The 179,623-nt window shown below is 59.1% G+C and carries 157 protein-coding genes, 3 tRNA genes, 1 other RNA gene and 2 pseudogenes (1 of these 163 running past the window's edge); 90 read left to right on the forward strand and 73 right to left on the reverse strand.

The window, feature by feature from the left end:
* Together Q8X48_RS14900 and Q8X48_RS14905 are read left to right on the forward strand one after the other, a co-directional pair.
* A protein-coding gene (locus Q8X48_RS14900) for a YfcC family protein (protein WP_407800816.1) crosses the window boundary here: on the forward strand, positions 1-1,255 show its 3' portion. It extends 188 nt beyond the left edge of the window; the window shows 1,255 of its 1,443 coding nt (coding positions 189-1,443); its start codon lies beyond the left edge, outside the window; its stop codon occupies positions 1,253-1,255.
* 88 nt (positions 1,256-1,343) lie between these two features.
* Positions 1,344-3,191 carry a CocE/NonD family hydrolase gene (locus tag Q8X48_RS14905; RefSeq protein ID WP_407800887.1) on the forward strand — a complete coding sequence of 616 codons (1,848 nt, stop codon included), beginning with the start codon at positions 1,344-1,346 and terminating at the stop codon, positions 3,189-3,191.
* A 390-nt stretch (positions 3,192-3,581) separates the two neighbouring features.
* Here the strand turns inward: Q8X48_RS14905 and ssrA are convergent.
* The 8 genes from ssrA to Q8X48_RS14945 all read right to left on the reverse strand — a co-directional run bounded on the left by ssrA (position 3,582) and on the right by Q8X48_RS14945 (position 12,586).
* Positions 3,582-3,975, reverse strand: a transfer-messenger RNA (tmRNA) gene (ssrA, locus tag Q8X48_RS14910).
* A gap of 94 nt (positions 3,976-4,069) precedes the next feature.
* Positions 4,070-4,348, reverse strand: a complete 279-nt coding sequence (locus Q8X48_RS14915) for a hypothetical protein (RefSeq protein ID WP_407800817.1) — start codon at positions 4,346-4,348, stop codon at positions 4,070-4,072.
* Between the two features lie 173 nt (positions 4,349-4,521).
* Positions 4,522-4,797, reverse strand: a complete 276-nt coding sequence (locus Q8X48_RS14920; RefSeq protein WP_041474775.1) for a hypothetical protein — start codon at positions 4,795-4,797, stop codon at positions 4,522-4,524.
* Positions 4,798-4,986: 189 nt separating this feature from the next.
* Entirely contained in the window at positions 4,987-7,797 is a 2,811-nt protein-coding gene (locus Q8X48_RS14925; RefSeq protein WP_407800818.1) for an FAD-binding and (Fe-S)-binding domain-containing protein, read from the reverse strand.
* Entirely contained in the window at positions 7,794-8,465 is a 672-nt protein-coding gene (locus tag Q8X48_RS14930) for a LutC/YkgG family protein (RefSeq protein ID WP_407800819.1), read from the reverse strand. The genes Q8X48_RS14925 and Q8X48_RS14930 overlap by 4 nt, the downstream gene beginning before the upstream one ends.
* Positions 8,465-9,919, reverse strand: a complete 1,455-nt coding sequence (locus tag Q8X48_RS14935; RefSeq protein WP_407800820.1) for a LutB/LldF family L-lactate oxidation iron-sulfur protein — start codon at positions 9,917-9,919, stop codon at positions 8,465-8,467. The genes Q8X48_RS14930 and Q8X48_RS14935 overlap by 1 nt, the downstream gene beginning before the upstream one ends.
* Positions 9,916-10,740, reverse strand: a complete 825-nt coding sequence (locus Q8X48_RS14940) for a (Fe-S)-binding protein (RefSeq protein WP_407800821.1) — start codon at positions 10,738-10,740, stop codon at positions 9,916-9,918. Before Q8X48_RS14940 ends, Q8X48_RS14935 begins: the two co-directional genes overlap by 4 nt.
* Before the next feature lie 151 nt (positions 10,741-10,891).
* Positions 10,892-12,586 (reverse strand): lactate permease LctP family transporter, encoded by a 1,695-nt coding sequence (locus Q8X48_RS14945; RefSeq protein ID WP_407800822.1) that lies wholly within the window; start codon positions 12,584-12,586, stop codon positions 10,892-10,894.
* A gap of 261 nt (positions 12,587-12,847) precedes the next feature.
* Between Q8X48_RS14945 and Q8X48_RS14950 the strand changes: the two genes are divergently transcribed.
* On the forward strand, positions 12,848-13,615 hold the full coding sequence (locus Q8X48_RS14950; protein WP_015093426.1) for a GntR family transcriptional regulator: 768 nt from the start codon (positions 12,848-12,850) through the stop codon (positions 13,613-13,615).
* A gap of 159 nt (positions 13,616-13,774) precedes the next feature.
* Here Q8X48_RS14950 and smpB read toward each other — a convergent pair whose 3' ends face one another.
* Positions 13,775-14,257: an SsrA-binding protein SmpB gene (smpB, locus tag Q8X48_RS14955; protein WP_126050901.1), complete on the reverse strand. Its 483-nt coding sequence runs from the start codon at positions 14,255-14,257 to the stop codon at positions 13,775-13,777.
* 118 nt (positions 14,258-14,375) lie between these two features.
* On the opposite strand from smpB, the gene Q8X48_RS14960 reads away from it, so the two are divergent.
* Genes Q8X48_RS14960 through Q8X48_RS14970 form a run of 3 tightly spaced genes read left to right on the forward strand, consistent with a single transcriptional unit; the run spans position 14,376 to position 16,528 of the window.
* Entirely contained in the window at positions 14,376-15,779 is a 1,404-nt protein-coding gene (locus tag Q8X48_RS14960; protein ID WP_407800823.1) for a sodium-dependent transporter, read from the forward strand.
* Positions 15,780-15,786: 7 nt separating this feature from the next.
* Positions 15,787-16,221, forward strand: a complete 435-nt coding sequence (locus Q8X48_RS14965) for a type II toxin-antitoxin system RatA family toxin (RefSeq protein WP_057716487.1) — start codon at positions 15,787-15,789, stop codon at positions 16,219-16,221.
* Entirely contained in the window at positions 16,214-16,528 is a 315-nt protein-coding gene (locus Q8X48_RS14970) for an RnfH family protein (RefSeq protein WP_407800824.1), read from the forward strand. The genes Q8X48_RS14965 and Q8X48_RS14970 overlap by 8 nt, the downstream gene beginning before the upstream one ends.
* A 61-nt stretch (positions 16,529-16,589) precedes the next feature.
* On the opposite strand, the gene Q8X48_RS14975 is transcribed toward Q8X48_RS14970, so the two are convergent.
* Positions 16,590-17,117, reverse strand: a complete 528-nt coding sequence (locus tag Q8X48_RS14975) for an outer membrane protein assembly factor BamE (RefSeq protein WP_126049194.1) — start codon at positions 17,115-17,117, stop codon at positions 16,590-16,592.
* A 97-nt stretch (positions 17,118-17,214) separates the two neighbouring features.
* On the opposite strand from Q8X48_RS14975, the gene fur reads away from it, so the two are divergent.
* Entirely contained in the window at positions 17,215-17,619 is a 405-nt protein-coding gene (fur, locus tag Q8X48_RS14980) for a ferric iron uptake transcriptional regulator (protein WP_003197684.1), read from the forward strand.
* A 181-nt stretch (positions 17,620-17,800) separates the two neighbouring features.
* On the opposite strand, the gene recN is transcribed toward fur, so the two are convergent.
* Positions 17,801-19,474, reverse strand: coding sequence for a DNA repair protein RecN (recN, locus tag Q8X48_RS14985; protein ID WP_407800825.1), 1,674 nt, complete (start codon positions 19,472-19,474; stop codon positions 17,801-17,803).
* 240 nt (positions 19,475-19,714) lie between these two features.
* On the opposite strand from recN, the gene grpE reads away from it, so the two are divergent.
* The 8 genes from grpE (at position 19,715) to Q8X48_RS15025 (ending at position 30,182) form a co-directional block, all read left to right on the forward strand.
* Positions 19,715-20,281 carry a nucleotide exchange factor GrpE gene (grpE, locus tag Q8X48_RS14990; protein ID WP_007973134.1) on the forward strand — a complete coding sequence of 189 codons (567 nt, stop codon included), beginning with the start codon at positions 19,715-19,717 and terminating at the stop codon, positions 20,279-20,281.
* A 102-nt stretch (positions 20,282-20,383) separates the two neighbouring features.
* A complete protein-coding gene (dnaK, locus tag Q8X48_RS14995) occupies positions 20,384-22,300 on the forward strand; it encodes a molecular chaperone DnaK (RefSeq protein ID WP_015093432.1) in 1,917 nt (638 codons plus the stop codon).
* 296 nt (positions 22,301-22,596) lie between these two features.
* The gene (gene dnaJ, locus Q8X48_RS15000) at positions 22,597-23,721 is read left to right on the forward strand and encodes a molecular chaperone DnaJ (RefSeq protein WP_407800826.1); all 1,125 of its coding nucleotides are present in this window, start codon (positions 22,597-22,599) and stop codon (positions 23,719-23,721) included.
* Between the two features lie 10 nt (positions 23,722-23,731).
* Positions 23,732-24,535: a 4-hydroxy-tetrahydrodipicolinate reductase gene (dapB, locus tag Q8X48_RS15005; RefSeq protein ID WP_407800827.1), complete on the forward strand. Its 804-nt coding sequence runs from the start codon at positions 23,732-23,734 to the stop codon at positions 24,533-24,535.
* 259 nt (positions 24,536-24,794) lie between these two features.
* Positions 24,795-25,931: a glutamine-hydrolyzing carbamoyl-phosphate synthase small subunit gene (gene carA, locus Q8X48_RS15010; protein WP_095965946.1), complete on the forward strand. Its 1,137-nt coding sequence runs from the start codon at positions 24,795-24,797 to the stop codon at positions 25,929-25,931.
* 117 nt (positions 25,932-26,048) lie between these two features.
* Entirely contained in the window at positions 26,049-29,270 is a 3,222-nt protein-coding gene (carB, locus tag Q8X48_RS15015) for a carbamoyl-phosphate synthase large subunit (RefSeq protein ID WP_015093434.1), read from the forward strand.
* A gap of 2 nt (positions 29,271-29,272) precedes the next feature.
* A complete protein-coding gene (gene greA / locus Q8X48_RS15020; protein ID WP_032829443.1) occupies positions 29,273-29,749 on the forward strand; it encodes a transcription elongation factor GreA in 477 nt (158 codons plus the stop codon).
* A gap of 28 nt (positions 29,750-29,777) precedes the next feature.
* Positions 29,778-30,182 carry an MFS transporter gene (locus tag Q8X48_RS15025; protein WP_407800888.1) on the forward strand — a complete coding sequence of 135 codons (405 nt, stop codon included), beginning with the start codon at positions 29,778-29,780 and terminating at the stop codon, positions 30,180-30,182.
* Between the two features lie 9 nt (positions 30,183-30,191).
* Here the strand turns inward: Q8X48_RS15025 and Q8X48_RS15030 are convergent, their stop codons facing one another.
* Positions 30,192-30,500, reverse strand: coding sequence for a YhbY family RNA-binding protein (locus tag Q8X48_RS15030; RefSeq protein WP_007942889.1), 309 nt, complete (start codon positions 30,498-30,500; stop codon positions 30,192-30,194).
* Between the two features lie 105 nt (positions 30,501-30,605).
* Here Q8X48_RS15030 and rlmE point away from each other — a divergent pair, with 105 nt between their 5' ends.
* The 16 genes from rlmE (at position 30,606) to Q8X48_RS15110 (ending at position 46,142) form a co-directional block, all read left to right on the forward strand.
* On the forward strand, positions 30,606-31,238 hold the full coding sequence (gene rlmE / locus Q8X48_RS15035) for a 23S rRNA (uridine(2552)-2'-O)-methyltransferase RlmE (RefSeq protein ID WP_007988685.1): 633 nt from the start codon (positions 30,606-30,608) through the stop codon (positions 31,236-31,238).
* 199 nt (positions 31,239-31,437) lie between these two features.
* Positions 31,438-33,348 carry an ATP-dependent zinc metalloprotease FtsH gene (ftsH, locus tag Q8X48_RS15040; protein WP_407800828.1) on the forward strand — a complete coding sequence of 637 codons (1,911 nt, stop codon included), beginning with the start codon at positions 31,438-31,440 and terminating at the stop codon, positions 33,346-33,348.
* An 8-nt stretch (positions 33,349-33,356) separates the two neighbouring features.
* Entirely contained in the window at positions 33,357-34,208 is an 852-nt protein-coding gene (folP, locus tag Q8X48_RS15045; RefSeq protein WP_407800829.1) for a dihydropteroate synthase, read from the forward strand.
* A 16-nt stretch (positions 34,209-34,224) separates the two neighbouring features.
* Complete coding sequence (gene glmM / locus Q8X48_RS15050) at positions 34,225-35,562, forward strand: phosphoglucosamine mutase (RefSeq protein WP_407800830.1); 1,338 nt, start codon at positions 34,225-34,227, stop codon at positions 35,560-35,562.
* A gap of 66 nt (positions 35,563-35,628) precedes the next feature.
* Entirely contained in the window at positions 35,629-36,384 is a 756-nt protein-coding gene (tpiA, locus tag Q8X48_RS15055) for a triose-phosphate isomerase (RefSeq protein WP_407800831.1), read from the forward strand.
* Between the two features lie 4 nt (positions 36,385-36,388).
* The gene (gene secG, locus Q8X48_RS15060) at positions 36,389-36,772 is read left to right on the forward strand and encodes a preprotein translocase subunit SecG (RefSeq protein ID WP_010463489.1); all 384 of its coding nucleotides are present in this window, start codon (positions 36,389-36,391) and stop codon (positions 36,770-36,772) included.
* Between the two features lie 22 nt (positions 36,773-36,794).
* Positions 36,795-36,880 (forward strand) — tRNA-Leu (locus Q8X48_RS15065).
* A gap of 97 nt (positions 36,881-36,977) precedes the next feature.
* Positions 36,978-37,054 (forward strand) — tRNA-Met (locus Q8X48_RS15070).
* Between the two features lie 138 nt (positions 37,055-37,192).
* Positions 37,193-37,651, forward strand: coding sequence for a ribosome maturation factor RimP (rimP, locus tag Q8X48_RS15075; RefSeq protein ID WP_007973115.1), 459 nt, complete (start codon positions 37,193-37,195; stop codon positions 37,649-37,651).
* Positions 37,652-37,710: 59 nt separating this feature from the next.
* Entirely contained in the window at positions 37,711-39,192 is a 1,482-nt protein-coding gene (gene nusA / locus Q8X48_RS15080) for a transcription termination factor NusA (protein WP_007973112.1), read from the forward strand.
* 27 nt (positions 39,193-39,219) lie between these two features.
* Positions 39,220-41,745, forward strand: a complete 2,526-nt coding sequence (gene infB / locus Q8X48_RS15085) for a translation initiation factor IF-2 (protein ID WP_007973110.1) — start codon at positions 39,220-39,222, stop codon at positions 41,743-41,745.
* Positions 41,746-41,904: 159 nt separating this feature from the next.
* Positions 41,905-42,306 (forward strand): 30S ribosome-binding factor RbfA, encoded by a 402-nt coding sequence (gene rbfA, locus Q8X48_RS15090; protein ID WP_008047443.1) that lies wholly within the window; start codon positions 41,905-41,907, stop codon positions 42,304-42,306.
* 3 nt (positions 42,307-42,309) lie between these two features.
* Positions 42,310-43,227, forward strand: coding sequence for a tRNA pseudouridine(55) synthase TruB (truB, locus tag Q8X48_RS15095; RefSeq protein ID WP_007973105.1), 918 nt, complete (start codon positions 42,310-42,312; stop codon positions 43,225-43,227).
* Between the two features lie 118 nt (positions 43,228-43,345).
* Complete coding sequence (rpsO, locus tag Q8X48_RS15100) at positions 43,346-43,615, forward strand: 30S ribosomal protein S15 (protein ID WP_015093441.1); 270 nt, start codon at positions 43,346-43,348, stop codon at positions 43,613-43,615.
* A 206-nt stretch (positions 43,616-43,821) separates the two neighbouring features.
* Positions 43,822-45,927: a polyribonucleotide nucleotidyltransferase gene (pnp, locus tag Q8X48_RS15105; RefSeq protein ID WP_007915263.1), complete on the forward strand. Its 2,106-nt coding sequence runs from the start codon at positions 43,822-43,824 to the stop codon at positions 45,925-45,927.
* Positions 45,928-46,066: 139 nt separating this feature from the next.
* Positions 46,067-46,142, forward strand: a tRNA-Thr gene (locus tag Q8X48_RS15110).
* 12 nt (positions 46,143-46,154) lie between these two features.
* Here the strand turns inward: Q8X48_RS15110 and Q8X48_RS15115 are convergent.
* Positions 46,155-46,277: a hypothetical protein gene (locus Q8X48_RS15115; RefSeq protein ID WP_256585663.1), complete on the reverse strand. Its 123-nt coding sequence runs from the start codon at positions 46,275-46,277 to the stop codon at positions 46,155-46,157.
* A gap of 226 nt (positions 46,278-46,503) precedes the next feature.
* On the opposite strand from Q8X48_RS15115, the gene Q8X48_RS15120 reads away from it, so the two are divergent.
* Positions 46,504-46,809, forward strand: coding sequence for a DUF6388 family protein (locus Q8X48_RS15120; protein ID WP_015093442.1), 306 nt, complete (start codon positions 46,504-46,506; stop codon positions 46,807-46,809).
* An 83-nt stretch (positions 46,810-46,892) separates the two neighbouring features.
* Here the strand turns inward: Q8X48_RS15120 and nadC are convergent, their stop codons facing one another.
* Positions 46,893-47,741, reverse strand: coding sequence for a carboxylating nicotinate-nucleotide diphosphorylase (gene nadC, locus Q8X48_RS15125; protein WP_015093443.1), 849 nt, complete (start codon positions 47,739-47,741; stop codon positions 46,893-46,895).
* Between the two features lie 264 nt (positions 47,742-48,005).
* On the opposite strand from nadC, the gene Q8X48_RS15130 reads away from it, so the two are divergent.
* From Q8X48_RS15130 to Q8X48_RS15145, 4 genes are all read left to right on the forward strand, one after another.
* Positions 48,006-50,192 (forward strand): DUF1631 domain-containing protein, encoded by a 2,187-nt coding sequence (locus tag Q8X48_RS15130; RefSeq protein ID WP_407800832.1) that lies wholly within the window; start codon positions 48,006-48,008, stop codon positions 50,190-50,192.
* Between the two features lie 62 nt (positions 50,193-50,254).
* Positions 50,255-50,815, forward strand: a complete 561-nt coding sequence (gene ampD, locus Q8X48_RS15135; RefSeq protein ID WP_407800889.1) for a 1,6-anhydro-N-acetylmuramyl-L-alanine amidase AmpD — start codon at positions 50,255-50,257, stop codon at positions 50,813-50,815.
* Positions 50,812-51,648, forward strand: a complete 837-nt coding sequence (ampE, locus tag Q8X48_RS15140) for a regulatory signaling modulator protein AmpE (protein WP_407800833.1) — start codon at positions 50,812-50,814, stop codon at positions 51,646-51,648. Before ampD ends, ampE begins: the two co-directional genes overlap by 4 nt.
* 1,531 nt (positions 51,649-53,179) lie before the next feature.
* On the forward strand, positions 53,180-53,884 hold the full coding sequence (locus tag Q8X48_RS15145) for a methyl-accepting chemotaxis protein (RefSeq protein ID WP_407800890.1): 705 nt from the start codon (positions 53,180-53,182) through the stop codon (positions 53,882-53,884).
* A 124-nt stretch (positions 53,885-54,008) separates the two neighbouring features.
* Here Q8X48_RS15145 and Q8X48_RS15150 read toward each other — a convergent pair whose 3' ends face one another.
* Positions 54,009-54,788, reverse strand: coding sequence for a TatD family hydrolase (locus tag Q8X48_RS15150; RefSeq protein ID WP_407800834.1), 780 nt, complete (start codon positions 54,786-54,788; stop codon positions 54,009-54,011).
* 3 nt (positions 54,789-54,791) lie between these two features.
* Entirely contained in the window at positions 54,792-55,787 is a 996-nt protein-coding gene (cra, locus tag Q8X48_RS15155) for a catabolite repressor/activator (RefSeq protein ID WP_095965936.1), read from the reverse strand.
* Between the two features lie 290 nt (positions 55,788-56,077).
* Here cra and ptsP point away from each other — a divergent pair, with 290 nt between their 5' ends.
* From ptsP to Q8X48_RS15185, 6 genes are all read left to right on the forward strand, one after another.
* A complete protein-coding gene (gene ptsP / locus Q8X48_RS15160) occupies positions 56,078-58,939 on the forward strand; it encodes a phosphoenolpyruvate--protein phosphotransferase (protein ID WP_407800835.1) in 2,862 nt (953 codons plus the stop codon).
* On the forward strand, positions 58,939-59,880 hold the full coding sequence (gene pfkB, locus Q8X48_RS15165; RefSeq protein WP_407800836.1) for a 1-phosphofructokinase: 942 nt from the start codon (positions 58,939-58,941) through the stop codon (positions 59,878-59,880). Before ptsP ends, pfkB begins: the two co-directional genes overlap by 1 nt.
* Positions 59,881-59,891: 11 nt before the next feature.
* Positions 59,892-61,631: a PTS fructose-like transporter subunit IIB gene (locus Q8X48_RS15170; RefSeq protein ID WP_407800837.1), complete on the forward strand. Its 1,740-nt coding sequence runs from the start codon at positions 59,892-59,894 to the stop codon at positions 61,629-61,631.
* Between the two features lie 180 nt (positions 61,632-61,811).
* Entirely contained in the window at positions 61,812-63,401 is a 1,590-nt protein-coding gene (locus Q8X48_RS15175; protein WP_407800838.1) for an alkaline phosphatase D family protein, read from the forward strand.
* Between the two features lie 283 nt (positions 63,402-63,684).
* On the forward strand, positions 63,685-65,931 hold the full coding sequence (locus tag Q8X48_RS15180; protein ID WP_407800839.1) for an alpha-xenorhabdolysin family binary toxin subunit A: 2,247 nt from the start codon (positions 63,685-63,687) through the stop codon (positions 65,929-65,931).
* A 105-nt stretch (positions 65,932-66,036) separates the two neighbouring features.
* Positions 66,037-66,936, forward strand: coding sequence for a hypothetical protein (locus tag Q8X48_RS15185; RefSeq protein ID WP_407800840.1), 900 nt, complete (start codon positions 66,037-66,039; stop codon positions 66,934-66,936).
* Between the two features lie 38 nt (positions 66,937-66,974).
* Here the strand turns inward: Q8X48_RS15185 and Q8X48_RS15190 are convergent, their stop codons facing one another.
* Positions 66,975-69,503 (reverse strand): PepSY domain-containing protein, encoded by a 2,529-nt coding sequence (locus tag Q8X48_RS15190; protein WP_407800841.1) that lies wholly within the window; start codon positions 69,501-69,503, stop codon positions 66,975-66,977.
* 259 nt (positions 69,504-69,762) lie between these two features.
* A complete protein-coding gene (locus Q8X48_RS15195) occupies positions 69,763-72,087 on the reverse strand; it encodes a TonB-dependent receptor (RefSeq protein ID WP_407800842.1) in 2,325 nt (774 codons plus the stop codon).
* 207 nt (positions 72,088-72,294) lie between these two features.
* Between Q8X48_RS15195 and Q8X48_RS15200 the strand changes: the two genes are divergently transcribed.
* Positions 72,295-72,975 carry a Fe2+-dependent dioxygenase gene (locus Q8X48_RS15200; protein ID WP_015093458.1) on the forward strand — a complete coding sequence of 227 codons (681 nt, stop codon included), beginning with the start codon at positions 72,295-72,297 and terminating at the stop codon, positions 72,973-72,975.
* The gene (locus tag Q8X48_RS15205) at positions 72,972-73,748 is read left to right on the forward strand and encodes a tetratricopeptide repeat protein (RefSeq protein WP_407800843.1); all 777 of its coding nucleotides are present in this window, start codon (positions 72,972-72,974) and stop codon (positions 73,746-73,748) included. The genes Q8X48_RS15200 and Q8X48_RS15205 overlap by 4 nt, the downstream gene beginning before the upstream one ends.
* A 17-nt stretch (positions 73,749-73,765) precedes the next feature.
* On the opposite strand, the gene Q8X48_RS15210 is transcribed toward Q8X48_RS15205, so the two are convergent.
* The 8 genes from Q8X48_RS15210 to Q8X48_RS15245 all read right to left on the reverse strand — a co-directional run bounded on the left by Q8X48_RS15210 (position 73,766) and on the right by Q8X48_RS15245 (position 82,349).
* Complete coding sequence (locus tag Q8X48_RS15210) at positions 73,766-74,767, reverse strand: alpha-xenorhabdolysin family binary toxin subunit B (RefSeq protein ID WP_407800844.1); 1,002 nt, start codon at positions 74,765-74,767, stop codon at positions 73,766-73,768.
* A 31-nt stretch (positions 74,768-74,798) separates the two neighbouring features.
* On the reverse strand, positions 74,799-75,863 hold the full coding sequence (locus tag Q8X48_RS15215) for an alpha-xenorhabdolysin family binary toxin subunit A (RefSeq protein ID WP_407800845.1): 1,065 nt from the start codon (positions 75,861-75,863) through the stop codon (positions 74,799-74,801).
* 545 nt (positions 75,864-76,408) lie between these two features.
* A complete protein-coding gene (locus tag Q8X48_RS15220) occupies positions 76,409-77,572 on the reverse strand; it encodes a type III PLP-dependent enzyme (RefSeq protein WP_217837179.1) in 1,164 nt (387 codons plus the stop codon).
* 750 nt (positions 77,573-78,322) lie between these two features.
* The gene (locus Q8X48_RS15225) at positions 78,323-78,700 is read right to left on the reverse strand and encodes a hypothetical protein (protein ID WP_407800846.1); all 378 of its coding nucleotides are present in this window, start codon (positions 78,698-78,700) and stop codon (positions 78,323-78,325) included.
* Between the two features lie 225 nt (positions 78,701-78,925).
* Positions 78,926-80,083 carry an osmoprotectant ABC transporter ATP-binding protein OsmV gene (locus tag Q8X48_RS15230; RefSeq protein ID WP_407800847.1) on the reverse strand — a complete coding sequence of 386 codons (1,158 nt, stop codon included), beginning with the start codon at positions 80,081-80,083 and terminating at the stop codon, positions 78,926-78,928.
* Complete coding sequence (locus tag Q8X48_RS15235; RefSeq protein WP_217837181.1) at positions 80,080-80,733, reverse strand: ABC transporter permease; 654 nt, start codon at positions 80,731-80,733, stop codon at positions 80,080-80,082. Before Q8X48_RS15235 ends, Q8X48_RS15230 begins: the two co-directional genes overlap by 4 nt.
* Before the next feature lie 12 nt (positions 80,734-80,745).
* Entirely contained in the window at positions 80,746-81,639 is an 894-nt protein-coding gene (locus tag Q8X48_RS15240; RefSeq protein ID WP_407800848.1) for a glycine betaine ABC transporter substrate-binding protein, read from the reverse strand.
* Between the two features lie 20 nt (positions 81,640-81,659).
* Positions 81,660-82,349 (reverse strand): ABC transporter permease, encoded by a 690-nt coding sequence (locus Q8X48_RS15245; RefSeq protein ID WP_407800891.1) that lies wholly within the window; start codon positions 82,347-82,349, stop codon positions 81,660-81,662.
* Positions 82,350-82,814: 465 nt separating this feature from the next.
* On the opposite strand from Q8X48_RS15245, the gene Q8X48_RS15250 reads away from it, so the two are divergent.
* The 3 genes from Q8X48_RS15250 (at position 82,815) to Q8X48_RS15260 (ending at position 86,385) form a co-directional block, all read left to right on the forward strand.
* Entirely contained in the window at positions 82,815-84,398 is a 1,584-nt protein-coding gene (locus tag Q8X48_RS15250; RefSeq protein ID WP_007973058.1) for a peptide chain release factor 3, read from the forward strand.
* Positions 84,399-84,748: 350 nt separating this feature from the next.
* Complete coding sequence (locus Q8X48_RS15255) at positions 84,749-85,984, forward strand: MFS transporter (RefSeq protein WP_407800849.1); 1,236 nt, start codon at positions 84,749-84,751, stop codon at positions 85,982-85,984.
* A gap of 146 nt (positions 85,985-86,130) precedes the next feature.
* Positions 86,131-86,385 (forward strand): hypothetical protein, encoded by a 255-nt coding sequence (locus Q8X48_RS15260; protein ID WP_407800850.1) that lies wholly within the window; start codon positions 86,131-86,133, stop codon positions 86,383-86,385.
* Positions 86,386-86,571: 186 nt separating this feature from the next.
* On the opposite strand, the gene Q8X48_RS15265 is transcribed toward Q8X48_RS15260, so the two are convergent.
* The 10 genes from Q8X48_RS15265 to Q8X48_RS15310 all read right to left on the reverse strand — a co-directional run bounded on the left by Q8X48_RS15265 (position 86,572) and on the right by Q8X48_RS15310 (position 99,936).
* Positions 86,572-87,768, reverse strand: a complete 1,197-nt coding sequence (locus tag Q8X48_RS15265) for a hypothetical protein (RefSeq protein WP_407800851.1) — start codon at positions 87,766-87,768, stop codon at positions 86,572-86,574.
* Between the two features lie 225 nt (positions 87,769-87,993).
* Positions 87,994-88,974 (reverse strand): peptide ABC transporter ATP-binding protein, encoded by a 981-nt coding sequence (locus Q8X48_RS15270; RefSeq protein WP_015093469.1) that lies wholly within the window; start codon positions 88,972-88,974, stop codon positions 87,994-87,996.
* Positions 88,974-89,942, reverse strand: coding sequence for an ABC transporter ATP-binding protein (locus Q8X48_RS15275; protein ID WP_007973051.1), 969 nt, complete (start codon positions 89,940-89,942; stop codon positions 88,974-88,976). Before Q8X48_RS15275 ends, Q8X48_RS15270 begins: the two co-directional genes overlap by 1 nt.
* Before the next feature lie 10 nt (positions 89,943-89,952).
* Positions 89,953-90,864 carry an ABC transporter permease subunit gene (locus Q8X48_RS15280; protein WP_095965919.1) on the reverse strand — a complete coding sequence of 304 codons (912 nt, stop codon included), beginning with the start codon at positions 90,862-90,864 and terminating at the stop codon, positions 89,953-89,955.
* 10 nt (positions 90,865-90,874) lie between these two features.
* Entirely contained in the window at positions 90,875-91,885 is a 1,011-nt protein-coding gene (locus Q8X48_RS15285) for an ABC transporter permease subunit (protein ID WP_015093471.1), read from the reverse strand.
* Between the two features lie 73 nt (positions 91,886-91,958).
* On the reverse strand, positions 91,959-93,554 hold the full coding sequence (locus Q8X48_RS15290) for an ABC transporter substrate-binding protein (RefSeq protein WP_217837185.1): 1,596 nt from the start codon (positions 93,552-93,554) through the stop codon (positions 91,959-91,961).
* 78 nt (positions 93,555-93,632) lie between these two features.
* On the reverse strand, positions 93,633-95,066 hold the full coding sequence (locus Q8X48_RS15295; RefSeq protein ID WP_126049241.1) for an OprD family porin: 1,434 nt from the start codon (positions 95,064-95,066) through the stop codon (positions 93,633-93,635).
* A gap of 174 nt (positions 95,067-95,240) precedes the next feature.
* Positions 95,241-96,842, reverse strand: coding sequence for an ABC transporter substrate-binding protein (locus Q8X48_RS15300; protein WP_407800852.1), 1,602 nt, complete (start codon positions 96,840-96,842; stop codon positions 95,241-95,243).
* A gap of 303 nt (positions 96,843-97,145) precedes the next feature.
* A complete protein-coding gene (locus Q8X48_RS15305; protein WP_007973045.1) occupies positions 97,146-98,771 on the reverse strand; it encodes an ABC transporter substrate-binding protein in 1,626 nt (541 codons plus the stop codon).
* Positions 98,772-99,219: 448 nt separating this feature from the next.
* Positions 99,220-99,936 (reverse strand): SIMPL domain-containing protein, encoded by a 717-nt coding sequence (locus Q8X48_RS15310; protein ID WP_015093475.1) that lies wholly within the window; start codon positions 99,934-99,936, stop codon positions 99,220-99,222.
* A gap of 402 nt (positions 99,937-100,338) precedes the next feature.
* On the opposite strand from Q8X48_RS15310, the gene Q8X48_RS15315 reads away from it, so the two are divergent.
* The 9 genes from Q8X48_RS15315 to Q8X48_RS15355 all read left to right on the forward strand — a co-directional run bounded on the left by Q8X48_RS15315 (position 100,339) and on the right by Q8X48_RS15355 (position 111,955).
* Positions 100,339-101,601: an ATP-binding protein gene (locus tag Q8X48_RS15315; RefSeq protein ID WP_102698840.1), complete on the forward strand. Its 1,263-nt coding sequence runs from the start codon at positions 100,339-100,341 to the stop codon at positions 101,599-101,601.
* Positions 101,594-102,154 carry a response regulator transcription factor gene (locus Q8X48_RS15320; protein WP_007973041.1) on the forward strand — a complete coding sequence of 187 codons (561 nt, stop codon included), beginning with the start codon at positions 101,594-101,596 and terminating at the stop codon, positions 102,152-102,154. The genes Q8X48_RS15315 and Q8X48_RS15320 overlap by 8 nt, the downstream gene beginning before the upstream one ends.
* 97 nt (positions 102,155-102,251) lie before the next feature.
* Entirely contained in the window at positions 102,252-103,979 is a 1,728-nt protein-coding gene (locus tag Q8X48_RS15325; protein ID WP_407800853.1) for an ABC transporter ATP-binding protein/permease, read from the forward strand.
* Between the two features lie 193 nt (positions 103,980-104,172).
* Positions 104,173-104,922, forward strand: a complete 750-nt coding sequence (locus Q8X48_RS15330; protein ID WP_015093478.1) for a FadR/GntR family transcriptional regulator — start codon at positions 104,173-104,175, stop codon at positions 104,920-104,922.
* A gap of 405 nt (positions 104,923-105,327) precedes the next feature.
* On the forward strand, positions 105,328-106,239 hold the full coding sequence (gene kdgD, locus Q8X48_RS15335) for a 5-dehydro-4-deoxyglucarate dehydratase (protein ID WP_007976489.1): 912 nt from the start codon (positions 105,328-105,330) through the stop codon (positions 106,237-106,239).
* A 61-nt stretch (positions 106,240-106,300) separates the two neighbouring features.
* Positions 106,301-107,746 (forward strand): aldehyde dehydrogenase family protein, encoded by a 1,446-nt coding sequence (locus Q8X48_RS15340; RefSeq protein WP_102702310.1) that lies wholly within the window; start codon positions 106,301-106,303, stop codon positions 107,744-107,746.
* Positions 107,747-107,915: 169 nt separating this feature from the next.
* Complete coding sequence (locus Q8X48_RS15345; RefSeq protein WP_407800854.1) at positions 107,916-109,289, forward strand: MFS transporter; 1,374 nt, start codon at positions 107,916-107,918, stop codon at positions 109,287-109,289.
* 11 nt (positions 109,290-109,300) lie between these two features.
* On the forward strand, positions 109,301-110,854 hold the full coding sequence (gene garD, locus Q8X48_RS15350; protein ID WP_407800855.1) for a galactarate dehydratase: 1,554 nt from the start codon (positions 109,301-109,303) through the stop codon (positions 110,852-110,854).
* Positions 110,855-111,013: 159 nt separating this feature from the next.
* A complete protein-coding gene (locus Q8X48_RS15355) occupies positions 111,014-111,955 on the forward strand; it encodes an AEC family transporter (RefSeq protein ID WP_095965910.1) in 942 nt (313 codons plus the stop codon).
* On the opposite strand, the gene Q8X48_RS15360 is transcribed toward Q8X48_RS15355, so the two are convergent.
* The 7 genes from Q8X48_RS15360 to gatC all read right to left on the reverse strand — a co-directional run bounded on the left by Q8X48_RS15360 (position 111,952) and on the right by gatC (position 118,924).
* Positions 111,952-113,433, reverse strand: a complete 1,482-nt coding sequence (locus Q8X48_RS15360; RefSeq protein ID WP_407800856.1) for a PhoPQ-activated pathogenicity-related family protein — start codon at positions 113,431-113,433, stop codon at positions 111,952-111,954. The genes Q8X48_RS15355 and Q8X48_RS15360 overlap by 4 nt on opposite strands.
* A gap of 194 nt (positions 113,434-113,627) precedes the next feature.
* Positions 113,628-114,008 carry a carboxymuconolactone decarboxylase family protein gene (locus tag Q8X48_RS15365; RefSeq protein WP_007976475.1) on the reverse strand — a complete coding sequence of 127 codons (381 nt, stop codon included), beginning with the start codon at positions 114,006-114,008 and terminating at the stop codon, positions 113,628-113,630.
* The gene (locus Q8X48_RS15370) at positions 114,005-115,066 is read right to left on the reverse strand and encodes a calcium/sodium antiporter (protein WP_102674665.1); all 1,062 of its coding nucleotides are present in this window, start codon (positions 115,064-115,066) and stop codon (positions 114,005-114,007) included. Before Q8X48_RS15370 ends, Q8X48_RS15365 begins: the two co-directional genes overlap by 4 nt.
* Before the next feature lie 50 nt (positions 115,067-115,116).
* Positions 115,117-115,491, reverse strand: a complete 375-nt coding sequence (locus Q8X48_RS15375) for a septal ring lytic transglycosylase RlpA family protein (protein WP_407800857.1) — start codon at positions 115,489-115,491, stop codon at positions 115,117-115,119.
* 221 nt (positions 115,492-115,712) lie between these two features.
* Positions 115,713-117,158: an Asp-tRNA(Asn)/Glu-tRNA(Gln) amidotransferase subunit GatB gene (gatB, locus tag Q8X48_RS15380; protein ID WP_407800858.1), complete on the reverse strand. Its 1,446-nt coding sequence runs from the start codon at positions 117,156-117,158 to the stop codon at positions 115,713-115,715.
* A gap of 10 nt (positions 117,159-117,168) precedes the next feature.
* Positions 117,169-118,620: an Asp-tRNA(Asn)/Glu-tRNA(Gln) amidotransferase subunit GatA gene (gene gatA, locus Q8X48_RS15385; protein WP_007976467.1), complete on the reverse strand. Its 1,452-nt coding sequence runs from the start codon at positions 118,618-118,620 to the stop codon at positions 117,169-117,171.
* Positions 118,621-118,636: 16 nt separating this feature from the next.
* On the reverse strand, positions 118,637-118,924 hold the full coding sequence (gatC, locus tag Q8X48_RS15390) for an Asp-tRNA(Asn)/Glu-tRNA(Gln) amidotransferase subunit GatC (RefSeq protein WP_007976465.1): 288 nt from the start codon (positions 118,922-118,924) through the stop codon (positions 118,637-118,639).
* Positions 118,925-119,135: 211 nt separating this feature from the next.
* Between gatC and mreB the strand changes: the two genes are divergently transcribed.
* From mreB to tldD, 8 genes are all read left to right on the forward strand, one after another.
* Positions 119,136-120,173 carry a rod shape-determining protein MreB gene (gene mreB / locus Q8X48_RS15395; protein WP_002555108.1) on the forward strand — a complete coding sequence of 346 codons (1,038 nt, stop codon included), beginning with the start codon at positions 119,136-119,138 and terminating at the stop codon, positions 120,171-120,173.
* Positions 120,174-120,316: 143 nt separating this feature from the next.
* Complete coding sequence (mreC, locus tag Q8X48_RS15400; RefSeq protein WP_407800892.1) at positions 120,317-121,453, forward strand: rod shape-determining protein MreC; 1,137 nt, start codon at positions 120,317-120,319, stop codon at positions 121,451-121,453.
* Complete coding sequence (gene mreD / locus Q8X48_RS15405; RefSeq protein WP_407800859.1) at positions 121,453-121,944, forward strand: rod shape-determining protein MreD; 492 nt, start codon at positions 121,453-121,455, stop codon at positions 121,942-121,944. The genes mreC and mreD overlap by 1 nt, the downstream gene beginning before the upstream one ends.
* A gap of 32 nt (positions 121,945-121,976) precedes the next feature.
* The gene (locus Q8X48_RS15410; RefSeq protein WP_126049268.1) at positions 121,977-122,573 is read left to right on the forward strand and encodes a Maf family protein; all 597 of its coding nucleotides are present in this window, start codon (positions 121,977-121,979) and stop codon (positions 122,571-122,573) included.
* Between the two features lie 57 nt (positions 122,574-122,630).
* Entirely contained in the window at positions 122,631-124,088 is a 1,458-nt protein-coding gene (gene rng, locus Q8X48_RS15415) for a ribonuclease G (protein WP_007970246.1), read from the forward strand.
* A 75-nt stretch (positions 124,089-124,163) separates the two neighbouring features.
* Positions 124,164-127,967 (forward strand): YhdP family protein, encoded by a 3,804-nt coding sequence (locus Q8X48_RS15420; protein WP_407800860.1) that lies wholly within the window; start codon positions 124,164-124,166, stop codon positions 127,965-127,967.
* Between the two features lie 198 nt (positions 127,968-128,165).
* Complete coding sequence (locus Q8X48_RS15425) at positions 128,166-129,020, forward strand: carbon-nitrogen hydrolase family protein (RefSeq protein WP_407800861.1); 855 nt, start codon at positions 128,166-128,168, stop codon at positions 129,018-129,020.
* A 12-nt stretch (positions 129,021-129,032) separates the two neighbouring features.
* Positions 129,033-130,475: a metalloprotease TldD gene (gene tldD / locus Q8X48_RS15430; protein WP_015093492.1), complete on the forward strand. Its 1,443-nt coding sequence runs from the start codon at positions 129,033-129,035 to the stop codon at positions 130,473-130,475.
* Positions 130,476-130,578: 103 nt separating this feature from the next.
* On the opposite strand, the gene yjgA is transcribed toward tldD, so the two are convergent.
* Positions 130,579-131,103: a ribosome biogenesis factor YjgA gene (gene yjgA, locus Q8X48_RS15435; RefSeq protein ID WP_007970253.1), complete on the reverse strand. Its 525-nt coding sequence runs from the start codon at positions 131,101-131,103 to the stop codon at positions 130,579-130,581.
* A 108-nt stretch (positions 131,104-131,211) separates the two neighbouring features.
* On the opposite strand from yjgA, the gene pmbA reads away from it, so the two are divergent.
* Positions 131,212-132,558: a metalloprotease PmbA gene (gene pmbA, locus Q8X48_RS15440; RefSeq protein ID WP_126049274.1), complete on the forward strand. Its 1,347-nt coding sequence runs from the start codon at positions 131,212-131,214 to the stop codon at positions 132,556-132,558.
* Positions 132,559-132,624: 66 nt separating this feature from the next.
* Here pmbA and Q8X48_RS15445 read toward each other — a convergent pair whose 3' ends face one another.
* From Q8X48_RS15445 to Q8X48_RS15490, 10 genes are all read right to left on the reverse strand, one after another.
* Positions 132,625-132,897 (reverse strand): HPr family phosphocarrier protein, encoded by a 273-nt coding sequence (locus tag Q8X48_RS15445; protein ID WP_015093494.1) that lies wholly within the window; start codon positions 132,895-132,897, stop codon positions 132,625-132,627.
* Between the two features lie 15 nt (positions 132,898-132,912).
* Positions 132,913-133,770 (reverse strand): RNase adapter RapZ, encoded by an 858-nt coding sequence (gene rapZ, locus Q8X48_RS15450; protein ID WP_407800862.1) that lies wholly within the window; start codon positions 133,768-133,770, stop codon positions 132,913-132,915.
* A 2-nt stretch (positions 133,771-133,772) separates the two neighbouring features.
* Positions 133,773-134,237: a PTS IIA-like nitrogen regulatory protein PtsN gene (gene ptsN / locus Q8X48_RS15455; protein ID WP_007970260.1), complete on the reverse strand. Its 465-nt coding sequence runs from the start codon at positions 134,235-134,237 to the stop codon at positions 133,773-133,775.
* 12 nt (positions 134,238-134,249) lie between these two features.
* Entirely contained in the window at positions 134,250-134,558 is a 309-nt protein-coding gene (gene hpf / locus Q8X48_RS15460; protein ID WP_007941242.1) for a ribosome hibernation-promoting factor, HPF/YfiA family, read from the reverse strand.
* A 74-nt stretch (positions 134,559-134,632) separates the two neighbouring features.
* Positions 134,633-136,126 carry an RNA polymerase factor sigma-54 gene (locus Q8X48_RS15465; protein WP_015093497.1) on the reverse strand — a complete coding sequence of 498 codons (1,494 nt, stop codon included), beginning with the start codon at positions 136,124-136,126 and terminating at the stop codon, positions 134,633-134,635.
* Positions 136,127-136,371: 245 nt separating this feature from the next.
* Positions 136,372-137,097, reverse strand: coding sequence for an LPS export ABC transporter ATP-binding protein (gene lptB, locus Q8X48_RS15470; RefSeq protein WP_007970262.1), 726 nt, complete (start codon positions 137,095-137,097; stop codon positions 136,372-136,374).
* Positions 137,097-137,645: a lipopolysaccharide transport periplasmic protein LptA gene (gene lptA / locus Q8X48_RS15475; RefSeq protein WP_095965892.1), complete on the reverse strand. Its 549-nt coding sequence runs from the start codon at positions 137,643-137,645 to the stop codon at positions 137,097-137,099. The genes lptB and lptA overlap by 1 nt, the downstream gene beginning before the upstream one ends.
* On the reverse strand, positions 137,632-138,204 hold the full coding sequence (lptC, locus tag Q8X48_RS15480; protein WP_126049278.1) for an LPS export ABC transporter periplasmic protein LptC: 573 nt from the start codon (positions 138,202-138,204) through the stop codon (positions 137,632-137,634). Before lptC ends, lptA begins: the two co-directional genes overlap by 14 nt.
* 7 nt (positions 138,205-138,211) lie before the next feature.
* Positions 138,212-138,736 carry a KdsC family phosphatase gene (locus Q8X48_RS15485; protein WP_008018712.1) on the reverse strand — a complete coding sequence of 175 codons (525 nt, stop codon included), beginning with the start codon at positions 138,734-138,736 and terminating at the stop codon, positions 138,212-138,214.
* Entirely contained in the window at positions 138,736-139,710 is a 975-nt protein-coding gene (locus Q8X48_RS15490; RefSeq protein ID WP_407800863.1) for a KpsF/GutQ family sugar-phosphate isomerase, read from the reverse strand. The genes Q8X48_RS15485 and Q8X48_RS15490 overlap by 1 nt, the downstream gene beginning before the upstream one ends.
* A 275-nt stretch (positions 139,711-139,985) precedes the next feature.
* Between Q8X48_RS15490 and Q8X48_RS15495 the strand changes: the two genes are divergently transcribed.
* From Q8X48_RS15495 to hisC, 10 genes are all read left to right on the forward strand, one after another.
* The gene (locus Q8X48_RS15495; protein ID WP_095965889.1) at positions 139,986-140,795 is read left to right on the forward strand and encodes an ATP-binding cassette domain-containing protein; all 810 of its coding nucleotides are present in this window, start codon (positions 139,986-139,988) and stop codon (positions 140,793-140,795) included.
* Positions 140,795-141,592, forward strand: a complete 798-nt coding sequence (mlaE, locus tag Q8X48_RS15500) for a lipid asymmetry maintenance ABC transporter permease subunit MlaE (protein WP_095965888.1) — start codon at positions 140,795-140,797, stop codon at positions 141,590-141,592. The genes Q8X48_RS15495 and mlaE overlap by 1 nt, the downstream gene beginning before the upstream one ends.
* On the forward strand, positions 141,592-142,059 hold the full coding sequence (gene mlaD / locus Q8X48_RS15505) for an outer membrane lipid asymmetry maintenance protein MlaD (RefSeq protein ID WP_007970271.1): 468 nt from the start codon (positions 141,592-141,594) through the stop codon (positions 142,057-142,059). The genes mlaE and mlaD overlap by 1 nt, the downstream gene beginning before the upstream one ends.
* 11 nt (positions 142,060-142,070) lie before the next feature.
* The gene (locus Q8X48_RS15510; RefSeq protein ID WP_095965887.1) at positions 142,071-142,724 is read left to right on the forward strand and encodes an MlaC/ttg2D family ABC transporter substrate-binding protein; all 654 of its coding nucleotides are present in this window, start codon (positions 142,071-142,073) and stop codon (positions 142,722-142,724) included.
* A complete protein-coding gene (locus tag Q8X48_RS15515) occupies positions 142,721-143,026 on the forward strand; it encodes an STAS domain-containing protein (RefSeq protein ID WP_407800864.1) in 306 nt (101 codons plus the stop codon). Before Q8X48_RS15510 ends, Q8X48_RS15515 begins: the two co-directional genes overlap by 4 nt.
* A 113-nt stretch (positions 143,027-143,139) precedes the next feature.
* Entirely contained in the window at positions 143,140-143,379 is a 240-nt protein-coding gene (locus Q8X48_RS15520; protein ID WP_007912386.1) for a BolA family protein, read from the forward strand.
* Between the two features lie 22 nt (positions 143,380-143,401).
* Positions 143,402-144,667, forward strand: coding sequence for a UDP-N-acetylglucosamine 1-carboxyvinyltransferase (gene murA, locus Q8X48_RS15525; RefSeq protein ID WP_007970276.1), 1,266 nt, complete (start codon positions 143,402-143,404; stop codon positions 144,665-144,667).
* A gap of 124 nt (positions 144,668-144,791) precedes the next feature.
* Positions 144,792-145,427, forward strand: a complete 636-nt coding sequence (gene hisG / locus Q8X48_RS15530) for an ATP phosphoribosyltransferase (RefSeq protein ID WP_007970278.1) — start codon at positions 144,792-144,794, stop codon at positions 145,425-145,427.
* Between the two features lie 125 nt (positions 145,428-145,552).
* Positions 145,553-146,878: a histidinol dehydrogenase gene (gene hisD, locus Q8X48_RS15535; protein WP_407800865.1), complete on the forward strand. Its 1,326-nt coding sequence runs from the start codon at positions 145,553-145,555 to the stop codon at positions 146,876-146,878.
* Positions 146,879-146,880: 2 nt separating this feature from the next.
* Positions 146,881-147,933 carry a histidinol-phosphate transaminase gene (gene hisC / locus Q8X48_RS15540; RefSeq protein WP_126049288.1) on the forward strand — a complete coding sequence of 351 codons (1,053 nt, stop codon included), beginning with the start codon at positions 146,881-146,883 and terminating at the stop codon, positions 147,931-147,933.
* Positions 147,934-148,056: 123 nt separating this feature from the next.
* Here hisC and algW read toward each other — a convergent pair whose 3' ends face one another.
* Positions 148,057-149,217 carry a Do family serine endopeptidase AlgW gene (algW, locus tag Q8X48_RS15545; RefSeq protein WP_407800866.1) on the reverse strand — a complete coding sequence of 387 codons (1,161 nt, stop codon included), beginning with the start codon at positions 149,215-149,217 and terminating at the stop codon, positions 148,057-148,059.
* A 103-nt stretch (positions 149,218-149,320) separates the two neighbouring features.
* Between algW and Q8X48_RS15550 the strand changes: the two genes are divergently transcribed.
* The 3 genes from Q8X48_RS15550 (at position 149,321) to cysN (ending at position 153,164) form a co-directional block, all read left to right on the forward strand.
* Positions 149,321-150,079, forward strand: a complete 759-nt coding sequence (locus tag Q8X48_RS15550; protein WP_116580973.1) for a Nif3-like dinuclear metal center hexameric protein — start codon at positions 149,321-149,323, stop codon at positions 150,077-150,079.
* Positions 150,080-150,338: 259 nt separating this feature from the next.
* The gene (gene cysD / locus Q8X48_RS15555; protein ID WP_407800867.1) at positions 150,339-151,256 is read left to right on the forward strand and encodes a sulfate adenylyltransferase subunit CysD; all 918 of its coding nucleotides are present in this window, start codon (positions 150,339-150,341) and stop codon (positions 151,254-151,256) included.
* Between the two features lie 9 nt (positions 151,257-151,265).
* The gene (gene cysN / locus Q8X48_RS15560) at positions 151,266-153,164 is read left to right on the forward strand and encodes a sulfate adenylyltransferase subunit CysN (RefSeq protein ID WP_095965880.1); all 1,899 of its coding nucleotides are present in this window, start codon (positions 151,266-151,268) and stop codon (positions 153,162-153,164) included.
* A 177-nt stretch (positions 153,165-153,341) separates the two neighbouring features.
* Here cysN and Q8X48_RS15565 read toward each other — a convergent pair.
* Positions 153,342-153,542: pseudogene (locus tag Q8X48_RS15565) on the reverse strand (acyltransferase); the annotation flags it as partial.
* A gap of 221 nt (positions 153,543-153,763) precedes the next feature.
* Between Q8X48_RS15565 and Q8X48_RS15570 the strand changes: the two are divergent.
* Positions 153,764-154,312 carry a hypothetical protein gene (locus tag Q8X48_RS15570; RefSeq protein ID WP_407800868.1) on the forward strand — a complete coding sequence of 183 codons (549 nt, stop codon included), beginning with the start codon at positions 153,764-153,766 and terminating at the stop codon, positions 154,310-154,312.
* A gap of 388 nt (positions 154,313-154,700) precedes the next feature.
* Here Q8X48_RS15570 and Q8X48_RS15575 read toward each other — a convergent pair whose 3' ends face one another.
* From Q8X48_RS15575 to Q8X48_RS15585, 3 genes are all read right to left on the reverse strand, one after another.
* Positions 154,701-155,606: an acyltransferase gene (locus Q8X48_RS15575; protein WP_407800869.1), complete on the reverse strand. Its 906-nt coding sequence runs from the start codon at positions 155,604-155,606 to the stop codon at positions 154,701-154,703.
* Positions 155,607-157,706 carry a phosphate acetyltransferase gene (gene pta, locus Q8X48_RS15580; protein WP_007970292.1) on the reverse strand — a complete coding sequence of 700 codons (2,100 nt, stop codon included), beginning with the start codon at positions 157,704-157,706 and terminating at the stop codon, positions 155,607-155,609.
* Positions 157,707-157,767: 61 nt separating this feature from the next.
* Positions 157,768-158,094 (reverse strand): DUF3565 domain-containing protein, encoded by a 327-nt coding sequence (locus Q8X48_RS15585; RefSeq protein WP_407800870.1) that lies wholly within the window; start codon positions 158,092-158,094, stop codon positions 157,768-157,770.
* Between Q8X48_RS15585 and Q8X48_RS15590 the strand changes: the two genes are divergently transcribed.
* From Q8X48_RS15590 to Q8X48_RS15600, 3 genes are all read left to right on the forward strand, one after another.
* Positions 158,063-158,548 (forward strand): FKBP-type peptidyl-prolyl cis-trans isomerase, encoded by a 486-nt coding sequence (locus Q8X48_RS15590; RefSeq protein WP_007901600.1) that lies wholly within the window; start codon positions 158,063-158,065, stop codon positions 158,546-158,548. The genes Q8X48_RS15585 and Q8X48_RS15590 overlap by 32 nt on opposite strands.
* A gap of 122 nt (positions 158,549-158,670) precedes the next feature.
* Entirely contained in the window at positions 158,671-159,153 is a 483-nt protein-coding gene (locus tag Q8X48_RS15595; RefSeq protein WP_007970293.1) for a glutathione peroxidase, read from the forward strand.
* Positions 159,154-159,351: 198 nt separating this feature from the next.
* Entirely contained in the window at positions 159,352-160,455 is a 1,104-nt protein-coding gene (locus tag Q8X48_RS15600) for an NADH:flavin oxidoreductase (RefSeq protein WP_407800871.1), read from the forward strand.
* Positions 160,456-160,574: 119 nt separating this feature from the next.
* On the opposite strand, the gene Q8X48_RS15605 is transcribed toward Q8X48_RS15600, so the two are convergent.
* Positions 160,575-161,774 (reverse strand): glycosyltransferase family 4 protein, encoded by a 1,200-nt coding sequence (locus Q8X48_RS15605; RefSeq protein WP_407800872.1) that lies wholly within the window; start codon positions 161,772-161,774, stop codon positions 160,575-160,577.
* A gap of 270 nt (positions 161,775-162,044) precedes the next feature.
* Between Q8X48_RS15605 and Q8X48_RS15610 the strand changes: the two genes are divergently transcribed.
* The gene (locus Q8X48_RS15610; protein ID WP_407802770.1) at positions 162,045-162,200 is read left to right on the forward strand and encodes a hypothetical protein; all 156 of its coding nucleotides are present in this window, start codon (positions 162,045-162,047) and stop codon (positions 162,198-162,200) included.
* A 716-nt stretch (positions 162,201-162,916) separates the two neighbouring features.
* On the opposite strand, the gene Q8X48_RS15615 is transcribed toward Q8X48_RS15610, so the two are convergent.
* Positions 162,917-164,416: a family 20 glycosylhydrolase gene (locus Q8X48_RS15615; RefSeq protein WP_407800874.1), complete on the reverse strand. Its 1,500-nt coding sequence runs from the start codon at positions 164,414-164,416 to the stop codon at positions 162,917-162,919.
* 436 nt (positions 164,417-164,852) lie between these two features.
* Between Q8X48_RS15615 and Q8X48_RS15620 the strand changes: the two genes are divergently transcribed.
* Positions 164,853-165,449, forward strand: coding sequence for a hypothetical protein (locus tag Q8X48_RS15620; RefSeq protein ID WP_407800875.1), 597 nt, complete (start codon positions 164,853-164,855; stop codon positions 165,447-165,449).
* Positions 165,450-165,694: 245 nt separating this feature from the next.
* Here the strand turns inward: Q8X48_RS15620 and cysZ are convergent, their stop codons facing one another.
* A complete protein-coding gene (gene cysZ, locus Q8X48_RS15625) occupies positions 165,695-166,450 on the reverse strand; it encodes a sulfate transporter CysZ (RefSeq protein ID WP_407800876.1) in 756 nt (251 codons plus the stop codon).
* Between the two features lie 315 nt (positions 166,451-166,765).
* Between cysZ and trxB the strand changes: the two genes are divergently transcribed.
* Positions 166,766-167,722: a thioredoxin-disulfide reductase gene (gene trxB / locus Q8X48_RS15630; protein WP_007970300.1), complete on the forward strand. Its 957-nt coding sequence runs from the start codon at positions 166,766-166,768 to the stop codon at positions 167,720-167,722.
* 85 nt (positions 167,723-167,807) lie between these two features.
* On the opposite strand, the gene Q8X48_RS15635 is transcribed toward trxB, so the two are convergent.
* The 7 genes from Q8X48_RS15635 to Q8X48_RS15665 all read right to left on the reverse strand — a co-directional run bounded on the left by Q8X48_RS15635 (position 167,808) and on the right by Q8X48_RS15665 (position 172,405).
* The gene (locus Q8X48_RS15635; RefSeq protein ID WP_407800877.1) at positions 167,808-169,058 is read right to left on the reverse strand and encodes a 2-aminoadipate transaminase; all 1,251 of its coding nucleotides are present in this window, start codon (positions 169,056-169,058) and stop codon (positions 167,808-167,810) included.
* A gap of 248 nt (positions 169,059-169,306) precedes the next feature.
* Entirely contained in the window at positions 169,307-169,645 is a 339-nt protein-coding gene (locus Q8X48_RS15640; RefSeq protein ID WP_407800878.1) for a HopJ type III effector protein, read from the reverse strand.
* A complete protein-coding gene (locus Q8X48_RS15645) occupies positions 169,638-169,934 on the reverse strand; it encodes a DUF1244 domain-containing protein (protein ID WP_008023232.1) in 297 nt (98 codons plus the stop codon). Before Q8X48_RS15645 ends, Q8X48_RS15640 begins: the two co-directional genes overlap by 8 nt.
* Before the next feature lie 103 nt (positions 169,935-170,037).
* A complete protein-coding gene (folX, locus tag Q8X48_RS15650) occupies positions 170,038-170,409 on the reverse strand; it encodes a dihydroneopterin triphosphate 2'-epimerase (RefSeq protein WP_007970304.1) in 372 nt (123 codons plus the stop codon).
* Positions 170,410-170,411: 2 nt separating this feature from the next.
* Positions 170,412-170,972 carry a GTP cyclohydrolase I FolE gene (folE, locus tag Q8X48_RS15655; protein ID WP_102701473.1) on the reverse strand — a complete coding sequence of 187 codons (561 nt, stop codon included), beginning with the start codon at positions 170,970-170,972 and terminating at the stop codon, positions 170,412-170,414.
* Positions 170,973-170,992: 20 nt separating this feature from the next.
* The gene (gene folM / locus Q8X48_RS15660) at positions 170,993-171,703 is read right to left on the reverse strand and encodes a dihydromonapterin reductase (RefSeq protein ID WP_407800879.1); all 711 of its coding nucleotides are present in this window, start codon (positions 171,701-171,703) and stop codon (positions 170,993-170,995) included.
* A 132-nt stretch (positions 171,704-171,835) separates the two neighbouring features.
* Positions 171,836-172,405, reverse strand: a complete 570-nt coding sequence (locus Q8X48_RS15665; protein ID WP_126049316.1) for an antibiotic biosynthesis monooxygenase — start codon at positions 172,403-172,405, stop codon at positions 171,836-171,838.
* Positions 172,406-172,628: 223 nt separating this feature from the next.
* Between Q8X48_RS15665 and Q8X48_RS15670 the strand changes: the two genes are divergently transcribed.
* Entirely contained in the window at positions 172,629-173,588 is a 960-nt protein-coding gene (locus Q8X48_RS15670) for a MerR family transcriptional regulator (protein ID WP_407800880.1), read from the forward strand.
* 3 nt (positions 173,589-173,591) lie between these two features.
* Here Q8X48_RS15670 and Q8X48_RS15675 read toward each other — a convergent pair whose 3' ends face one another.
* Positions 173,592-174,197, reverse strand: a complete 606-nt coding sequence (locus tag Q8X48_RS15675; RefSeq protein ID WP_217837209.1) for a hypothetical protein — start codon at positions 174,195-174,197, stop codon at positions 173,592-173,594.
* 54 nt (positions 174,198-174,251) lie between these two features.
* Positions 174,252-174,728 carry a PAS domain-containing protein gene (locus Q8X48_RS15680; RefSeq protein ID WP_407800881.1) on the reverse strand — a complete coding sequence of 159 codons (477 nt, stop codon included), beginning with the start codon at positions 174,726-174,728 and terminating at the stop codon, positions 174,252-174,254.
* A 102-nt stretch (positions 174,729-174,830) separates the two neighbouring features.
* Between Q8X48_RS15680 and Q8X48_RS15685 the strand changes: the two genes are divergently transcribed.
* The 4 genes from Q8X48_RS15685 (at position 174,831) to Q8X48_RS15700 (ending at position 178,400) form a co-directional block, all read left to right on the forward strand.
* Entirely contained in the window at positions 174,831-175,286 is a 456-nt protein-coding gene (locus Q8X48_RS15685; protein ID WP_102701467.1) for a flavodoxin, read from the forward strand.
* Between the two features lie 226 nt (positions 175,287-175,512).
* A complete protein-coding gene (locus tag Q8X48_RS15690; protein WP_407800882.1) occupies positions 175,513-176,295 on the forward strand; it encodes a class II aldolase/adducin family protein in 783 nt (260 codons plus the stop codon).
* Positions 176,295-177,197, forward strand: coding sequence for an alpha/beta fold hydrolase (locus Q8X48_RS15695; protein ID WP_407800883.1), 903 nt, complete (start codon positions 176,295-176,297; stop codon positions 177,195-177,197). Before Q8X48_RS15690 ends, Q8X48_RS15695 begins: the two co-directional genes overlap by 1 nt.
* A 291-nt stretch (positions 177,198-177,488) precedes the next feature.
* Positions 177,489-178,400: an SDR family oxidoreductase gene (locus Q8X48_RS15700; protein ID WP_407800884.1), complete on the forward strand. Its 912-nt coding sequence runs from the start codon at positions 177,489-177,491 to the stop codon at positions 178,398-178,400.
* 74 nt (positions 178,401-178,474) lie between these two features.
* Here Q8X48_RS15700 and Q8X48_RS15705 read toward each other — a convergent pair whose 3' ends face one another.
* Both Q8X48_RS15705 and Q8X48_RS15710 read right to left on the reverse strand, forming a co-directional pair.
* A complete protein-coding gene (locus Q8X48_RS15705) occupies positions 178,475-179,245 on the reverse strand; it encodes an N-acetylmuramoyl-L-alanine amidase (RefSeq protein WP_407800893.1) in 771 nt (256 codons plus the stop codon).
* Between the two features lie 95 nt (positions 179,246-179,340).
* A pseudogene (locus Q8X48_RS15710) lies at positions 179,341-179,623 on the reverse strand (hypothetical protein); the annotation flags it as partial.

Genomic DNA, 179,623 nt, shown 5'->3' on the forward strand with positions numbered 1-179,623 from the left:
TTATCAAGTCCTGGAAAAGAGTCATTCCCTCACTCATCTGTTGGCTGTCGAACCACGCGCAGCCAAGGATGCGGTGGCCCGCCCAGTGTCGCTGATCGAAGGGTTCATGGCGATCCCGCAGGGCATCGAGAAACGCGCCGGACTGATTTTCATGGTGCTGTTCATCGGCGGCATGTTCGGCGTGCTGAACAAGGCCGGGGTGATCGACGCCGGGCTAGAACGCCTGCTCGGCATGACGCGCGGCAACATCTACGTGCTGGTGCCGATGCTGATGCTGGTGTTCTCCGCCGGCAGCACCTTCATGGGGTTGGCCAAAGAATTCATCCTGATCGTGCCGCTGATGGTCGCGATGGCCAATCGACTGGGGCTGTCGAACCTGATCGGTCTGGCCATCGTCTGTATTTCAGTGAAGATCGGTTATCTGGCATCGATCACCAATCCGGTCGCGCTGTCCGTGGCGCAACCGATGGTCGGGCTGCCGATTTTCAGCGGCATGAGCATGCGCATTGCCGCTTACGCGTTGTTCCTCGCCGTTGGCATTGTTTTCGTGCTGTGGAGCATTCGTCGCCACGGCTATGACGCCAACGCGGTCATTACCTTCGAAAGCCAACCGTTGCCGTTGCGCCATCTGCTCAACCTGCTGGTGCTGGCCTTCGGCGTAGGCTTTATGGTGTTTGCGTCAAACCGCTGGGGCTGGAAGTACCACGAACTGTCGGCGTTCTATCTGCTGCTGAGCGTGATCTTCGCAGCGATCCACGGCATGGGCGCCAGCACCGCCGCCAGTGCTTTTGTCGACGGCATGAAAAAAGTCCTGATCGCCGGTGTGTTGATTGGTCTGGCGACTGCGGTGGAAATCATCCTCAGCACCGGTCAGGTGCTCGACACCATCGTCGATGGCCTGGCCAGCGTGGTCAGCGATCATGGCCCGGTGGTTTCGGCCTACGCGATGTTCTTCTCGCAGCTAGGCCTGGATGTGCTGATCCCGTCCACCTCCGGTCAGGCGGCCGTGACCATGCCGATCTTCGGCCCGCTCGGCCAACTCTCCGGAGTCAGCCCGCAAACCACGGTGTATGCGTTTTTGCTCGGCAATGGCCTGACCAACATGATCACCCCGACCTCCAGCGGTCTGCTGGTACTGCTCGCCACCGCACAAGTCGGCTGGGGTCAGTGGGCGCGCTACATCTTGCCGTTGTTCCTGATCTATACCGTGCTGGCGATGGTGTTGCTGGCGGTCGCAGTGACCACCGGTTACTGAGTTCCAAGGCGTCCACCCGCAATGGGACGGGCGCCGGTTTCCACAAGGTTCTGATATGACTTCGCTGAACGAACAGGCATTGCCCGCCATGCGCTTGCTGCGTGACCAGATGATCCGTCTGCGTGATGGCATCCACCTCGCGACCGATATTTACCTGCCAACCGATAGCGCAGGCCCGTGGCCGGTGGTGATCGAGCGCACGCCCTACAACAAGAGCAGCCCCTCGCGCTCGGAAAAACAACTCGACGCCCAGCACATCTCCCGCGGGGCCATGGCCGCGCGTTTCACTGCGCAAGGCTTCGTGGCGATCTTTCAGGATTGTCGCGGGCGCTACGCTTCCGAAGGCGTATTCACCAAATACACCTCGGAAGGCGAAGACGGTTTTGACACCCTCGCCTGGATCGTCGAGCAACCCTGGTGCAACGGGCGAATCGGCAGCATGGGTTTGTCCTACGCGGCCCATACGCAATTGGCGATGGCCTGCCTGCATCCACCGGGACTGAAAAGCATGGTGCTCGACTCCGGCGGCTTTGCGAACGCGTTCCAGTGCGGCATTCGCCAGGGTGGCGCGTTCGAATTGAAACAGGCGACGTGGGCCTGGCGGCAGGCCAAGGAAAGTCCCGCCGCGATCGCCAACCCTAAGATCCGCGAAGCCCTCGAGCAGGAAGACATACACCAGTGGTTCGCCCGCATGCCGTGGCAGGCCGGACACTCGCCGATTCGCCATGTGCCGGAGTACGAAGCCTATCTGCTGGAACAATGGGCGCAGGGTACTTTCAGCGATTACTGGCGCAAGCCCGGCATTTATGCCGAAGGACACTACGACAACCTGCCGGATATTCCGGTGCTGTTCATGTCCAGCTGGTACGACGCGTATGTCAGCTCGACGCTGGCTAACTACCGTGCCTTCAGCCGCCACAACCGCAGCGCCCAGCATTTGATCATGGGACCGTGGCTGCACGGCGATCGCAACATCAGCCATAGCGGCGATGTCGAGTTCGGTGCGGCGGCCAACTTCGATGGCAACGTGGCGCGCACCTGGCTGGATTGTCGACTGGACTGGTTTGCACGCTCACTCAAGGATCAAACCGGCGAGGCTGCGGCCACGTCGCCGGTCCAGGTATTTCTGATGGGCGGGGGCGATGGTTCGAAAGATCAGCACGGCCGACTGCAACATGGCGGACGCTGGTTGAAGAGCTCGCAGTGGCCGCTTCCGGGCAGTCGATCCTTGAGCCTGTACCTGAACGCTCAGCGCCAATTGAGCACGGAACCGCCTTCAGCATGTGAGTCGAGCCTGAGCTATCGTGCCGATCCCGATCATCCGGTGCCGACCATCGGCGGCGCACTGACCTCCGGTGCTCCGGTATTCGTCGGTGGCGCGTTCGATCAACGTGAGCGAGCGGATTTTTTCGGCACACAGGGTAATGACCGGCCATTGGCCGAACGTGCCGATGTGCTGAGTTTCCAGACCCTGCCATTGACCGAAGACATGATCGTCGCGGGCCCGCTAAGCATTGAACTGTGGGTGGAAAGCGACGGCCTCGATACCGACTTCACCGCCAAACTGGTGGACGTTTATCCGGATGGCTATGCGATGAACATCACCGACGGAATCGTGCGATGCCGTTACCGCGACTCGTGGGAGAAGCCGCGGCTACTGACTCCGGGGCAACGGGTAAAAGTCGTGATCGAGCCGTTTGCCACCTGCAACCTGTTCAAACGCGGGCACCGCGTGCGCCTGGACATTGCCAGCAGCAATTTTCCGCACTTCGACATCAATCCCAACAGTGGTGAGGCCGAGGGGCAGGCTTTGTACAAGCGCATCGCGACCAACACGGTTCATATGTGCGCAGACTTCGCCTCACGCCTGGTGCTGACTACTCTTGAACCCGAAGTGCTGGTGAATCTGGATCGTCAGGCCGCTGATTCGGATTGATGCAGGGCAGCCGGTGTTGCTGTTTATCAACCGGGACCGAGAAAAAAGGCTCTTCACACATTGCCGGGAAATTGTAGGAGCAGCCGGTCGACGCTCGATTGCTGGCGATGGACTCAAGTGCGCCGCGTTTGTCCAGTTCACACGCGTTATCGTTAACGACCATCGCTGGCAAGCCAGCTCCAAGGGGCCGCGTCCGAGTCGAAAATGAAGTGAACTCCAAACTAGTGAAGGCCCCCCAATAAAGCATCGGATGGCTTGGAACACCGTTTGGAATACCCAAACGGCTGGACCGCAAAAAAACTCTGTGCGGCCCAATAGCACTAAAACGCTTGTCTTCACTGGATTTCAGGCACAAAAAAAGACGTCCTTGGACGTCTTTTTTCGTTGAAGTGGTGGAGCCGGGGGGATTTGAACCCCCGTCCGCCAGTACTCCGCTGTCGGTACTACATGCGTAGCCGTGTCTATTAAGTTAACCCTCAGCGACCCGACGGGCAGGGTGCTTTGGGCGAGTTGTGTAAGTTTTAGCCGCTTCGTCCACAACGTACTGCACGGCGATTCTGTTCTATATGACAATCACTTTGGGTTTACAGACATCCCCTGATGATTGCTGGACCCGAAGGTACCAGGAGGGAAGGGCTAAGGCTGCTTACGCAGCGAGAGCGTATTCCCCGTAGGTTTCGTCATTGGCAACTATAGGAAGTTGCAACAGTGGATTTACGAGTTCTGTTACCAACTCGGCATGCACCTAAAGTTTCGCAACCGGCGTCGAATCCTAAACGGCCCCGAGCCTGATGCTCTGTGAATCAAGTGAGCAACAAGCCTGTACAGTGTACGTCAACGCGACTCAGAAGGCCAACCCGAAGGTAGGCCACCACACATTATGGGTTGGGTTCGTTGCGCTGTTTGTCAGTGAGTGCCAATGCCTGGGTGGCTTCGGTGACGCATTTTGTGTCGTCTCCGGAGGCTTGGGAGGCTTCGGCGCTGGACATCAGTCTCTTGATCTCCATGGCGGTGTTTCCGGAGGTCGCTGGCAGCGCATTCACTTTGCCTTTGAGCTCTTGCAGCTTGCTCGTGCAAAGGTTGTTGTCCGCTGCAAATGCAGGAGAGGCCAGCATTGCAGCGGAAATGAACAGACCAGCGAGTGTGGTGCGCTTCATGGGTATCACCTTGAACGGATAGGGCCTACCTCAAAGACTACGATTCAACACAAGAATTCGGTTTTTTCAGACAACGTGTCGGGCTTTTCCTGCGATGCGGGCGGTTACACATTCCCGGTCCCCGAATGCAACAAAACCCGCCGTCGGCGGGTTTTGGTTTGCTTCGTATCGGATTACTTCCCGCCTTTTTTCGCGTCGGTGAGGGTCTTGATGATGTCGTTGGTCTCGGCGACGCAATCATCAATGCCTGCCTTGGTGCCTTTTGCATGGTCAGCTTTGGCCTGCTTGACGGAATTTTCTACCTGCTCAGTCATTTCCGGAGGAATCTGTGCCTTGGCGTTTTCGATGGTTTTCAGGTTGACAGCGCAAAGGTCTTCTTCTGCAGCAAACGAAGTGGAAGCCATCATGGAAGCAGTAATAAACAAACCTAACAGCACAGAACGATTCATGTGTATCTCCTTGAGCTGAAGGGCCAGGCATTGCTGGCCATCAAGTCGGGCTACCGAGTGTTGGGAGAGTCCCGCATTTACGGGACTTGATCAGTGGACTGCGGCGGCACCTCAGGGTTCTGTTTTTCACTGTGGAGCTATCGATTCCGGCAAGTAGGTACATCTATGCACCTTCCTTGGGTCCTGCTATCAGGGCACCCTAGCCTGGGTAACGCGGTCCACCAGATAGACTAGACCGTGGTAATCAATGCCGCCATGTTGCGTCAGCCCGATCTCACAAGTGCGACTGGTGGAAATCCCCTCGCTGCACTGCTGCACCGCGTCCTTGAGTGTGCGCAGCGAATGGGCATTCAGCTGTGGCGTGGTGAAGCCCTTGTCGCCGGCGAAGCCGCAGCAGTGAATGCCTTCGGGAATGACCACGTTTTTGCTGCATTTGCGCGCCAGATCGATCAACGCCTGACTTTCGCCAAGGTGCTGAGTGCTGCAGGTGACGTGCACCGCAATCGGCGCTTCCTGTGGTGTGAAGTCGAGGCGATCCATCAGGTGCGTGCGGATGAAACGCACCGGGTCGTAGAGGTCCAGTCGAACATCGCCAAGGTCTTGAGTGAGCCGTAACGTACAGGGGCTGGTGTCGCAATAAATCGGGTCGAGCCCGCCGCGACTGGCGTGCAGCAAGGCGCCGATCAGTTCCTGGCGCTTGTGTTCGGCTTGTTCGGCGTAGCCTTTGGAGGCGAATGGCTGGCCGCAGCAGAGGTTGTCCAGATTGTCCGGGAAGACCACCTGGTACCCGGCCTTTTCCAGAAGCCCGCGGGTTTTGTCGTACAACGACACCTGCTCTTTATCCGCCGCTGCTGGCCCCATGACCCGCGACACACACGCCGCCAGGTACACCACCCGCGGGCGTTCGTCCGACACGGCGGGACTGAAACGGATGGCTTTTTCCGGCTGCGGCATGGCGTTGGTCCATTGCGGGACCTGACCTTTGGACAGCTTCGTCAGCGTCGCCGAGAGTTTTGCCAGGCGTGGCGCGCCCAACAACATCCGTGCGCCATTGGCGACGTGCAGGGTGAACCGCGCCCCTTGTAGCGCCGTGGCGAAATTTCCTTCAAGCCAGTTGGCGGTTTTCGTATGGGTTGCCGTGCGGCTACGGAGCTTTTTCACCAGCTCGCCGGTGTTGATGCCGACCGGGCAACGTTGCGCGCACAGGCCGGTGGCAGCGCAGGTATCGATGCCCTGGTACTCGTAAGCGGCTTCGAGTTCGGTGGTATCGATGCCGGTGCGTTTTCGCGCCTGAATGTCGCGCCAGATCACGATGCGTTGGCGTGGGCTCAGCGTCAGGCCCTTCGACGGGCAGACCGGTTCGCAGAAGCCACACTCGATGCACTTGTCCACAATCTCGTCGGCGGCCGGCAAGGGCTTGAGGTGCTTGAGGTGGATCTGCGGATCTTCGCTGAGCACCACGTCCGGGTTGAGAATGCCGTTGGGGTCGAGCAGACGCTTGAGTTGCCACATCAACTGGTAGGCATCGCTGCCCCATTCCAGTTCGACGAATGGCGCCATGTTGCGTCCGGTACCGTGTTCGGCTTTCAGCGAACCGCCGAACTCCACTGCCACCAGTTGCGCCACGTCGTCCATGAACGCCTGATAGCGTGCGACTTCTTGCGCGTTGTTGAAGCCTTGGGTGAAGACGAAGTGCAGATTGCCTTCCAGGGCGTGTCCGAAAAGGATCGCTTCATCGTAGTGATGTTTGTCGAACAACTCGATCAGGCGATTGACGCCGATGGCCAGTTGTTCGACCGGAAAGGTGACGTCTTCGATGATCACCGTGGTGCCGGTCTTGCGCACCGCACCGACGGCGGGGAAGGTGTCTTTGCGGATGGCCCAGAGACGGGCATTTTCCTGAGGGTCCTCCGTGAAGTCGACCTGCTTTTCCACCGGGAACGCCTGTAGCGACGCCATGATCTGCGCCAGTTGTTCATGCAGCAGGGCGGACGACGCGGCGCGGGATTCGATCAGCAAGGCGCAGGCATTGTTCGACAGATGCTGTACGAAAGGCGGCATGCCGGGTTTGTCCTGCACTGAGCGCAGGCTGCGCCGGTCCAGCAGTTCCACGGCCGACACCGGTTGGCTTTTCAGTACGGTGACCGCGTTGCAGCAGGTCTCGACATCCGGGAAGACAATCAGGGCCGAGGCCTTGTTCGGGTGGTCGATCACCGTGTCGTAGGTCACCGCACTGATGAACCCGAGCGTGCCTTCGGAGCCCACCAGCAAGTGGCTCAAGATATCCACAGGCTCGTCGAAATCCACCAGGGCATTGAGCGACAGGCCGGTGGTATTTTTCAGACGGTATTTGTGGCGGATTTTCGCAGCCAGATCAGTGTTGGCGCGGGTCTCGCGCCCCAGCGTCGCCAGGCGCTCCAGCAACGCGGTATGGCTCTGGCGAAACGCCGCGACGCTGGCGGCATCTTCAGTGTCGAGGCGACTGCCGTCGGCCAGCACCAGACGAATACCGGCCAGGGTGTGGTAGGTGTTTTGCGCCGTGCCGCAGCACATGCCGCTGGCGTTGTTGGCGACGATGCCGCCGATCTTGCAGGCGTTGATCGAGGCCGGGTCCGGGCCGATCTTGCGTCCGAACGGCGCCAGCCAGGCGTTGGCCTGGGCACCGATCACACCCGGTTGCAGGCGGATTTGCATGCCCTGGTCGCGGATCTCGCGCGCGTTCCAGTTATCCCCAAGCACGATTAAAACCGAGTCGCTGATCGCCTGGCCAGAGAGGCTGGTACCGGCGGCGCGGAAGGTCACCGGCACCTGATCGCGTTGCGCAAATTGCAGCAGCGCCACGACTTCGTCTTCGGACTCGACGCGGATCACCAGTTGCGGAATCAATCGATAGAAACTGGCATCGGTGCCGAAGGCCAGGGTCGACAGCGGGTCGTCGAAACGTCGCTCTTGTGGAATCAGTTGCTGTGCATCTCGCAGGAAAGCGGCCGGTAGACTCATTGGTCCTCCAGGATCAACACCACCAGGTCTTTCGGACCGTGGGCGCCGTACGCCAGCACTTGTTCGATGTCGGCGGTCTTCGACGGGCCGGACACCAGCAGCGCGTTGGTCGGCATGCCCTGGGCCCATTCGAACTCCTGCTGCACCTGATAGAAGTTGTCGCGGATTTCACTGGCCTTGAGCAGGGCGAAATGCACCGGTGGCGCCAGGCTCATCAAGCGCGGTTCTTCCCGGGTCGGCCAGAGAATCAGGCTGCCGGTTGCCGCGATGGCACCGAGGCTCCCAGTCAGGCTCGCCGGCGTGTCGTTGAACAACTCGGCTTTCCATTCTTCGACCGGGCGGTCGTAGGCCTTGAGCATCGGCAGATCGGGATTATTCGCCCAATGCTGTGTGATGCGTTGACCGTGGGGCGTTGTCGGTGCGATCAGCAGGCTTGGCAACTGGCGGTCCCGAAGCAATTGCGCCAACAGCGCCGGCCACTGTTCGCCGGACGTCAGGTGGATTTCTGTGTGCACCGCTTCCATCAGTTTGCGTAGTTGTGGAATGCGTTGCTCAGGCGAGTAGGTGTAAGGCTGGGTCACCAGATCGACATCAAAGTTATCGGCCACCGGTGTGGTGCCTGTCAGACTTTTACGCAGTTTGGCGAGGATATTTTGCTTGGCGCTCATCAGCGGTCTCCCTGTTTGGCCAAGTGCTCGCGGGCCATTTCATGCAGTGAGCGGGCGGCGGGTTTCGGTGCGCTGTGGTTTTGCGTCCACGGGCCGACATTGCTCGGCGTGAGGGCGCGCAAACGGGTGGCGAAGAAGCCTAACAGGCGATACAGCGTCGGCGAGCTGTTGAGCTTCGCCCAGGCGTTCCAGAGGAACCGCTCCTTGCGCGAATACTTGCTGCCCTGGCCACGCATCACTTGATGGGGGCTGTCCGGGGCCTTGACGTTTTCTTCGCGCAGGCGTCGCAGCAACGCCGGGATCGGGATTTTTACCGGGCAGACTTCACCGCAGGCACCGCACAGCGAAGAAGCACTCGGGTGATCCGGGACTTTCGCCAGGCCGACCATGTGCGGGGTGACGATTTTTCCGATAGGGCCGGGGTAAACCTCGCCATAGGCATGGCCGCCGATTCGGGTATACACCGGGCAATGATTCATACAGGCACCGCAGCGGATGCAGTTCAGGGTCTGGCGCAATTCGCTGTCGGCAAAAGCCTGGCTGCGACCATTGTCGAGCAGTACCAGGTGCACTTCCTGCGGGCCGTCGAGTTCATGTGCCTTTCGCGGGCCGGAGATCATGTTGACGTAGGTCGTGATCGGGATGCCCAGGGCCGAGCGGGTCAGCAGCGACAGCAACGGCACCACGTCGCGCAGGTTTTCCACGACTTTTTCGATACCGGTAACTGCAATGTGCACGGGCGGTACGGTGGTGGTCATGCGCCCGTTGCCTTCGTTTTCCACCAGCAGCAGGGTGCCGGTTTCGGCCACGGCGAAGTTAACACCGGAGACGCCGATGTCCGCTTCGAAGAATTTCTGCCGCAAGACCTTGCGACCGATCTGAATGAGTTGGTCAACGTCCTTGGTGTATTCCACCCCAAGTTTGTCGTGGAACAAGGACGCGACCTGACCGGCATTCTTGTGGATTGCCGGCATGATTATGTGTGAAGGCTTCTCGTGGTCGAGCTGGACGATGTACTCGCCCATGTCCGATTCCAGGCATTCAATGCCCCGGTCAGCCAGAAAATGGTTCATCTCCATTTCTTCGCTGACCATCGATTTGCCCTTGATCACTTGCCGCCCCTCGTGAGCGCGGATGATCGAGAGGACGATGCCATTGGCCTCGTCCACCGTTTCCGCCCAGTGCACTGTCACACCGTTGCGGGTCAGGTTCTGTTCCAGTTGCTCGAGCAGGTCGGGCAACTTGGAGAGCGCGCGGGCACGGATTGCATTGCCCAGTGCGCGCAAGTGTTCTCTTTCATGGGCATCGCTGAACGCCGCTGCCCGTTTGGTCATCAGTGAATCCATCGCCTTGCGAAAGTTGCCTCGCAATTGCGCGTCACCCAGCGCGTTGTGGGCGCGGGTGCGGAAATCTTCTTCTACGGCAACCGTAGGAATAATCGTGGAGGTGCTCATCGGGCACCTCCGGTACGCTGCCAGAGGAAGCTGGCCAGATGCTGACCGCGCAACGCTTCCTGCTGTTTTTCCAATGAGCCGTTGATGTTCATCAAACAGCCGCAATCGGCACTCAATACCTTGTGCGCACCGGACTCCTTCAACGCCCGGGTCTTGTCAGCCACCATTGCGCCGGAAATGTCTGGCATACGGACGCTGAATGTTCCGCCAAAGCCACAGCACTCACTTTCGTGATCGTGATTGACCCGCTCCACATTGCTCAACTGCGACAATAACTCGCGGCCGTGCAGGTGGGTGTTCATTTCGCGGCGTGCCGAACACGAAGTGTGCAGCGCCACTTTCACCGGCTCGCCGCTGTCCTTGAACTGCACCTTGCAGACAAACAACAGGAACTCGGCCAGCTCAAAGGTTCTGGCAGCCAGCGCCTGAACCTGTTTCAACGTGTGCGGCTCGTCCTTGAACAAGTCGGCATAGTGTTCGCGCAACATCCCGGCACAAGAGCCTGACGGCACCACCACCGGATAATCCCCGGCAAACAGCTCCAGTTGCGAGCGCGCCACGGTCCGTGCCTGTTCGGTGTAACCCGAGGTGTAGGCCGGTTGTCCGCAGCAGCTTTGCCCTTGCGGGTACTCGACACGAATGCCTTCGCGTTCCAGCAGGTGGATCGCATCCATCCCGGCTTCGGGGTAGAACAAATCGACCACGCAGGTCCCGAACAGGTAGACCCGTGACGGTTTCTCGCTGGGGTATTGCCGAGGCTCGGGCAGTGGCGGGGCGACACGGGTCGCATTCGGCACAGCGTTGTAAAAAAGCTCGCTCATCAGGCGTGTCTCCGGGTGGTCCCGGTTATTCGTCTGTTGAGGCCGCTGAATATAGAGCCGGAAGCTTTCAGCAGCCTTACAGACCGGGGTGTGAATTGCGGACGCCGGGGGCGTGGCCCGGCGTCGGTTTTTGCCGTTTTGCTTGTAGTCCTTAGTGCACCAGCATGCCGGTGAACCAGTAGGCCTGAGCCAGGGTGATCAAGCCGACAATCGTTGCAAAGAATAGGCTGTGCTTGAGGGTAAAGCGGAACAGATCCGATTCCTTGCCCACCAGGCCGGTCGCGGCGCAGGCCACGGCGATCGATTGTGGCGAAATCATCTTGCCGGTCACGCCGCCGCTGGTGTTCGCCGCCACCAGCAAGGTGTCGTTGACACCGATCTGGTGCGCGGTGGTTGCTTGCAGCGAACTGAACAGAGCGTTGGACGAAGTATCGGAACCGGTGAGGAACACGCCCAGCCAACCTAGGAACGGCGAGAAGAACGGGAAGGCTGCACCGGTGCCTGCCAACACCAAGGCCATGGTCGAGGACATGCCCGAGTAGTTGGTGACGAAGGCGAACGCCAGCACCATGCCGATGGACAGGATCGGCCAGCGCAGCTCGTAGAAGGTCTCTTTTAAAGTGGTAAGACCAATTTTTACGTTGATCTTCAGCGCCAGCATCGAGATCAGTGCCGAGAAGAATATTGCCGTGCCGGTGGCGGAAATCGGGTCCAGTTTGAACACTGCCGGAAGGGCGGTTGGCGCGGTCACGATCGGCGCGACCTTGATCACCATCTGATCCAGGTGCGGGATCGCGAAGTTGAACACAAAGCTGTACATCGAACCGCCGGCGGCGAACATCGCCTTGAACGGCTTCAGGGTCCAGAGGGTGACCAGTACGGTCAGGATCAGGAACGGCGACCAGGCCTTGAAGATTTCCCCAAGGCTGTAAGGCGAAGCCACGGTTGTACGTTTCTGACCGAAACCACCGACGCTGGCGCTCACCACGGAGGCCGAGACAGCGCCGACGATGTGTTGGCCGGCGGCGCGTTTTGGTTGCCAGACTTTCAGGAACAGGGTCAGGGAAATCAGGCTGGCCAGGGCCGAGGTGATGTCCGGCAGTTCCGGGCCGATGAAGTTCGAGGTGAAGTACTGGGTCACGGCAAAGCTCAAACCGGCCACCAGGGCTGCTGGCCAGGTTTCCCGCACGCCGCGCAGGCCGTCCATCATGAACACCAGCCAGAACGGTACGAACAGCGACAGCAGCGGCAGTTGGCGGCCGGTCATGGCGCCGATCTTGAACGCGTCGATGCCGGTCACTTGCCCGGCCACGATGATCGGAATGCCGAGGGCGCCGAAGGCTACCGGCGCGGTGTTGGCGATCAGGCACAAGCCGGCCGCGTACAGCGGGTTGAAGCCCAGTCCTACAAGGAGTGCGGCGGTAATCGCCACTGGTGCGCCGAAACCTGCGGCACCTTCCAGGAATGCACCGAAGCAGAAGCCGATCAGCAGGACCTGCAGGCGCTGGTCATCGGTGATCGACAGGACCGAACTGCGGATGACTTCAAACTGACCGCTCTTGACCGTCAGCTTGTAGAGGAACACCGCTGCCACGATGATCCAGGCAATCGGCCACAGGCCATAAGCGAAGCCATACCCGGCGGCGGCGAGCGCCATATCGACCGGCATCTGGAAAGCGAAGATCGCCACCAGGATCGACAACGCCAGGGTGATGCTGCCGGCCACGTGCCCTTTGAGGCGGAACACGGCCAGGGCCAGGAAGAAAAACACGATGGGGATGACGGCTGCGAGTGCGGACAGGCCGAGGCTGCCGAGCGGGGTATAGAGCTGTTGCCAAGTTTGCATATGGGGTGGCCCCTAATTGTTGTTGGTCAGGCACTGATCAGCGTTCTTGGATAATTGGTAAGACCAATTTACAATCGCTGTTGGCTAGGGTAAAAGCCTTGTAGGCGGTGTGTCAATTTGCCGCCCTAAAACTTTTGTCGAATGCAAAGTGTGCAGGTCGTCCGTCTGGTATGACCAAGTGCGCTGTGGCAGGTGCTGGCGCGGCGCCAATAGGCCAGAATAGAGCCCCGGCGAGCCGTCGGATCGTGGAGAAATCGAGTTATGGGGTTTGATCAGATTCGTCAGCGCCGTTTGTCTGACGATATTGTCGAGCAGCTTGAGGGCATGATCCTCGAGGGCACGCTGAAGGCCGGAGAGCGCTTGCCGGCCGAGCGCGCGTTGGCCGAACAATTTGGCGTGTCCCGCCCTTCGTTGCGTGAAGCGATTCAGAAGCTGACCGCCAAGGGGCTGCTGGTCAGTCGCCAGGGTGGCGGCAACTATGTGGTGGAATCACTGGGTACCACCTTCAGTGATCCCCTGTTGCATCTGCTGGAAAGCAACCCCGAGGCGCAGCGCGATCTGCTCGAGTTTCGCCATACGCTGGAAGCGTCCTGCGCCTACTACGCTGCGTTGCGCGCCACTGATGTGGATCGCGAGCGGCTGACCGCGGCATTCAACAAGTTGCAGGACTGCTATTCGCGCCACGAAGAGGTGAGCCGTGCCGAAGAGGGGGCCGCGGACGCAAGTTTCCATCTGGCGATCGCCGAGGCCAGCCACAATGCCGTGCTGCTGCATACCATTCGCGGGCTGTTCGACTTGCTCAAGCGCAACGTGGTGACCAACATCGGTGGCATGTACAAGCAGCGCACTGAAACCCGCGACATGCTGATCACGCAGCATCGGGAGTTGTACCAGGCGATTATCGAAGGGCGGGCGGAGCAGGCGCGGGAAGTATCCAGTCGGCACATTCTGTATGTGCAGGAGGTGCTGGAAGAAGTGCGTCAGGAAGTGCAGCGCGTGGCCCGGGCGGAGCGGCGCAAGGGGATGTAGTCAGTCGGTTCTACATCTTTTGTGGGATTGCTTTCGCGGGCAAGTCGGATCGCCGCACCGCCGCTCCCACAGGGTTTCAGGGTTGCCGCAAAAACTATTGGCAGCCACAGACCTTGTGAGAGCGGGCTTGCCCGCGAAGGGGACCTCAAGGCGAAAGAATTACTCTTCCTTGCCCTTGTTGCGCACCGCACGCTGCAACTCGCGGCCAGCATCGCGTTCGCGCTCGGTATCGCGCTTGTCGTATTCCTTCTTGCCCTTGCCCAGGGCGATCTCGCACTTGACCATGTGCTTGCTCCAGTACCAGGACAGGCACACGCAGGCGTAACCCTTTTGCTGCACGGCAGCGGCCAGCTTTTCCAGTTCGCGCCGGTTGAGCAGCAACTTGCGGGTGCGCACCGGGTCGGCGATGACGTGGGTGCTGGCGGTCGTCAGGGGCGTAATGTGGCTGCCGAGCAGCCAGGCTTCGCCATCCTTGAGCAGGACATAACTGTCAACCAGTTGCAGCTTGCTTGCCCGCAGACTTTTTACTTCCCAGCCGGCCAGGACCAGACCAGCCTCGAACTTGTGCTCGATGAAGTAATCGTGTCGCGCCTTTTTATTTTGCGCGATGGTCCCTGTTGGGTGTTTCTTCTGTTTAGCCATAGGGGCGGCATTATAGGGAGTTACAACAGAGTCGGCTACGGGGTTGCTACGTGCTTGAGCAGGTTGATTGAATCCCGGACAATGCTGCCTCTTTTTTAAACGCTTGGGCGTGATAACGATGTCGACAGACAAGGTTTCTGTCCACGGCAGTTGGGCTAGCCGCTGGGTCTTCATACTCGCCGCGACCGGTTCGGCCGTGGGGCTGGGTAGTATCTGGAAATTCCCGTACATGGTCGGCGTCTATGGCGGCGGTGCCTTCGTGCTGATGTTCCTGGCCTGCATCGCGCTGATTGGCGTGCCGGTCATGCTGGCCGAAACGCTGATCGGCCGGCGTGCACGGCAGAGCCCGGCCAATGCCCTGAAGACGCTGGCGGTCGAGGCGGGGCACTCGGGCAAATGGTCCTGGGGCGCATTTGCCGGAATGATCACGGCGTTGCTGATCCTGTCGTTCTACAGTGTGGTGGGCGGCTGGTCGCTGGATTACATCATCGACATGGGGCGTGGCGACTTTCAGGGTGTGACCGCGGATCAGGTGGGGGCTTACTTCGGCAATGTCATTGCCGATCCCTGGCGCCTGACACTTTGGCACACGATTTTCATGCTGCTGTCAGCGGTGGTGATCGCAAAGGGCGTGGTCGCCGGGCTTGAGCGCAGTTTGCGCATCATGATGCCGTTGTTGTTCGTGATGGTCCTGGTGCTGCTGGGCTACAGCATGACCACCGGCCATTTCATGGAGGGCGTGCATTTCATGTTCGACTTCCACCCGGAAAAGGTTATGGATGGCTTGTTGCCCGCGATGGGGCATGCGTTCTTTTCCCTGAGCGTGGGCGTCGGTTCGATCATGATCTATGGCGCCTACATGCCGAAGAGCTCGTCGATATCGGGGACTGTCGTTGGCGTGGCGCTGCTCGACACCTTCGTTTCCCTGGTGGCTGGCCTGGCATTGTTTCCGATTGTTTTCGCGGCGGGCCTGAACCCGAGCGAAGGGCCAGGGCTGATGTTCGTCAGTCTGCCGTTTGCCTTCGGCAACGTGGCGTTCGGGCAATTGATGGGGGTGGTGTTCTTCGTGCTGGTGGCGGTCGCTGCCTGGAGTTCGGCGATTTCCCTGCTTGAACCGATGGTGGCCTACCTGGTGGAGCGCACTAAAGTGAGTCGTGCATGGGTCACCTTCTGGCTGGCTTTCAGCTGTTGGTTTGTCGGTCTGGGCACGGTGTTCTCCTTCAATATCTGGAAGGAGGCCAAGTTCTTCGTGAACGAAGGCGGGGTGTTCCACCTCTACCAATGGGGAGCAACCGGTGGTTTCGACTTCTTTGGCGTGATCGATTTCTTCACCTCGCGACTCATGCTGCCGCTTGGTGGTTTGTGTTTCGTGGTGTTTGCGGGCTGGATCATGGGGCGTGAAGCGGTGCGCGACGAGTTGTCGATCCGCAACCCGGCGCTGTTTGGTCTGTCCTTGTTCTTGATGCGCTATGTGGCGCCCATCGGCATCCTCGTAGTGTTTGCCGCCCAGCTGTGGAAGTAACGCTGACATGACGACACACATTTCACGTTCGGCCTTGCTGCCGTACCCGGCTCAAGCGCTGTATGACCTGGTCAACGACGTGGCGCGCTACCCGGAGTTTCTGCCGTGGTGCTCTTCGGCCGAAGTCCTGGAGAGTTCCCCTGAGCATATGCGGGCGAGCGTTGGGGTGGCCAAGGGTGGCCTTAGCCAGCATTTCGTCACGCGCAACACCCTGATTCCTGGGCAGTCGATCGAAATGAACCTCGAAGAGGGCCCTTTCACCCAATTGCATGGCATCTGGGTATTCAAGGCGCTGACCGACAAGGCCTGCAAGATCAGCCTCGATCTGTCGTTCGATTATGCCGGGCCACTGGTTCGTGCCACCTTGGGGCCGCTGTTCAATCAGGCGGCCAACACCCTGGTGGATGCGTTCTGCCAGCGTGCCAAGCAGATACATGGTTGAGGGCATGATTGAAATCGAGGTGGTCTACGCGGCGGTAGACCGTCAGGTGCTGTTGACGCTGACGGTGCCGGTCGGGACTAGCGTGCGGGCAGCCTTGCTTGGGTCTGCCCTGGTTGGGGAGTTTCCGGAGCTGGATCTGGCCAATTGTCCCGTAGGGATCTTCGGCAAGGTGGTAGCCGATCCAGAGCGTCGGCCAGTCCAGGCCGGGGATCGTATCGAGATTTACCGACCATTGTTGGCTGATCCGAAAGAGGTACGTCGTCTGCGCGCGGCAAAAGCTGCCGAGGCCAAAGCGCGGAATCAGTGAGTGGCTGGAACGCCAGGCAATAAAAAGCCCGGGCATGCCGGGCTTTTTATTGCGTCGCAAATTATTGCGGCGAGGTGTCCAGTGGTTGCGGCGTCGGGACCGGAACGGTTTCTACGCCGTCGACGTCCTTCTGGATCTGGTCCAGCAGCGAACCTGGCTTGACCGGTTTTTCCGGTTTCGGCTTCTCGACGTTTTCTACCGGGGCAGCCACTGTCGTGCCGCTGTCCTTGCCGAGAATGGCCTCGTCACGGCTCACGCCTGGCATGAAATCACCAGAGAGGCTGACAAGCTGATCATTTGGGTTGAAGATAACGCTGATGCGTTCCTGTTGGCGTTCACCGCCACCCGGTTGCAGGCTGTACAGATAATCCCAGCGATCGGCATGGAACGTGTCAGTCAGCAGAGGGTTGCCCATGATAAACCGTACTTGCTTGCGGGTCATTCCCGGGCGTAACTGGTCTATCATGTCCTGCGTGACGACATTGCCCTGCTGGATGTCGATTTTGTAAACCCCGGGGAATGAACAACCGGCGAGTGCGAGCAGTCCCACAAAGGTGAAACTGGTTAGCAAGAGCTTGGTGTTTTGCATCGGTGGGCGACTTCCACTATCTTGGCTGGGACAACGTAAACGCCGATCATACCCGCATTAAGAGAAGCTGCGAAGCAGCATCGCGAGAAAGCTGACCATGGTTGAAAATAGCGAACTACGCAAAGCCGGCCTCAAAGTGACCCTGCCAAGGGTCAAAATTCTGCAAATGCTCGACTCCGCCGAGCAACGCCACATGAGTGCCGAGGATGTCTACAAGGCCCTTATGGAGGCTGGTGAGGACGTCGGTCTGGCCACGGTTTACCGTGTTCTGACCCAGTTCGAGGCAGCTGGCCTTGTGGTGCGGCACAACTTCGACGGAGGCCACGCGGTCTTCGAACTGGACGACGGAAAGCATCACGACCATATGGTCAACGTCGAAACCAGCGAAGTGATCGAATTCTTCGACGAAGAAATCGAGCGGCTTCAGAAAGCAATCGTCGACAAGTATGGCTTCGAGATGGTTGATCACAATCTGGTGCTGTACGTACGCAAGAAAAAGTAAGCATGTCGCGCGAACATCCGTTCGCGAAACGAGCGAAGGCGACCCCAGGGTCGCCTTCGTGCTTTCTGCGGTGCACAAGGTTTCTGTAGGAGCTGCCGTAGGCTGCGATCTTTTGATCTGTGCTTTTAGAAAGGGCAAAGTCAAAAGATCGCAGCCTGCGGCAGCTCCTACAGGGGGCGCTTCAGATTTTTGCAGTGACGACCATTTTTTTCGCGTGCGCCAGGGATTCCTTGGTGAGATCGATGCCGCCCAGCATTCGCGCGACTTCTTCGACGCGCTCGTTTTTGCTCAGTTTAGAAACCGCTGTGCGGGTGGCATCTTCTCCGCGCACTTTATGCACAAATAGATGCTGATGGCCCTGAGCTGCCACTTGCGGCAAGTGGGTCACGGTCAGAACCTGCCCGCGCTCGCCGAGCCTGCGCAGCAACTGGCCGACGATTTCTGCGGTCGGGCCGCCGATGCCGACGTCGACTTCGTCGAATACCAGGGTCGGTACACGGGAGGTCTGTGCGGTGATCACCTGAATCGCCAGGCTGATCCGCGACAGTTCGCCGCCGGACGCCACTTTCGCCAGGGCCTTCAGCGGCTGGCCGGGGTTGGCGCTGACCAGCAGTTCTACCTGTTCGAGCCCGTTTGGCAGCAGTTCGTTGCCGCTGTTCGGGCGCAGTTCAATGGTGAAGCGGCCGCCGGGCATGCCCAGTCGCTGGATTTCCTGCTCCACGGCGCTGGCCAGGCTGTTCGAGGCTTGATGCCTTAGATCGCTCAGTTCCCGGGCCTTTTCCTGGTAGTGCCGGGCATAGGACGACAGCTCATCGCTCAGGCGCTCGATGGATTCGTCGTTGGCGTTCAGGGTTTCGATTTCATCCAGCAGTTTCTGCTGCATCTCGGCCACTTCAGTCGGCTGGATGCGGTGTTTGCGCGCCAGGGTGTAGATCGCATCGAGGCGTTCTTCCAGGTATTGAAGGCGCGATGGATCGGCATCGAAATTGTCGAGGAAACGGTTCAGTTCGCCCACGGCCTCTTCAACCTGGATCTGTGCGCTGGTCAGCAAGCTGCTGGCTTCGCCCAGGGCGCCGATCGAGCTGTTTACGCTCGACAGTCGGTTGAGGCTGGCGGTGAGGGCGTTGAGGACATTTCCGGAATCACTTTCGCTGCATTGTTCGACGACTTGCCGGCAAATCCCCAGCAGCGTTTCGGCGTTGGTCAGGTTCTTGTGTTCCTGTTCCAGCAGCTCCAGCTCATTGTCACCGAGGCCAAGGTTTTCCAGTTCTTCGAGTTGATAGCTGAGCAATTGATGACGGGCGCGTTGCTCGTCACCGGAGTTGGAGAGCCGCTCCAGTTCCTGGCGGGTCTGGCGCCAGCGTTGGGCGGCCAGTTGAACCTGGCGGGCCAGATCCGTCGCGCCGGCATATTCATCGAGCAGGCGACGGTGGGTGTCGGTCTTGAGCAGGGATTGGTGTTCGTGCTGACTGTGAATGTCGATCAGCAGTTCGCCCAGCGCCTTCAGATCGCCAAGCGGGCAGGGCGTACCGTTGATGTAGCCGCGCGAGCGTCCTTCGGATGTGATCACCCGGCGCAGGATGCACGGGCCGTCGTTTTCGAGGTCGCGTTCGGCCAGCCAGGCGCTGGCTTCCGGAATGTCGGCCAGATCGAAGGTGGCCAGGATATCGGCCTTGTCGGCGCCGGGACGGACCACGCCGCTGTCGGCACGATCGCCCAGGGTCAGGCCCAGCGCGTCGAGCATGATCGACTTGCCCGCGCCGGTTTCCCCGGTGATCACGCTCATCCCGCGATCGAGTTCGAGATCGAGATGTTCAACGATGGCGTAGTTGTGTACGGACAGGTGCACCAGCATATGGGCCGCTCCCAGGTGTTAGGTCTGGTTATTTATACAGTGTTTTGTTTCTGGCTGACAATGCCCCTCGTTAGCTCGATTCGAACGGTCCGGCGAATCCCTTATCGCGAGCTGGCATGACAATGCGGTTGTTTTTTGTAGGGTTAATCATTGGCGCCCCTTGAAGCCGGATTTTGCGGCCCCATATAGCTGGGCAGAAGCGCGAGTTGAGCTCGCGGACGATATTGAAAGGAGAAATCTATGGCTGACGAACAGACAGTGGATACGCAAAACCCAGACGCCAACCAGGCGCCCGAGGCTTCGGGTGAAGACCTGGCGGCTCGTGTACAAGTGCTCGAAGAGCAACTGGCAGGCGCTCAGGATCAGGCTTTGCGTGTAGCCGCCGATCTGCAGAACGTCCGCCGTCGCGCCGAGCAGGATGTGGAGAAGGCTCACAAGTTCGCACTGGAAAAATTCGCCGGCGACCTGCTGCCGATCGTCGACAGCCTGGAACGCGGCCTGGAGCTGTCCAGCCCGGACGACGAAAGCATCCGTCCGATGCGCGAAGGCATCGAGCTGACCCTGAAAATGTTCCACGACACTCTCAAGCGTTATCAGCTTGAAGCGATCGACCCGCATGGCGAACCGTTCAACGCCGTCCACCATCAGGCGATGGCCATGCAGGAAAGCGCCGATGTCGAGCCAAACAGCGTTCTGAAGGTGTTCCAGAAGGGCTATCAGCTCAATGGTCGCCTGCTGCGCCCGGCGATGGTCGTGGTCAGCAAGGCGCCTGCGCCGGTTTCGCCTTCGATTGACGAGCAGGCTTGAAATCCGCCGCAAGGCCCCCATTTATAAGTCAAGCGTTTAAGTGCTACCGCAGTTAGCCACCACTGCTGCGGCAACCAAATCCAAAGTTTCGGGAGAGTGAACATGGGCAAAATTATCGGTATCGACCTGGGGACTACCAACTCCTGCGTCTCCGTGCTGGAAAACGGCAAGGCAAAAGTTATTGAAAACGCTGAAGGTGCGCGTACCACGCCGTCGATCATCGCTTACGCCAACGATGGCGAAATCCTGGTTGGCCAGTCGGCCAAGCGTCAGGCTGTGACCAATCCGCATAACACCCTGTATGCGGTGAAGCGTCTGATCGGTCGTCGTTTCGACGAAGAAGTCGTGCAGAAAGACATCCAGATGGTCCCTTACAAGATCGTCAAGGCTGACAACAGCGACGCCTGGGTTGAAGTGAACGGCCAGAAAATGGCACCGCCACAAATCTCGGCTGAAATCCTGAAAAAAATGAAGAAGACCGCCGAAGACTACCTCGGCGAGACCGTGACTGAAGCGGTGATCACCGTTCCGGCCTACTTCAACGACAGCCAGCGCCAGGCGACCAAAGACGCCGGCCGCATCGCCGGTCTGGACGTAAAACGTATCATCAACGAACCAACCGCAGCCGCTCTGGCCTACGGTATGGACAAGGCCAAGGGCGATCACACCGTGATCGTTTACGACCTGGGCGGCGGTACTTTCGACGTTTCCGTGATCGAGATCGCTGAAGTCGATGGCGAGCACCAGTTCGAAGTACTGGCCACCAACGGTGACACGTTCCTGGGCGGTGAAGACTTTGACATTCGTCTGATCGACTACCTCGTCGACGAATTCAAGAAAGAAAGCGGCATGAACCTCAAGGGTGACCCGCTGGCCATGCAGCGCCTGAAAGAAGCCGCTGAAAAAGCCAAGATCGAACTGTCCTCGAGCCAGTCGACCGACGTGAACCTGCCGTACATCACTGCAGACGCCACCGGTCCGAAGCACCTGAACGTGAAGATCTCCCGCGCCAAGCTCGAAGCATTGGTGGAAGACCTGGTTCAGCGCACCATCGAGCCTTGCCGCATCGCAATGAAAGATGCCGGTATCGACGTTGGCGCGATCAACGACGTGATCCTGGTGGGCGGTCAGACCCGTATGCCACTGGTTCAGAAGCTGGTCACCGAGTTCTTCGGTAAAGAAGCTCGTAAAGACGTCAACCCGGACGAAGCGGTTGCCATGGGTGCTGCCATCCAGGGTGCGGTACTGGCCGGTGACGTAAAAGACGTTCTGCTGCTCGACGTCAGCCCGCTGACCCTGGGTATCGAAACCATGGGTGGCGTGATGACTGCGCTGATCGAGAAAAACACCACGATTCCTACCAAGAAATCGCAAGTGTTCTCGACTGCCGACGACAACCAGGGCGCCGTGACCATTCACGTGCTGCAAGGCGAGCGTAAGCAGGCTGCTCAGAACAAGTCCCTGGGCAAGTTCGACCTGGCCGACATTCCACCAGCTCCACGTGGCGTGCCGCAGATCGAAGTGACCTTCGACATCGACGCCAACGGCATCCTGCACGTAGGTGCGAAGGACAAGGCTACCGGCAAGACTCAGTCGATCGTGATCAAGGCCAACTCCGGTCTGTCCGACGAGGAAATCGAGCGCATGGTGCGTGATGCCGAGGCTAACGCCGAGGAAGACCGCAAGTTCGAAGAGCTGGCCGCTGCCCGTAACCAGGGCGACGCACTGGTTCACTCGACGCGCAAAATGGTTGCTGACGCGGGCGACAAGGTCACCGCTGAAGAGAAGACCGCGATCGAAGCTGCCGTGGTTGCACTGGAAGCCGCTGTAAAAGGCGACGACAAGGCTGCCATCGAAGCCAAGGTTGAAGAGCTGTCGAAAGTCTCGGCGCCGGTTGCACAGAAGATGTACGCCGAACAGGCTCAGCCTGCTGAAGGCGCGGCACCGCACGATGAGAAAGCTGAAAAGGCTGACGATGTTGTCGATGCCGAGTTCGAAGAAGTCAAAGACCACAAGTAAGTTGTTGGTCGGCCGGTTGACTGCCTTTAGGCGGTGACTGGTAGGATGTCGCCGCGCGGGAGCTTGCTCCCGCGTTGGCGTATCTGGAATACGCGAATTTTTACAGCATGCGACAGCGTTCGCGTGCTGGCGGTATGGCCGGAAATGCTCCTGCTTTTCGAGCTGAAAGTACCGCATCGAATCAAAGACCAGGATCGTTGAATTGACGTGAGTTGGGTCCGGGCCTGTATTGGGGCTCAACGAGTTCGGCAAACTCAGGAGGGTTTTGCCGGACGTCCTCAAGAGTGCAAAGACTTATGGCAAAGCGTGACTATTACGAAGTATTGGGTGTTGAGCGTGGCTCAAGCGAAGCGGACCTGAAAAAGGCTTACCGTCGCCTGGCGATGAAGCACCACCCGGACCGTAATCCCGATGACAAGGCGTCGGAAGAGATGTTCAAGGAGGCCAGCGAGGCCTACGAAGTGCTGTCGGATTCCAGCAAGCGCGCGGCCTACGACCAGTACGGTCATGCCGGTGTCGACCCGAGCATGGGTGGCGGCGGTGCCGGTTTCGGCGGTCAGAACTTCTCCGATATCTTTGGCGATGTCTTCAGTGACTTCTTCGGTGGCGGTCGCGGCGGTTCCCGTGGCGGCGCTCAGCGCGGCAGTGACTTGCGCTACACCCTGGAGCTGGACCTGGAAGAAGCGGTACGCGGCACGACCGTGAATATCCGCGTTCCGACGCTGGTCAATTGCAAGCCGTGCGATGGCTCCGGTGCCAAGAAAGGTTCTTCGCCGGTGACCTGTCCGACGTGCGGCGGTATTGGCCAGGTGCGCATGCAGCAAGGCTTCTTCTCGGTGCAGCAGACCTGCCCGCGCTGCCATGGCCAGGGCAAGATCATTTCCGATCCGTGCGATTCCTGCCACGGCGAAGGTCGCGTCGAAGAGTACAAGACTCTGTCGGTGAAAGTGCCGGCCGGCGTCGATACCGGTGACCGCATTCGTCTGTCCGGCGAAGGCGAGGCGGGTGCCCAGGGTGGCCCGACCGGCGACCTGTACGTGGTGATCAACGTGCGCGAGCACTCGATCTTCCAGCGTGATGGCAAGCACCTGTTCTGCGAAGTGCCGATCAGCTTCGTCGATGCGGCGCTGGGTGGCGAGCTGGAGATTCCGACCCTTGATGGTCGGGTCAAGTTGAAGATCCCCGAGGGGACCCAGACCGGCAAGCAGTTCCGTGTGCGTGGCAAGGGTGTCGCCCCTGTGCGTGGCGGTGGTGCGGGCGACTTGATGTGCCGTGTGGCGGTCGAGACGCCGGTCAACCTGAGCCGTCGCCAGCGTGAAATGCTCGAGGAGTTCCGCAGTTCGCTGGCGGACGACAACAGCCATTCGCCGAAAACCACAGGCTGGTTCGAAGGCGTGAAACGCTTCTTCGGCGATTTGTAAGGAGACAGGCATGCGACGTATTGCAGTGATGGGCGCCGCCGGGCGCATGGGCAAGACCCTGATTGAGGCGGTGCAGCAGGCGCCAGGCGCCGGGTTGACGGCGGCAGTGGATCGTCCTGACAGTACGCTGGTCGGTGCGGATGCCGGTGAGATGGCGGCTATCGGTCGCATTGGTGTGCCGCTGTCCGGCGATCTGGATCGGGTGGTCGACGAGTTCGACGTGCTGATCGACTTCACGCACCCGACGGTGACCCTGAAGAACCTGGCTTTCTGCCGTAAACACGGCAAGGCCATGATCATCGGGACCACGGGCTTCAGTGTTGAAGAAAAGCAGTTGCTGGCGGAAGCGGGCAAGGACATTCCGATTGTCTTCGCGGCCAACTTCAGTGTCGGGGTCAACCTGTGCCTGAAGTTGCTCGACACGGCCGCTCGCGTACTGGGTGACGATGTCGATATCGAAATCACCGAGGCTCACCATCGGCATAAAGTCGACGCGCCGTCCGGCACTGCCGTGCGCATGGGTGAGGTGATTGCCGATGCGTTGGGTCGTGACCTGAAGAAAGTGGCGGTGTATGGCCGTGAAGGCCAGACCGGTGCGCGTGATCGTGAAACCATCGGTTTCGCCACTGTGCGTGCCGGCGACATCGTCGGTGATCACACCGTGCTGTTCGCCGCCGACGGCGAGCGTGTCGAGATCACCCACAAGGCGTCCAGTCGCATGACCTTCGCCAAGGGCGCGGTACGTGCTGCATTGTGGCTGGACGGGCGCGCGCCAGGCCTTTACGACATGCAAGACGTGCTCGATCTGCGTTAAGATGCACCCGAAATCGGGCTCGCGCACCGCGTTTGAGCCCGGTTTTGTTCCGTCAAGCGACGTCCTGTCGCATTCTCCAGCCTTTAAGGCTCATTGGCGGTAGACCGAAAAGGCCTTTTTCTGTAAGCTACAGCTTTAGTGTGTCCACTAAAAGCGCGCAGAATAATTCAGTGAAGAAGCGGGGTGACGTGTCCATACGTCACTCCGCTTTTTTACAACCTGCGATCGCCCTTTCAGGCTTTATTTACGGGAGGTCTTCTTGACTAAGCCAGCCATACTCGCCCTTGCTGATGGCAGCATTTTTCGCGGCGAAGCCATTGGAGCCGACGGTCAGACCGTTGGTGAGGTGGTGTTCAACACCGCAATGACCGGCTATCAGGAAATCCTTACCGATCCTTCCTACGCCCAACAGATCGTTACCCTGACTTACCCGCACATCGGCAACACCGGCACCACGCCGGAAGACGCCGAGTCCAACCGCGTCTGGTCCGCTGGCCTGGTCATCCGTGATCTGCCTCTGGTGGCGAGCAACTGGCGTAACACGATGTCCCTGTCCGATTACCTGAAGGCCAACAACGTTGTAGCCATCGCCGGTATCGACACCCGCCGCCTGACGCGCATCCTGCGTGAAAAAGGCGCGCAGAACGGCTGCATCATGGCCGGTGACAACATTTCCGAAGAAGCCGCCATCGCCGCCGCCCAGGGTTTTCCTGGTCTGAAAGGCATGGATCTGGCGAAGGTTGTCAGCACCAAGGACAGCTACGAATGGCGTTCGACTGTCTGGGATCTGAAAACCGACAGCCACGCGACCATCGAGGCTTCCGAACTGCCGTACCACGTGGTTGCCTACGACTACGGCGTCAAGGTGAACATCCTGCGCATGCTGGTCGAGCGCGGTTGCCGCGTGACCGTGGTGCCGGCGCAAACCCCTGCTGCCGATGTGCTGGCGCTGAAGCCGGACGGCGTGTTCCTGTCCAACGGCCCTGGTGATCCGGAGCCATGCGACTACGCGATCCAGGCGATCAAGGACGTGCTGGAAACCGAGATCCCGGTCTTCGGTATCTGCCTCGGTCACCAACTGCTGGCCCTGGCCTCCGGTGCCAAGACCCTGAAAATGGGTCACGGTCACCACGGTGCCAACCACCCGGTCCAGGACCTGGACACCGGTGTGGTGATGATCACCAGCCAGAACCACGGTTTTGCCGTGGACGAAGCCACCCTGCCGGCCAACGTTCGCGCGATCCACAAATCGCTGTTCGACGGCACCCTGCAAGGGATCGAGCGTACCGACAAGAGCGCCTTCAGCTTCCAGGGTCACCCGGAAGCCAGCCCTGGCCCGAACGACGTGGCGCCATTGTTCGATCGCTTCATCAACGAGATGGCCAAGCGACGCTGATCGCTCGCCATGATGTAGCAAAGCTTGAGGGTGGTCCCGCATCGGCGGCCCCCTCAAGTCTTCAGAGATTGAACAAGACGGCTTGCCGACTGACCTGCGGATTTGAGTGACAAACCCATGCCAAAACGTACAGACATTAAAAGCATCCTGATTCTCGGCGCTGGCCCGATCGTGATCGGCCAGGCCTGCGAATTCGACTACTCCGGCGCCCAGGCCTGTAAAGCCCTGCGCGAGGAGGGTTACCGCGTCATCCTGGTGAACTCCAACCCGGCCACCATCATGACCGACCCGGCCATGGCCGACGCCACCTACATCGAGCCGATCAAGTGGCAGACTGTTGCCAAGATCATCGAGAAAGAACGTCCGGACGCGCTGCTGCCGACCATGGGTGGCCAGACCGCCCTGAACTGCGCCCTGGACCTGGAGCGCGAAGGCGTTCTGGAGAAGTTCGGCGTAGAGATGATCGGTGCCAACGCCGATACCATCGACAAGGCTGAAGACCGTTCGCGTTTCGACAAGGCGATGAAGTCCATCGGCCTGGCGTGCCCGCGTTCCGGTATCGCCCACAGCATGGAAGAGGCCAACGCGGTCCTCGAGAAGCTCGGCTTCCCGTGCATCATCCGTCCGTCCTTCACCATGGGCGGCACCGGTGGCGGTATCGCTTACAACCGTGAAGAGTTCGAAGAAATCTGCGCCCGTGGTCTGGACCTGTCGCCAACCAAAGAGCTGCTGATCGACGAATCGCTGATTGGCTGGAAAGAATACGAGATGGAGGTTGTCCGCGATAAGAAGGACAACTGCATCATCGTCTGCTCCATCGAAAACTTCGACCCGATGGGCGTGCACACCGGTGACTCGATCACCGTGGCTCCGGCACAGACCCTGACCGACAAGGAATACCAGATCCTGCGTAACGCCTCCCTGGCGGTGCTGCGCGAGATCGGCGTGGAAACCGGTGGCTCCAACGTTCAGTTCGGTATCTGCCCGAACACCGGTCGCATGGTCGTGATCGAAATGAACCCGCGCGTATCCCGTTCCTCGGCGCTGGCTTCGAAAGCCACCGGCTTCCCGATCGCCAAGGTCGCGGCCAAGCTGGCTGTGGGCTACACCCTCGACGAGCTGTCGAACGACATCACTGGCGGCAAGACCCCGGCGTCTTTCGAACCGTCCATCGACTACGTCGTGACCAAGCTGCCACGTTTCGCCTTCGAGAAGTTCTCCAAGGCTGACGCGCGCCTGACCACCCAAATGAAGTCGGTGGGTGAAGTCATGGCCATCGGCCGTACCTTCCAGGAATCCCTGCAGAAAGCCCTGCGCGGCCTGGAAGTCGGTGTTTGCGGCCTGGACGAGAAGGTTGATCTGAGCAACCCGGAAAGCATGAGCGTGCTCAAGCGCGAGCTGACCGTGCCGGGCGCCGAGCGTATCTGGTACGTGGCGGACGCCATGCGCGCCGGCATGAGTGTTGAAGACATCTTCGGCATGACCATGATCGATCCTTGGTTCCTGGTGCAGATGGAAGACCTGATCAAGGACGAAGAGAAGGTCAAGACCCTGGGGCTGACCAGCATCGACCGTGACCTGATGTTCCGCCTCAAGCGCAAAGGCTTCTCCGACATGCGCCTGGCCAAGCTGCTGGGTGTGACCGAGAAGGCCCTGCGTGCCCATCGTCACAAGCTGGAAATCTTCCCGGTCTACAAGCGCGTCGACACCTGCGCTGCCGAGTTCGCCACCGACACCGCTTACCTGTACTCGACGTACGAAGAAGAGTGCGAAGCGGCGCCATCGGGTCGCGACAAGATCATGATCCTGGGCGGCGGTCCGAACCGTATCGGCCAGGGCATCGAGTTCGACTACTGCTGCGTACACGCGGCACTGGCCCTGCGCGATGACGGTTACGAGACCATCATGGTCAACTGCAACCCGGAAACCGTTTCCACCGACTACGACACCTCCGATCGCCTGTACTTCGAGCCAGTGACCCTGGAAGACGTGCTGGAAATCGTTCGCGTCGAGAAACCAAAGGGCGTGATCGTCCAGTACGGCGGCCAGACCCCGCTGAAACTGGCCCGCGCCCTGGAAGCTGCTGGCGTGCCGATCATCGGCACCAGCCCTGACGCCATCGACCGCGCCGAAGACCGCGAGCGCTTCCAGCAAATGGTTCAGCGCCTGAACCTGCGTCAGCCGCCAAACGCCACCGTGCGCAGCGAAGACGAAGCCATTCGTGCCGCCGCCAAGATCGGTTACCCGCTGGTGGTGCGCCCGTCCTACGTACTGGGCGGTCGTGCGATGGAAATCGTCTACGAAGAAGAAGAACTCAAACGCTACCTGCGTGAAGCGGTTCAAGTGTCCAACGACAGCCCGGTGCTGCTGGATCACTTCCTCAACTGCGCCATCGAGATGGACGTGGATGCGGTCTGCGACGGCAAAGATGTGGTAATCGGCGCGATCATGCAGCACATCGAGCAGGCCGGTGTTCACTCCGGTGACTCCGCGTGCTCGCTGCCGCCGTACTCGCTGCCGGCGCACATCCAGGACGAGATGCGCGAACAGGTCAAGAAAATGGCCCTGGAACTGGGCGTGGTCGGCCTGATGAACGTTCAGTTGGCGCTGCAAGGCGAAGACATCTACGTCATCGAAGTCAACCCGCGTGCTTCCCGTACCGTGCCGTTCGTGTCCAAGTGCATCGGTGTTTCCCTGGCGATGATCGCGGCGCGCGTGATGGCCGGTAAAACCCTGAAAGAGCTGGGTTTCACCAAGGAAATCATCCCGAACTTCTACAGCGTGAAAGAGGCGGTGTTCCCTTTCGCCAAATTCCCTGGTGTTGACCCGATCCTCGGTCCAGAGATGAAGTCGACCGGTGAAGTGATGGGCGTGGGCGACACCTTCGGTGAAGCGTTCGCCAAGGCCCAGATGGGTGCCAGCGAAGTGTTGCCGACCGGCGGTACTGCGTTCATCAGCGTACGTGACGACGACAAGCCACTGGTTGCGGGCGTGGCCCGTGATCTGATCAACTTGGGCTTCGAAGTGGTTGCCACTGCCGGGACTGCCAAGCTGATCGAGGCTGCAGGCCTGAAAGTGCGCCGTGTGAACAAGGTGACCGAGGGTCGTCCGCACGTGGTCGACATGATCAAGAATGACGAAGTCACGCTGATCATCAACACCACCGAAGGTCGTCAGTCGATCGCTGATTCGTACTCCATTCGTCGTAATGCCCTGCAGCACAAGATTTACTGCACCACCACCATTGCTGCTGGCGAAGCCATCTGCGAAGCGCTGAAGTTCGGTCCCGAGAAGACCGTGCGCCGCTTGCAGGATCTACACGCAGGATTGAAGGCATGAGCATAACGAAGTACCCAATGACCGTTCAGGGCGCTCGCGCCCTGGAAGAAGAGCACACTCACCTGACCAAGGTCGTTCGTCCGAAGCTCAGCCAGGACATCGGTACGGCCCGCGAGTTGGGTGACTTGAAGGAAAACGCCGAATACCACGCTGCCCGCGAGCAGCAGGGTATGGTCGAGGCGCGGATCCGTGACATCGAAGGCCGCATGCAGAACGCGGTGATCATCGATGTGACGACCATTCCTCACACCGGCAAGGTGATTTTCGGCACCACCGTCGAAATCGCCAACGTCGAAACCGATGAAAGCGTGACTTACCAGATCGTTGGTGAGGACGAGGCTGACATCAAGCTGGGCAAGATTTCCGTCGGTTCGCCGATCGCTCGCGCCTTGATTGCCAAGGAAGAGGGTGATGTGGTCGCTGTGAAAACGCCTGGCGGTGTTATCGAGTACGAGATTGTCGAAGTTCGCCACGTCTGAAGGCCGGCGCCCGTTTCGTGCGGGCGCCATGCTTTGGCAACTGACCCAGATGTTGTGGGTCGGTGGCTTGTGGCTGTTGCAAGTTGGTCTGTTGCCGGTGCTGGGCCGAATTGGCCTGGCGCCGCTGCTGATCGACGAAATTGCAGGCACGCTCAATGCGTTGGTAGTGGGATTCGCTACGGCGTGTTTGATTTTTCAGGCTTTGGTGCTGATTAAGGCCGAGGGCCTTGTCAGTCTATGGCGGGATATACGTGGGCAACTGCTGTTGATGGCACTGTATGCGTGCGCGATGTACTTCGTGGTGCGCTTCGGTTGGCCGGATGCGCTGCGTTGGCAGGCGTTCAGCTATCTTGTTCTGGGCTTTTCCGGGCTGGTGCTGGTGTTGCAGCCGGTGCCGGGATGGAGTGGCAGGGTGCGCGAAGCACACCCTTGACCCTTGCCATCACTTGAAGCGATGGACGTTCGACAGCTGCTTGTTGACGCTGAAGTTCTTGCGGTAGATCAGCGCCATCTTGCCGATGACCTGAACCAGATCCGCTTTGCCGACCTTGCAGAGCTCTGCAATGGACGCCAGGCGCGATTCGCGATCGAGGATGTTGAGCTTGATCTTGATCAGCTCGTGATCCGCCAAAGCGCGTTCGAGTTCGGCTAACACACCTTCAGTCAAACCATTGTCTGCCACAATCAAAACCGGTTTCAGATGGTGGCCAATGGATTTGTACTGTTTCTTCTGCTCTTGAGTGAGCGGCATAATCTGACCCCTGCGTCTGATCTTGTAAAAAGCGGCGGCCAGTTTACCCGAGCGAGTCCGGGACCGCCCAGTTAATCACGACCCGTTTTAATTCCGAGGTATCCCGTGGCCCGTTCCAAGACAAGCCTTAAGTGGCTGCAAGAACATTTCAACGACCCATTCGTCAAAATGGCACAGAAAGACGGGTACCGTTCCCGCGCCAGCTACAAACTGCTGGAGATCCAGGAAAAGGACCGTTTGATCCGCCCAGGCATGAGCGTAATCGACCTGGGTGCGGCTCCGGGTGGCTGGTCGCAGGTGACCAGTCGTCTGATTGGCGGGCAGGGCACACTGATCGCTTCTGACATTCTTGAAATGGACAGCATCCCCGACGTCACCTTTATTCAAGGCGACTTTACCGAGGATGCCGTGCTGGCCCAGATCCTCGACGCGGTCGGAAATAAAGAAGTAGACCTTGTGATTTCCGACATGGCCCCCAATATGAGTGGATTACCGGCCGTTGATATGCCGCGCGCGATGTTCCTGTGCGAATTGGCACTGGATCTGTCGACGCGGGTGCTCAAGCCCGGTGGTGATTTTTTGATCAAGATCTTCCAGGGCGAAGGTTTCGACGAATTCCACAAGAGCGTTCGCCAGCAGTTCGAGAAGGTGCAGATGCGCAAGCCGACCTCGTCGCGCGACCGCTCTCGCGAGCAGTACCTGCTGGGTCGCGGCTTCCGCGGTCGCAGTGAGGAATGAGTGAATTTTCGATCGAGGTGATAGGATTTTTGTATTACGCCTTGTCAGAATTAGCGAATATTGTGTAGGAAGTGTTTCACAAAGGGTTACAGACGGCGCCTGCCAAGTTGTAGGTAATGTAGTAAGTTAGGCCGGTGAATATCATGCGAAGCGCGCGCCAGTAGCGGAGCTTGCTTCAGAGGGTAGTTAATTGAACGATATGGCAAAGAATCTGATCCTGTGGTTGATCATCGCGGCTGTCCTGGTGACGGTGATGAACAACTTCTCCAGCCCTAACGAGCCGCAGACCCTCAACTATTCCGACTTCATCCAGCAGGTCAAGGATGGCAAGGTCGAGCGCGTGGCGGTTGATGGCTACGTGATTACCGGCAAGCGCAACGATGGCGACAGCTTCAAGACCATTCGCCCGGCAATCCAGGACAACGGCCTGATCGGCGACCTGGTGGACAACCACGTCGTGGTCGAAGGCAAGCAGCCTGAGCAGCAAAGCATCTGGACCCAGCTCCTGGTCGCCAGCTTCCCGATCCTGGTGATCATCGCCGTGTTCATGTTCTTCATGCGGCAGATGCAGGGCGGTGCCGGTGGCAAGGGCGGGCCGATGAGCTTTGGCAAGAGCAAGGCGCGCCTGCTCTCCGAGGATCAGGTGAAAACTACCCTGGCTGACGTTGCCGGTTGCGACGAAGCCAAGGAAGAAGTTGGTGAGCTGGTCGAGTTCCTGCGCGATCCGGGCAAGTTCCAGCGCCTGGGTGGCCGCATTCCTCGCGGTGTGCTGATGGTCGGTCCTCCGGGTACCGGTAAGACCCTGCTCGCCAAGGCTATCGCCGGCGAAGCCAAAGTACCTTTCTTCACCATTTCCGGCTCCGACTTCGTCGAGATGTTCGTCGGTGTGGGTGCCAGCCGTGTTCGCGACATGTTCGAACAGGCCAAGAAACACGCTCCATGCATCATCTTCATCGATGAAATCGATGCGGTCGGTCGCCATCGTGGCGCTGGCATGGGTGGTGGCCACGACGAACGCGAGCAGACACTCAACCAGTTGCTGGTCGAGATGGACGGCTTCGAAATGAATGACGGCATCATCGTGATTGCCGCGACCAACCGTCCTGACGTGCTGGACCCTGCGTTGCTGCGTCCAGGCCGTTTCGACCGTCAGGTTGTGGTCGGTCTGCCGGACATTCGTGGCCGCGAACAGATTCTCAAGGTTCACATGCGCAAAGTGCCAATGGGTGACGATGTTGCTCCGGCCGTGATCGCACGTGGTACCCCGGGCTTCTCCGGTGCCGATCTGGCCAACCTGGTGAACGAGGCATCGCTGTTCGCTGCCCGTGCTGGCAAGCGCATCGTCGAAATGAAAGAGTTCGAACTGGCGAAAGACAAGATCATGATGGGCGCCGAGCGCAAGTCCATGGTCATGTCCGAGAAAGAAAAGCAGAACACGGCTTATCACGAAGCGGGCCACGCCATTGTGGGGCGCGTCGTGCCTGAGCATGATCCGGTGTACAAGGTGTCGATCATCCCGCGCGGTCGTGCGTTGGGTGTGACCATGTTCCTGCCGGAAGAGGATCGTTACAGTCTGTCCAAGCGTGCATTGATCAGCCAGATCTGCTCGTTGTATGGCGGTCGTATCGCTGAAGAAATGACCCTGGGCTTCGATGGCGTGACCACCGGTGCTTCCAACGACATCATGCGTGCCAGCCAGATTGCGCGGAACATGGTGACCAAGTGGGGGCTTTCGGAAAAACTCGGCCCGTTGATGTATGCCGAAGAAGAGGGTGAAGTGTTCCTCGGTCGCGGCGGTGGCGGTCAAAGTGCAAGCTTCTCCGGTGATACAGCCAAGCTGATCGACTCCGAAGTGCGCAGCATCATCGATCAGTGCTATGGCACGGCGAAGCAGATCCTCACTGACAACCGTGACAAGCTCGATGCCATGGCTGATGCCTTGATGAAGTACGAAACCATCGATGCCGAGCAGATCGACGACATCATGGCGGGTCGTACGCCTCGCGAGCCACGCGACTGGTCGGGTGGCACGGGTACTTCCGGCACCCCGCCGGTGGTACAGGATGAGCGTCCGGAAACACCGATCGGCGGTCCTGCTGCTGACGTATAAGGTTTGAAATGACTTCTGTTCAGTCCTCGACCCGGTTGCCTTGCGGCAACCGGGTTCTTGATTTGGCCCAGACGCATGTCATGGGTATCCTCAATGTCACTCCAGATTCGTTCTCCGATGGTGGTCAATACAGCCAGCTCGACGCGGCCATGCGCCACGCCGAGGCCATGGTGGCGGCTGGCGCGACGCTGATCGATGTCGGTGGCGAATCCACCCGTCCTGGTGCCAGGGCGGTGTCGCCGCTGGAGGAGCTGGAGCGCGTAGCGCCGATTGTCGAGCGCATTGCTCGCGAGCTGGACGTCATCATCTCGGTCGATACCTCAACGCCAGCCGTCATGCGTGAAACTGCGCGTCTGGGTGCCGGGTTGATCAATGACGTACGTTCGTTGCGTCGCGATGGTGCGCTGGATGCTGCGGCGGCCACTGGTCTGCCGGTTTGCCTGATGCATATGCTGGGCGAGCCAGGCGATATGCAGGACAATCCGCAGTATCAGGACGTTACAAGGGAAGTCGGTGAGTTTCTCGCCGAGCGCATGGTTCAGTGTTCATTGGCGGGTATTCCAGCTGAGCGGATCATTCTTGACCCCGGCTTTGGTTTCGCCAAGACCTTGCAGCACAATCTGAGCTTGTTCAAACATATGGAAGCCCTGCATGCGCTGGGGCGGCCCCTGTTGGTCGGGGTTTCGCGAAAGAGCATGATTGGTCAGGCATTGAATCGTCCGGTGGGAGACCGGCTGTATGGCGGTTTGGCGCTCGCGGCGCTGGCTTCGGCGAAAGGTGCGCGTATATTGCGCGTCCATGATGTAGCCGAAACAGTGGATGTGGTGCGGATGATCGCCGCAGTGGAATCAGCCGAATAAGAATGATGGAGCACTTATGAGCAAAAAATATTTTGGCACCGATGGTATTCGTGGGCGTGTCGGTGAATACCCGATTACTCCTGATTTCATGCTCAAGCTCGGCTGGGCTGCCGGCATGGCGTTCCGCAAGATGGGCGCCTGCAAGGTATTGGTAGGCAAGGACACCCGGATCTCCGGCTACATGTTCGAGTCCGCACTTGAGGCGGGGCTTACCTCCGCAGGTGCCGATGTGATGCTCCTTGGACCAATGCCGACCCCGGCGATCGCCTACCTGACGCGCACCTTTCATGCCGAGGCCGGTATCGTGATCAGTGCGTCGCACAATCCGCATGATGACAACGGCATCAAGTTCTTCTCCGGCAAAGGCACCAAGCTTCCGGATGAGGTTGAGCTGATGATCGAAGAGTTGCTCGATACGCGAATGACCGTGGTGGAGTCGAGCAAGATCGGCAAGGTGTCGCGAATCAACGATGCGTCGGGGCGCTATATCGAATTCTGCAAGAGCAGCGTGCCCACCGGCACCAGCTTCACTGGCCTGAAGATCGTGATCGACTGCGCTCACGGTGCGACTTATAAAGTGGCGCCGAGTGTGTTCCGTGAGCTGGGCGCGGAAGTCGTCGTACTGTCGGCGCAGCCGAACGGGTTGAACATCAACGACAATTGCGGTTCGACCCACATGGGGCCGCTGCAGGCTGCCGTCGTGGCTGAGCATGCCGATCTGGGCATCGCCTTCGATGGTGACGGCGATCGCGTTCAGATGGTCGACCACACGGGGGCTGTGGTCGATGGCGACGAGTTGCTGTTCATCATTGCCCGCGACCTGCATGAGCGCGACAAGCTGCAGGGCGGCGTAGTCGGAACCCTGATGAGTAACCTGGGGCTGGAACTGGCCCTGGCTGACCTCGGTGTTCCCTTCGTGCGTGCCAATGTCGGTGACCGCTATGTGATTGCCGAATTGCTGGAGCGCAACTGGATCGTGGGTGGTGAAAACTCCGGACACATCGTGTGCTTCAGTCACACCACCACGGGTGATGCAATCATTGCCGCGCTGCAGGTGCTGATCGCGCTGAGCACGCGGGATGAAAGTCTGGCGCAGGCTCGTCAGGCGCTGCGCAAGTGCCCTCAGGTACTGATCAATGTTCGCTTCGGCGGTGGTGCAAACCCCCTTGAGCATCCATCGGTCAAGGAGGCCAGCGAGCGTGTGACCCAGGCGATGGCGGGGCGTGGGCGAGTGCTGTTGCGCAAGTCCGGAACCGAACCGCTGGTGCGTGTGATGGTCGAAGGCGAAGACGAAACCCTGGTTCGCGGCTATGCCGAAGAGCTGGCAAAACTGGTTACTGAAGTTTCTGCCTGAATTCGGCTTGCCAGCCTTGATTGTGTTGGGTAACATCTGCGCCCACTTTGACCGACGAGGTACAGCATGCGTCGCCCTATGGTAGCTGGTAACTGGAAGATGCACGGTACCCGCGCCAGCGTCGCTGAGCTGATCAACGGCCTTCGTGACTTGGCCTTGCCGAGCGGTGTTGATGTCGCGGTATTCCCGCCTTTTCTGCATATCAATCAAGTGATTGATGGCCTGAAAGGAAAGTCGATTTCGGTCGGCGCGCAGAATTCTGCGGTGGAGTCCGGGCAAGGTGCGTTGACTGGTGAAGTTGCACCGAGTCAGTTGGTGGATGCAGGTTGTTCCCTGGTGCTTGTCGGGCACTCCGAGCGCCGCCAGATCATGGGCGAGCAGGACGGAATGCTGATCCGCAAGTTCGCAGCGGCACAGGCGTGTGGCTTGATTCCGGTGTTGTGCATAGGGGAAACCCTTGAGCAGCGTGAAGCCGGAAAGACTCTTGAGGTTGTCTCGCGTCAGCTGGGCAGTATCATTGAGGAGCTGGGTGTCGGTGCCTTTGCCAGGGCGGTGATCGCTTATGAGCCGGTCTGGGCCATTGGCACCGGGCTGACTGCAACGCCACAACAGGCGCAGGATGTGCACGCAGCCATTCGCGCCCAGTTGGCGGCAGAGAATTCTGAAGTCGCACAAGGTGTGCGGCTTCTATACGGCGGCAGCGTGAAGGCGGCCAATGCGGTCGAACTGTTCGGCATGCCGGATATCGATGGGGGCCTCATTGGTGGGGCTTCCCTGAATGCAGATGAGTTCGGTGCGATTTGTCGCGCCGCGGGAAACTGAAAAAATGCTGGAAACAGTCGTAGTCGTTTTTCATCTGCTGGGTGCATTGGGCGTAGTAGCTCTGGTTTTGCTGCAGCAGGGTAAAGGTGCGGACGCTGGTGCGTCTTTCGGAGCAGGTGCTTCAAATACTGTGTTCGGAAGCCAAGGTTCCTCTACCTTTCTTAGTAAGTTTACTGCTATACTTGCCGCAGGTTTTTTCATAACCAGCTTGGGGTTAGGTTACTTTGCTAAAGAGAAGGCTCAACAGCTGACTCAGGTAGGTCTCCCAAATCCAGCGGTACTGGAAGTTCCAAAGCAACAACCGGCTTCTGATGATGTCCCGGTGCTTCAAGAGCAAAAGTCGGCTACTCCAGCGACTGACGTACCTCCAGCTCAAGAGCAGAAGTAAGAAGGGTTTCAAACGTAGTATTGCCGAGGTGGTGGAATTGGTAGACACGCAACCTTGAGGTGGTTGTGCCCATAGGGTGTAGGGGTTCGAGTCCCCTTCTCGGTACCAATTAGTCAGGAGAGCCCGCTGTTGCGGGCTTTCTTGCAGGTGGAAGGTTACATTGACCCTGTAGGGGATCGGTCGTATACTTCCGCCCCAGCTTTGTCGCGGGGTGGAGCAGTCTGGTAGCTCGTCGGGCTCATAACCCGAAGGTCGTCGGTTCAAATCCGGCCCCCGCAACCAGTTTAAGGAGCCCCTTTTAAGGGGCTTTTTGTTAGCTGGACACTTTCTACGCCGCTGTTCGACGGCGTTTCAAGGATGGGCGTTTCGCCCATTTTTTTATTTTGCATAGCATGCACATACATGCACTAGGGGGTTCAGGTGTCGAGCAAGCTAGAAGAGTTGCAGGCCTTGCTGGCCCCGGTGGTCGTGGCCCTAGGCTATGAATGCTGGGGTATCGAGTTTTCGGCTCAGGGTCGTCACTCGATGTTGCGCGTTTATATCGATAAAGAGGGCGGCGTGCTGGTGGACGATTGTGCCATCGTCAGCCGTCAGATCAGCGGTGTGCTGGATGTTGAAGATCCAATTTCCGTTGAATACACCCTTGAAGTTTCCTCGCCTGGCATGGAACGCCCTCTGTTCACTCTTGAGCAGTTTGCAAAATTTGCCGGTGAACAAGTGAAGATCAAGCTGCGCTCGCCTTTTGAAGGACGACGCAACTTTCAGGGCCTTCTGCGCGGCGTAGAAGAGCAGGATGTCGTGGTGCAGGTAGAAGACCATGAGTTCCTGTTGCCGATCGATATGATCGACAAGGCCAACATTATTCCCAGTTTTGACTGAGGCGTGCCAGATACTGCGGATCCCGCGGATCCAATGGCTTGCGAAAGGCGAGGCGTACGATGAGCAAAGAAGTACTGCTGGTTGTTGAGTCGGTATCCAACGAAAAGGGTGTACCGGCAAACGTGATTTTTGAAGCGCTGGAGCTGGCCCTGGCCACTGCGACCAAAAAGCGTTTCGAAGACGAAGTTGATCTGCGTGTGGAAATCAATCGCCACACGGGTGCCTACGAGACTTTCCGTCGCTGGACGGTCGTCGAAGAGGCAGACCTGGACGATCCGGCCATCGAAACCTGGCCGAGCAAGGTTGCCGAAACGCACCCTGGCGCCAAGGTCGGTGACGTTGTCGAAGAGAAAATCGAGTCCATCGAATTCGGCCGCATTGCTGCACAGACTGCCAAACAAGTCATCGTGCAGAAAGTTCGCGAAGCCGAGCGAGCTCAGGTTGTTGACGCTTATCGCGAGCGCCTGGGTGAAATCATCTCCGGCACCGTGAAAAAAGTCACCCGCGACAACGTGATCGTTGATCTGGGCAACAACGCCGAAGCGTTGCTGGCCCGTGAAGACATCATTTCTCGCGAAACTTTCCGGGTTGGCGTGCGTCTGCGTGCGCTGCTCAAGGAAATCCGCACCGAGAACCGCGGCCCGCAGCTGATCCTGTCGCGTACCGCGCCGGAAATGCTGATCGAGTTGTTCCGCATCGAAGTGCCGGAAATTGCCGAAGGCCTGATCGAAGTGATGGCTGCGTCCCGTGATCCGGGATCCCGCGCCAAGATCGCCGTCCGCTCCAAGGACAAACGCATCGACCCGCAAGGCGCTTGCATCGGTATGCGCGGTTCGCGCGTCCAGGCAGTGTCGGGTGAGTTGGGCGGTGAGCGTGTTGACATCGTTCTGTGGGACGACAACCCGGCTCAGTTCGTGATCAACGCCATGTCCCCGGCCGAGGTTGCGGCAATTATCGTTGACGAAGATGCCCATGCAATGGACATCGCCGTTGGCGCAGACAATCTGGCTCAGGCCATTGGTCGCGGTGGTCAGAACGTGCGTCTGGCCAGCCAGTTGACTGGCTGGACCCTGAACGTGATGACCGAATCGGACATCCAGGCTAAGCAGCAAGCAGAAACCGGCGACATCCTGCGCAACTTCATCGACGAGCTGGAAGTCGACGAAGAACTGGCTCAGGTGCTGGTAGATGAAGGCTTCACCAGCCTGGAAGAGATTGCCTACGTACCGCTGGAAGAAATGCTCAACATCGACGGCTTTGACGAGGAAATCGTCAACGAGCTTCGCGCTCGTGCCAAGGATCGCTTGTTGACCAAAGCCATCGCTACTGAGGAAAAGCTGGCAGACGCCCATCCGGCCGAAGACCTGCTCTCGCTTGAGGGTATGGACAAGGATTTGGCGATGGAACTGGCGGTGCGCGGCGTAGTTACCCGCGAAGACCTGGCCGAGCAGTCTATTGACGACCTGCTCGACATCGACGGCATTGACGATGATCGTGCCGGCAAGTTGATCATGGCCGCCCGAGCCCACTGGTTCGAGTAATTAGGCGCGGCCTGAGGAGAGAAGTGCATGACGCAAGTCACGGTGAAACAACTGGCCGATGAGGTCAAAACACCGGTAGAGCGCCTGTTGCAGCAGATGCGTGAGGCAGGTCTGCCGCACACCGCCGCCGAAGAAAGTGTGACTGACAGTGAGAAGCAATCGTTGCTGACTCACTTGAAAAGCAGCCACAAGGCGAAAGTGGAAGAACCACGCAAGATTACGCTGCAGCGTAAAACCACCAGCACCCTGCGGGTTGCCGGCAGCAAAAGCATCAGCGTTGAAGTACGCAAGAAGAAAGTCTTCGTACAGCGCAGCCCGGAAGAAATCGAAGCCGAGCGCAAGCGTGAACTGGATGAACGTCGCGCAGTAGAAAATGCTGCACGTCAGAAGGCTGAAGAAGAAGCCAAGCGTCGCGCCGAAGAAGAAGCGCGTCGCCAGCCTGCTGCTGCGCCGACCGCTCCAGCCGAACCTGTTGCAGCGCCTGCTGTGGTAGCCGAGCCGGTGCGTGAAAGCGCACCGGTTGTGGCCGCTGCTCCGGCACCTGCTGCAGACACTCGCAAGCGCGACGAACAGCGTCGTCCGGACAAACCACGTGCCGACGACAACAATCGTCGCGGTGGTGGCGATGGCGAGCGCAAAAACGCTCCGCATCGTGCTTCGGTCAAGGAAAAGGCGCCAGCGCCACGCGTTGCCCCACGTACTACCGACGAAGAAAGCGATGGCTTCCGTCGTGGTGGTCGCGGCAAGGCCAAGCTGAAGAAGCGCAACGCCCACGGTTTCCAGAGCCCGACCGGCCCTGTCGTGCGCGAAGTGAAGATCGGCGAGACCATCACTGTGGGCGATCTGGCCCAGCAGATGTCGGTCAAGGCTGCTGAAATCATCAAGTTCATGTTCAAACTGGGTACTCCAGCGACCATCAACCAGGTACTGGATCAGGAAACTGCCCAACTGGTTGCCGAAGAGCTGGGCCACAAAGTGACCCTGGTCAGCGACACCGCCCTGGAAGATTCCCTGGCCGAGTCCCTGAAGTTTGAAGGCGAGGCTGTTTCCCGTGCACCCGTCGTGACCGTAATGGGCCACGTTGACCACGGTAAGACTTCCCTGCTCGACTACATCCGTCGTGCCAAGGTTGCAGCTGGCGAAGCCGGCGGCATCACCCAGCACATCGGTGCGTACCACGTTGAAACCGACCGTGGCATGGTGACGTTCCTCGACACCCCTGGTCACGCCGCGTTTACCGCGATGCGTGCCCGTGGTGCCAAGGCGACCGACATCGTGATCCTCGTGGTTGCAGCGGACGACGGCGTAATGCCGCAAACCATCGAAGCTGTTCAGCATGCTCAGGCTGCTGGCGTTCCGCTGGTTGTCGCTGTGAACAAGATCGACAAGCCAGGCGCTGACCTCGATCGCATCCGTAGCGAACTGTCGGTACACGGCGTGACCTCGGAAGAGTGGGGTGGCGACACTCCATTCGTACCGGTTTCGGCGAAGATGGGTACCGGTGTAGACGAACTGCTCGAAGCCGTTCTGCTGCAAGCCGAAGTCCTGGAACTGACTGCAACCCCATCGGCTCCTGGCCGTGGTGTCGTGGTTGAATCCCGCCTGGACAAGGGCCGTGGCCCGGTGGCTACCGTGTTGGTTCAAGACGGTACCCTGCGTCAGGGCGACATGGTCCTGGTCGGTTCGAACTATGGTCGCGTTCGCGCCATGCTCGACGAGAACGGCAAGCCAATCAAGGAAGCCGGTCCGGCCATCCCTGTCGAGATTCTCGGCCTGGACGGTACCCCGGACGCTGGCGACGAGATGAGCGTGGTTGCCGACGAGAAGAAAGCCCGTGAAGTGGCTCTGTTCCGTCAAGGCAAGTTCCGCGAAGTCAAACTGGCTCGCGCTCACGCCGGCAAGCTGGAAAACATCTTCGAAAGCATGGGTCAGGAAGAGAAGAAGACGCTCAACATCGTCCTCAAATCCGACGTCCGTGGTTCGCTCGAAGCGTTGAACGGCGCCTTGAACGGCCTGGGTAACGACGAAGTGCAAGTGCGTGTGGTCGGTGGCGGCGTCGGTGGTATCACCGAATCCGATGCCAACCTGGCACTGGCCTCCAACGCTGTACTGTTCGGCTTCAACGTGCGTGCCGATGCCGGCGCGCGCAAGATCGTCGAGCAGGAAGGTCTGGATATGCGTTACTACAACGTGATCTACGACATCATCGAAGACGTCAAGAAAGCCTTGACCGGTATGCTCGGCAGCGATGTTCGCGAGAACATCCTTGGCATCGCCGAAGTGCGTGACGTGTTCCGCTCGCCGAAGTTTGGCGCGATCGCCGGTTGCATGGTTATCGAAGGTGTTGTGCACCGTAACCGTCCAATCCGTGTACTGCGTGAAGACATCGTTATCTTCGAAGGCGAGCTGGAATCCCTGCGCCGCTTCAAGGATGACGCTTCCGAAGTACGTGCCGGCATGGAATGCGGTATCGGCGTGAAGAGCTACAACGACGTCAAGGTCGGTGACAAGATCGAAGTCTTTGAGAAGGTGCAGGTTGCTCGCAGCCTCTAACTCGCGCACTTCAGGAGCCGTGACGGGGAGCCGCATGCAAATGCGCAATTCGTCACCAGGACTCTAAACGCAACGCCCGGTCTGGCTTTTGTCAGGCCGGGCGTTTGCCGCTTTCAGACCCCACGGGTTTCACCGTGTGGCAGTAACAGGTAACAAGACATGGCAAAAGAATACAGCCGTACCCAACGTATCGGCGATCAGATGCAGCGTGAGCTGGCACAACTGATCCGTCGTGAAGTCAAAGATCCGCGCGTCGGCCTGGTCACCATTACCGCAGTGGAAGTCAGCCGTGACGTCGGTCACGCCAAGATCTTCATCACCGTGATGGGGCAGGACAGCGCCGAAGAAATCGCACAAAGCATCAAGGTGCTGAACTCCGCCGCCGGTTTCCTGCGCATGCAGCTGGCTCGCGAGATGAAGCTGCGCAGCGTTCCACAGCTGCACTTCCACTACGACGAAAGCGTCGTGCGTGGTGCGCATCTGTCGGCATTGATCGAGCGCGCAGTGGCTGAAGACAATCAGCATCCGGTTACGGCAGAAGCCGAAGACACCAAGGAGTAATCGGTGGCTCAGGTCAAACGTATCCGTCGCAACGTCAGCGGCATTATCCTTCTCGACAAGCCGCTGGGGTTCACCTCCAACGCGGCCTTGCAGAAGGTTCGCTGGTTGCTGAACGCCGAAAAGGCAGGTCATACCGGCAGTCTCGATCCCTTGGCCTCCGGCGTGTTGCCGCTGTGCTTCGGCGAAGCCACCAAGTTCTCGCAATACCTGCTCGACTCCGACAAGGGTTACGAAACCCTGGCGCAACTGGGCAAGACCACCACCACGGCGGATGCCGAAGGTGAAGTTTTGCAGGAGCGCCCGGTGACCGTTGGTCGCTCCGATATCGAGGCTGTACTGCCGAAATTTCGTGGGCAAATCAGTCAGATACCGCCGATGTACTCGGCGCTCAAGCGTGATGGCCAGCCGCTGTACAAGCTGGCTCGTGCAGGCGAAGTAGTGGAGCGCGAACCGCGTTCTGTTACTATTACGCGCTTGGAATTGCTGGCCTTCGAAGGAGATACTGCGCGGCTGGCGGTGGATTGCAGCAAAGGCACCTATATCCGTACCCTGGTGGAGGATATTGGTGAGCAACTCGGTTGTGGCGCTTACGTTGCAGAACTGCGACGTACCCAGGCCGGGCCATTCACCCTGGCGCAGACGGTTACTCTCGAAGAGCTGGAAGCGGTACATGCCGAAGGCGGCAACGAAGCGGTCGATCGCTTCCTGATGCCATCGGACAGCGGCCTGCTGGATTGGCCACTGTTGCAGTTCTCGGAAGCAAGTGCGTTCTACTGGCTCAACGGCCAGCCGGTACGTGCCCCGGATGCTCCGAAGTTCGGCATGGTGCGGGTACAGGATCACAATGGTCGCTTCATCGGTATCGGTGAAGTGAGCGAAGACGGGCGCATCGCGCCGCGTCGACTGATTCGGTCAGAATGACCGAACGAGGGTGGCTGTTAACAGGCACGGTCACTACTCATTTTTAGATACAGGGATTTGTCCCTGGCCTGTTGAAACTGTTTTTCGACAAACAGTTTCCTGATAAAAGGATTGCCTCATGGCTCTCGACGTTCAAGAAAAAGCTCAAATCGTTGCTGACTACCAGCAAGCTGTTGGTGACACTGGTTCGCCAGAAGTGCAAGTTGCACTGCTGACCGCCAACATCAACAAGCTGCAAGGTCACTTCAAGGCCAACGGTAAAGACCACCACTCCCGTCGTGGTCTGATCCGCATGGTTAACCAGCGTCGTAAGCTGCTGGACTACCTGAAAGGCAAGGATCTGGGTCGCTATCAGACTCTGATCGGTCGCCTGGGTCTGCGTCGCTAATAAGCGATTGCGCTAGAGGTTGGTTGTCTGTCGTGCACCAGCGGGTTTCCCGCCGGCGCATGGCAGGCTCCCAGCCTCAAGTTTTATCTGGATACCTGCTTTGCCTGAGTAACACCTGGACAAACCGCTCGGGCCGATTCCCGACATTGCCCAAGAATTTCGCAAGAAACCAGTTCCCCCAAGAGCCACAAAGAAGGTAGGACACCGTGAACCCGGTAATCAAAAAATTCCAGTTCGGTCAGTCGACCGTTACCCTCGAGACTGGCCGCATCGCCCGTCAGGCCTCCGGCGCAGTATTGGTCACCGTTGACGACGACGTCAGCGTATTGGTGACCGTAGTCGGTGCCAAGCAAGCCGATCCAGGCAAGGGCTTCTTCCCTCTGTCTGTTCACTACCAGGAAAAGACTTACGCTGCCGGCAAGATCCCTGGCGGTTTCTTCAAGCGCGAAGGCCGTCCTTCCGAGAAAGAAACCCTGACTTCCCGACTGATCGACCGTCCGATCCGTCCGCTGTTCCCTGAAGGCTTCATGAACGAAGTGCAGGTTGTCTGCACCGTCGTTTCCACCAGCAAGAAGACCGATCCGGACATCGCTGCGATGATCGGTACCTCGGCTGCCCTGGCGATCTCCGGCATTCCTTTCGATGGCCCGATCGGCGCTGCCCGCGTTGCTTTCCACGAAAGCACCGGCTACCTGCTGAACCCGACTTACGAGCAGCAAGCTGCTTCGAGCCTGGACATGGTCGTTGCCGGTACTTCGGACGCCGTGCTGATGGTTGAATCGGAAGCCAAAGAGCTGACCGAAGACCAGATGCTGGGCGCGGTACTGTTTGCTCACGACGAGTTCCAGGTTGTGATCAACGCGGTCAAAGAACTGGCTGCCGAAGCTGCCAAGCCAACCTGGACCTGGGCTCCTGCGCCAGAAGCCACCGAACTGCTGGGCGCTATCCGTGCCGAGTTCGGCGAAGCGATCTCCCAGGCCTACACCATCACCGTCAAGGCCGACCGTTACGCTCGCCTGGGCGAGCTGAAGGACCAGGTCGTTGCCAAGCTGTCCGGTGAAGAAGGCCAGCCTTCTTCCAGCGAAGTCAAAGCGGCTTTCGGCGAAATCGAATACCGCACCGTTCGCGAAAACATCGTAAACGGCAAGCCACGTATCGACGGTCGCGACACCAAGACCGTACGTCCGTTGAACATCGAAGTCGGTGTTCTGCCAAAAACCCACGGTTCGGCCCTGTTCACCCGTGGCGAAACCCAGGCTCTGGTCGTTGCAACTCTGGGTACTGCCCGTGATGCACAGCTGCTCGATACCCTGGAAGGCGAGAAAAAAGACCCGTTCATGCTGCACTACAACTTCCCTCCGTTCTCGGTGGGCGAGTGTGGTCGCATGGGTGGTGCTGGTCGTCGTGAAATCGGTCACGGCCGTCTGGCCCGTCGTTCGGTTTCGGCCATGCTGCCTGCCGCTGACGTGTTCCCGTACACCATCCGTGTAGTGTCGGAAATCACCGAATCCAACGGTTCGAGCTCGATGGCTTCCGTTTGCGGCGCTTCCCTGGCCCTGATGGACGCCGGTGTGCCGATGAAGGCACCAGTTGCCGGTATCGCCATGGGTCTGGTTAAAGAAGGCGAGAAGTTCGCCGTCCTGACCGACATCCTGGGTGACGAAGACCACCTGGGCGACATGGACTTCAAGGTAGCCGGTACCGCCAAAGGCGTCACCGCGCTGCAGATGGACATCAAGATCAAGGGCATCACCGAAGAAATCATGGAGATCGCTCTGGGGCAAGCCCTGGAAGCGCGCCTGAACATCCTCGGCCAGATGAACCAGATCATCGGCCAGTCGCGTACCGAACTGTCGGCCAACGCTCCGACCATGATCGCGATGAAGATCGACACCGACAAGATCCGTGATGTCATCGGTAAAGGCGGCGCGACCATCCGTGCGATCTGCGAAGAAACCAAGGCTTCGATCGACATCGAAGACGACGGTTCGATCAAGATCTTCGGCGAAACCAAGGAAGCGGCTGAAGCTGCACGTCAGCGCGTTCTGGGTATCACCGCTGAAGCCGAGATCGGCAAGATCTACGTGGGCAAGGTTGAGCGCATCGTCGACTTCGGCGCATTCGTCAACATCCTGCCAGGCAAGGATGGTCTGGTTCACATCTCCATGCTGAGCGACGCTCGCGTAGAGAAAGTGACCGACATCCTGAAAGAAGGCCAGGAAGTGGAAGTGCTGGTACTGGACGTGGACAACCGCGGCCGTATCAAGCTGTCCATCAAAGACGTGGCAGCAGCCAAGGCTTCGGGCGTTTAATCGCGCCTTACGCCTGACCGCTTCAGCGTTGTAAAAAATGCCCCGCCGTGAAAACGGCGGGGCATTTTTTTGTCTGCGAAACATCGAGACATTGCGCGAAGTTGCCGGACCTCGATAGCAATGCTAGGTTTAGCCCACCGCCCGTGTAGCTCAGCCGGTAGAGCAGCGCACTCGTAACGCGAAGGTCGCAGGTTCGATTCCTGTCTCGGGCACCATCTCCCCTCTGGTTATTTCACCTTTCTGCTCAAGTCTTCGACGGTCCGCTTGAGGTTGTCGGGTTCGCGGTCCTGATCGCTGACTTCCCGTTTCAGGCTGGAAATCCCGCTGCTGTCTGAACTTCTCGCCGCCATCAGCGCATCCTGTGCACAACTTTTTGTGGGGAGATGTAAAGAGACGTGCAAATCGTCCGACAAACATCCTATATTCGGAGCCTGCATGAGCTTCGCCCAGCAGTTTTCAGATGATCCCGAATGGTTCTGAAGGCCAGACAGACCGGGCTACAAGCGGTTCTTCTGCGTCAGAGAGATCCTTGATGATCCAGATCCATCTTCCATTCCCCAGATCAGCGAGAACAACATGACCGTAAAAGAATTGAGCCAAGAAGAAAGACACGAAGAAGCCCTCAAGAAGTACGTGCTGGACGCGCCCGAATTGATGGACGAGATCAAGGACTTGAGTCCGGACGATCAGAAAGACCAGATTCAATGGGCCTTCGAGGATGAAGCCGAAGCCCAGGGCTTGCAGCCGTGGGAGCTGACGCTCAAGTACACCTCGACCCCGGAGGAGTACGAGACAGAACGCCTGAAGTTGCACAAAGAAGCGGCCGAGGTGCTGGGCGTCGAGTGGGAAGAGTACTGCGAGATGAACAATTTGGTGGTTTGAGAGCAGCTTCAAGCTTCAAGCGGCAAGCTTCAAGTCAAGGCAGATCCGCTTGAAGCTTGCAGCTTGTCGCTATTAACTGCTTCTCAAATACTCAAGCGCATCGACAGATCGACCGCCTTCACATCCTTGGTCATTGCACCGATCGAAATGTAATCCACACCGGTCCGGGCAATCGGCAGCAACGTGCTCTCGTTGATCCCGCCGCTGGCCTCCAGCTTGGCCTTGCCAGCATTCAGGCGCACGGCTTCGCGCATGTCGTCCAGGCTCAGTTCGTCGAGCATGATGATGTCGGCACCGGCCGCCAGCGCTTCTTTCAGTTCATCCAGGCTTTCCACTTCAATCTCGACCGGCTTGCCCGGGGCGATCTTGTGCGCGGCCGCGATGGCCTGCGCGATGCCGCCGCTGGCGGCGATGTGGTTTTCCTTGATCAGGAAGGCGTCATACAGGCCGATGCGGTGGTTGTGGCAACCGCCGCAGGTTACGGCGTACTTTTGCGCCAGGCGCAGCCCCGGCAGCGTTTTGCGGGTGTCGAGCAGCTTGACCTGAGTCTCGGCCACGAAGTCCGCCAGGTATTGCGCGCGGGTGGCTACGCCCGAGAGCAGTTGCAGGAAGTTCAGGGCGCTGCGTTCGCCGGTCAGCAGTGAGCGCGCCGGGCCTTCGAGGTGGAACAGCACCTGATTGGGCGTCACCCGTTCACCGTCTGCAACCTGCCAGTGCACCGCCACCCGTGGGTCCAGTTGCCGAAACACGTTATCCACCCAGGCGGTGCCGCTGATGACGGCCGCATCGCGGGTGATGATGGTGGCTGTGGCCAGGCGTTCGGCCGGGATCAACTGCGCGGTGATGTCGCCGCTGCCGATGTCTTCAAGCAACGCACGGCGCACGTTGGCTTCGATTTCGGCGGTCAGATCGGCGAGACGTAGATTCGGCATAACGGACTCCACAAACAAAGTGGCTCGATTATAGGGCCATGGCATGGACCAACCCAAGGCATCAGAGCATTACGTTGGCAATGGCGCCTGCATTTGGTCGAATCCCTGAGGGTGTCGGTGTGGGCCATCGATACCGAGCAAACGCCTGTTTGAGATGAGGTGCAGAGTCTTCTGGCGCAAGGTGGAGCTTTTACAAGATAATTCGCCTTGTATTTGACGTCATCGATTTGACGATTCGAAGCATTACCGTTCCAGGGAGGCCGAATGCACAACGACGGGAATGTAGTGCCTTTGCACAAGGCAACTACCGACCAGGTGGCTCACTCGCCACTCGCCCGACTGCCGGCGATTCTTCTCCAGGTCCGCGACAAGGCCGCACAACAGCTGCGACACGGATTGCAGGCGTTGTTCGATAACGCCGACGACACCCTCTTCGAAATGGCCGACCGAGCTCGCTGTGACGTTGAGCAGAACATCTTCTTTCAAACAATGCGCGATTTGCGTCTCAAGCACAAAAGCATCGAGCGGGTGTTTCTCGAGCAGTTCTTCGGCGCGTTCATCCGGCTTGCCCAATACGACCCTGCCATTGCCGCCATGCCCCAGGCCTTGGCGGCCGATGCATCTTTGGCGCAAACCGATGAGGAGCGGGAGCGTTCAGCCGCGGTGGATGCGATGGTCAGCCGGGTGCTGGACCGTGACGGGTTGGCCCTGGATCAACTGACGGCCCGACTCTGCGCCTTGTCGGGCAAGGTGTTGGGCGATCTGCACAACCCCATGAGCCCGGCGATGCTCTGCGGATACTTCTTGCAGGCTGCACGCCAGCTGGGACTGGAGATCAAGGTCAAGCTGATCATCCTCGGGTTGTTCGAGCGTTATGTGCTCAGCGAGACCGATCGGCTTTACGCCGAAGCCAATCAACTGCTGCTCGCTACCGGTGTGTTACCTGACCTTAAACCGGCCCCGATGCGTAGTGCCACGGGCCGACCCGACAGCGCCTTCGTCGAATCGACCGATGGGGCCGTCACTGCGGCCTGCTTGCCCATCGATGACAATGTCCAGGAGGTTTTCGCCGCGTTGCAGGCCCTGCTGTTCAACGTTCGCGGCAGCCTGTCGCCAACGCTGGAAGTCAGTGCCACTGCGCTGCCGATATCCACGCGCGATCTGTTGCGCCTGCTGTCGCATTTGCAGCAATACGTGCCGGCTCCGGAAGTCGTGGACGATTTTGACCTGCGCAACCAGCTCGAACAGTTACTCACCCGGGTCAGCGTCAAAAGTGGCAGGTCGCGGGTTCTCGGGGAGGCCGATGAAGATGTGATCAACCTGGTCGCCATGCTGTTCGAATGCATGCTCGATGATCGCAATCTGCCGGATCCGCTCAAGGCGCTGATCGGCCGACTGCAGATTCCACTGGTCAAGGTGGCGGTGCTCGACAAGAGTTTCTTCAGTCGCAGCAGTCATCCGGCACGACGCCTGCTCAACGAAATCGCCAGCGCGGCAATGGGTTGGGACGCCTGTGACGATCATCAGCGTGACAGCCTGTACGTGCGCATCGATCAGGTCGTACAGCGTTTGTTGAATGACTTTGTCGATGACCCCGCAATATTTTCCGAACTGCTGGCCGATTTTCTCGCGTTTACCCAGGACGAGCGCCGTCGCAGCGAGCTGCTCGAGCAGCGCATTCGTGATGCCGAGGAAGGACGGGCCAAGACCGGGCTGGCCCGCCAGCGTGTCGAGCAGGTGCTGAATCAGGCGTTGTTTGGCAAGTTCCTGCCGCAAGGCGTGTTGGGGTTTGTCCAGGAGGCCTGGAGCAAAGTACTGCTGCTGACGTACCTCAAGCATGGCGATCAGTCGGCAGAGTGGCATGCCGATGTGCGTACCCTGGAGCAATTGGTCTGGAGCGTTCAGCGTCACCACGAGTCCGATGCGACCAGGATGTTGGCCCTGGTACCGGATTTGCTCAAGTCATTGCGCGACGGGCTGAACTCATCGGCGTTCGATCCGTTTACCGCCAGCGAATTTTTCAGCGAGCTGGAAAGCTTGCACGTTCAGGCAGCGGGGGGCTCATCTGCCAGTGCGTCGCTGATGATCGAGGTGCTGACGCCTGTCGTCCTGCACATGGCTGACGAAAGTCAGGTGCACAGTGAGCCGATACGTTTGCTGGCGGACGATGCGGGGTTGCGTCAGGTCGATAAAATGCTTCCGGGCTGTTGGGTCGAGTTTCAGGAAGACCCGGAAAACAGCCTTCGCTGGAAACTGGTGGCTATCATTGCAACCACCGGCCAATACATCTTCGTCAACCGCACCGGCATGAAAGTGCTCGAGCGCAGTCGCCCTGAGCTGGCCCTGGAGCTGCGCAATGGTGTGGCGCGAGTGCTTGACGACACCTTGCTGTTCGAGCGAGCTCTCGAGCGGGTGATCGGCAACCTCAAGCGCCTCAAGCGCGGCAAGTGATCGCGCCTTGGGGGAATATCGCGGCATACTGTGCCAACACAGTCGACGTTGAAGGAATCGGTATGCAGTTGGACCCCGCGAGCGGTTGGATTCAGGGTGTGCATGTCTGCCCCTCACCCAACTTCAATGCGCGCCCCACAGACGAGATTTCCCTGCTGGTGATCCACAACATCAGCCTGCCACCGGCGCAGTTCGCCACGGGCAAGGTGCAGGAGTTTTTCCAGAATCGCCTGGATGTCACCGAGCATCCCTATTTTGAAGGGATTGCGGATTTGCGGGTGTCCGCGCACTTTCTGATCGAGCGTGACGGAACGGTCACCCAGTTTGTTTCATGCCTTGAGCGTGCGTGGCATGCAGGGGTCTCGAGCTTCGAGGGGCGGGAAACCTGTAACGATTTTTCCGTGGGCATTGAGCTCGAAGGCACGGATGATCTGCCGTTCACCGACGCGCAATACAACGCTTTGACAGCCCTGACCCGCCAGTTGCAACAGGCGTTCACGGCAATCACCACAGAGCGCATCTGCGGGCACAGCGACATTGCACCCGGGCGCAAAACCGATCCAGGGCCGGCGTTCGACTGGGCACGCTATCGTGCCGCCCTGGCACAAGAGGATGGGCAATGAGTTTTCTGGTGTTGCTATTGGCGGTGTGGATCGAAAAGTTCTCGGCCCTGCGCCATCAGGTTCAGCGTGACAGTGGCTGGACGCGCGAGCTGAACAAGCTTGAGACCAGCCCGCGGCTTTCGGGCCGGCCATGGCTGGTGTTGTCGGTGGTGGTCTTGTTGCCGGTGGCGTTGCTGGGATTGCTGCTGGTCGTCATCGAGCCGGTGGCCTACGGGTTGCTCGCGTTGCCGATCCATTTGCTGGTCGTGATCTACAGCCTGGGGCGCGGTGATCTGCTGGGCGATCTCGGGCCGTTCCGCGATGCCTGGCGTCGGGAGGATCTGCAAGCAGCGGCCCTTGTCGCCAAGCGCGATCTGGATATCTGTGCAGACAGTGGCGAGCAGTTGCTGGAGCAGGTCGAAGGGCATTTGCTGTGGGAGGCCTACCAGAGCTTTTTCGCGGTGATTTTCTGGTACTTCCTGTTGGGGCCGGTCGCGGCGCTGAGTTATCGGCTGCTGGCGCTGGCCGAAGAACACGGGGAAAACCCGGCGCTGGTCGAGCGCGCCGGGCAACTGCGTCACGCCTTCGACTGGTTGCCGGTGCGTCTGCTGGCGGCGAGCCTGGCGTTGGTCGGCAATTTTGTCGCGGTCAGTCGGGTGATGCTGCATGAACTGCTGAACTGGAACATCAGCGCCGCGCAATTGATCGTGAAGGTCGGGCTGGTGGCCGGTGAAATTCCGGCACCGGTGGCCGGCGTGGAAGGTATCAACAACCTGGACCGCATCTGGGCGCTGCTGCTGCGTGCGGCGGTGCTCTGGTATGCCGGGTTTGCGTTGTGGACGGTCCTGCATTAGGCCTGCACTGAGCCATTGTGGCGAAGGGGCTTGCCCCCTCGCCACAGGGTGATCACTTGCCTGAAGTGCTTCGCCCTGTCGTTAACCTTAAGTTACAAAACATCCTGCCGATTTAAGTTATACAGAGATAGCGCCGTATAGTGGCTATCTGCTGTCTGTCTGCGCCTGCCAATAAAAAAAATAAGAAATTGAAGGGAGACATCCAGTGAAGAGCTTGCTCTATCCCGCTGTCGCACTGATGAATCGCCTGAGCTTCGGCATGAAGTTCAGCCTGATCAGCGTACTGTTCCTGGTGCCGATGCTGGTGACCAACTTCTATCTGGTGCGTGACTCCTACCGCGAGTTCCAGGGGACGCGCATCGAACTGCAAAGTCTCGACCTGTTGGGCAGCAGCCTGACGTTACGCCGTGATCTGGAAACCCTGAACAACCTGGTGCAGATCAATGTCAGCCTCGGCCAATCCGGCAAGGCCGGCAATGTCGAATCGAAAATCAGTACCCTCGAGCAGAATATTCTGACTCGCCTGCAAGGGCTGACGGCGATGACCAGCGACCCGGAGCAGGTCGCGGTGTTTGATGGCAAGCGCGATGAAATGATCGCCGCGTTCAAGGCTCAGCAAACGGAAAACTCCCTGCAAAGCAAAAGTGCCCTGATCGGCAAGCTTGTGGGCAGCGCGCAGATTTTCGGCCAGCTCATCACCAGCCAGTCCGGCCTCAGTCGCGACAACCAGAGCGACATGCGCCAATTGAGCGAACTCGTCACCCTCGTCACACCACGTGTCACCCAGATTCTGGGCGAAGGTCGGGCAATGGGGTCTTACTCGTTGGGGCAGGGTTTCATCAACTCGGCTTCGAGTACCCGTTTCGATGAGTTGCTGGCGCAGATTGAAAAGCTCCAGGCCGAATATGGCCTGAAGTTGCAGGACGCCTTGGGTTCCAGCAAAGCCGCCCGCGACACCCTGGCCGCTCAGGCCGATAGCAGCCGGGCATCCTTGAAGAAGGCCAGCGAGCTGTTCGAAGAGCAAGTGGTCATGGCCGATACCCTCGATGCGCCGTGGCAGGGCTTTTACGATCAGGTCAGCGCCCTGATGGACCAGACTTACCAACTCAACGAAGCAACCCTCAAGTATCTGGGGCCGCAGTTGCAGCAACGCCTGGACCAGAACCGCACGCACATGGTCTTGCAGGCCGTGGCGTTATCAGTCGTATTCGTGTTGATCTTTTATCTCTACGGTGCTTTCTATGCCTCGACCCGCACCACGCTCAAGCGTCTGGGAGCGGTGATGGACAAAGTGGCGGCCGGCGACATGACCGTGACCTTTAGCGCCCACAGCCGTGACGAGCTGGGCGAATTGGGCGAGGTGTTCAACGGCACCGTGAAGAAAATCCATGACCTGATCGAACGGGTGGGGCAGACCGTCAGCGAAGTCGAGCGCCAGGCCGGTCAGGTGCAAAACGTTTCCGCGCAAAGCAATCAGGCCGTCGCCGGGCAGCGCGCACAGATCGAACAAGTGGCCACGGCGATGAACCAGATGTCGGCCACTTCCCAGGAGGTCGCGCGCAGTGCTGCTGCGGCGGTGAGCAGCGCCCACAGTGTCAACGACGAAACCATCAGCGGTCGCGGTCTGGTGGAGTCGCAGCAAGGCAGCATTGCCGCACTGGCCAACGAAATCGATCAGTCGGTGCTAGTGATCAATCAACTGGCCAGCGACAGCCAGTCCATCAGCCGCGTTCTGGAAGTGATCAAGAGCATCGCCGAGCAGACCAACCTCCTGGCACTCAATGCCGCTATCGAGGCCGCACGGGCCGGTGAGCAGGGGCGCGGTTTCGCCGTGGTCGCCGATGAAGTCCGGACCCTGGCCAAGCGTACCCAGCAATCGACCGAAGAAATCGAGCAGATGATCGCCAAGCTCCATGGCGGTGTCGGCGCGGCGGTCAAGGCCATGGGCACCAGCCATGAAATGGCCAACGGCACGGTGGGGCAGTCGGAGAAGGTCCAGCGGGCGCTGGAAAATATTCTGGGAGCGGTCGGTATGATCGTCGACCAGAACCAGCAGATTGCCGCCGCCGTGGAGCAACAAACCGCCGTGGCCCACGACATCGACCAGAACATCGTCGAGATCAATCGTGCCGGCGAGCGTACCGCAGAAGGTGCGCACCAGACCGAAGACGCCAGCCGGGCGTTGTCGGCTCAGGTCGTGGAGTTGAAACAGTTGATCAGTGCGTTCCGGGTCTGAAATTCTCCTCGGGACCCTGTGGGAGCGGGCTTGCCCGCGAAGACGGCGGCACATCTAACATTAATGTGACTGAAAGATCGCTTTCGCGAGCAAGCCCGCTCCCACAGTTGGCTGGTGCCGGCAGTTATGACCAGTTAAACAACTCGCAGGCATTGGCTGTACTGGCCGCGGCCAATTGCTTGGGGCTGATCGCCATGATGCCGGCCAGCGCCGCGCATATCGCCGGCAAGTGTGCCGGGCTGTTGCGCTGGCCGGGGAACATGGCGGGCGCCATGTCCGGCGAGTCGGTTTCCAGCACCACCGAATCCAGAGGCAGCTCAGCGAGCACGCGGTGCATGCGCAGCGCCTGTGGCCAGGTCGGGGCACCGCCAAGGCCGAGCTTGAAACCGAGCTTGATGTATTCCCGCGCCTCCTCCTTGCTGCCGGCGAAGGCGTGGATGATCCCGGCACGTTTCAGGCGAAACCGTTTAAGTGTGGCAATCACCGCCGCATGGCTACGCCGCACATGGATCAATGCCGGAAGATTGAAGTCTGCCGCCAGTTGCAATTGCGCCTCGAACAACGCCTGTTGGCGGTCGCGGTCGAGGGATTCGATGAAGTAGTCCAGACCGATCTCGCCCACCGCACACAGTTGCCGATGGCCGGCCAGACGGGTCAGCCAGTCACCGAGTTCGCTCAGGTGTTGCGGGCGATGATCGTCCAGATACACCGGATGCAGCCCGAACGCGGCGTGCAGGTCGGGGTCACTCTGCACTAACTCCCAGACCCGTTGCCAATTGGCCTGGTAAACCCCCAGCACCACGATCCGCCGCACCCCGAGGGCGCGGCTTTCGGCCAGCAACGCCTGGCGGTCAGCGTCGAAGTCCGGAAAATCCAGATGGGTGTGGGTATCGATCAGCTCCACGGTTCAGTCCTGGCGAATACGCTGCTTGAACGTGCGCGCAATGGCTTGTACGCCGGGCCGGTAATCCGACTGCTCAATGGCTGCCAGGGCCAGCGCGAGGGCCTTGTCGGCGATCAACTGGTGTTGCTGGGCCATGGCGTTGACCGGCAATGGCAGGAAGTCCAGCAACTGGGTGTCACCGAATGTGCCGAGGCGCAGCGGACGGTTTTTCAGTGGGAAGTCGTGCAGCGCATCGAACACGCCCTGAAGCAACACGTAGGAGGTGGTCACCAACGCATCGGGCAAATGGCCCAGGCGCAGCAGCAACTCTTCCATCAATTGTTTGCCGCACTCGCGGCTGAAGGATTCGCCTTCTTCGATCAGTACTTCGCCGTTGAACCCGGTGAGGGCCTCATTGAAGCCCGCGGCGCGCTCCCGGCTGATGCTCAGTTCCGGGCGGGCACCGATCAGGGCGATCTGTTTGGGCTGCGGCTCCAGCAGGCTGCGGGTCAGTTGCAGGCTGGCCTCGCGGTCGTCGCTGATCACGGAGCAGAAGTGCTCGGGCTCCATGACCCGGTCGATGGCAATGATCGGTATGCCCTTGGCTTGCAACTGGTGATAGCTGTCGTCGCCGGCCGGCAGGCAGCTGGCAACGATCAGCGCGTCGCAGCGCCGGGCGCGGAACAGTTGCAGCAATTGCCGCTCGCTGTCCGGGGCATCGTCGGAACTGGCGATCAGCAGCTGATAACCGCGGGCGCGTGCGCCTTGTTCGAGCAATTTGGCGATTCGCGCGTAACTGGGGTTTTCCAGATCCGGCAGAATGAACCCCAACGTGCGCGTGTGTCGGCTGCGCAAGCCGGCGGCCTGTGGGTTAGGCGTGAAGCCATGTTGTTCGACGACCGCGCGCACGCGTTCGACGGTGGCGCTACTGATGCGCTGTTGTTCGGCCTTGCCATTGATGACATAGCTGGCGGTGGTGACGGACACACCGGCCAACTGGGCAATATCACTGAGTTTCAACCCGCTGTTTCCTTGTTTTTTCGAGATTGCCTCGACATTTTCGTCAATCCTAACCGATTAAGGCAGGCGACCATTGTCGCAACGCATCCGACAAGTTGGACTTCAAGGATGGGCCAATATCGAGTAACGTGCCAATCGATCTAGATTAAACGTTTCAGCAGGCGTATTTTCTACGTTTTAGGTGCCTTTGGCCGGTTCTGCCGTGAAACCGCCAAAAGCGATGACCAAGCGCCTAAGCTGACTCATTCAAAACAATACCTGGTGCCCCAAGGCGCCAAAAAGGAGAAAGCATGCTCGAGCTCACTGTAGAGCAGATTTCCATGGGCCAGTCGGCTGTGGATAAATCCGCAGCGCTGCAATTGCTGGCTCGGCATCTGGTCGCCGACGGCCTGGTTGCCGAGGGTTATCTGGCCGGTTTACAGGCGCGGGAGGCCCAGGGCTCGACCTTTCTCGGTCAAGGTATTGCCATTCCCCACGGTACCCCCGAAACCCGCGACCTGGTGTTCACCACCGGTGTGCGCCTGATGCAGTTCCCTGAAGGTGTGGACTGGGGCGACGGTCATATCGTTTACCTGGCGATCGGTATCGCAGCCAAATCCGATGAGCATCTGCGCCTATTGCAATTGCTGACCCGCGCCCTCGGCGAGACTGACCTGGGCCAGGCACTGCGTCGCGCCGGTTCCGCTGAAGCGCTGCTGAAATTGCTGCAAGGCGCGCCGCAGGAGCTGGCGCTGGATGCGCAGATGATCGGCCTCGGTGTGGCGGCCGAAGATTTCGAGGAGCTGGTGTGGCGCGGCGCACGTTTGTTGCGCCAGGCCGACTGCGTGAGCAATGGTTTTTCCGCCGTGCTGCAACAGGTTGAAGCGTTGCCGTTGGGCGATGGCCTGTGGTGGCTGCACAGCGAGCAAACGGTGAAACGCCCCGGTCTGGCCTTCGTCACCCCGGACAAACCACTGCGCTATCTCGGCCAGCCGCTCAATGGACTGTTCTGCCTGGCCAGCCTCGGTGAAGCCCATCAAGCCCTGCTCGAGCGCCTGTGCGCGTTGTTGATCGAAGGACGTGGCCATGAATTGGGGCGTGCCACCAGCAGTCGCAAAGTTCTCGAAGTGCTCCGTGGCGAAGTGCCCGCCGACTGGCCCAGTGCGCGCATTGCCTTGGCCAATGCTCATGGTTTGCATGCGCGGCCGGCGAAAATCCTCGCGCAACTGGCGAAAAGTTTTGAGGGTGAAATCCGCGTGCGGATCGTCGACGGCCACGACAGCGCGGTGTCGGTGAAGAGCCTGAGCAAACTGCTCAGCCTCGGCGCCCGTCGCGGGCAGGTCCTGGAATTCATCGCCGAACCGGGCATCGCGGCGGATGCGTTGCCGGCCTTGTTGGCCGCCATCGAAGAAGGCCTCGGTGAGGAAGTCGAGCCGCTGCCGCCAGTCAGCCAGGCACGGGAAGTCGTTGCCGATATGGCCCAAGTGATCCTCGCCCCGACATCCGGCAGCGTGGTCCAGGCCATTGCCGCCGCCCCGGGCATTGCCATCGGTCCGGCGCATATTCAAGTCCTGCAAAGCATCGATTACCCGTTGCGCGGTGAATCCGCCGCCATCGAGCGTGAACGTCTCCAGCACGCGCTGGCGCAGGTGCGCCGGGACATCCAGGGATTGATCGAGCGCAGCAAAAGCAAAGCCATTCGCGAAATTTTCATCACCCACCAGGAGATGCTCGACGACCCGGAACTGACCGATGAGGTCGATACGCGCCTCAAGCAGGGCGAAAGCGCGGAGGCTGCGTGGATGGTCGTGATTGAAGCGGCGGCCCTGCAGCAGGAAGCGTTGCAGGATGCCTTGCTCGCCGAGCGCGCTGCCGACTTGCGCGACATCGGGCGTCGCGTATTGCTGCAACTCAGTGGCATCGAAACCCCGAGCGAGCCGGATCAACCGTACATTCTGGTGATGGACGAGGTCGGCCCGTCCGACGTCGCGCGTCTGGACCCGGCTCGCGTGGCCGGGATTCTCACCGCACGGGGCGGCGCTACGGCGCACAGTGCGATTGTTGCCCGGGCCCTGGGCATTCCGGCATTGGTCGGCGCCGGCCCTGGCGTGTTGCTGCTGGCGTCGGGTACGCCATTGCTGCTCGATGGCCAGCGTGGGCGTCTGCATGTGGACGCTGACGCGATGACCTTGCAGCGCGCCACGACCGAACGCGATACCCGCGAGCAGCGCTTGAAGGCAGCCGCCGAGCAACGCCACCAACCGGCACTGACCAGCGACGGCCATGCCGTCGAAGTGTTCGCCAATATCGGCGAAAGTGCCGGCGTCACCAGTGCGGTGGAGCAGGGCGCCGAAGGTATCGGCCTGTTGCGCACCGAACTGATTTTCATGGCCCACCCGCAAGCGCCCGACGAAGCGACCCAGGAAGCCGAGTACCGCCGCGTCCTCGACGGTCTGGCCGGGCGACCGCTGGTGGTGCGTACTCTCGATGTCGGTGGCGACAAACCGCTGCCGTACTGGCCGATTGCGAAGGAAGAAAACCCCTTTCTCGGCGTGCGTGGCATTCGCCTGACCTTGCAGCGCCCGCAGATCATGGAAGCGCAACTGCGTGCCTTGCTGCGGGCTGCCGACAACCGTCCGCTGCGGATCATGTTCCCGATGGTAGGCAGCGTTGACGAGTGGCGCCAGGCCCGAGACATGACCGAACGTCTGCGCCTGGAAATCCCGGTTGCCGACCTGCAACTGGGGATCATGATCGAAGTGCCGTCGGCGGCCTTGCTGGCGCCGGTGCTGGCCAAAGAGGTCGACTTTTTCAGCGTCGGTACCAACGACCTGACCCAATACACGCTTGCCATCGACCGTGGCCATCCGACGCTGTCGGCCCAGGCCGATGGCTTGCATCCGGCGGTGCTGCAACTGATCGACATCACCGTGCGCGCGGCCCATGCCCACGGCAAATGGGTCGGCGTGTGCGGCGAGCTGGCAGCCGACCCGCTGGCGGTGCCGGTGCTGGTCGGCCTCGGGGTGGATGAGCTCAGTGTCGGCGCGCGCAGTATTGCCGAGGTCAAGGCGCGGATTCGCGAACTGGGCTTCACTCAGACTCAAACCCTTGCCCGACAGGCCTTGGCCGTGGGCAGCGCCAATGAAGTGCGCGCACTCGTGGAGGCCCTGTAATGGCACGGATTCTCACCCTGACCCTCAACCCGGCGCTGGACCTGACCGTCCAGTTGCCGCGCCTTGAAGCCGGCCAGGTCAATCGCAGCGATGTCATGCACACCCACGCCGCCGGTAAAGGTGTGAACGTGGCGCAAGTGCTGGCCGACCTCGGGCATCAGTTGACCGTCAGTGGTTTTCTTGGCGAAGACAACCTGCAAGCGTTTGAAACGCTGTTCGCCAAACGCGGTTTTGTCGACGCCTTCATCCGCGTTCCCGGTGAAACCCGCAGCAACATCAAACTGGCGGAAAGCGACGGACGCATTACCGACATCAACGGACCGGGGCCGCAGGTCAGCGAAGCGGCGCAGCAGGCCTTGATCGATCGACTGGAGCAGATTGCCCCGGGTCACGATGCGGTGGTGGTCGCCGGAAGCTTGCCCTTGGGCGTCAGTGCGCAGTGGTTGCAGGCACTGATTTTGCGCTTGAAGACGCAGGGCCTGAACGTTGCCCTCGATACCAGCGGCGATGCGTTGCGTGCAGCGCTCAAAGCGGGACCTTGGCTGATCAAACCCAACGCCGAAGAGCTGGCCGAGGTGCTGGACTGCGAGGTCGTGTCGGTCAGTGCCCAGGCCTTGGCAGCGGAGCGTTTGCACGCCCAAGGCATCGAGCATGTGGTGATTTCCCACGGCGCCGAAGGCGTGAACTGGTTCAGCGTCGGCTCGGCTCTGCATGCCACGCCACCCAGGGTCAGCGTCGCCAGCACGGTGGGCGCGGGTGATTCGTTGCTGGCGGGGATGCTTCACGGTTTGCTCAGTGCCGATACGCCGGAGCAAACCTTGCGCACCGCCACGGCGATTGCCGCGATGGCAGTGACCCAGATCGGATTCGGCATTGGCGATGCAGCGCAACTGGCGCAGCTCGAACAGGGTGTGCGCGTGCGTCCCCTGACAGAACAATAAGAGGGTTTGTCATGAAGTTAGCCATCATCACGGCCTGCCCGAACGGCATGGTCACCAGTGTGCTGTGTGCCCGGTTGCTTGATGCCGCGGCCCAGCGTCAGGGCTGGAGCACCAGTGTCGAAATCACCGATGTCGCACATCCGGAAAAGCAATTGTCGGCGGCCACCCTCGACGCGGCCGAGTGGGTGCTGCTGGTGACCAGCGCGCCCGTGGACATGGCGCGGTTTGTCGGCAAGCGAGTGTTCCAGAGCACCCCGGCCCAGGCCCTGCAAGACGTGGAAGCCGTGCTGCAACGTGGTGCCCGGGAAGCGCAGGTTTACGCCGCTTCTGAAGCGGTCATCGAGCCAGTGGCTGTAGCCCGGAACGCGCCGCGCCTGGTGGCCGTCACCGCGTGCCCGACGGGCGTCGCTCACACGTTCATGGCCGCCGAGGCTTTGCAGCAAGCGGCCAAACGCCTGGGCTATGACCTGCAGGTGGAAACCCAGGGCTCGGTCGGTGCGCGCAATCCACTGAGCGCAGCGGCGATTGCCGAGGCCGATGTGGTGCTGTTGGCGGCCGATATCGAAGTCGCCACCGAGCGTTTCGCCGGCAAGAAAATCTATCGCTGTGGCACCGGTATTGCCCTCAAGCAAGCCGAAGCAACCTTGAAAAAAGCCTTGGCCGAAGGCCAGCAGGAAAGCGCATCAGGCGCTGCCAATACAACGGTCAAGCAGGAAAAAACCGGCGTTTACAAACACCTGCTGACCGGCGTGTCGTTCATGTTGCCGATGGTGGTCGCCGGCGGCTTGCTGATCGCCTTGTCGTTCGTGTTCGGCATCACCGCGTTCAAGGAAGAGGGCACGTTGGCGGCGGCGTTGATGCAGATCGGTGGCGACACTGCATTCAAACTGATGGTGCCGTTGCTGGCAGGCTATATCGCCTATTCCATTGCCGACCGTCCCGGCCTCGCGCCGGGGATGATCGGCGGACTGCTGGCGAGCACCTTGGGCGCGGGTTTCATCGGCGGGATCATCGCCGGTTTCCTCGCTGGTTATGCGGCCAGGGCGATCAATAAATACGCGCGTTTACCCCAGAGCCTTGAGGCGTTGAAACCGATCCTGATCATTCCGTTGCTGGCGAGTCTGTTCACCGGTCTGGTGATGATCTACGTGGTCGGCAAACCGGTGGCCGGCATGCTTGCTGGACTCACGCATTTCCTCGACAGCATGGGCACCACCAACGCGATCCTGCTCGGTGTACTGCTGGGCGGCATGATGTGCGTCGACCTCGGCGGACCGATCAACAAAGCAGCCTATGCCTTCTCGGTCGGCTTGCTGGCCTCGCAGAGTTACGCGCCGATGGCGGCGACCATGGCCGCCGGCATGGTGCCGCCGATTGGTCTGGGCATCGCCACGTTCATTGCCCGACGCAAGTTTGCGCAGACTGAACGCGAAGCCGGCAAAGCGGCGCTGGTGCTGGGGCTATGCTTCATCTCCGAAGGGGCGATTCCGTTTGCCGCAAAAGATCCGTTGCGGGTGATTCCGGCGAGTATCGCCGGCGGTGCGCTGACCGGTGCGCTGTCGATGTATTTCGGCTGCAAACTGATGGCGCCCCACGGCGGTTTGTTCGTGCTGGCGATCCCGAATGCGATCAACCATGCGCTGTTGTATCTGCTGGCGATTGTCGCGGGGAGTCTGTTGACGGCGGTGGTGTATGCGTTGGTGAAGCGTCCGGAGACGGTGGAGCTGGCACTGGAGCCAGCCAAGGCCTGACACCAATAAGTGTGGGAGCGGGCTTGCTCGCGAAAGCGGAATGTCAGTTGACATCAACTTCGCTGACACTCCGCTTTCGCGAGCAAGCCCGCTCCCACAGGGTGGTAGGGTGTGGGAAGGATTTGTGTCATGTCTGGGTCATAGGGCCATGCATTGGTTTTCCATTTCAGGGAGAACCCCATGAGCGATTTCAATCTCGGGCGCCGTCGTGTCATGCAAGCGGTCGGCGCCGGGTTGTTGTTGCCGGGGCTGGCGCCGGCGGTGATCGCTTCGGTCAAGGAGCGACCGCAACTCACCGACGGCGTGCAGTCCGGCGACCTGCTGGGTGACCGGGCGATCATCTGGAGTCGCTGCGACCGCCCCGCACGGATGGTGGTGGAGTGGGACACCCGCAGCCTGTTTCCCGACCCTCGGCGATTTGTCTCGCCCCTGGCTGATGCGCGCACCGATTTCACTGCCCGGGTCGAACTCACCGGGCTACCCGCCGACCAGGCGATTTTCTATCGAGTGCAATTTGAAGACGCCCAGAGCGGTGTTGCCAGTGAACCCTGGTTCGGTCACTTGCGCAGCGTGCCGCAGACCCGGCGCGACATCCGGTTTGTCTGGAGTGGCGACACGGCCGGCCAAGGCTTTGGTATCAACCCGGACATTGGTGGCATGCGCATCTACGAGTCGATGCGCCGGCGCCTGCCCGACTTCTTTATCCACAGCGGCGATACCATTTACGCCGACAACCCGATCCCGGCGCAGCTCTGCGCGGAAGGCGGCCGGGTGTGGCGCAACATCACCACCGAGGCCAAGAGCAAAGTCGCCGAGACCCTCGATGAGTATCGCGGCAATTACCGCTACAACCTGATGGACGAAAACATTCGCCGCTTCAATGCCGAGGTCCCGCAGATCTGGCAGTGGGACGACCACGAAGTGATGAACAACTGGTCACCGGGCAAAAAGCCGGATGCACGATATCAGAGCAAAGATATCCACAGCCTGGTGGACCGCGCGCGTCAGGCCTGGCTCGAATACGCGCCGATGCGCTTGCAGAGTGCCGAGAGTGGCGGGCGGATCTATCGCAAGCTCGGTTACGGGCCACTGCTGGATGTGTTCGTGCTGGACATGCGCAGTTATCGCGGGGCCAACGACGACAACCTTGGCGAAGCCAGGCCGTTTCTCGGGCGTGAGCAACTGGACTGGCTCAAGCGCGAAATGCAGACCTCGAACGCGCAATGGAAAGTGATCGCTACTGACATGTCCATCGGCCTTGGCGCGCCTGACGGTGAAGTCAGCCCCGGTGTCGCACGGTGGGAAGCGGTGGCCAACGGCGACCCTGGACCTGCCCGGGGTCGCGAACTGGAAATCGCCGAATTACTCGGTTTCCTGCGGGCGCAGCAGGTGCGCAATTTCCTGTTTCTGACGGCGGATGTGCATTACTGCGCGGCCCATCATTACCACCCGGATCGGGCAGCGTTCCAGGACTTTGAACCGTTCTGGGAGTTTATTGCCGGGCCGTTGAATGCGGGCAGTTTCGGGCCTGACTCGCTGGATATGACCTTTGGCCCTGAAGTGGTATTCGAGAAGGCCTCCCCTGTGCATAACGCCTCGCCGCTTGCCGGATTTCAGTTTTTCGGCGAGGTGAATATCGATGGACAGACGGGGGAGTTGAACGTGGTGTTGCGCGATCTGGATGGCGTGTCGGTATTCGAGCAAAAACTGTCACCGTGTGACTCGGCAGTTGCTCGCTATGTGGGAAGTGATTTTTGCACAAAAAGCTGATACTGGAAGTTGCGGGGTTTTATTTGTCATTACTGTCAAATGCATGGCTCTGGGTATTGGTGTGTAGATGTTGATTGAAGTTTCAGTGACTCTCGTTAGTCGCTGAGTTTGATGTTTTTTGCTGGGGTTTTATCCCGATTTTCTAGCTATCATATTTTCATATATTTAATCGCTTGATCGACATAGGTGGGTTGCTTACTTTCTTTTCTCAATTTTATGGCGATAAGCAGGCTATGAAAGTTAAATGGTCTGGTTAAGAGTCAAATTTTAGAAAGGAGTCGCTATGTCCGCTATATTGTGGGAAAAGAGCCTGGAAGGCAAAAATCACGAAGAAATTGCAGATCTTGCAGCCGTTGTCCCCCAATCACTAATGTCCTTGTCGACCGGGGGCACGAGTGACATTACTCGCCCAAACGGTTTGATACTGACCAAAGCCCAAATTATTTCCCTGCGAAAGTACGAAGCCGTAGGGTTGGCACTTCCGACCAACGAGCGATCCCTTGCGACCTATCTGAACTTTGGCGACGAAGACGGTGGCAAGGGCTTCACAACCGAAGACTTTCTCGCCTCTTTTACGAAGATAAACTCGCATGCCAGTTTGTGGTCCCCCCTGCGCTCTCGCATCATGCTGACGGGAACCCACTTGAAAGTGTTTGCTTTGAGCATGGAGGTATACCTTACTTCGGTCGAGGAAATTTTCGCTGAAATCAAGCTGGCAAAGTCGCTGGGCACGCACAAAATCACCAACTACAAGGAATTGCGTGACTGGGAAGTGAAAGAAGGCAAACCGTTCCCGGATCTTGCGTTGGAAGAGGACACCATCCCGGACCTGGGGGATGTTCTGGATCTGATCTTCGAACAGGTCAAGGAGCATCTGCAGACGGCCGTTGAAATCAAAATCGATCTAAATACGTTTAGTCGACAACTGACTAACGATGTCATTCCCACGATCAAGTTGCTGGCGCTGGCTCTCGAGAGCAATACGTACGCGGCGGATATCGAGAGTTTGAATAACGAGATCAAGGAACGCGCTGATCAGATTGATGAGTTGAATAAAGAATACAAGGCGCTGGTCATAAAATCGCTTGAGTCGGCGAGCACACTTTCGCCCATAGGGTTGGGGGTTGCCATCTATATCGGAGTCGAAGCTGAAAGTGTTCGATCCCGGCGCAATGATCTGAGCCGCCTCCAGGCAGCGGCCATCAAGAGTCTTGAGAGCAAGTCCAAGACCCTGGGCTCGATCGCGCGGATCAGAAGTGACATGCAGGATATGCAGACGGTTGCTCTGGATGCTGAAGTGGCGACAAATAACGTGGTTCATACCTGGAATGTGCTCCATACCTACCTCGAAAGCTCCGGAAAAGCGATCTCGAAGATCGAAGGCGGCGTTCGCTTGCTAGGCTTCATTACTCAATTTCGTTTGGTCGCTGCGCCATGGCGCGAGATCCACAACAATGCTGATTACCTTGTTGAATTATTTCGCGAGGCGGAAATGGAATACATGAGGGAGTACGGTTTTCAAGGAAAAAGATCAAGGAGATCTTTAATGCAAAGTGATATGTACCCTGGCGTGCAAACCGATGTCTTGCAGGACAGCAGTTCGAAGCTGCGTAACAGTGCGGTGGAAGCAAAGTTGTTGTTTATGAAAACTGATTATCTTCCGGACTTGAGCGAAAAGTTTAAAACACTTTCGGTCGACATTTCGAGCTGCTCCAATGTGGTCAGGGAAAAGGCTCTGAAAACCGAATTTTTACTTAAATCCACGCTTGGACAGTTGATGTCGCTCGATGAAGAGCTGCAAGAAGGTTCCGAAGAGGTCGATGAAATTCATGGCGAGCAGGCTGTGTTGTTAAATGAGGCACAGGCATCCGTCAGTGAAGTCTCCAGCTCGTTGAGTGAGAGCCTCAAGAATATCAATGCAGACTACGACGAGACGACCGTGCAGGGATTCAAAGCCTCGTTGATTAATGACGTTTCAGAGCGTGAAGTCGTATTGGAACGTTTGAATTCCAGCCTGACTGATCTTGAGAAAAAACGTGCAGTCATCAACGAAGCAGTGGATGAGCTCAATAAACTCGGAATTTCAGGTATTACCAAAAATATCGAACTGAGTGTTGAAACGGTCAAGAAACTTGGTGCAAAGCCATCTCAGGTTGATCTTGTGCTGGCAGCGATCGAAAAAGTGAAACAGGACCTGGAGGGCGCAGTTAAGAGTGTTTCCTTTGTCTTGATGGTAAAACAGAATCAGGTACTTCGTGATAAGACTTTGGAGGTGCAGGCGCAAATCGCTGCCGAAAAGCGCAGTGCACGAATCACTGCCGACAAGATCAAGCTGATCGAAGTTTTTGGCGAGATGAATGAGCAGCGCAAGCTCTACGTGGCAGAGTTCGAAAAGATCGACAAAACAGTGTTGCGTTTCTTGAGCTCGATGAAGGCTCATCAGGCTATGCCCTTAAGTAAGCAGATTTCAGAATTTTTCTCTACCGCCAATGGTTTTGTCGGTTACCTGAATCAGCTTTCTTATCTGTAAGTATTACATTTCACGCCGCCCTTGAATGGCCGTGCGTCGAGCCGCTCGATGCACGGTTATTTAATGATTCTATTACTCGGGATTGAATATTCACAGGAGGCGCCTATGAGCGACGAGAGCAGGGATGTCCTGTTTTTTCAGGAAGATGATTTTATTTCGTTGCGCGCATACAAATTGTTCTTGAACGAGGTCCTCCACAGGGATTTCATCACTCACTCCACTCCTGAAACATCAAAGGTGCTAAGTGCCTATGCGCAGAAGTTGAGTGAAGAGGCTGACGCCGATCTCTCCAGATTTCAGTCCTTGGTGGATGATGTGGAGTCGGTACGGGCGGGAGTGCTTGCCTGCGTCGATCAAGCCCGAGATCTTCGGCAGGTTTTCATTGAGGCCAAGCCAGGCGTGACGCGTTATCGACGGGTGGCTGTTGATACTTTGGGGTGCGCTCCTTTCGACTTCCACCAACCTCACCTTGCCATTTGCAGCTTTTACAACGTTTCCGGAGTCGTCAGCTATTTCATTGAGCAGTGCCGCACCAACCTGAAAACAGTTGAACGGTACAGATTGAATGTCTCCTCGATGGAGCGAGGAATTCATCCAATGTTCTACCGCATCGTTGCAGCAAGAAAACAAAAAATAGAGGCGTATGGCTACTCACCGCAAAAGCCTCCTTCGGGTTCCGGGACCTCCCCCTTCGATTTCAGGAGACCGTACAGAGGAAATCCTGAACCGCAAACGCTGGAGCTGTATCGTTTGACAGGCATATACGCGTCCTCCGCTTCCGCACTATTCAACTTCGGCAATTTTCTGAACAGGATTCAGCTGTTATTGACGGTGATGATTGACAGGCTTTCCTCAATAACAGCTTCCTCGACGTATTCGACATTGCTCTTGGTGCTGAACCTGGTTGCCAGCTTGCTGACCCCACTGCAACTGCGGATAGACAGGTTGCAGGAGTGGTCAGACTTCATGCGCCATAAAGGTAAATATGCTGTTGAAGAACAATGAGCAACGTGGAGTTGTAGCCGGATGAGATCCGGCTGCACTCAATAGACGTCGCGGCGATAACGGTTTTGTTCGATAAGCGTTTCTACCTGCGCTGCTCCCAGGACTTCCTGCAACACTTGATCAACCCCGCTGGCCATCCCATGCATACTGCCGCAGATGTAAATCACCGCACCCTCTGCCAGCCATTTTTTCAGTTCCTCGGCCGACTCCTTCAAGCGATCCTGCACGTAGATCTTCTCGGCCTGATCCCGCGAGAAGGCCAGGTCGAGACGCGCCAGATCACCGTTGATCAACCATTCTTCCAGTTCCGCGCGGCAGAGGAAATCGTGCTCACGATTTCGCTCGCCAAACAGCAGCCACTGACGCTGTTGACCGTCAGCAACCCGCGCCTTGAGCAAACTGCGTAACCCGGCCAGACCCGTGCCGTTACCCAGCAGAATCATCGGCACCGGCTCGTTTGGCAAATGGAATCCGCTGTTGCGCCGTACCCTCAGGCTGATGCTGCCACCCACCGGCGTATGTTCGGTTAACCAGCCGGAACCAATGCCGAGGCTGCCGTCGGCATGCCGCTCCTGGCGCACGATCAGCTCCAGCACGCCGTCTGCTGCAATTGAGGCGATCGAGTATTCACGCACAGCCAAAGGCACCATCGCATCGACCAATGATTGAGCATGCAGGCCCACCAGATGCGCGCGGTGTTCCGGCAGTTGACGCGAGGCGAGCGCTACTTCAAGCGGCTCTTCGAGGCCGTTGATTTTCACTGTGGTCTCGCCACGAATACCGAGGCCGTCGAGGAAGTGTTCGATGGCCCACGGGCAGTTGCGTGGCAGCACTTCGACGAGATCGCCGGCCAGCCAACTGCTGGTGTTCGGAGCAATCAGGCCCAACAGATAAACCGGCGAACCGCTGCTGTCAGGGTTCATCAGTTCGCGACGCACCAGTGTCCAGTTGTCGTAGGCCGGTGCCTGCCAGGTATCGACCGGTGCCTGCCCGGTGAGCAGACCGAGCTGGGTTTGCCAGTGACGCAGGGCGTAGGGATCACCACTGTCGACTTCCACTGGCGCGAACAGCGTCTTGCCGCCGTGTTCGCCCAGCCACTGATGCAGGCGTTTGGCGAACCCGCAAAAGTGTTGATATTGACGATCACCGAGACCGAGCACGGCGTAGTTCAGGCTGTCGAGCGTCGAAGTCTTACCCAGTACCTTGCGCTCGAAACCGCGAGCACTGTCCGGTGCATCGCCGTCGCCGAAGGTGCTGACCACGAACAGCGCATTACTGGAATCACGTAAATCCTGTTCGCTGACATTTGCCAGTGGCTGCACCTTCACCGCTAATCCGGCGGCCTGTAATTGGCCGGCAGTCTGCCACGCCAGCTGCTCGGCAAAACCACTTTGGCTGGCGAAGCCGATCAGCCACGCTGGCACATCGCTGGCGGATTGCACGAGGTCTTTGCGCGCATCCTTGATCTGGCTTTTTTTGCGGCGACGATCCAGGTACAGCATCCAGCCTGTGACGAAGAACAGCGGCATGCTCAGCGCCGTGAGGGTCAGGATGATGCGCCCGACGATGCCGAAGTAACTGCCGACGTGCAGTGCATAGATGCTGGTCAGCAGTTGCGCCTTGAGGCTCTTGTCGCTATAGCGGTCAACCCGTTTGACCACGCCCGTGGCCGGGTCGAGGGTGATCTGGTTCAGCGCCCGGTCGTGGGGCGAAGTTTTCAGCAGGAAGTTAACGGTCGCTGGCTGGCCGGCCACTGGCGGCATGCGCACGTTATAGGAACTGAGTTGCGGGCCGGCAGCGCTGTAGATGCTGCTCCACATTGCCGCGTAATCGACTGTTGGTGCCGGACCTTGCGGCGCAGGACCACGTCCGCCGCGAACGCGTTCGTTCTGCGGTGAGTCGGAGAGCAACCGGGTCAGGCCCTTGTTGTACCACTCGTAGGACCAGGACAACCCGGTCAGTGCTGCAAGGAGGTAAAACACCAGGCACCAGGTGCCGGCCACCGAGTGCAGGTCCCAGTTGAAGCTGCGACCCTTTTTCTTCCAGTCCAGGGTCAGCCAGGCGCGCCAGCTTCTCCACTGGCGCGGCCAGCGCAGGTACAGGCCGGACAGGCAGAAGAACACCAGGATCAGCGTGCACGCGCCGGTGATCTGCCGACCTGTGTCGCCCATGGCGAGGAAGCGGTGAAGTTGCAGCATCAGGCCGAAGAAGCCCCGGCCGGAGGCATCGCCGAGGAGCTCGGCGGTGTACGGGTCGAAGTAGCGCATCTCGCCACGGCGTTCACCCGGCGGCGGGGTGAACCACACTTTAGCGGCGTTGCCGCTGTCGGTTTCCACGGTGAGCATCGAGACTTTTTTGCCCGAAGCGGCTTCGATGTGCTCCACCAGTTCGGCAGGCGGCAGCACACCGGCGAGCTGTTTTTCGACCTGCAACACAGAAGGGTTGAGTGTGCTCAGGATTTCATCCTGAAACGACACCGCCGCCCCGGTAATGCCCATCAGGGCCAGGACCAGCCCGGCGCTGATGCCGAAAAACCAGTGCAACTGGAACAGGGTTTTCTTCAACACGTCACTCGCCTTGTTCGTTCAAGTTGATTCATCACGGCGCGCATTATGCCGTGGGGTTGTCGAGAAGCATTCTTTTTTACGTACAAAAGCCCCGTTCACCTGGATGAACGGGGCCTGCGCCAACACCGACCTCTGCAGGAGCGAGCTTGCTCGCGATGAACTCAAGAACGACGTGGGGTTTCAGGCTAACTGCGTCATCGTTGACGACCATCGCGAGCGAGCTCGCTCCTACAGAAGAGGTTGCGTATTCAAATGTCCATCAGAAGTGGAAGTTGGTGCTCAGCAACGCGGTGCGACCGGCCGCCTGGTTGGCGAAGTGAGTCGAGAACGCCTTGTCGTAGTAGGTTTCGTCGGTCAGGTTCTGCACGTTCAGTTGCAGGTCGACGTTTTTGCTCAGCTTGTAGGCTGCCATCGCGTCGTAACGAACGTAGGAGTCAACCATGGTGGTGTTGGCTACGTTGCCGAACACGTCATCGACATAGAACGCACCGCCGCCGATGGTCAGCTTCGGCGTGACCTGATAGGTCGTCCACAGGCTGGCGCTGTTTTTCGGCGTGTTCGGCAGTTCGTTACCGTCGTTGGCTTTGTTTGCCGGCATATCACCGCCATCGAGTTGTTCACTGTCCATGTAGGCGTAACCGGCGAAGACCTGCCATTTGTCGGTGAGCTTGCCGCTGGCCGACAGTTCGATACCTTGAACGCGGGTTTTGCCGGCGTTCTCATAAGTGGTGGTGTTGGTTTGCACCCGAGCGTTGTCTTTCTCGGTGCGGAAGATATCGGCGGTCACGGACAGACGATCGTTCAACAGGTCCCACTTGGTACCGATTTCGTAGTTCTTGGTGGTTTCCGGCTCCATGTCGCTGCTCAGCAGGTTGCCGTTGCGATCTGGTGTGCCACCCAACGGGTTACCCTCCGAACCTTCGCCCAGGGTGTTGCCCGGTGGCGTGGCGGACGTTGCGTAGGACGCATAGATGCTGCCGTTTTCCGCAGGTTTGTACACCACGCCGAACTGACCGGTAACGAATTCGCTGGTGTCATCGCCCTTGGACGTGGTCACGCTGGAACCGTTGAAGGTTTTGTAGCTGGTGTCGAAATGGTCGTAACGCAGGCCCATGTTCACCAGCCACTGTTCGGACAGCGTCAGGGTGTCGAACACATACAGTGCGTAGGTGTCGGCCTTGGTGTCGGTGCCGGCGTAGTTACGCGAGATGGCACCGTTCCACGGATCATTCGGGTTCGGATTGGACAGCGAGGTGCAGTTGTAGCCACTTGGCGCGCCGATCAGGGCCGGCGAACAGTTGGTGGTTACCGGGGTTGTTCCCGGGGTGGTGTCCGTGTTGACGTTGTACGAGGACTTTTGGTTTTCCTCATGGGTGTACTCGACACCGGTGGAGAAGCTGTTCTTGAAACCGGCGATGTAGACATCACCAAACAGGTCGGTCTGGTTGGTGGTGGTCTCGGTGTTGCTCACGCGGGTGTTAGCGCGGCGCCAGACGCTGCCATTGTTGACGTTGCCTTTACTGTCATCCGGCTGGGTCAGGATGTAATCCTGCATGCTGGTGCCGTGACGCAGGGTGTTCTTGATTGTCAGCGCGTCGCTCAGGTCGTGCTCGATGGCGAAGGTCGCCGTATCGACGCGGGTCTTGCGGAAGTCGCGGTCGTTCAGGCCATAGAAGTTGCTGCTGTCGCCGCCGTCATTCGGCTTGTCCGGATTGGCTTTGGTACGCGCAGCCGAGCCACCGGCCGGGATCGAATACGGAATGCCCGAATCCGGCGTGTCGTTGCTTTCGAGGTGGTAGTAGTCGAGGTTGACGCGAGTGTCCGTACCCAGGCCGAAGGCCAGGGACGGTGCAACACCCCAGCGGTCGTAGTTGACGCTGTCACGCCCGGCGACGTTGCTCTCGTGGCTCAGCAGGTTCAGACGGCCTGCGGCGGTGTCGGTGAACTGGTAGTTGCCGTCGAAGGTGTAGCGCTGGGTCTGGTCGGAACCCCAGGTGAAACCACCGTCGAGCGAATCGCCCAGGTGCGCTTTCTTACTGACCAGGTTGATGCTGCCGCCCGCTGCGCCACGGCCGCCGATCGCGGAGTTCGGGCCTTTGCTGACTTCAATCGATTCAACGGCGAAGATCTCGCGGCTCTGGGAGCCGGTATCGCGCACGCCGTCCAGATAGGTGTCGCCCTGGGCGTCGAAGCCGCGAATGAACGGACGGTCGCCTTGCGGGTTACCGCCTTCACCGGCACCGAAGGTGATGCCTGGAACAGTGCGCAACGCGTCCTGCAGGTTGAGCGAACCGGTGTCTTTCAAGACTTGTTGCGGAACAACGGTCACCGAGCGCGGTGTGTCGATCAGCGGCGCGGTGTACTTGGGCGAGGAGGCTTTCTCTACGTTGTAGCTTGTCTCGTCCTGGGCTTCGCCGGTGATGGCGGTAGCGCCCAGCGAAATCACATTGTCCGGTGCTTTTCCGTCGGTTTTCTCCGCCGCGAAAACCATGTGGCCCGCAGAGCCGGCAGTAATCGCCATGCCGATGGCCGATGCGAGCAGACGTGGTGAACTGACCGGTACTTGTGGTTGTTGACGCGACATTTGAATTCCCCTCCCCAAGGATTTGAGGCCGCGAAATATAGGGTAAATAGGTATTCGTAACAATTGCGAAACATTACTATTCGCACTGAATTTACAATCTTTACAATTTAACCTTACGGTTTCTGCTGACTCATTCGTCAGATGTGTTTTACACAGGCAATAAGAATCAATACCATTGGCACCCCCTTTGTATTCAGGTGTCTTGTCATGCTGCTGCACATTCCAGGCCTGTTCGAGAAAGACGAAGTGCAGCGCATTCGCGAGGCTCTGGAACAGGCCGATTGGGCCGATGGCAAGATCACCGCCGGCTTCCAGTCGGCCAAGGCCAAGCACAATTTGCAACTGCCGGAAGGCCACCCGTTGGCCAAGGAGATCGGCGCGGCGATGCTGGAGCGGCTGTGGAAAAATCCGCTGTTCATGTCGGCTGCACTACCGCACAAAGTCTTTCCTCCGCTGGTGAACTGTTACACCGCCGGTGGCAGTTTCGATTTCCATATCGACAACGCGGTGCGTCAGCCCAAAGGCAGCATCGAGCGGGTGCGCACGGATTTGTCCGCCACGCTGTTCTTCAGCGAGCCTGAGGATTACGACGGCGGCGAGCTGGAAATCCAGGACACCTTCGGCACCCAGCGAGTGAAACTGCCCGCCGGCGACATGGTGCTGTACCCCGGCACCAGCCTGCACAAGGTCAACGCGGTGACACGCGGAACGCGACTCGCCTCGTTTTTCTGGACGCAAAGCCTGGTGCGCGAAGACACTCAGCGCGCCTTGTTGTTCGAGATGGACGGGGCCATCCAGCAACTGACCCGCGATGTTCCTGATCACCCGTCGCTGATCCGCCTCACCGGCACGTATCACAATCTGCTGCGTCGCTGGGTCGAGGTATGAGTTTTCAACTGCGGCGTGAGGAAGTGCTCGACGGTGCGCAGCTCAACGCCATGCTTGAAGAAAGTCCGGCCCGTGCCGCGCAGGCGATTCTTCTCGCGGCGGGCCAGGGCATTGTTGAAGCGCAGGCGCTGCTCGGGCAAATCCTGCTCGACGGCCGTGGCATCGCCCAGGATCAGCCGCTGGCCCTGCGCTGGTTCGGCATCGCTGCCGGGCAAGGTTACCTGATGGCGCGCAATATGCTCGGGCGTTGCCATGAGCACGGGTGGGGCTGTGTCGCTGATGCGTCGATTGCCGCACGGCACTATCGAAGTGCCGCCGATGCCGGGCTGGACTGGGCGATGTACAACCTGGCCAATCTGCTCGCCACCGGGCGCGGAGTGCGTGAGGATCAACTTCAGGCCCTGGCTCTGTATCAACGCGCGGCTGAAGCCGGCCACGTCAAATCGATGAACCTGCTGGGACGTTATCTGGAAGAAGGGCGGGTGTGCCCGATGGATCTGACTGCGGCGCACAACTGGTATCGACGTTCCGCCGAGGGTGGGGATTTTCGCGGGCAGTTCAGTCACGCCGCGATCCTGGCCGAAACCGGGCGAATCGAAGAGGCACTGCAATGGCTTCGCAAGGCGCTGGTGATCGGCAATGTGAAGTTCTTGCAGGTCAGCAGCGAATCGCTGCTTATGTCCCAGCATCCGCAGATACGCGCCATGGGTGCCGAGTTCCATCAGCGTCTGTCGGCCCATGGCGCCGAGGTTCCTGCTCTACATCGCCGTTGAAGGGCAGGCGCCATCAATCAGCCGCGCAACCAGCGTCCCTGAAGGGGGATCAGGTAATTGCGCAAGGCCTGGCTGTGTTCAAGCACTCGCTCGCCGCGGAGCAGGGTGTCTTCGTCGGGCGCAGCCATGACCGCGCCGAGAAACGCTGACAATGCATCCACCAATTTACCGGTTTCACTGACGTAGGTTTGCTGGTGTGGCACGACTTTCTGTGTATCGTTCAACTGGTGGGTCATGTCGTCGTTGTCCTGCAATTGTTTGGCCAGTGACGCTACGCGCTCCTCACGCTGAGTGAGGCGCGTGTGGATGATTTGTCGCGCATTGATCAGGTCGTTGTATTTGATCAGTTCGTTGGCTTCGTCGAGAAACTTGTTGGCGACAATCAGTCCGGCTTCCAGCGCTGCAGCTTCAGGTGGTTTGGGCTTGTTGCCGATCATTGCCTTCAGTTGTTCGAGCAAAGGCTTGACTCGATCAATGAATGTCAGCTTTTCAAACTCTGTAATCGCCAGGTTCAGAACAGTCTCATCCTCTTTCAATTCAGCCAGAGGTATATTCTCGGCGCTGTATTCGCGGTCCAGATTGATTTTGGCGGCGGCGAGTTCTTCGAGCCTGAAACGGTTGTTGCTGATGGTGATGCTCTGCACGCCAAACACACCGTTGTGCAGTGACGAGTGCAGCTTGGTCATTTGCTCGGTGCACAACTTGATCAGTTGCGTGACGTTTTGTGAATACATCTTGCGTGCTATTTCAGCTTCAGCGTTCGAATCATCACCTTTGAGATTGACCAGCGCTTGCAGGTTTTCGTTCAGTTCGTCCGTGTCCAGAGTCGAAATTGCCGAAGTGATGGTGTTGGCAGCCGTCAGATCCAGTTCACTGACGGCAGCATTCAAGCCGAGCAACTCATCGCTCAGGGCTTTGAGGTACAGATTAGCGGAGCCAATGATCGCCTGATAACGAATAGCCTCGCGACTTTCTTGAATACGGGCGAGGTCAGGTTGGTCATAGGAAACGTTTGTCATGAAAATACTCTTCTTTATTGATTAGATGGAATTAGTCGAAAGCACTGATCAGTTGGTTCGAATTGGATTGAACTGCGTTCCAGTTTTTAAGAACAACCTTGAAGCTCGATACAAAGCCTCTGAGGGTCAGGAAGTCTTTCATGCCCATAACTTTGTTTTGCGAGGCGTTGATGTAATCGGTAATGGAGATCCACAGCGTCTCCAATTGCGAGGTACTCTGGATAGCGCCCTCTACATAAATCGACATACTGCTCAATCCAGTCTGAAATTCCATGAGGGTGCCGGCGAGAATGTTTTTTTGCTTGACCTGTTCCGTCAATAAGTCTCGTTGAGTGATCAGCGGGCGCAAGTGGGCTGCCTGCTGCATCTCGAGCAGACGGTAATACATCGATGAGCTGCCATTGATGCCAGCGGCAAATCCGAGGATATGCTCGAAAAAGTTGGGTTCAGTCTCTTTGGTTTTTTCATCTATTCGTTGCTGGGCCAGATCGATGTCGGCATTCAACTCGGTGAGTTGTTGGTTGATTTGCTCGTCGCTGGCCAGCTTCAGTTTTTCACCAATGTTGATCGCAACCTTATCGTTAAGATCAGACTTGAAATATTTCAGGCGCTCGTTGACGTCCTGGCTGCTGAGTTTTTTCTCTTCGATCGAACTTGCAATGAACGCCAGCGACTCCTGTATGGAGCCAAATCGGTTCCTCTCTGTCTGGCCGATTTCCAGGGGTGGAAGGCTATTGATTTCTTCCTCGGTCAGCGAGTCGATGGTGCCCAGATAGTCTATGTAGCCGGGCATGGTCTCGATGGCGTCGATAATGTTCTGGCCGAAACTTTCCAGATCCTCCGAGAAGGTTGCCAGGCTACTGGCCACACGTTTCATCGAATACTCGATGTCTGCCCAGAGGCTGGCGTTTTTTGTGATCGAGATATACAGCTCGACAATATCGATTAGCTCCAGCCCGACAATGTCGGTGTGGTCTGTTTTTAATTGTTTTTCAACGTCTTCGGTACTTTTAGGTAGTTCTTTGGCGGCAAAAATGTAATTTTTTATTTTTTTGATGTCATTTTTGGTGATGTACGGATTTTGAATCGGTTGCACTTTTAACTTCCTTGAAGTGTGATTTGAATCCTTAGCTTAAGGTTGTTGTTGATTTTGAGTATATGTATTGAGTGTGACGAGTTGTTGGTTGTTTTTTGTTGTTTCTTTGAAAGTTTTGAATTGAGGGCGCGGAGATGGCGACTTTTTGCACTGCATGAGTGGGTTGTGTTTGATTTTTATATTTGATTGTTTGTGTGTGGTGGTGTTTCGAGAAAAGTTGATTTGCGGCGCTGATTGATTTCCGTTCTGTATGATCGGATTGGCGCTGCAAAACAATAGTCAATATTAAAAGTTCGGAGAAGATAAGGCGTCGGATCAGGAGTATGAGAACAATCGTCTGGCCATTCGGAGTGGGGTAATGATGTATTTACAGGAAAACAATTTGGCAGCACCAACGTTCAACCCGTCAGTCAGGTGGATTTCAGGTTGTTCAGCCTTTCCAGATCGCCAGCCGGGCAGTTGTTTCGATGCTTGGCCATCTTGAGGTTTGGTTGCACAAATAAAAAAGGCCCATGAAAACATGGGCCTTTTTCAAGCGGCGTGGGTTACACGTAGAACGATTTCAGCGGCGGGAAACCATTGAACTCGACAGCGCTGTAACTGGTGGTGTACGCACCGGTCGACAGCCAGTACAGGCGATCACCGATGGCCAGGTTCAGCGGCAGGCCGTATTTGTAGTTTTCGTACATGATGTCGGCGCTGTCGCAGGTTGGACCGGCGATGACCACTTCTTCCATCTCGCCCTTTTTCTCGGTCCAGATCGGGAACTTGATGGCTTCGTCCATGGTTTCGATCAGGCCGGAGAACTTGCCCACGTCCGTGTACACCCAACGCTCTACCGCGGTGCGGGATTTGCGTGCGACCAGCACCACTTCGCTGACCAGGATGCCGGCGTTGGCGATCAGCGAACGGCCCGGTTCCAGGATGATTTCCGGCAGATCATCACCGAAGTCTTCCTTGAGGAAGCGGATGATTTCTTCCGCGTAGGTTTCCAGGCTGTTGGTGCGGGTGATGTAGTTGGCCGGGAAGCCGCCGCCCATGTTGATCAGCTTCAGGTGGATGCCGTCTTCTTCTTTCAGGCGCTCGAAGATCACTTTGACCTTGGCGATCGCCGCGTCCCAGACGCTGATGTCACGCTGCTGCGAGCCGACGTGGAACGAGATGCCGTAAGGCACCAGGCCCAGGTCGCGAGCGAGGATCAACAGGTCCATGGCCATGTCGGTCTGGCAGCCGAATTTGCGCGACAACGGCCAGTCGGCGGTGGTCGAGCCTTCGGTCAGGATACGCACGTAGACTTTCGAACCCGGTGCGGCCTTGGCAATGTTGCGCAGGTCGGCTTCGGAGTCGGTGGCGAACAGGCGCACGCCCTTGTCGTAGAAGTAGCGGATGTCCTTGGATTTCTTGATGGTGTTGCCGTAGCTGATGTTGTCGGCGCTGACGCCGCGGCCCAGCACTTTGTCCAGCTCATAGATCGAGGCGATATCGAAGCTCGAGCCTTTCTCTTTGAGCAGGTCAATGATTTCGACGGCCGGGTTGGCCTTGACCGCGTAGTAGACCTTGGCGAATTCGAAACCGGCGCGCAGGTCGTCGTAGGCCTGGGCGATCATCGCGGTGTCGATCACCACGAACGGGGTTTCCTGTTTGTCGGCGAACGCCTTCATTTTCTGAAAGGTTTCACGCGCGAAATAGTCTTCGACCTGGATCGACATACCTGGGAGCTCCTAATGGCAAACGAGTAAAAACAATGGGTGCAAATGAACGTCCTCCGTATCCCCACTTTGGTTCGCCTACTTCCCAAGGCATGTCGCCGAAAGCAAAAAGGCCATGGGAAGTGCAGCTTTCCCTTGGCCTTGCTGTCTCGTCGTCAGTACTTGAGCCGGATGGATCGTTTCCAGCATGGACGTTCGGCGCGAACTTTAGGGCGTGAGGGGCTTGAGATCAACAAAAAATGTCGCGTTTTTGCACTCTTCTGACGCGCGTTGCGGGCATCACTCTTTGTAACCGACTCAGATGACAGTCGGATGTTCCCGAAGAATTGCGAAGTGTTAAAAATACCTGCACGTTCGATGCTTTTGTACACAAACTCCCTGATAACTACGATGGCGTCAATATCGGCGAAGTTGGCTGCCAGAAGGTGAGCTGAGAGGGGGGCTGGCTATTTCAGAAGGTATTTATGGATGGCTTTTTCGGGCGGTGCTGTTGATATTTTTTTCCGGCCTGCGAATCACTAAAAAATCGCAGAGATCTGTGGGAGCGAGCTTGCTCGCGATAGCGTAATGTCAGTCAACGACGTTGTTGGCTGTGAAAATGCCATCGCGAGCAAGCTCGCTCCCACAGGTTTTGCATTTTTACTGAGTCATATGGGCTGTCAGGCAACTACGGCTGCTGCGCTCCCGAACAGGAGCAAAATCGATCAGGGCGACACTGTTTGACCGACGAAATATGGGAGCGGTCGCCGATCAATAGACATTTAGCCTAAGGCTTACGCTCTTGCGAATGGCTGGGTACTGCTGCGTGGTAACGGTAAATTGGATAATGGTGTTTTGTTGCACATTGTTTAACGTGAATGTCCCGTTCATGTTTCCAGGACCTCGATTGATAGTGGCGCCAGCTGTAGTTGTCGTCCATGCGGAAGTAACGCCTGTAACCTCCCTGCCGTCTTTGTCGACGAGTTTTGCCGCGATCACCAATGTGAAGTTTCCCCCTTTTTTGACAAGCTGCGGGTCTGCTAGACCTCCTATGATGATTTGTGTGGGTGGACCAGCCATGACCTTTGTCTCCACGGAGCTGGCTTCTGGTGTCAGTGTGGCGGGTGATGTCGAATTGTTGGTTTTCATGGGTGACCTCTATAACCTGGTAAGTTTATTTGTGAGAGCGTGTCGCTGTGCTCCCGATTGAGTAGAGCTTTTTCCAGGCAATAGCGGAGCTATCACTTTTGACAGTCTTTGATGTTCGTTTGTTAACGATTGCAAATTTACATGGCGCCAGCACTTGACCCAATCTCCGTTTTTCCTCTTGAGGTGGTGATGGGCCAAGCGAAATGGACTATGGAAGATAATCAATCAAGTGAGTGCTACTTCTGCTGGTGAAACAATACTGGTCTTGGCACCGCGGGAGCGACCCGAGCTCAGGTAAGCCGCAATCGACTCCTGAGTGACCTCGCCAAGGAACACCCGCTCGGCATCCATCACCGGCAACCACGACCGGTTGAACTCGTACATGCGCGATAGCAGGATGCGTAAATGCTCGTCGTACGCGGCCGTGGCGTTGAACTCGCGCTGGTATTGCGCGCAGGTGCCGGTCTGACGGTGCAGGTCGCGACGTCTTACGTAACCCAGGGCCTTGTTCTCTGTGCAGGTCACCACCACGTAGCGACGGTCATGTTCGTCCATCAAGTCCAGCGCCTCGGCCACCGGGGTTTGCGGGCTGACGGAGGGCGCGTTGTCCGCCGCGTCTTCGGCTTTCACCAGCAGCAGGCGCTTGAGCGTGCTGTCCTGGCCGACAAAGTTGCTGACAAACTCATCCGCCGGGTGCGCGAGCAAGGTGTCCGGGTGATCGATTTGCAATAGCTTGCCGGCGCGGAAAATCGCGATCTTGTCGCCGAGCTTGATCGCCTCGTCGATGTCATGGCTGACCATGATCACGGTCTTGTTCAGCGCCCGCTGCATCTCGAAGAATTCGTTCTGGATCATCTCGCGGTTGATCGGGTCGACCGCGCCGAACGGTTCGTCCATCAACAGCAATGGCGCATCTGCCGCCAGGGCGCGAATCACGCCGATCCGTTGTTGCTGACCACCGGACAACTCCCGTGGATAGCGATGCAAGTACTGCTTGGGTTCGAGCTTGATCATGCTCATCAACTCGCGGGCGCGGTCGTGGCATTTCTGTTTGTCCCAACCGAGCAGTTTCGGTACGACCACGATGTTCTCTTCGATGGTCATGTTCGGGAACAGGCCGATCTGCTGGATCACGTAGCCGATGTTGCGGCGCAGCGTCACTTCGTCGAGGCCGGTGGTGTCTTCGCCGTTGATCAGGATCTTGCCCGAGGTCGGAGTGATCAGGCGGTTGATCATTTTCAGCGTGGTGCTTTTGCCGCAACCCGATGGCCCGAGAAACACGCAGATTTCGCCTTCATTGACGGTCAGGCTCACCGAGTCCACGGCTTTCACATCCTTGCCGTTGCTTTGGAAGGTCTTGCTGAGGTTTTGAAGTTCGATCATTTGAGCAGTCCTTTTGGAGTCAGCGAGCGTTGCAGCACTTGCAGGATCAGATCGGCGATGATCGCCAGCACACTGACCAGCACGGCGCCGACGATCAGCATCGACATGTCGCTGCGGCTGATGGAAGCGAGGATGAGTACACCGAGGCCACCGGCACCGATGGTGGCGGCGATGGTCATGACGCCGATGTTCATGACCACGGCGGTGCGTACGCCGGCAAGGATCACCGGCACGGCGATGGGCAGCTCAACCATGCGCAGGCGCTGGCCGAACGTCATGCCGATGCCGCGCGCAGCTTCGCGGATGCCCGGTTCGACGCTGGTCAGGGCCAGGTAGGTGTTACGCATGATCGGCAACAGTGAATAGAGGAACACTGCGGTGATTGCCGGCATCGGGCCGAGGCCCTGGCCGAATCTGGAGTAGAACGGCAGCAACAGGCCGAACAGGGCAATCGACGGCACCGTCAGCAGCACCGTTGCACTGGCCTGCAAAGGCCCGGCGAGGCTCGGGAAGCGCGTCATCAGGATGCCCAAAGGCACGCCGACCAGAATCGCCAGGGTCACGGCAATGCCGACCAGCGTGATGTGTTGCCCGGTCAGATGCATCGCCTGTTGCCAGTCGAGATGGGAAAAGGCGTTCAAGAATTCCATGACTTCTCCTTCTCAGTTCAATGGATGCTGGCGCAGGAAATCGGCGGCCACGGCTGAAGGACTCTGGTGATCGACATCCACCCGCGCGTTGAGCTCGCGCATGGTCTTGTCGTCGAACAGTTCCGCCAGTGGCTTGAGCTGTGTGGCCAGTTGCGGATGCGCATCGAGGCAGGCCTGACGTACCACGGGCGCGGCGGTGTAGTCGGGGAAGTAGTGCTTGTCGTCTTCCAGCAATTTCAGCTTGAAGGCATTGAGGCGACCATCAGTGGTGTAGACCAGGCCGGCAAACACCTGGCCATTGCGCAGCGCGGTATAGACCAGCCCGGCGTCCATCTGCCGGATGTTGTTGCGGGTCAGGTTCATGTCGTACAGCTGCACCATGCCTGCGAGTCCGTCCGAGCGGTTGGCGAACTCGGTATCCAGCGCCACCAGATTGTTGGTCTCGGCCTCCTTGTGCAGCACTCTGTTCAGCTCACTGATGGTGTTGATCTGCGGGTATTGGTCAGCGACGTTTTTCGGCAGGGCAAGGGCGTAGGTGTTGCTGAATTTCGACGGAGTGAGCCAGACCAGGCCTTTTTGTGCGTCGAGTTCTTTCACCCGCGCGTAGGACTGTTCGCTGTCGAGTTTTTCGGTGACATGGTTGTAGGCCACCAGCGACACACCGGTGTATTCCCAGAGCATGTCCAGTTGACCGCTTTCGTGGGCGCTGCGGGCCAGATTGCTGCCCAGGCCGCCGGTCACTTGCACGTCGTAACCCTTGGCGCGCAGGTATTGCGCGGTGATTTCCGCCAGCAGGGTCTGTTCGGTGAACACCCGGGCGCCGATGCGGATCAACGGTTTTTCCACGGCCTGGGCAAATCCTGCGCACAGCAGAACGCAGCCTAGTAAAAAGCTTGTTGTTTTCATGAGAGTTCCTTTGCCGAGGCTTAAGACGGGCGCAGGCCGCGTTCGAGCCAGAGGCGACTGCCAAGTGTGACCATGCCGTCCAGCAACAGGGCCAGCAACGCGGTGCATGCGGCACCGAGCAGCAACTGCGACTGATTGTTCAGGGCAATGCCGGGGAATATCAGGCTGCCAAGACTGTTGGCGCCGATCAGGAACGCCAGCGGCGCCGTCCCGACATTGATCGCCAACGCCACGCGCACGCCACCAATGATGATCGGCACGGCGTTCGGCAGCTCGACTTTCCACAGCACCTGGCGTGGGGTCATGCCGATGCCGACGGCGGCTTCCTTGAGCGAGCCCTGAACGTTTTTCAGGCCCTCATAAGTGTTGCGCACGATGGGCAGCAAGGAGGCGAGGAACAGGGCGAAGATGGCCGGGCCGCTGCCGATGCCGAGGATGCCCAGGGCAATGGCCAGGACGGCCAGAGGCGGAACGGTGTTGCCAATGTTGAAGAACTGCATGAAGCGTTCAGCGCGACCGACCATGGACGGGCGGCTGAGCAAGATACCGGCGGGGATGCCCACGACAAGGGCGGCCAGCATGGACGCGAGGACGAGAATCAGATGAGCTTGCAGGTAAAACAGCAAATCGTCGCGGTAGTGTTCGATCGTGTTGATGCCGATCCAGTGGATCAGCAGGGCCAGAAGGGCGATTACCAGCGCGCCTCCCATCAGCCCTTTGCCATAGCGGATAGCCACAGGCGGACTCCTTTTTTCAGTCGGCGAACACATTTTCGTGTGGCAATGCCTTGCTTGGCTGCCGAAAAAATGATCGCGAGAAGCAGCTCATGCCGAGCGCGTTCCACTGTAGGAGCGAGCTTGCTTGCGAAAAACGTCCAGACAACGCGTGCATTCAGGAAACCAGCGTTATCGTTGAGGTCCATCGCGAGCGGGCTCGCTCCTACAGGGGGGGTCGCACGGCAATCGAGCCATGAGCACAGCCTCGTCAGGCTGAAATGCGGGTGTTTCAGGCCCCCGACGAGTGGTCGTAACAGGGGAGTGGACGTCTCCGTGCTTTAAAAGGTTCCCATCCAAGGCAGCGTTTGGCCACCCCTGATGTGCTCAACGGTTCGGTTATTGACTCAACTTGGGCTATAATCTGCGCCCTTTTTTGAATCACCTGCCAGGCGATTTCCCATGACCAAACAGGCCGCCGAAGTCGCGAAACGCCGCACTTTCGCCATTATTTCCCACCCCGATGCCGGTAAGACCACCATCACCGAGAAGCTCTTGCTGATGGGCAAGGCGATCGCGGTAGCCGGTACGGTGAAATCTCGTAAATCCGACCGCCATGCCACCTCCGACTGGATGGAAATGGAAAAGCAGCGTGGTATTTCCATTACCACGTCGGTCATGCAGTTCCCGTATCGCGAGCACATGATCAACCTGCTCGACACCCCGGGCCACGAAGACTTCTCCGAAGATACCTACCGCACCCTGACGGCAGTGGACTCGGCGTTGATGGTTCTCGACGGCGGTAAAGGTGTAGAGCCACGGACCATCGCCCTGATGGACGTCTGCCGTCTGCGTGACACGCCGATCGTCAGCTTCATCAACAAACTCGACCGTGATATCCGCGACCCGATCGAACTGCTCGACGAAATCGAAGCCGTCCTCAAGATCAAGGCCGCGCCGATCACCTGGCCGATCGGTTGCTACCGTGACTTCAAAGGCGTGTATCACCTCGCCGACGACTACATCATTGTCTACACCGCCGGTCACGGCCATGAGCGCACCGAAACCAAGATCATCGAGAAGCTCGACTCCGACGAGGCGCGTGCGCACTTGGGTGACGAGTACGAACGTTTCCTTGAACAGCTTGAACTGGTGCAGGGCGCCTGCCACGAGTTCAACCAGCAGGAATTCCTCGACGGTCAGCTGACCCCGGTGTTCTTCGGTACGGCGCTGGGCAACTTCGGTGTCGACCACGTCCTCGACGCCGTCGTTGATTGGGCTCCGCGCCCATTGGCTCGGGTGGCCAACGAGCGCACGGTGGAACCGGTGGAGGAGAAGTTCTCGGGCTTCATCTTCAAGATCCAGGCGAACATGGACCCGAAACACCGCGACCGCATCGCCTTCATGCGTATCTGCTCCGGCAAGTACGAAAAAGGCATGAAGATGCGCCATGTGCGCACCGGCAAGGACGTGCGGATCGGCGACGCGCTGACCTTCTTCTCTTCCGAGCGTGAGCAACTGGAAGAAGCGTTTGCCGGCGACATTATCGGCCTGCACAACCACGGCACCATACAGATCGGCGACACCTTCAGCGAAGGCGAAGTCCTGGGCTTCACCGGCATCCCGCACTTCGCCCCGGAACTGTTCCGCCGAGTGCGCCTGAAGGATCCGCTGAAATCCAAGCAACTGCGCCAGGGCTTGCAGCAGTTGGCCGAAGAAGGCGCCACCCAGGTGTTCTTCCCGGAACGCAGTAACGACATCATCCTCGGCGCCGTCGGTGTGCTGCAGTTCGATGTGGTCGCCAGCCGTTTGAAAGAGGAATACAAGGTCGAGTGTTCCTACGAGCCGATCACTGTTTATTCCGCGCGCTGGATCGAATGCAGCGACAAGAAGAAGCTTGAGGAATTCTCCAACAAGGCTGTGGAAAACCTGGCACTGGACGGCGGCGGTCACCTGACCTACCTCGCGCCTACGCGGGTCAACCTGGCACTGATGGAAGAGCGCTGGCCGGACGTGAAATTCCGCGCGACCCGCGAGCATCACTAAGCGCTGAATGGCGACACCCGAAAGCCCACTGTAAAAACAGTGGGCTTTTTTTTGCTCTTCGCTCTTCTGTAGGAGCGAGCTTGCTCGCGATGGACTTTAACAATGACGCGCAAACTGGATAAACGTGGCGCACTTGAGCCCATCGCCGGCAAGCCGGCTCCTACAGTTTCTAGGGATTGCGTGATGAACCTTTTTTTTGGATTGATTTTGCGCTGGAGGCGATTGCGTAGGTCTTTTCCTTCTCATTTGTAGCCTGCCTCTGGTTTTTCCCTATGGGGAGATTTGCCCGCGACAAGTCAGTCGTTGGCGTTTAGTGTTCAAGACACATTTCGCAAACAGCGGCCATCTTGATGATCAAGGGAATGACGCATCGGCTGAGGCTGGACGGCTATTTCGGCGTGATGGCCTGGGTGCTCGCGGCGCTGCTGTTCATCAATCGATTGAGCAGCATGGTCAAGTTGTTCATGGCGCTGTACCTGCGTCAGGAGCTGGGGCTGGCTATTGAAACCGTTGGCTGGCTGCTGTCGGCCTATGGCGCTGGATTGCTGATCGGCTCGATGCTCGGTGGTTTGCTCAGTGATCATGTGCGCACGGCACGGCTCACCGCGGCGCTGTTCTTTGTGTCGATCTGGGTTCTGATCCTGCTCGGGCTGGTCACGCAGGTGCCGTTGCTGGCCGGGCTGCTGTTGCTCAGCGGGGCCGTCGACGGGGCGATCCGTACGCTGCATCAGCGGCTGATCATGGAGTATTGCGAGGTGGCGCAGCGTTCCCGGGCACAGGCCTTGAGCCGGGTAGCCCGGAACCTCGGAATGGCCGCTGCCGGGGTGGCGGGCGGCGTTTTGGCGCAGACCGATTTTCGCTGGGTGTTCTTCGCCAGCGCAGCCATGACCCTGCTGGCCTTGCTCTGGTTTGTCCGCACGACATGGCGCCGACCGGTGCTGGTGCCTGATGAGAAACCTGACACCGGTTCAGGCTCATGGGTGCCGTATCGTGACAAACCCTTTCTCTGGTTATTGGCGACGACGGTCTTGCTCGGGATGGCATTCGACACGGTCTACAGCACGCTGGGTAACTATCTGCGTGATTACTATCGCCTGAGCACCGAAGCCATCGGCTGGCAGTTCGCATTGAATGCCGTATTGGTGGTGTCGTTACAGATTCCGTTGACCCATTGGGGCGAACGCTGGGGTACGCGTCGCCAACTGGTGGCGGGCAGTCTGTTACTGGCCTGTGGGCTCGGTATGTTGCCGTTGGGTTCCGGGTTGTTCTATGCCTGTCTGTCGACGGTGGTCTGGACATTGGGCGAGGCGCTGTTCATGCCGCCACTGAATGCACGGGTCATGCAGCATGCGCAACGCGGAAAAAGCGGCCAATACTTTGGCGTGTTTTTCATGAGCTGGAGTGCGAGTGCGCTGTTGTCGCCGATGCTTGGCGGTCAGTTGTACGGTCACTTTGGCGGGCACAGTGTGTGGCTGGTCAGTGCGGCACTGGCGCTGCTGTCCATACCCATGATTTATCAGGCTACCCGCCCTCGTGCTCCAGACAAGCCTGAGGGGCAGACTGGCCGAACTGTTTCGCTTAGTTGATCCGGCTATTGGGTTTATTTGAAACTGGTCTTTCTACCGAGCGCATTTCTGCTCGCTCGTCAGCGTCCAATCTGGAGAACCCGGCTGATCGGAACTAGATTTCACTCAGCGCCAGACAGGCACTCCACGAAAGGAAGGAATCGGCTATGAACAGGTTGTTTCGCGTTTTACTGCTGTTGAAGGTGTTGGTGATGCTATCGCTCGGGACGTCGACGGCGTGGGCCGAGTGCATCGATCACGGGGAACAGGCTTCGAGCGGGCAAGCGGGATACGCGGGGTTGATGCTCGCCAAATCCGAATCGGAACCGGGAGATCTGGGGCAGGGTGGTGCTGACAACGACGATGGCTCGACCACCGACGAGCCGGACTCCGATGAAGAAGAGGGCGATAGCCAGACGTAATCGCTCGATGGCGAGCATGACTGATAGGCAATCGAGGTAGAAGGGAGTTCTGCTACAACTCCAACCCTGTGGGAGCGGGCTTGCTCGCGAAGGTGTCATGCCAGTCAGTATCAATGTCGACTGACAGACCGCTATCGCGAGCAAGCCCGCTCCCACTGTTTTTATGCCGCGCCGTCGAGAACGGGGTCAGGCCTGGAGCCCGTAGACGACCGGGCCGCGATTCCCCATTTCGATGAAAGCCTCGCCGCCCACGATAATGCGAGCACCGCTCTGGACCTTCACATCCCACGGCAATCCTCCTGAAGGACCAAAAGAAACCCACCCGGACCCAGTCCCGCCGAAGTGGGTGTCATAGTCTCCAGTGGGCAGCAACCTGCCAGCGATGATATGGAATGCCCGGTTGTAACCGACCACGACAATCTTGCCATCCGGTTGCGGGGCCAGGGAACACCAGAATGTTTCAGGACCGGCGTTGGTGAATACAGGAAGTCCGCCATTCCACTCCTTATCGGGGTGACCGTCTGCGGTAAACCTCATCGCCACGCCCATGCTCTCCTGGAGACCGCCGGCGCATACCAGCTTTCCATCAGCCTGTGCGATGAGTTGACTCATTTTGAGTGAGCCATCCGTTGTTGCCAGGAAAGCAAAACCATCGACACCAAATTGGCTATCGACCTGCCCCTCCAGATCAAATCGTGCAAGAACGAGCTGACCGGATGTGGTGGTGCCGCCCACAACGATTTTTCCCTCTTGAATCACAACGCTGCAAAGCCGGATGAAGTCGCCCGCGGTTTCGATCTCGAGAAAACCGCTATCGCCGAAACCGGTATCGAGTTCGCCGTTACTGTGCAGGCGAACCAGCAGTGCCCCTTCGGAGTCACTGATGAAATAGCTGAACGCCACAAGTATTTTTCCATCCCCCTGCAGACAGCCGTCGATCAACGCCACTTGGGAATAATCATGCTGTGCTACAGGAATGACGACACTGCCGAAGTCCAGGTCAGGGCTGCCGTTAGCATGAAAGCGCCTCAGTGCTGCCCGGCCAATACCGTCGGGTTCCCGGGTATCACCGATCACCAGGATCTTGCGATCCTCTTGCAGTAGCAAACGCGACGGACTTGCCTTCTTGCCGCTGACGAACTGCCACTCCCCCGTGTTCCCGTCATTGCCAAACGCCTTGTCCTTGATACCGTCAGAATCGGTGCGATACACAGTGAAACTTTCCCCCTGCCGAGTGGCGTAGGTCAGTTCACCTTCAGCCGATAACACAACGGCCCTGACCGAGCCCGCCAGAAAGTCAGGCCTGATCTGTCCAGACACACCAAATTCCGGGTCCAGTTGACCCGCGTCCAGCAGGATTGCGTCTATTGCTTGAGTGCCCATGAGGCTTCACCTGTCCTTATAGTTTTTGAACGACTCACCGACTGGATTCAAACAAAACGGCTGAGCGTTCGAAGCTCTCAGGACTGACAGGTGCGCTTCTGCAAAACAGCGCCGCTCAATCACCACTCGACAGGCAAAAGAAAACCCCTCCTGTATCGATTGATGCGCAATCGAATGAGAAGGGGTTTGGTTGACTCAAGCGCGCTCTAAAGACCGAGGCTTTTTTTATGCCGCGCCGTCGAGGAATTGCTCGGCGTAGTGGCAAGCCACCTGGCGGTTGTCGAGCAGGCGCAGGGCCGGCTCTTCAGTGCTGCAGCGCTCGGTCGCGTACGGGCAGCGCTTGTGGAAGGCGCAGCCCGGTGGCGGGTTCAGCGGGTTGGGCAACTCGCCGACGATCTTGATTTTCGGCTTGTCCGGATCCGGGTGGATGGCTGGCGTCGCCGACAACAGTGCCTGGGTGTAGGGGTGCAGGGGACGGGAGTAGATGTCCTCCTTCGTGCCCATTTCCACCGGGCGGCCCAGGTACATCACCATCACATGGTCGGCCACGTGGCGAACCACCGCCAGGTTGTGGGAGATGAACACGTAGGCGGTGTTGAACTCTTGCTGCAGATCCATGAACAGGTTGAGCACCTGCGCCTGAATCGACACGTCCAGCGCCGAGGTCGGTTCGTCTGCCACCAGCACTTTGGGTTGCAGCATCATCGCGCGAGCCAGGGCGATCCGCTGGCGCTGACCGCCGGAAAACATGTGCGGATAGCGCTGGTAGTGCTCGGGACGCAAGCCCACCTGCTTCATCATCGCCTGGACTTTCTCGCGACGCTCCGCAGCGCTCAGATTGGTGTTGATCAGCAGCGGCTCGGCCAGTTGATCACCGACTTTCTGCCGTGGGTTCAATGAGGCGTACGGGCTCTGGAACACCATCTGCACGTCTTTGCGCAGTTGCTTGCGCTGAGCCTTGTCGGCACCGGCGACTTCCTGGCCGGCGATTTTCAGGGAACCCGAAGACGGCTCTTCGATCAGGGTCAGGGCACGGGCCAGGGTGGATTTGCCGCAACCGGATTCACCGACGACAGCGAGGGTCTTGCCGGCCTCCAGTTCGAACGACACGCCGTTGAGGGCGCGCACGGTGGCGTGACCCTTGAACAGGCCTCGGGACACCTCGTAGTGACGGGTCAGGTCGCGGGCGGTAAGAACGACGGCCATTACGCCACCTCCTGGTTCAGCGGGTAGAAGCAGCGAGCGAGGCTGTTGCTTTTCTGGTCAAGGGCCGGACGTTGTTGACGGCAGTTGTCTTTCACGTACGGGCAGCGTGGCGACAGCAGGCAACCCTGCGGACGGTCGTAGCGACCGGGAACGATGCCCGGCAGCGTCGACAGGCGCGAGGCCCCCAGGCTGTGTTCCGGAATCGCCTTGAGCAGCGCTTCGCTGTACGGGTGTGCCGGAATATCGAACAGTTGCGGCACCTGACCGACTTCGACCGCTTGGCCGGCGTACATCACGCACACGCGCTGGGCGGTTTCGGCCACGACGGCGAGGTCGTGGGTGATCAGCACCAGGCCCATGTTCTGCTCTTTCTGCAGCGCCAGCAGCAGGTCCATGATCTGCGCCTGAATCGTCACGTCGAGTGCTGTGGTCGGTTCGTCGGCGATCAGCAGTTTCGGTTCGCCGGCAATCGCCATGGCAATCGCGACACGCTGGCTCATACCGCCGGACAATTGATGCGGGTAGGCGTCCATACGACTGGCGGCACCCGGGATTTCAACTTTTTCCAGCAGTTCGATCGCCCGCTTGCGGGCCGCTTTGCCGGACATTTTCAGGTGCAGGCGCAGCACTTCCTCGATCTGGAAGCCGACGGTGTAGCTCGGGTTCAGCGCGGTCATCGGATCCTGGAAGACCATGGACAGGTCTTTGCCGACGATCTGCCGACGCTGGCGATTGTTCAGCTTGAGCATGTCCTTGCCGTCAAAGCTGAGCGAGTCGGCGGTAACGATGCCGGGGTGCTCGATCAGGCCCATCAGCGCCATCATGGTCACGGACTTGCCGGAACCGGACTCGCCAACGATGGCCAGCACTTCGCCCTTGTCCACTTTCAGGTCGAGGCCGTCGACCACTGGCGTGGCGTTCTTGTCGCCGAAGCGAACGTTGAGATTCTTGATTTCTAACAGTGACATGGGAATCTCCTCAGGCGGCGTTCTTGAGTTTCGGGTCCAGCGCGTCGCGCAGGCCGTCACCCATCAAGTTGATTGCCAGCACGCTGAGCAAAATGGTCAAACCAGGCAGGCTCACCACCCACCAGGCGCGTTCGATGTAGTCGCGGGCCGAAGCCAGCATGGTGCCCCACTCAGGGGTTGGCGGTTGTACGCCAAGGCCGAGGAAGCCCAGTGCGGCGGCATCGAGGATCGCCGAAGAGAAACTCAGGGTGGCCTGAACGATCAGCGGCGCCATGCAGTTGGGCAGCACGGTAACGAACATCAGGCGTGGCAGGCCGGCACCGGCCAGGCGCGCAGCGGTCACGTAGTCGCGGTTCAGCTCGCCCATCACCGCGGCGCGGGTCAGACGAACGTAGGACGGCAGGGACACCACGGCGATGGCGATCACGGTGTTGATCAGGCCAGGGCCGAGGATGGCGACGATCGCCACGGCCAGCAGCAGGGACGGCAGGGCCAGCATGATATCCATCAGGCGCATGATGGTCGGGCCGAGCACGCGGGGGAAGAACCCGGCGAACAGGCCCAGCAGGATCCCCGGGATCAGCGACATGACAACCGACGACAAGCCGATCAGCAGCGACAGGCGCGAGCCGGTAATCAGGCGCGACAGCAGGTCGCGACCCAGTTCATCGGTACCGAGCAGGAACTGCAGTTGCCCACCTTCCAGCCAGGCTGGCGGAGTCAACAGGAAATCGCGGTACTGCTCGCTCGGGTCGTGGGGGGCGACCCACGGGGCGAAGATGGCGCAGAAAATCACCAGCAGCATGAACATCAGGCCGGCGACGGCGCCTTTGTTCTTGGAGAACGCTTGCCAGAATTCTTTGTACGGAGACGGGTACAGCAGGCTTTGATCGACTGCTACCGATGGAATTGGAGTGGTCATGGTCATGATCTCAGCGCTGATGACGGATGCGTGGGTTGGCAAAGCCGTAGAGGATGTCCACTACGAAGTTGACCAGAATCACCAGGCAGGCGATTAACAGGATGCCGTTCTGTACGACGGGATAGTCCCGGGCGCCAATGGCTTCGATCAGCCATTTGCCGATGCCGGGCCACGAGAAGATGGTTTCGGTCAGGACCGCACCGGCCAGCAGGGTGCCGACTTGCAGGCCGACCACGGTCAGTACCGGAATCAGCGCGTTACGCAGACCGTGCACGAACACCACGCGCGACGGCGAAAGGCCCTTGGCCTTGGCGGTACGGATGTAGTCTTCACGCAGTACTTCGAGCATCGAGGAGCGGGTCATCCGCGCGATCACCGCCAGCGGGATGGTACCCAGCACAATGGCCGGCAGGATCAGGTGGTGCAGGGCGTCGAAGAAGGCGTCCGGCTCGTTGGCCAGCAGCGTATCGATCAGCATGAAGCCGGTGCGTGGCTCGATGTCGTAGAGCAGGTCGATCCTTCCGGACACCGGGGTCCAGCCCAGGCTCACCGAGAAGAACATGATCAGGATCAGGCCCCACCAGAAGATCGGCATCGAGTATCCCGCCAGGGAGATGCCCATCACTCCATGGTCGAACAGGGATCCTCGCTTGAGTGCCGCGATCACCCCGGCCAGAAGGCCCAGGATGCCGGCGAACAACAGGGCGGCCATGGACAGCTCCAGGGTCGCGGGGAACAGGGAAGTGAATTCGTTCCAGACGCTTTCACGGGTACGCAGGGACTCGCCGAGGTCGCCGTGGGCCAGTTTGCCGATGTAATCCAGGTACTGGGCGTACAGGGGTTTGTTCAGACCTAGGCGTTCCATTGCCTGAGCGTGCATTTCCGGGTCGACTCTGCGTTCACCCATCATGACTTCCACGGGGTCGCCAGGGATCATGCGAATCAACGCGAATGTCAGCAAGGTGATGCCGAAAAACGTGGGGATCAGTAACCCCAGTCGGCGGGCAATAAAACTAAACATCGTAAGGTGTACCTCATCAGCCGGTTAGGCGTGCCCGGCATCCCTGCGTCAGGAATGCCGGGAGTTTTCTTATCTACTTCACCTGGGTGGTGGCGAAGTTGTTCGTGGTGAGGGGGCTAATGTGATAGCCCTCTACGTTGTTGCGCATCGCGGTAAACATTCTAGTGTGCGCCATGCTGATCCATGGCTGGTCCTGGTTAAAAATAACCTGGGCCTGCTCGTAGAGCGCTGCACGTTCGGCCGGATCGGTTTTTTCCCGGGCCTGGTCGATCAGCGCCTGGAATTTGTCATTGCACCAGCGCGCGTAGTTTTCTCCGTTCTTGGCCGCTTCACAACTGAGCATAGGCGTAAGGAAGTTATCGGGGTCGCCGTTATCGCCCGCCCATCCGGCGGAAACCATGTCGTGCTCGCCGTTTTTGGCGCGTTTGAGCATCTCGCCCCATTCCATCACGCGGATGTCGATCTTGATCCCGACCTTGGCCAGGTCGGCTTGCATCATCTGTGCGCCGAGCATCGGGTTCGGGTTGGTCGGACCGCCACCGTTGCGGGTGAACAGGGTGAAGGTGGTGCCTTCCGGTACGCCGGCTTCCTTGAGCAAGGCGCGCGCCTTGTCCAGGTCACGGGCCGGGTTCTTCAGGTCGTGGTTGTAGCCCAGCAGGGTGTCCGGGTACGGGTTGACCCCGGCCGTTGCATTGCCCTTGCCGAACAACGCATTGACGTACGCCTCTTTGTCGAAGGCGATGTCGATGGCTTTGCGCACCCGCACATCACTCATGTACTTGTGCGTGGTGTTCATGGCGATGTAGGAAACGGTCATCGCGTTCAGTTCGTCGACCTTCAGGTTCGAGTCTTTCTTGATGCTCGGGATGTCATCCGGTTTCGGATACAGCGCAACCTGGCACTCGTTGGCCTTGAGCTTCTGCAGGCGTACGTTGTTGTCGGTGGCGATGGCCAGGATCAGCGCATCGGCTGGTGGCTTGCCACGGAAGTAATCCGGGTTGGCCTTGAAGCGAACCTGGGCGTCCTTGTTGTAGCGCTGGAAGACGAACGGGCCGGTGCCGACTGGCTTGTTGTTCAGGTCGCCGGCCTTGTTGGCCTTGAGCAACTGATCGGCGTACTCGGCGGAGTAGATCGACGAGAAGGCCATGGCGATGTCGGCCAGGAACGGCGCTTCGCGACGGGTCAGGGTGAACTTGACCGTGTTGTCGTCGACTTTCTCGACGCTTTTGAGCAGCTCCTTGAAGCCCATGCTTTCAAAGTACGGGAAGCCCACGCTCGACAGTTTGTGCCACGGATGATTCGGGTCCAGCTGGCGCTGGAAGCTCCAGACCACGTCGTCGGCATTCATGTCGCGGGTCGGCTTGAAGTATTCGGTGGTGTGGAACTTGACGCCTTTGCGCAGATGGAACGTATAGCTCAGGCCGTCTTCACTGATGTCCCAGGAGTCGGCCAGTGCCGGAATCACTTCAGTGGTGCCGGGCTTGAAGTCCGCCAGGCGATTGAAGATGGTTTCGGCCACGGCATCGGCGGTGACTGCAGTGGTGTACTGGACCATGTCGAAGCCTTCAGGGCTGGCTTCGGTGCAAACCACCAGGGGCTTGGCCGAAACGCCGACAGCGACACTGAGCAAAGCAGCCGCGATGGCCGCACGTAGGGGAAGCATTTTCATCAAGAACCCTCTGCAATCAGTTAAAGGACTAAAACCCAACGGCCGATTCGTCATTGAATCAGCCGTCAGGCGCGCGCATTACAGGATATTGAACGGAACCGTGGTCACGAGACGGAACTCGTTGATGCTGCCGTCAGCCTGGTTTTCGCTGGCACGGTGAGCGGTGTAGGTACCGCGGATCGTGGTGGCCTTGAGTGGGCCGCTCTGCACGGCGTAGGTCGCGCCGATGCCGTATTCATAGTGGTGTTCGCCATCCTGGGACTGGATGCCGTCGTAACCCTTGCCAGGCACGCCGCCGTTGCCGGTGTAGTGAGTGCCGTCGATACCCCAGCCGCGCGCCTGGTAGATGTTGAACTTCAGGCCTGGCACGCCGTATTCGGCCATGTTCAGACCGTAGGCAACCTGGAACGATTTTTCGTTCGGGCCGTTGAAGTCCGACAGCAGGGAGTTGGCCAGGTAGATACCGTTGGTTTCGTGCAGGTAGTCGAAGTACTCGTTACCGTTCACTTCCTGGTACGAGAGGGTCAGGGTGTGCGCCTGGTGGGTCAGGCCGAACGACAGGGAATAGGTGTCGTTGTCGATAGTGCCGATCAGGGCCTTACCGGTGTCCTGGGTTTTGTAGTAGTTCAGGCCGGTGGTCAGGCTCAGTACCTGGCTGTCGCCCAGTACATGGGAAGCGCCGAAGTAGTACTGGTTCCAGATGTCTTCAGCCTGGGTCGCCCAGAGGCTGGTGGTCAGGCTGGCAAATGGGGTGTAGGTCAGGCCGCCGGTGTAGACGTGATCGGTCTCGACGATGCCGTTGGCGTATTCGGTGCGGAATTTACGCTGGCTTTCTTCGGTACGCGGTGAGTTGCGGTCGAAGGTGGCCAGGTCGAAGGCCAGGTTGTTCAGCTCTTCGCTGTGGATGGCCACACCTTCGAAACTCGAAGGCAGTGCGCGGTTACCGATCACGTCGACCATCGGGCTGCTGAAGTTCATGCGGCCGGCGGTCAGGGTGGTGTTGGAGACACGGGCCTTGACGTTGGCCAGGCCCAGTTTGCTCCACTGGCCTTGAGCGTCGCCGCCTTCTTTGGTCAGGGTCCGGTTGTTGCCTGCGCTTGGACGAGTGCCCGGTGCGCCACCGTTGCCGGATGCCAGGTCTTTACGATCCTGGTCAAGTGCGATGGCGTTGTAAGCCGCCACTTCGGTGCTGAAACCGACAGTCCCTTCGGTGAAACCCGAGTTGTATTTGACGATGGTGCCCTGGACCCAGTTGATACGACGATCGGTATCGGTCAGCGTGCCGTGATCGTTGTATTTGAATTTTGCACCACGTTTCAGTTGTTCATTGGCGTACCAGTTACGCGTGGTGCCGGTGATCGACTGGCCTTCGACAAAACCGGTGGCTTCGCTTTGGGCGTTCTTCTCGTTCACGGTAACCGGGGTGAAAGCCTGGCTTTGGGTTTCTGCGTAAGCCGTGGCGGTTACGCTGCTGATGGCCAGGGCCAATAACGCGGTGCTGCTCAGTTTCATGGGTAAAGCTCCTTACTTTCTTTTTTTTATGCCGGTCTTTTTTTGTGATCCGGCTATTGGTTTAGAACTCATTCACGGCATCGCAAACGTTTGCTGTCGGCCAAATTGGCAAAAGACGGCAAAGCGTCTGCGTGAGGGCGGAAAATCCGCCCCCCGGCATTTCTGGCTAATCGGTTATTTTTCTATGCTGACACCCGAGAACACATTGCGGCCGAACGGGCTCACCTTGAACCCTTCGATTTTGGCGCTCAGCGGCTGGTTGACCGTTGAGTGGGCGACTGGCGTGATCGGCACCTGCTGCTTGAGGTACTGCTGCGCCTGTTTGTAGAGCAGGGTGCGCTGGTCACGGTCGGTGACGACCTTGGCCTGCTTGATCAGCTTGTCGTAGGCAGGATCACACCACATCGAGTAGTTGTTGCCGCCAATGGCGTCGCAGCTGTAGAGCGTGCCCAGCCAGTTGTCCGGATCCCCGTTGTCACCGGTCCAGCCGATCAGGCTGATGTCGTGCTCGCCATTTTTGGTGCGCTTGATGTACTCGCCCCACTCATAGCTGACGATCTTGACCTTGAGGCCGATCTTCGCCCAGTCAGCCTGGAGCATTTCGGCCATCAACTTGGCGTTGGGGTTATAAGGACGCTGGACCGGCATGGCCCAGAGGGTGATTTCAGTGCCTTCCTTGACGCCGGCAGCCTTGAGCAATTCCCTGGCTTTCTCCGGGTTGTAGGCGGTGTCCTTGATCGTGTCGTCGTAGGACCATTGGGTCGGCGGCATGGCGTTGACCGCCAGTTGTCCCGCGCCCTGGTAAACGGCATTGAGAATGCCCTGCTTGTTTACCGCCATGTCCAGCGCCTGACGCACTTCAAGTTGGTCGAACGGTTTGTGGCGCACGTTGTAGGCGATGTAGCCGAGGTTGAAGCCAGGCTTTTCGATCAATTGCAGGGCCGTGTCGTTCTTCAGTGCGGGCACATCGGCAGGGCGCGGATGCAGGGTGATCTGGCACTCGCCGGCCTTGAGTTTCTGCACGCGCACCGAGGCGTCGGTGTTGATGGCGAAAATCAGGTTGTCGAGCTTGACCCGGCTCGGGTCCCAGTAATGCTTGTTGCCGGTGTAACGGATGTTCGAGTCTTTCTGATAGCTCTTGAACACGAATGGCCCGGTGCCGACCGGCTTCTGGTTGATGTCGCTCGGCTTGCCTTCGGCCAACAGCTTGTCGGCGTATTCGGCCGACAGGATGGCGGCGAAGCTCATGGCGATGTTCTGGATGAACGCGGCGTCCACGCTGTTGAGCGTAAAGACCACGGTCAGTGGCCCGGTCTTTTCGACCCTGGCGATGTTCTTGTTCAGGCTCATGCCGTTGAAGTACGGAAACTCTGTCGGATAAGCCTTACGGAATGGTTGTTGCGGATCGAGCATGCGATTGAAGGTGAACAGCACGTCGTCGGCATTGAAGTCGCGGGTTGGTGTGAAGTATTTGGTGGTATGAAACTTCACCCCTTCGCGTAGGTGAAAGGTATATTTGAGGCCGTCCTCGGAGATGTCCCAGCTCGTGGCCAGGCCTGGTACGACGTTGGTCGCACCTTTTTCAAACTCTGCCAGCCGGTTGTACAGCGGTTCGGCGGCGTCGTTGTCGGTCGCGGTGGTGTACTGCGCCGTGTCGAAACCGGCGGGGCTGCCTTCGGAGCAGAATACCAGGCTGTTGTTGGCGGCCTGGCTGATGGAAGTGGCGGCCAACAGGCCGGTGCCCAGCAATGCGGATAAAACCAATGTATGGCGCATAACGCTCCCTTTTCTCTCAAAGTGTTGTCAATGAGCCGTCGTCCCGTCCGTAGACGTAGAGGCATCACTGATTTCAAGCCATGCACGCAGCATTAACCGATGACCCACGCATGCACTGGTCGGATCCCGACGGTATGAGCCACGGGTCCGGCAGTAAATGCGTAGAGTCCTAAAGACTCGTAGGAAATGGCGACGCGTCCTCCCCCGATGCTGTAGTCAGCTGCGGATTTGGATGTAGGCAAATTCCTGCTTGCTCGGTAGATAAAGCAACGGCGACGTCAGAAACGTCGCCGTTGCAAAACCTTATTTGCTGACGCTGACGCCGTAGAAGGAGTTCAAGCCAAATGGGCTGATCTTGAAGTCCTGCACGTTGGCGCGCATGGGTTGGAACACCGTCGAGTGAGCGATAGGTGTCATTGGGACTGCATCTTTGAGGACGTGTTGCGCCTGCTTGTACAGCTCGGTGCGCTTGGCCTGGTCGGAAGTGCGCTTGGCCTGCTTGACGATGTCGTCGAACTTCTTGTCGCACCACTTGGAGAAGTTGTTGCCTTCCAGCGAGTCGCAGCCGAACAGCACGTTCAGCCAGTTGTCCGGATCACCATTGTCACCGCTCCAGCCAATCAGCATCGCCTGGTTCTCGCCACCTTTGGAACGCTTGATGTACTCGCCCCACTCGTAGCTCTGGATCTTGACCTTGAGGCCGATCTTGGACCAGTCAGACTGCAGCATTTCTGCCATAAGCTTGGCGTTCGGGTTGTATGGACGCTGTACCGGCATCGCCCAGAGCACGATTTCGGTGCCATCTTTCACGCCCGCTTCCTTGAGCAGCTCTTTGGCTTTCTCAGGGTTGTACGGCGCATCCTTGATGGTGGTGTCGTAGGACCACTGAGTCGGTGGCATGGCGTTGACGGCCAGTTGGCCGGCGCCCTGGTACACGGAGTCGATGATCTGCTGCTTGTTGACCGCCATGTCCAGTGCCTGGCGAACTTTCAGCTCGGCCAGCGGGTTGGCATCGGTTTGACCCTTGACCTTGGGCATCACGTTGTAGGCGATGTAGCCCAGGTTGAAACCGGCCTGGTCAGGCAGTTTCAGGTCCTTGTCTTCTTTCAGCGCCTTCAGGTCGGCCGGACGAGGGAACAGGGTGACCTGGCACTCGTTCTTCTTCAGCTTCTGGATACGTACCGACGGGTCGGTGGTGATGGCGAAGATCAGGTTGTCGATCTTCACGTCGTCAGGCTTCCAGTAGTCCTTGTTCCCGGTGTAGCGGATGTTGGAGTCTTTCTGGTAGCTCTTGAACACGAACGGGCCAGTGCCGACCGGCTTCTGGTTGATGTCGGCGGCCTTGCCTTCCTTGAGCAGTTGGGCGGCGTACTCGGCGGACTGAATCGAGGCGAAACTCATGGCCATGTTCTGGATGAACGCGGCATCAACGTCCTTGAGGGTGAACTTGACAGTTTTGTCGTCGACTTTATCGATCTTGGTGATGTTGGTGTCCATCCCCATGTCGGTGAAGTACGGGAATTCGGTCGGGTACGCTTTGCGGAACGGGTCATCCTTGTTAATCATGCGATTAAAGGTGAACAGCACGTCGTCGGCGTTGAACTCACGAGTCGGCTTGAAGTACGGGGTAGTGTGGAACTTCACACCTTCACGCAGGTGGAAGGTGTAGGTCAGGCCGTCATCGGAGACGTCCCAGCTGGTCGCCAGACCTGGAATGACAGCGGTGCCGCCGCGCTCGAACTGGGTGAGGCGGTTGAACATGGTTTCTGCAGAGGCGTCGAAGTCGGTTCCGGTGGTGTATTGACCTGGATCGAAACCGGCCGGGCTCCCTTCGGAGCAGAACACCAGGTTAGTCGCAGCTTGAGCGAACGGTGCACTAGCCAACAGGCTGGCGCCGACTAAAAACGGAATGACCGCTTGTTTAAGCATGGTGGCCTCATGATTTGTTGTCATTTTTGGAATTAGAGGACGACCTCGTGAGTCGTGCCTGCGGATACTTATGCAGGGGCCATACCCAATGCAAGATCCAGAGTGACTACAAGCCTTAAACGGTGGCACGAACGTACCTTAATGTCGCATTTGTATAATTCCTGACGCATTTGACCGTTTGCGCGGCGTTTTTACGGTGCAAGTGACGCACTTTTACAGTGCGCGCCTGACTCGGGTTGCTCCCGCGTGGGGCGGGGGGTGTTACTTATTCATACCCCGGATTGCGGGGTGGGCATGGCGTGAATAAGAGTGGTTATTGTTGCACCGATAGTGGCCAATCGACGGCATTTCTCGGGTGGACCTATCCAGTTATAGCTCATGCCTGAAAACTGCCAAAAAAAACGGCGATCGTTTTAATGATCGCCGTTTTTGTCTACGGGCTATCGATTCAAGGCATCAGCACTTCAATCGAGCCATCGGCGGTCATGCTGACCTGGCTGGTGCCGGCTTCGACATCCGGCGTCACGGGGGCGGCGTCCATGGCGGCCGCTTTCATCATCATCGGCGCGCGCAGGTAAGGCTGTGGATAACCGCTGCTGTTGAGGTTCAGGTTGACGATTTTGTAGCCCTTGCCGCCGAGGGCATCGGTGGCCAGTTGGGCGCGGGCCTTGAAGGCGGTCACGGCGTCCTTGAGCAGGGCGTCTTCACTGGTCTTGCGGGTCGGGGTGGCAATGGCGAAGTCCATGCCACCCATTTTCAGGTCGGTGAGCAGCTCGCCAGTCAGCTTCGACAGTGCGGCGAAGTCCGAGCTTTCCAGGCGCAATTCGGCGCGCTCGCGCCAGCCGGTGATTTTCTGGCCCTTGGTGTCGTAGATCGGGTAGCTGTTGCGACTGCCCTGGCGCAGGGTGATGTCCTTGACCTGCTTGGCCTGGGCCAGCGCCTTGTTCATGGTGGTGCTGACGTCGGCGGCGAGTTTGGCCGGGTCACTGTTCTGTTCTTCGGTGTAGAGCGTCACGATCATCAGGTCGCGAGCCACTTCCTGACTGACTTCGGCGCGCAGGGAAATCTGGTTGTAATGCAGTTCGTCGGCGGCCAGGGCCGGGAGGCTGGCGACGGTGCCGAGACTCAGGGCGAGGAGGGCGGCGCTGCGGCGGAATGTGTGCATGAAGGCTCCTTGAAAGGTGCGCAGGGGTATGGTCCGGGCCTGCGTGAAACCATCAGACTCTAGCTTTTATGCTCTGGTTCGCACAGTTACAACTTCTATACAGATGCATGCGGCCTTTTGTAGGTGCGAGCTTGCTGTGGCGAGGGGGCTTGTCGGACCGCCGCACCGCCCCGTTCGGCTGCGAAGCAGTCGCAGATTGCCTCACTTGGTTCAACCGATAAAATGCGGCGGCAGGTTTTAGGACTGCTTCGCAGTCCAACGGGGGCAAGCCCCCTCGCCACAGAGTTCATTGCACGCAGTTCCACGCCAATGACTGTGGCCGTTTGCCGCACTTTTGCCTGTCAGCCCCCGCGCTTGGTTATACTCCCTGCGATCCGCCTGGAGCGCTCATCAGGAGAGCTCATGCTCGCCCCCGTTCAAATCACTTCCGCCACTCGCCAGAACCTCTGGCGGCTGACATTCATCCGCACCTTGGTGCTGGCCGCCCAGGCCGGTTCCGTGGGCCTGGCCTACTGGCTCGAATTGTTGCCTCTGCCCTGGTTTCAACTGGCGGCGACCCTCGCTTGCTCGATGCTGTTGTGCGTGTTCACAGCGATTCGCCTGCGTACCTCGTGGCCGGTGACCGAGCTCGAATACGCCGTGCAACTGGCTTGCGACCTGTTTATCCACAGCGCATTGCTGTATTTCTCCGGTGGCTCGACCAACCCCTTCGTCTCCTATTACCTGGTGCCGCTGACCATTGCCGCCGTGACGTTGCCATGGCGTTATTCGGTGATCCTCTCGGGTATCGCGCTGACGATGTACACACTGCTGCTGGCGCAGTTCTATCCGCTGCAAACCTTCCCCATCGCCCGGGAAAACCTGCAGGTGTACGGGATGTGGTTGAGTTTTGCCCTTGCGGCTGCGGTCATCACGTTTTTCGCCGCGCGCATGGCCGAAGAACTGCGTCGTCAGGAAGAGCTGCGCGCCATTCGTCGCGAAGAAGGCCTGCGCGATCAGCAACTGTTGGCCGTCGCCACCCAGGCCGCTGGTGCCGCCCATGAACTGGGCACGCCGCTTGCGACCATGAGTGTGCTACTCAAGGAAATGCGTCAGGACCACCCTGACCCGATGTTGCAGGATGACCTGAGCGTGCTGCAGGATCAGGTCAAGCTGTGTAAAGAGACCTTGCAGCATCTGGTGCGCGCCGCAGAGGCCAATCGCCGGTTGGCGGTGGAGATGCAGGACGTCACCGACTGGCTTGATGAAGCCCTCAATCGCTGGCATCTGATGCGCCCGGAAGCCAGCTATCGCTTCCAGCGCCTCGGCCAGGGCCCGGTACCCCGTATGGCGCCGCCGCCGGACTTGACCCAGGCGTTGCTGAATCTGCTGAACAATGCCGCCGATGCCTGCCCCGAAGGGCTGCAGGTGACGCTGGACTGGGATTGGGAAAACCTCACCATCAGCATCCGTGACCATGGCGCCGGTGTGCCGCTGGCCATCGCCGAGCAAATCGGCAAACCGTTTTTTACCACCAAGGGCAAAGGTTTCGGCCTGGGCCTGTTTTTGAGCAAGGCCAGCGTGACACGCGCCGGCGGCTCAGTGAAACTCTACAGTCATGAGGAAGGCGGCACACTCACCGAGCTGCGCCTTCCCCGTGTCGCCCGAGGAGACGAACATGAGTGAAGAGATCCAAGTCGAAGGCGAAGAACTGCCGCATTTGTTGCTGGTCGATGACGACGCCACATTCACCCGCGTCATGGCCCGCGCCATGGCCCGTCGCGGTTTTCGCGTCAGCACCGCCGGTTCCGCCGAAGAAGGCCTGGAACTGGCCAAGGCCGATCTGCCGGATTACGCCGCCCTGGACCTGAAAATGGACGGCGATTCGGGCCTGGTGCTGCTGCCCAAGTTGCTGGAAATGGACCCGGAAATGCGCGTGGTGATCCTCACCGGTTATTCGAGCATTGCCACCGCCGTCGAGGCGATCAAGCGCGGTGCCTGCAACTACCTGTGCAAACCGGCGGATGCCGACGACGTGCTGGCAGCGCTGCTGTCCGAACACGCCGACCTCGACAGCCTGGTGCCGGAAAACCCGATGTCGGTGGACCGCCTGCAGTGGGAGCACATCCAGCGCGTGCTGACCGAGCACGAAGGCAACATTTCCGCCACTGCCCGCGCCCTGGGCATGCACCGCCGCACCCTGCAGCGCAAACTGCAGAAGCGTCCCGTTCGCCGCTGAACCTGCGCTGAACGAATGCGGGCCGTATCTCGCGACAAACCGGACCGATCATCTATGATCGGTTCGTGCGTGTTCTTTTCTTTATCGAGCCTTATCCATGAATCAGAACGCTGAGTATTCCGCGGTCAACGACGCCGTGCGCGGGCAGTTTTTTCGCAAAGTGTGGGCAATGATCACGCCTTACTGGCGCAGTGAAGAGAAGGTCAAGGCCTGGACACTGCTGATCGCGGTGATTGCGCTGTCGCTGATCAGTGTGGGGATCTCGGTGTGGTTCAACACCTGGTACAAGGACTTCTACAACGCGCTGCAAAAGAAGGACGAGGCAGCGTTCTGGCAACTGATCCTGTATTTCTGTGCGATAGCGGCGGTGGCGATCGTTGGCGCGGTGTATCGGCTTTACCTGACGCAGATGCTGACGATCCGCTGGCGGGCGTGGCTCACCGAAAAGCATTTCAGCCGTTGGTTGGCGGACAAAAACTACTACCAGCTGGAGCAGGGCGGTTACACCGATAACCCGGACCAGCGGATTTCCGAAGACCTCAACAACTTCACCTCCAACACCCTTGAACTGGGTATCGGGCTGCTGCGCAATATCGTCAGCCTGGTGTCGTTCTCGATCATCCTGTGGGGCGTTTCGGGCAGTATCGAAGTGTTCGGCATCACCATTCCTGGCTACATGTTCTGGTGCGTGCTGGTCTACGCCGTGGTGGGCAGTTGGCTGACGCATTTGATCGGTCGTCGCCTGATCGGTCTGAACAACCAACAACAACGCTTCGAAGCCGACCTGCGTTTCTCCATGGTGCGGATTCGCGAGAATGCCGAAAGCATTGCGTTGTACAACGGCGAGCCGAACGAAAATCGTCGGTTGAGCAGTCGTTTCGGGATGGTCTGGCATAACTTCTGGGACATCATGAAAGTGTCCAAGCGCTTGACGTTTTTCACCGCCGGTTACAGCCAGGCAGCCATCATCTTCCCGTTCATCGTTGCCTCGCCGCGTTACCTCTCCGGCAAGATCGAACTGGGCGAACTGATGCAGATCAGCTCGGCGTTCGGCAATGTGCAGGAAAGCTTCAGCTGGTTCATCAGCGCCTACCAGAGCCTCGCTTCCTGGCGCGCCACCTGTGATCGTCTGCTGAGCTTCCACCAGGCCATGCGTGACAACGAAGAGCGTGCGCCAGCGATCGACGTGCAGAATTCGGGCTCCGTCCTGAAGGTGCACAACCTCGGCCTCGACCTGGCGGACGGTCGTCACCTGCTGACCAACGCCGACATGACTGTGGAGAAGGGCGAGCGTGTGATGCTCAGCGGTCGCTCCGGCAGCGGCAAGTCGACACTGCTGCGGGCAATGGGGCATCTGTGGCCGGCCGGCCATGGCAGTATTCGCCTGCCATCGGCGCGTTACCTGTTCCTGCCGCAAAAACCGTATCTGCCGATTGGTACCCTGTGTGATGTCCTCAGTTATCCACAGCCCGGCGATACCTATCCGAACGAGCGCTACGTGCAGGTGCTGGAAACCTGTCGTTTGCCGCACCTGATTGCCCGTCTCGACGAAGCCAACCACTGGCAGCGCATGTTATCGCCGGGTGAGCAGCAGCGCCTGGCCTTTGCCCGTGCGCTGCTTTATGCACCGCAATGGCTGTACATGGACGAAGCGACCTCGGCGATGGACGAAGAGGACGAGGCCACGCTGTACCAGGCGCTGATCGATGAATTGCCGGGGCTGAGCATTGTCAGCGTCGGCCATCGCAGCAGCCTCAAGCGCTTCCATCCGCGGCACGTTCGTATCGAGAATGGCCATCTGGTGGACCAGGCCGTGATCGCATAAATACCCAGATTCCTTGTAGGAGCGAGCTTGCTCGCGATGGACTTGAAAGCGCCGCGTTTATTCAGAAAGCGCGCGTTATCGTTAGCCTCCATCGCGAGCAAGCTCGCTCCTACATGGGGCGGTGGTGATCGTACAACCGCGTTGCGCTATGATGCGCTTTCAGCCGCCGAACTTTTCGAGACCGATGTTCACCATGGAAAACCCGATCGACACACCACGCCTCCCACGCAAGCGCCGCAGCCTCGCTCAGGAACTGGTGACGGTGCTGTCCGAGCAGATCCGCGACGGTCATCTCAAGCGTGGCGACAAGTTGCCCACCGAGTCGGCCATCATGGATGCCCATGGTGTCAGCCGCACGGTAGTGCGCGAAGCGATATCCCGTCTGCAGGCGGCCGGCCAGGTGGAAACCCGCCATGGCATCGGCACCTTCGTGCTCGACACGCCGAGCCCGAGTGGCTTTCGTATCGACCCGGCGACCGTGGTGACCTTGCGCGATGTGCTGGCGATCCTGGAGTTGCGCATCAGCCTGGAAGTGGAGTCCGCCGGCCTGGCGGCGCAACGTCGCAGTCCTGAACAACTGGCCAACATGCGCGCCGCCCTCGATGCGTTGAATGAAAGCGCCGCCCACGCCAGTGACGCCGTGGCTTCGGACTTCGCCTTTCACCTCGAAATAGCGCTGTCCACCGGCAACCGTTATTTCACCGACATCATGACCCACCTGGGCACCAGCATTATCCCGCGCACACGGTTGAATTCCGCGCGCCTGGCCCATGACGACCAGCAGCACTACATGGGGCGTCTGAGCCGTGAGCACGAGGAAATCTACGACGCCATTGCCCGTCAGGATTCCGATGCGGCCCGGGCCGCCATGCGTCTGCACCTGACCAACAGTCGTGAGCGGTTGCGCCATGCCCATGAAGAGGCTGAGGCGCAGCGGGGTTAGTCTTACTGCTTCGGGCGACTCATCGTCCGGTAAGCCGTCATCGCGAGCAGGCTCGCTCCCACAGTTGATTGCGGATGCTCACAGATTTTTGTGTGCGCAGGCGATCCCCTGTGGGAGCGAGCCTGCTCGCGATTGGGCCGCAAACACGCCGCATTCCTCAGTCAGTTTCTGATTGATCTTCCGACAACGTATCTCCTCTGCTGTGAATCGGTCGCGCATTCCATTTCTTCTCTCGATGCTGAAAGGCCCATAAACGTTGAGTCATTACCCTTCTTGTCGAACAATTTCCACCTCCAGCGATGAAATGCAGTTGACGGTTGTATTTTAAGTTGTACGATGACCTACAACTTCGGCGCAGGCTGAACGGTTTTCTCACACAACGTCGCTATCCAGGGTGTTCGAATAATGAATCCACAAGAACTGAAGTCCATCCTCTCTTCCGGTCTGCTGTCTTTCCCGGTCACCGATTTCAATGCTCAGGGCGACTTCAATCGCGCGGGTTATATCAAGCGTCTCGAATGGCTGGCCCCATACGGCGCCTCGGCGCTGTTCGCCGCGGGCGGCACCGGTGAGTTCTTCTCTCTGGCGGCCAGCGAATATTCGGAAATCATCAAGACGGCGGTCGACACTTGCGCCACCAGCGTGCCAATCCTGGCAGGCGTGGGCGGTTCGACCCGTCAGGCCATTGAATACGCACAGGAAGCCGAGCGCCTGGGCGCCAAGGGCCTGTTGCTGCTGCCGCACTACCTGACTGAAGCTAGCCAGGACGGCGTTGCCGCCCACGTTGAAGCCGTGTGCAAATCGGTCAACATCGGCGTGGTGGTCTACAACCGTAACGTCTGCCGCCTGACCGCGCCGCTGCTGGAACGCCTGGCCGAGCGCTGCCCGAACCTGATCGGCTACAAGGATGGCCTGGGTGACATCGAGTTGATGGTGTCGATCCGTCGCCGCCTCGGTGATCGCTTCAGCTACCTGGGTGGCTTGCCGACCGCCGAAGTCTACGCCGCGGCCTACAAGGCACTGGGCGTACCGGTCTACTCCTCGGCGGTGTTCAACTTCATCCCGAAAACCGCGATGGATTTCTACCACGCGATCGCTCGCGAAGATCACGCCACCGTCGGCAAGATCATCGACGACTTCTTCCTGCCGTACCTGGACATCCGTAACCGCAAGGCCGGTTATGCCGTGAGCATCGTCAAGGCCGGGGCAAAAATTGCCGGCTACGACGCGGGTCCTGTTCGTGCACCGCTGACCGATCTGACCGGCGAAGAGTATGAAATGCTCGCCGCGCTGATCGACAAGCAGGGTGCGCAGTAACACATCCGATTAAGTAAGGCCGCTGAGCAATCAGCGGCTTTTTGCGTGAGGAGATCTTAAAGTGGCAGATGCAAAGCGTTTCGATAACTACATCAACGGCGAGTGGGTTTCCGGCGGCGATTACTCGACCAACATCAACCCGTCCGAACTGACCGATGCCATCGGCGATTACGCCAAGGCTGACCTGGCCCAGGTCAACGCAGCCATCGATGCCGCCCGTGCCGCGTTCCCGGCATGGTCCACTTCCGGCATCCAGGCGCGCCACGATTCCCTGGATAAAGTCGGCACTGAAATCCTCGCCCGTCGCGAAGAACTCGGCACCCTGCTGGCCCGGGAAGAGGGCAAGACCCTGCCCGAAGCCATCGGCGAAGTGACCCGCGCCGGCAACATCTTCAAGTTCTTCGCCGGTGAATGCCTGCGTCTGTCCGGCGACTACCTGCCGTCGGTACGTCCGGGCGTCAACGTTGAAGTCACTCGCGAAGCCTTGGGCGTGGTCGGTCTGATCACCCCGTGGAACTTCCCGATCGCGATCCCTTCGTGGAAAATCGCCCCGGCCCTGGCCTACGGCAACTGCGTCGTGCTCAAACCCGCGGATTTGGTACCGGGTTGCGCCTGGGCCCTGGCGGAAATCATCTCCCGCGCCGGTTTCCCGGCCGGCGTGTTCAACCTGGTGATGGGCAGCGGTCGCGTAGTCGGCGAAGCGCTGGTCAACAGCCCGAAAGTCGATGGCATCAGCTTCACCGGTTCGGTGGGCGTGGGTCGTCAGATCGCTGTGAATTGCGTGTCGCGTCAGGCCAAGGTCCAGCTGGAAATGGGCGGCAAGAACCCGCAGATCATTCTCGACGATGCCGACCTCAAGCAAGCGGTCGAGCTCTCGGTGCAGAGCGCGTTCTACTCCACCGGCCAGCGTTGCACGGCTTCGAGTCGCTTTATCGTCACTGCTGGCATCCACGACAAGTTCGTCGAAGCCATGGCCGAGCGCATGAAGTCGATCAAGGTCGGCCATGCGTTGAAGGCTGGCACCGATATCGGACCGGTGGTCTCGCAAGCGCAACTTGAACAGGACATGAAGTACATCGACATCGGCCAGTCCGAAGGTGCACGACTGGTCAGCGGCGGTGGTCTGGTGACCTGCGACACCGAGGGCTACTTCCTCGCGCCGACCCTGTTTGCCGATAGCGAAGCGTCGATGCGCATCAGCCGCGAAGAGATCTTCGGCCCGGTGGCCAACATCGTCCGCGTCGCCGATTACGAAGCCGCGCTGGCCATGGCCAACGACACCGAGTTCGGGCTGTCGGCGGGCATTGCCACCACCTCGCTGAAGTACGCCAACCACTTCAAGCGCCACTCCCAGGCCGGGATGGTGATGGTCAACCTGCCGACCGCCGGTGTGGATTACCACGTTCCGTTCGGTGGGCGTAAAGGTTCATCCTATGGATCACGTGAGCAAGGTCGCTATGCGCAAGAGTTCTACACGGTCGTGAAAACCAGCTACATCGGTTCGTAAACGCAACACCCCAGTTGTAGGAGCGAGCTTGCTCGCGATGGTCGTGAGGTCGCGGCGGTAAACCTGATGCCCCGCGTCATCGTTGACCACCATCGCGAGCAGAGCTCGCTCCTACAGGGGAAACAAAGATTCACCCGCGCATAAAAATAATCAGTGGGAGTACATCTACATGCAATCGACCAAGCCGACTCACGTCCGCTATCTGATCCTGCTCATGCTGTTTCTGGTGACCACGATCAACTACGCCGACCGGGCTACCATCGCAATCGCCGGCTCCAGCCTGCAGAAAGACCTGGGCATCGACGCCGTTACCCTCGGCTACATCTTCTCCGCATTCGGTTGGGCCTACGTGGCCGGGCAAATCCCCGGCGGCTGGCTGCTGGACCGTTTCGGTTCGAAAAAAATCTACGCGTTGAGCATCTTCACCTGGTCGCTGTTCACCGTCCTGCAGGGTTATGTCGGCGAGTTCGGCATGTCCACAGCCGTGGTTGCGCTGTTCATGCTGCGCTTTCTGGTCGGCCTGGCCGAAGCGCCATCCTTCCCCGGCAACGCGCGCATCGTCGCAGCCTGGTTTCCGACCGCTGAACGCGGCACCGCTTCGGCGATCTTCAACTCGGCGCAATACTTTGCCACCGTGTTGTTCGCTCCACTGATGGGCTGGATTGTCTACGCCTTTGGCTGGCAGCATGTGTTCATCGTCATGGGCGTGATCGGCATCATCTTCTCCGGGATCTGGCTGAAGGTGATCTACAGCCCGCGCCAGCATCCGATGATCAACGATGCCGAGTTCAAGCACATCGCCGACAACGGCGGCATGGTCGACATGGACCAGGACAAAGGCAAAGGCAAAGGCAACAAGACCGACGGTCCGAAGTGGGACTACATCCGCCAACTGCTGACCAACCGCATGATGCTCGGCGTGTACCTGGGCCAGTACTGCATCAATGGCATCACTTACTTCTTCCTGACCTGGTTCCCGGTGTACCTGGTGCAGGAGCGCGGCATGACCATCCTCAAGGCCGGTTTCATCGCGTCCTTGCCGGCGATCTGTGGCTTCATCGGTGGTGTGCTCGGCGGGGTGATTTCCGATTACCTGTTGCGCAAAGGCCATTCCCTGACCTTCGCCCGCAAGGCGCCGATCATTGCGGGCCTGCTGGTTTCCAGCAGCATCGTGGCGTGCAACTACGTGGACGTAGAGTGGATGGTCGTCGGCTTCATGGCCCTGGCGTTCTTCGGCAAAGGCGTTGGTGCACTGGGCTGGGCCGTGGTGTCCGATACTTCGCCCAAGCAGATCGCCGGTCTGAGCGGTGGCCTGTTCAATACCTTCGGCAACCTGGCTTCGATCACTACCCCAATCGTCATCGGCTACATCATCAGCTCCACCGGTTCGTTCAAGTGGGCGCTGGTGTTCGTCGGTTGCAACGCGCTGGTCGCGGTGTTCAGCTACCTGGTGATCGTGGGTCCCATCAAGCGTGTGGTGCTCAAAGAGCCTCCCGCGAATGGTACTGAAGCCCCTGGCAAATTGTCTCAAGCGCATTCCTGAGGAGCGGCGTCATGCAGTTGATTGAACATTCCGACTCGCCGCGCTACATCCGCCTGCACGAGCGGGATAACGTAGTGATCGTGGTCAACGATCAGGGCGTACCGGCCGGTACCGAATTTGCGGACGGCCTGGTGACCGTGGACTTCGTGCCACAGAGCCACAAGGTCACCCTGGAAGACATTCCCGAGGGTGGCCAGGTGATTCGCTACGGCCAGGTCATTGGCTACGCCTTGCAGCCGATTCCCCGCGGCAGCTGGGTCAAGGAAGATCAATTGCGCATGCCGACCGCGCCACCGCTGGACAGCCTGCCGCTGTCCACCGACGTGCCCGCCGCGCAAGTGCCGCTGGAAGGCTTCACCTTCGAGGGATATCGCAACGCTGACGGCACCGTCGGCACGCGCAACATCCTCGGCATCACCACCACCGTGCAATGTGTGACAGGGGTGCTGGATCATGCGGTCAAGCGCATCAAGGCCGAGTTGCTGCCCAAGTATCCGCACGTCGATGACGTGGTGGCCCTGACCCACAGCTACGGCTGTGGCGTGGCGATCACCGCCACCGACGCGTACATCCCGATTCGCACGGTGCGCAACCTGGCGCGCAACCCGAACCTGGGCGGCGAAGCGCTGGTGATCAGCCTGGGCTGCGAGAAATTGCAGGCCGGGCAGGTGATGCACGAGAACGACAGTTCGGTGGATTTGAGCGAGCCATGGCTGTACCGCTTGCAGGACTCCAGCCACGGCTTCACCGAGATGATCGAGCAGATCATGGAACTGGCCGAAATCCGTTTGAAGAAGCTCGATCAACGTCGCCGGGAAACCGTGCCGGCGTCCGAGCTGATTCTCGGCATGCAGTGTGGCGGCAGTGATGCGTTCTCCGGCATCACCGCCAACCCGGCGCTGGGTTACGCATCGGATCTGTTGCTGCGTGCGGGTGCGACGGTGATGTTCTCCGAAGTCACCGAAGTGCGCGACGCGATCTACCTGCTGACGTCCCGCGCGCAGACCAAGGAAGTCGCTCAGGAGCTGGTGCGGGAAATGGACTGGTACGACCGTTACCTGGCCAAGGGTGAAGCGGATCGCAGCGCCAACACCACGCCGGGGAACAAGAAGGGCGGGCTGTCGAACATTGTCGAGAAGTCCCTTGGTTCGATCGTCAAATCCGGCAGCAGCGCGATCACCGGCGTGCTCGGCCCTGGCGAGCGCTTCAAGGAAAAAGGCTTGATCTTCTGCGCGACGCCGGCCAGCGACTTTGTCTGCGGGACGTTGCAGTTGGCGGCGGGGATGAACCTGCACGTGTTCACCACCGGTCGCGGTACGCCTTATGGGCTGGCCATGGCACCGGTGGTCAAGGTCTCGACCCGGACTGAATTGGCGCAGCGCTGGCCGGACCTGATCGACATCGACGCCGGGCGCATTGCCACCGGCCGCGCTTCCATTGAAGAGCTGGGCTGGGAGCTGTTCCACTACTATCTGGACGTGGCCAGCGGCAAGAAGCAGACGTGGGCGGAGCAGCACAAGCTGCATAACGACATCACCCTGTTCAACCCGGCGCCGATCACGTAAGACCGCGTTATCGTTCTTCGCGAGCAAGCCCGCTCCCACAAGGATTGCGCTGAACCTGTGGGAGCGGGCTTGCTCGCGAAGGCGGTCGACCAGACACCGAAGGACTTGGTGGCTTATCATTAGCCCCCTAACGACGCCCACCCCAAGGTCCTCTCCGGCATGCTGGCAATTTTCCTCGAAACCCTGAACATCACCGCGCCGGTATTTGCCATGCTGTTTCTGGGTGTGCTGCTCAAGCGCATCGACTGGATCAACGACAATTTCATCCACACGGCGTCGGCCCTGGTGTTCAACGTCACCATGCCGGCGCTGCTGTTTCTGGGCATTCTGCATGCCGACCTGCACGCGGCGTTGCAGCCGGCGCTGCTGATCTATTTCTCCCTCGCGACCCTGGTGGGCTTTGCCATCGCCTGGGGTTGGGCGATCTGGAAGTGTCCGCGGGAAGATCGGGGGATCTACACCCAGGGCGCCTTTCGCGGTAACAACGGGGTGATCGGCCTGGCGCTGGCGGCCAGCATGTACGGCGACTACGGGATTTCCCTCGGGGCGATCCTCGCGGCGCTGGTGATCCTGTTTTACAACACGCTGTCGACCATCGTCCTGGCGGTGTACAGCCCGGTGATCAAGTCCGATCCGTGGAGCATCTGCAAAAGCGTGTTGAGCAATCCGCTGATACTCAGCGTGATGGCGGCGGCGCCTTTCGCCTATTTCAAGATCGGCTTGCCAGGCTGGCTGGAGACCTCCGGCCAGTACCTGGCGCAAACCACCTTGCCACTGGCGCTGATCTGCATCGGCGGCACCCTGTCCATGGCGGCGCTGCGCAAAAGCGGCAACATGGCGTTGAGTTCAAGCCTGGTGAAAATGATCGGCTTGCCGGTGCTGGCGACGCTGGGCGCGTGGTTGTGGGGTTTTCGCGGCGCGGAACTGGGGATTCTGTTTCTGTACTTCGGCAGCCCGACCGCCGCTGCCAGTTTTGTGATGGCGCGGGCGGCCGAGGGCAATCATGAACTGGCGGCGGCGATTATCGTGATCACCACGCTGATGGCGGCGGTCACCACCAACGTCGGGATCTTTTTGTTGCAGTGGGGTGGGTGGATCTAGCGCTGAGCTGCTTCAGCAATGGTTCTGCACGCAGGTTCGATGACTGGAGGTGCCTGGATGGGATAGTCCGTGGGTATCACCTGCACGGGTGTGGTCGAGACGAAGCCGTCGGCAAAGGTTGCTTCGATAAACGTCGCTTTCCACCCTGTTTCCGGTTTGTCGATGAATACTTGCGTATTGAGCAGAGCCGTCAGTCTGACGTCCTCGGGTTCGTAACGGACGCCGCAGGGATATCGAAAGTCCCGGGCAATCGGGTTTACCGCGGTCCATTGAACCACCCGCACCGGTGACTCAGAAAAGTGCAGCCCAAGTGATTGTGGTGCCAGTTCCGGACCCGGCCGCACTGAAATGGTCGGCAGAGGCTTGTCTTGTTGCCAGCGATTGATGACCGGTATCAGCGAGTTCTCGACGAACCGGTTGATGCCGTAGTGGCTTGCATTGGGAGCGACTCGCAGGGCTTTCGGGCCTGGTAGCTGATCGAAGAAAAACTGCGAATTATCTGGCAGGAAGAAATCGTCGCTGCTGGCGTTGACGATGTATTTCGGTATCGCCAAACGTTCGGCATAGCCCGTATTCAGGTATTTCAGCGGATCTTCGATTTTCATCAAACGGGCGAAGTTTTCAGTCTTGATCTGTTGAGTGATGCCCTCGTGATGGTAGTCAAAGAACGCCAGTGGCCAGTTCTTGCCGTAGCTTTGATAGGTGTGTTCAAGCACGTTATCCATGCCCAGCACATCGATGACAAATGGCACGATGGCTGTGATCCGGTTATCGGCGATGGCTGCCAGCCAGGTGGTCCAGCCACGTTTTGATGCGCCGCTGGCGATGAAACGCTCTATCCCCCAAGGTTGCAGTTCCCTTTGCGCGAGGTCCATGGCCTTGACCATCGACACCACCATCGGTAGTCGCACCGACATGTACGGACGCTGGTGCGGATCTTCGAGAAAGAGTTTCCAGCTGTGGGCGACGCTGGCATCTTCCGTGCGCGCGATGCCGTCATCGGCATAGGTCAGGTACTGGTTCGGGATGTTGCTGACTGAAATGACAATAGTGCGTGTTCTACGCGCCACTTCAAGGGCCATGGCTTCGGTAAAGTCCGTCGGTTCGTCGGCGTTGTCTGGCCCGGCATTGGGGGTTCCGTTGTTGGCCACCAGCAGCGACTGGCCGTGCAGGGCATTGTCCGGAATATAGATGTCCACAGTGTGTTTCCACTGGATGGGGCTAACCAGTTCTTGTGGTGACCATTGCTGGGAAGACAGCTCGAAACTGCGCTTCTCCACACCAGGAAATGGCGTGTTGCCCTTGACGGAGTAAACCAGTGGATTGGCGTCTTCGGCTTTCTTGTAGCAAACCAGTACTTCGCTGAAGTCCTGGTTGCTGGCGTCGAAACACGCTTGGGGTGAGGCGTGTATCGAACTGCTGACGAGCAGGCTGGATAACATCAATTTTGACAATGCGAACCTGGCGTTCAATCCCATGGGAACCTTCCTTGTGTTACGGGGAAAGGTTCTGATCCTGAGTACAGCGACGCTGCACCGACTGTTCCCCGTCGGGTTTTTTGTCGGCGCAGTGTGTCGAAAAGAGGCGTGCGGGAACAGGTTTGGCAGGGGGGCTTTTATTGTCGAAATATGTGGTTGAACCGTTCAACCACAAGCGTTGCCGAGTGGGGTGATCACTCCGGCTTCTGATAGCTGTCGATCACTTCCTGCGCCGCGCGAAACGCATCAATCGCCGCCGGCACGCCGGCATACACCGCGCAATGCAGCAACGCCTCGCGAATTTCCTCCACGGTGCAGCCGTTGTTCAAGGCCCCACGCACGTGACCTTTCAATTCCTGCGGGCACTTGAGCGCGGTCAGGGCGGCGAGGGTGATCAGGCTACGGGTTTTCAGCGGCAGGCCTTCGCGATTCCACACGCCGCCCCAGGCGTGTTCATTGACGAAGTCCTGCAGCGGCTGGGTGAACTCGGTGGCGTTGCCCAGTGCGCGGTCGACGAAGGCGTCGCCCATTACTTGGCGACGAACTTCAACGCCGGTTTTTTTATTCTCGGTCATGGGACTTCCTTCTTATGGTGTTGGCGATGCCAGGCGCGTAGCGACGTGAACAGCAAAAACGCCACCAGCGCCGGCAGGACGAAAAACAGCATCAGGTGTTCCAGCTTGCCGGCCAGTGGCATGCCGGTGGTGAACGACACCACGTGCAGCCCGTACGCCAGGTACAAACCCAGAAACAGCAGGCCTTCGGCGCGGGTCACCCGGTAACCGGAGTAGAACACCGGCAGGCACAGCGCCGCGACGCCGAGCATCACCGGCAGGTCGAAATCCAGGGCATTGGGCGACACCGACAGTGGCGATGGCGCCACCAGGGCAGTAAAGCCGAGCACGCCCAGGAGGTTGAACAGGTTGCTGCCAATCACGTTGCCCACGGCAATATCACGTTCGCCACGCATCGCCGCGATCAACGAAGTGGCGAGCTCAGGCAGTGAGGTGCTGACGGCGACGATGGTCAGGCCGATGATCCGCTCCGACAAACCAAGATCGGTGGCGACCGCAACCGCGGCGCCCAACAGCAAGTGCCCGGCGTACACCAGCATCGCCAGCCCGGCGACGATCATCAGCAGGCTGCTCAGCCATGGCGCTTGCGCATGATGGTCATGGCTCGATACCGGGCGTGCAGAGTGTCGTGACTGGCGCAGCAGCAACCCCAGGTAAATCGCCAGTGCCGTCAGCAGCATCACGCCGTCGACACGGGTCAGTTCTTCATTCCAGGCGAGTACGAACACCAGCAGGCTGGCACCGATCATCAGTGGAATATCCAGGCGCACCAGTTGCCGGGAAACCCGCAAAGGAATGATCAGGGCGGACAGCCCGAGGGTGACGAGGATGTTGAAAATGCTGCTGCCGATCACGCTGCCGACGGCGATGTCGGCATTGTGCGCCAGTGTCGCCTGCAAGCTGACCGCCATTTGCGGTGCGCTGCTGCCGAGGGCGACGATGGTCAGGCCGATGATCAACGGGCGTATGTGCAACCTCGCGGCAATGCGTACGGCGGCGCGCACCATCAATTCGGCGCCGACAATCAGCAGGAGCAATCCGCTGAGCAATTCGATCACGCTGATCAGGGGTAAATCGGCTAGTCCGAAAATGGTCGGGGCTCCATCGCTCAGTCGTCGAGGGCTTGCACGCGAACCCGCGCGGTGCCGCTGCGCAGCATGCCCAGGCGCTCGGCGGCTTCCTTGGACAGGTCGATCAGGCGGCCCCGGGTGTGCGGCCCGCGATCATTGATGCGCACCACGCAGGATTTGTCGTTATTCAGATTGGTGACCTTCACCCGTGTACCGAAGGGTAGCTGGCGATGGGCGGCGGTCATGGAATTCATGTTGAAACGCTCGCCGTTGGCGGTGCGTTTGCCTTGGTGTTTGGCGCCGTAGTACGAAGCCACGCCGGTTTTGTCGTAACCATGCGGATCGACGGTGTCGGTGCTGGCGCAACCGGCCAGGAGCGAGAGGAGGGCGCAGGCGCCAAGCAGATGTTTCATTCGAAGGTTTCCCGAATCAAATGTGGGGGCGGGCTTGTGTGGCGAGGGGGCTTGCCCCCGTTGGGTTGCGAAGCGACCCCAATATCTGAATTCGGGTTCTATCTGACACACCGCGTTTTCAGGTATTGGGACTGCTGCGCAGTCCAACGGGGGCAAGCCCCCTCGCCACAACCTCGCTTCCACAAGGACGGAGCCAGTAATGAATGCTGGCTCCATTTCTATCAGCCTTCGAGCTTGCTTTTGAGCAATTCGTTCACTTGCTGCGGGTTGGCCTTGCCCTTGGAGGCTTTCATGGCCTGGCCGACGAAGAAGCCGAACATCTTGCCGCGCTTGGCTTCGTCTGCCGCGCGATATTGTTCGACCTGCTCGGCGTTGGCCGCGAGCATTTCGTCCAGCACCGCCGAGATCGCGCCAGTGTCGGTCACTTGCTTGAGGCCGCGCTTGTCGATGATCTCGTCCGCGCTGCCTTCGCCGTTCGCCATCGCTTCAAACACTACCTTGGCGATTTTGCCGGAGATGGTGTTGTCCTTGATGCGCAGCAGCATACCGCCCAGAAGCTCGGCGCAAACCGGTGACTGTTCGATGTCCAGGCCTTGCTTGTTGAGCAGGCTGCCCAACTCGACCATCACCCAGTTCGCCGCCAGTTTGGCGTCGCCGCTGATGCTTGCGACCTTCTCGAAGTAGTTCGCCTGCTCGCGGCTGGTGGCCAGCACGTTGGCGTCGTACGCCGACAGGCCGAACTGCGCCTGGAAGCGCTCGCGCTTCTGCGGCGGCAATTCCGGCAGGGTGGCGCGCACGTCGTCGAGGAAGGTGTTTTCGATCACGACTGGCAGCAGGTCCGGATCAGGGAAGTAACGGTAGTCGTTGGCTTCCTCTTTGCTGCGCATCGGACGGGTTTCGTCCTTGTTCGGGTCGTACAGGCGGGTCTGCTGGATCACCTTGCCGCCGTCTTCGATCAGCTCGATCTGACGCTGGATTTCGCTGTTGATCGCTTTTTCGATGAAGCGGAACGAGTTGACGTTCTTGATCTCGCAGCGGGTGCCGAACTCGACCTGGCCTTTCGGACGGATCGATACGTTGCAGTCGCAACGCAACGAGCCTTCGGCCATGTTGCCGTCACAGATGCCCAGGTAGCGCACCAGCGCGTGGATCGCCTTGACGTAAGCCACGGCTTCCTTGGCGCTGCGCATGTCCGGTTCGGAAACGATTTCCAGCAACGGCGTGCCGGCACGGTTCAGGTCGATGCCGCTGGCGCCGCTGAATTCTTCGTGCAGGCTCTTGCCGGCGTCTTCTTCCAGGTGCGCGCGGGTGATGCCGACACGTTTGACCGTGCCGTCTTCCAGGGCGATGTCCAGGTGGCCCTTGCCGACGATCGGCAACTCCATCTGGCTGATCTGGTAGCCCTTGGGCAGGTCCGGGTAGAAGTAGTTTTTACGGGCGAACACGTTGTGCTGGCCGATCTCGGCGTCAATCGCCAGACCGAACATCACCGCCATGCGCACCGCTTCCTGGTTCAGCACCGGCAACACGCCGGGCATGCCCAGGTCTACCAGGCTGGCCTGGGTGTTCGGCTCGGAACCGAACGTGGTGGAACTACCGGAAAAGATTTTCGACCGGGTGGTGAGCTGGGTGTGAATCTCCAGCCCGATCACGACTTCCCATTGCATGTGTGTCTCCTCAGAAGCCGGTTGGGGTGCGGGTGTGCCAGTCAGTGTTGAGCTGATACTGGTGGGCAACGTTCAACAGGCGACCTTCCTGGAAATACGGGGCGAGCAGTTGCACGCCAACCGGCAGACCGTCGACAAAACCGGCCGGCATCGACAGGCCCGGCAGGCCGGCGAGGTTGGCGGTGATGGTGTAGACGTCTTCCAGGTACGCAGCGACCGGGTCGCTGTTCTTGGCGCCGAGCTTCCAGGCCGGGTTCGGCGTGGTTGGGCCGAGGATGATGTCGACCTCATTAAAGGCGGCCATGAAGTCGTTCTTGATCAGGCGACGGATCTTCTGCGCCTTGAGGTAGTAGGCATCGTAGTAACCGGCGGACAGCGCGTAGGCACCGACCATGATCCGGCGCTGCACTTCCGCGCCGAAGCCTTCGCCACGGGAGCGCTTGTACAGGTCTTCCAGGTTTTTCGGGTCTTCGCAGCGATAGCCGAAACGTACGCCGTCGAAACGCGACAGGTTGGAAGAGGCTTCCGCCGGGGCGATTACGTAGTACGCAGGAATCGCGTGCTGCATGTTCGGCAGGCTGATTTCCTTGATCACGGCGCCGAGCTTTTCCAGCTCCTTGATGCTGTTGTGGATCAGTTCGGCAATGCGCGGGTCGAGACCGGCGCTGAAGTATTCCTTCGGTACACCGATGCGCAGGCCTTGCAGCGAGCCGTTGAGGCTGGCGCTGTAGTCCGGCACGGGTTCATCGATGCTGGTGGAGTCGTTCGGATCGAAGCCGGCCATACCTTGCAACAAAATCGCGCAGTCTTCGGCCGTGCGCGCCAACGGTCCGCCCTGATCGAGACTGGAGGCGTAGGCGATCATGCCCCAGCGCGAAACGCGACCGTACGTCGGTTTCAGGCCGGTGAGGTTGGTCAGGGCCGCCGGCTGGCGGATCGAACCACCGGTGTCGGTGCCGGTGGCTGCCGGCAACAGACGAGCGGCCACCGCCGCCGCCGAACCACCGGACGAACCGCCCGGCACGTGTTCCAGGTTCCACGGGTTCTTCACCGCGCCGTAGTAGCTCGACTCGTTGGCCGAACCCATGGCGAATTCGTCCATGTTGGTCTTGCCCAGGGTCACGGCCCCGGCGGCAGCCAGCTTGGCGACGACAGTGGCGTCGTACGGTGCTTTAAAGTTGTCGAGCATCTTCGAGCCGCAACTGGTGCGAATGCCCTGGGTGCAGAACAGGTCTTTGTGGGCGATCGGCGCGCCGAGCAGGGCGCCGCTCTCACCATTGGCCCGGCGGGCGTCAGCGGCTTTCGCCTGCGTCAGCGCCAGGTCTTCGGTGAGGCTGATGAAACTGTTGAGCTGTGGATCGAGCTGGGCGATGCGCGCCAGCAGGACTTTGGTCAGCTCTTCGGAGGAAAACTTTTTATCGGCGAGTCCGCGGGCGATCTCGGCCAGAGTCAATTGATGCATTGCAGGCTCTTTCCCTTTAGTCGATGACTTTCGGAACCAGGTACAGGCCGTTTTCGACCGCTGGTGCGATGGACTGGTAGGCCTCGCGGTTATTGGTCTCGGTCACGACGTCCGCGCGCAGGCGCTGGCTTGCTTCCAGCGGGTGGGCCAGCGGTTCGATACCGTCGGTATTGACCGCCTGCATTTCGTCGACCAGCCCGAGAATGCTGTTGAGGGCCGAAGTGATGTGTGGAAGATCGGCATCATTGAGGCCCAGACAGGCCAGATGAGCGATTTTTTCCACGTCGGAGCGTTCTAGCGCCATTGGGATTCTCCAGTGGAAAACAAAACGGACCGCGTCCGTGTGTTAGATTGTCGGAACACTACCGCACTTCTACGGTCATAAGGCCGCGATTGTGGGGCTTGGTGCACAGAAAAGCGTCCAATTTAACATATTGGCGCCTTGCCCAAAATCCCTGTCGTTGTTAGAGTTTGCCGCACTTTTTTACCCACGCGTTGCCTAGGGTCCCTTTCCCATGTTCAAGAAACTGCGTGGCATGTTTTCCAGCGATCTTTCCATTGACCTGGGCACTGCCAACACCCTTATTTACGTGCGCGAGCGCGGTATCGTCCTGAATGAGCCCTCCGTTGTGGCCATTCGGACACACGGTAACCAGAAAAGTGTCGTTGCTGTAGGCACCGAAGCCAAGCGCATGCTCGGCCGTACTCCGGGCAACATTGCTGCCATTCGTCCGATGAAGGACGGCGTGATCGCCGACTTCAGCGTGTGCGAAAAAATGCTGCAGTATTTTATCAACAAGGTTCACGAAAACAGCTTTCTGCAGCCTAGCCCGCGTGTGTTGATCTGCGTTCCATGCAAATCCACCCAGGTTGAGCGTCGCGCCATCCGCGAATCGGCCCTTGGCGCCGGTGCCCGTGAAGTGTTCCTGATCGAAGAGCCAATGGCCGCTGCGATCGGTGCCGGCCTGCCGGTTGAAGAAGCCCGCGGTTCGATGGTCGTGGATATCGGTGGCGGTACCACCGAAATCGCGCTGATCTCCCTGAACGGTGTGGTTTACGCCGAATCCGTCCGCGTTGGCGGCGACCGCTTCGACGAAGCGATCATCACCTATGTGCGTCGCAACTACGGCAGCCTGATCGGTGAATCCACCGCCGAGCGCATCAAGCAGGAAATCGGCACGGCCTACCCGGGCGGCGAAGTTCGCGAAGTCGACGTTCGTGGCCGTAACCTGGCCGAAGGCGTTCCACGCGCATTCACCCTGAACTCCAACGAAGTGCTGGAAGCTCTGCAAGAGTCCCTGGCAACCATCGTTCAGGCCGTGAAAAGCGCCCTGGAGCAATCGCCTCCGGAACTGGCTTCCGACATCGCCGAGCGCGGCCTGGTACTGACCGGTGGTGGCGCCTTGCTGCGTGACCTGGACAAGTTGCTGGCCCAGGAAACCGGTCTGCCGGTGATCGTTGCCGAAGACCCGCTGACCTGCGTTGCTCGCGGCGGTGGCCGTGCATTGGAAATGATGGATAAACACACCATGGACCTGCTTTCCAGCGAATAAGTCGCCGGATCGCTTCTATGCTGTTGAGCGCGCAGGCGGCACTTTGCAGTGCTGCCTGTTCGCGTTTATCTTCTGTCAGTCTGCATCCAGGCCGGATTGCTGCCGTATGAATAAACAGAACATTTGCCTGGGAGGAGCGGCTTATTAAACCGCTTTTCACCAAGGGCCCTTCATTGGGCGTGCGCCTGTTGGTGCTGGTCGTGCTATCGGTCGCGCTGATGGTGGTCGATGCCCGTTTCAGTCTGCTCAAGCCTGCACGTAGCCAGATGTCGCTGGTGCTGATGGACGCCTACTGGATCACCGACCTGCCCGGACGACTCTGGGACGGCGTTGCCAGTCAGTTTGGCAGCCGGACCGAACTCGTCGCCGAAAACGAGAAACTCAAGACCGAGAACCTGCTGTTGCAGGGGCGCATGCAGAAGCTTGCCGCCCTGACCGAGCAGAACGTTCGGCTGCGTGAGTTGCTCAACTCTTCGGCACTGGTCAACGAGAAGGTCGAAGTGGCCGAGTTGATCGGCATGGACCCCAACCCCTTCACCCATCGCATCATCATCAATAAAGGTGAGCGCGACGGTGTGGTCCTCGGTCAACCGGTACTCGATGCCCGTGGCCTGATGGGCCAGGTGGTCGAGTTGATGCCCTACACCTCCCGCGTCCTGCTGCTGACCGACACCACCCACAGCATTCCGGTGCAGGTGAACCGTAACGGTTTGCGGGCGATCGCCAGTGGCACCGGCAACCCGGAGCGCCTCGAGTTGCGGCATGTGGCCGATACCGCCGACATCAAGGAAGGCGACTTGCTGGTCAGCTCCGGTCTCGGCCAACGTTTTCCGGCCGGGTACCCGGTGGCGACGGTCAAGGAAGTGATTCACGATTCCGGCCAGCCGTTTGCCATTGTCCGAGCCGTTCCAACCGCCGCCTTGAACCGCAGCCGCTACCTGCTGCTGGTATTCAGCGACAACCGGACTGCCGAAGAGCGCGTCAACGCTGCTGCCCAGGCCCAGGAAAGCCTGGATGCACAGGGCGGTGGGCCGACCATTCCGACGACGGTTCCGAAAGTGGTCAGCCCCGCGGTCCCCGCCGCACCGGCCGCTGCACCGGCGATACCTGCCACGGCGGCGCCTGCAGCGACTGCCCCCGCCAAGCCAACCACCACGCCAGCCAAGCCTGCGGCCACGCATCCTGCGGCGGCTAAACCGCCGACGGCGCAACCCGCTGCCGCGAAGCCTGCCGCCAAACCGCCAGTCTCCGCGCCGGCCACTCCAGTGGGGAGAGAATAATGGGCGGTATAAAAGCATCCCGAAACGGCTGGATAGTCTGGCTGACGTTCGCCGTCGGTCTGCTGCTAAGCGTTTCACCTCTGCCGCAATTCATGGAAATACTGCGCCCGCTGTGGCTGGCCTTGTTGCTGGCATTCTGGGCGCTGAACCTGCCGCAGACCGTCGGGATGGTGACGGCGTTCTGTCTGGGGCTGGCTGAAGACGTGCTCTACGGTACCTTGCTGGGTCAGAACGCCTTGATCCTGACGCTCATCACCTATCTGGTGCTGGCGCTGCAACAACGCTTGCGGATGTTCCCGATGTGGCAGCAGAGTCTGGTGATCCTGGTGATCTTCGGCCTCGCCCAGCTGGTACAACTCTGGCTGAGTGCCTTGACCGGCAATCGTCAGCCGACGCTGGCGCTGGTGCTGCCGGCACTGGTCAGTGCATTGCTCTGGCCCTGGATCAGTTTCGGTTTGCGCGGATTGCGTCGACGCTACAAAATCAATTAATTCGCTCAGGCATTAGACAGGGAGAGGTCTTGATGAAACGGTTGTACCTCGCCTCTGGCTCGCCACGCCGGCGTGAATTGCTCACGCAGATCGGCGTTCCGTTCTCCGCCGTCAGTGCGGACATCGATGAAACTCCTATAGATCAAGAATCCCCGTCGGCCTATGTCGAGCGTCTGGCGCGCGGCAAGGCCGAGGCCGGGCGTGGCAGCGTAGTGTCTGACGAGCCGTTCTGCGTGCTCGGTGCCGACACCGCCGTGGTGCTTGATGGAAAAATTCTCGGCAAACCGGTTGATCAAGCGGATGCCTGCGCCATGCTGATGATGTTGTCAGGGTGTGAGCATGAAGTCCTGACCGCGATTGCGGTACTTGATGGCGAGCGTTGCGAATCCCGGGTTGTCACCAGTCGCGTGCGTTTTCGGGATATCAGTCGCGATGAAGCCGTGGCCTACTGGGCCAGCGGAGAACCACAGGACAAGGCGGGCGGTTATGGCATTCAAGGACTGGGTGCGGTGTTTGTCGCCGGGCTCAATGGAAGTTATTCAGCGGTGGTTGGACTGCCGCTTTGCGAAACCGCGGAACTGCTCGGCCATTTCGGCATACCCTGTTGGCAAACCCGGAACGCACACTAAGCAACGTTCTGAACAGATGCGGCCATTATCGTGAACATGCCTGAACGAGACCCTGCCATGAGTGAAGAGATCCTGATCAACATCACGCCGATGGAGTCGCGCGTGGCGGTGGTCGAAAACGGTGTCCTGCAAGAGGTCCACGTCGAGCGTACGCAAAAGCGCGGGATCGTCGGCAACATCTATAAAGGCAAAGTCGTGCGGGTATTGCCGGGGATGCAGGCGGCATTCGTCGATATCGGCCTGGACCGTGCGGCGTTCATTCATGCGTCGGAAATTTCCCTGCGCGAAGGCCCTGCGGTCGAGAGCATCAGCGCACTGGTGCACGAAGGCCAGAGCCTGGTGGTGCAAGTGACCAAGGACCCGATCGGTTCCAAAGGCGCACGCCTGACCACCCAGCTTTCGATCCCTTCGCGCTACCTGGTGTACATGCCGCGCACGGCCCATGTCGGGATTTCCCTGAAGATCGAAGATGAAGCCGAGCGCGAACGCCTCAAGCAAGTGGTCACCGATTGCGTGGCCAAAGAAGGTATCAAGGAGGCCGGCGGTTTCATCCTGCGTACGGCAGCCGAAGGCGCCGGCGCCGATGAAATCCTCATGGACATCCGCTACCTGCGAAGGCTCTGGGATCAGATCAGCGCCCAGATCAAAACCATCAGCGCGCCCAGCGTGATCTATGAAGACCTCGGTCTGGCGCTGCGCACCCTGCGTGACCTGGTCAGCCCGAAAATCGAGAAGATCCGCATCGACTCCCGGGAAACTTTCCAGAAGACCACGCAATTCGTCGCCGAATTGATGCCGGAGATTGCCGACCGTCTGGAGCATTACCCGGGCGAGCGGCCGATTTTCGACCTGTATGGCGTCGAAGACGAAATCCAGAAGGCCCTTGAACGCAAGGTCCCGCTCAAGTCCGGCGGATATCTGGTGGTTGATCCGGCGGAAGCCATGAGCACCATCGACGTCAATACCGGGGCGTTCGTCGGCCATCGCAACCTCGAAGAAACCATCTTCAAGACCAACCTCGAAGCCGCGACGGCCATCGCCCGTCAATTGCGCCTGCGCAACCTCGGCGGGATCATCATCATCGACTTCATCGACATGGAAGATGAAGAGCACCAGCGTCAGGTGCTGCGCACGCTCGAGAAGCAACTGGAGCGCGATCACGCCAAGACCAACATCATCGGTATCACCGAGTTGGGCCTGGTGCAGATGACCCGCAAGCGCACCCGCGAAAGCCTTGAGCAAGTCTTGTGCGAGCCGTGCAACGCCTGTCAGGGCCGCGGCAAGCTCAAGACGCCGGAAACCGTGTGCTACGAAATCTTTCGTGAAATCCTGCGTGAGGCTCGCGCCTATCAGGCGGAGGGCTATCGTGTATTGGCCAACCAGAAAGTTGTCGACCGCCTGCTCGACGAAGAGTCAGGCAACGTCGCCGAGCTGGAAGGGTTTATCGGGCGCACTATCCGATTCCAGGTCGAAACCATGTATTCCCAGGAACAATACGACGTGGTGCTGCTCTGAAGCGTTTCGTTGTGATTTTTCGAGAATGGCTGGCCTCAGCTTTTTGCAAGACTTTTGCCATGGGGGCCATCTGACATGGACCGTCTGACACGCATTTTGGCCGCACTGACCCGCTGGGGTCTGGGCCTGTGCGCGTTGGTTTTGGTGTTGATGGCACTCTACGTCAGCCTTGGCCGGGAGCTGACTCCGCTAGTCGCCGAGTACCGTGCCGAAATCGAAACCAAAGCCAGCGATGCCTTGGGCATGCCGCTGCAAATCGGCGAACTGGAAGGCAATTGGCGTGGATTCGCGCCCATATTGATGGCGCACGACGTGACCGTCGGCGAAGGCGCCAATGCCCTGCACCTGGATCAGGTGCGCGCGGTGCCGGACCTTTGGGCCAGTCTGCTGGCACGTGAAGTACGCATTGCTCATCTGGAACTCAGCGGCCTGAAGATCAGCGTCAAGGAGGGCGACGACGGTCAATGGGCGCTCGAAGGTTTGCCGGTGCAACAGGATCAACCGATCGATCCGCAACAGTTGCTCGATCGCATGCAGATGATCCAGCAACTGTCGGTACTCGACAGCCAGGTGACCTTGCAGCCGTTTGCACAGTCGCCGCTGACCCTGACCTATGTCGGCCTGAATCTGAAAACCGGTGCGTCACGGCAGCGGCTCGACGCCCGCCTGACCCTGCCCGACGGCCAGCCTGTGGCCATGAGCCTGCGTACCCGCATTCGAGCCAGCCAATGGCAGGACGGTGAAGCCGAGTTCTACCTGAGCCTGCCGCAAAGCGACTGGTCGAAGTGGCTTCCCGAGCGCGTCAGCCAGCAATGGAATTTCTCCGAGATCAAGGCCGGCGGCGAGCTGTGGCTGACCTGGGGCAAAGGCGTCTTGCAAAGCGCGGCAGTGCGCTTGAACGCGCCACAACTCAAGGGCGCCTACGCCGAGCGCAAGCCGATCCAGATCAACAACCTGGCGCTCAATGCTTACTTCCTGCGCAGTGCCGAAGGCATGCAGGTGACCCTGGATTCCCTGGCAATGAACTTCGGCGACGTCCGCTGGGAAACGCGTTTGCAGCTCAAGCAAAGCGCTGCCACCGACAAGACCGAAGAACTCTGGCATCTACAGGCCGACCGGGTCGACCTGACCCCGCTCACACCGCTGCTAAATGCCCTGGCGCCGTTTCCGAAAGGCTTTGCCACCGTTGTCGAGCGGCTCAAGGTGAAGGGCGGACTGCGCAATGTATTGATCGACGTGCGACCCAATGCCACCGACGACAGCAAGTTCAGCTTTGCCGCCAACCTCGACCAGGTGGGCTTCGATGCCTATCACGGTGCACCGGCGGCGCGAAATGTCAGCGGCAGCATCAGCGGTGACCTGGGGCATGGCGAACTGCGTATGGACAGCAAGGATTTCATGCTGCACCTGGACCCGATTTTCGCCAAGCCATGGCAGTACATTCAGGCCAATGCGCAGCTGACCTGGAAACTCGACAAAGAAGGTTTCACTCTGATTGCGCCGTATCTGAAGGTGCTGGGCGAGGAGGGCAAGATTGCCGGTGACTTCCTGATTCGCCTGCATTTCGATGACACCCAGGAAGACTACATGGACCTGCGGGTTGGCCTGGTGGACGGCGACGGTCGCTACACCGCCAAGTACCTGCCGGCAGTACTCAGCCCGGCGCTGGATGAATGGCTGCGCACGGCGATTCTCAAGGGTGCGGTGGATCAAGGCTTCTTCCAGTATCAAGGGTCGCTCAGCCACGGTGCCGCAGACGTCGATCGCAGCATCAGCCTGTACTTCAAGGTTCACGATGCCGAGCTGGCCTTCCAGCCGGGCTGGCCCCATGTCAGCAAGGTCAGCGGCGATGTGTTTGTCGAAGACAGTGGCGTGCGGATCCTGGCCAGCAAAGGCCAGTTGCTCGACACCCAGGTCAGCGATATTTACGTCAACATTCCCCATGCGCCTGCCGGGCAGAACGTTCATTTGTTCCTCGATGGCGGATTTGCCGGTGGTTTGGGCGATGGCCTGAAAATCCTTCAGGAAGCGCCGATAGGCACCGGGGCGACCTTTGCCGGCTGGGAAGGCGAGGGTGAGTTGACAGGCAAGTTGAAGCTGGATATTCCGCTGGCAAAAGGCGAGGAACCGAAGATCCTCGTCGACTTCAAGACCGCCAAGGCGCGCTTGAAACTCGCCGAACCGGTGCTGGAGCTGACCCAGCTCAAAGGTGACTTCCGTTTCGACAGCGCCAAAGGCCTGAGCGGGCATAACATCAGCGCCCGGGCATTTGACAAGCCGGTCACTGCACAGATTTTTGCCGATGGCAGCCCGGGTAAGCTCAATACCCGGGTGGCCGCGTCGGGCCAGGTCGAGGTCAAGAAACTGACCGACTGGCTGAAGGTGACCCAGCCTCTGCCGGTGAGCGGCGTGATCCCTTATCACCTGCAACTGACCCTCGATGGCCCCGACAGCCAATTGCTGGTCAACTCCAACCTCAAGGGCGTGGCGGTCGATTTGCCTGCGCCCTTCGGCATGGCCGCCGATGCCGGGCGCGACACGACGTTTCGCATGACGTTGCAGGGCGACGAGCGGCGCTATTGGGTCAACTACGGGGATCTGGCGAGTTTCACGTTTGCGGCCCCGGCCAGCAATTTCGCCGAGGGTCGCGGGGACTTGTTCCTCGGCGGCGGCGAGGCCGTGTTGCCGGGTACCAAAGGCCTGCGGGTACGGGGCGTGTTGTCCGAGCTGGACGTAGGACCGTGGAAGGATCTGGTGGATAAATACGCCGGGCAGGACCCCGGCGGCAGCGCCAAGCAATTGCTCAGCGGTGCGGATTTCAAGGTGGGCAAGCTCAGCGGTATCGGCACCACGCTTGATCAGGCTTCGATCCAGCTGGCGCGCAAACCTTCCGCCTGGGCGCTGCAACTCGACAGCGAGCAGATCAAGGGCAGCGCCAACCTGCCCGACTCGAAGGCCACGCCAATCGCGATCAATCTGCAAACCGTGCGCCTGCCGGCACCGGATCCGACCGTACTGGCCGATGAAAACTCGCCGGATCCGCTGGCGTCGGTCGACCCGACGAAAATCCCCGCGATGGACATCACGATCAATCAGTTATTCCAGGGCCAGGATCTGGTCGGTATCTGGTCGCTGAAGGTTCGCCCGACGCCCAGGGGCATTGTGTTCAACTCGCTGGATCTGGGGCTCAAGGGCATGCTGCTGGTGGGCAGTGGTGGCTGGGAAGGCGTACCCGGCGCCAGCAACAGCTGGTACAAGGGCCGCATCAGCGGCAAGAACCTGGCCGATGTGCTCAAGGGCTGGGGCTTTGCGCCGAGCGTCACCAGCCGGGACTTTTATATGGATGTCGATGGCCGGTGGCCCGGTTCGCCGGCGTGGGTGGCGACCAAGCGTTTCTCCGGTTCGCTCGATGCGACACTCAATCAGGGCCAGTTCGTCGAAGTCGAAGGCAGTGCCCAGGCGCTGCGGGTTTTTGGTTTGCTCAACTTCAACTCCATCGGCCGACGCCTGCGTCTGGACTTCTCCGACCTGTTCGGCAAAGGCCTGAGTTATGACCGGGTCAAGGGGCTGCTGGTCGGGACGAATGGTGTGTATGTCACCCGTCAACCGATCCAGCTGACTGGCCCATCGAGCACCATCGAACTTGATGGCACGCTGAACATGGTGGCCGATCAGATCGATGCGAAACTGATGGTGACCTTGCCGGTGACCAATAACCTGCCCATTGCCGCGCTGATCGTCGGTGCGCCGGCGGTCGGCGGGGCACTGTTCCTGATCGACAAGCTGATCGGTGACCGGGTCTCCCGTTTCGCCAGTGTGAAGTACAGCGTCAAAGGGCCGTGGAAAGAACCGAAAATCACCTTCGACAAGGCTTTTTGAAAAACCATCCTTCGGGCCTATGGAGTAGCATGACCATTGCGGCTCGCCCCCCTGTAGGAGCGAGCTTGCTCCGGGCGGCGTTCCGACGATGAGTTTGAATGCGACGCGTTTTTTCAGACAACCTGCGTCATCGTTCACGTCCATCGCGAGCAAGCTCGCTCCTACAAGGTCTGTGTTGATTTCAATAAGGAAAAGGCCATGTCTGTAGCGGTGATTCAAATGGTCAGCCAGAGCGATGTGCTGGCCAATCTGGCCCAGGCCCGTCGACTGCTCGAACAAGCGGCTGCCGGCGGCGCGAAACTCGCGGTATTGCCGGAAAATTTCGCCGCCATGGGCCGGCGCGACGTTGCCGACATCGGGCGCGCCGAAGCGCTGGGCGAAGGCCCGATCCTGCCCTGGTTGAAACAGACCGCACGTGACCTCAAGTTATGGATAGTGGCCGGCACGTTGCCGTTACCGCCGGTGGATCAGCCGACGGCGAAGGCGCACGCCTGTTCGTTGCTGATCGATGAACATGGCGAAACGGTGGCGCGCTACGACAAGCTGCACCTGTTTGACGTGGACGTGGCGGACAATCGTGGTCGTTACCGTGAGTCCGATGACTATGCTTATGGCAGCGGTATGGTCGTGGCGGACACACCGGTTGGCCGGGTCGGCCTGACGGTCTGCTATGACCTGCGCTTTCCCGAACTGTACAGCGAACTGCGCGCTGCCGGCGCGGAACTGATTACCGCGCCCTCGGCCTTCACGGCGGTGACCGGCGCGGCGCATTGGGATGTGCTGATTCGTGCGCGGGCCATCGAGACCCAATGTTATGTGCTCGCGGCTGCCCAGGGCGGCACGCATCCGGGGCCGCGGGAAACCTTCGGGCATGCCGCCATCGTCGACCCGTGGGGGCGTGTGCTGGCACAACAGGATCAAGGCGAGGCCGTGCTGCTGGCCGAACGCGACAGCAGCGAACAGGCGTCCATCCGGGCGCGGATGCCGGTGTCCAGTCACCGGCGCTTTTTCTCGCAGGGCGCCCAGCGGCCTGCATCAGAAACACGAATTTAAGGCGTAAAGCATATGAGCGAGTTGTTGTCCTCAGTCAGTGAACACCTGCTGGCGCCCGGTGGCGTCACGATCGAGAGCCTGCAAGGCGTGCTCGGCGATCTGGCCGGGCCGGGCATCGATGCCGCCGACCTGTATTTCCAGGGGCAGATCTCCGAATCCTGGGCGCTGGAAGACGGCATCGTCAAGGAAGGCAGCTTCAACCTTGACCAAGGTGTCGGTGTGCGTGCGCAATCGGGTGAGAAAACCGGTTTTGCCTACAGCAATGCCATCACCCTTGAAGCCCTGGGCGCGGCGGCGCGTGCCGCCCGTTCGATTTCCCGGGCCGGGCAGCACGGTACGGTGCAGGCATTCACCAGTCAGGATGTCGCGCAGCTGTATGCGCCGGACAACCCCCTGGAAGTGCTGACCCGTGCCGAAAAGGTCGATTTGCTCAAGCGCGTCGACGCCGCGACCCGGGCACTTGACCCACGTATCCAGCAGGTCACCGTGAGCATGGCCGGTGTCTGGGAGCGGATTCTGGTGGCGTCCACCGACGGTGGCCTGGCGGCGGATGTACGTCCGCTGGTGCGTTTCAACGTCAGCGTGATCGTCGAGCAGAACGGTCGCCGCGAGCGCGGCGGTCATGGCGGCGGCGGTCGGACCGATTACCGTTATTTCCTCGCTGAAGACCGCGCCATGGGCTATGCCCGTGAAGCGTTGCGCCAGGCGCTGGTCAACCTTGAAGCCATTCCGGCTCCTGCCGGTACCTTGCCGGTGGTACTCGGCTCCGGCTGGTCGGGCGTGCTACTGCACGAAGCCGTCGGTCATGGTCTGGAAGGCGACTTCAACCGCAAGGGCAGTTCGGCTTATAGCGGGCGCATGGGCGAAATGGTTGCCTCCAAGCTATGTACCATCGTCGATGACGGCACCCTGGCCGGTCGTCGCGGTTCGTTGAGCGTCGATGACGAGGGTACGCCGACAGAGTGCACCACGCTGATCGAAAACGGCGTACTCAAGGGCTACATGCAGGACAAGCTCAACGCCCGCTTGATGGGTGTGGCCCGCACCGGCAACGGTCGTCGCGAGTCTTACGCGCACCTGCCGATGCCGCGCATGACCAACACCTACATGCTCGCCGGTGAAAGCGATCCGCAAGAAATCATCGCCTCGGTGAAACGCGGCATATATTGCGCCAACCTCGGCGGCGGTCAGGTGGACATCACCAGCGGCAAGTTCGTGTTCTCCACCAGCGAGGCGTACCTGATCGAGGACGGCAAGATTACTGCTCCGGTCAAGGGCGCGACCCTGATCGGCAACGGGCCGGAAGCCATGAGCAAGGTGTCGATGGTCGGAAATGATCTGTCGCTGGACAGCGGCGTGGGCACATGTGGCAAGGATGGGCAGTCGGTGCCGGTGGGTGTCGGCCAGCCAACGCTGAAGATTGATGCGATCACCGTGGGTGGCACGGGGTCGTAAGGAGATACACCGCCTTTGCAGGAGCTGCCGAAGGCTGCGATCTTTGCTTTTTCAAGATCAAAAGATCGCAGCCTGCGGCAGCTCCTACAGAGGACTCGATGACTTAACGCAGTCCGCGTTGAGTCTCGTCCAGCTCACGGATGTACTTGAAGATTTTACGGCTGGAAGCAGGAGGCTTGTTTTGCGCAACCTCATGCTGGGCCTGACGGATCAGGGAGCGCAGTTGCTGGCGATCCGCGTCGGGATATTCGACGACGAATTTTTCCAGTACGGCGTCGTCACCGGCAATCAGACGATCGCGCCAGCGTTCCAGGTTATGGAAGCGTTCGTTGTATTGACGGGTGGAGGCATCGAGTTGATCGAGCAGAACCAGAATCGCGTCAGTGTCCTGATCGCGCATCAGTTTGCCGATGAACTGAAGGTGCCGTTTGCGCGCGATGTTCGCGGTGTGCTTGGGCGCATCGGCCAGGGCCCGGCGCAATCCGTCGGTCAATGGCAGTTTGTTGAGCAAGTCAGGCTTGAGCGTTGTAAGGCGCTCGCCGAGGTCAACCAGAGCATGCAGCTCGCGTTTGACCTGGGATTTGCTTTTTTCTCCCGTATCGAGGGAGTCGTCGTAAGAATCAACCATGGTGGCAGTCCGCAAAGAAACGCCGCCATGATAACCAGTCGGGGGCCGCTTGTCCGGCCCGGTCGCTCGATGACCGTTACCGAAAGCAGAATTTGAGTGGAGAACAGCATGAGTGCAGTTGAAAGCGTCGGCCCACAAGCATTGCCGGCACTGCAGGAACAGGTCGAGCAGATCATCGCTGAAGCCAGGCGCCAGGGGGCCAGCGCCTGTGAAGTGGCCGTCTCCCTGGAGCAGGGCCTTTCGACGTCGGTGCGCCAGCGTGAAGTCGAAACGGTCGAATTCAACCGCGACCAGGGTTTTGGCATCACCCTGTACGTAGGCCAGCGCAAGGGCTCGGCCAGCACGTCGGCCAGCGGTCCGGAAGCGATTCGCGAAACGGTGGCCGCTGCTCTGGCTATCGCCAAACACACCTCGGAAGACGAAGCCTCGGGCCTGGCGGATGCCGCGTTGATGGCGCGGGATCTTCAGGATTTCGACCTGTTTCACCAGTGGGACATCACGCCGGAGCAAGCCATTGAGCAGGCCCTGGCCTGTGAAGCCGCAGCGTTTGCCGCCGACAGCCGGATCAAGAACGCCGACGGTACCACCCTCAGCACCCATCAGGGCTGCCGCGTTTATGGCAACAGTCACGGGTTTATCGGTGGTTATGCGTCGACTCGCCACAGCCTCAGTTGCGTGATGATTGCCGAAGCGGACGGCCAGATGCAGCGTGATTACTGGTACGACGTGAACCGTCAGGGCAACTTGCTGGCCGATCCGGTGAGCATCGGCCAGCGTGCCGCGCAACGGGCGGCGAGCCGCCTGGGCGCGCGCCCGGTGCCGACCTGTGAGGTTCCGGTGCTGTTTTCCGCAGAATTGGCGGGTGGCCTGTTCGGCAGTTTCCTGTCGGCGATTTCCGGCGGCAGCCTGTATCGCAAGTCGTCGTTCCTTGAGGGCACGCTGGGGCAGAAGCTGTTTCCGGAGTGGCTGACCATCGACGAGCGCCCACACTTGATGCGTGCCATGGGCAGCGCGGCGTTCGATGGTGATGGTCTGGCAACCTACGCCAAACCGTTCGTCGAAAAGGGTGAGTTGGTGTCGTACATCCTCGGCACCTACTCCGGCCGCAAGCTCGGCATGCCGAGCACCGCCAATGCCGGCGGCGTGCACAACCTGTTCGTCACCCATGGCGATGAAGATCAGGCGGCCTTGCTGCGGCGCATGGGGCGCGGGCTGTTGGTGACTGAACTGATGGGGCAGGGCTTGAACATGGTGACCGGTGACTATTCCCGCGGCGCGGCGGGTTTCTGGGTCGAGAACGGCGAAATCCAGTTCGCGGTCCAGGAAGTGACCATTGCGGGCAACATGCGCGACATGTTCAAACAGATCGTCGCCGTGGGTAATGATCTTGAGTTGCGTAGCAACATTCGTACAGGCTCGGTGCTGATCGAGCGGATGACGGTGGCAGGCAGCTAAGCCTCCCCGTTACACAAAAAGCGCGCCACCCATCGGGTGGCGCGCTTTTTTTAAGTCAAAAGATCTTTATTCGCCTTCGTCGAAGAAGTTGTTGATCAACGCGACCAGCGCATCCAGGGCTTCCTGTTCCCGCTCGCCTTCTGTGCTCAAGTGGATCGTGGTGCCCTTGCCAGCGGCCAGCATCATCATCGCCATGATGCTTTTGCCATCGACCATGGACTCTGGTGTGCGACCGGCCCGGATCTGGCACGGGAACTGACCCGCGACCCCAACGAATTTTGCAGAAGCGCGGGCGTGCAGGCCCAGTTTATTGATGATTTCGATTTCCAGAGCAGGCATCGCGATGTGAATCCTTTAGCTGAGGTCGCGGTGGCGAACCTGGACGTTCTTCAGGGTTTTTTGCAGCGCCTGCCCCAGGCGCTCGGTCAGGTAGACGGAGCGGTGATGTCCGCCAGTGCAGCCAATGGCAATGGTGACGTAGGCGCGGTTGCTGGCGGCAAAACGAGGCAGCCACTTTAGCAGGTATGTGGAAATGTCCTGAAACATCTCTTCGACATCCGGTTGTGCCGCCAGGTAGTCGGCAACCGGTTGATCGAGCCCGGACTGCTCGCGCAATTCCGGTTTCCAGTAAGGGTTGGGCAGGCAACGCACATCGAACACCAGGTCGGCGTCCACCGGCATGCCACGCTTGAACCCGAAGGACTCCACCAGGAACGCAGTACCGGGTTCTGGCTGGTTCAACAGGCGCAGCTTGATGGTGTCGCGCAGTTGATAGAGGTTCAGGCTGGTGGTGTTGATCTTGAGATCGGCGAGGTCGGCAATCGGCCCGAGCAGGACGCTCTCGACGTTGATGGCTTCGGCCAGCGAGCGGTTGGCGTTGCTCAGGGGGTGACGCCGGCGGGTTTCCGAGAAGCGCTTGAGCAGGGTTTCTTCGTCGGCGTCCAGGTACAGGACATCGCACTGGATGTGGCGGCTGCGGACTTCTTCGAGCAGTTCGGGGAAGCGTGACAGGTGGCTGGGCAGGTTGCGGGCGTCAATGGAAACGGCCACCAGCGGCTGCATCAGCTCGGTATGAATCAACGCTCGTTCGGCCAGTTCCGGCAGCAGGCCGGCAGGCAGATTGTCGATGCAGTAGTAGCCGTTGTCCTCAAGAACATTGAGGGCGGTGCTTTTACCCGAGCCGGAACGGCCACTGACGATGATCAAGCGCATGATTACTGACCGTTTTGCTCGTCCAGGACAACCTGATACAGGGCTTCGTTGCTTGCGGCATTACGCAGTTTTTCGCGAACGTCCTTGCGGTCAAGCATGCTGGCGATCTGTCGCAGCAGCTCAAGGTGCGCATCGGTAGCGGCTTGCGGGACCAGCAGAACGAACAGCAGGTCAACCGGCGCGCCGTCGATGGCGTCGAAATCGATTGGGGCGTCCAGGTGCATCAATGCACTGATGGGCGATACACACCCCTTGAGACGGCAGTGTGGAATAGCGATGCCGTTGCCAAAACCGGTGGAGCCGAGTTTTTCACGGGCAATCAGCGCCTCGAAGACATCTTGCATCTCCAGATCCGGCACTTCTTTGTGGATAAGGTTGGCAATTTGTTCGAGGGCTTTCTTTTTACTGCCGCCCGGCACGTTCACCAGGGAACGGCCGGGGGTCAGGATACTTTCAAGTCGGATCATGGGTTGGGAGTGTTAACGACCGGTTGCGCCCTGAAGGAGGCTCTGGGTCTTTTCCTTATGCTTTTTGAGTTGTTTATCCAGCTTGTCGGTGAGTGCATCGATCGCAGCGTACATATCGGTATGTTCCGCATTGGCGACCACTTCATTCCCGGGAATATGCAGCGTGGCTTCGATTTTCTGCTTCAGCTTCTCGACGGTCATCGTGACCTGCACGTTAGTGATCTTGTCGAAATGTCGCTCCAATCGTTCGAGTTTTTCGCCGATGTAGGTGCGAAGAGGTTCGGTCACTTCCAGTTGGTGTCCACTGATGTTGACTTGCATACAGCTTCTCCTTCGTTGCCAGTGCATAAAGCGGTAGATCAGATGATCTACCACTGGAACGCTGTGGCGTGGCTCTACATCAACCGCTTGCGTTCGCTCGAAGGCGCGATCCCGAGGGATTCGCGGTACTTGGCGACGGTGCGGCGAGCCACCTGAATGCCTTGTGCCTCCAGTAAACCAGCGATCTTGCTGTCACTCAACGGCTTTTTCTGATTTTCCGCGGCAACCAGCTTTTTGATGATCGCCCGGATCGCCGTGGACGAGCATTCGCCGCCTTCGGAGGTGCTTACGTGACTGGAAAAAAAGTATTTCAGTTCATAAATGCCCCGGGGGGTGTGCATGAACTTCTGGGTCGTTACCCGTGAAATAGTCGACTCATGCATGCCGACCGCTTCGGCGATGTCATGCAGGACCAGCGGCTTCATGGCTTCGTCGCCATATTCAAGGAACCCGCGCTGATGCTCCACGATCTGGGTGGCAACCTTCATCAGGGTTTCATTGCGGCTCTGCAGGCTCTTGATGAACCAGCGGGCCTCCTGCAACTGATTGCGCATGAACGTGTTGTCGGCGCTGGTATCGGCGCGGCGCACAAAACCGGCGTACTGGGCGTTGACCCGCAGCCGTGGCACCGACTCCTGATTCAGCTCTACCAGCCAGCGCTCGTTGTCCTTGCGTACGATGACGTCAGGAACGACGTACTCGGCTTCGGTGGACTCGATTTGCGAGCCCGGGCGCGGGTTGAGGCTCTGGACCAGCTCTATGACCTGGCGCAGCTCATCTTCCTTGAGCTTCATGCGACGCATCAGCTGGCTGTAGTCGCGGCTGCCCAGCAGGTCGATGTAATCGGTGACAAGGCGCTTGGCTTCGGCCAGCCAAGGGGTCTTGGCGGGCAACTGGCGCAATTGCAGCAGCAGGCATTCGCCCAGATTGCGTGCGCCGATGCCGGCCGGCTCGAATTGCTGGATGCGGTGCAGGACGGCTTCGATTTCGTCCAGTTCGATGTCCAGTTCCGGATCGAAGGCTTCGAGGATTTCCTCGAGGGTTTCGTCCAGGTAGCCCTGATTGTTGATGCAGTCGATCAGGGTCACGGCGATCAGGCGATCGGTGTCGGACATCGGAGCCAGGTTCAGTTGCCACAGCAAGTGGCTTTGCAGGCTTTCACCGGCCGAGGTGCGGGTGGTGAAGTCCCACTCGTCATCGTCATTGCTGGGCAGGCTGCTGGCGCTGGTCTGGTAAACGTCTTCCCACGCGGTGTCGACGGGGAGTTCATTGGGGATGCGCTCGTTCCAGTCACCCTCATCGAGGTTGTCAACCGTCGGGGCGCTTTCCTGGTAGGAGGGTTCCTGGATATCGGTGTTGGGCTTTTGTTCGGCGTTGTCGGCCAAGGGGTCGGAATTGTCGAAGTCGTCGCCTTCTTCCTGGCGTTCGAGCATCGGATTGGACTCCAGGGCCTCCTGGATTTCCTGTTGCAGGTCCAGGGTCGACAATTGGAGCAGGCGGATGGCCTGTTGCAGCTGAGGTGTCATCGTCAGCTGCTGGCCCATTCTCAAGACTAGCGATGGTTTCATGGCAGGGGCTTAACACCTTATTCGCCGGCGCACATGCGCCATCCACTACAGGGCGCCGGGGCGCCAAACATAAGCAAATTATATGCCTGAAACTGAAGGATTTGCCTAGAGCGCTGTAACAATAAAAAACTATAAATTTGTGTTGCGGTGCTGCCCATGTTGGGGGCTGAACGCGCAGGTTCGCATCAGGCACCGATGAATCGCGAGACTGGTGCCCGGGCACCTGCCTGGGCACAGCTCAGCGTTTACAGGCGGAACTCATGGCCCAGGTAGACTTCCTTCACCAGGTCGTTGGCCAGGATAGTCTCTGCGTCACCTTCGGCAATCAGTTGGCCGTCATTGACGATATAGGCGGTTTCACAGATATCCAGGGTTTCACGAACGTTGTGGTCCGTGATCAGCACGCCAATGCCTTTGGCCTTGAGGTGGTAAATGATCTGTTTGATGTCGCCGACCGAAATCGGGTCCACGCCGGCGAACGGTTCATCGAGGAGGATGAATTTCGGGTTGGTGGCCAGGGCGCGGGCGATTTCCACGCGGCGGCGCTCACCACCGGACAGACTCATGCCGAGGTTGTCGCGGATGTGGCTGATGTGGAACTCCTGCAGCAGGCTTTCCAGCTCCTTGCGACGACCGGCCTTGTCGAGCTCCTTGCGGGTCTCGAGGATGGCCATGATGTTGTCGGCCACCGACAGTTTGCGGAAGATCGATGCTTCTTGCGGCAAATAGCCGATACCGGCTTTTGCACGGCCGTGCATCGGCTGGTGGCTGACGTCCAGGTCATCGATCAGGACGCGGCCCTGGTCGGCTTGCACCAGGCCGACGATCATGTAGAAGCAGGTGGTCTTGCCGGCGCCGTTCGGGCCAAGCAGGCCGACGATCTGACCGCTGTCGATGGACAGGCTGACATCACGCACGACCTGGCGGCTCTTGTAGCTCTTGGCCAGATGCTGAGCTTTCAGAGTTGCCATTACTGGGCCTTATTCTCGTCGGTTTTCTTCTTCGGCTGGATCACCATGTCGATGCGCGGACGCGACTCGGTCACCTTGCTGCCGGTGGCGCGCCCGGCGCTGGCCAGCTTTTTCTCGGTGTCGTAGACGATTTTCTCGCCTTGGGTGACGTTGTTGTCCTTGTCGACAACCTTGGCCTTGTCGATCAACACGACGCGATTTTGCGTGGCGTGATACTGGATCGTCACGCCCCAACCCTGAACAGGCTTGGTATCGCCGGCCGTTTGCAGTTGTTCGAAGTACGCCAGGTTACCCACTGAGGTCACTACGTCAATGTCGCCAGTCGGGGTGCGGGTGATGGTAACGGTGTTGCCTGTCACCTTCATCGAACCTTGGGTGATGATCACGTCACCCTTATAGGTGGCAATACCTTGCTTGTCGTCCAGTTGGGCGTCGTCGGCTTGAATGCGGATAGGCTGCTCTTGATCGTTCGGCAGAGCCCAGGCACTCACGCTTCCCAGTGCTGCGCCCAGACTGAGCAAAATCGGGAGGGTTTTAACGAGCCTCATACTGTCCTCTTACGTTCGATAGCAGGTGTATCCTGCTTTCTTTCAAATACGCTTTCATTCCCTTGCCAGTCGATACACCGCCAGCGCCGTCGATTCTAACGTCTTGCTCGGTCTGCGCATATTGCTGCTGTGGGAACACGGTCATGCGGGTGCTGGTGATCAGGGTCTTGCGGTTTTTCTCATCGAAGCGCGTGATGCGCACGTCATCGATCAGCTCGACCTGTGTGCCGTCAGGGTTGACCTCGCCGCGCAGGCTCTGGACGTGCCACGGGTACTCAGTGCCGCGGAACACGTTCAGGTCGGGGTTGGTCAGCAGTGTCACCTCGGTCGCCTTCAAGTGCTCGACCTTGTCGGACACCAGATCATATTGCAGCTTGCCGTCCGGCAGGTACTGCACGCTGTGGGCGTTGATGGCGTAATAGTCGATCGCGCTTTCATCGACCGGCGTTACCGGCTTGTCGAGGAAGCGTTCCGGGCTGATGTTCCAGTAGCCAACCGCGGCGAATATCGCCGCGATGCAACTGTATATCAGGGTGTTGCGAAATTTTTTGCTCAGCATATCGGGCTCACAGGTACGCCGCGTTGGCCGCATCGAGGCGGTCCTGGGCGCGCAGGATCAATTCGCAGAACTCGCGAGCGGCACCTTCGCCGCCACGGGCGAGGGTGATGCCGTGAGCATGTTCGCGCACGAAACTGGCGGCATTGGCCACCGCCATGCCCAGGCCGACGCGGCGAATCACCGGCAGGTCGGGCAGATCGTCGCCGAGGTAGGCCACCTGTTCGTAGCTCAAATTCAGTTGGGCCAGCAGTTCGTCGAGTACCACCAGTTTGTCTTCACGGCCCTGGTACAGGTGCGGGATGCCGAGGTTTTTGGCTCGCCGTTCGACCACCGGGGTCTTGCGGCCACTGATGATCGCGGTTTGCACTCCGGCGGCCATCAGCATTTTGATGCCCTGGCCGTCGAGCGTGTTGAACGTCTTGAATTCGCTGCCGTCTTCGAGGAAGTACAGGCGTCCATCGGTCAGCACGCCGTCGACATCGAACACCGCCAGTTTGATCTGTTTGCCGCGTTGCAGCAGGTCCGCACTCATTACATTACTCCTGCACGCAGCAAGTCGTGCATGTTCAAGGCGCCGACCGGGCGGTCTTCGCTGTCGACCACGACCAGCGCGCTGATTTTATGGTCTTCCATGATTTTCAGCGCTTCGGCGGCCAGCATTTCGGCGCGGGCGGTCTTGCCATGGGCCGTCATGACCTGGTCGATGACAACGCTGTGGATGTCGATGCTGCGGTCCAGTGTGCGGCGCAAATCACCATCGGTGAAGATTCCGGCCAGCTTGCCGTCGGCCTCGAGGATGACGGTCATGCCCAGGCCCTTGCGGGTCATTTCCATCAAGGCGTCCTTGAGCAGGGTGCCGCGCTGGACCTGCGGCAGTTCCTGGCCGGCGTGCATGACATTTTCCACTTTCAGCAGCAGGCGTCGGCCCAGGGCGCCGCCGGGATGGGAAAAGGCGAAGTCTTCGGCGGTGAAGCCACGGGCTTCCAGCAGCGCGACCGCCAGGGCGTCGCCCATGACCAGGGCGGCGGTGGTAGACGAGGTGGGTGCCAGGTTCAGCGGGCAGGCTTCGTGTTCGACGTGAACATTCAGGTTGACCTCGGCGGCCTTGGCCAGCGGCGAATCAGGGTTGCCGGTCACGCTGATCAACTGTATGCCCAGGCGCTTGATCAGTGGCAGCAGGGTGACGATTTCATTGGTGGAGCCGGAATTCGAGAGCGCCAGAATGATGTCGTCGCGGGTAATCATGCCCATGTCACCATGGCTGGCTTCCGCCGGGTGCACAAAAAATGCCGTGGTGCCGGTGCTGGCCAGGGTTGCGGCGATCTTGTTGCCGACGTGCCCCGACTTGCCCATGCCGACCACGACCACGCGGCCTTTGCTGGCCAGAATCATCTCGCAAGCGCGTACGAAATCTGCGTCGATATGGGGTAGCAGGCCTTGCACGGCTTCTACTTCGAGGCGGATGGTGCGTTGTGCTGATTGAATCAGGTCGCTGGATTGGCTCATGTCAGAAATCGTATAGCCTGATGAAAAGGCGGCGATTATAGCGGTTATGATCGAATCCCTCACGCAAGTTCGTCGCGCGTTGTCATTCCTTTCTACCGGAAACCCTCTAGACGGGGCTTTGAACCACTCCTGCAGTTGCACATGACTCGGCTTTGGTCTTGGGCGTGCAGCCTTTGCAGTGATATAGTTCGCCGCCAGTTCGGCCTGCAGGGAGGCATGTGCTTTCGTCTGAAAGCCAGGCGTCCGAGTGAGAGGCTGCATCGCAAGGAGTTTAGATGAGTGCCGATAACGCCTACGCGGTCGAGCTGAAGGGACTGTCCTTCAAGCGCGGAACGCGCAGCATTTTCAATAACGTCGATATCCGTATCCCGCGAGGCAAGGTCACCGGCATCATGGGGCCTTCCGGGTGCGGCAAGACCACGCTTTTGCGTCTGATGGGGGCCCAGTTGCGGCCTACCAGGGGCGAAGTATGGGTCAACGGTCAGAACCTGCCGAAACTGTCGCGCAGCGACCTGTTCGATGCGCGCAAGCATATGGGTGTGCTGTTTCAGAGTGGCGCGCTGTTTACCGACCTCGATGTCTTCGAGAATGTCGCGTTTCCGCTGCGGGTTCACACGCAACTGCCGGAAGAAATGATCCGCGACATCGTCCTGCTCAAATTGCAGGCCGTGGGTTTGCGCGGTGCCATCGAATTGATGCCCGACGAGCTTTCCGGCGGCATGAAGCGCCGGGTTGCACTGGCCCGGGCGATTGCGCTCGATCCACAGATTCTCATGTACGACGAACCCTTTGTCGGCCAGGACCCCATCGCCATGGGCGTTCTGGTGCGTCTGATTCGCTTGCTCAACGATGCGCTGGGCATCACCAGCATCGTGGTTTCCCACGACCTGGCCGAGACCGCGAGTATTGCCGATTACATTTATGTGGTGGGCGATGGTCAGGTGTTGGGGCAGGGGACCCCGGACGAATTGATGAACTCGGATGAACCGCGCATTCGTCAGTTCATGACCGGCGAACCCGATGGCCCGGTTCCGTACCACTTTCCAGCGACGGATTACCGCGCAGATATTCTGGGGAAGCGCTGATGCGCAGAATTTCATTGATAGAGCGCGTTCGCCGCTTCGGTCAGGCCGGCATCGATGTGCTGGCGGTGTTCGGGCGTTCGGCCTTGTTCCTGTTTCATGCCTTGCTTGGCCGCGGTGGTATCGGTGGCGGCTTCGGGCTGCTGGTCAAGCAGCTGCATTCGGTGGGCGTGATGTCCCTGGTGATCATCGTGGTCTCCGGGGTGTTCATCGGCATGGTGCTGGCGCTGCAGGGCTTCAACATCCTTTCCAGCTACGGTTCGGAGCAGGCTGTCGGGCAGATGGTTGCACTGACGCTGCTGAGAGAGCTGGGGCCGGTGGTGACCGCCTTGCTGTTCGCCGGGCGCGCAGGTTCGGCGTTGACCGCGGAAATCGGCAACATGAAGTCCACCGAGCAGTTGTCCAGCCTGGAAATGATCGGGGTTGACCCGCTCAAGTACATCATCGCACCACGTTTGTGGGCCGGCTTCATTTCCCTGCCGGTGCTGGCGATGATTTTCAGCGTGGTGGGCATCTGGGGCGGCTCGTGGGTCGCTGTCGACTGGCTGGGGGTCTATGAAGGTTCCTACTGGTCGAACATGCAGAACAGCGTGACGTTCACTGAAGATGTGCTCAACGGGATCATCAAAAGTATCGTCTTTGCCTTTGTCGTGACCTGGATCGCCGTATTCCAAGGCTATGACTGCGAACCCACTTCCGAGGGGATCAGTCGTGCCACTACCAAGACCGTTGTCTATGCCTCGTTGGCAGTGCTCGGCCTGGACTTTATTCTGACCGCCTTGATGTTTGGAGATTTCTGATGCAAAACCGCACCCTGGAAATCGGTGTCGGCCTTTTCTTGCTGGCTGGCATCCTGGCTTTGCTCTTGTTGGCGTTGCGGGTCAGTGGCCTGTCCCCGACTCCGAGCACCGACACGTATAAACTTTACGCCTACTTCGACAATATCGCCGGTTTGACTGTCAGAGCAAAGGTGACCATGGCCGGTGTGACCATCGGCAAGGTCACGGCCATCGATCTGGATCGCGACAGCTTTACCGGTCGGGTGACCATGCAGCTGGAGAAACGCATCGATAATCTGCCGGCGGACTCCACTGCGTCTATCCTGACCGCAGGACTGTTGGGCGAGAAGTACATCGGTATCAGCGTGGGCGGGGAAGACACCCTGCTCAAGGATGGTGGAACCATCCATGACACGCAGTCATCGCTGGTGCTCGAGGACCTGATCGGTAAATTCCTGCTCAATACCGTTAGCAAAGAAGCTAAATGAGGAACTGTTAAATGATCTCTACCTTGCGACGTGGCCTGTTGGTAATGCTCGCGGTGTTTCCGTTGGTGTCCCACGCCGTAGCGGCACCTTCGGCGCACGATCTGGTGCAGGACACAACCAACCGTATGCTCGCGGACCTGGCGGCAAACAAAGAGAAGTACAAGAAGGATCCGCAAGACTTTTATGCGGCGCTGAACACCATCGTCGGACCGGTCGTGGATGCCGAGGGTATTTCCAAGAGCATCATGACGGTCAAGTACTCGCGTAAAGCTACGCCTGCGCAGATGAAGACCTTCGAAGAAAACTTCAAGAGGGGCCTGTTCCAGTTCTATGGCAATGCCTTGCTGGAGTACAACAACCAGGGCATCACCGTTGAACCGGCCAAGGACGAATCGGGCGACCGTACCAGCGTTGGCATGACTGTCAAAGGCAGCAGCGGCTCGATCTATCCAGTGTCCTACACGCTGGAAAAGATCAACGGCGAGTGGAAACTGCGTAACGTCATCATCAACGGCATCAACATCGGCAAGCTGTTCCGCGATCAGTTCGCCGATGCAATGCAGCGCAATGGCAACGACCTGGACAAGACCATCAATAGTTGGGCCGGGGAAGTCGCCAAGGCCAAGGAAGCCACCGACAAGAAGCCAGAGCAGTCAGCCCAATGAGTGAGTCGGCAGTCCAGATGGACGAAGCGGGTGAGCTGCGACTCAGTGGCGTGCTGGATTACCGCAGCGGCCCAGGCCTGCGTGAGCAAGGTAAGGCGCTGATCAACGCCAGCAAGGCTGCGGCGCTGGTGGTCGATTGTTCGGCGGTGACCAAGTCCAGCAGTGTCGGTTTGTCATTGTTGTTGTGCTTCATCCGCGATGCTCAGGCGGCCGGCAAGGCGTTGAGCATCCGTGGAATGCCGGAAGACATGCGTGAAATCGCTCAGGTCAGCGAGCTGACCGAGCTGTTGGCGAATCCCTAACCGCATCTATAAAGAAGCCCCCCGTCAGAGTCCTGCTTCGCGGGGTTCGCAGGCGCGGGGCTTTTTTGTATGATGTCCGACCCGCGCGCACAGGGCGCCGATTGAGGTTGAGCATGCAGGCCGTAGAAGTGAAGAGCTTCCTTGAAGGAAAGCTGCCCGGAACGTTGGTAGAAGTCGAGGGCGAAGGCTGCAATTTCCAGCTGAATGTGATTAGCGATGAACTGGCGGCGTTGAGCCCGGTGAAGCGTCAGCAGCAGATCTATGCCCATTTGAACCCATGGATCACCGATGGCAGCATCCATGCGGTCACAATGAAATTTTTCAGCAGCGCGGCCTGGGCCGAGCGCACCTGAGCCCAAGGGCGTCGAGATTCTTATGGATAAATTGATTATTACTGGCGGTGCTCGTCTTGACGGCGAAATCCGCATCTCCGGGGCAAAGAACTCTGCCCTGCCGATCCTTGCTGCCACGCTGCTGTGTGATGGTCCGGTGACCGTTGCCAACCTGCCGCACCTGCACGACATCACCACCATGATCGAACTGTTCGGTCGCATGGGGATCGAGCCGGTGATCGACGAAAAACTCGCCGTCGAAATCGACCCGCGCACCATCAAGACCCTGGTCGCACCGTACGAACTGGTTAAAACCATGCGTGCGTCGATCCTGGTACTGGGCCCGATGGTTGCCCGTTTCGGCGAAGCCGAAGTCGCGCTGCCTGGCGGTTGCGCCATTGGTTCGCGTCCGGTTGACCTGCACATCCGTGGCCTGGAAGCCATGGGCGCGGTCATCGACGTCGAAGGCGGCTACATCAAGGCCAAGGCGCCTGAGGGCGGCTTGCGCGGTGCGCACTTCTTCTTCGATACCGTCAGTGTGACTGGTACCGAAAACATCATGATGGCAGCTGCACTGGCCAAGGGTCGTAGCGTTCTGGCCAACGCCGCGCGCGAACCGGAAGTGGTCGACCTGGCGAACTTCCTGAACGCCATGGGCGCCAAGGTTTCCGGCGCCGGCACCGACACCATCACCATCGATGGCGTCGAGCGTCTGCACACCACCACTTACAAAGTGATGCCCGACCGTATTGAAACCGGCACCTATCTGGTGGCGGCGGCTGTGACCGGTGGTCGCGTGAAGGTCAAGGACACGGATCCGACCATCCTCGAAGCCGTTCTGGAAAAACTCCGGGAGTCCGGTGCAGAAATCACCTGCGGCGAAGACTGGATCGAGCTGAACATGCACGGCAAGCGTCCGAAAGCCGTCAACGTGCGCACCGCTCCGTACCCGGCGTTCCCGACCGACATGCAAGCGCAGTTCATCTCCCTCAACGCCATTGCCGAAGGCACGGGTGCTGTGATCGAGACGATCTTCGAAAACCGCTTTATGCACGTCTACGAACTGCACCGCATGGGCGCCAAGATCCAGGTCGAGGGCAACACCGCGATCGTCACCGGTACCGAGAAGCTCAAGGGCGCGCCAGTGATGGCAACTGACCTGCGTGCTTCGGCCAGCCTGGTGATCTCGGCCCTGGTCGCCGAGGGCGACACCCTGATCGACCGCATCTACCACATAGACCGTGGCTACGAGTGCATCGAGGAAAAACTGCAGATGCTGGGCGCCAAGATCCGTCGCGTTCCGGGCTAGTACTGCTGCAAGGGCATAAGGACATGCCCGTTGATTTGTTGAAGTCGAGCCGTTTTCGGCTCGATGTGTGTCCGGCGCCATTTGCGACCGGGCATGAGTACCTTGATAAGGACTGACGTTTCCCATGTTGACCATCGCACTGTCCAAGGGCCGCATCCTTGACGATACCTTGCCGCTTCTGGCTGAAGCGGGCATCGTGCCGACCGAGAATCCGGACAAGAGCCGCAAGCTGATCATCCCCACGACCCAGGACGATGTCCGTCTGCTGATCGTGCGTGCTACCGATGTGCCGACCTATGTCGAACATGGTGCTGCCGACCTCGGCGTCGCCGGTAAAGATGTGCTGATGGAATACGGCGGCCAGGGCCTGTACGAGCCGCTGGACCTGCAAATTGCCCAGTGCAAGCTGATGACCGCCGGTAAAGTCGGTGCAGTCGAGCCCAAGGGCCGTCTGCGCATCGCCACCAAGTTCGTCAATGTTGCCAAGCGCTACTACGCCGAACAAGGTCGTCAGGTCGATATCATCAAGCTCTACGGTTCGATGGAACTGGCGCCGCTGATCGGTCTGGCGGACAAGATCATCGACGTGGTCGACACCGGTAACACGCTACGGGCCAACGGCCTGGAGCCACAGGATTTCATCGCGGCCATCAGCTCCCGCCTGATCGTCAACAAGGCTTCGATGAAAATGCAGCACGCACGTATCCAGGCGTTGATCGACACCCTGCGCAAGGCAGTGGAGTCTCGACACCGCGGCTGATTCACCTGCGCGACCGCAAGGCGCGCCGTCTATCCGCCTCATAGCCAGAATTCTCAGGTGCCCAAGCGGATCGAATGTTAGCTTCGGGCGCCTGAGTTTTTTGCCATTCCTATGAGGCTCTCGCTATGACCGCACTGACTGCAATTCGCCGACTCAACGCTGCTGACCCGGATTTCGCGCATCATCTGGATCATCTGCTGAGCTGGGAAAGTGTGTCTGACGACTCGGTCAATCAGCGGGTGCTGGACATCATCAAGGCCGTGCGCGAACGCGGTGACGCGGCGCTGGTGGACTTCACCCGTCAGTTCGACGGCCTGGACGTGAAGTCCATGGCCGACCTGATCCTGCCGCGCGAGCGCCTGGAATTGGCACTGACCCGCATCTCCGTGGCCCAGCGCGAAGCACTGGAAGTCGCCGCAGCCCGCGTGCGCAGCTACCACGAGAAGCAGAAGCAGGACTCCTGGAGTTACACCGAGGCGGACGGCACTGTACTGGGCCAGAAAGTCACGCCGCTGGATCGTGCCGGTCTGTACGTGCCGGGTGGCAAGGCGTCGTACCCGTCGTCGGTGCTGATGAACGCGATTCCGGCCAAGGTTGCCGGCGTTACCGAAGTGGTCATGGTCGTACCGACCCCGCGCGGTGAAATCAACGAGCTGGTGCTGGCTGCGGCCTGCATCGCCGGTGTCGACCGCGTGTTCACCATCGGTGGCGCCCAGGCCGTTGCGGCGCTGGCTTACGGCACCGAAAGCGTGCCGAAGGTCGACAAGGTCGTCGGCCCGGGCAACATCTATGTGGCTACCGCCAAGCGCCACGTGTTTGGCCAGGTCGGCATCGACATGATCGCCGGCCCTTCGGAAATCCTCGTGGTGTGCGACGGCCAGACCGATCCGGACTGGATTGCCATGGACCTGTTCTCCCAGGCCGAGCACGACGAAGACGCCCAGGCCATTCTGGTCAGCCCCGACGCCGGGTTCCTCGACAAGGTCGCCACCAGCATCGCCAAATTGATGCCGACCATGGAGCGTGCCGCAATCATCGAAACCTCGATCAATGGCCGTGGTGCACTGATCAAGGTTCGCGACATGGAACAGGCCATCGAAGTGGCCAACCGCATCGCGCCGGAGCACCTCGAGTTGTCCGTTGCCGATCCGCAAGCCTGGCTGCCGCAGATCCGCCACGCCGGCGCGATCTTCATGGGCCGTCACACCTCCGAGGCCCTGGGCGACTACTGCGCAGGCCCGAACCACGTGTTGCCGACCTCCGGCACTGCACGGTTCTCTTCGCCGCTGGGTGTGTACGACTTCCAGAAGCGCTCGTCGATCATCTTCTGTTCCGAGCAGGGCGCATCGGAACTGGGCAAGACCGCATCCGTGCTGGCCCGTGGCGAGTCGCTGACCGCGCACGCGCGTAGCGCCGAATACCGCATCGTTGACGACAAGCAGGTGAAATGAAGATGAGTAAATTCTGGAGCCCGTTCGTCAAGAACCTGGTGCCTTACGTGCCGGGCGAGCAGCCGAAACTGGCAAAGCTGGTGAAGCTCAACACCAACGAAAACCCATACGGTCCATCGCCCAAGGCCTTGGCCGCGATGCAGGCCGAACTGAACGACAACCTGCGTCTGTACCCGGACCCCAACAGCGACCTGCTGAAGAACGCGGTCGCCAGGTACTACGGCGTGCAAGGCAATCAGGTGTTCCTCGGCAACGGTTCCGACGAAGTCCTGGCGCACATCTTCCATGGTTTGCTGCAGCACGATCAGCCGCTGCTGTTCCCGGACATCAGCTACAGCTTCTATCCGGTCTACTGCGGACTGTATGGCATCAACTTCGACGCGGTGCCGCTGGACGAGCAATTCCAGATCAACCCGGCGGACTACGCCAGGCCGAACGGCGGGATCATCTTCCCCAACCCGAACGCACCGACCGGCTGCCTGCTGGCGCTGGAAGCGGTGGAGCAGATTCTCAAGGCCAGCCCGGATTCGGTGGTCGTGGTGGACGAGGCTTACATCGATTTCGGCGGCGAGACGGCAATCACTCTGGTCGATCGTTATCCCAACCTGCTGGTGACCCAGACACTGTCCAAGTCCCGCTCCCTGGCCGGTCTGCGGGTTGGCCTGGCGGTGGGGCATCCGGATCTGATCGAAGCGCTGGAGCGGATCAAGAACAGCTTCAACTCCTACCCGCTGGATCGCATGGCGAATGTCGGCGCCGCTGCCGCGTTCGAGGATCGCGAGTATTTCGACAAGACCTGCCGATTGGTGATCGAGAATCGCGAGAAGGTCGTCGGGCAATTGCAGGCCAAGGGATTTGAAGTGCTGCCGTCAGCGGCGAACTTCATTTTCGCCCGTCACCCCCGGCACGATGCGGCGGGGTTGGCGGCGAAGTTGCGTGAACAGGGCGTGATCGTCCGGCACTTCAAGCAGGAGCGGATTGCCCAGTTCCTGCGGATCTCCATCGGCACGCCAGAGCAGAACCAGGCGCTGATCGACGGTCTCGGCGATCTGTAAAATCAGGCACGATCCTGTGGGAGCGAGCTTGCTCGCGATGGGGCCATAACATTCAACATCCTTGTTGACTGCCAACCCGTCATCGCGAGCAAGCTCGCTCCCACAGGTTTTTGGGTTGCCCGCTTACTCTTCTTCTTTCTCTTTGACCGGTGCCGGCGGCGGACGCAAACCGATTTCCGCGGTCAGCTTGAGTTCCTTGCCGTTGCGCATCACCTGGATCGTGACCTTGTCGGTCGGCTTGATCCGCGCCACCTGATTCATCGAGCGACGGCCGTCCCCGGCCGGTTCGCCATCGATGGCAAGAATCACGTCACCCAGTTGCAGGCCGGCCTTCTGTGCCGGGCCATCGCGGAAAATCCCCGCCACGACAATGCCCGGACGCCCGGACAAACCGAAGGATTCGGCCAGTTCCTGGGTCAACGGCTGCACTTCGATACCCAGCCAGCCACGAATCACCTGGCCGTGCTCGATGATCGACTTCATCACTTCCATCGCCAGCTTTACCGGGATCGCGAAACCGATGCCCTGGGAGCCGCCGGACTTGGAGAAGATCGCCGTGTTGATGCCGGTCAGGTTGCCAATGGCGTCCACCAGTGCACCGCCCGAGTTGCCGGGGTTGATCGCGGCATCGGTCTGGATGAAGTCTTCGTAGTTGTTCAGACCCAGTTGATTGCGCCCGGTGGCACTGATGATGCCCATGGTCACGGTCTGGCCGACGCCGAACGGGTTGCCGATGGCCAGCGCCACGTCGCCGATGCGGAGGTTGTCGGAGCGCCCCACGGTGATCGACGGCAGGTTTTTCAGGTCGATTTTCAGCACCGCGAGGTCAGTCTCCGGGTCGCTGCCGATCACCCGGGCCAGGGTTTCGCGGCCGTCCTTGAGCGCCACGACGATCTGGTCGGCGCCGCTGGTCACGTGGTTGTTGGTCAGGATGTAGCCTTCCGGGCTCATGATGACGCCGGAACCGAGGCTCGATTCCATGCGCTTCTGCTTGGGCGAGTTATCGCCGAAGAAACGTCGGAACTGCGGATCTTCGAACAACGGATGGCTGGGTTTGTTGATGACTTTGGTGGTGTACAGGTTCACCACCGACGGCGCCGCAGTGGTGACCGCGTCGGCATAAGACACCGGGCCCTGTTGCATGCTGGTGGTTTGCGGCGCTTGTTGCAGATTGACGTCGAGGCTCGGGAGCCCGACCCACTGCGGGTAACGCTGGATTATCAAAAGAGCGACAAGCACGCCGGCCAACAGCGGCCAGCCGGAAAAACGCAGCGCCTTGAGCATTAAGCAGTTCCTGAGAGAGTTGCAGGCGGTATGAGACCGCTCATAATGACGCGCATTATACGAGGCCGCACGCGCCTCTGAACGGGATATTTAGGAGTCTTTCATGGCCGTCGCCCTGAGCACCCTGGTCGAAGAAGCCGACCGTTACCTCAACAGCGCCAAAATCGCCGATTACTGCCCCAATGGCTTGCAAGTCGAAGGCCGTCCGCAAGTGATGCGCATTGTCAGTGGCGTCACTGCCAGCCAGGCGTTGCTGGATGCCGCGGTAGAGGCCAATGCCGATCTGGTACTGGTGCACCACGGCTACTTCTGGAAGGGGGAAAACCCGTGCATCACCGGCATGAAGCAGCGCCGCTTGAAGACCCTGCTCAAGCACGATATCAGCCTCCTGGCCTATCACCTGCCGCTGGATCTGCACCCGGACGTCGGCAATAACGTGCAGCTCGCGCGGCAGCTCGACATCACCGTCGAAGGTCCGCTGGACCCGGATAACCTGAAGATAGTCGGTCTGGTTGGCTCGTTGAATGAACCGATGATGCCCCGGGATTTCGCCCGCCGCGTGCAGGAAGTCATGGGTCGTGAGCCACTGTTGATCGAAGGCAGCGCCATGATCCGCCGCGTCGGCTGGTGCACCGGTGGCGGCCAGGGATACATCGATCAGGCCATTTCGGCCGGCGTCGACCTGTACCTCAGCGGCGAGGCTTCCGAGCAGACCTTCCACAGTGCACGGGAAAACGACATCAGCTTCATCGCCGCCGGTCACCATGCGACTGAGCGCTACGGCGTTCAGGCGCTGGGGGATTATCTGGCGCGGCGCTTTGCGCTGGAGCACATCTTCATCGATTGCCCCAATCCGATCTGAATCCGGGGTCCCCTGTAGGAGCGAGCTTGCTCGCGATGGTCGTCAACGATAACGCTGGAAGCCTGATACCCCGCGGTGGTCTCAGGTTCATCGCGAGCAAGCTCGCTCCTACAGGGGGGGGCGATGTGCCCAAACAGCGGGGCATATTCATATGCTCTTTCGATCTAGTTGGCGTCCTGATTAGAAGAGGTCGCTGTGCTAGGATCCCCGCTCGAACACGGCCCGCTGGCCGTTCATAAGAAAGCTTTCGTGAGTAGCCATGGTCGACAAACTGACGCATCTGAAACAGCTGGAGGCGGAAAGCATCCACATCATCCGCGAGGTGGCCGCCGAGTTCGACAACCCGGTGATGCTGTACTCCATCGGTAAAGACTCCGCCGTGATGCTGCATCTGGCACGCAAGGCGTTCTTCCCGGGCAAGCTGCCGTTTCCGGTGATGCACGTCGACACTCGCTGGAAATTCCAGGAGATGTACGCCTTCCGTGACAAGATGGTCACGGAGCTGGGCCTCGACCTGATCACCCACGTCAACCCGGACGGCGTGGCGCAGAACATCAATCCGTTCACCCACGGCAGCGCCAAGCACACCGACATCATGAAGACCGAGGGCCTGAAGCAGGCACTCGACAAGCATGGTTTCGACGCGGCGTTCGGCGGCGCCCGTCGCGATGAAGAGAAATCCCGCGCCAAGGAGCGCGTGTACTCGTTCCGCGACAGCAAGCACCGCTGGGACCCGAAGAACCAGCGTCCCGAGCTGTGGAACGTCTACAACGGCAAGGTCAACAAGGGCGAGTCGATCCGCGTCTTCCCGCTGTCGAACTGGACCGAACTGGACATCTGGCAGTACATCTACCTTGAAGGCATCCCGATCGTTCCGCTGTACTTCGCCGCCGAGCGTGAAGTCATCGAGAAGAACGGTACGCTGATCATGATCGACGACGAGCGCATCCTCGAGCACCTGAGCGATGAAGACAAAGCGCGTATCGTCAAAAAGAAAGTGCGTTTCCGTACCCTTGGTTGCTACCCGTTGACGGGCGCGGTGGAGTCCGAGGCCGAAAGCCTCACGGACATCATTCAGGAAATGCTCCTGACGCGAACTTCCGAGCGCCAGGGCCGTGTCATCGACCACGATGGCGCAGGCTCGATGGAAGACAAAAAACGTCAAGGTTATTTCTAAGGGGCTGTCATGTCGCATCAATCTGATTTGATCAGCGAGGACATCCTCGCCTACCTGGGCCAGCACGAACGTAAAGAGCTGCTGCGCTTTTTGACCTGCGGTAACGTCGACGACGGCAAGAGCACCCTGATCGGGCGCCTGCTGCACGACTCCAAGATGATCTACGAAGATCACCTGGAAGCGATCACCCGCGACTCGAAAAAAGTCGGCACCACCGGCGAAGACATCGACCTGGCGTTGCTGGTCGACGGTCTGCAGGCCGAGCGTGAACAAGGCATCACCATCGATGTCGCGTACCGCTATTTCTCCACCGCCAAGCGCAAATTCATCATCGCCGACACCCCCGGCCATGAGCAGTACACCCGCAACATGGCCACCGGTGCGTCCACCTGTGACCTGGCGATCATCCTGGTCGACGCCCGCTACGGCGTGCAGACCCAGACCCGTCGCCACAGCTTCATCGCCTCGTTGCTGGGCATCAAGCACATAGTCGTGGCCATCAACAAGATGGACCTCAAGGACTTCGACCAAGGCGTGTTCGAGTCGATCAAGGCCGACTACCTGCAGTTCGCCGAAGGCCTGAAGATGAAGCCCACCAGCATGCACTTCGTGCCGATGTCGGCATTGAAGGGCGACAACGTGGTGAACAAGTCCGAGCGCTCGCCGTGGTACACCGGCCAGTCGCTGATGGAGATCCTCGAGACCGTGGAAGTGGCGGGCGATCGCAACTTCACCGATCTGCGTTTCCCGGTGCAGTACGTCAACCGTCCGAACCTGAACTTCCGTGGCTTCGCCGGTACGCTGGCCAGCGGCATCGTCAAGAAAGGCGACGAAGTCGTGGTGCTGCCGTCGGGCAAGAGCAGCCGCGTGAAGTCCATCGTCACCTTCGAAGGTGAGCTGGAACATGCCGGTCCAGGTCAGGCAGTCACGCTGACCATGGAAGACGAAATCGACATCTCCCGTGGCGACCTGTTGGTGCACGCCGACAACGTGCCGCCGGTGACCGACAGCTTCGAAGCCATGCTGGTGTGGATGGCTGAAGAGCCGATGCTGCCAGGCAAGAAATACGACATCAAACGCGCCACCAGTTATGTGCCGGGCTCCATCGCCAGCATCGTCAACAAAGTCGACGTCAACACCCTGGAAGAAGGTCCGGCCAGCGCGTTGCAGTTGAACGAAATCGGCAAGGTCAAGATCGCGCTCGACGCGCCGATTGCCCTCGACGGTTACGACAGCAACCGCACCACCGGCGCCTTCATCATCATCGACCGCTTGACCAACGGCACCGTCGGCGCGGGCATGATCGTCGCCCAGCCTTTGGCCCATGGCACCAGCACCCACCACGGCAAGCTGGCCCACGTCGCCACCGAAGAGCGCGCCCAGCGCTTCGGCCAGCAACCGGCCACCGTGTTGTTCAGCGGCTTGTCGGGCGCGGGCAAGAGCACCCTGGCGTATGCGGTTGAACGCAAGCTGTTCGACCTTGGTCGTGCGGTGTACGTACTCGATGGCCAGAACCTGCGTCACGACCTGAACAAAGGTCTGCCACAGGATCGCGCCGGTCGTACCGAAAACTGGCGTCGTGCCGCGCACGTTGCGCGTCAGTTCAACGAAGCCGGTCTGCTGACCCTGGCGGCATTCGTTGCGCCGAGTGCCGAAGGTCGTGAGCAGGCCCGGGAACTGATCGGCAAGGAACGTCTGCTGACGGTCTACGTCCAGGCTTCGCCGACCGTCTGTGCCGAGCGTGATCCGCAAGGCCTGTACGCGGCGGCCGGGGATAATATCCCGGGCGAGTCCTTCCCGTACGACGTGCCGCTGGATGCCGATCTGGTGATCGACACCCAGTCCGTGTCGCTGGAAGAAGGCGTCAAGCAAGTGCTGGGTCTGCTGCGCGAGCGTGGTGCAATTTAAGCGCTAGCCGGAAATGAAAAACCCGCCGATGAGTGATCATCGGCGGGTTTTTTTGTGCCTTGAAATCGCCATCGCTGGCAAGCCAGCTCCCACAGTTTTGAGGGCGTTCGAAAAATTTGTGAACGACACGGTCCCTGTGGGAGCTGGCTTGCCAGCGAAGAGGCCAGTACAGGCACCTCAAGACTTTGCCGGATACTCCCGATGCATCTGTTCCAGCAACGCATCCTTGTCCTGCCACATCTGATTGATCCAGCCCTGGAACTGCAATCGGTACTCACCATCCTGGTCGTAGTTCTTGCCGATGAACTGCGGTGGAATGTTCAGCTGCTGAAAACGCACCAGCGCGTCTTTCACGCATTCACACAGCAGGTTCCAGAATCAGGAGACCTCTGAAAATCTAACGTCAGAAGGAATAGCCAGAATCCTTGATCGGAAATGGACTACAAAAAAGTCGGAAGTTGTGAAGTTTAATTGTTTTGTAAATGAGAATAGTGTTTGTAGCAGCGTAGAAGTGTTCTCGCGCAGCTTGTATCAAGTGAAGCAATTGCAAGGAAGTAGGTGGTGGCTTAAGAAGTAAGCTTGCGCTCGAGGATCAAGGTGTGCGAAATAAATTTTTCCCAGTTCCGGTTGGTTATGTTTCTAGTGTTTTTGAGATCGTTTTTTGTGCAATCGTTTTGTTGTTGTATGTTGTTTTTTCTATTTATATTTATAGTAAGTTGATAGATGTTCCTCCGGTTCCTGATAAATTAGTTATGAAAGAGGCTTTTGTATATAGAGGGCTTTCGCAAGCTTCAAAGACAACATCTTTTTTGTATCTGAGGGTTGGGGCTGGTGACGCTGCTTATAAATATATCATTGAGGCTTCGAGTCGCGATATTGTGTACGCGAACTTTGATAAGTCGCAAAAGCTGTGGGTGGCGGTAGATTCTGATCGAAGTAAAAAATTTGTTTGGGGAGTATATGATGATAATTATGGCTTGTTGATAAGTCGTCAAGATATATTGCGCTGGGTTACTTTAGTCAATGTTGATAATTATTTTATACTTTCTTTGATGTTTATTTTGTCCTTGTATTTCATCTATATTATTTTTTTGACTGGTGTTTGGAATAGAGTTGCAGCGAAAAGGATGGCTTGTGAAAATAAATAAGATTGATGGTGGGGTATTTTTAATTGACGAGTTTTTAACTCGAGGTGAAGAGGAATGTATAAATCTTCAGCTCAAGGACTCAGTTTGGAGATACAACTGGCCAAGTTATGAGGGACTTCCGTTTGTTAGGCCTTGTTGGCATTTTTTATTGCAGGTAAAGGTCGGCCGGATCGGAAATCATGTTTAGGTAAGAGCAGCGGCAAGCTCTTAGCTGCAAGAAAAAGCCCGCAGGCAAGTGATTGTCTGTGGGCTTTTTTGTGTCAGTTCTGTCGCGAGCTTTATGTACGAGTCGACCCCTGTGGGAGCAGGCTCGCGAAAACGGTGGATCAGTCAGCATCTATGTTGAATGTTAGTCCGTATTCGCGAGCAAGCCCGCTCCCACATTGGTTCAGCGGCGGTCAGGGAACTCGCGATGCATCTGCGCAAGCAGAGCATCCTTGTCCTGCCACATCTGATTGATCCAGCCCTGGAACTGCAATCGGTACTCGCCATCCTGGTCGTAGTTCTTGCCGATGAACTGCGGCGGAATGTTCAGCTCTTCAAAGTGCACCACCACGTCCGCAATGTTCCCGCACAACAAATCCCAGAAACCAGGACGCCCGGCCGGGTAGTGGATGGTCACGTTGACGATGGACTCCAGTTGCTCACCCATCGCATCCAGCACAAAGGCAATGCCACCGGCCTTGGGCTTGAGCAGGTACTTGAAGGGTGATTGTTGTTGCTTGTGCTTGCCCTCGGTGAAGCGCGTGCCTTCCACGAAGTTGAAGATTCCCACCGGGTTGTCGCGGAATTTCGCGCAGGTCTTGCGGGTGGTTTCCAGGTCCTTGCCTTTCTTCTCCGGGTGCTTCTCCAGATAGGCCTTGGAGTAGCGCTTCATGAACGGAAAGCCCAGCGCCCACCAGGCCAGACCAATCACCGGGACCCAGATCAGCTCCTGTTTGAGAAAGAACTTCAACGGTTGGATGCGCCGGTTGAGCACGTATTGCAGCACCAGGATATCGACCCAGCTCTGGTGGTTGCTGGTGATCAGGTAGGAGTGCTGATAGTCGAGGCCTTGCAGGCCGCTGACGTGCCAGCGCGTGCGGCGCACCAGGTTCATCCAGCCTTTGTTGAGGCTGATCCAGGCTTCGTGGGTGTGGCTCATCAGCCAGCCCGCGAGGCGCTGGGTGAGGGCGAACGGCAGTACCTTGACGAGCGCCACGCAGAACAGGAACGAGCAGAGCAGAATCGTGTTCAGTGCCAATAGCAGCGAGGCGATCACGCCCCGCAGCGGAGCAGGTAGGAAGTCCAGCATTTACACATCCATAGGTCGGTTGGCGGCTTGAATCGCGGTCAGGGCGATGGTGTATACGATGTCGTCGACCTGCGCGCCGCGCGGCAAATCGTTCACCGGTTTACGCAGGCCTTGCAGCATCGGCCCGAGGCTGACGCAGTCGGCGCTGCGCTGCACCGCTTTGTGGGTGGTGTTGCCGGTGTTGAGATCGGGGAACACGTACACCGTGGCACGACCGGCCACCTGGCTGTTCGGCGCCAACTGTCGGGCGACGCTTTCGTTGGCCGCGGCATCGTACTGCAAGGGGCCGTCGATCAGCAGCGAGTGCTGTTGTTCGTGGGCGAGCAGGGTGGCCTCGCGGACCTTCTCGACCTCCTCGCCGCTGGCCGATTCGCCGCTGGAGTAGCTGATCATCGCCACCCGTGGCGTGATGCCGAATGCGGCGGCCGAGTCAGCGCTTTGCAGGGCGATCTCGGCCAGTTCACTGGCGCTCGGGTGCGGGTTCATCACGCAGTCGCCGTAGACCAGCACTTCTTCGGGGAACAGCATGAAGAACACCGAAGACACCAGGGTGCAGCCCGGTGCCGTTTTAATCAGTTGCAGGGCCGGGCGGATGGTGTTGGCGGTGGTGTTGATCACGCCCGAGACGAGCCCGTCGACTTCATCCAGAGCCAACATCATGGTGCCGATCACCACGGTGTCTTCCAGTTGTTGCTCGGCCATCGGCGCGTTGAGGCTTTTGCTTTTGCGCAACGCGACCATTGGCTCGACGTAGCGCTCGCGGATCAAATCCGGATCGATGATTTCCAGGCCTGGCGGCAGCTCGATGCCCTGGGCGCGTGCGACGGCCTGCACGTCTTCGGGCTTGGCCAGCAGCACGCAGCGAGCGATGCCGCGGGCCTGGCAGATCGCGGCGGCCTGCACGGTCAGCGGCTCGCTGCCTTCGGGCAGCACGATGCGCTTGTTGGCCGCCTGGGCGCGCTGGATCAATTGATAGCGGAACACCGCTGGCGACAGGCGCATCTCGCGCGGTGTACCGCAGCGCTGGTGCAACCAGTTGGCATCGAGATGGCCAGCGATGAAATCGGTGATGATTTCGGCGCGCTCGCGGTCATCGATGGGGATTTCCTTGTTCAGGCCATTGAGCAGGTTGGCGGTGTCATAGGAACCGGTACTCACCGACAGCACCGGCAGCCCAGCCTGCAGGGCGCCGCGACACAGGTCCATGATGCGTGGGTCGGGCAGGGTGTCGCTGGTCAGCAGCAGCCCGGCCAGCGGCACGCCGTTTAAGGCCGCGAGGCTGACGGCGAGGATGATGTCGTCGCGGTCGCCGGGGGTCACCACCAGTACGCCGGGCTTGAGCAACTCCACGGTGTTGCGCATGGTGCGGGCGCAAATGATGATCTTGGTCATGCGCCGGGTTTCGTAATCACCGGCGTTGAGCACTTGCGCGCCCATCAGGTCGGCGACGTCGCGGGTGCGCGGGGCGTTCAGTTCCGGCTGGAACGGAATGCAGCCGAGCAAGCGGAAATCACCACTGCGCAGCAACGGCGAATGCTCCTTCAGGCGCGTGGCGAAGGCCTCCATGCTTTCCTCGGTCTTGACCTTGTTGAGGATCACACCGAGGACTTTCGGGTCTTTCGGGCCGCCGAACAATTGCGCCTGCAACTCGACGCGACCGGAGAGCTCGGTCAGCACTTCGTTTTCCGGTGCCGAGACCAGGATCACCTCGGCGTCGAGGCTCTTGGCCAGGTGCAGGTTGACCCGCGCGGCGTAACTGGCGCTGCGGGTCGGCACCATGCCTTCGACGATCAGCACGTCCTTGCCGATGGCCGCCTGCTGATACAGGGTGATGATTTCTTCGAGCAACTCATCGAGCTGGCCGTCGCCGAGCATGCGCTCGACATGGGCCAGGCCCAGTGGCTGAGGCGGTTTCAAGCCGTGGGTGCGCGCCACCAGTTCAGTGGAACGTTCCGGGCCTGTGTCGCCCGGATGCGGCTGGGCAATCGGTTTGAAAAAGCCGACCTTGAGCCCGGCGCGCTCAAGGGTGCGTACCAGCCCGAGGCTGATGGAGGTCAGACCCACACCAAAATCGGTGGGCGCGATAAAAAAAGTTTGCATGCGGATTCTCTGGAAGGTGCATGGCAATGGTCACGACCTATGGCTGGTCGATTACCGAAATTCAGTCGCCAAGGTTATCGCTAACCGTGCCTTGTGCACACCAACCGCAGGCAAAGGGTTGGCCTATTTTTTCCTGGCGCTGCACAGGGTCCATGACCCAGGCCCGGGATTGCCAGGGCGGCTGGTGCCGCAGGTGTTGGGTGTGGCCGCAGGAAAGCTCGGCCACCCAGTGACCGTCCTCGTCTTGATGGAAGCCTGTGACCGTCGAATCCCGTTTGTCCGGGTTGTGTTCGCTTTCGGTCGATTGCTTCGCTAAACTTGGCCTTTCAATCTTCTTATGCAAAAGGTCTCGCCCCATGCTGATCGCCGCCAATAAGGCTGTCTCCATCGACTATACCCTGACCAACGACGCTGGTGAGGTCATCGACAGCTCCGCCGGCGGCGCGCCGCTGGTCTACCTGCAAGGCGCAGGCAACATCATCCCGGGCCTGGAAAAGGCTCTGGAAGGCAAGGCTGTCGGCGACGAGCTGACCGTAGCCGTTGAACCGGAAGACGCTTACGGCGAATACGCTGCCGAACTGGTCAGCACCCTGAGCCGCAGCATGTTCGAAGGCGTCGACGAGCTGGAAGTGGGCATGCAGTTCCACGCTTCCGCTCCGGACGGCCAGATGCAGATCGTGACCATCCGTGATCTGGACGGCGACGACGTGACCGTTGACGGCAACCACCCGTTGGCCGGTCAGCGCCTGAATTTCCAGGTCAAGATCATCGACATCCGTGACGCCAGCCAGGAAGAAATCGCTCATGGCCACGTCCATGGCGAAGGTGGCCATCACCACTGATTTCTGCGCTAAGCTCAGATAACTGGAGAGGCGCCCCGAGGGCGCCTTTTTAGTCTGCGGCTGTCCCTGACGACACCGCCAAGTGGCTGTTTCGAGAAGAACACGGGAATCTGGAGTACGCCATGAGTGCTTTTCACGACCTTAAATTGACAGCCCTGGATGGACAGGAGCTACCTCTGGCGCCTTTCAAAGGCCAAGTCGTACTGGTGGTCAACGTCGCCTCCAAATGCGGCCTGACCCCGCAGTACGCGGCGCTGGAAAACCTCTACCAACAATACAAGGCCAAAGGCTTCAGCGTGTTGGGCCTGCCGTGCAACCAGTTTGCCGGGCAGGAACCGGGGACCGAGCAGGAGATCAAGGATTTCTGCAGCCTCAACTATGGTGTGACCTTCCCGTTGTCCAGCAAGCTGGAAGTCAACGGGCATGACCGTCATCAGTTGTACCGCTTGCTGGCGGGCGAGGGCGCGGAATTCCCCGGCGATATCACCTGGAACTTCGAGAAGTTCCTGCTGGGCAAGGACGGCCGCGTACTGGCGCGGTTCTCGCCACGTACGGCGCCGGATGATCCGACCATTGTTCATGCGATTGAAAAAGCGCTGAGCTGAAATTCTCCTCTCCCTCTGTAGGAGCGAGCTCGCTCGCGATGGTTACAGGAACACCGCGGGGCATCAGACCGCCAGCGTTATCGTTGACCACCATCGCGAGCAAGCTCGCTCCTACATCACCTAAATCAATAGTGCTGTTCAGTAGGCGCGAACCTCCATATTATCGCCGTCATAAAGTCATTCCCTGTGGAGCGTCCCATGCCCGTCAAAGCCCTGTTCAAACCGTTCCACCTCGGCACTCTCGAACTGCCGACCCGCGTCGTCATGGCGCCGATGACCCGCTCGTTTTCTCCGGGCGGCGTGCCGAACTCCAAAGTGATCGAATACTACCGTCGTCGCGCCGCTGCGGGCGTCGGCCTGATCATCACCGAAGGCACCACCGTCGGTCACAAGGCTTCCAACGGCTACCCGAACGTTCCGCACTTCTATGGTGAAGCGGCGCTGGCCGGCTGGAAGAAAGTCGTCGACGCCGTTCACGCCGAAGGCGGCAAGATCGTTCCGCAGTTGTGGCATGTGGGCAGCGTACGTCGTATCGGCACCGAGCCGGACGCCAGCGTACCGGGCTATGGCCCGTCGGAAAAAATCAAGGACGGCCAGGTCGTTGTGCACGGCATGACCCAACAGGATATCCAGGACGTGATCGCCGCGTTCGCCCAGGCTGCCAGGGACGCCCAGAGCATCGGCATGGACGGCGTGGAAATCCACGGCGCCCACGGTTACCTGGTCGACCAGTTCTTCTGGGAAGGCAGCAACCAGCGTACCGACGAATACGGCGGCAACCTGGCCAACCGTTCGCGCTTCGCCATTGAATTGATTCAAGCCGTGCGTGCCGCGGTCGGTGAAGGCTTCCCGATCATCTTCCGTTTCTCCCAATGGAAGCAGCAGGACTACACCGCGCGTCTGGTGCAAACCCCGGAGGCGCTGGGCGAATTCCTCAAGCCGTTGGCCGATGCGGGCGTGGATATTTTCCACTGCTCGACCCGCCGCTTCTGGGAGCCGGAGTTCGACGGTTCCGAGCTGAACCTGGCTGGCTGGACCCGTCAACTCACTGGCAAGCCGACCATCACCGTGGGCAGCGTCGGCCTGGATGGCGAGTTCCTGCAGTTCATGGTCAACACCGACAAGGTGGCACAACCGGCCAGCCTGGAAAAACTGCTGGAGCGCCTGAACAACGACGAGTTCGACCTGGTGGCGGTCGGTCGTGCGTTGCTGGTCGACCCGGACTGGGCACAGAAAGTGCGCGAGGGTCGTGAGGACGACATCTTGCCGTTCAGCCGCGAGGCGTTGATGACGCTGGTTTAAGCGGCGACCGGGAAGGCCTCATCGCGAGCAAGCTCGCTCCCACATTGGTTCTGTGTCGTACACAAATCCCCTGTGGGAGCGAGCTTGCTCGCGATGGCTGACTAAAGAGCACTACAAAATCAGGGAACAATCGGTGCATTCGGCACCACCATCTCCCCGGCACAGGCCCCGCGCAACTGTCCCTCGAACTGCTCGATGATCGTCGCCCAACCTTGGCGACTGGCATGCTGGCGTGCATTGAGCCGCACATTGCGCAAGGCTTCCCCGTCCTCCAGCAGCCATGCCGCTGCATCGCAGAACGCTTCTTCATCCCCCGGCATCGCCAACACACCGTTGTAGCCATGACGAATATGCTGGGCCGCCGCCGCCTGATCGTAGGCCACCACGCCGAGCCCCGAAGCCAGTGCTTCAAGCACCACATTGCCGAAGGTTTCAGTCAGGCTCGGAAACAGAAACACGTCGCCCGACGCGTAGTGACAGGCCAGGGCTTCACCCCGCTGGGTGCCGCAGAAAATCGCCTCGGGCATTTCCTTTTCCAGCTCCTGGCGCTGCGGACCGTCGCCGACCACAATCAGTTTCAGGGTGCGCCGGGGATAACTCACCTTGAGGGTATTGAAGGTGCGTTTGAGCAGGCCAAGATTCTTTTCCGGGGCCAGGCGACCGACGTGAATGACGGCGATGTCTTCCTCGGTCAGTCCCCATTGCTCGCGCAGGCCATTCAAGCGTTTGGCCGGGTGAAACAACTCACTGTCGACCCCTCGGGAGAGCAACGCCAGTCGTTCGAAATGTCGTCGTTCCAGCTCCATGCGCTGACTGACGCTGGGCACCAGGGTCATGGTCGAGCGGTTGTGGAACCAGCGCAGGTAGTGAGTCAGCAGGCGCGTGAGCAAACCAAGGCCGTACTGGTTGGAGTACTGCTGGAAATTGGTGTGGAAACCGCTGACCACGGAAATCCCCAGGCGTCGTGCCGCACGCAAGGCCGACAGGCCCAACGGACCCTCGGTGGCAATGTAGAGCACGTCCGGGCGGTGACGCGTCCAGCGCCGCAGCAGCTTGTGCATCGACGACTGACCCCATTGCAGACCGGGATAGCCTGGTAGCGGCCAGCCGCGGCACAGCAGCAACTCATCGTCGCTGCCCAACTGCTGGTCGCAGCCCTGCCGTGGTCGCACCAGTTCCACCTGATGTCCGCGTGCGCGCAAACCGTCGCACAAGCGACCCAGGGTATTGGCCACGCCGTTGATTTCCGGAGGGAAGGTTTCTGTGATCAGGGTGATATGCAGAGCTGTCGTCATGACCCCAGTGTCGGCTGGGGCCATGTCGTCAGTGTGACAACTGGATGATGGATTCATGACCTGAGTGAGTTTGCCCTGAGAGAGCGCTTTTCATGAATCCAGGCAGACTTTTTGCCACCACGGGATTGCGGGATTGAGCGATCGCACGGTCAGTCGCGGACAAGGATTTATAGCTGGGTGCTGCGTTTGGTGAGTCCAAGGTCGAGCTGCCAGTTGTAACAGGTGTCTTTGTTTTTAATTAGCGTAAAGATGGTTCTGCGTCACAGGAAATTTTGCCGGATAAAAGGAGTATTAATGATGGTAGAACAATCGAAAGTTAATCAAGGTTCAAGTGAGGCAGCAGAGGCCAGCACGCCCGTGCCGACGATTAAATATCCTTTAAGCGGAACTGTTCACTCTCCGGGGCGGGTGTTTATTGAGGGGGGGGTGTTTGCAGGGGGCAACAGTTGACGTACGAGACGAGGTGGAGCGTGAATGGATTTCTGCCGTAGTGGACGGAGAAACCTGGTATTTAAGTCGCAACTGGAATAGAGGTCGTAAGATTATAACCGCGCGCCAGAGTGTTGCTGGTGTGCCCTCCGTCACAGCTAGGCACATTTACTTCGACGTCTTTCCACCCTGGGAAGCTCCACGTATTACTTATCCAAGAGACGGGAGTAATTATTCCGAAGGTGTGATTGTCATCGAAGGCACTTGTACCGCCTTAGCGGGAACGGTTGAATTGTTGAACCATGACTTTAGTTTTTTAGGTAACGCTACAATAGGCCCTACTGGATTAACTTGGAGTTTCAGCCGGGTTTGGGATAAAGGTGTCAAACATGTCAAGGCGAGAGAAATTGTGGGAGGCATGCCTTCTGATCCAAGCGGTCAAATCGAGTTCATCGTACGGTAGAATATTCCACTAAGAACGGATAACACCAAGAGTGCACCCTTGCCATTTTCAGTTATCCACGTCCGTTTGTGGGCAAAGCATTTTTGGTGGGTGGAAAGTGAGTCAGTTGTGAGTCCTGCGGCAAGAGAAATACTCTTGCCGCAGTTTTTACCTGACTTCCCCGGGAAGAACTCTACTTATGACAGACTTTCGTCCGCAGGTAATTGCGTGACCACGCCAGTTGACTGCTGGAGCACTGACCAGTCCTGACGCATAAACTCACGAAACCGATCAGTTACCACGGTTCTGGCGGTGGATGCGCTACGGCGCGTGCGATCAGTGACAGTGATTTGTAGTCGGCAGCGCCGTTCGGAGAGTCCCAAGTGCGTTGCCCCAGTGGCAACAGCCAAGGTATCAGCTGATTCCAGGCTTCTTCCGGGGAACTGAAGGACGGCACTTCGATCCAGAACTGGATTCCGGCGCCCCCTAAAAATGGACTATCCGCGGGAATCCCCGTTATCGCGCCTCCTGCCTCGTCCATGAAATGGTTGGCTCGCCACGTATCGTAAATACCGCGAGGCGAGTGCTTGGCGTCGAAGATATTGTCCCAGGTCTTGTTAACGATGAAATAAAAATCGCCATGGGCGTTGATCACGTTGTATCCGGCATTTACCAGGTCTTGTGCGGTCATTTCTTCGCGCCGCTTGCCCCAGAGACTCCAGCACTCGATTTCTACCTTTTTATCCACAGCAATAAACGGGTTTGGTCGAACGGCCCCGTCGTTCCAGACTCGCGCGATTTTACCTCCATCCTGTATCAGGGTTGCCACGTCGTTGATGAAGTACCTGACAGCGTCTTCGGAAGTGGCATTTGGATTACCGGACATGTCACGTGCATATTTGGCTAGTTGGGGCGTGTTGCTGTGGTTGATCGGGCTGAGAAAGTATTCGTCGGCTCCTAAATGGATACGTCGGCTGCGTGGAAACATTGTGAGAAGATCAGAGAAGAGAGTTTTGATAAAGTAACGCGCCTCAGCAATGCTGAAATCGAGAGCTTTGGACACGACTGTGTCATTACTGAGACGAAGCTGGAACTGAGGTCGGTCGCGTAGTATCCGGTCCATATGTCCAGGCATGTCGAGTTCTGGTATCACCTCAATATGGTAGGAGGCGGCGGTGTCGAGGACGCGCTTGAGCTCTTCTGCGCTCCAGGCATCGGAGCTGGAGATGTCCACACAAGAAGGAAAGATAACCCTTACCCCTTCGTTATCGGTCAGGTGCAAATGCAGGGTATTGAGTTGATTCCAGGCCATTTCCTGAATCAGGTTGATTACCCAATCGGGGCTGAAATACCAGCGGCCCATATCGATCATCACTGAGCGCTCGGCATACAGGGGGGCATCAATTACAACCCCTGGATCAAGTGTGGTGGAAACGCGTGCAGCTTTATGCAGGGTGGTCAGGGCCCGGGCCATGGCCTCCAGGGTTTGTGCGGTGACCAGGACATTGCTTGAGATATCAATCCGGTAACTTTCGTTTTTCCCATTGGCAGGAATCGGGACGTCCGCCGTATTCGGTGCGGACAATTTCAACGATACGTCACCCGGTAGTGGGGGAACGCCTGCCAGCAGCGCAATGGTCGTTGGTTTGCCAAGCCCGGCGGCACCGGCGAACCCGGCTGCCAGTCGTGTTGCCAGGGGGCGCAGGCTCTCGCAGTCGATGAGAATGCGCGAGTTTTCACTGATGACAAAATCATCTCCCGCTTCTGGTTTCGCATAGAGCACTGCCGGACTCATGCGGGTCCAGGGAAAGGATACATTCTGATTCTCGGTACTGAGATTTTCGCCAGGCATCATGCAAGTCGGGGCGGGGTCATGTATTGGTGTTGTCATTGATCGGGAATTCCATAAGTTGCAGTCGTGAATAATTCCTCGGCAATTGAAGGATCTCAAATTGGGAGCTCTGAACGTATTGGATATGTTTTGCGTAGCAATCGCTGCTGTAAGAAATAACAGGGTTAAGTAATAATTTGTAAATTACGTCGTGAATCCGCTCTTTTTGTTGGTGAAATTAAGTGTTTGAGTGGTGTGCTGCAGGGGAGGCTTCGCTTGCGTGTTATTGAATTTGATGATCGTTTTTCGAAACTATCAGTTATTGCAGGTGTTTTTATGTTCAATTAACGTGAAAGTGGTTCTGCATCACAGGCAATTTTGCCGGATAAAAGGAGTGTCAATGATGACGGAACAATCGAAAGTTCAACTAGATTCAAATGAGGCAGCAGAGATCAGCACCCCCGTGCCGACGATCGCATATCCTTTAAACGGAACTCGTCACGCTTTGGGGCGAGTGTTTATTGAAGGGAGTTGTTTAGAGGGGGCAAAAGTTGACGTGCTTAACTATGACGACAGTAAGCTGGGCTCTGCCGTAGTGAACGGAAAAACCTGGTACTTCAGTCGCAACTGGGACGAAGGTGTCAAGGTTGTGAGGGCATGCCAGAGCGTTGCTGGTGTGCCTTCCGTCTCAACTGAGCAACGTCTCTTCTTTGTCGCTCCATCCTTGAACGCTCCAAGTGTTACTAATCCAAAAGACGCAACTCGTGTGCCCGAAGGCAGGATACTCATCGAAGGCACCTGTACAGCTGGAGCAGAAGCGGTTGAAGTGCTGAACCATGACTTTAGTGTTTTGGGCAAGGCCACAATAAAGCCTAATGGAACACAGTGGAGTTACAGCCGCGTTTGGGATAAAGGTGTCAAGCACGTCAAAGTGCGGCAAATTTTGGGTGGCAAGGCTTCTGACCCTAGCGGTCAAATCGAGTTTGTCGTGCAGTAAGACATTCCACTAATAACTGATAGCACCAAGCGTTACGCCCTTGCCATTTTCAGTTGTTCATGTCCGTTTGTGGACGAAGATTCTTTGGCGGGCGGAAAGTGATTCAGTTGTGAGGCCTGCGGCAAGAGAAATACTCTTGCCGCAGTTTTCATCTGACTTCCCCGGGAAAGATTAGTGCTACCAGTGACAGGCCTTCGTCCGCAGGTGATAGCGTGATCACGCCAGTTGACTGCTGGATGGCGTTTTTACTTTACGGGGGTTGTCAGCGTTTGGACGCCGCGCTCACGTACCCAGAACAGCGTCGCCCCGGCCACTGCCGCCGGCATCATCAGGATGTTGACCACCGGAATCAGCAACACCAGATAAACAATCCCGCCAAAACTCATGCTCTGCCAGCGCTTCTCGCGCAGCCAGCCAAGCATCTCGTTCCAGCCCAGCTTGTGGTTGTCCGCCGGGTAGTCGATGTACTGGATCGCCATCATCCACACCCCGAACAACAGCCACAGCGGTGCGGCGATAATGTTCACCACCGGGATGAACGAGAGGATGAACAGCCCGATCGCCCGGGGCAGGAAGTAGCCAAGCTTGCGCATTTCCCGGGCCAGGGTGCGCGGGATCATCGCAATCAGTTCGCCCCAGCTGAAGGCCGGAAAATCATCGGTGCCGCGCACAACCACTTCGACTTTCTCCGCGAGGAAGCCGTTGAATGGCGCGGCAATGACGTTGGCAAGCATGGTGAAGGTGAAGAACACCATCAGCACGACGAGGACTACGAACAGCGGCCAGAGGATGTAGCTGAGAAAACTCAGCCAGTCGGGCAGGGACGGCATCAGCGTGTCGACCCACAGGCTGAATTGATGGCCGGCCAGGTAGATCAATCCGACGAACAGCACCAGGTTGATCGCCAGCGGCAACAACACAAACAAACGCAGGCTGGGGCTCAGCACCAGCTTGAGGCCTTCGCGCAGGTATTGCGGGCCGGACAGAACAGGGGCGGGCATAAGGTGCTCCGGGCAGAGGGAAAACGCGCCGACCTTACCGGCTTTGCTACACATGCGAAAGCGCGGTGGCGGTATCGACATTCACTGTAACAAAGACGTCGATATCGTCGGGCAGATTGCATAGAGACCACCTATGAGCTGGATTGTTAATCCGTATTTCCTTAATCTTCGCCCCCTCGATACGCTGCACCCAATCTTTTTACAGGACGGTCGTGTTCAAGCCTTCCCCAAGTGCTTTCAACCGTTCTTTTTTATTCCAGCCGGCAATCCGGCGTTCCGCGCCAGGTGTTCCGGGCCGGTCAACAGGAGCAGGTCATGTCTGAAGTCCGTCATTCGCGAGTGATTATTCTCGGTTCCGGCCCTGCCGGTTACAGCGCTGCGGTCTATGCCGCCCGTGCCAACCTCAAGCCACTGCTGATCACCGGCATGCAGGCCGGCGGTCAACTGACCACCACCACCGAAGTCGACAACTGGCCGGGCGACGTCCACGGCCTGACCGGCCCGGCGCTGATGGAGCGGATGCGCGAGCACGCCGAACGCTTTGAAACCGAGATCGTTTTCGATCACATCAATGCCGTGGACTTCGCTGCCAAGCCATACACCCTGACTGGCGACAGTGCGACCTACACCTGCGACGCCCTGATCATCGCCACCGGCGCCAGTGCTCGTTACCTGGGCCTGCCGTCCGAAGAAGCGTTCATGGGCAAAGGCGTCTCCGCCTGCGCAACCTGCGACGGTTTCTTCTATCGCAACAAGCCGGTGGCTGTGGTTGGCGGCGGCAACACCGCTGTCGAAGAAGCCCTGTACCTGGCCAACATCGCCAGCAAAGTCACCCTGATCCACCGTCGCGAAACCTTCCGCGCCGAGAAGATCCTGATCGACAAGCTGAACGCCCGTGTTGCCGAAGGCAAGATCGAGCTGAAGCTGAACGCGACCCTGGACGAAGTGCTGGGCGACAACATGGGCGTGACCGGTGCCCGCCTGAAGAATAACGACGGCAGCTTCGACGAAGTGAAAGTCGACGGCGTGTTCATCGCCATCGGCCACACCCCAAACACTTCGCTGTTCGAAGGTCAGCTGACCCTGAAAGACGGTTACCTGGTTGTGCAGGGCGGCCGTGACGGCAACGCCACCGCCACCAACCTCGAAGGCATTTTCGCCGCCGGTGACGTGGCCGACCACGTGTATCGTCAGGCCATCACCTCGGCGGGCGCCGGTTGCATGGCGGCACTGGATGCCGAGCGTTACCTCGACAATCTGCAGAACGCTTGATTCTGTTTTGGTAAAAAACCGGCCTCGGCCGGTTTTTTTATGCCCACGATTTAATGCTTGATAACACTCCGGTGTGGGATAGTGTTCAGGTCAGTTTTGCAAGACAGGCTTCAAGAATATCCAGCCCTTCTTCCAGCACCGCAGCCTCGATGGTCAACGGCGCCAGCAAGCGAATGATGTGCCGCGATTTGCCACTGGGCATCAGCAGCAGGCCCGCATCCCGCGCCAAAGTCAGCAGTTGGGTCAATTGTGCCGGGGCGGGCGAGCCATCGGCGTTGATCAGCTCGAAACCACGCATCGCACCTACACCGGTAAGTCGGCCCAGGTACGGCGTCAGGTTGTTCGCGCGCCAGGTTTCATGGCGGCCGACAATCGCTTCCTCTTGTTGTGCGCCCCAGGCGTGCAGGTTGGCATCGGTCATTTCATCCAGCGTCGCCAGCGCGGCGGCGCAGGCGATGGGATTGCCCGAGTAAGTGCCACCGAGTCCGCCCTTGGGCAGGTTATCCATCAGCGATTTGCGCCCAACCACCGCCCCCAGTGGCACGCCGCCGGCGATGCTTTTGCCGAGCAGGACCAGATCCGGCTCGATGCCCAGCCGTGAGAACGCGAAGCGCTGGCCGGTACGACCGAAACCGGACTGGATTTCATCGGCGATCAGCACAATGCCCTTGTTGTCGCAAAACTTGCGCAGCGCCTGGGCGAACTCGATGTCCATCGTCAGGAAGCCCGCTTCGCCCTGCACCGGTTCGACGATAAAGCAGGCGACGTCTTCGACATCAATCTCGACGCTGAACAGGCGCTCCATGGCTTTGAGGGCTTCGGCGCAGGTCACGCTGTTGTCCGGGCCGGGAAAGGGCAGGTGATACACCGGCCCCGGCAGCACGCCGATTTTCTGTTTGTAGGGCGCCACTTTGCCATTGAGGTTGAGCGTGGCCAGCGTGCGGCCGTGGAATGCACCGTCGAAGGCGATGACCGCGCTGCGCCCGGTGGCGCCACGGACGATCTTCAGGGCGTTTTCCGCCGCTTCCGCGCCGCTGTTGGTGAGCATGCCGCTGACCGGGTAACCCACCGGCATGAACGCACTGAGGCGATCCATCAGTTCGAGGTAAGGCACATGGGGCGCCGCATTGAACGCATAGTGGGTCAGCCGCGTGGCTTGTTCGCGAATGGCCTCGACGATGCGCGGATGGCAATGGCCGAGGTTCAACACGCCAATGCCACCGACAAAGTCGATGTAGCGTTTGCCATCGATGTCCCAGACCTCGGCGTTTTTGCCGTGGCTGAGCGTGACAGGGTGAACGATGTTGATCGACTGGCTGATGGTTTCGCTGCGCATGAATGACCGGCTCGGAAGAAGGAGGACTTCTTTTTATCTAAGCCGTGAGCGGTGCTACGGGGCAAACGAAATAAAGTTGCCGGGTCAATCTTAAAAGTCGGGTTGTGCTTGTGATCAATTCCGCGCCATGAACGCAAAACCTGTAGGAGCGAGCTTGCTCGCGATGGTGGTGAACGATGACGCTGGGAGCCTGACACCCCGTGGCGTTCTTCAGTCCATCGCGAGCGGGCTCGCTCCTACAAATCAAATCAGCGGCGAGTCAGCGGCTGTTGGGTGAACTTCACACCCGCCAGGCCGTGGGCAATCAGCGCCCGGATGTTGCCATGGTCGCTGCCTTCTGGCGTTGCCAGCACCGAGCGGTAATGCTCGCCGAAAGCCAGCAGGGCTTCTTGATCGCTCAAGCCTTCGAGCAGCGCCAGACCCAGGGTCTTGCACGAGCCTTCGTTCTGCCCGGCCGCGTTTTCCACACCACCGTTGTTGAAGGCCTGAGGCTGGTAGTCGTAACCGCCAGCAATGAACGCCAGGGTGTCGGCGAAGGCGTGTTCGCCGCTGTTGAGGCTGGCGCGCAGGGTGTTCAATTCACTCATTGGGTTTTCCTTTGGCGAACGCCGCCTGTTGTTCGGCGCTGGCTTCTTGCTGATATTGGGCTTTCCATTCGGCGTACGGCATGCCGTAAACCACTTCGCGGGCTTCGTCGAGGCTGACCTCGATCTGGCGCTCATCCGCCGCCGCCTTGTACCACTTGGACAGGCAGTTGCGGCAGAAGCCCGAGAGGTTCATCAGGTCGATGTTCTGCACATCCTTGCGGCTGTCCAGGTGGGCCACCAGCCGACGAAAGGCGGCGGCTTCGAGTTCAAGGCGTTGTTGATCGGTCATGGCGGTCTCTGCGAGACAGCTTCAAGCGGCAAGCTTCAAGCTGCAAGTTGGATTGCGGTGGCTGCAAGTTTACAGCTTGGCGCCTGTAGCTTGTAGCTTGTAGCTATCGGCTCGCTGCAAGCGTTATCGACACCGACTCGGCGAATCGCAGCGCGTGGGGCTTGTCGACCTCGACTTCTGCGTAGAGCACCGATGCGTTGGCCATCACCAGGTCGAGAATTTCCTGGGTCAGGCGTTCGAGCAGCGCAAAGCGGTTGCCTTCGACGTGGGCGATGATCGCCTTGGTGATCGTGCGGTAGTTCAGCGCGTGATCGATGTCGTTGTCACGTACCGCTTCCTGGGCCGCGTACAGAATGGTGAGGTTGATCAGCACATCCTGCTTGTTGAGGATTTCATCCTCATTGATGCCGATGAAGGTACGCAGGCACAGGTCTTTGACCCGGATGCGTGCCATGCCTGGCTGAAGTTGTGGCATTGCTACTTGCTCCGTCCAATCAATTGCAGGAACTCCTGGCGGGTGTTGCTCGACTCGCGGAAGGCACCGAGCATCACGGAGGTGTTCATGGTCGAATTCTGTTTCTCGACGCCGCGCATCATCATGCACATGTGCTGCGCTTCAATGACCACTGCGACGCCTGCCGCACCGGTCACCTGTTGCACGGCGTCGGCGATTTGCCGGGTGAGGTTTTCCTGGATTTGCAGGCGCCGGGCGAACATGTCCACCAGCCGCGCAATCTTCGACAGCCCCAGCACCTTGCCGGTTGGAATATAAGCCACATGCGCCTTGCCGATGAAGGGCAGCATATGGTGTTCGCAAAGCGAGTACAGCTCGATGTTGTCGACGATCACCATTTCATCGTTGTCGGAGGCGAACAGCGCGCCATTGACGATCTCTTCGACACTTTGTTCGTAGCCATGGCAAAGGTACTGCATGGCTTTGGCTGCGCGCACCGGGGTGTCGAGCAGGCCTTCGCGGTCTGGATTTTCACCGAGTCCGATGAGGATCTCTCGATAATTCTGGGGCAGGGATAACGTCATGGAAAATCCTCGCGGGACACTTACTTGATGTGCCTTCCGCCGTTGACGGTCAGGGTGGTGCCGGTGACATAAGGGTTGTCGAGCAGATAGCGCAGGCTCTGGTAGATCACTTCGCAGCCGGGTTCGATGCCCAGCGCGGACTTGGCCAGTGCCTTGGCGCGGTAGGTCGCGTCGTCTTCAGGGTTGAACAGTAGCAGGGCGGGCGCAATCCCGTTGACCTTGATGTCCGGCGCGTACCTGGCGGCGAAGGACAGGGTCAGGCTGTCGAGTCCGGCTTTGCTGGCGCAATAGCCGATGTGCTTGCTGCTGCCCTTGCGGGTCACGTCATCGCTGATGTGCACGATGTCGGCGGGGCTTGAGCGTTGCAGCAGATCGGCGCAATGCAGGTTGATCAGGTAGGGCGCCAGCATGTGCACGCTGAACATGCGGGTGAATGCGGCGGCGTCAGTGTCCGGTGTTTCGGCCAGCCATTCGGAGGCGTTGTGGATAATAGCCCGCAAACAGTCGGTGTGGGTTTTCAGTTCACTGATGAAGGCGAGGATCCCGGCCTCGCTGGCGAAGTCCGCGAACACGGCGGTGGCCCCCAGGTCGCGCAGGGCTTGTACGCCGGGCCGCTCGCTGCGGTAACTGAAAATCACGCGATGGCCGTCTTCCAGCAATCGCCGGGCGCAGTGCAGGCCGACACGCTGGCCGGCGCCGGTAATCAGGATAGGGGCTGCGGAAGAAGTCATGAACGGCTCGCGTCGCGGTGAGAGTAAAACTATACCAGCGACGAGTCGTGCGATGCCTCTGAAAAGATCGCAGCCTGCGACAGCTCCTGCAGGGCGCGTTACCGTCCCGCATTTTTTGGAGCTTGCGATCTATCAGTGATTTTGAGGGGCTGACTCGCTGGGCAACGCGCGTGCCGGCGTGTTGTTCAGCCAGGTGGCAAGCAGTCGAGTGGACAAAGGGATGAAGAAATAAACCATCAACGGCGTCAGGCACAGGGTGCTGACGAGCACGCGGGGCAGTAGCGCCATCTCGCCCAGCAGCGGCCCCAGCACAAAGTTGAACAGCAGCGAGACCGGAAAGAACGCCAGCCAGATCGCCACGGCCTGTTTCCAGCGCGGCGGGCGTTGGCCGGCGACGCCAAACCAGCCTTCGATGCCGCTGACCCGGTGTTCTGTCGGGTGGGCGAACAGGTCGCTGCCGCGTCCGAGCCAGGCGCTGCGAGAGACGGAATGTTCCCAGGCGTGCAAGGTCTGCTCGTCGGCGAAGCGGAAGATGATCTGGAATTCGTCGTCCTCGGGTGGCGGAGCGAGCACACCGGAGCCGAGGTAGCCGGGAAAATCGGTGGCCAGTTGTTCGCCTTCGCGCAGCCAGGCGATCAGGTCCTGATAACGTCCATTGGCAACGCGGCGCGCAACCATCAGCGTGACGGGTGGGGTAGACATTGTGTATCTCCATAAGGCATTTGCGTCGCTCCGGATAGGGGCTTCGCCAGACGCAGCGCCGGGGTGGTGGGCTGCGACTTGAAACAAGCAAGGATTATTCCTGATTCTGCCCGTGGCGTCTGTGACGTTTACACGCTCCTTCGCAGTATCGATTTTTTACGGAAACTTTACGGGGCGGGGGCGTTAGAATATCGGACGGACGATACAGGGATGTTTCAACAGGATGCCCATACTTACAGACGTCGCTTCAGGATCCACGCAGGCCGTCGCGCTCGAACAGGAAGAACTCTTCCCCATTCGCGAGGTGGCGCGACTGACAGGTGTCAACCCGGTCACGCTTCGCGCCTGGGAGCGACGTTATGGCCTGATTGTTCCAACACGCACCGATAGCGGGCATCGACTGTATTCGATGTCCGATATTGAGCGCGTTCGCAGCATTCTCGGCTGGATCGAACGCGGTGTTGCGGTCAGCAGGATCGGCAAGATCCTGGCCAGGAGCGAGCCGCTCCAGGCGTTGTCGCACATCATCCCCAACAGCCTCGTGGAAGCCGATTACGCACAGTGGCAGCAGCAGGTTCTTGCAGCGGTCAACGGGTTTGACGACCTTCAGCTGGAGCAGGTCTACGGGCAAATCTTTTCCAGTTACGCCCTGCCGGTGGTGTTTCAGGACATTCTGATCCCCGTCTGGAAGCAGTTGTTGCAACGCCAGGACCAGTTCGGCGTAACCAGCGAGTGGCTGTTCCTGGATGGTTTTCTACGTTCCCGGGTAGTGCAGCGCTTGCTGTTGACGCGCGAGAAGCAACCGCATCACGTGGTCATCTGTGCCCTGGATGGTCACTGTCGGGAGCTGGAGCTGTTGGTCGCCGCCCTGTTCCTGAGTTCCGGGCCATCGACCATTGGCGTATTGAACATAGGCCAGCCATTCGAGGAGCTGGCGCTGATGTGTGAAAGGATCAAGCCCGTGGCACTGGTGCTGTTTTCCAATCATGTACCGAATGCCGAGTTGCCGCGTCGCTTGAATCGCCTGGCCATGGGCCTGGAGTGTCGATTGTTGTTGGCCGGTGATGCCTCTGACCTGGCGCAGGGCAGCCTGGCCGGGTCATCGATCGGTTGCCTGGGCAATGAAGGGAAGGTCATGAGCCAGCGTCTGAACCAGTTCCTGGCGGGAAATCTGGATACTTGAAGTTCAGAGATGCAGCGTTGGATGAGTCAGACGATGCTGTTGCAGGATGAACTGACGCAGACGCTCGGTTTCGTCCGTATCGCTCTGGTTCAGTTGATAGGCGTAGAAGCCCTGTGCGTTTTCCTTCTCGAAGGTGCCGCGCAAGGCAATCCGCTCATAGCCTGAGGGGCTGAACCACAAGGCGAAATGCTTCGGTGGCTTGGTCTTGTTGCGAACCTCCAGCAAAACCCCTTTGCACGACACTTCGTGTACCCACAGGGTGCCGGGTTGACCCTGGGCGTTTTCCAGCGCTACCGGCTCGTCCAGTACCAGACGCCAAGGCCGGGCCATGGGCCCGTCTTCATAGATGCTCGGCACGCCGAGACGCAAATGCATCGCATGAAACTCGTCTTCCACCAGGTGCAGGGGGAAGGTTATTTGCTGGTTTTCGAAGCTGGCTTGAATGGTGACCTGCTCATGGGCCGCCAGGCGGGTGAGCAGGTCACGGATTTGCGATCCACCGTTGACGAGCAGGCTCGACGTCGCATCCCGCACATTGAGTTGCGGGTTGTGTTGCATGGTCTGGATGAAATCCAGCTCATCCTGGGTCAGGAGTGCGTCACGTTGCATGGCCAGCTCGAAAGATATAATTACAAAGTCATTGGTGATTGTAATTACTGACCATTAATTCTGAGTTTCGTTTGCGCCGTTCGTCGCCTTGAGCGCAGCAAGCTCCGCCTGGAGTTCAGCCACCCGTCCCTCCAGTTGTGCCACGCGCTGTTGCGCCTTGACTTGCACGGTGACGTCTTTCTGCACACCGACAAAGTAGGTTTGCCCGTCCGCTGGATTTTTCACCGTTGAAAGGGACAGCTCATTCCAGAACGGTGTGCCGTCCTTGCGGTAGTTGCGCAGTATTTCCCGGCAGGAACCTTCTCGGTTCAAGGCGTCGCGAATCAACGGCAGGGCGTCTTGGTCGCGATCTCCCGACTGCAGGAAACGACAATCCTGATAGAGGATCTCTTCGCTGGAGTAGCCCGTCAGGCGTTCGAACGCGGGGTTGACGTAAATGAGGATTTTGTCCTGATCGCCTTCCTTTTCGGCAATGACGATGCCGTCGTTGGAGGCGTTGATCACCATTTGCAGCAGTTGAGCATTAATCATCGGAGCATCCTTTCCTGATTGATTGTCAATTGCATTCTAAAAGAATAATCACGACTGTGGTGTTAATATCCGGGTCTTTTACTCGGATTCAGGATCAAATTGATGAAAGTCGCCATCATTTCCGGCTCGGTGTACGGCACGGCCGAAGAAGTTGCCCGCCACGCCGCCAGCCTGTTGAAAGCCGCCGGTTTCGAAACCTGGCACAACCCGCGTGCGACCCTCGCCGACGTCCAGGCGTTTGGCCCCGAAGCCTTTCTGGCGGTGACCTCGACCACCGGCATGGGTGAGCTGCCGGACAATCTGCAACCACTGTATTCGACCATTCGTGACCAATTGCCTGCAGCCTGGCGCGGTTTGCCGGGGGCGGTGATCGGATTGGGCGATGCGAGTTATGGTGATACTTTTTGTGGCGGCGGCGAGCAGATGCGCGAACTGTTCGGTGAACTGGGCATTCGCGAAGTGCTGCCGATGCTGCGCCTGGATGCCAGCGAGAGCGTGACCCCCGAGACGGACGCCGAGCCTTGGCTGGCGGACCTGATCAGCGCACTGCGCACCTGACGTTACTCCGATATCCATGCCAGTCAGGGTTCTGACAGTACGGTAAAAAACTGCCTGTCAGACCATCGCTGGCGCCGGTCGTTTGACATGGATCCATGGGGGGCAGGGCGACTGACTCGTAGGGTCACCAAGCTGGCTGCCAATGCAACTACACGAACCCCAAGGGCTGACTAGACTCGGTGAACATAGGAAACACTCCATAATAAAAACACCGAGGCTTCTTGCCGTGACTGTCGCTCCCATCCAATCGCCACACAGTGTCAAAGACCAGGTCAGTGCTGCCGAGTGGCAGACTCGCGTCGACCTGGCCGCTTGTTATCGCCTGGTTGCCCAACATGGTTGGGATGACCTGATCTTTACCCACATCTCCGCCAAGGTGCCCGGCACCGAAGATTTCCTGATCAACCCGTTCGGGCTGATGTTTCACGAAATGACCGCGTCGAGCCTGGCCAAGGTGGATCAGGCCGGCAACAAGCTGATGGACAGTCCTTACGAGATCAATCCGGCGGGTTACACCATCCACAGCGCCGTGCATGAAGTCCGTCACGATGTCGTTTGTGTGCTGCACACCCACACGGCTTCAGGGGTGGCGGTCTCGGCACAGAAGCAGGGCGTGCTGCCGATCAGCCAACAGTCGTTGTTCGTGCTTTCCAGCCTGGCCTACCACGCCTACGAAGGTGTGGCGCTCAACCATGAAGAGAAGGTGCGGCTGCAGGCTGATCTCGGTGAAAACAATTTCCTGATGCTGCATAACCACGGTCTGCTGACATGCGGCAGCAGCATCGCCGATACGTTCCTGATGATGTTTACCTTTCAACGTGCCTGCGACATTCAGGTCATGGCACAAAACGGTGCGGCTGAGCTGATTGCTATCGAACCGCAGATCCTGGCCGGCGCCAAAGCCATGATCGCGGGTGTTACCAGAAGTGCTCAAGGAATGGGCGGAGCGCTGGCGTGGCCGGCGCTGCTGCGCAAGCTCGATAAACTGGACCCGGGTTATAAACTCTGATGGCACTCGCCGAGATTCCTCTGTGTGTCTGGCGCAAACGCAGCCAGACGTTCTTGTTCCGTGGCCACAGCATCCGTTACTGGACGGCGGGTCAGGGCGAGCCGCTGTTGCTGATTCACGGTTTTCCGTCCGCCAGCTGGGACTGGCATTACCTGTGGCAGCCATTGACCCAGCGCTTTCGCGTGATCGCTTGCGACATGCTGGGCTTCGGCGATTCGGCCAAACCGGCGAACCACGAATACAGCCTGCTGGAGCAAGCGGATCTGCAACAGGCACTGCTTGAGCACCTGAATGTCGAGCAACCGGTGCACCTGTTCGCCCACGACTATGGCGACAGCGTGGCCCAGGAACTGCTGGCCCGGCATTACGAGTCGCGGGTGGAGCTGGCCAGTTGTGTGTTTCTCAACGGCGGGTTGTTTCCGGAAACCCACCGTCCGGTATTGATGCAAAAACTCTTGCTCAGCCCTTTGGGCTGGATGATTGGCCGCGCCTTCAGCCGTGATGGCCTGGTGAGAAGCTTTCGGCAGATTTTCGGTCCGCAAACCCGGCCCAGTGAAAGCCAGATGGATGACTTCTGGAGCCTGGTCGAAAGCCAGCGTGGGCCACGGATCATGCACAAGTTGATCGCCTACATCCCGGAGCGACGCGTCTGGCGCAACCGCTGGGTGAGCGCGATGCAGCGCGGTGAAGTGCCGCTGCGAGTGATCGATGGCGGGGTCGATCCGATCTCCGGTGTGCATATGGTCGAGCGTTACCGGGAACTGATCCCGGATGCGGACACCGTGGTGTTGCCCGACATCGGTCACTACCCGCAGATCGAGGCACCCTGCGAGGTCCTCAGGCACTACCTGGCGTTTCGCGATCAGCTGCTTTCTCCGCCGCGCAAAGTCGCCTGCTCCTGATTCGCAGCGTGAACCTGCTGGGCTTTTGTGGCGAGGGGGCTTGCCCCCGTTCGGCTGCGAAGCAGTCGTAAACCTGCTTAACGCGTTGTATCTGAATCACTGCGCTGTATTTTGGGGCCGCTTCGCAGCCCAACGGGGGCAAGCCCCCTCGCCACAGGGTTCGTGTCCATTTCTCTATCAATCATCCCCCAGCCTTATCGCGCACCATTCAGCCTCCCCCGTGTTGATTGTGACCCGCTGCGCCGTGCCGGAAACTCGGACTCATTGTCCCTTGGCCTGCTGGAGTCCCCCATGAATGAGTCTGTGCGCTTCGAAGATAAAGTCGTGATCATCACCGGTGCTGGTGGCGGCCTGGGACGGGCGCATGCACTGCTGTTCGCCAAACAGGGCGCCAGGGTTCTGGTCAACGACCTGGGTGGCTCGACCCAGGGCGAAGGCGCCAGCGCCTCGGCCGCCGCCCGCGTGGTAGCGGACATTCGCGAGGCCGGCGGCATCGCCGAGGCCAACCACGACTCGGTCACTGACGGTGACAAACTGGTCCAGCATGCCCTGGACGTCTTCGGTCGCGTCGACGTGGTGGTCAACAACGCCGGGATCCTGCGTGACAAGACCTTCCACAAAATGGAAGACGCCGACTGGGACCTGGTTTACCGCGTCCACGTCGAAGGTGCCTACAAAGTCACCCGTGCCGCCTGGCCACATATGCGCGAGCAGAACTACGGCCGGGTGATTTTCACCGCGTCGACCTCGGGTATCTATGGCAATTTCGGCCAGTCCAACTACGGCATGGCCAAGCTCGGTCTCTATGGCCTGACCCGCACCCTGGCCATCGAAGGCCGCAAGAACAACATCCTGGTCAACGCCATCGCCCCCACCGGCGGCACGCGCATGACTGAAGGCCTGATCCCGCCGCAAGTCTTCGAACAGCTAAAGCCGGAACTGGTCAGCCCGCTGGTGGTGTACCTGGCCAGCGAGACCTGCCAGGAAACCTCCGGTCTGTTTGAAGTCGGCGGTGGCTGGATGGGCAAGGTCCGCTGGGAACGCAGCCTCGGTGTCGGGTTCGATCCACGGGCCGGCTTCTCACCGGAAGACGTGGCGGCGCATTGGCAGCAGATTTGCGACTTCGAAGGTGCGGCGCATCCGAAGGACAATATCGATGCGCTGAAGGAAATGATGGGGAATTTGCAGAAGTATTCGCTCTGACATTGTCGGCAAGGTCACATTGACTGACCTTGCCGGTTGCTGCATTTGTCGGTTGGAAAATCGTTTGCCATCGATCAGCCGGAAAAGTATTTGAATACCAGTGCCTTCAGATTGGCGGCTGTCTGCGCATCCATTTTTCCGTCGAATTTTTCCGGGCGAAAATGCATCTGGAATGCCCGTACCAACTGTTGAAAACCACCTTCCGTCGAGGCGCCCGAAACATCGTATCCATAGGACTTGAACAGCCCCAGCAATTCACTTCGGCCTGGAACACCCGATGTGGTGTATTGGCTCAGATACTGGTCCCGAGTGGCTTCATCGAACCAGGCGCCGACGCCTTTCAGGTACAGCGCCTGCCAGGGAAACATTGGCCCCGGGTCACTTTTGCGGCCGACTGAAATATCGGAGTGGCCCAACACCTGCGTCGGCGTGATATCCGGGTAGCGCTTGAGGATGTTCAGCGCCAGTAGTTCAATCGCGGCAATCTGCTCGGGGTGATACGGCGGGAAGGTGAATTGGCCTTTGTTGTCAGTCGCCAGGTTGACCACTTCAATGCCGATAGACGTGTCATTCAAATTGCCGCGGTTGCCCCACTGGCTGACGCCCGCGTGCCACGCGCATTGGCTTTCATCCACCAGGTTGAACACTTCCTGCCCGGTATAACCGGCTTTCAGATAACTGGGGTCGGTGATATCCGGAACCAGATAGTGCGCGCTGACATTCGGGCCGGTCAGGGCACTGACAGAACTTGAGAAGTTAGCGGCGGTGTAATGAAGAATCAGAAAGCGTATTCGGCTGTTGAAGCTTCTGGCTGAGCGATACTTGTTGTAGTCGATGGGCTTCATGGTTGCACTCGCAATAAGTAAGTTTGCAGTCGGACGAAGATCAAGGTTGGTCGCCGACTTGCTGGTCAACTTAATGGCCCGAGTGCGATAGATGTTTACCTATGCTTGTAGGTTCTTTCTGAGAGAAATGTAGGAGCCAGCTTGCTGGCGATGGACTCAAGTGCGCCGCGTTTATCCAGACCACACGCGTCATCGTTAACGACCATCGCCGGCAAGCCAGCTCCCACAAAGGACCGCGCCCACGCTGAAACTGTAGGAGCCAGCTTGCTGGCGATGGACTCAAGTGCGCCGCGTTTATCCAGACCACACGCGTCATCGTTAACGACCATCGCCGGCAAGCCAGCTCCCACAAAGGACCGCGCCCACGCTGAAACTGTA

Origin of the sequence: Pseudomonas sp. QLc11A, assembly GCF_052112305.1 — a bacterium.
GTDB classification, from domain to species: Bacteria; Pseudomonadota; Gammaproteobacteria; order Pseudomonadales; family Pseudomonadaceae; genus Aquipseudomonas; species Aquipseudomonas laurylsulfatiphila.

Excerpts from the sequence above, each read along its gene's own strand:
- Q8X48_RS14905 (WP_407800887.1), top strand. The coding sequence starts at position 1,344 with ATGCGCTTGCTGCGTGACCAGATGATCCGTCTGCGTGATGGCATCCAC.
- Q8X48_RS14915 (WP_407800817.1), bottom strand. The coding sequence starts at position 4,348 with ATGAAGCGCACCACACTCGCTGGTCTGTTCATTTCCGCTGCAATGCTG.
- Q8X48_RS14920 (WP_041474775.1), bottom strand. The coding sequence starts at position 4,797 with ATGAATCGTTCTGTGCTGTTAGGTTTGTTTATTACTGCTTCCATGATG.
- Q8X48_RS14925 (WP_407800818.1), bottom strand. The coding sequence starts at position 7,797 with ATGAGTCTACCGGCCGCTTTCCTGCGAGATGCACAGCAACTGATTCCA.
- Q8X48_RS14930 (WP_407800819.1), bottom strand. The coding sequence starts at position 8,465 with ATGAGCGCCAAGCAAAATATCCTCGCCAAACTGCGTAAAAGTCTGACA.
- Q8X48_RS14935 (WP_407800820.1), bottom strand. The coding sequence starts at position 9,919 with ATGAGCACCTCCACGATTATTCCTACGGTTGCCGTAGAAGAAGATTTC.
- Q8X48_RS14940 (WP_407800821.1), bottom strand. The coding sequence starts at position 10,740 with ATGAGCGAGCTTTTTTACAACGCTGTGCCGAATGCGACCCGTGTCGCC.
- Q8X48_RS14945 (WP_407800822.1), bottom strand. The coding sequence starts at position 12,586 with ATGCAAACTTGGCAACAGCTCTATACCCCGCTCGGCAGCCTCGGCCTG.
- Q8X48_RS14950 (WP_015093426.1), top strand. The coding sequence starts at position 12,848 with ATGGGGTTTGATCAGATTCGTCAGCGCCGTTTGTCTGACGATATTGTC.
- smpB (WP_126050901.1), bottom strand. The coding sequence starts at position 14,257 with ATGGCTAAACAGAAGAAACACCCAACAGGGACCATCGCGCAAAATAAA.
- Q8X48_RS14960 (WP_407800823.1), top strand. The coding sequence starts at position 14,376 with ATGTCGACAGACAAGGTTTCTGTCCACGGCAGTTGGGCTAGCCGCTGG.
- Q8X48_RS14965 (WP_057716487.1), top strand. The coding sequence starts at position 15,787 with ATGACGACACACATTTCACGTTCGGCCTTGCTGCCGTACCCGGCTCAA.
- Q8X48_RS14970 (WP_407800824.1), top strand. The coding sequence starts at position 16,214 with ATGGTTGAGGGCATGATTGAAATCGAGGTGGTCTACGCGGCGGTAGAC.
- Q8X48_RS14975 (WP_126049194.1), bottom strand. The coding sequence starts at position 17,117 with ATGCAAAACACCAAGCTCTTGCTAACCAGTTTCACCTTTGTGGGACTG.
- fur (WP_003197684.1), top strand. The coding sequence starts at position 17,215 with ATGGTTGAAAATAGCGAACTACGCAAAGCCGGCCTCAAAGTGACCCTG.
- recN (WP_407800825.1), bottom strand. The coding sequence starts at position 19,474 with ATGCTGGTGCACCTGTCCGTACACAACTACGCCATCGTTGAACATCTC.
- grpE (WP_007973134.1), top strand. The coding sequence starts at position 19,715 with ATGGCTGACGAACAGACAGTGGATACGCAAAACCCAGACGCCAACCAG.
- dnaK (WP_015093432.1), top strand. The coding sequence starts at position 20,384 with ATGGGCAAAATTATCGGTATCGACCTGGGGACTACCAACTCCTGCGTC.
- dnaJ (WP_407800826.1), top strand. The coding sequence starts at position 22,597 with ATGGCAAAGCGTGACTATTACGAAGTATTGGGTGTTGAGCGTGGCTCA.
- dapB (WP_407800827.1), top strand. The coding sequence starts at position 23,732 with ATGCGACGTATTGCAGTGATGGGCGCCGCCGGGCGCATGGGCAAGACC.
- carB (WP_015093434.1), top strand. The coding sequence starts at position 26,049 with ATGCCAAAACGTACAGACATTAAAAGCATCCTGATTCTCGGCGCTGGC.
- Q8X48_RS15025 (WP_407800888.1), top strand. The coding sequence starts at position 29,778 with ATGCTTTGGCAACTGACCCAGATGTTGTGGGTCGGTGGCTTGTGGCTG.
- Q8X48_RS15030 (WP_007942889.1), bottom strand. The coding sequence starts at position 30,500 with ATGCCGCTCACTCAAGAGCAGAAGAAACAGTACAAATCCATTGGCCAC.
- ftsH (WP_407800828.1), top strand. The coding sequence starts at position 31,438 with ATGGCAAAGAATCTGATCCTGTGGTTGATCATCGCGGCTGTCCTGGTG.
- folP (WP_407800829.1), top strand. The coding sequence starts at position 33,357 with ATGACTTCTGTTCAGTCCTCGACCCGGTTGCCTTGCGGCAACCGGGTT.
- glmM (WP_407800830.1), top strand. The coding sequence starts at position 34,225 with ATGAGCAAAAAATATTTTGGCACCGATGGTATTCGTGGGCGTGTCGGT.
- tpiA (WP_407800831.1), top strand. The coding sequence starts at position 35,629 with ATGCGTCGCCCTATGGTAGCTGGTAACTGGAAGATGCACGGTACCCGC.
- secG (WP_010463489.1), top strand. The coding sequence starts at position 36,389 with ATGCTGGAAACAGTCGTAGTCGTTTTTCATCTGCTGGGTGCATTGGGC.
- nusA (WP_007973112.1), top strand. The coding sequence starts at position 37,711 with ATGAGCAAAGAAGTACTGCTGGTTGTTGAGTCGGTATCCAACGAAAAG.
- infB (WP_007973110.1), top strand. The coding sequence starts at position 39,220 with ATGACGCAAGTCACGGTGAAACAACTGGCCGATGAGGTCAAAACACCG.
- rbfA (WP_008047443.1), top strand. The coding sequence starts at position 41,905 with ATGGCAAAAGAATACAGCCGTACCCAACGTATCGGCGATCAGATGCAG.
- rpsO (WP_015093441.1), top strand. The coding sequence starts at position 43,346 with ATGGCTCTCGACGTTCAAGAAAAAGCTCAAATCGTTGCTGACTACCAG.
- Q8X48_RS15115 (WP_256585663.1), bottom strand. The coding sequence starts at position 46,277 with ATGGCGGCGAGAAGTTCAGACAGCAGCGGGATTTCCAGCCTGAAACGG.
- Q8X48_RS15120 (WP_015093442.1), top strand. The coding sequence starts at position 46,504 with ATGACCGTAAAAGAATTGAGCCAAGAAGAAAGACACGAAGAAGCCCTC.
- nadC (WP_015093443.1), bottom strand. The coding sequence starts at position 47,741 with ATGCCGAATCTACGTCTCGCCGATCTGACCGCCGAAATCGAAGCCAAC.
- Q8X48_RS15130 (WP_407800832.1), top strand. The coding sequence starts at position 48,006 with ATGCACAACGACGGGAATGTAGTGCCTTTGCACAAGGCAACTACCGAC.
- ampD (WP_407800889.1), top strand. The coding sequence starts at position 50,255 with ATGCAGTTGGACCCCGCGAGCGGTTGGATTCAGGGTGTGCATGTCTGC.
- ampE (WP_407800833.1), top strand. The coding sequence starts at position 50,812 with ATGAGTTTTCTGGTGTTGCTATTGGCGGTGTGGATCGAAAAGTTCTCG.
- Q8X48_RS15145 (WP_407800890.1), top strand. The coding sequence starts at position 53,180 with ATGTCGGCCACTTCCCAGGAGGTCGCGCGCAGTGCTGCTGCGGCGGTG.
- ptsP (WP_407800835.1), top strand. The coding sequence starts at position 56,078 with ATGCTCGAGCTCACTGTAGAGCAGATTTCCATGGGCCAGTCGGCTGTG.
- pfkB (WP_407800836.1), top strand. The coding sequence starts at position 58,939 with ATGGCACGGATTCTCACCCTGACCCTCAACCCGGCGCTGGACCTGACC.
- Q8X48_RS15170 (WP_407800837.1), top strand. The coding sequence starts at position 59,892 with ATGAAGTTAGCCATCATCACGGCCTGCCCGAACGGCATGGTCACCAGT.
- Q8X48_RS15175 (WP_407800838.1), top strand. The coding sequence starts at position 61,812 with ATGAGCGATTTCAATCTCGGGCGCCGTCGTGTCATGCAAGCGGTCGGC.
- Q8X48_RS15180 (WP_407800839.1), top strand. The coding sequence starts at position 63,685 with ATGTCCGCTATATTGTGGGAAAAGAGCCTGGAAGGCAAAAATCACGAA.
- Q8X48_RS15185 (WP_407800840.1), top strand. The coding sequence starts at position 66,037 with ATGAGCGACGAGAGCAGGGATGTCCTGTTTTTTCAGGAAGATGATTTT.
- Q8X48_RS15195 (WP_407800842.1), bottom strand. The coding sequence starts at position 72,087 with ATGTCGCGTCAACAACCACAAGTACCGGTCAGTTCACCACGTCTGCTC.
- Q8X48_RS15200 (WP_015093458.1), top strand. The coding sequence starts at position 72,295 with ATGCTGCTGCACATTCCAGGCCTGTTCGAGAAAGACGAAGTGCAGCGC.
- Q8X48_RS15205 (WP_407800843.1), top strand. The coding sequence starts at position 72,972 with ATGAGTTTTCAACTGCGGCGTGAGGAAGTGCTCGACGGTGCGCAGCTC.
- Q8X48_RS15210 (WP_407800844.1), bottom strand. The coding sequence starts at position 74,767 with ATGACAAACGTTTCCTATGACCAACCTGACCTCGCCCGTATTCAAGAA.
- Q8X48_RS15220 (WP_217837179.1), bottom strand. The coding sequence starts at position 77,572 with ATGTCGATCCAGGTCGAAGACTATTTCGCGCGTGAAACCTTTCAGAAA.
- Q8X48_RS15225 (WP_407800846.1), bottom strand. The coding sequence starts at position 78,700 with ATGAAAACCAACAATTCGACATCACCCGCCACACTGACACCAGAAGCC.
- Q8X48_RS15230 (WP_407800847.1), bottom strand. The coding sequence starts at position 80,083 with ATGATCGAACTTCAAAACCTCAGCAAGACCTTCCAAAGCAACGGCAAG.
- Q8X48_RS15235 (WP_217837181.1), bottom strand. The coding sequence starts at position 80,733 with ATGGAATTCTTGAACGCCTTTTCCCATCTCGACTGGCAACAGGCGATG.
- Q8X48_RS15240 (WP_407800848.1), bottom strand. The coding sequence starts at position 81,639 with ATGAAAACAACAAGCTTTTTACTAGGCTGCGTTCTGCTGTGCGCAGGA.
- Q8X48_RS15245 (WP_407800891.1), bottom strand. The coding sequence starts at position 82,349 with ATGGGAGGCGCGCTGGTAATCGCCCTTCTGGCCCTGCTGATCCACTGG.
- Q8X48_RS15250 (WP_007973058.1), top strand. The coding sequence starts at position 82,815 with ATGACCAAACAGGCCGCCGAAGTCGCGAAACGCCGCACTTTCGCCATT.
- Q8X48_RS15255 (WP_407800849.1), top strand. The coding sequence starts at position 84,749 with ATGATCAAGGGAATGACGCATCGGCTGAGGCTGGACGGCTATTTCGGC.
- Q8X48_RS15260 (WP_407800850.1), top strand. The coding sequence starts at position 86,131 with ATGAACAGGTTGTTTCGCGTTTTACTGCTGTTGAAGGTGTTGGTGATG.
- Q8X48_RS15265 (WP_407800851.1), bottom strand. The coding sequence starts at position 87,768 with ATGGGCACTCAAGCAATAGACGCAATCCTGCTGGACGCGGGTCAACTG.
- Q8X48_RS15270 (WP_015093469.1), bottom strand. The coding sequence starts at position 88,974 with ATGGCCGTCGTTCTTACCGCCCGCGACCTGACCCGTCACTACGAGGTG.
- Q8X48_RS15275 (WP_007973051.1), bottom strand. The coding sequence starts at position 89,942 with ATGTCACTGTTAGAAATCAAGAATCTCAACGTTCGCTTCGGCGACAAG.
- Q8X48_RS15280 (WP_095965919.1), bottom strand. The coding sequence starts at position 90,864 with ATGACCACTCCAATTCCATCGGTAGCAGTCGATCAAAGCCTGCTGTAC.
- Q8X48_RS15285 (WP_015093471.1), bottom strand. The coding sequence starts at position 91,885 with ATGTTTAGTTTTATTGCCCGCCGACTGGGGTTACTGATCCCCACGTTT.
- Q8X48_RS15290 (WP_217837185.1), bottom strand. The coding sequence starts at position 93,554 with ATGAAAATGCTTCCCCTACGTGCGGCCATCGCGGCTGCTTTGCTCAGT.
- Q8X48_RS15295 (WP_126049241.1), bottom strand. The coding sequence starts at position 95,066 with ATGAAACTGAGCAGCACCGCGTTATTGGCCCTGGCCATCAGCAGCGTA.
- Q8X48_RS15300 (WP_407800852.1), bottom strand. The coding sequence starts at position 96,842 with ATGCGCCATACATTGGTTTTATCCGCATTGCTGGGCACCGGCCTGTTG.
- Q8X48_RS15305 (WP_007973045.1), bottom strand. The coding sequence starts at position 98,771 with ATGCTTAAACAAGCGGTCATTCCGTTTTTAGTCGGCGCCAGCCTGTTG.
- Q8X48_RS15310 (WP_015093475.1), bottom strand. The coding sequence starts at position 99,936 with ATGCACACATTCCGCCGCAGCGCCGCCCTCCTCGCCCTGAGTCTCGGC.
- Q8X48_RS15315 (WP_102698840.1), top strand. The coding sequence starts at position 100,339 with ATGCTCGCCCCCGTTCAAATCACTTCCGCCACTCGCCAGAACCTCTGG.
- Q8X48_RS15320 (WP_007973041.1), top strand. The coding sequence starts at position 101,594 with ATGAGTGAAGAGATCCAAGTCGAAGGCGAAGAACTGCCGCATTTGTTG.
- Q8X48_RS15325 (WP_407800853.1), top strand. The coding sequence starts at position 102,252 with ATGAATCAGAACGCTGAGTATTCCGCGGTCAACGACGCCGTGCGCGGG.
- Q8X48_RS15330 (WP_015093478.1), top strand. The coding sequence starts at position 104,173 with ATGGAAAACCCGATCGACACACCACGCCTCCCACGCAAGCGCCGCAGC.
- kdgD (WP_007976489.1), top strand. The coding sequence starts at position 105,328 with ATGAATCCACAAGAACTGAAGTCCATCCTCTCTTCCGGTCTGCTGTCT.
- Q8X48_RS15345 (WP_407800854.1), top strand. The coding sequence starts at position 107,916 with ATGCAATCGACCAAGCCGACTCACGTCCGCTATCTGATCCTGCTCATG.
- garD (WP_407800855.1), top strand. The coding sequence starts at position 109,301 with ATGCAGTTGATTGAACATTCCGACTCGCCGCGCTACATCCGCCTGCAC.
- Q8X48_RS15355 (WP_095965910.1), top strand. The coding sequence starts at position 111,014 with ATGCTGGCAATTTTCCTCGAAACCCTGAACATCACCGCGCCGGTATTT.
- Q8X48_RS15360 (WP_407800856.1), bottom strand. The coding sequence starts at position 113,433 with ATGGGATTGAACGCCAGGTTCGCATTGTCAAAATTGATGTTATCCAGC.
- Q8X48_RS15365 (WP_007976475.1), bottom strand. The coding sequence starts at position 114,008 with ATGACCGAGAATAAAAAAACCGGCGTTGAAGTTCGTCGCCAAGTAATG.
- Q8X48_RS15375 (WP_407800857.1), bottom strand. The coding sequence starts at position 115,491 with ATGAAACATCTGCTTGGCGCCTGCGCCCTCCTCTCGCTCCTGGCCGGT.
- gatB (WP_407800858.1), bottom strand. The coding sequence starts at position 117,158 with ATGCAATGGGAAGTCGTGATCGGGCTGGAGATTCACACCCAGCTCACC.
- gatA (WP_007976467.1), bottom strand. The coding sequence starts at position 118,620 with ATGCATCAATTGACTCTGGCCGAGATCGCCCGCGGACTCGCCGATAAA.
- gatC (WP_007976465.1), bottom strand. The coding sequence starts at position 118,924 with ATGGCGCTAGAACGCTCCGACGTGGAAAAAATCGCTCATCTGGCCTGT.
- mreB (WP_002555108.1), top strand. The coding sequence starts at position 119,136 with ATGTTCAAGAAACTGCGTGGCATGTTTTCCAGCGATCTTTCCATTGAC.
- mreD (WP_407800859.1), top strand. The coding sequence starts at position 121,453 with ATGGGCGGTATAAAAGCATCCCGAAACGGCTGGATAGTCTGGCTGACG.
- Q8X48_RS15410 (WP_126049268.1), top strand. The coding sequence starts at position 121,977 with ATGAAACGGTTGTACCTCGCCTCTGGCTCGCCACGCCGGCGTGAATTG.
- rng (WP_007970246.1), top strand. The coding sequence starts at position 122,631 with ATGAGTGAAGAGATCCTGATCAACATCACGCCGATGGAGTCGCGCGTG.
- Q8X48_RS15420 (WP_407800860.1), top strand. The coding sequence starts at position 124,164 with ATGGACCGTCTGACACGCATTTTGGCCGCACTGACCCGCTGGGGTCTG.
- Q8X48_RS15425 (WP_407800861.1), top strand. The coding sequence starts at position 128,166 with ATGTCTGTAGCGGTGATTCAAATGGTCAGCCAGAGCGATGTGCTGGCC.
- tldD (WP_015093492.1), top strand. The coding sequence starts at position 129,033 with ATGAGCGAGTTGTTGTCCTCAGTCAGTGAACACCTGCTGGCGCCCGGT.
- yjgA (WP_007970253.1), bottom strand. The coding sequence starts at position 131,103 with ATGGTTGATTCTTACGACGACTCCCTCGATACGGGAGAAAAAAGCAAA.
- pmbA (WP_126049274.1), top strand. The coding sequence starts at position 131,212 with ATGAGTGCAGTTGAAAGCGTCGGCCCACAAGCATTGCCGGCACTGCAG.
- Q8X48_RS15445 (WP_015093494.1), bottom strand. The coding sequence starts at position 132,897 with ATGCCTGCTCTGGAAATCGAAATCATCAATAAACTGGGCCTGCACGCC.
- rapZ (WP_407800862.1), bottom strand. The coding sequence starts at position 133,770 with ATGCGCTTGATCATCGTCAGTGGCCGTTCCGGCTCGGGTAAAAGCACC.
- ptsN (WP_007970260.1), bottom strand. The coding sequence starts at position 134,237 with ATGATCCGACTTGAAAGTATCCTGACCCCCGGCCGTTCCCTGGTGAAC.
- hpf (WP_007941242.1), bottom strand. The coding sequence starts at position 134,558 with ATGCAAGTCAACATCAGTGGACACCAACTGGAAGTGACCGAACCTCTT.
- Q8X48_RS15465 (WP_015093497.1), bottom strand. The coding sequence starts at position 136,126 with ATGAAACCATCGCTAGTCTTGAGAATGGGCCAGCAGCTGACGATGACA.
- lptB (WP_007970262.1), bottom strand. The coding sequence starts at position 137,097 with ATGGCAACTCTGAAAGCTCAGCATCTGGCCAAGAGCTACAAGAGCCGC.
- lptA (WP_095965892.1), bottom strand. The coding sequence starts at position 137,645 with ATGAGGCTCGTTAAAACCCTCCCGATTTTGCTCAGTCTGGGCGCAGCA.
- lptC (WP_126049278.1), bottom strand. The coding sequence starts at position 138,204 with ATGCTGAGCAAAAAATTTCGCAACACCCTGATATACAGTTGCATCGCG.
- Q8X48_RS15485 (WP_008018712.1), bottom strand. The coding sequence starts at position 138,736 with ATGAGTGCGGACCTGCTGCAACGCGGCAAACAGATCAAACTGGCGGTG.
- Q8X48_RS15490 (WP_407800863.1), bottom strand. The coding sequence starts at position 139,710 with ATGAGCCAATCCAGCGACCTGATTCAATCAGCACAACGCACCATCCGC.
- Q8X48_RS15495 (WP_095965889.1), top strand. The coding sequence starts at position 139,986 with ATGAGTGCCGATAACGCCTACGCGGTCGAGCTGAAGGGACTGTCCTTC.
- mlaE (WP_095965888.1), top strand. The coding sequence starts at position 140,795 with ATGCGCAGAATTTCATTGATAGAGCGCGTTCGCCGCTTCGGTCAGGCC.
- mlaD (WP_007970271.1), top strand. The coding sequence starts at position 141,592 with ATGCAAAACCGCACCCTGGAAATCGGTGTCGGCCTTTTCTTGCTGGCT.
- Q8X48_RS15510 (WP_095965887.1), top strand. The coding sequence starts at position 142,071 with ATGATCTCTACCTTGCGACGTGGCCTGTTGGTAATGCTCGCGGTGTTT.
- Q8X48_RS15515 (WP_407800864.1), top strand. The coding sequence starts at position 142,721 with ATGAGTGAGTCGGCAGTCCAGATGGACGAAGCGGGTGAGCTGCGACTC.
- Q8X48_RS15520 (WP_007912386.1), top strand. The coding sequence starts at position 143,140 with ATGCAGGCCGTAGAAGTGAAGAGCTTCCTTGAAGGAAAGCTGCCCGGA.
- murA (WP_007970276.1), top strand. The coding sequence starts at position 143,402 with ATGGATAAATTGATTATTACTGGCGGTGCTCGTCTTGACGGCGAAATC.
- hisG (WP_007970278.1), top strand. The coding sequence starts at position 144,792 with ATGTTGACCATCGCACTGTCCAAGGGCCGCATCCTTGACGATACCTTG.
- hisD (WP_407800865.1), top strand. The coding sequence starts at position 145,553 with ATGACCGCACTGACTGCAATTCGCCGACTCAACGCTGCTGACCCGGAT.
- hisC (WP_126049288.1), top strand. The coding sequence starts at position 146,881 with ATGAGTAAATTCTGGAGCCCGTTCGTCAAGAACCTGGTGCCTTACGTG.
- algW (WP_407800866.1), bottom strand. The coding sequence starts at position 149,217 with ATGCTCAAGGCGCTGCGTTTTTCCGGCTGGCCGCTGTTGGCCGGCGTG.
- Q8X48_RS15550 (WP_116580973.1), top strand. The coding sequence starts at position 149,321 with ATGGCCGTCGCCCTGAGCACCCTGGTCGAAGAAGCCGACCGTTACCTC.
- cysD (WP_407800867.1), top strand. The coding sequence starts at position 150,339 with ATGGTCGACAAACTGACGCATCTGAAACAGCTGGAGGCGGAAAGCATC.
- cysN (WP_095965880.1), top strand. The coding sequence starts at position 151,266 with ATGTCGCATCAATCTGATTTGATCAGCGAGGACATCCTCGCCTACCTG.
- Q8X48_RS15575 (WP_407800869.1), bottom strand. The coding sequence starts at position 155,606 with ATGCTGGACTTCCTACCTGCTCCGCTGCGGGGCGTGATCGCCTCGCTG.
- pta (WP_007970292.1), bottom strand. The coding sequence starts at position 157,706 with ATGCAAACTTTTTTTATCGCGCCCACCGATTTTGGTGTGGGTCTGACC.
- Q8X48_RS15590 (WP_007901600.1), top strand. The coding sequence starts at position 158,063 with ATGCTGATCGCCGCCAATAAGGCTGTCTCCATCGACTATACCCTGACC.
- Q8X48_RS15585 (WP_407800870.1), bottom strand. The coding sequence starts at position 158,094 with ATGGAGACAGCCTTATTGGCGGCGATCAGCATGGGGCGAGACCTTTTG.
- Q8X48_RS15595 (WP_007970293.1), top strand. The coding sequence starts at position 158,671 with ATGAGTGCTTTTCACGACCTTAAATTGACAGCCCTGGATGGACAGGAG.
- Q8X48_RS15600 (WP_407800871.1), top strand. The coding sequence starts at position 159,352 with ATGCCCGTCAAAGCCCTGTTCAAACCGTTCCACCTCGGCACTCTCGAA.
- Q8X48_RS15605 (WP_407800872.1), bottom strand. The coding sequence starts at position 161,774 with ATGGCCCCAGCCGACACTGGGGTCATGACGACAGCTCTGCATATCACC.
- Q8X48_RS15610 (WP_407802770.1), top strand. The coding sequence starts at position 162,045 with ATGATGGTAGAACAATCGAAAGTTAATCAAGGTTCAAGTGAGGCAGCA.
- Q8X48_RS15615 (WP_407800874.1), bottom strand. The coding sequence starts at position 164,416 with ATGAGTCCGGCAGTGCTCTATGCGAAACCAGAAGCGGGAGATGATTTT.
- Q8X48_RS15620 (WP_407800875.1), top strand. The coding sequence starts at position 164,853 with ATGATGACGGAACAATCGAAAGTTCAACTAGATTCAAATGAGGCAGCA.
- cysZ (WP_407800876.1), bottom strand. The coding sequence starts at position 166,450 with ATGCCCGCCCCTGTTCTGTCCGGCCCGCAATACCTGCGCGAAGGCCTC.
- trxB (WP_007970300.1), top strand. The coding sequence starts at position 166,766 with ATGTCTGAAGTCCGTCATTCGCGAGTGATTATTCTCGGTTCCGGCCCT.
- Q8X48_RS15635 (WP_407800877.1), bottom strand. The coding sequence starts at position 169,058 with ATGCGCAGCGAAACCATCAGCCAGTCGATCAACATCGTTCACCCTGTC.
- Q8X48_RS15640 (WP_407800878.1), bottom strand. The coding sequence starts at position 169,645 with ATGAGTGAATTGAACACCCTGCGCGCCAGCCTCAACAGCGGCGAACAC.
- Q8X48_RS15645 (WP_008023232.1), bottom strand. The coding sequence starts at position 169,934 with ATGACCGATCAACAACGCCTTGAACTCGAAGCCGCCGCCTTTCGTCGG.
- folX (WP_007970304.1), bottom strand. The coding sequence starts at position 170,409 with ATGCCACAACTTCAGCCAGGCATGGCACGCATCCGGGTCAAAGACCTG.
- folE (WP_102701473.1), bottom strand. The coding sequence starts at position 170,972 with ATGACGTTATCCCTGCCCCAGAATTATCGAGAGATCCTCATCGGACTC.
- folM (WP_407800879.1), bottom strand. The coding sequence starts at position 171,703 with ATGACTTCTTCCGCAGCCCCTATCCTGATTACCGGCGCCGGCCAGCGT.
- Q8X48_RS15665 (WP_126049316.1), bottom strand. The coding sequence starts at position 172,405 with ATGTCTACCCCACCCGTCACGCTGATGGTTGCGCGCCGCGTTGCCAAT.
- Q8X48_RS15670 (WP_407800880.1), top strand. The coding sequence starts at position 172,629 with ATGCCCATACTTACAGACGTCGCTTCAGGATCCACGCAGGCCGTCGCG.
- Q8X48_RS15675 (WP_217837209.1), bottom strand. The coding sequence starts at position 174,197 with ATGCAACGTGACGCACTCCTGACCCAGGATGAGCTGGATTTCATCCAG.
- Q8X48_RS15680 (WP_407800881.1), bottom strand. The coding sequence starts at position 174,728 with ATGATTAATGCTCAACTGCTGCAAATGGTGATCAACGCCTCCAACGAC.
- Q8X48_RS15685 (WP_102701467.1), top strand. The coding sequence starts at position 174,831 with ATGAAAGTCGCCATCATTTCCGGCTCGGTGTACGGCACGGCCGAAGAA.
- Q8X48_RS15695 (WP_407800883.1), top strand. The coding sequence starts at position 176,295 with ATGGCACTCGCCGAGATTCCTCTGTGTGTCTGGCGCAAACGCAGCCAG.
- Q8X48_RS15700 (WP_407800884.1), top strand. The coding sequence starts at position 177,489 with ATGAATGAGTCTGTGCGCTTCGAAGATAAAGTCGTGATCATCACCGGT.
- Q8X48_RS15705 (WP_407800893.1), bottom strand. The coding sequence starts at position 179,245 with ATGAAGCCCATCGACTACAACAAGTATCGCTCAGCCAGAAGCTTCAAC.